This is a genomic window from Thiopseudomonas sp. SA1F2-1K (assembly GCF_057443035.1).
Map to the genome: position 1 here is coordinate 1915344 of NZ_CM172014.1, position 230686 is coordinate 2146029.

Annotated in this window: 214 protein-coding genes, 7 tRNA genes, 1 other RNA gene and 1 pseudogene (1 of these 223 running past the window's edge); 82 read left to right on the forward strand and 141 right to left on the reverse strand. The window is 47.9% G+C overall.

Annotated features, from left to right (window positions below; genetic code table 11):
- Position 1: 1 nt before the first annotated feature.
- The gene (gene radA, locus AC2T15_RS09305) at positions 2-1372 is read right to left on the reverse strand and encodes a DNA repair protein RadA (RefSeq protein WP_486778131.1); all 1371 of its coding nucleotides are present in this window, start codon (positions 1370-1372) and stop codon (positions 2-4) included.
- Between the two features lie 127 nt (positions 1373-1499).
- On the opposite strand from radA, the gene AC2T15_RS09310 reads away from it, so the two are divergent.
- Positions 1500-1727 carry a hypothetical protein gene (locus tag AC2T15_RS09310; protein ID WP_053100258.1) on the forward strand — a complete coding sequence of 76 codons (228 nt, stop codon included), beginning with the start codon at positions 1500-1502 and terminating at the stop codon, positions 1725-1727.
- 60 nt (positions 1728-1787) lie between these two features.
- Here AC2T15_RS09310 and bamJ (AC2T15_RS09315) read toward each other — a convergent pair whose 3' ends face one another.
- The gene (bamJ, locus tag AC2T15_RS09315) at positions 1788-2408 is read right to left on the reverse strand and encodes a BamJ family beta-barrel-assembly machinery protein (RefSeq protein ID WP_486778132.1); all 621 of its coding nucleotides are present in this window, start codon (positions 2406-2408) and stop codon (positions 1788-1790) included.
- Positions 2409-2548: 140 nt separating this feature from the next.
- Here bamJ (AC2T15_RS09315) and AC2T15_RS09320 point away from each other — a divergent pair, with 140 nt between their 5' ends.
- The 4 genes from AC2T15_RS09320 (at position 2549) to accC (ending at position 5392) form a co-directional block, all read left to right on the forward strand.
- Positions 2549-2998, forward strand: coding sequence for a DMT family transporter (locus AC2T15_RS09320; protein ID WP_486778133.1), 450 nt, complete (start codon positions 2549-2551; stop codon positions 2996-2998).
- 97 nt (positions 2999-3095) lie between these two features.
- Positions 3096-3542 carry a type II 3-dehydroquinate dehydratase gene (gene aroQ / locus AC2T15_RS09325; protein ID WP_486778134.1) on the forward strand — a complete coding sequence of 149 codons (447 nt, stop codon included), beginning with the start codon at positions 3096-3098 and terminating at the stop codon, positions 3540-3542.
- A gap of 18 nt (positions 3543-3560) precedes the next feature.
- The gene (accB, locus tag AC2T15_RS09330; RefSeq protein WP_053104785.1) at positions 3561-4025 is read left to right on the forward strand and encodes an acetyl-CoA carboxylase biotin carboxyl carrier protein; all 465 of its coding nucleotides are present in this window, start codon (positions 3561-3563) and stop codon (positions 4023-4025) included.
- Between the two features lie 17 nt (positions 4026-4042).
- Entirely contained in the window at positions 4043-5392 is a 1350-nt protein-coding gene (gene accC / locus AC2T15_RS09335; protein WP_053102793.1) for an acetyl-CoA carboxylase biotin carboxylase subunit, read from the forward strand.
- A gap of 62 nt (positions 5393-5454) precedes the next feature.
- Here accC and mutL read toward each other — a convergent pair whose 3' ends face one another.
- Genes mutL through tsaE form a run of 3 tightly spaced genes read right to left on the reverse strand, consistent with a single transcriptional unit; the run spans position 5455 to position 9247 of the window.
- Positions 5455-7317, reverse strand: coding sequence for a DNA mismatch repair endonuclease MutL (gene mutL, locus AC2T15_RS09340; RefSeq protein WP_486778135.1), 1863 nt, complete (start codon positions 7315-7317; stop codon positions 5455-5457).
- Positions 7314-8714, reverse strand: a complete 1401-nt coding sequence (locus tag AC2T15_RS09345; protein ID WP_486779035.1) for an N-acetylmuramoyl-L-alanine amidase — start codon at positions 8712-8714, stop codon at positions 7314-7316. Before AC2T15_RS09345 ends, mutL begins: the two co-directional genes overlap by 4 nt.
- A 47-nt stretch (positions 8715-8761) precedes the next feature.
- Entirely contained in the window at positions 8762-9247 is a 486-nt protein-coding gene (gene tsaE / locus AC2T15_RS09350) for a tRNA (adenosine(37)-N6)-threonylcarbamoyltransferase complex ATPase subunit type 1 TsaE (RefSeq protein ID WP_053102795.1), read from the reverse strand.
- Positions 9248-9497: 250 nt separating this feature from the next.
- Here tsaE and queG point away from each other — a divergent pair, with 250 nt between their 5' ends.
- Entirely contained in the window at positions 9498-10562 is a 1065-nt protein-coding gene (gene queG / locus AC2T15_RS09355; protein WP_486778136.1) for a tRNA epoxyqueuosine(34) reductase QueG, read from the forward strand.
- Here queG and orn read toward each other — a convergent pair.
- Complete coding sequence (gene orn / locus AC2T15_RS09360) at positions 10559-11098, reverse strand: oligoribonuclease (protein ID WP_486778137.1); 540 nt, start codon at positions 11096-11098, stop codon at positions 10559-10561. The two genes, queG and orn, sit on opposite strands and share 4 nt — an antisense overlap.
- 122 nt (positions 11099-11220) lie before the next feature.
- On the opposite strand from orn, the gene rsgA reads away from it, so the two are divergent.
- The 15 genes from rsgA to AC2T15_RS09435 all read left to right on the forward strand — a co-directional run bounded on the left by rsgA (position 11221) and on the right by AC2T15_RS09435 (position 24238).
- Complete coding sequence (gene rsgA / locus AC2T15_RS09365; protein WP_486778138.1) at positions 11221-12249, forward strand: small ribosomal subunit biogenesis GTPase RsgA; 1029 nt, start codon at positions 11221-11223, stop codon at positions 12247-12249.
- A gap of 108 nt (positions 12250-12357) precedes the next feature.
- Positions 12358-13248: an archaetidylserine decarboxylase gene (gene asd, locus AC2T15_RS09370; protein ID WP_486779036.1), complete on the forward strand. Its 891-nt coding sequence runs from the start codon at positions 12358-12360 to the stop codon at positions 13246-13248.
- Positions 13249-13450: 202 nt separating this feature from the next.
- Positions 13451-15517, forward strand: a complete 2067-nt coding sequence (locus AC2T15_RS09375; protein WP_486778139.1) for an EAL domain-containing protein — start codon at positions 13451-13453, stop codon at positions 15515-15517.
- Positions 15518-15683: 166 nt separating this feature from the next.
- Positions 15684-16214, forward strand: coding sequence for an ATP-dependent protease subunit HslV (gene hslV, locus AC2T15_RS09380; RefSeq protein WP_053102799.1), 531 nt, complete (start codon positions 15684-15686; stop codon positions 16212-16214).
- Between the two features lie 23 nt (positions 16215-16237).
- Positions 16238-17587 (forward strand): ATP-dependent protease ATPase subunit HslU, encoded by a 1350-nt coding sequence (gene hslU, locus AC2T15_RS09385; protein WP_486778140.1) that lies wholly within the window; start codon positions 16238-16240, stop codon positions 17585-17587.
- Between the two features lie 84 nt (positions 17588-17671).
- Positions 17672-18043, forward strand: a complete 372-nt coding sequence (locus AC2T15_RS09390; protein ID WP_486778141.1) for a gamma-butyrobetaine hydroxylase family protein — start codon at positions 17672-17674, stop codon at positions 18041-18043.
- A 124-nt stretch (positions 18044-18167) separates the two neighbouring features.
- On the forward strand, positions 18168-18938 hold the full coding sequence (gene ubiE, locus AC2T15_RS09395; RefSeq protein WP_486778142.1) for a bifunctional demethylmenaquinone methyltransferase/2-methoxy-6-polyprenyl-1,4-benzoquinol methylase UbiE: 771 nt from the start codon (positions 18168-18170) through the stop codon (positions 18936-18938).
- A complete protein-coding gene (locus AC2T15_RS09400; protein ID WP_486778143.1) occupies positions 18938-19555 on the forward strand; it encodes a ubiquinone biosynthesis accessory factor UbiJ in 618 nt (205 codons plus the stop codon). Before ubiE ends, AC2T15_RS09400 begins: the two co-directional genes overlap by 1 nt.
- A complete protein-coding gene (gene ubiB / locus AC2T15_RS09405; RefSeq protein ID WP_486778144.1) occupies positions 19552-21138 on the forward strand; it encodes a ubiquinone biosynthesis regulatory protein kinase UbiB in 1587 nt (528 codons plus the stop codon). Before AC2T15_RS09400 ends, ubiB begins: the two co-directional genes overlap by 4 nt.
- Entirely contained in the window at positions 21093-21593 is a 501-nt protein-coding gene (hisI, locus tag AC2T15_RS09410) for a phosphoribosyl-AMP cyclohydrolase (RefSeq protein WP_286639943.1), read from the forward strand. The genes ubiB and hisI overlap by 46 nt, the downstream gene beginning before the upstream one ends.
- The gene (locus AC2T15_RS09415; RefSeq protein ID WP_286639942.1) at positions 21583-21918 is read left to right on the forward strand and encodes a phosphoribosyl-ATP diphosphatase; all 336 of its coding nucleotides are present in this window, start codon (positions 21583-21585) and stop codon (positions 21916-21918) included. Before hisI ends, AC2T15_RS09415 begins: the two co-directional genes overlap by 11 nt.
- Positions 21919-22020: 102 nt before the next feature.
- Positions 22021-22254 (forward strand): twin-arginine translocase TatA/TatE family subunit, encoded by a 234-nt coding sequence (tatA, locus tag AC2T15_RS09420; RefSeq protein WP_053106341.1) that lies wholly within the window; start codon positions 22021-22023, stop codon positions 22252-22254.
- Between the two features lie 6 nt (positions 22255-22260).
- Entirely contained in the window at positions 22261-22695 is a 435-nt protein-coding gene (gene tatB / locus AC2T15_RS09425; protein ID WP_486778145.1) for a Sec-independent protein translocase protein TatB, read from the forward strand.
- Positions 22692-23534, forward strand: a complete 843-nt coding sequence (gene tatC / locus AC2T15_RS09430; RefSeq protein ID WP_286639940.1) for a twin-arginine translocase subunit TatC — start codon at positions 22692-22694, stop codon at positions 23532-23534. The genes tatB and tatC overlap by 4 nt, the downstream gene beginning before the upstream one ends.
- A complete protein-coding gene (locus AC2T15_RS09435) occupies positions 23531-24238 on the forward strand; it encodes a 16S rRNA (uracil(1498)-N(3))-methyltransferase (protein WP_286639939.1) in 708 nt (235 codons plus the stop codon). Before tatC ends, AC2T15_RS09435 begins: the two co-directional genes overlap by 4 nt.
- Here the strand turns inward: AC2T15_RS09435 and cadR are convergent.
- Positions 24230-24679, reverse strand: a complete 450-nt coding sequence (cadR, locus tag AC2T15_RS09440) for a Cd(II)/Pb(II)-responsive transcriptional regulator (protein ID WP_173568162.1) — start codon at positions 24677-24679, stop codon at positions 24230-24232. The two genes, AC2T15_RS09435 and cadR, sit on opposite strands and share 9 nt — an antisense overlap.
- Before the next feature lie 106 nt (positions 24680-24785).
- Between cadR and AC2T15_RS09445 the strand changes: the two genes are divergently transcribed.
- Positions 24786-26969: a heavy metal translocating P-type ATPase gene (locus tag AC2T15_RS09445; protein WP_486778146.1), complete on the forward strand. Its 2184-nt coding sequence runs from the start codon at positions 24786-24788 to the stop codon at positions 26967-26969.
- 41 nt (positions 26970-27010) lie between these two features.
- Here the strand turns inward: AC2T15_RS09445 and AC2T15_RS09450 are convergent, their stop codons facing one another.
- The 5 genes from AC2T15_RS09450 to AC2T15_RS09470 all read right to left on the reverse strand — a co-directional run bounded on the left by AC2T15_RS09450 (position 27011) and on the right by AC2T15_RS09470 (position 32840).
- Positions 27011-29494, reverse strand: a complete 2484-nt coding sequence (locus AC2T15_RS09450) for a Lon protease family protein (protein WP_286639935.1) — start codon at positions 29492-29494, stop codon at positions 27011-27013.
- Between the two features lie 90 nt (positions 29495-29584).
- Positions 29585-30178 (reverse strand): DUF3299 domain-containing protein, encoded by a 594-nt coding sequence (locus AC2T15_RS09455; RefSeq protein WP_286639934.1) that lies wholly within the window; start codon positions 30176-30178, stop codon positions 29585-29587.
- A complete protein-coding gene (locus tag AC2T15_RS09460; protein WP_486778147.1) occupies positions 30171-31439 on the reverse strand; it encodes an ABC transporter permease in 1269 nt (422 codons plus the stop codon). The genes AC2T15_RS09455 and AC2T15_RS09460 overlap by 8 nt, the downstream gene beginning before the upstream one ends.
- On the reverse strand, positions 31439-32161 hold the full coding sequence (locus AC2T15_RS09465) for an ABC transporter ATP-binding protein (protein ID WP_486778148.1): 723 nt from the start codon (positions 32159-32161) through the stop codon (positions 31439-31441). The genes AC2T15_RS09460 and AC2T15_RS09465 overlap by 1 nt, the downstream gene beginning before the upstream one ends.
- 13 nt (positions 32162-32174) lie before the next feature.
- Positions 32175-32840 carry a ZrgA family zinc uptake protein gene (locus tag AC2T15_RS09470; RefSeq protein ID WP_486778149.1) on the reverse strand — a complete coding sequence of 222 codons (666 nt, stop codon included), beginning with the start codon at positions 32838-32840 and terminating at the stop codon, positions 32175-32177.
- Positions 32841-33142: 302 nt separating this feature from the next.
- Here AC2T15_RS09470 and gdhA point away from each other — a divergent pair, with 302 nt between their 5' ends.
- Positions 33143-34480: an NADP-specific glutamate dehydrogenase gene (gdhA, locus tag AC2T15_RS09475; protein ID WP_053102808.1), complete on the forward strand. Its 1338-nt coding sequence runs from the start codon at positions 33143-33145 to the stop codon at positions 34478-34480.
- A gap of 277 nt (positions 34481-34757) precedes the next feature.
- Here the strand turns inward: gdhA and AC2T15_RS09480 are convergent, their stop codons facing one another.
- The 8 genes from AC2T15_RS09480 to AC2T15_RS09515 all read right to left on the reverse strand — a co-directional run bounded on the left by AC2T15_RS09480 (position 34758) and on the right by AC2T15_RS09515 (position 42431).
- A complete protein-coding gene (locus AC2T15_RS09480; protein WP_486778150.1) occupies positions 34758-36101 on the reverse strand; it encodes an IS1182 family transposase in 1344 nt (447 codons plus the stop codon).
- A 131-nt stretch (positions 36102-36232) separates the two neighbouring features.
- Positions 36233-36892 carry an oxygen-insensitive NAD(P)H nitroreductase gene (gene nfsB / locus AC2T15_RS09485; RefSeq protein WP_486778151.1) on the reverse strand — a complete coding sequence of 220 codons (660 nt, stop codon included), beginning with the start codon at positions 36890-36892 and terminating at the stop codon, positions 36233-36235.
- A gap of 45 nt (positions 36893-36937) precedes the next feature.
- Complete coding sequence (hemH, locus tag AC2T15_RS09490; RefSeq protein ID WP_053100290.1) at positions 36938-37972, reverse strand: ferrochelatase; 1035 nt, start codon at positions 37970-37972, stop codon at positions 36938-36940.
- A gap of 45 nt (positions 37973-38017) precedes the next feature.
- Positions 38018-39364, reverse strand: a complete 1347-nt coding sequence (locus AC2T15_RS09495) for an MATE family efflux transporter (RefSeq protein ID WP_486778152.1) — start codon at positions 39362-39364, stop codon at positions 38018-38020.
- A gap of 15 nt (positions 39365-39379) precedes the next feature.
- Entirely contained in the window at positions 39380-40249 is an 870-nt protein-coding gene (gene trxA, locus AC2T15_RS09500; RefSeq protein WP_486778153.1) for a thioredoxin, read from the reverse strand.
- A gap of 9 nt (positions 40250-40258) precedes the next feature.
- A complete protein-coding gene (locus AC2T15_RS09505; RefSeq protein WP_486778154.1) occupies positions 40259-41275 on the reverse strand; it encodes a methyltransferase in 1017 nt (338 codons plus the stop codon).
- 24 nt (positions 41276-41299) lie between these two features.
- On the reverse strand, positions 41300-42148 hold the full coding sequence (gene nadC / locus AC2T15_RS09510; RefSeq protein WP_486778155.1) for a carboxylating nicotinate-nucleotide diphosphorylase: 849 nt from the start codon (positions 42146-42148) through the stop codon (positions 41300-41302).
- A 13-nt stretch (positions 42149-42161) separates the two neighbouring features.
- Entirely contained in the window at positions 42162-42431 is a 270-nt protein-coding gene (locus tag AC2T15_RS09515) for a DUF1289 domain-containing protein (protein WP_231692595.1), read from the reverse strand.
- 346 nt (positions 42432-42777) lie between these two features.
- Between AC2T15_RS09515 and nrdA the strand changes: the two genes are divergently transcribed.
- The 5 genes from nrdA to AC2T15_RS09540 all read left to right on the forward strand — a co-directional run bounded on the left by nrdA (position 42778) and on the right by AC2T15_RS09540 (position 47655).
- On the forward strand, positions 42778-45045 hold the full coding sequence (gene nrdA / locus AC2T15_RS09520; protein ID WP_486778156.1) for a class 1a ribonucleoside-diphosphate reductase subunit alpha: 2268 nt from the start codon (positions 42778-42780) through the stop codon (positions 45043-45045).
- A 37-nt stretch (positions 45046-45082) separates the two neighbouring features.
- The gene (gene nrdB / locus AC2T15_RS09525; protein ID WP_053100295.1) at positions 45083-46183 is read left to right on the forward strand and encodes a class Ia ribonucleoside-diphosphate reductase subunit beta; all 1101 of its coding nucleotides are present in this window, start codon (positions 45083-45085) and stop codon (positions 46181-46183) included.
- An 80-nt stretch (positions 46184-46263) separates the two neighbouring features.
- On the forward strand, positions 46264-46533 hold the full coding sequence (gene yfaE, locus AC2T15_RS09530; RefSeq protein WP_053100296.1) for a class I ribonucleotide reductase maintenance protein YfaE: 270 nt from the start codon (positions 46264-46266) through the stop codon (positions 46531-46533).
- Between the two features lie 34 nt (positions 46534-46567).
- Positions 46568-47113, forward strand: a complete 546-nt coding sequence (locus AC2T15_RS09535; RefSeq protein WP_486778157.1) for a DUF924 family protein — start codon at positions 46568-46570, stop codon at positions 47111-47113.
- Positions 47114-47196: 83 nt separating this feature from the next.
- A complete protein-coding gene (locus AC2T15_RS09540) occupies positions 47197-47655 on the forward strand; it encodes a tRNA (cytidine(34)-2'-O)-methyltransferase (RefSeq protein ID WP_053100301.1) in 459 nt (152 codons plus the stop codon).
- Positions 47656-47708: 53 nt separating this feature from the next.
- Here AC2T15_RS09540 and AC2T15_RS09545 read toward each other — a convergent pair whose 3' ends face one another.
- Positions 47709-48659 (reverse strand): NAD(P)H-quinone oxidoreductase, encoded by a 951-nt coding sequence (locus AC2T15_RS09545; RefSeq protein ID WP_486778158.1) that lies wholly within the window; start codon positions 48657-48659, stop codon positions 47709-47711.
- Positions 48660-48788: 129 nt separating this feature from the next.
- On the opposite strand from AC2T15_RS09545, the gene AC2T15_RS09550 reads away from it, so the two are divergent.
- Positions 48789-50900 carry a carboxy terminal-processing peptidase gene (locus AC2T15_RS09550; RefSeq protein ID WP_486778159.1) on the forward strand — a complete coding sequence of 704 codons (2112 nt, stop codon included), beginning with the start codon at positions 48789-48791 and terminating at the stop codon, positions 50898-50900.
- Positions 50901-50956: 56 nt separating this feature from the next.
- Here the strand turns inward: AC2T15_RS09550 and AC2T15_RS09555 are convergent, their stop codons facing one another.
- From AC2T15_RS09555 to AC2T15_RS09585, 7 genes are all read right to left on the reverse strand, one after another.
- Positions 50957-51463: a sel1 repeat family protein gene (locus AC2T15_RS09555; RefSeq protein WP_486778160.1), complete on the reverse strand. Its 507-nt coding sequence runs from the start codon at positions 51461-51463 to the stop codon at positions 50957-50959.
- Positions 51441-51773: a hypothetical protein gene (locus AC2T15_RS09560; protein ID WP_053108438.1), complete on the reverse strand. Its 333-nt coding sequence runs from the start codon at positions 51771-51773 to the stop codon at positions 51441-51443. Before AC2T15_RS09560 ends, AC2T15_RS09555 begins: the two co-directional genes overlap by 23 nt.
- Positions 51774-51789: 16 nt before the next feature.
- Positions 51790-52125 (reverse strand): helix-turn-helix domain-containing protein, encoded by a 336-nt coding sequence (locus AC2T15_RS09565; RefSeq protein ID WP_053100323.1) that lies wholly within the window; start codon positions 52123-52125, stop codon positions 51790-51792.
- A 78-nt stretch (positions 52126-52203) separates the two neighbouring features.
- On the reverse strand, positions 52204-52956 hold the full coding sequence (gene bamJ / locus AC2T15_RS09570) for a BamJ family beta-barrel-assembly machinery protein (protein ID WP_486778161.1): 753 nt from the start codon (positions 52954-52956) through the stop codon (positions 52204-52206).
- A gap of 202 nt (positions 52957-53158) precedes the next feature.
- A tRNA-Val gene (locus AC2T15_RS09575) sits at positions 53159-53234 on the reverse strand.
- Between the two features lie 39 nt (positions 53235-53273).
- Positions 53274-53350, reverse strand: a tRNA-Asp gene (locus tag AC2T15_RS09580).
- Between the two features lie 18 nt (positions 53351-53368).
- Positions 53369-53444, reverse strand: a tRNA-Val gene (locus tag AC2T15_RS09585).
- A 174-nt stretch (positions 53445-53618) separates the two neighbouring features.
- Here AC2T15_RS09585 and rdgC point away from each other — a divergent pair.
- The gene (gene rdgC / locus AC2T15_RS09590; protein WP_053102820.1) at positions 53619-54539 is read left to right on the forward strand and encodes a recombination-associated protein RdgC; all 921 of its coding nucleotides are present in this window, start codon (positions 53619-53621) and stop codon (positions 54537-54539) included.
- A 69-nt stretch (positions 54540-54608) separates the two neighbouring features.
- Here the strand turns inward: rdgC and AC2T15_RS09595 are convergent, their stop codons facing one another.
- The 8 genes from AC2T15_RS09595 to AC2T15_RS09630 form a co-directional block, all read right to left on the reverse strand.
- Entirely contained in the window at positions 54609-55904 is a 1296-nt protein-coding gene (locus AC2T15_RS09595; RefSeq protein ID WP_053100329.1) for an adenylosuccinate synthase, read from the reverse strand.
- Positions 55905-55972: 68 nt separating this feature from the next.
- On the reverse strand, positions 55973-57157 hold the full coding sequence (locus AC2T15_RS09600; RefSeq protein WP_486778162.1) for an ATP phosphoribosyltransferase regulatory subunit: 1185 nt from the start codon (positions 57155-57157) through the stop codon (positions 55973-55975).
- Between the two features lie 233 nt (positions 57158-57390).
- Complete coding sequence (gene hflC / locus AC2T15_RS09605; protein WP_053100332.1) at positions 57391-58260, reverse strand: protease modulator HflC; 870 nt, start codon at positions 58258-58260, stop codon at positions 57391-57393.
- On the reverse strand, positions 58260-59456 hold the full coding sequence (hflK, locus tag AC2T15_RS09610) for an FtsH protease activity modulator HflK (RefSeq protein ID WP_053100333.1): 1197 nt from the start codon (positions 59454-59456) through the stop codon (positions 58260-58262). Before hflK ends, hflC begins: the two co-directional genes overlap by 1 nt.
- Before the next feature lie 100 nt (positions 59457-59556).
- Positions 59557-60861, reverse strand: a complete 1305-nt coding sequence (hflX, locus tag AC2T15_RS09615) for a ribosome rescue GTPase HflX (protein WP_486778163.1) — start codon at positions 60859-60861, stop codon at positions 59557-59559.
- Between the two features lie 18 nt (positions 60862-60879).
- Entirely contained in the window at positions 60880-61122 is a 243-nt protein-coding gene (hfq, locus tag AC2T15_RS09620) for an RNA chaperone Hfq (protein ID WP_053100337.1), read from the reverse strand.
- Between the two features lie 65 nt (positions 61123-61187).
- A complete protein-coding gene (miaA, locus tag AC2T15_RS09625; RefSeq protein WP_486778164.1) occupies positions 61188-62132 on the reverse strand; it encodes a tRNA (adenosine(37)-N6)-dimethylallyltransferase MiaA in 945 nt (314 codons plus the stop codon).
- A gap of 8 nt (positions 62133-62140) precedes the next feature.
- The gene (locus AC2T15_RS09630; protein WP_486778165.1) at positions 62141-62719 is read right to left on the reverse strand and encodes a YajG family lipoprotein; all 579 of its coding nucleotides are present in this window, start codon (positions 62717-62719) and stop codon (positions 62141-62143) included.
- 578 nt (positions 62720-63297) lie between these two features.
- Between AC2T15_RS09630 and mqo the strand changes: the two genes are divergently transcribed.
- Positions 63298-64788, forward strand: a complete 1491-nt coding sequence (gene mqo / locus AC2T15_RS09635) for a malate dehydrogenase (quinone) (RefSeq protein ID WP_486778166.1) — start codon at positions 63298-63300, stop codon at positions 64786-64788.
- 112 nt (positions 64789-64900) lie between these two features.
- Here mqo and AC2T15_RS09640 read toward each other — a convergent pair whose 3' ends face one another.
- Positions 64901-65659 (reverse strand): SDR family oxidoreductase, encoded by a 759-nt coding sequence (locus AC2T15_RS09640; protein ID WP_053100342.1) that lies wholly within the window; start codon positions 65657-65659, stop codon positions 64901-64903.
- 231 nt (positions 65660-65890) lie between these two features.
- Between AC2T15_RS09640 and AC2T15_RS09645 the strand changes: the two genes are divergently transcribed.
- Both AC2T15_RS09645 and AC2T15_RS09650 read left to right on the forward strand, forming a co-directional pair.
- On the forward strand, positions 65891-67510 hold the full coding sequence (locus AC2T15_RS09645; protein ID WP_486778167.1) for an NAD+ synthase: 1620 nt from the start codon (positions 65891-65893) through the stop codon (positions 67508-67510).
- A gap of 28 nt (positions 67511-67538) precedes the next feature.
- A complete protein-coding gene (locus AC2T15_RS09650) occupies positions 67539-68276 on the forward strand; it encodes an SIR2 family NAD-dependent protein deacylase (RefSeq protein WP_486778168.1) in 738 nt (245 codons plus the stop codon).
- 46 nt (positions 68277-68322) lie between these two features.
- On the opposite strand, the gene AC2T15_RS09655 is transcribed toward AC2T15_RS09650, so the two are convergent.
- The 14 genes from AC2T15_RS09655 to rplU all read right to left on the reverse strand — a co-directional run bounded on the left by AC2T15_RS09655 (position 68323) and on the right by rplU (position 81908).
- Positions 68323-69219 (reverse strand): c-type cytochrome, encoded by an 897-nt coding sequence (locus AC2T15_RS09655; RefSeq protein WP_286593254.1) that lies wholly within the window; start codon positions 69217-69219, stop codon positions 68323-68325.
- A complete protein-coding gene (locus AC2T15_RS09660) occupies positions 69212-70615 on the reverse strand; it encodes a cytochrome c (protein ID WP_064496084.1) in 1404 nt (467 codons plus the stop codon). The genes AC2T15_RS09655 and AC2T15_RS09660 overlap by 8 nt, the downstream gene beginning before the upstream one ends.
- 156 nt (positions 70616-70771) lie before the next feature.
- Positions 70772-71986: a tyrosine transporter TyrP gene (gene tyrP, locus AC2T15_RS09665; protein ID WP_486778169.1), complete on the reverse strand. Its 1215-nt coding sequence runs from the start codon at positions 71984-71986 to the stop codon at positions 70772-70774.
- Positions 71987-72100: 114 nt separating this feature from the next.
- On the reverse strand, positions 72101-73606 hold the full coding sequence (gene lysS / locus AC2T15_RS09670) for a lysine--tRNA ligase (RefSeq protein ID WP_053100352.1): 1506 nt from the start codon (positions 73604-73606) through the stop codon (positions 72101-72103).
- 74 nt (positions 73607-73680) lie between these two features.
- Positions 73681-74776 (reverse strand): peptide chain release factor 2 gene (gene prfB, locus AC2T15_RS09675; protein ID WP_486778170.1). Its coding sequence is split into 2 segments (ribosomal slippage): positions 73681-74703 and positions 74705-74776, totalling 1095 coding nucleotides; the frame shifts between segments, so codons are not numbered across the junction.
- A gap of 113 nt (positions 74777-74889) precedes the next feature.
- Positions 74890-75294 (reverse strand): type IV pilin protein, encoded by a 405-nt coding sequence (locus AC2T15_RS09680; RefSeq protein WP_486778171.1) that lies wholly within the window; start codon positions 75292-75294, stop codon positions 74890-74892.
- Positions 75295-75305: 11 nt separating this feature from the next.
- Positions 75306-76784 (reverse strand): hypothetical protein, encoded by a 1479-nt coding sequence (locus tag AC2T15_RS09685; RefSeq protein WP_486778172.1) that lies wholly within the window; start codon positions 76782-76784, stop codon positions 75306-75308.
- Between the two features lie 23 nt (positions 76785-76807).
- The gene (locus AC2T15_RS09690; protein WP_486778173.1) at positions 76808-77368 is read right to left on the reverse strand and encodes a PilX N-terminal domain-containing pilus assembly protein; all 561 of its coding nucleotides are present in this window, start codon (positions 77366-77368) and stop codon (positions 76808-76810) included.
- Complete coding sequence (locus AC2T15_RS09695) at positions 77365-78075, reverse strand: hypothetical protein (protein WP_486778174.1); 711 nt, start codon at positions 78073-78075, stop codon at positions 77365-77367. The genes AC2T15_RS09690 and AC2T15_RS09695 overlap by 4 nt, the downstream gene beginning before the upstream one ends.
- Before the next feature lie 20 nt (positions 78076-78095).
- Positions 78096-78626 carry a type IV pilus modification protein PilV gene (gene pilV / locus AC2T15_RS09700; protein WP_486778175.1) on the reverse strand — a complete coding sequence of 177 codons (531 nt, stop codon included), beginning with the start codon at positions 78624-78626 and terminating at the stop codon, positions 78096-78098.
- Positions 78627-78777: 151 nt separating this feature from the next.
- Positions 78778-79896 (reverse strand): glutamate 5-kinase, encoded by a 1119-nt coding sequence (gene proB / locus AC2T15_RS09705; protein WP_486778176.1) that lies wholly within the window; start codon positions 79894-79896, stop codon positions 78778-78780.
- 55 nt (positions 79897-79951) lie between these two features.
- Entirely contained in the window at positions 79952-81175 is a 1224-nt protein-coding gene (gene cgtA / locus AC2T15_RS09710; protein WP_286638332.1) for an Obg family GTPase CgtA, read from the reverse strand.
- A 133-nt stretch (positions 81176-81308) separates the two neighbouring features.
- Positions 81309-81566, reverse strand: coding sequence for a 50S ribosomal protein L27 (rpmA, locus tag AC2T15_RS09715; RefSeq protein ID WP_053100371.1), 258 nt, complete (start codon positions 81564-81566; stop codon positions 81309-81311).
- 30 nt (positions 81567-81596) lie between these two features.
- Positions 81597-81908 (reverse strand): 50S ribosomal protein L21, encoded by a 312-nt coding sequence (gene rplU / locus AC2T15_RS09720; protein ID WP_053100372.1) that lies wholly within the window; start codon positions 81906-81908, stop codon positions 81597-81599.
- Between the two features lie 246 nt (positions 81909-82154).
- Between rplU and AC2T15_RS09725 the strand changes: the two genes are divergently transcribed.
- Together AC2T15_RS09725 and mscL are read left to right on the forward strand one after the other, a co-directional pair.
- Complete coding sequence (locus AC2T15_RS09725; RefSeq protein ID WP_053100373.1) at positions 82155-83123, forward strand: polyprenyl synthetase family protein; 969 nt, start codon at positions 82155-82157, stop codon at positions 83121-83123.
- A gap of 152 nt (positions 83124-83275) precedes the next feature.
- Positions 83276-83695: a large-conductance mechanosensitive channel protein MscL gene (gene mscL, locus AC2T15_RS09730; RefSeq protein WP_286593263.1), complete on the forward strand. Its 420-nt coding sequence runs from the start codon at positions 83276-83278 to the stop codon at positions 83693-83695.
- Positions 83696-84270: 575 nt separating this feature from the next.
- Here mscL and AC2T15_RS09735 read toward each other — a convergent pair.
- The 15 genes and pseudogenes from AC2T15_RS09735 to aspS all read right to left on the reverse strand — a co-directional run bounded on the left by AC2T15_RS09735 (position 84271) and on the right by aspS (position 97378).
- Positions 84271-85614: pseudogene (locus AC2T15_RS09735) on the reverse strand (IS1182 family transposase).
- Between the two features lie 125 nt (positions 85615-85739).
- Positions 85740-86798, reverse strand: a complete 1059-nt coding sequence (gene nadA, locus AC2T15_RS09740; RefSeq protein ID WP_053102840.1) for a quinolinate synthase NadA — start codon at positions 86796-86798, stop codon at positions 85740-85742.
- A 100-nt stretch (positions 86799-86898) separates the two neighbouring features.
- Positions 86899-86973 (reverse strand) — tRNA-Lys (locus AC2T15_RS09745).
- 107 nt (positions 86974-87080) lie between these two features.
- Positions 87081-87836 carry a tol-pal system protein YbgF gene (gene ybgF, locus AC2T15_RS09750; protein ID WP_053103636.1) on the reverse strand — a complete coding sequence of 252 codons (756 nt, stop codon included), beginning with the start codon at positions 87834-87836 and terminating at the stop codon, positions 87081-87083.
- Positions 87837-87841: 5 nt separating this feature from the next.
- Positions 87842-88354, reverse strand: a complete 513-nt coding sequence (gene pal / locus AC2T15_RS09755) for a peptidoglycan-associated lipoprotein Pal (protein WP_053102841.1) — start codon at positions 88352-88354, stop codon at positions 87842-87844.
- Between the two features lie 53 nt (positions 88355-88407).
- A complete protein-coding gene (tolB, locus tag AC2T15_RS09760) occupies positions 88408-89670 on the reverse strand; it encodes a Tol-Pal system beta propeller repeat protein TolB (RefSeq protein WP_486779037.1) in 1263 nt (420 codons plus the stop codon).
- A 29-nt stretch (positions 89671-89699) separates the two neighbouring features.
- Entirely contained in the window at positions 89700-90839 is a 1140-nt protein-coding gene (gene tolA / locus AC2T15_RS09765) for a cell envelope integrity protein TolA (RefSeq protein WP_486778177.1), read from the reverse strand.
- Positions 90839-91291, reverse strand: a complete 453-nt coding sequence (tolR, locus tag AC2T15_RS09770; protein WP_486778178.1) for a protein TolR — start codon at positions 91289-91291, stop codon at positions 90839-90841. Before tolR ends, tolA begins: the two co-directional genes overlap by 1 nt.
- Before the next feature lie 5 nt (positions 91292-91296).
- Positions 91297-91971 (reverse strand): protein TolQ, encoded by a 675-nt coding sequence (tolQ, locus tag AC2T15_RS09775; protein ID WP_486779038.1) that lies wholly within the window; start codon positions 91969-91971, stop codon positions 91297-91299.
- A gap of 26 nt (positions 91972-91997) precedes the next feature.
- The gene (gene ybgC / locus AC2T15_RS09780) at positions 91998-92450 is read right to left on the reverse strand and encodes a tol-pal system-associated acyl-CoA thioesterase (RefSeq protein WP_053102844.1); all 453 of its coding nucleotides are present in this window, start codon (positions 92448-92450) and stop codon (positions 91998-92000) included.
- A gap of 48 nt (positions 92451-92498) precedes the next feature.
- On the reverse strand, positions 92499-93536 hold the full coding sequence (gene ruvB / locus AC2T15_RS09785; RefSeq protein WP_486778179.1) for a Holliday junction branch migration DNA helicase RuvB: 1038 nt from the start codon (positions 93534-93536) through the stop codon (positions 92499-92501).
- A 14-nt stretch (positions 93537-93550) separates the two neighbouring features.
- Positions 93551-94153 (reverse strand): Holliday junction branch migration protein RuvA, encoded by a 603-nt coding sequence (gene ruvA, locus AC2T15_RS09790; RefSeq protein WP_053100391.1) that lies wholly within the window; start codon positions 94151-94153, stop codon positions 93551-93553.
- 12 nt (positions 94154-94165) lie between these two features.
- A complete protein-coding gene (gene ruvC, locus AC2T15_RS09795) occupies positions 94166-94690 on the reverse strand; it encodes a crossover junction endodeoxyribonuclease RuvC (RefSeq protein ID WP_053100393.1) in 525 nt (174 codons plus the stop codon).
- Between the two features lie 87 nt (positions 94691-94777).
- A complete protein-coding gene (locus AC2T15_RS09800; protein WP_053100395.1) occupies positions 94778-95521 on the reverse strand; it encodes a YebC/PmpR family DNA-binding transcriptional regulator in 744 nt (247 codons plus the stop codon).
- Between the two features lie 81 nt (positions 95522-95602).
- The gene (gene aspS, locus AC2T15_RS09805) at positions 95603-97378 is read right to left on the reverse strand and encodes an aspartate--tRNA ligase (protein ID WP_286593268.1); all 1776 of its coding nucleotides are present in this window, start codon (positions 97376-97378) and stop codon (positions 95603-95605) included.
- Positions 97379-97833: 455 nt separating this feature from the next.
- On the opposite strand from aspS, the gene AC2T15_RS09810 reads away from it, so the two are divergent.
- The 8 genes from AC2T15_RS09810 (at position 97834) to AC2T15_RS09845 (ending at position 108138) form a co-directional block, all read left to right on the forward strand.
- Positions 97834-98430, forward strand: a complete 597-nt coding sequence (locus AC2T15_RS09810) for a cold-shock protein (RefSeq protein ID WP_053100399.1) — start codon at positions 97834-97836, stop codon at positions 98428-98430.
- Between the two features lie 362 nt (positions 98431-98792).
- Positions 98793-100082, forward strand: coding sequence for a Glu/Leu/Phe/Val family dehydrogenase (locus AC2T15_RS09815; protein ID WP_486778180.1), 1290 nt, complete (start codon positions 98793-98795; stop codon positions 100080-100082).
- A gap of 68 nt (positions 100083-100150) precedes the next feature.
- The gene (locus AC2T15_RS09820; RefSeq protein ID WP_053102850.1) at positions 100151-100492 is read left to right on the forward strand and encodes a hypothetical protein; all 342 of its coding nucleotides are present in this window, start codon (positions 100151-100153) and stop codon (positions 100490-100492) included.
- 103 nt (positions 100493-100595) lie between these two features.
- The gene (locus AC2T15_RS09825; RefSeq protein WP_486778181.1) at positions 100596-103445 is read left to right on the forward strand and encodes a valine--tRNA ligase; all 2850 of its coding nucleotides are present in this window, start codon (positions 100596-100598) and stop codon (positions 103443-103445) included.
- Between the two features lie 104 nt (positions 103446-103549).
- Positions 103550-104473: an ABC transporter substrate binding protein gene (locus AC2T15_RS09830; RefSeq protein WP_053101906.1), complete on the forward strand. Its 924-nt coding sequence runs from the start codon at positions 103550-103552 to the stop codon at positions 104471-104473.
- 70 nt (positions 104474-104543) lie between these two features.
- A complete protein-coding gene (locus AC2T15_RS09835) occupies positions 104544-105431 on the forward strand; it encodes an ABC transporter permease (RefSeq protein WP_053100410.1) in 888 nt (295 codons plus the stop codon).
- A 4-nt stretch (positions 105432-105435) separates the two neighbouring features.
- On the forward strand, positions 105436-106230 hold the full coding sequence (locus AC2T15_RS09840) for an ABC transporter ATP-binding protein (protein WP_053100414.1): 795 nt from the start codon (positions 105436-105438) through the stop codon (positions 106228-106230).
- A 78-nt stretch (positions 106231-106308) separates the two neighbouring features.
- Positions 106309-108138: an SLC13 family permease gene (locus tag AC2T15_RS09845; RefSeq protein WP_486778182.1), complete on the forward strand. Its 1830-nt coding sequence runs from the start codon at positions 106309-106311 to the stop codon at positions 108136-108138.
- Here AC2T15_RS09845 and rlmF read toward each other — a convergent pair.
- From rlmF to coaE, 3 genes are read right to left on the reverse strand one after another with little or no spacing between them, the layout of a single operon-like run.
- Positions 108135-109073 carry a 23S rRNA (adenine(1618)-N(6))-methyltransferase RlmF gene (gene rlmF / locus AC2T15_RS09850; protein ID WP_486778183.1) on the reverse strand — a complete coding sequence of 313 codons (939 nt, stop codon included), beginning with the start codon at positions 109071-109073 and terminating at the stop codon, positions 108135-108137. The genes AC2T15_RS09845 and rlmF overlap by 4 nt on opposite strands.
- Before the next feature lie 22 nt (positions 109074-109095).
- Entirely contained in the window at positions 109096-109284 is a 189-nt protein-coding gene (gene yacG / locus AC2T15_RS09855) for a DNA gyrase inhibitor YacG (protein WP_486778184.1), read from the reverse strand.
- On the reverse strand, positions 109281-109895 hold the full coding sequence (coaE, locus tag AC2T15_RS09860; RefSeq protein WP_486778185.1) for a dephospho-CoA kinase: 615 nt from the start codon (positions 109893-109895) through the stop codon (positions 109281-109283). Before coaE ends, yacG begins: the two co-directional genes overlap by 4 nt.
- Positions 109896-110001: 106 nt before the next feature.
- Here coaE and AC2T15_RS09865 point away from each other — a divergent pair, with 106 nt between their 5' ends.
- Entirely contained in the window at positions 110002-110556 is a 555-nt protein-coding gene (locus tag AC2T15_RS09865) for a hypothetical protein (protein ID WP_286638356.1), read from the forward strand.
- 57 nt (positions 110557-110613) lie between these two features.
- On the opposite strand, the gene trpC is transcribed toward AC2T15_RS09865, so the two are convergent.
- The 13 genes from trpC to mpl form a co-directional block, all read right to left on the reverse strand.
- Positions 110614-111417, reverse strand: coding sequence for an indole-3-glycerol phosphate synthase TrpC (trpC, locus tag AC2T15_RS09870; RefSeq protein WP_486778186.1), 804 nt, complete (start codon positions 111415-111417; stop codon positions 110614-110616).
- 7 nt (positions 111418-111424) lie between these two features.
- Positions 111425-112459: an anthranilate phosphoribosyltransferase gene (gene trpD / locus AC2T15_RS09875; RefSeq protein ID WP_486778187.1), complete on the reverse strand. Its 1035-nt coding sequence runs from the start codon at positions 112457-112459 to the stop codon at positions 111425-111427.
- Complete coding sequence (locus AC2T15_RS09880) at positions 112456-113052, reverse strand: anthranilate synthase component II (protein ID WP_486778188.1); 597 nt, start codon at positions 113050-113052, stop codon at positions 112456-112458. The genes trpD and AC2T15_RS09880 overlap by 4 nt, the downstream gene beginning before the upstream one ends.
- Positions 113053-113098: 46 nt before the next feature.
- A complete protein-coding gene (locus AC2T15_RS09885; RefSeq protein WP_286638361.1) occupies positions 113099-114085 on the reverse strand; it encodes a diaminopimelate dehydrogenase in 987 nt (328 codons plus the stop codon).
- An 82-nt stretch (positions 114086-114167) separates the two neighbouring features.
- Complete coding sequence (gene trpE, locus AC2T15_RS09890) at positions 114168-115646, reverse strand: anthranilate synthase component I (protein ID WP_486778189.1); 1479 nt, start codon at positions 115644-115646, stop codon at positions 114168-114170.
- Between the two features lie 307 nt (positions 115647-115953).
- Entirely contained in the window at positions 115954-116637 is a 684-nt protein-coding gene (locus tag AC2T15_RS09895) for a phosphoglycolate phosphatase (protein ID WP_486778190.1), read from the reverse strand.
- A gap of 5 nt (positions 116638-116642) precedes the next feature.
- Positions 116643-117314: a ribulose-phosphate 3-epimerase gene (gene rpe / locus AC2T15_RS09900; protein WP_053100447.1), complete on the reverse strand. Its 672-nt coding sequence runs from the start codon at positions 117312-117314 to the stop codon at positions 116643-116645.
- A 71-nt stretch (positions 117315-117385) separates the two neighbouring features.
- The gene (locus AC2T15_RS09905) at positions 117386-117835 is read right to left on the reverse strand and encodes a DUF3299 domain-containing protein (RefSeq protein WP_486778191.1); all 450 of its coding nucleotides are present in this window, start codon (positions 117833-117835) and stop codon (positions 117386-117388) included.
- Between the two features lie 128 nt (positions 117836-117963).
- Complete coding sequence (locus tag AC2T15_RS09910; RefSeq protein WP_053102861.1) at positions 117964-118209, reverse strand: GlsB/YeaQ/YmgE family stress response membrane protein; 246 nt, start codon at positions 118207-118209, stop codon at positions 117964-117966.
- A gap of 67 nt (positions 118210-118276) precedes the next feature.
- The gene (locus AC2T15_RS09915; protein ID WP_053100450.1) at positions 118277-119359 is read right to left on the reverse strand and encodes a 5-(carboxyamino)imidazole ribonucleotide synthase; all 1083 of its coding nucleotides are present in this window, start codon (positions 119357-119359) and stop codon (positions 118277-118279) included.
- A gap of 2 nt (positions 119360-119361) precedes the next feature.
- On the reverse strand, positions 119362-119853 hold the full coding sequence (purE, locus tag AC2T15_RS09920; protein WP_053100455.1) for a 5-(carboxyamino)imidazole ribonucleotide mutase: 492 nt from the start codon (positions 119851-119853) through the stop codon (positions 119362-119364).
- A 192-nt stretch (positions 119854-120045) separates the two neighbouring features.
- Positions 120046-120678, reverse strand: coding sequence for a flavin prenyltransferase UbiX (gene ubiX / locus AC2T15_RS09925; RefSeq protein WP_053100456.1), 633 nt, complete (start codon positions 120676-120678; stop codon positions 120046-120048).
- Entirely contained in the window at positions 120675-122030 is a 1356-nt protein-coding gene (gene mpl, locus AC2T15_RS09930) for a UDP-N-acetylmuramate:L-alanyl-gamma-D-glutamyl-meso-diaminopimelate ligase (protein ID WP_486778192.1), read from the reverse strand. The genes ubiX and mpl overlap by 4 nt, the downstream gene beginning before the upstream one ends.
- A gap of 150 nt (positions 122031-122180) precedes the next feature.
- Here mpl and AC2T15_RS09935 point away from each other — a divergent pair, with 150 nt between their 5' ends.
- The 4 genes from AC2T15_RS09935 to ispA all read left to right on the forward strand — a co-directional run bounded on the left by AC2T15_RS09935 (position 122181) and on the right by ispA (position 124512).
- Positions 122181-122630 (forward strand): GNAT family N-acetyltransferase, encoded by a 450-nt coding sequence (locus AC2T15_RS09935; RefSeq protein ID WP_053100458.1) that lies wholly within the window; start codon positions 122181-122183, stop codon positions 122628-122630.
- Between the two features lie 82 nt (positions 122631-122712).
- Positions 122713-123240, forward strand: a complete 528-nt coding sequence (gene ppa / locus AC2T15_RS09940; RefSeq protein WP_053100459.1) for an inorganic diphosphatase — start codon at positions 122713-122715, stop codon at positions 123238-123240.
- Between the two features lie 136 nt (positions 123241-123376).
- Entirely contained in the window at positions 123377-123622 is a 246-nt protein-coding gene (locus AC2T15_RS09945) for an exodeoxyribonuclease VII small subunit (protein ID WP_486778193.1), read from the forward strand.
- Entirely contained in the window at positions 123619-124512 is an 894-nt protein-coding gene (gene ispA, locus AC2T15_RS09950; RefSeq protein ID WP_486778194.1) for a (2E,6E)-farnesyl diphosphate synthase, read from the forward strand. The genes AC2T15_RS09945 and ispA overlap by 4 nt, the downstream gene beginning before the upstream one ends.
- Before the next feature lie 146 nt (positions 124513-124658).
- Here the strand turns inward: ispA and AC2T15_RS09955 are convergent.
- The 4 genes from AC2T15_RS09955 to AC2T15_RS09970 all read right to left on the reverse strand — a co-directional run bounded on the left by AC2T15_RS09955 (position 124659) and on the right by AC2T15_RS09970 (position 125491).
- Positions 124659-124733 (reverse strand) — tRNA-Lys (locus AC2T15_RS09955).
- A 5-nt stretch (positions 124734-124738) separates the two neighbouring features.
- Positions 124739-124815: transfer RNA gene (locus AC2T15_RS09960), tRNA-Pro, on the reverse strand.
- 2 nt (positions 124816-124817) lie between these two features.
- Positions 124818-124893, reverse strand: a tRNA-Asn gene (locus AC2T15_RS09965).
- 226 nt (positions 124894-125119) lie between these two features.
- Positions 125120-125491 (reverse strand): glutathione S-transferase N-terminal domain-containing protein, encoded by a 372-nt coding sequence (locus AC2T15_RS09970; RefSeq protein ID WP_053100462.1) that lies wholly within the window; start codon positions 125489-125491, stop codon positions 125120-125122.
- Positions 125492-125601: 110 nt separating this feature from the next.
- On the opposite strand from AC2T15_RS09970, the gene AC2T15_RS09975 reads away from it, so the two are divergent.
- A complete protein-coding gene (locus tag AC2T15_RS09975; protein ID WP_053100463.1) occupies positions 125602-125823 on the forward strand; it encodes a DUF3820 family protein in 222 nt (73 codons plus the stop codon).
- Here AC2T15_RS09975 and dbpA read toward each other — a convergent pair.
- Both dbpA and epmB read right to left on the reverse strand, forming a co-directional pair.
- Entirely contained in the window at positions 125800-127137 is a 1338-nt protein-coding gene (gene dbpA / locus AC2T15_RS09980; protein ID WP_486779039.1) for an ATP-dependent RNA helicase DbpA, read from the reverse strand. The genes AC2T15_RS09975 and dbpA overlap by 24 nt on opposite strands.
- A gap of 118 nt (positions 127138-127255) precedes the next feature.
- The gene (gene epmB / locus AC2T15_RS09985; protein WP_053100464.1) at positions 127256-128272 is read right to left on the reverse strand and encodes an EF-P beta-lysylation protein EpmB; all 1017 of its coding nucleotides are present in this window, start codon (positions 128270-128272) and stop codon (positions 127256-127258) included.
- 29 nt (positions 128273-128301) lie between these two features.
- Between epmB and efp the strand changes: the two genes are divergently transcribed.
- The 3 genes from efp to AC2T15_RS10000 all read left to right on the forward strand — a co-directional run bounded on the left by efp (position 128302) and on the right by AC2T15_RS10000 (position 132754).
- Complete coding sequence (gene efp / locus AC2T15_RS09990; RefSeq protein WP_053100465.1) at positions 128302-128868, forward strand: elongation factor P; 567 nt, start codon at positions 128302-128304, stop codon at positions 128866-128868.
- 74 nt (positions 128869-128942) lie between these two features.
- Positions 128943-129869 carry an EF-P lysine aminoacylase EpmA gene (gene epmA, locus AC2T15_RS09995; protein ID WP_486778195.1) on the forward strand — a complete coding sequence of 309 codons (927 nt, stop codon included), beginning with the start codon at positions 128943-128945 and terminating at the stop codon, positions 129867-129869.
- A 77-nt stretch (positions 129870-129946) separates the two neighbouring features.
- Positions 129947-132754 carry an FAD-binding and (Fe-S)-binding domain-containing protein gene (locus tag AC2T15_RS10000; RefSeq protein WP_486778196.1) on the forward strand — a complete coding sequence of 936 codons (2808 nt, stop codon included), beginning with the start codon at positions 129947-129949 and terminating at the stop codon, positions 132752-132754.
- Here AC2T15_RS10000 and AC2T15_RS10005 read toward each other — a convergent pair.
- Complete coding sequence (locus AC2T15_RS10005) at positions 132738-133199, reverse strand: MaoC family dehydratase (RefSeq protein ID WP_286593288.1); 462 nt, start codon at positions 133197-133199, stop codon at positions 132738-132740. The two genes, AC2T15_RS10000 and AC2T15_RS10005, sit on opposite strands and share 17 nt — an antisense overlap.
- Positions 133200-133427: 228 nt before the next feature.
- Between AC2T15_RS10005 and AC2T15_RS10010 the strand changes: the two genes are divergently transcribed.
- Positions 133428-134624 carry an aminotransferase-like domain-containing protein gene (locus tag AC2T15_RS10010; protein ID WP_486778197.1) on the forward strand — a complete coding sequence of 399 codons (1197 nt, stop codon included), beginning with the start codon at positions 133428-133430 and terminating at the stop codon, positions 134622-134624.
- A gap of 77 nt (positions 134625-134701) precedes the next feature.
- On the opposite strand, the gene AC2T15_RS10015 is transcribed toward AC2T15_RS10010, so the two are convergent.
- The 3 genes from AC2T15_RS10015 to aceE all read right to left on the reverse strand — a co-directional run bounded on the left by AC2T15_RS10015 (position 134702) and on the right by aceE (position 139600).
- Positions 134702-135154, reverse strand: coding sequence for an OsmC family protein (locus AC2T15_RS10015; protein WP_053102870.1), 453 nt, complete (start codon positions 135152-135154; stop codon positions 134702-134704).
- Between the two features lie 136 nt (positions 135155-135290).
- Entirely contained in the window at positions 135291-136931 is a 1641-nt protein-coding gene (gene aceF, locus AC2T15_RS10020; RefSeq protein ID WP_486778198.1) for a dihydrolipoyllysine-residue acetyltransferase, read from the reverse strand.
- Positions 136932-136945: 14 nt separating this feature from the next.
- Positions 136946-139600, reverse strand: coding sequence for a pyruvate dehydrogenase (acetyl-transferring), homodimeric type (aceE, locus tag AC2T15_RS10025; protein WP_486778199.1), 2655 nt, complete (start codon positions 139598-139600; stop codon positions 136946-136948).
- 276 nt (positions 139601-139876) lie between these two features.
- Between aceE and glnE the strand changes: the two genes are divergently transcribed.
- Both glnE and AC2T15_RS10035 read left to right on the forward strand, forming a co-directional pair.
- Entirely contained in the window at positions 139877-142801 is a 2925-nt protein-coding gene (gene glnE, locus AC2T15_RS10030; protein WP_486778200.1) for a bifunctional [glutamate--ammonia ligase]-adenylyl-L-tyrosine phosphorylase/[glutamate--ammonia-ligase] adenylyltransferase, read from the forward strand.
- A gap of 208 nt (positions 142802-143009) precedes the next feature.
- Positions 143010-143594, forward strand: a complete 585-nt coding sequence (locus tag AC2T15_RS10035; RefSeq protein ID WP_053100474.1) for a tetratricopeptide repeat protein — start codon at positions 143010-143012, stop codon at positions 143592-143594.
- On the opposite strand, the gene AC2T15_RS10040 is transcribed toward AC2T15_RS10035, so the two are convergent.
- From AC2T15_RS10040 to AC2T15_RS10050, 3 genes are read right to left on the reverse strand one after another with little or no spacing between them, the layout of a single operon-like run.
- Positions 143591-144244: a DnaJ domain-containing protein gene (locus tag AC2T15_RS10040; protein WP_486778201.1), complete on the reverse strand. Its 654-nt coding sequence runs from the start codon at positions 144242-144244 to the stop codon at positions 143591-143593. The genes AC2T15_RS10035 and AC2T15_RS10040 overlap by 4 nt on opposite strands.
- A gap of 10 nt (positions 144245-144254) precedes the next feature.
- Positions 144255-144923 carry an N-acetylmuramate alpha-1-phosphate uridylyltransferase MurU gene (gene murU, locus AC2T15_RS10045; protein WP_053100476.1) on the reverse strand — a complete coding sequence of 223 codons (669 nt, stop codon included), beginning with the start codon at positions 144921-144923 and terminating at the stop codon, positions 144255-144257.
- A 23-nt stretch (positions 144924-144946) separates the two neighbouring features.
- Complete coding sequence (locus tag AC2T15_RS10050; protein WP_486778202.1) at positions 144947-145969, reverse strand: aminoglycoside phosphotransferase family protein; 1023 nt, start codon at positions 145967-145969, stop codon at positions 144947-144949.
- A gap of 126 nt (positions 145970-146095) precedes the next feature.
- Here AC2T15_RS10050 and AC2T15_RS10055 point away from each other — a divergent pair, with 126 nt between their 5' ends.
- The 4 genes from AC2T15_RS10055 to AC2T15_RS10070 all read left to right on the forward strand — a co-directional run bounded on the left by AC2T15_RS10055 (position 146096) and on the right by AC2T15_RS10070 (position 152159).
- The gene (locus AC2T15_RS10055) at positions 146096-148882 is read left to right on the forward strand and encodes an LPS-assembly protein LptD (RefSeq protein ID WP_486778203.1); all 2787 of its coding nucleotides are present in this window, start codon (positions 146096-146098) and stop codon (positions 148880-148882) included.
- Positions 148857-150173 (forward strand): peptidylprolyl isomerase, encoded by a 1317-nt coding sequence (locus AC2T15_RS10060; protein ID WP_286593298.1) that lies wholly within the window; start codon positions 148857-148859, stop codon positions 150171-150173. The genes AC2T15_RS10055 and AC2T15_RS10060 overlap by 26 nt, the downstream gene beginning before the upstream one ends.
- On the forward strand, positions 150173-151162 hold the full coding sequence (pdxA, locus tag AC2T15_RS10065) for a 4-hydroxythreonine-4-phosphate dehydrogenase PdxA (RefSeq protein WP_053100480.1): 990 nt from the start codon (positions 150173-150175) through the stop codon (positions 151160-151162). The genes AC2T15_RS10060 and pdxA overlap by 1 nt, the downstream gene beginning before the upstream one ends.
- A 109-nt stretch (positions 151163-151271) precedes the next feature.
- On the forward strand, positions 151272-152159 hold the full coding sequence (locus AC2T15_RS10070) for a lysophospholipid acyltransferase (protein ID WP_486778204.1): 888 nt from the start codon (positions 151272-151274) through the stop codon (positions 152157-152159).
- Between the two features lie 19 nt (positions 152160-152178).
- Here AC2T15_RS10070 and AC2T15_RS10075 read toward each other — a convergent pair whose 3' ends face one another.
- The 3 genes from AC2T15_RS10075 to AC2T15_RS10085 are packed head-to-tail and all read right to left on the reverse strand — an operon-like array spanning position 152179 to position 157054.
- Complete coding sequence (locus AC2T15_RS10075; RefSeq protein ID WP_053100482.1) at positions 152179-153285, reverse strand: ABC transporter permease; 1107 nt, start codon at positions 153283-153285, stop codon at positions 152179-152181.
- 1 nt (position 153286) lies between these two features.
- Complete coding sequence (gene rbbA / locus AC2T15_RS10080; RefSeq protein ID WP_486778205.1) at positions 153287-156037, reverse strand: ribosome-associated ATPase/putative transporter RbbA; 2751 nt, start codon at positions 156035-156037, stop codon at positions 153287-153289.
- Positions 156038-156088: 51 nt separating this feature from the next.
- Complete coding sequence (locus AC2T15_RS10085) at positions 156089-157054, reverse strand: HlyD family secretion protein (protein WP_053100484.1); 966 nt, start codon at positions 157052-157054, stop codon at positions 156089-156091.
- 272 nt (positions 157055-157326) lie between these two features.
- On the opposite strand from AC2T15_RS10085, the gene AC2T15_RS10090 reads away from it, so the two are divergent.
- Positions 157327-157473, forward strand: coding sequence for a hypothetical protein (locus tag AC2T15_RS10090; RefSeq protein WP_173568163.1), 147 nt, complete (start codon positions 157327-157329; stop codon positions 157471-157473).
- On the opposite strand, the gene AC2T15_RS10095 is transcribed toward AC2T15_RS10090, so the two are convergent.
- The 4 genes from AC2T15_RS10095 to AC2T15_RS10110 all read right to left on the reverse strand — a co-directional run bounded on the left by AC2T15_RS10095 (position 157474) and on the right by AC2T15_RS10110 (position 158839).
- Complete coding sequence (locus AC2T15_RS10095; protein WP_053103641.1) at positions 157474-158085, reverse strand: 5-formyltetrahydrofolate cyclo-ligase; 612 nt, start codon at positions 158083-158085, stop codon at positions 157474-157476.
- Positions 158086-158129: 44 nt separating this feature from the next.
- A non-coding RNA gene (gene ssrS / locus AC2T15_RS10100) (6S RNA) lies at positions 158130-158306 on the reverse strand.
- A 28-nt stretch (positions 158307-158334) separates the two neighbouring features.
- Positions 158335-158655: a cell division protein ZapA gene (locus AC2T15_RS10105; RefSeq protein WP_053100486.1), complete on the reverse strand. Its 321-nt coding sequence runs from the start codon at positions 158653-158655 to the stop codon at positions 158335-158337.
- On the reverse strand, positions 158645-158839 hold the full coding sequence (locus AC2T15_RS10110; protein ID WP_053100487.1) for a hypothetical protein: 195 nt from the start codon (positions 158837-158839) through the stop codon (positions 158645-158647). Before AC2T15_RS10110 ends, AC2T15_RS10105 begins: the two co-directional genes overlap by 11 nt.
- 326 nt (positions 158840-159165) lie before the next feature.
- On the opposite strand from AC2T15_RS10110, the gene AC2T15_RS10115 reads away from it, so the two are divergent.
- The 6 genes from AC2T15_RS10115 to AC2T15_RS10140 all read left to right on the forward strand — a co-directional run bounded on the left by AC2T15_RS10115 (position 159166) and on the right by AC2T15_RS10140 (position 165155).
- Positions 159166-159732: a UPF0149 family protein gene (locus AC2T15_RS10115; protein WP_053102884.1), complete on the forward strand. Its 567-nt coding sequence runs from the start codon at positions 159166-159168 to the stop codon at positions 159730-159732.
- Between the two features lie 25 nt (positions 159733-159757).
- Positions 159758-161074, forward strand: coding sequence for a Xaa-Pro aminopeptidase (pepP, locus tag AC2T15_RS10120; protein ID WP_486778206.1), 1317 nt, complete (start codon positions 159758-159760; stop codon positions 161072-161074).
- 33 nt (positions 161075-161107) lie between these two features.
- The gene (gene ubiH / locus AC2T15_RS10125; RefSeq protein WP_373331998.1) at positions 161108-162319 is read left to right on the forward strand and encodes a 2-octaprenyl-6-methoxyphenyl hydroxylase; all 1212 of its coding nucleotides are present in this window, start codon (positions 161108-161110) and stop codon (positions 162317-162319) included.
- Positions 162312-162818 carry a DUF4442 domain-containing protein gene (locus AC2T15_RS10130; RefSeq protein ID WP_053100491.1) on the forward strand — a complete coding sequence of 169 codons (507 nt, stop codon included), beginning with the start codon at positions 162312-162314 and terminating at the stop codon, positions 162816-162818. The genes ubiH and AC2T15_RS10130 overlap by 8 nt, the downstream gene beginning before the upstream one ends.
- An 8-nt stretch (positions 162819-162826) precedes the next feature.
- Complete coding sequence (locus AC2T15_RS10135; protein ID WP_373331999.1) at positions 162827-164056, forward strand: FAD-dependent monooxygenase; 1230 nt, start codon at positions 162827-162829, stop codon at positions 164054-164056.
- 94 nt (positions 164057-164150) lie between these two features.
- Positions 164151-165155 (forward strand): Fe(3+) ABC transporter substrate-binding protein, encoded by a 1005-nt coding sequence (locus AC2T15_RS10140; protein WP_053100493.1) that lies wholly within the window; start codon positions 164151-164153, stop codon positions 165153-165155.
- An 87-nt stretch (positions 165156-165242) separates the two neighbouring features.
- Here the strand turns inward: AC2T15_RS10140 and AC2T15_RS10145 are convergent, their stop codons facing one another.
- Positions 165243-165587 (reverse strand): hypothetical protein, encoded by a 345-nt coding sequence (locus AC2T15_RS10145; RefSeq protein ID WP_053100494.1) that lies wholly within the window; start codon positions 165585-165587, stop codon positions 165243-165245.
- Between the two features lie 62 nt (positions 165588-165649).
- Between AC2T15_RS10145 and AC2T15_RS10150 the strand changes: the two genes are divergently transcribed.
- Complete coding sequence (locus tag AC2T15_RS10150) at positions 165650-166018, forward strand: guanyl-specific ribonuclease (protein ID WP_373332000.1); 369 nt, start codon at positions 165650-165652, stop codon at positions 166016-166018.
- Positions 166015-166353 carry a barstar family protein gene (locus AC2T15_RS10155; protein WP_053108398.1) on the forward strand — a complete coding sequence of 113 codons (339 nt, stop codon included), beginning with the start codon at positions 166015-166017 and terminating at the stop codon, positions 166351-166353. Before AC2T15_RS10150 ends, AC2T15_RS10155 begins: the two co-directional genes overlap by 4 nt.
- A 57-nt stretch (positions 166354-166410) precedes the next feature.
- Here the strand turns inward: AC2T15_RS10155 and serB are convergent, their stop codons facing one another.
- From serB to rluD, 12 genes are all read right to left on the reverse strand, one after another.
- Entirely contained in the window at positions 166411-167628 is a 1218-nt protein-coding gene (gene serB, locus AC2T15_RS10160; RefSeq protein WP_486778207.1) for a phosphoserine phosphatase SerB, read from the reverse strand.
- 29 nt (positions 167629-167657) lie between these two features.
- Positions 167658-168416: a PqiC family protein gene (locus AC2T15_RS10165; RefSeq protein ID WP_486778208.1), complete on the reverse strand. Its 759-nt coding sequence runs from the start codon at positions 168414-168416 to the stop codon at positions 167658-167660.
- On the reverse strand, positions 168413-169372 hold the full coding sequence (locus AC2T15_RS10170) for an MlaD family protein (RefSeq protein ID WP_486778209.1): 960 nt from the start codon (positions 169370-169372) through the stop codon (positions 168413-168415). Before AC2T15_RS10170 ends, AC2T15_RS10165 begins: the two co-directional genes overlap by 4 nt.
- Entirely contained in the window at positions 169369-170136 is a 768-nt protein-coding gene (locus AC2T15_RS10175) for an ABC transporter ATP-binding protein (RefSeq protein WP_486778210.1), read from the reverse strand. Before AC2T15_RS10175 ends, AC2T15_RS10170 begins: the two co-directional genes overlap by 4 nt.
- A 1-nt stretch (position 170137) precedes the next feature.
- Entirely contained in the window at positions 170138-171262 is a 1125-nt protein-coding gene (locus AC2T15_RS10180; RefSeq protein WP_486778211.1) for an ABC transporter permease, read from the reverse strand.
- A 16-nt stretch (positions 171263-171278) separates the two neighbouring features.
- A complete protein-coding gene (gene parC, locus AC2T15_RS10185; protein ID WP_486778212.1) occupies positions 171279-173540 on the reverse strand; it encodes a DNA topoisomerase IV subunit A in 2262 nt (753 codons plus the stop codon).
- 59 nt (positions 173541-173599) lie between these two features.
- Positions 173600-174544, reverse strand: a complete 945-nt coding sequence (locus AC2T15_RS10190) for an esterase-like activity of phytase family protein (RefSeq protein ID WP_486778213.1) — start codon at positions 174542-174544, stop codon at positions 173600-173602.
- A 38-nt stretch (positions 174545-174582) separates the two neighbouring features.
- The gene (gene parE / locus AC2T15_RS10195; RefSeq protein WP_486778214.1) at positions 174583-176478 is read right to left on the reverse strand and encodes a DNA topoisomerase IV subunit B; all 1896 of its coding nucleotides are present in this window, start codon (positions 176476-176478) and stop codon (positions 174583-174585) included.
- Between the two features lie 55 nt (positions 176479-176533).
- Positions 176534-177115 carry a YqiA/YcfP family alpha/beta fold hydrolase gene (locus AC2T15_RS10200; RefSeq protein ID WP_486778215.1) on the reverse strand — a complete coding sequence of 194 codons (582 nt, stop codon included), beginning with the start codon at positions 177113-177115 and terminating at the stop codon, positions 176534-176536.
- Between the two features lie 102 nt (positions 177116-177217).
- The gene (gene cpdA, locus AC2T15_RS10205; RefSeq protein WP_486778216.1) at positions 177218-178030 is read right to left on the reverse strand and encodes a 3',5'-cyclic-AMP phosphodiesterase; all 813 of its coding nucleotides are present in this window, start codon (positions 178028-178030) and stop codon (positions 177218-177220) included.
- A 318-nt stretch (positions 178031-178348) separates the two neighbouring features.
- The gene (pgeF, locus tag AC2T15_RS10210; RefSeq protein WP_486779040.1) at positions 178349-179074 is read right to left on the reverse strand and encodes a peptidoglycan editing factor PgeF; all 726 of its coding nucleotides are present in this window, start codon (positions 179072-179074) and stop codon (positions 178349-178351) included.
- 2 nt (positions 179075-179076) lie between these two features.
- On the reverse strand, positions 179077-180048 hold the full coding sequence (gene rluD, locus AC2T15_RS10215) for a 23S rRNA pseudouridine(1911/1915/1917) synthase RluD (protein ID WP_486778217.1): 972 nt from the start codon (positions 180046-180048) through the stop codon (positions 179077-179079).
- 158 nt (positions 180049-180206) lie between these two features.
- Here rluD and AC2T15_RS10220 point away from each other — a divergent pair, with 158 nt between their 5' ends.
- Complete coding sequence (locus tag AC2T15_RS10220) at positions 180207-181193, forward strand: outer membrane protein assembly factor BamD (RefSeq protein WP_486778218.1); 987 nt, start codon at positions 180207-180209, stop codon at positions 181191-181193.
- 69 nt (positions 181194-181262) lie between these two features.
- Here the strand turns inward: AC2T15_RS10220 and AC2T15_RS10225 are convergent, their stop codons facing one another.
- Positions 181263-181745 (reverse strand): FKBP-type peptidyl-prolyl cis-trans isomerase, encoded by a 483-nt coding sequence (locus tag AC2T15_RS10225; RefSeq protein WP_053100509.1) that lies wholly within the window; start codon positions 181743-181745, stop codon positions 181263-181265.
- Positions 181746-182012: 267 nt separating this feature from the next.
- Here AC2T15_RS10225 and AC2T15_RS10230 point away from each other — a divergent pair, with 267 nt between their 5' ends.
- The 6 genes from AC2T15_RS10230 to AC2T15_RS10255 all read left to right on the forward strand — a co-directional run bounded on the left by AC2T15_RS10230 (position 182013) and on the right by AC2T15_RS10255 (position 189127).
- On the forward strand, positions 182013-183200 hold the full coding sequence (locus AC2T15_RS10230) for an acetate kinase (RefSeq protein WP_053100510.1): 1188 nt from the start codon (positions 182013-182015) through the stop codon (positions 183198-183200).
- Positions 183201-183215: 15 nt separating this feature from the next.
- On the forward strand, positions 183216-185300 hold the full coding sequence (gene pta / locus AC2T15_RS10235) for a phosphate acetyltransferase (protein ID WP_486778219.1): 2085 nt from the start codon (positions 183216-183218) through the stop codon (positions 185298-185300).
- A gap of 118 nt (positions 185301-185418) precedes the next feature.
- The gene (locus AC2T15_RS10240; RefSeq protein WP_486778220.1) at positions 185419-186333 is read left to right on the forward strand and encodes an acyltransferase; all 915 of its coding nucleotides are present in this window, start codon (positions 185419-185421) and stop codon (positions 186331-186333) included.
- 87 nt (positions 186334-186420) lie between these two features.
- Positions 186421-187944 (forward strand): fumarate hydratase, encoded by a 1524-nt coding sequence (locus AC2T15_RS10245; protein ID WP_486778221.1) that lies wholly within the window; start codon positions 186421-186423, stop codon positions 187942-187944.
- A 141-nt stretch (positions 187945-188085) separates the two neighbouring features.
- Positions 188086-188583, forward strand: a complete 498-nt coding sequence (locus tag AC2T15_RS10250; protein WP_053100514.1) for an RDD family protein — start codon at positions 188086-188088, stop codon at positions 188581-188583.
- Between the two features lie 79 nt (positions 188584-188662).
- Complete coding sequence (locus AC2T15_RS10255; protein WP_486778222.1) at positions 188663-189127, forward strand: DUF4124 domain-containing protein; 465 nt, start codon at positions 188663-188665, stop codon at positions 189125-189127.
- Positions 189128-189180: 53 nt separating this feature from the next.
- On the opposite strand, the gene AC2T15_RS10260 is transcribed toward AC2T15_RS10255, so the two are convergent.
- From AC2T15_RS10260 to mrcB, 3 genes are read right to left on the reverse strand one after another with little or no spacing between them, the layout of a single operon-like run.
- Complete coding sequence (locus tag AC2T15_RS10260; RefSeq protein ID WP_486778223.1) at positions 189181-189513, reverse strand: YqcC family protein; 333 nt, start codon at positions 189511-189513, stop codon at positions 189181-189183.
- Entirely contained in the window at positions 189510-190214 is a 705-nt protein-coding gene (locus tag AC2T15_RS10265) for a tetratricopeptide repeat protein (protein WP_486778224.1), read from the reverse strand. The genes AC2T15_RS10260 and AC2T15_RS10265 overlap by 4 nt, the downstream gene beginning before the upstream one ends.
- A 13-nt stretch (positions 190215-190227) precedes the next feature.
- Positions 190228-192558, reverse strand: coding sequence for a penicillin-binding protein 1B (gene mrcB, locus AC2T15_RS10270; RefSeq protein WP_486778225.1), 2331 nt, complete (start codon positions 192556-192558; stop codon positions 190228-190230).
- Between the two features lie 114 nt (positions 192559-192672).
- On the opposite strand from mrcB, the gene AC2T15_RS10275 reads away from it, so the two are divergent.
- Entirely contained in the window at positions 192673-194235 is a 1563-nt protein-coding gene (locus tag AC2T15_RS10275; protein ID WP_486778226.1) for a bifunctional aminoglycoside phosphotransferase/ATP-binding protein, read from the forward strand.
- Positions 194236-194299: 64 nt separating this feature from the next.
- On the opposite strand, the gene AC2T15_RS10280 is transcribed toward AC2T15_RS10275, so the two are convergent.
- Positions 194300-194920, reverse strand: a complete 621-nt coding sequence (locus AC2T15_RS10280) for an NUDIX domain-containing protein (RefSeq protein ID WP_053100518.1) — start codon at positions 194918-194920, stop codon at positions 194300-194302.
- Positions 194921-195043: 123 nt separating this feature from the next.
- Here AC2T15_RS10280 and AC2T15_RS10285 point away from each other — a divergent pair, with 123 nt between their 5' ends.
- Entirely contained in the window at positions 195044-195775 is a 732-nt protein-coding gene (locus AC2T15_RS10285; RefSeq protein ID WP_053102907.1) for a DUF3298 and DUF4163 domain-containing protein, read from the forward strand.
- A gap of 73 nt (positions 195776-195848) precedes the next feature.
- Here the strand turns inward: AC2T15_RS10285 and typA are convergent, their stop codons facing one another.
- From typA to glnA, 3 genes are all read right to left on the reverse strand, one after another.
- Positions 195849-197666, reverse strand: coding sequence for a translational GTPase TypA (typA, locus tag AC2T15_RS10290; protein ID WP_053100520.1), 1818 nt, complete (start codon positions 197664-197666; stop codon positions 195849-195851).
- A 136-nt stretch (positions 197667-197802) separates the two neighbouring features.
- On the reverse strand, positions 197803-199269 hold the full coding sequence (gene thiI, locus AC2T15_RS10295; protein WP_053102908.1) for a tRNA uracil 4-sulfurtransferase ThiI: 1467 nt from the start codon (positions 199267-199269) through the stop codon (positions 197803-197805).
- Positions 199270-199401: 132 nt separating this feature from the next.
- Positions 199402-200808, reverse strand: coding sequence for a type I glutamate--ammonia ligase (gene glnA / locus AC2T15_RS10300; protein ID WP_486778227.1), 1407 nt, complete (start codon positions 200806-200808; stop codon positions 199402-199404).
- 284 nt (positions 200809-201092) lie between these two features.
- Here glnA and AC2T15_RS10305 point away from each other — a divergent pair, with 284 nt between their 5' ends.
- Both AC2T15_RS10305 and AC2T15_RS10310 read left to right on the forward strand, forming a co-directional pair.
- Positions 201093-201599: a DUF4124 domain-containing protein gene (locus AC2T15_RS10305; protein ID WP_486778228.1), complete on the forward strand. Its 507-nt coding sequence runs from the start codon at positions 201093-201095 to the stop codon at positions 201597-201599.
- A gap of 17 nt (positions 201600-201616) precedes the next feature.
- Complete coding sequence (locus tag AC2T15_RS10310) at positions 201617-202297, forward strand: DUF4124 domain-containing protein (RefSeq protein WP_486778229.1); 681 nt, start codon at positions 201617-201619, stop codon at positions 202295-202297.
- Positions 202298-202357: 60 nt separating this feature from the next.
- On the opposite strand, the gene betA is transcribed toward AC2T15_RS10310, so the two are convergent.
- On the reverse strand, positions 202358-204076 hold the full coding sequence (gene betA / locus AC2T15_RS10315; protein ID WP_486778230.1) for a choline dehydrogenase: 1719 nt from the start codon (positions 204074-204076) through the stop codon (positions 202358-202360).
- A 41-nt stretch (positions 204077-204117) separates the two neighbouring features.
- A complete protein-coding gene (gene betB, locus AC2T15_RS10320; RefSeq protein WP_486778231.1) occupies positions 204118-205587 on the reverse strand; it encodes a betaine-aldehyde dehydrogenase in 1470 nt (489 codons plus the stop codon).
- Positions 205588-206029: 442 nt separating this feature from the next.
- Between betB and AC2T15_RS10325 the strand changes: the two genes are divergently transcribed.
- Positions 206030-208072 (forward strand): choline transporter, encoded by a 2043-nt coding sequence (locus AC2T15_RS10325; protein ID WP_053102913.1) that lies wholly within the window; start codon positions 206030-206032, stop codon positions 208070-208072.
- A gap of 68 nt (positions 208073-208140) precedes the next feature.
- Here AC2T15_RS10325 and phoU read toward each other — a convergent pair whose 3' ends face one another.
- From phoU to AC2T15_RS10390, 13 genes are all read right to left on the reverse strand, one after another.
- The gene (gene phoU, locus AC2T15_RS10330) at positions 208141-208815 is read right to left on the reverse strand and encodes a phosphate signaling complex protein PhoU (protein ID WP_053100528.1); all 675 of its coding nucleotides are present in this window, start codon (positions 208813-208815) and stop codon (positions 208141-208143) included.
- A gap of 44 nt (positions 208816-208859) precedes the next feature.
- Positions 208860-209696: a phosphate ABC transporter ATP-binding protein PstB gene (pstB, locus tag AC2T15_RS10335; RefSeq protein ID WP_053100529.1), complete on the reverse strand. Its 837-nt coding sequence runs from the start codon at positions 209694-209696 to the stop codon at positions 208860-208862.
- Between the two features lie 55 nt (positions 209697-209751).
- A complete protein-coding gene (gene pstA / locus AC2T15_RS10340; RefSeq protein ID WP_486778232.1) occupies positions 209752-211422 on the reverse strand; it encodes a phosphate ABC transporter permease PstA in 1671 nt (556 codons plus the stop codon).
- A gap of 11 nt (positions 211423-211433) precedes the next feature.
- On the reverse strand, positions 211434-213686 hold the full coding sequence (locus tag AC2T15_RS10345; RefSeq protein ID WP_486778233.1) for an ABC transporter permease subunit: 2253 nt from the start codon (positions 213684-213686) through the stop codon (positions 211434-211436).
- Positions 213687-213855: 169 nt separating this feature from the next.
- Positions 213856-214827 carry a phosphate ABC transporter substrate-binding protein PstS family protein gene (locus AC2T15_RS10350; RefSeq protein ID WP_053100532.1) on the reverse strand — a complete coding sequence of 324 codons (972 nt, stop codon included), beginning with the start codon at positions 214825-214827 and terminating at the stop codon, positions 213856-213858.
- A 106-nt stretch (positions 214828-214933) separates the two neighbouring features.
- On the reverse strand, positions 214934-216109 hold the full coding sequence (locus AC2T15_RS10355) for an SPOR domain-containing protein (RefSeq protein WP_486778234.1): 1176 nt from the start codon (positions 216107-216109) through the stop codon (positions 214934-214936).
- Positions 216110-216112: 3 nt separating this feature from the next.
- Positions 216113-217225: a 3-dehydroquinate synthase gene (gene aroB, locus AC2T15_RS10360; RefSeq protein WP_486779041.1), complete on the reverse strand. Its 1113-nt coding sequence runs from the start codon at positions 217223-217225 to the stop codon at positions 216113-216115.
- 57 nt (positions 217226-217282) lie between these two features.
- On the reverse strand, positions 217283-217807 hold the full coding sequence (gene aroK, locus AC2T15_RS10365) for a shikimate kinase AroK (RefSeq protein WP_486778235.1): 525 nt from the start codon (positions 217805-217807) through the stop codon (positions 217283-217285).
- Between the two features lie 5 nt (positions 217808-217812).
- On the reverse strand, positions 217813-219846 hold the full coding sequence (locus AC2T15_RS10370; RefSeq protein WP_486778236.1) for a type IV pilus secretin PilQ: 2034 nt from the start codon (positions 219844-219846) through the stop codon (positions 217813-217815).
- 49 nt (positions 219847-219895) lie between these two features.
- Positions 219896-220426: a pilus assembly protein PilP gene (locus AC2T15_RS10375; protein ID WP_286593338.1), complete on the reverse strand. Its 531-nt coding sequence runs from the start codon at positions 220424-220426 to the stop codon at positions 219896-219898.
- Complete coding sequence (locus AC2T15_RS10380) at positions 220423-221046, reverse strand: type IV pilus inner membrane component PilO (protein ID WP_486778237.1); 624 nt, start codon at positions 221044-221046, stop codon at positions 220423-220425. The genes AC2T15_RS10375 and AC2T15_RS10380 overlap by 4 nt, the downstream gene beginning before the upstream one ends.
- On the reverse strand, positions 221043-221627 hold the full coding sequence (locus AC2T15_RS10385) for a PilN domain-containing protein (RefSeq protein WP_486778238.1): 585 nt from the start codon (positions 221625-221627) through the stop codon (positions 221043-221045). Before AC2T15_RS10385 ends, AC2T15_RS10380 begins: the two co-directional genes overlap by 4 nt.
- The gene (locus AC2T15_RS10390; RefSeq protein WP_486778239.1) at positions 221620-222690 is read right to left on the reverse strand and encodes a pilus assembly protein PilM; all 1071 of its coding nucleotides are present in this window, start codon (positions 222688-222690) and stop codon (positions 221620-221622) included. Before AC2T15_RS10390 ends, AC2T15_RS10385 begins: the two co-directional genes overlap by 8 nt.
- Positions 222691-222865: 175 nt before the next feature.
- Between AC2T15_RS10390 and AC2T15_RS10395 the strand changes: the two genes are divergently transcribed.
- On the forward strand, positions 222866-225184 hold the full coding sequence (locus AC2T15_RS10395; protein ID WP_486778240.1) for a penicillin-binding protein 1A: 2319 nt from the start codon (positions 222866-222868) through the stop codon (positions 225182-225184).
- An 80-nt stretch (positions 225185-225264) separates the two neighbouring features.
- Here AC2T15_RS10395 and AC2T15_RS10400 read toward each other — a convergent pair whose 3' ends face one another.
- Positions 225265-226533: a malic enzyme-like NAD(P)-binding protein gene (locus AC2T15_RS10400; RefSeq protein WP_053100541.1), complete on the reverse strand. Its 1269-nt coding sequence runs from the start codon at positions 226531-226533 to the stop codon at positions 225265-225267.
- A 448-nt stretch (positions 226534-226981) separates the two neighbouring features.
- The gene (gene rpmE, locus AC2T15_RS10405) at positions 226982-227194 is read right to left on the reverse strand and encodes a 50S ribosomal protein L31 (RefSeq protein ID WP_053100542.1); all 213 of its coding nucleotides are present in this window, start codon (positions 227192-227194) and stop codon (positions 226982-226984) included.
- 206 nt (positions 227195-227400) lie between these two features.
- Between rpmE and ppk1 the strand changes: the two genes are divergently transcribed.
- Positions 227401-229578, forward strand: coding sequence for a polyphosphate kinase 1 (gene ppk1, locus AC2T15_RS10410; protein WP_486778241.1), 2178 nt, complete (start codon positions 227401-227403; stop codon positions 229576-229578).
- A 51-nt stretch (positions 229579-229629) separates the two neighbouring features.
- Here the strand turns inward: ppk1 and scpC are convergent, their stop codons facing one another.
- Positions 229630-230686, reverse strand: the 3' portion of a protein-coding gene (gene scpC / locus AC2T15_RS10415) for a succinyl-CoA:acetate CoA-transferase ScpC (protein WP_486778242.1). 446 nt of this gene lie beyond the right edge of the window; 1057 of the gene's 1503 nt are visible here — the last part of the coding sequence; its start codon lies off the right edge, out of view; it ends in the stop codon at positions 229630-229632.

Consider the following 230686-nt stretch of genomic DNA (forward strand, 5'->3'; position numbering starts at 1 on the left):
CTTATTGATCAAATAATGCATCTAATGCTTGCTCCAATCGAGTGACTGCAATGACCTGCAAACCCTTCGGCATTTCACGGGGCGCATTGCCTTTAGGCACTATGGCGCGCTTAAAACCATGTTTAGCTGCCTCTTTTAAACGCTCTTGACCGCTGGGCACTGGGCGAATCTCACCTGATAAGCCAATCTCACCAAAGACCAACAAATCATGGGGTAACGGCCGGTTGCGTAAACTCGACATCACAGCGGCCATTAATGCTAGATCTGAGGCTGTTTCCAGCACCTTAACGCCACCCACCACATTTAAAAATACGTCTTGATCATGGGTTGGAATCCCGCCGTGCCGATGCAATACAGCTAACAACATAGATAAACGGTTATGATCCAAGCCGACACTCACCCGCCGTGGATTACCTAGGTGACTACTATCCACTAAAGCCTGCACCTCAACCAGCATCGGCCTTGAGCCTTCCCAGGTTGCCATAACTACGCTACCTGAGACTTCTTCTTGGGCGCGAGTAAGGAAAATAGCCGAAGGATTAGAGACCTCTTTTAATCCTTTATCAGTCATGCCAAACACGCCCAGCTCATTCACTGCGCCAAAGCGATTTTTAACTGCCCGCAACATACGCAAGCGTCCATCAGACTCACCCTCAAAGTACAGCACCGTATCCACCATATGCTCTAGCACTCGCGGGCCTGCAAGCGAGCCTTCTTTAGTGACATGACCAACTAAAAAAATCGCAGTATTATTTTGCTTGGCATAACGTACCAATAAAGCTGCACTTTCTCGCACCTGAGAAACCCCACCTGGGGCCGATTGCAGGTTTTCGGTAAAGATTGTTTGAATCGAGTCAATCACCATCACCCGCGGCTGCTCACGACGCGCTACTTCGATGATGCTCTCAATACACGTTTCGGTCATCACTTTCAACTTATCTAAGGGTAAGTCTAAACGCCGACCGCGCATGGCCACTTGCTGCTGCGATTCTTCCCCAGTGACATACAATGCTGAAACCTGTTGCGCCATTTTACAAAGGGTTTGCAATAGGATCGTTGATTTACCAATGCCAGGGTCACCGCCAATAAGAACCACTGAACCATCAACTAGGCCACCGCCAAGCACGCGATCTAGCTCACTGGAACAGGTACTAAAACGTGGGATTTCCTCAATACTGACCTCAGCTAAGGTCTTCAGTTGTGCCTGCTGCCCAGCCCACCCCCCACTACGGCCAGTGGCTGTGGTGCGACTACTCTCGATGACCGTTTCAATTAAGGTATTCCACTGACCGCATTCACCACACTGACCAGCCCACTTAGGAAAGGTCGCCCCACACTCAGTACAACCATAGATGCGTTTTGCTTTAGCCATTACTAACCTCCCATTACTTCAGTACTGATCCTACCTCTTCGCTCGCTAGTAATCCTAGGCAAAATTATACTTGACATCACGCCAAATGATAATCATTCTTATTTAAACAAATGACTGGAGGATCGCTATGACATTTTTTATTGATGCTTGGCTAGATCGCAGCAACCCTTACTTGCGTATTATTGATAAACAGTCGGGGAATGTCTGCGTGGAACTTGATGAACAACAACTGCAACTGCTACAACAACGCGGGGAAGTTGACTTTCATGCTCTAGAAACCAATGAATCAAGCCAACTGAAAGAACTGTTACATGGACTCTTTTTGTTTTGTTTTGCTCAGCAGCACTGCTCATGACTAGGCAGCCCTACCTAAACCTGCCAGCACCTATCACTCACTAGGTGCTGGCGGCAGCACTTAGCTCAATACTTCAAGCAGTTCAACATCAAAAATCAACGTGCTGTGAGCGGGGATACTGCCAATCGACTGACCACCATAGGCCAACTCGCTGGGCACATATAAACGCCACTTACTACCCGTATTCATCAGTTGCAAGGCTTCAGTCCAACCAGCGATAACGCCACGTACTGGAAACTCTGCAGGCTGACCACGATCGTAAGAGCTATCAAAGGTCGTGCCATCAATCAGCGTTCCGTGGTAATGGGTGCGCACGGTACTGGCAGCAGTTGGCTGCTCGCCTTCACCTTGGGTTAACACCTCATACTGCAAACCAGATGCCAGTGTTACCACGCCTTCTTTATTAGCATTCTGCGCTAAAAATTCACGACCAGCCGCTGCCGCTTGCTCAGCCGCAGCATTAGCTTTAGCTTGCAAAATCTCATTAATCGCCTCAAAGCTTGCACGCATCACTTCATCGCTCACAGGGCTAGCTACGCCTTGAAACGCATCGCTTAAGCCTTTAAGCACGGCATCTAGCTGCATATCTGGAATAGGATTTTGACGCAGCTGATCACCCATCTGACGCCCTACGCCATAGCTCACACGTGCGCCGTCAGTAATTAAACTTACTTCTGTCATGATTTAACCTTTTGTGTTTATGAAATAATTTCCTTGGCTATTCTAGCATTAAGCCTTAATTTCAAGTTGAGTATTACTTGGGGTAAATTAACGCAAAATATAACCCGCTATCCACAGCACTGTTGAACCAAGGATCCTGCATGAATTACTGGCAATTTATTTTAATGTTAATGGCGCTAGTCTCTGGCGCGCTAATGCCGCTACAAGCAGGAATTAATGGTTTATTAGCCAAGCAAGTGCATGGCGTGCTGCCGGCAGCCACCATCTCCTTTATTGTTGGTACCTGCGCTTTGATTATCATCGTACTGCTACAAAAGCAGGTTCCAACCTTGGCTACGCTTAAAAGCTTACATTGGTGGCACTGGGCAGGCGGGCTGTTGGGCGCCTTTTTTGTCACCACTGCCGCCTTAGCTGGCCCCAAATTAGGCGCACTGCTGTTTATGACTTTAGTACTAGCCGGTCAGTTAATGAGCGCTATAACCCTCGACCATTTTGCTTTACTCGGTTACAAGGAAGCCGCACTGTCCCTGAGTAAAATCGCTGGATTACTGCTGATTGTGGCTGGAATCTGGCTCATTCAGCGGGGTTAAACTTTCTTAAACGATCGTTTTATTTTCTATATTTTAGCTGACAATCACTGCAGAACGAGGCATATTTACCCACTTATCTTGAATAACTGGAAATGTAATGGCATCAATTCTTGTTTTGCACGGCCCTAATTTAAACTTACTTGGCACCCGTGAACCTGAGATTTACGGAGCCACTACCCTCTCTGATATTAATCAGGCGCTGGTAGTGAAAGCTAAGCAAGCAGGACACACCCTAGAGTGCCTGCAAAGTAACGCCGAATATCAATTGATTGAGCGCATTCATCAAGCACGGAGCGACCAAACTGACTTTATAGTCATAAATCCTGCTGCCTTTACTCACACCAGCGTAGCAATACGTGACGCATTGCTTGCAGTGAGCATCCCATTTATTGAAGTACATTTGTCGAACGTTTATAAACGTGAACCATTTCGTAGTCATTCCTACTTTTCTGATATTGCAGTAGGCGTGATTTGTGGCTTAGGTGCTATGGGCTATAACCATGCCCTGACCTCAGCCATTCATTACTTAGAACAACATTCCTGACCCTTGGAGTCACTGCTTATGGATATTCGTAAGGTTAAAAAACTCATCGAATTATTAGAAGAATCCGGTATTGATGAGCTCGAGATACATGAAGGTGAAGAGTCCGTACGGATCAGCCGTCATAGCAATTTAGCCGCACAACAACCCATTACTTACGCTGCAGCGCCTGCACCGGTAGCTGCGCCAGTTGCTGCTCCCGCAGCAGCGCCCCTTGCAGAAGCAACAGCGCCTGCAGCGCCACAGTTAAATGGCACAGTAGCTCGCTCACCCATGGTAGGTACCTTCTACCGCGCCGCTTCACCTACTTCAGCTAATTTTGTTGAGGTTGGTCAAACAGTGAAAAAAGGCGATGTTTTATGCATCGTTGAAGCCATGAAAATGATGAACCACATTGAAGCAGAAGCCAGCGGTGTGATTGAGTCAATCTTGGTGGAGAATGGTCAAGCGGTTGAGTACGATCAGCCTCTGTTCACTATCGTTTAAGCAACTCGGAGTCCACAATGCTGGAAAAAGTCCTTATTGCCAACCGTGGTGAAATTGCGCTGCGTATTTTGCGCGCCTGTAAAGAGCTAGGCATCAAAACGGTAGCTGTCTACTCAACCGCAGACCGCGAGTTGATGCACCTTTCCCTAGCCGATGAAACCGTGTGTATTGGCCCTGCCCCTGGCGCCCAATCCTACTTACAGATTCCGGCAATCATTGCGGCGGCTGAAGTCACTGGGGCGACAGCCATTCATCCTGGCTACGGCTTCTTAGCAGAAAACCCCGACTTTGCAGAGCAAGTTGAAAATTCCGGGTTTGCCTTTGTAGGTCCTAGTGCTCAGGTTATTCGCACCATGGGCGACAAGGTCGCAGCCAAAGAAGCCATGCAAAAAGCTGGCGTTCCGGTGGTGCCTGGTTCGGATGGCCCTCTACCTGATGATCCACAAGCTGCCATTGCGATTGCCCGTGAAGTGGGTTATCCCGTGATCATTAAAGCTGCCGGTGGTGGTGGTGGTCGCGGAATGCGCGTGGTTTACAAAGAGGAAGAACTGGTCCGTGCAGCGGAGCTAACCCGCAACGAAGCCGCGGCGGCTTTTGGTAACCCCGTGGTGTACCTAGAAAAATACCTCGGCAATCCACGCCACGTAGAAATTCAAGTACTGGCTGATGGTCAAGGCAATGCCATTCACTTAGGTGACCGTGACTGCTCACTACAACGCCGTCACCAAAAGGTTATCGAAGAAGCGCCTGCACCTTTCATTGACGAAAAAGCCCGTCAAGAAGTATACAAACGCTGCGTAGATGCCTGTATTGATATTGGCTATCGCGGTGCCGGTACATTCGAGTTCCTCTATGAAGATGGTCGTTTTTACTTCATAGAAATGAACACTCGGGTACAGGTGGAACACCCTATCACTGAAATGATCACTGGCGTTGATATTGTCAAAGAGATGCTCAATATTGCCGCAGGCAATAAGCTCTCGATTAAGCAAGAAGACGTAAAATTCAGTGGCCATGCCCTTGAGTGTCGAATTAACGCAGAAGATCCCGATAACTTTATGCCAAGCCCTGGCAAGGTTAAGTTATTCCACGCTCCTGGCGGTAATGGTGTGCGAGTTGACTCACACCTTTACAGTGGCTATAGCGTACCGCCGCACTACGACTCATTGATTGGTAAAATCATTACCTGGGGTGCTGATCGTGATGAAGCGATGGCGCGGATGCGTAATGCCTTAGATGAAATTATCATTGATGGCATTAAGAGTAACGTGCCTTTGCACAAAGACTTACTAAATGATCCAGGCTTTCGTAAGGGTGGTGTAAATATTCACCATCTAGAAGAAATGCTTGGTATTCATAAAAAGTAACCTCTCCGCGCGCCATAAAAAAGGTCAGCACTGCTGACCTTTTTTGTCGATGATCCGCGCGCTTAACGTCCCCGCAAAAAGAGCTTATCTAGCTCATCCATGGTCATCTGAGTCCACGTCGGACGCCCATGATTACATTGCCCGCTACGCTCTGTGCGCTCCATATCGCGTAGTAAGGCATTCATCTCTGGTAAGGTTAAGCGCCGATTAGCACGCACCGCGCCATGGCAAGCCATAGTCCCTAGCAGCTCATTTAGGTGCGCTTGAATTCGATCACTCGTGCCAAATTCTAATAGGTCGGCCAATACATCCCGCAATAAATCTTGGGCATCGGCCTGCTTAAGCAAGGCTGGAATTTGGCGAATCGCTAGGGACTCTGCACCTAGACGCTGCACTTCAAAACCTAGCTTGGCAAACCACATATGATGTTCTTCCGCGCAATCCACCTCACGTTCACTCAGTGCCACCACCTCTGGCACTAATAGCGGCTGCGCGCGTAAGCCTTCGCTTGCCATTGCCTGCTTCAGGTGCTCATACATAACCCGCTCATGGGCAGCGTGCATATCTACCACCACCATACCGTGGGCATTTTCCGCCAAGATAAACACCCCTTTTAGCTGCGCAATGGCATAGCCTAGCGGTGGTATATCAGCGCTAGCATCATCTTCTTGCACCTCACCTTCAAAGGGAGCAACAAAGGCTTGGTAAGCTTTTGCAAAGGCTTCAGGCGATTGCCCTCTAGCCGGCTCACGACTCTGCCAACTGCTTTGGGGATTAAAACTAGGCTGCAAATTGCTCTGGTTAGCCAGCCCCATTTCAGTTTGTGCGCCGTAGGTCTTGGCTAAGGGCTCCACCTCAACCGCTGGCGGCTCACTTGCGGAGCTGACCTCTTGGGGCTGCTCCGGCAACTGATCAGCCGGACGCACATCACCCAAACTCCGGTATAAGGTACTATACAGAAAATCATGTACGCTACGATTTTCGCGAAAACGCACTTCATGCTTGGTTGGATGCACGTTCACATCAACTGTGGTCGGATCAAGCTCAAGGAACAACACAAAGGCCGGATGTCGGTTACCGTACATAACATCGCGATAAGCTTGGCGCACTGCATGCCCAACTAAGCGATCTTTAACAATCCGCTGATTGACATAAAAATGCTGCAAATCTGCTTGGCTACGTGAAAATGTTGGCAAGCCTACCCAACCCCACAAACGCAAGCCATTACGCTCTTGATTAATCGGTAACGCTTGCTCTAAAAACTCGCTACCACACACCTGGGCAACGCGTCTGGCCTGCTCGGCCTCAGTTGCGGCCGGTTGCAACTGAAATACAGTTTTACCGTTATGCCGCAAACTAAAGCCCACATCAAAACGGGCTAGCGCCATGCGCTTCACCACATCTTGTAAGTGATCAAACTCAGTTTTTTCAGTGCGCAAAAACTTACGCCGAGCCGGAGTATTAAAAAAAAGATCGCAGACCTCTACCGTAGTCCCCACTGGGTGCGCAGCAGGCTGCACCCGCGGCTGCATATCCCGCCCTTCTACTTCCACTTGCCACGCTTGTTCTGCCTCAGCAGTCCGCGAGGTTAAGGTTAGGCGTGACACCGAACTAATCGAGGCTAAGGCTTCGCCGCGAAAGCCTAAACTGGCCACACCTTCAAGATCAGCTAGCTCTGCAATTTTACTAGTAGCATGACGCTCAAGGGCTAACGGCAACTGATCCTCTGCAATGCCACTGCCATTATCGCGAATTCGCAGTAACTTAACCCCACCCTGCTCCACTTCAATTTCAATTCGCGTAGCGCCCGCATCTAAGCAGTTTTCAAGCAACTCTTTGGCCACCGATGAAGGGCGCTCGACCACCTCACCGGCTGCAATTTGGTTGGCTAAACGTGGACTTAATCGCTGAATTTGAGTACTCATTTAGCGCCTAATGTTGTCGCTGGAATTTTTAATACCTGCCCCACTTTTAACGCATCGCTAGACAGCTTGTTTAAACGACGCAGCTCATTAATTGAGACCTGATAACGCAATGCAATCAAGGATACGCTCTCCCCTGGTTTAACCACATGATCGCGCTGGCCAATTTTTACTTTACCTGAATCACGTAACCAGGCCATATAGGTACCTGGCGGTGGATGCAATTGGAAGTACTGACGCACTCCAGTATGAATGGCCCGAGCTAGCGCCTGCTGATGCGCACGCGTAGCTAGTTTTTGCGACTCATTGGGGTTAGAGATAAAACCTGTTTCGACTAACACTGACGGAATATCTGGTGACTTCAATACCATAAAGCCCGCTTGCTCCACCCGCTTTTTATGTAACGGCGTAATTTGTCCCATACTGTTTAGGATTTTTTGCCCCACATCCAAACTGGCTGACATCGAAGCGGTCATGGATAAATCTAACAACACTCCAGCTAGTACCTTATCCTTATCATTCAAGCTAACGTTACCGGTACCACCAATTAAGTCCGACTGGTTTTCACTGTCAGCTAGCCAACGGGCAGTTTCCGAAGTGGCCCCACGATCGGATAACGCGTACACCGAAGCACCAAAAGCAGAAGCGCGGGGCGCAGCGTCCGCATGAATTGAGACAAATAGATCTGCACCTTTTTTCCGAGCAATTTCTGTTCGCTTACGCAGAGGAATAAAGTAGTCACCGGTGCGCACTAACTCAGCGCGAAAACCTTTTTCACTGTTAATCTGCCGCTGCAGTTCTTGGGCAATACTTAATACTACGGTTTTTTCACGCAAGCCTTTAGGACCAATCGCCCCCGGGTCTTCACCTCCATGGCCAGCATCAATCGCCACCACAATATCGCGCTTACCCTGAATACTTTGTCCTTGGCGCGGAATAATCGGCGCCACCGTACCACTGCTTTTAGGTGGCGCACTGACTACTGGATTATGCACCACCGGTGGCTGAGTCGCTGGCGTGTGTTTTTGCCCTGGAATTCGGTCAAATAAATCCAATACTAAGCGATGCCCATACTGCTGATTGGGCGCTAAGGTGAAGCTTTTTGGGTCTACCTTGGCACTTACATCCAAAACCACACGAAGCTCACCGCTTGGTTTATAAGCCGCGCGCATACCTTTAATCGGGCTCTTCAGTAAGTTAACCTGACTTAACGGGTACAGTAGCTTAGCGCCAGTGACATCAATCACCACACGCTCAGGATTACTCAAAGTAAAGACTTCATGACGCACCGGGCCAGTCATATCGAATACTAGCCGTGTGTTATCGGGGGCACGCCATAACCGCACACTATTAATTTGTGTATTAGCGTAAGCCTGTAATGAGCTGCCAAGTAACAGCATTAAACCTAAAACAACTAACCATACAGCCTGTAACCTTTGGCGCATCATCACTTACTGCACTCCTCTTGCGCGTATTTTGCTAACTGCTCACACCAACGCTGGGCTCGTGCGCTATGCGCCTGACCAACTATCTGGCGCCCTGCCCCAGCATGACTAATTTCGATATCTAGATCAGGCACAGGCAATACACCCTGACCACGCTCTGGCCACTCAATTAAACATAACTCATCATTGGCAAAGTAGTCGCGAATCCCTAAAAACTCTAACTCATCAGGATCGGCTAAACGGTACAGATCAAAATGCCAAACCGCACCACCTTCTAACTGATAGGGCTCAACCAAGGTGAAGGTCGGGCTTTTCACTGCGCCCTGATGACCTAAGCCCTGAATAATACCTCGCGATAAGGTGGTTTTACCGGCTCCTAAGTCGCCGCGTAAAAAAATCACACCGTGGCCAGCACAGCAGGCAGCAAGCTGCTTGCCAAACCTCACCATAGCTTCATCATTGGCCATATATACGCTGAGTTCTGTCACAGGTGGCGCCTCATTAACGCTAAATAATGGTTAAAGAATCCCTGATCAGCCTGCCAGACAGGGATAAAAGCTCAAGGGTAGGAGAATAAACAACTAAAGCCCCTGGGAGTTCCGTCACGCGCGGTGCACCCCACTAGTCGCTAGCGATTTATTCGTGAACACTTGCTGTAAATAACGTACAGTATGCCCGAAATCAACTGACGCAAAAACACGGTCTATCATAACGCTTTTTTTGAGCTTTTGCCGCTTCATGAGCCTATCCCCCGAGCAATTAACTGCACTTTCCTTACAGATTAAACACTGGGCGCTTGACCTTGGCTTTCAGCAAGTGGGCATCACTGATACTGACTTAAGCCATACTGAGGAACAATATCAACAATGGATTGATGCAGGTTACGCTGGCGAGATGGAGTATATGTGGAGTCACGGCACTAAGCGCCTGCGCCCTGCTGAACTGGTACCTGGCACCTTGCGCGTAATTTCAGTGCGTATGGATTACTTACCCGCTGACACCCAGCTGACCGAGCAATTGAGAAATCCTGCAGCAGCCTACATTTCGCGCTATGCCCTAGGCCGGGATTATCATAAGGTGCTGCGCAAACGCCTACAGCAACTCGCCAGCAAAATTAGCGAAGCCATCGGTCCTTTTGGATATCGCGCCTTTGTCGATAGCGCCCCGGTCATGGAGCGGCAACTAGCAGAAAAAGCTGGGTTAGGTTGGACCGGCAAAAACACCTTAATTTTAAACCGCCAAGCCGGCAGCTTCTTTTTCCTCGGCGAGTTATTGGTCGATCTTCCTTTACCGATTGATGCCCCTAATGAGAAAAACCACTGTGGCAAGTGTTCATCTTGCTTAGACCAGTGCCCAACCAATGCCTTTGTCGCACCGGGCGTATTGGATGCGCGCCGGTGCATTTCCTATCTAACCATTGAGCTAAAAGGCAGCATTCCTAAAGAGTTACGTCCTCTGCTTGGTAACCGCGTGTACGGCTGCGATGACTGTCAACTGGTCTGCCCATGGAACCGTTTTGCCAAGGTATCTACTGAGCCTGATTTTACTCCCCGTCACCAGTTAGCTACAGCGGACTTAGTCACTCTTTTTTTATGGGACGAAGCCACTTTTTTGCGTAAAACCGAAGGTTCTCCAATTCGGCGTATTGGTTTTGAGCGCTGGCTACGCAATCTTGCAGTAGGTCTAGGTAATGCACCGAGCACCATTCCGGTATTAGAAGCGCTAAAACAGCGCCTAAACTATCCCTCAGAATTGGTGCAAGAACACGTCAACTGGGCGCTGCAGCAGCATAAGCAACGTTAGTAACGAATAAAGTGCTCTCGGTAATAACGCAGCTCAGCAATTGACTCACGAATATCTGCTAAAGCTAAGTGAGTATCACCTTTTTTAAAGCCGGCTTGTAATTCAGGTGCCCAACGTGCCACCAACTCTTTTAAAGTCGAGACATCTAGGTTGCGGTAATGAAAGTAGGCTTCTAACTCTGGCATGTATTTATGTAAAAACCGACGATCCTGACCAATACTATTGCCACAAATCGGCGAAGCTTTAGCCGGCACCCACTGTGCTAAAAACGCTAAGGTTGCTGCTTCTGCTTCAGCTAAGGTAATTTTACTTTCACGCACTCGCTGAGTTAAACCACTGCCGCCATGTTGCTGGGTATTCCATTCATCCATCTGCGCGAGCACCTCATCTGGCTGGTGAATCGCTAACACGGGACCTTCAGCCAGCACATTCAGTTGCGCATCGGTCACAATGGTGGCCATTTCAATAATCACGTCAGTTGCTGGATTTAGCCCGGTCATTTCCAGGTCAATCCAAATTAAGTTTTGGCTGTCCATTTTCATTTCCACTCGGTTAGATCAATAAATTGCTATTTAGTGTACTGCATTATGGTAGGTAGTTGAGCTTGCTTAGCGTAGTATGCTCAGCATACTTCTTAAATGATTGGGTTAATCCTAGGATGGCAAAACGTCAATTAAATCGCCGCCAAAGCTGGCGTATTGAAAAGATTCAAGAAGAGCGCACCGCGCGCGCGCTCAAACGTGAAGAACGCTTAACCGCAGAGCTTGAGGGCGGTGACCTTGGTCCCGAACAACGGGGATTAGTGATTGCGCACTTTGGCGTACAAGTGGCCATTGAGGCCTGCGAAGGCGAGCTGAAGGGTCAAACCTTTCGCTGCTATCTACGGGCTAACCTGCCCGCTTTAGTGACCGGGGATCAGGTTATTTGGCGTCCGGGTAATCAAGGCATTGGCGTGATTGTGGCGCAGCTTCCACGCCACAGCGAGTTATCACGTCCCGATAGCCGAGGTTTTCTCAAAGCCGTGGCAGCAAACGTTGATCAAATTATTATCGTTTTTGCTCCCTTACCTGAACCCCACGCTAATTTAATTGATCGCTATTTAATTGCCGCTAAGCATGCCAATATCGAACCTTTACTGCTATTAAACAAATCAGACTTACTGGCCACCCATAATGATGAAGGCCACGCGCAAAGCCTGATTGATACCTACCGACAACTGGGCTACAACATTTTAGCGGTTTCCACCTATGACTCAGCGGGCATGGAGCAACTGACTGAGCAACTCAAAGATCGGATCAGTGTATTTGTCGGCCAGTCGGGAGTTGGTAAATCCTCTTTAGTTAACAAGTTGTTACCTGATCTCAACACCCGTGTTGGCGCCCTATCGGAGGTCACCGGTAAAGGTACCCATACCACTACAACGGCGCATCTATTTCACTTTCCCCTCGGTGGCGACCTGATTGACTCGCCAGGAATTCGTGACTTTGGCTTAACCCACGTCACCCAACAAGATGTAGAAGCAGGCTTTCTCGAGTTTGTCGATTACCTTGGCCGCTGCCGTTTTAGAAATTGCAGCCACGAGCATGAACCCGATTGCGCATTATTAGCGGCAGTAGCGCAAGGGGCTATTCACCCCGCACGTCTCGCTAGCTTTAAACATATCTTGAACAGTATTAGCGATGACTGAGCAGCAGCATTAATCCTAGAGTTAACGTAAGATACCGCGCCTAAAGCACTTAACCTTAACGCGTTTTATCTCAGATAAAACGCCCTCATAACGGACAGACACATGACTTTGCAACAACGTTTTTTTATTTTGCTGCAATATTTATTACCCCACCATACCCTTTCGCGCCTTGCTGGTTGCATTGCTGAATGCGAAAAGCCTTGGTTCAAACACCGCTTCATTAACTGGTTCATCAAAAAATATAACGTAGATATGAGCCAAGCACTAAATGAAGATCCCAACAGTTATCAGCATTTTAATGATTTTTTCACTCGTGCGCTAAAACCCGACGCACGCCCACTCGACACCACGGAAGGGGCCATTCTCTGCCCGGCCGATGGTGCTATTAGCCAACTGGGCAGCATTGAATATGGTCGCATTTTCCAAGCCAAAGGCCATAGTTTTGGCCTACAAGAGTTACTGGGTGGCGATAAAGACTTAGCAGCTGAGTTTATGGGCGGTGAGTTTGCCACGGTGTATTTATCACCCCGTGACTATCACCGCGTGCACATGCCATTAACCGGCACCTTACGGCAGATGATTTATGTGCCGGGACGACTGTTTTCCGTGAACCAAACTACCGCCGAGCACGTGCCCGAGCTGTTTGCCCGCAATGAGCGCGCTGTCTGTATCTTTGATACTGAGCGTGGCCCTATGGCCGTGGTGCTAGTCGGTGCGATGATTGTTGCCAGTATTGAAACGGTGTGGGCGGGTTTAGTGACTCCTCCCAAGCGCATGCTGAAAACCTTTGATTACCAAGCGGCCAGTTTTCAGCCTATCACTCTAGAAAAAGGGGCTGAAATGGGCCGTTTTAAACTCGGCTCAACGGCCATTGTGCTATTTGGCCCAGAGCAAATTGACTGGAACCCACAGCTCGCTGCTGGGACCGCAGTGACCATGGGGCAATTACTCGCAACCCCACAACAAGCTGAGGCAATACTGCCAGCCAGTAACACCTAGACTGTAATCCAGCGTTAGTGAACTAACTAGCGCTGGGACTTTCCTTAAACTGTGCCTGAGCCGACACAATCAGCATATTTCCCTGTAAAGATTGTGGATATTTTGACTGCGCGCTTGAGCAACGGTAAATTAACTTTTTGTTTTTGGCTTACGTTAGCTGATTTAAACTCTGGCTATTTCCAGCAAAGGTGTTAAAAACTTTATGCCTATTGAACGCAAAACCATTCGCCTGCTTATCATTGAGGACTCACAAAACGAAGCAGAGCGCTTAGTTAGCTTATTCCGTAACGCTGGTCATGCTACACGGGCCCATCGCTTAACCTCCACCGATGCGTTAACAGAAGCCTTAGAAGAACCTTGGGATCTGTTAATTTCAGCTCCCACCAGTGAGCAACTGGACCCATTGACCGCATTACAATTGATCCAGAAAAAAGAGCGCGATATTTCTTTTATTCAACTGGTACCCCACGCAGACTCGGAACTAATTACCGAAGCACTTGATCTTGGCGCGCAAGATGCAGTACCCCAAGGCCATGATCAGCGCTTATTATTGGTCGTCAGACGTGAGCTCAACAGTCTCGAAGATCGCCGCAGCCGACGCGCTGCTGAAGTGGCGCTACGTGAAGTAGAAAAACGTTGCCAGTTGCTGCTCGATAGTTCAATTGATGCAATCGCTTATATTCATGATGGTATGCATATTTATGCTAACCGCTCGTATCTCAACCTGTTTAACTACGGTGATCCAGATGATCTTGCTGGTACGCCTATGATTGACTTAATTACCAGTAATGACCAAGAGCACTTTAAACAAACACTTCGCAGCTACGCTGCTAATGGCGAACCTAATGAGTTTAACTGCTCCTTAAAACAAGATGGAGAACAATCATTACCTGTCTCTGTCGCTCTTTCAAATGCGCAATACGATGGTGAAGCCTGTATTCAAATAGTTTTTAGAATGCGGCAACAGGATAGTCAACTTGAAGAGCAGCTACGCTTAATCAGCACTCAAGACTCAGTTACTGGCTTATACAATCGCACACACTTTATTAACTTAATAGAAAAGTCGACTGAGCGTGCTATTAATGCCGGTCAACAATCAACCCTAGCTTATGTCAAAATCGATAACTACGAGCAGCTGATTACGAGCTTAGGCGTCACAGGTACTGATCAACTACTAGCTCAGTTAACAGAGCAACTAGTTCAAGCCACCCCAAATGCTGAGCATAGCCGTTTTACCGATGAAGCCTTTGCTATTTTATTTAATGCTAATAATCCTGAACAAGCTGAAGAGCAGCTCACTAAATTATTGCACGCAGTAGATGGCAAGTTATTTCGTGTAGGTACGCGCACAGCACAAACCACCTTCAGTATAGGAGCAGCTGGCATTAATGAAACGACAGCTAATACTGATGAAGTAGTAGACCGTGCATATCGCTGCGCTGAAAGCGTCAGTCAGCATAAAGGCAATGCTGTTAAAATTTATAATGCAGCTGATGACATTGCTGCAGCGGCTAACCGTGGTGATATTGTAGCCATTATCCAACACAGCCTAGCCAACAATAGCTTTGAGCTTCTCTACCAACCTATTATTAACTTACGAGGTAATAAAAAAGAAAATTATGAAGTAATCCTACAAGCACGTAATGAAGAAAAACAAGTTATCCCTAACCATGAACTCATTCAAGCAGCTAGCAGTGCCAAACTAGCAACAAAGCTAGATCGCTGGCTAATTTTAATGGTAATACGCACAGCAGTTGAGCGGCTCAATGCTGGAATTGATACCCGTTTTTTTATTCCTTTATCAGGTGACAGCCTACAAGATGCAACTTTTCTATCTTGGTTAAGCCGAGCGCTTGATGCCTCTAAAATTCCAGGCTCACATTTAGTGTTTCAAGTAACAGAACCAGTTGCTATTACTTATTTAGCCCATGCTAAAGAGCTCAGCCTACAATTAATACAGTTAGGCTGCTCCTTATGTCTTAGTCAATTTGGCGGTGCAATTAATCCTTTCAACACTTTAGAGCATTTTAATGCGGCTCTCATTAAGTTAGATGTCAGTTATTTAACAGAACTAGAAGAACCTAGCAATCAAGAGCGCTTACAAGAGGTACTAACTCAGCTTCATAAGCTCGACAAAAACACCATTGCTCCTTGTGTGGAAAGCGCCAGTATGCTGGCCCCACTTTGGACTGCTGGTGTGCATTATATTCAAGGGGACTACCTGCAAGCACCTTCTGCCCAAATGAATTACGACTTTACCTCCGAGTAAGTCATCCCCCCCTCGTGCTGGCGGCTGCTTGCTTTGGCTTGGCAGCCGCTGCATAGAGGCGAAGCCCTAAGAAAATCTGCTCGCTAGCGCTTGAATTTTAAAAAAACGCCCCCATCTATCAGGTTAATTAGGGCAATCCCGCCCAGCCAAAATGTGGAGATATCCCTTGACCACAATCGTTTCAGTCCGTCGTAACGGAAAAGTCGTCATGGGCGGCGACGGCCAAGTATCGCTTGGTAATACCGTAATGAAAGGTAACGCAAAAAAAGTCCGCCGCTTATACCGTGGCGAAGTCATTGCTGGCTTTGCCGGTGCAACCGCCGATGCCTTTACTTTATTTGAGCGTTTTGAAGGCCAACTTGAAAAACACCAAGGTCATTTAGTCAGAGCCGCCGTTGAGCTGGCTAAAGATTGGCGCACCGATCGCTCCCTCAGCCGGCTAGAAGCCATGTTAGCTGTGGCCAACAAAGACGCCTCACTCATTATTACCGGCAACGGCGATGTGGTAGAACCTGAGCATGGGCTGATTGCCATGGGTTCAGGCGGTGCTTATGCCCAGTCAGCGGCCTTAGCCCTGTTAGAAAACACCGAACTTTCAGCCCGCGAGATCGCCGAAAAATCCTTGACCATCGCCGGCTCTATTTGTGTATTTACCAACCAGAATTTAACCATCGAAGAGCTAGATAGCGCTGTTTAACGCTGCTCTGGAGACTGTTTTTTATGTCCATGACTCCCCGCGAAATTGTTCACGAGCTGAACCGCCATATCATTGGCCAAGATGAGGCCAAGCGCGCGGTGGCAATTGCGCTGCGTAACCGCTGGCGCCGGATGCAGTTACCTGCTGAACTACGCCCTGAAGTTACACCCAAAAACATTTTAATGATCGGCCCAACCGGGGTTGGTAAAACTGAGATTGCCCGCCGCTTAGCTCGCTTAGCCAACGCGCCCTTTATTAAAGTGGAAGCCACTAAATTTACCGAAGTGGGTTATGTTGGCCGTGATGTCGAATCAATTATTCGTGATCTAGCCGATGCCGCAGTAAAAATGCTGCGTGAGCAAGAAATGCAAAAAATGCAGCACCGCGCTGAAGATGCGGCCGAAGATCGTATTTTAGATGCACTGCTCACTCCTGCTCGTGGCAGCTCGCCAAGCGAAGAAGAAATTGCTGATGCACGCACCGATTCCAGCACGCGCCAACTGTTCCGTAAGCGCTTACGCGAAGGTCAGCTGGACGACAAAGAAATCGAGATTGAAGTGGCAGATAGCCCTGTTGGCGTAGAAATCATGACGCCACCTGGTATGGAAGAAATGACCAGCCAACTGCAAAACCTGTTTGCAGGCATGAACAAGGGCAAAACTAAAACGCGCAAACTAAAAATCGCCGATGCCTACAAAATGGTGCGCGATGAAGAGGCGGCACGCCTCGTCAATGAAGATAAAATCAAAGCCAGCGCCCTTGAAGCAGTTGAGCAACATGGCATCGTATTTATCGATGAAATCGACAAGATTGCTAAACGCGGTAACACCAGTGGGGCCGATGTCTCCCGTGAAGGAGTGCAACGCGACTTACTGCCATTAATCGAAGGCTGTACGGTCAATACCAAACTCGGCATGGTGAAAACCGACCATATTCTGTTTATTGCTTCAGGCGCCTTCCACCTCAGCAAGCCCAGCGATCTGGTGCCAGAGTTACAAGGACGCTTACCCATTCGGGTTGAGCTTAAAGCCCTCACCCCTGAAGACTTTAAGCGGATTTTAACCGAGCCCCATGCTTCGCTCACCGAGCAATACGTTGAGCTGTTAAAAACGGAAGGATTAAAGATCGAGTTCACCAGCGATGGTATTGAGCGCTTGGCAGAAATTGCTTGGCAGGTAAACGAAAAAACCGAAAATATCGGTGCTCGCCGTTTACATACTTTGCTAGAGCGACTACTTGAAGAAGTCTCTTTCTCTGCATCAGATCTAGCAGCTCAACATCAGGCTGAGCCACTGCAAATTGATGCCGCGTATGTGGCTAAGCATCTAGGTGAGCTGGCCGAAGACGAAGACTTATCACGCTACATCTTGTAGTTTTAGTCTTATCGTTCTGGGTCCCACAAGAGCCTGCTGCGGTTACGTAGTAGGCTCTTGTCACTTAAGTACAAAGGTAATCTTATGACTCCTACTGCTGTCAAACTAGACTTAACCGCTAATACGCTCAATCTTAACTATGCTTCAGGCGAGCAGTTTATCCTACCCGCTGAGTTTTTACGGGTACACTCTCCATCTGCCGAGGTGCAAAACCATGGCAACCCGATTTTGCAGTTTGGTAAGCAGCAGGTAAAGCTGCAACATGCTGAAGCGGCCGGCACCTATGCACTGAAACTAAGCTTTGATGACGGCCATGACTCAGGGCTCTTTACTTGGCAGTACCTCTATCAATTAGGCAGCCAACAACAGACGCTTTGGCAAACCTATTTAGCCGAATTAAATCGTGCCGGCAAATCACGCGACCCCAATGAATCGGTCGTTAAGTTGTTTGGCTAAAGCCAACCATTATCTCCACTCATTCTCAGGTTCTATCGACTAACCTGACAAAGCCTGCTCACGCTCAAGACAAATCGGCACAAGGGTATTAGAATGGAGCGGAATCTGATTTAGGTGAACGACCATGAATGATCCACAACAGCCCAACAAACCAGAAGCCATTACGCATTTTGGCTATCAAGATGTTCCCGAAAGCCAAAAAGCCAAGAAAGTTGCCGAAGTCTTTCATTCGGTAGCCGCACGCTACGATCTAATGAATGACGTCTTGTCGGGCGGGATGCACCGTTTATGGAAACGCTTCACCATTGAGTTATCAGGTGTGCGTCCAGGTAATAGGGTCTTAGATATTGCCGGTGGCACCGGTGACCTTACCCGTAAATTCTCCAGCCTAGTCGGAAGTACTGGTGAAGTGGTACTGGCCGATATTAACGACTCGATGCTAAAAGTGGGTCGCGATCGTTTACTCGATAAAGGCGTCTCAAGCAATGTGCGTTTTGTTCAAGCCGATGCGGAACAACTGCCCTTTCCTGACAACCACTTTGATGTGGTGACCATTGCCTTTGGCCTACGTAACGTCACCCATAAAGAGGCAGCGATTCGGTCAATGCTGCGAGTACTCAAACCTGGCGGTCGCTTGCTGATTCTGGAGTTTTCCAAACCGAAAAAACCCTTACTTTCGAAGCTATACGATACCTACTCCTTCAATTTTATGCCGCTAGCTGGCAAGTTAATTACTAACGATGCCGACAGCTACCGCTATCTGGCCGAATCAATCCGCATGCACCCTGACCAAGAAACCCTTAAAGGCATGATGCAAGACGCCGGCTTTGAGCGCATTACCTACCATAATATGACCGGTGGCATTGTTGCCCTGCACCGTGGAATTAAACCCTAATGTTCAGTCAAGCACTCCTAGCTAGCCTTGAGTTAAGTATTAATCAGCTGCTGCGCTTAGATCCAGTGGCGCAGCAGCAACTCGCAGAGCTAGCAGGACAAGTGCTTGAAGTAGAAATCAGTACGCCCTTGCAGCTACGCTGCTATCTCGTGTTGCATAGCGATGGGCTGCAATTAGCCAATCAGTGGTTAGGTGCTGTTGACTGTCGCCTACGCGCGCCCTTAGCTCAGCTGGCCTTACTGGCAACCGCCAGGGATAAAACGCCATTACTGCACCACCCTAAACTAGATCTGAGCGGTAATACCGGACTATTGATGCAACTAGCAGAAATTTTGCAGCAATTAGACTTAGACTGGGAATACCTGCTGCAACAATTACTCGGCCCAGTGCCCAGCGCCTTACTCAGCTCCTCAATTAAACGCCAATGGCGCTGGTTACAGCACAGCCAGCACAGCCTTGAGCAAAGCGCCATTGACTATGCCACCGAAGAAGCACGTTTCTTGGTCGGCACGGCCGAAGCGGAAGTACGCTTCAATGAAATTGATCAACTAACGCAATCCTTAGATCGCCTGAGCGCACGCGTTGCCCAACTGACCGCCAAGGACCCCTCAGCATGAGACTGCTTGCCATTCGCCGCTTGTTTCGCATCCTGCAAGTGATTATTCGTTATCGCTTAGATGATTTGCTGTATGACCTACCCTTGCCTTGGTACGCTGCTAGCACACGTTATTTACTGCCTTGGCGTTGGCTGCCGCGTAAACAACATAACTTAACCCGGGGCGCAGCTTTACGCTTGGCGCTAGAAGATCTTGGGCCCATTTTTATTAAGTTTGGACAAATTCTCTCAACCCGCCGCGACCTACTACCCGCCGACATTATTGATGAGCTAAGTCGCTTACAAGACCAAGTACCGCCCTTTGATTCAAGCACCGCTACCCGCCTGATTGAACAACAACTTGGCATGTCAGTCAGCAGTGCATTTAAAGAGTTTAATCCCCAGCCATTAGCCTCAGCCTCAATTGCCCAAGTACATACCGCACAGCTACACAGTGGTGAGCAGGTGGTGGTTAAAGTCATTCGTCCGGGACTGGCGAAGGTTATAGCCCAAGATATTGCGTGGCTGCACTTACTGGCTCGGATTGCCGAAAAAGCTTCTCCAGAGGCTCGCCGCCTGCATCCCTGTGAAGTGGTAGAAGATTACGAGAAAACCATTTACGACGAGCTAGACTTATTACGTGAAGCCGCTAATACCAGTCAACTGCGCCGTAACTTTACTGGCTCAGATTTACTCTATGTGCCACAGGTTTACTGGGAGTACTGCCGCCCACAAGTTTTAGTGATGGAACGCATCTATGGCATACCCGTTACTGATATGGCGGCTTTACAGGCCCAAGGCACTGACTTTAAACGACTGGCGGAACGCGGAGTAGAAATCTTTTTCACCCAAGTTTTTCGCGACAGTTTCTTCCATGCCGATATGCACCCTGGCAATATTTTTGTTAGCACCAATAAGCCATCTGAGCCGCAATACATTGCTATCGACTGCGGCATTATTGGTACCCTCACCCCAGAAGATCAAGACTATTTGGCGCGTAATTTATTGGCGTTTTTTAAGCGGGATTATCACCGCGTCGCTCAGCTCCACATAGACTCCGGCTGGGTACCTGCAGATACCCGAGTCAATGAACTGGAAGCTGCAATTCGCACGGTATGCGAGCCTATTTTTGAGCGGCCACTAAAGGATATTTCCTTTGGTCAGTTGCTAATGCGGCTCTTTCAGACCGCGCGCCGTTTTAATATGGAAGTGCAGCCGCAATTAGTACTACTACAAAAAACCTTACTCAATATTGAAGGTTTAGGTCGACAACTCTATCCAGACTTAGATTTATGGGCAACCGCAAAACCCTACTTAGAGCGCTGGATGCGTAAACGCATTAGCCCTAAACGGGTGCTCAATGATGTCCGTCAACAGGTTGAACAAATTCCTCACTTAGCCCGTATGGCGCGTACCAGTTTAGAGCGAATCAATCAGGCCAACCAACCACCACCGCTGCAACAAAAAATGCTGCGCAACATCAATATTGTGCTGGGTGTTGGTTTAATCGTAGGCAGCCTGCTGTCGGGCTTAAGTTTGCAATGGGCTGCTTGGCCACTATGGCTGATGCTACTCAGTGGCGTCTGGCTGATTGTGCGGGCCTAACTTTTTTAATCGCTAAATACCAACAGGAAAAATCCATGAGCCAATGGCTTGATGCAATTAAGTGGACTGACGATGGCTTAGTACCCGCCATCGCCCAAGATTACCAAAGCGGTCGAATTCTAATGATGGCTTGGATGAACAAAGAATCATTGGCACTAACCGTACAAGAGCAACGCGCCATTTACTGGTCGCGCTCGCGTGGTAAGTTATGGCGTAAAGGTGAAGAGTCAGGACACGTGCAAAAGCTGCATGAACTGCGCTTAGACTGCGACGCCGATGTGATCATCTTAATGGTTGAGCAACTCGGTGGCATTGCCTGTCATACCGGACGCCACAGCTGCTTTTATCGGGTCCTGGATCAACAGCAACAATGGCAAGTTGTCGAACCCGTAATTAAAGCGCCAGAACATATTTACTCTAATCAACCTTCAATGGGTGAAAGCAATGACCACTGATACCCTAAGCCGCATAGCTCAAGTCATCGAAGCACGCAAAACCGCAGATCCAACCGAATCCTATGTGGCCAGTTTGTTTCATAAAGGCCTTAATAAAATTTTAGAAAAAGTCGGCGAAGAGTCAGTTGAAACCATTCTTGCGGCCAAAGACTGCGCTAATGGCGCAAGTAAAGATGAGCTAATTTATGAAACTGCAGATCTTTGGTTTCACAGCTTAGTGATGCTGGCTGCTCTAGGTGAAAAGCCTGAGTCTGTTCTACAAGAGTTGGAGCGGCGTTTTGGCTTATCTGGTTTAGAAGAAAAAGCAGCGCGCGGTAACAATTAATTTCATTTCATCGGGTCGTAACATATATGACCGATGATAGATCTTTTATACTAGTCAGCAGTCTATCTTGTTCTGGCAATCGATTTTACTGGAGTACTTCCTATGTTAGGTGGCATCAGCATTTGGCAACTCTTGATCGTTTTGGCGATCGTGGTTTTACTATTTGGCACTAAGCGCTTAAAAAGCGTAGGTTCTGACCTAGGCTCAGCAATCAAAGGTTTTCGCAAAGCCGTCGGTGAAGATGAAAAAACCGCGGTAGATAACCAAAGTACGATGCATAACACCACCATTGATGGCACGGCGAAAAAAGTAGAAGAGCCTGCAACCAAGGAATAATACGGCATGTTTGATGTTGGCTTTTCTGAATTATTGCTGATTGGCTTAGTTGCGCTACTGGTATTAGGCCCTGAACGCCTGCCAGGCGCAGCGCGTACCGCAGGTTTATGGATTGGTCGTTTAAAATCTGGTTTTCAAGCCATTAAAGCCGACGTCGAGCGTGAAATTGGCGCCGATGAAATTCGCCGTGAATTGCATAATGAAAGCATTCTAAAAAAAGAGCGCGAACAATTACAGCAGGCAGCTAAAGACGCCACTGACTTACTCAATGATCCCTTAGGCTTAAAATCCGCCGTGCCGAGCGTTGAGCCTGAACAATTTGAGCCCCAGGCCCAAATACCTGCCGAGCCCCTGCCTGATTCTTCAAAGGTGCCACCTGCAGTCACCACGGCCGAGCCAGCAATTGAGCCTAAACGTCCTACGAGTACCGCTGATTCATGAGTCAAGCTAACGATCAAGCCATGCCCTTAGTGGCTCATCTGACGGAATTACGTTCCCGCTTATTACGCTGTGTGATTGCGGTGTTACTGATTTTTGCCTGCCTCTTCTATTTTGCGCAGGATATTTACGCCCTTGTTTCAGCGCCCCTGCGCGCATACTTACCCGCCGGCACCAGCATGATTGCCACCGGTGTCGCTTCTCCTTTTTTAACGCCATTTAAACTGACCATGGTGGTCTCGCTGTTTTTAGCGATGCCGATCATTTTGCAACAAATATGGGGGTTTATTGCCCCAGGCTTATATCAGCACGAAAAACGTATTGCAGTACCTTTATTAAGCGCCAGCATTGCTCTGTTTTATGCCGGTATGGCCTTTGCCTACTTTGTTGTATTTCCGATTATGTTTGGCTTTTTTGCCAGCATGACCCCAACTGGGGTGCAAATGATGACCGACATTGGCCAATATTTAGACTTCGTGTTAACGCTGTTTTTCGCCTTTGGCGTAGCTTTTCAAATTCCTATTGCCACTATCTTGTTATTATGGATTGGCATTGTTGATCTGGAAAAACTCCGTAAAAGTCGCCCCTACGTCATTCTCGGCTGCTTTGTGGTCGGGATGTTACTGACCCCGCCTGATGTATTTTCCCAAACCCTACTCGCCATTCCAATGTGGTTGTTATTTGAAATGGGTATCGTATTTGGCAGCATTTTAGTCATTAAGCCACGTTCGGCCAAACAGGCAACCGAAGAGGCTGAACCAAGCACTGCTGAGCCTGCTCCTGCCAGCAGCAGTGATAACCCTACTCCAGCGGCTAAAAAAGAACCTGTACAACGCCTATGAATCTTATTTTGCTGGAGCCCAGTGATTTTATTGGCCCACATCAGGTGCATTTAACTGATCGCCGCTGGCAGCATATTCAGCAAGTGCATCAAGCTAAGCTAGGGGAGTCTTTGCGAGTAGGCTTGATTAACGGGCTGATGGGGCTGGGCACTGTGACTGCGCTAGATACCACCGGCGTAACACTCCAGATCGCCCTCAGCGAACCGCCACCAGCAGCCTTGCCGCTCACTTTAGTTTTAGCTTTGCCCCGACCAAAAATGCTCAAACGCACCTTACAAACCATTGCTAGCATGGGGGTTAAGCGGCTGATTTTAGTTAACAGCTATCGGGTTGAAAAAAGTTTTTGGCAGAGTCCTTTTTTGCAAGCAGCAGCCATTCGGGAACAATTACTCTTAGGTTTAGAGCAAGCCAGAGATACTGTGCTACCTGAAGTTATCCTAGAAAAACGCTTTAAACCCTTTGTCGAAGATCGCTTACCGGCACTTACAGCCGATAGCTTGGCGCTAGTGGCCCACCCTGGCGCGTATCCTGCTTGTCCTAGGCAGCTAGAGCAGCAGGTCACCTTGGCGATTGGTCCAGAAGGTGGCTGGATTCCCTACGAAGTGGAATTACTCACCCAAGCAGGTTTTAGCCCGGTGCAATTGGGTGAGCGTATTTTGCGGGTTGAAACCGCAGTGCCGGTGTTATTGGCCCGCTTATTTTAAGTGTGTCTCGCGACTAAGCTCCGCTTTATCTTGAGCGCTTACTGGCTGCGACAGCTCTTGTAAAATACCGCAACGTGCAGCAGCTTGTGCCGTTTGGCACTGTCCCCGGATATGCTGTAACTTCTCGGCTAAGCCTTGTAGTTCTTGTATTCGCTGTTGGACATGATGAATATGCTCATCCACTACCTGATTCACCGCATCACAACTCGCCGCTGGCGTATCTTTTACCTCAAGTAATTGGCGAATTTCCTCTAAGGATAAATCCAATAAACGGCACTGGCGAATAAAGTTTAAACGCTCAACATGCTGCGCTTGGTACACCCTAAAGTTTGCCGTATCCCTCTGTGGTTCAGGCAACAATCCTTGCTTTTCATAATAACGAATAGTTTCAATGTGGGTATCGGTTTGCTGAGCCAGCAGGCCAATGCGCATCGACTTCATCAGTTAACTCCTTGCTTTAACCCTGGCGATTAATCTTTACTTGACTCTGTAGCTACTACAGGGTTTTTAATACAGGCTATCAAAGTTTAACCCGAAGGAGAATCCCATGAGCCAACCTCAAGCATGCTGCACGCCAGTGCTAGCTGCCCCAGCGGCTAACCGCCAAGGTGCACCTGATCCACAACATGTGAAAAGCATCTTGTTGATTGAAGCTATGGATTGCCCAACAGAAGAGCGCTTAATTCGTGAGCAACTCGAAACTCATCCACAGGTGAGTGCACTCTATTTCAATCTGCTCGAACGCCAATTACAAATCCACCACCAAGCCGAGGCGCTTCCAGCAATTCTGAAAATTATTCAGCGCTTGGGGATGCAGGCCAAGCCCTTAACCGAGCACGCAGCCGCAAGCAGTACCGCCACTCCCAGTCCAACGCCGACTAAAACATTAATTGCTGCAGGCGGCTTAGCTTTATTTGCCGAGTTGCTGGAATGGTTTGCAGTTGATGCCAATTGGCTAGTTTTTGCCAGCGCCCTAGCCAGTATTTTATTGATTGGCTTGCCAATTGTGAAAAAAGGCTGGATTGCCCTATTAAACCGTCATTTAAATATCAATGCCTTGATGTCGATTGCCGTTACTGGTGCCTTGTTAATCGGCCACTGGCCAGAAGCGGCAATGGTCACCTTTTTATTTGCTCTGGCCGAAATGATCGAAGCTCGCTCCTTAGGTCGTGCCCGCGATGCAGTAAAAAGCTTATTAGTCATGACTCCAGAGTTAGCCGTTAGCCAACAGGCCGATGGTCAGTGGCAAGCCACCCCGGTGGCGCAAATTGCCGTAGGTAGCTTAGTTCGCCTTAAACCGGGCGAGCGCGTCGCCCTAGACGGGATAATTACCCAAGGGCAATCGGCCTTTGACCAGTCGGCAATCACCGGTGAAAGCCTGCCAGTGGAGAAAAAACCACACGACACCATCTTTGCCGGCAGCTTAAATACGAGTCAAGAAGTGATTTATCAAACCAGCGCTGGCAGTGATGATTCTCTGTTGGCGAAAATTATGCATCGTGTGCAAGAAGCGCAAAGCAGCCAAGCATCCATGCAGCGCTTTGTGGATAAGTTCTCCCAAGTTTACACCCCAAGTGTGGTGCTCATTGCTCTGTTGGTAGCGATTTTACCGCCGCTATTAGGTGCTGGTCTGTGGCTCGATTGGGTCTACAATGCCTTGGTCTTACTGGTGATTGCCTGCCCTTGTGCACTGGTTATTTCTACCCCTGTGGCGGTAGTTAGTGCCCTAACCCGTGCGGCACGTTTAGGTATTTTAATCAAAGGAGGTGTCTATTTAGAACAAGCCAAAGACTTAACTCATATCGCCTTTGATAAAACCGGCACCCTAACCCAAGGACAGCCGAGCTTAGTCGGCGCTGAGTATTTTGCTGACACAGCCCATAGTCAAGCACTCGCTTTAGCACTCACCGAACGCTCTGACCACCCCGTATCCCAAGCTATTTTTACTGGGCTCAGTTCACAGTCAGCCACAGTCGAAAAACCAACGGTAGATAATTTTACCGCCCTGTTAGGTTTAGGCACCCAAGCCCGCATTGAGCAACAAACGTTGTATCTAGGTAATGTGCGCTTAATACAGCAACTAAAACTACTCACTCCAGAGCTTGAACAACAGGTCTTAAGCTATGAGCAGCAAGGCTGCAGCTTAAGTTTGCTGGCTACTGAGCAGCAAGTACTGGCGTTATTTGCCGTACGTGATCAGCTACGCGCAGAAACCACTGCCAGTATCAAAGCACTCAAACAACTAGGCATTCATAGCCTTATGCTAAGTGGTGATAATCAACTCACCGCACAAGTGATTGCTGAGCAGGCCGGTATCGAACAAGCCTTAGCCCCTTTACTGCCCGAAGATAAGTTAACTGAAATTGAACGCTTACAGGCACAAGGTTATCAGGTAGCCATGGTGGGCGATGGGATTAATGATGCACCAGCCTTAGCCAAAGCCAATATGGGTATCGCTATGGCGGCTGCAGGTACCGATACCGCCATTGAAACCGCAGATATTGCCCTGCTGGATGATGATTTACAGAAAATTCCCCAGCTGATTAAGCTCTCACAGGCTACTTCTGCCATTTTATGGCAAAACATTAGCCTAGCATTAGGTTTAAAGCTGATCTTTTTGCTGTTAGCGTTAACCGGTCATGCCACCATGTGGATGGCGGTATTTGCTGATATGGGTGCCAGCTTATTGGTCACCTTTAATAGCTTGCGTTTATTACGCCACAATAACTAACAAGCGGATGGGCTATTAGCTAGCTAATAGCCCGTGTTGCTTTAATTGGCTAGCGCAGCTGGAGTGGCCACTGGGCTGTCAGCGCTACTACCGGCACTTGCGACTTCTGACGCATCAAGCGCCTCGGCTTGTTCTTTCTCGTCTTCTTTTTCTTCGTCCTCGCGCTCTGCTTCAGCAATTGCTTGCAAGCGAGCAATCACCTTGCCATGGACTGAGTCTTGGGGATACTCGCCCTGCTCATCGGCCACTCCCACCGTTTGCGTGGTCAGTAATGTCAGCGCTTGATCCACTGTTTCTACCGCATAAATTGCAAACTTCTGCTCAGCTACTGCCTGAATTACTTCAGGCGCTAAAATTAAATTCACTTGATTACAGGCAGGAATAATCACCCCTTGAGTACCGGTTAGACCACGCGCTTGACAGAGCTTAAAAAAGCCCTCAATTTTTTCATTTAAACCGCCCACCGCCTGCACCTGGCCTAACTGATTAATTGATCCCGTAATAGCTAAATCTTGACGCAAAGGAACACGAGCCAAACCTGAGATTAACGCACAAGTTTCACCAAGTGAGGCACTGTCACCATCGATATAGCCATAGGATTGCTCCATGGCGACACTGGCAGAAATATCTAATGGATACTTTTGTGCATAACGATTACCTAAAAAACCATTTAAAATCAGCACGCCTTTGGAGTGGATCGATTGTCCTAAATTCACTTCTCGCTCAATATCAACCACTCCACCGCTACCGGTATAAACTGCAGCAGAAATCCGCGCCGGAATGCCAAACTCAAAGTCGCCGACATCCATCACGGTTAATCCATTACATTGCCCAATCGCCGTCCCCTCTGTTTCGATCAAGATCACGCCATCGAGCATATCCTGCAAAATATGCTCGGCTACCTTGCCGTTACGTTGCTGTTTAGCACCAATTGCTTGCTCAATATGCTGCGCGCTGATTTCGCTAACTCCCTGTTGCGCACGCCAGTAATCAGCTTCACTGACCACCTGAAATACTTCGCTAATAGCTGCCGATAAACGCTGCTGATGCTCAGCCAAACGCACACTGTGTAAAGCCAAGCGCTGCATACCACAGGCAGTTAAAGGCGCTAATTGCTCTTCAGCCACCCGTTTATTTAATAAGTTAATAAAAGCCAACAGGTGTTGATCGAGTAAAGGCACATCTTGCTCAAAGTCCGCCAACACACGAAATAACTCGGCAAACTCTTCATCGTAGTCTTGCAAGTTGTAATACCACTCTGCAGTGCCAATTAAAATCACCTTAACCTGAAGCCCAAACTGCTGTGCATCCAAAGTAATAGCGGCAAATCGACCGGTATCCAGTAAAGGTGACTCAATTTTTAACTGCTCAGTGGTTAGTGCTCGTTTTAGCGCTTCCCAGACAAAAGGCTCCATCAACACTTTGTCTGCTTGCAATAATAAATAACCACCATTCGCCCGATGCAAAGCACCGGCTTTGATTTGCTGATAGTCGGTGGTTAACCCTGCAGGTTCTTGAATATATTCTGTGCGTCCAAACAGGTTTTCATAGCTAGGATTAGCCTCATAAATCACCGGCGCTCCTTGAGTGCTCGCATGGCTCACTAATAAATTGGGCGCATAGTGCCGCGCCAACCACTGACGCCGTAATGAGTCACTGGTTTCCTCAACAACTAATTGCTCAACAGCGTGGCGCAACAAATGCTGCTGGATGCCCTGAACATACTGAAGAACCGCAGGATAATTGGCATAGGTCTGCAGTAATGGCTCAAGTAATGGTATCAATGCAGTCTGTATCGTCTGCTCATTTAAACCACGTAGCTGATTATTCGATTCGCGCTTCCACTGTGGCAAGTTGGCTAACTGATCATTCAATTGCTCTTCTAACTGGCTAATGGTTTGCTGGTACTGGCTACGCACTTCATCATCTAGCTGAGCAAACTCATTATCTTCCAGTACTTTGCCGTCGCGCATCGGGGCAAAACCTAGATTGCCTGGCTCACGAAACAGCGCAATACTAGCCTTCAGTGCCTGTTTCTCTAACTCATCAACAATGGCGTCATAGCGCTGATTAAAGTTACGCTCAATCGCAGTTTTTTGCTGTTGCCATAGGGGTGTTTCAAAGACGGCTGGGAAAGTGGCTACTAACTGATCGAGTAACTGCGCAAAATCATCTGCTAACTGTTTACCAACACCTGCGGGCAATTGCACCGCAATCGGCGCCCGAGCATCGTCAAAGTTAGGTAAATACAGGCTATCGCAAGGCGCTGCTTGATGACGTGCCTGTGCTTGCAAATAGCGTTTAGTGTAAGAAAAGCGTCCTGTACCTAGCTCGCCCTTAACAAACACGTTGTAACCTCTTTGCCGCATCCCTACGCCAAAGGCTAAGGCATCAATTGCCCGTTGCTGGCCTAGCACCCCTGACTGATTCATACCAAGGCTATGCGCCTGAGCAAACAGCTCGGGCGAAAACTGGCGTGTTAATTGTTCAGCAGGTAGCCGGAGCGCGGCAACAGAATCAGGCATACAAAGAATTTCCTAGCAAAATTTTAATCAATAAAACCGCGCATTTTGGACGTGCGCCCGCTAGGTTGCAAGGTTAGTCTGCGGCCTGATTCAATCACTGTGCTCGGTATAACGCTGATAGCTCGCTAGCTGCAGCTGATAACCTGCGGTAATTTCAGCGGTTTCTAAGGCCGTTACCTGTAATCGCCCCTCCACCCAAAAGGGCTCCCATAACTCATCTAATGGCAGCCCCTGCTCTGCATCAACATATATAATTTGATTGCTCGGTGGTGGTGGCACATGAATGCAGGCCCCAAGATAAGGCACGAGTAAAAAATCAATCACCCGATTGTTGACATCAATCGTCAGCGGCACCACATAGCCTGCCAGCCTCACCTGCTGCTGATCAAAGGTGGTCACCACTGGCGCATTGGGCTCTTGCTGAGCAAATGCAGAACCCGTGGCCCGATCCATCTCTGCCTTAAAGATTGATCCTAAATCGCTATAGTCATGGATCGGTAACGGTGGTTTTAACTCATAATCTTCCGGCACCAAATCATCCCAACTTAAGGTTTGCACTGTGCTCGCGGCTGCTAGATTAACGCTGCTGAACGCAACCGCCAGTAGCAATCCCCAACAACTGCGCTGCAATCGTTGCCCTAGCCCAAGGCGTAGGCAAGACGTTGGTTGGCTCGCCTTAAACATGCATCACCAAGCCATCATTTAGCGCTAAGCGATACGCTCGCGCTGCTGGTAATAACGCCATCAGCAGTGCTGCTGCCATAATCCCTGCTAATAGCCAACACTCACGCAGCGATAAAGCCGATAACGGCAAATAAATTCCATAATGACTTTGCAGCGGCTGTTGCAGCACTAAAATCCCGATGGCTAATAAACCAAGCCCCAGTATTATCCCCGCGCCAGCTAACAGCAGTGCCTCTAACATCAAGAGGCTAGCAATATGCCACGGCCGCGCACCCACTGAACGTAACACCGCCATCTCTCTTCGGCGTTCATTTAAACTGGCCAAAATCGCCGTTAACATACCAATTAAGCCGGTCAGGACCACCAGTAAGCTAATAATAAACAGCGCCTGCTCAGCACTACTCATCAATCCCCAGAGTTCTTGCAAGGCAACTCCTGGAATAATCGCTTGCAAGGGCTCATCAGCCCACTGATTAATAGCTCGCTGCACACTAAAGCTGGCCACCTTACTGTTTAGTCCAAGTAACGCTGCAGTAATTGAGCGTGGCGTTAAATCCATTTGCTGTACTTGCTCTGCGGTTAAGCGCGCTGCTCCACGAGCTGGCATGCCATGCTGCCAATCCAAGTGAATCGCTTCCATTCCAGCAAGGGAAATATGCAAAGTACGATCTACCGGTGTCCCGGTGCGCTGCAAAATGCCGGTCACGGTAAAGGGTTTATCATCGTGCTGAACTAAACTGACTCGAGAAATGCCATGGGCTAATACCACTGAATCGCCCAATTGGTAACCTAACCGCTCGGCTACCTCAGACCCAAGCACCAGCTGAAAGGGTTGTTGATCGCTAAAGAAGTCGCCGGCTTGTAAAGCTAAATGTTGTTTGCGCCCATATTGATAATGGGTGAAATAGTCTTCACTGGTGCCCAACACTCGATAGCCCTTGTGCGAATCCCCCAAAGATAATGGAATTGCCCACTTAACCTGTGGATGCTGTTGCCACTGGGTAAAGCTTGACCAGCGAATATTGTTAGTAGCATTACCCAGGCGAAACACCGAGTACAGTAATAAATTAATCGAGCCTGAACGTGCGCCGACGACTAAATCTGTGCCACTGATGGTATTAGCAAAACTCACCCGAGTCTCAGTACGAACGCGTTCCACCGCCAATAGCAAACACACCGACACAGCAATCGCAAATACCGTTAACCCTGCGGTAAAACGGCGACTGTTTAAACTGCGCCATGCTAAATGCAATAAATTCATCACACTACCTCTGCCTGTTGCTGAATCCAAGGCACTTGATTGAGCTCTAATAAATCCAGTTGCCGATCAAACTGCAGAGCTAAGCTTTGATCATGGCTTACAAACAGCACACTGGTTTGACTGGCCTGACTTTCATTAAATAGCAACTCTAAAAATCGGCCACGGGTATCGGCATCGAGGGCTGAAGTGGGCTCATCTGCAATTAATAACTCCGGTTCACCAATTAAACCTCGCGCGACCGCCACCCGCTGCTGCTGACCAATCGATAAACTACTGGCTGGCTGCTCATATAAGGCTTTAGCCAATCCCAACTGGTTTAACAAGTGCTCGGCAGCAGCCAACACACTGCCAAAACGTTGTCGCGCTTTTTGTTGGCGTGTTTTAGAAAACTGGCAGCCCAACAGAACATTTTGCAGCACTGTTAAAAAGGGTAATAAGTTAAACTGCTGAAAAATAAAACCACAGTGATCCGCCCGAAACTGATCACGCTGTGCTGCAGACAACTGAGTTAAATCTTGCCCTAATAGCTTAATCTGCCCGCAGCTGGGCAAGTTAACTCCGCCTACCAGACCAAGCAAAGTACTCTTACCACTGCCCGATGGGCCCTTTAAAAACACTCGCTCGCTGGCTGCTATCGTCAGCTGCGGAATCTTCAATAAAGGCGCTTGCATCGGCCAAGCAAACGCTAAGTCTTGTACCTCAATCATCGCTTCTCTCTTCATCTCAGTGCTTACCTTAAGGCGTTAGCTGTAACTGGCTCTGTTTTGCCGTTAGGGTTGCTGCCTGTTGCTCAGTACTGGTTAATAACTGTACCTGCACCTGCTGCATACTGGGAAAGTGAGCAAACAAAGGGGCAAAGGATAACTGCGTGAGCTGTTTAGGCACGGCACAACTTAATTGTGCTTGCCAGCTAATCTCTGCGTGGTCGTGGTCGTGGTCGTGGTCGTGGTCGTGGTCGTGGTCGTGGTCGTGGTCGTGGTCGTGGTCGTGGTCGTGGTCGTGGTCGTGGTCGTGGTCGTGGTCGTGGTCGTGGTCGTGGTCGTGCAGAGTGTGTGCGCTTAGTTGCGCTCCCTGCAACTCTACCTGTTGCAAAGCACACTGTGCCCCTGCAGGTAAGGTAACGAGATTGTCTAGCTGCTGTAAGGTCTGTTTGAGTTGCTGAACCTGTTGCTGCTCAGCCGTGGTTTTTGCCAAGTACTCAAAGCCCAAAACATCCATCGCTGGCGTTTGCCAAGCAAGATGCAACTGTTCTTGTTCCAGCACAATATTTAACTGGCTCACACCATGTTGATGAGCGGCTAAAGCGCTTTGCGGCTGGGCAGCAGTTAGGCTGCTATAAGCACTAAAGCAAACAACCAATGAGTAAAAAGACACTGCACCCAAACGCGGCAAACTGAACACGCTGTTATCCCCCTAGAAATCAATCAGTAAATGACACTCAATTACATCCAGCCATATAGTTACACTATAACAAATCATTTTCAAACAACTTCAGCCTTTTTTTAAATTGTCTAGGCAACTTTATACCTTGGTTAATTTCTTAGATTCTGTAGCCAGCGCAATGACTTTCAACGGGTTACGCGCTATGTTGCTAAAAAAAATGTTTCTGCTATGCATTTTTTTCTACCGTTATTACTCAACCGCTGCTAAAGTCGAAACGTATTGAATTGCGGTCATCCTCTTGGCCTTCGAGGTTCTTAAAAATGTCTTTATCGCTTGAATCCTTCCTCTCTCACATTAAACAACGTGATCCTGATCAACCCGAATTTCATCAAGCTGTAGAAGAGGTCTTACGTACGTTATGGCCTTTTCTTGAAGACAACCCCAAATACATGCAAGCCGGCATTTTAGAGCGCATTGTTGAGCCTGAGCGAGTGATTATGTTCCGCGTGCCCTGGGTCGATGATGCGGGCAAAGTCCACGTTAACCGCGGTTTTCGAATTCAGATGAACAGCGCCATTGGCCCTTATAAAGGCGGGATTCGTTTTCACCCTTCGGTCAACTTAGGGGTATTAAAATTTTTAGCCTTTGAGCAGGTGTTTAAAAACTCACTCACTTCTCTACCGATGGGCGGTGGTAAAGGTGGCTCAGATTTTGACCCTAAAGGAAAAACTGATAACGAAGTGATGCGCTTTTGCCAATCCTTCATGACCGAACTGCATCGCCATATTGGTCATAATTTAGACGTGCCGGCCGGTGATATCGGTGTGGGAGCGCGGGAAATTGGTTACTTCTTTGGTCAATACAAGCGCTTAGCCAATGAGTTCACTTCAGTGCTGACCGGTAAAGGCATGACCTACGGTGGCAGCCTCATTCGTCCTGAAGCTACTGGTTATGGCTGCGTGTACTTTGCTGAAGAAATGCTTAAACGCATTCGTCGCCGTTTTCAAGATCAGCGGGTCGCTATTTCCGGCTCAGGTAATGTCGCCCAGTACGCTGCACAAAAAGTGATTGAGTTAGGTGGTAAAGTGATTTCACTGTCTGACTCTGGCGGTACTATTCATTTTCCTGAGGGCATGGATGGCGAGCACTGGAAATACCTGATGGATCTTAAAACCGTGCGTCGCGGACGGATTCAAGAAATGGCCGAACACTTCAATGTGCCTTTCTTAGCCGATCAGCGTCCGTGGAGCCTCGCGTGTGATATTGCCCTGCCTTGCGCCACGCAAAACGAGCTGAATGCAGAAGATGCTCGTACGCTGATTGATAATGGTTGCGTCTGTGTGGCTGAAGGCGCCAATATGCCTTCCACCCTAGAGGCAATTGATCTGTTTTTAGCCGAAAATATTCTATATGCGCCAGGCAAAGCTTCCAACGCTGGTGGGGTTGCGGTGAGTGGTTTAGAGATGAGTCAAAACGCCATGCGTTTACTCTGGACCGATGGTGAGGTAGATGCCAAGCTGCACAGCATTATGCAAAGCATTCACCAAGCCTGCGTGCTTTATGGTGAGGAAGATGGCCGGATTAACTATGTGAAAGGCGCCAATATTGCCGGCTTTGTCAAAGTGGCCGATGCGATGCTAGCCCAAGGCATTGTCTAACGGCTGCTTAGTCCAAGCTGCGCCTATAACCACCAAAGCTCAGCCATCACTGGCTGAGCTTTCAGGTAGCTGACAAACCCCGCCTTTTTGGTGGGGTTTGTCGTTTTATGCACTTCAGTGCCGCTTTTGCACTTCAGTGCCGCTTTTTCTTTTGGGATAAGCGTTCAACGAGCGGAAGTCTTTGCTCCAAGAGTTTTTAAAGTAAATTGGGTGTATCTGAGCTTAAGTAAGCGTGTAAACAGGCACTCATGAGGACAAGAGGTTTACAAAAGCGGGACTATCCTGCCAATAATGCGATTTTCTTGATGTTTTGTGCTGCGGCAGTCATCAGGCATTGCGCCTGCACTTTGTGACGGCCACGATACCGCGCATAGCGGTATTGATGCAGCTCTTTGGCATCGGCAAAGCTGCGTTCTACTGTTTCTTTGCGCCTCTGATAGATGGCCTTATCCCAAGGCGTCAGCCGGTTGACATCCTGCCGTTCTCTGCTGGTTTCCCACACATGACGAGTGACCGTTTTTTGTTGTTTGGCGTTCTGAGTACAACGTGAAAGCAGCGGGCATTGTCGGCACGCAGCCGGATCAGATACATAGTAGCGATACCCTTCCCGGTTGGTTGTACTGTAAATCAAGGCCTGTCCTTGTGGGCACACATACTGGTCTGTTTCGGCGATATAGATAAACTCACGTTTACGCAAGTACCCTTGGCGATGGATCGGTCGCCGATAGCCAAACACAGCTTTTACCCCCTTTTCTTCCACCCCCTTGCTGATGGCTGTGGTGTGATAGCCTGCATCTAGACCAACATACTGGACGTTAAAGCCAAAACGCTGTGTCTGCCGTTCCAATCGGGCCAAATAGGGCACTGCGTCGTGGACGTTACCCGCCGTGACATGCACATCGGTAATGATATTGGCTTTGGTATCCACCGTACGATGGTCAAGATAAAAGAAGCCTTTGGGCTTGTTATCCCGGGTCATGAAGCCGCTTTCAGGATCGGTTGTGCTCTGCTTAATTTCCCGCACCTGAGGTTCGCTCGATGGCGGCGGCAAGGGCTTTTTTCCGTGAGCTAGGCGATCCTCCTCGATCGCCTGATCCAACTTATCCATATAGGCTTGCCGCTCTGAAACGGCATGTGCTTTGATCCATTTTCCCTTGTTAGCATTGGCTTTCAGGTGGGTCGAATCGGTATACAGAACCGTGCCAGAGACCAACTTACGTTGCATCGCCTGCAAGACGATTTCATCAAAAATTTGCTGGTAGATATCCGAGTCATTAAAGCGGCGACGACAGTTCTGACTGAGGGTACTGGCATCAGGGACTTTGTCAGTCAAGTTCAAGCCTAGGAACCAGCGGTAGGCTACATTGACCTGAACTTCACGGATTAACTGACGTTCACTACGAATGCCGAATAAATAGCCTATGAGCAGCAGTTTAAACAGTAGAGTTGGATCCAGCGCTGGACGACCATTGTTCGCGCAGTACAAGTCTTTGACTAGATCATGAATAAACGAGAAATCGATATGACGATCTACTTTACGTAGTAAATGGTCTGAAGGAACCAGCTCGTCAATACAGACAAATTCTAGTTCGGACTGGGTCTGGGGGCGATCACGTAGCACTGTACAACTCCTGCAGCAGATATGTGCCCAGTATAAAAAACAAACCCCTCGATGGGAACGAGGGGTTTGTCAGCAGTCTGAAAGCTCAGCCATCACTGGCTGAGCTTTTTTATGCTTACGGATTAAATCCTTTAAATGAGGGTAAAAATCTCTTCTTCAGCTAAGCGGGCTTTAGGCAATTTGGCGTTAAAATCACTGTCGGCGTGATAGCCCAAAGCCACCGCTGCCACTGCAGTTAAATCTTTGGCATTAAGATCAAACTCTTGATCCAACACTGCTTGATCAATACCTTCTAATGGCACCGCATCTAAACCTAAAACAGCAGCGCTGTACAACAAAGTGCCTAAGTTTAAATAAACCTGCTTTTCTAGCCAGTGCGGTACATCTTTTTTGTCGTATTTATGAAAATTTAAATACAGCAGACGCGTATTATGAGAGGCGGCTTTAGCTTCTGGTGCGGCATCGAAACGACCGGCGGCGGCCTCTGCTGCTAATACCTTTTGTAAGTGCGCATCATCAATCTGAGTGCGTGAGCAAAACAGCACTACATGCGAAGCATTTAAAATTTTAGCTTCGTTATAGCTATAATTGCCCTGTGCGCCCTTTGCTAAGCGTGCTTTTCCTTCTGCAGTACTTGCCACAATAAAATGCCACGGCTGAATATTAGTGCTTGAGGCACTGTAACGTAAGGAAGCCATTAACTCTTTAACCAAAGGCTCAGGGATCACTTGATTGGGATCAAAGGCTTTGGTGGCATAACGACGGGTTAAGTAATCAGTTACTTGCATCATTTACACTCCTTACACATTCAATAGGTAATACTGAGCTCTTTGCCATTAAATAGTTTTAGCTAGCGTGGCTTGCTCACAAATTTGGGTTAAGGCTGCAGCCCAGTCTGCCTGACTGTTTAAGCAGGGCAATAAGACTAATTCTTCCCCTCCGGCCTCAACAAACTGCTCACGCCCACGCAACCCCAACTCTTCTAAGGTTTCAATACAATCGGCGACAAATGCTGGCGACATGACCAACAACTTTTTCACCCCTTGCTGTGCCAACTCGGCAAAGCGCTCTTCAGTGTATGGCTCCACCCATTTAGCACGCCCTAAGCGTGACTGAAATGAAACAGACCACTGCTCAGGCGACAAACCGGCTGCCTCAGCAAAGGCTTGAGCAGTTCGATAGCACTGTGCGCGATAGCATTGTTCCAGCACAGCGTCGCTGGCGGTTTGACAGCAATTAGGATTGCTTAAACAATGCCCACTGTGATCAAGCTTAGTCAAATGCCGCTCTGGTAAACCATGGAAGCTAAGCAGCAAATGATCAAACGGCTGCTCCAGCGCAGATTTCACACTATTAGCCAGTGCCTGGATATACAGTGGATGCTGATAAAACGCAGGCACAATATGAGTAGTTAATGGCTGCTTCAGTTTGGCTACACTGTCCTCAAAAGCTTTAATTGCAGTGGTGGTAGTGCTATCAGCAAACTGTGGATAAAGCGGCGCCAAGGTAATTTCGTTCACCCCTTGTTGCTGCAGCTGCTGTACTTGTTGCTCAATCGATAACTCAGAGGCACCATAACGCATCGCCAAAGCCACAGGGCCATGCTTCCACAGTGGGCGCACGGCTTCAGTGAGTTGCTGGCTAATCACTACCAGCGGCGAGCCTTCATCCCACCAAATTTCTTGATAAGCCGCTGCCGACTGTTTGGGGCGTGCAATTAAAATTAAGGACACCAGCAAACGACGTACCGCCCACGGCAGATCAATCACGTAGGGATCCATTAAAAACTGATTTAAGTAACGACGTACATCACTCACCGAAGTTGATTCGGGCGAACCTAAGTTAACGAGCAATAAAGCGTGCTGAGACATTGACCTGTAATCCTAAAAATAATTGACCCATTCACCAAGCGCGAGTCAGTCTGAAATACGTCTAAATAACTGCTGTGCAGGCGCAACCAAATACACCGCGCGCAATAACATAAACAATAAAAAAGCTAGCCACAGCCCATGATTTTCAAAGCGCTGCAATAACCAAGCGACCGGCAAGCAGGTTAAAACTGCCAACAACATCGCATTACGCATTGCTCGGGCTTGGGTGGCACCAATAAACAAGCCATCTAATACATAACTCCAAACGGCCACCAACGGTAACACGGCTAAATAGATTAGATAAGGCTGAGCCGCAGCTTGTACCGCCGCTTGATCGGTTTGTAAGGCAATAAAGTAATGCCCAAACAGGCTAAATAACACGGCAAAGATCAAGCTCGCTGCCAACGAATACAACAGCACTAATAACAGAGCACGGCGCAAGGCAATGCGATCTTTCGCACCCAATGCATGCCCTGTTAAGGCTTCTAGTGCATGGGCTAATCCATCCAGCGCGTAGGAGCAAATCATTAAGCCATTGAGTAATAACGCATTAGCTGCCACTGTCGCGTCGCCCAAGCGGGTTCCTTGCACGGTGACCATAAAAAACACGCCTTGCAAGGCTAAGCTACGAATTAAAATATCGCGATTTACACTGAGTAGCGCCTGCCAACTCTGCCAAACTTTTAGCCGTGGAAGAATCTGTTGCCACTTGATCTTTCCTGCAACGCGCGCGGCTAGAAATAAGCCTAAGCCCACACCGCTCCACTCAGCGATAACCGAAGCCCTTGCCGCGCCAGAAACTTGCCAGTGCAAGCCAAACACAAACCAAATATCCAACACGATATTGAGCAGGTTACAGATCACCAGCATCCAAAACGCCGCCCGTGCGTTCTGTGCACCTAAAAACCAGCCAGCCAACGCATGGGTCGCTAATGCTGCAGGTAATCCCCATAAACGGATAAAGAAATACTGCTGCGCGACCTGCTGCAATTCTTCCGAAGGCTGCATCCAGATGAGTGCTAGGGCAAAAATCGGCTCGGCTAAAGCAATCAACAGCACGGCCAGTAATCCTGCCAATAGCAAGCCTTGAATCAGCACCTGCTGTAATCCGCACTGATCTTTACGCCCTGCCGCTTGGGCAGCAAAGCCGGTGCTGCCCATACGCAAGAAACCAAACACCCACACCAACAAAGTATAAATAGTGCCACCAACGGCCACCGCGCCCAATTGATAAGCATGGGGCAAGCGTCCAACCACCGCACTGTCTACCAGCGCCACTAAAGGCACTGATAGATTGCTAAGAATCATCGGAATCGCCAGCGCCCAAATCTTTTGCTTGGTGTCAGCATGTTGCCATGCATCCTGCAGCCAAGCGCGCCCTCGCTTAATCATTGGCAGCGCAACCAATTAATACAGCGCCTGATAGAGTTTGCGGCGGTACTGCACTACTAACGGATGATCAGCCCCCAATAGATCAAACACTTGCAGCAAGGTTTTATGAGCCACTCCTTCACTAAAGCTGCGATTACGTACAAAAAGCTGCAGTAGTGCGGCCAATGCTGGCTCATATTGCTGACGGGCAAGCTGCTGAATACTGAGCTGATAAACCGCCTCATCATCCGCTGGATTCTGCGCTAGGCGTGCTTTCAAATCAGCCGTTTCTGGCAGGTCCGCCGCCTGTTTTAAAAAAGTAATTTGCGCTTTAGCGGCGGCCAATGCCTGCTTATGCTCATCACCTGGTACTGCATTCAACACCTGTTCTGCTTCGGTTAAAGCATTACGCTCGGCTAAGCAGCGAGCATATAAAATCAGTGCCTCAGCATTACTGTTATCGGTACTTAGCAGCTGTTGCAATAAGGTTTCAGCCGCACCAAATTCAGCGGCCTCAAACAGTGCTTGCGCTTGCAACCAAGGATCATCGGCCTGTGGCGCTGGCTCAGTAACATATTTTGCTAGCAACTCACGAATCGCTGACTCTGGCTGAGCTCCTTGAAAACCATCGACTGGCTTACCGTCTTTGAAAAGCACTACTGTAGGCAGACTACGAACCCCAAAGCGGGCTACGATTTCTTGCTCTAAGTCACAATTCACTTTGGCCAGCAATAACTCGCCTTGATAATCGGTAGTGATTTTTTCTAACACCGGCATTAGTGCCTTACAAGGCGCACACCACTCAGCCCAAAAGTCGACCAGCACCGGCTTATGAAAAGAGTTTTCAAGCACCAACTGATCAAAACTATCTGCACCTGATACATCAAAACTAAAACTTGTTGCCATCTTTATCTCCTACTGACGCTGGCTGCGCTGCCCAGCCACCGCACGATATACGCTGAACCCCTGAGCCTCAGCCAATACCTGGCAAGGTCCAAGATGCTGATTAATTAACGGGGGATACTTTAAAAAACTATTCGCCACAATCCGTAACTCACCTTGGGCGCGTAGATGCCCCTTAGCCTGGGTCAGCATTTGCTCGCTGGCCGCATAATCCGTGTGTACCCCTTGATGAAACGGCGGATTGCTAATGATCGCAGCTAAGTGCTGCGGCGCCTCATTAATTCCCGTGCCCGCAATTACCTCGGCCTGCACTTGGTTAGCCTGCAAGGTTAGCTGGGCACTAAAAAGAGCAAACGCATCAACATCCAACAAGCTCACCTGACTGTTGGGATACTGCTTAGCTAAATAACAACCAATCACGCCCGCGCCACAACCGAAATCCAAATAGTGGCCTTGGGGTAAACCTTCTAGGTGCGCCAGCAGCAACTCAGTCCCACGATCTAAACGGCCATGACTAAACACCCCTGGCACCGTTTTAATGGTCAACTGCTGCTGCCCGACAGTTACTTCAAAACTGTTGGCTAGTGCGGCAAGGTCAGGCACCGCAACAGGTGCTTTACGCGAGGTTAAACGCCATAGTTGACAATGCCGCGCGCTATCGAGTTTGCTCACTTCGCCATATTGCGCTAGTTGTTTAGCCGCACGCTCAATTCCAGCACGCTTCTCACCGACTAAGAAAATCTCCGCGGCTAGGTATTTAGCGCAAATTTCTTGCAGCAAATACTCGGTTAACTCGCGGGATTTTGGCAAATACAGCACCACAGCATCATATGATTGATCAGGCGCTGTCACTGAAAAGTAAGCACGGGACTGAAGTGCAGCTAATGCTTGGTAGTCCGCATAATTCCAACACCATAACTCACTGCTAGGTAATTGCTGCAACAACCCATCAGCCGGAGCACCTGCTAATAATAATTGACCACTAAAGTAATGGCCTTGGCGTAATAAAACTTGGCTTCTTGGATCCATTATTGGCTTCTTGATTAGTTACACTCACAGAGTTAAACGCATGGATAAATCCACCGCAGTTACATCTTTGGTTAATGTGCCAAGGGAAATATAATCCACCCCCGTTTCAGCCACTGCCCGCAAGCTTTGCTCGTTAATTCCGCCCGAAGCTTCTAACTTGGCGCGCCCAGCGGTCAAACTCACTGCTGTACGCATATCGTCTAGACTTAACTCATCCAGCATCACAATATCTGCCCCTGCAGCTAAGGCTTGCTGCAACTCGTCTAGGTTTTCGACCTCTACTTCAACTGGTTTACCTGGCGCTATCTGTTGAGCCGTCGCCACTGCTTGAGCAATTCCACCACACGCCATGATGTGGTTTTCTTTGATTAGAAAGGCATCATATAAACCAATCCGATGGTTATGGCAGCCACCGCAGGTCACCGCATATTTTTGCGCTAAACGTAAGCCTGGCAGAGTTTTACGCGTATCCAATAGCTTAACGCCCGTACCTTCAACCAACTGAGCAAAATAAGCCGCCCGCGTCGCCACTGCCGATAAGGTTTGTAAAAAGTTTAACGCGGCTCGCTCACCACTTAATAACGCCCGTGCATTACCGGCCAGCTCAAATAAGGTTTGATTCGGCTGCACCGCTTCACCATCGGCAACTAGCCAGGTCACACGAACAGTGGGATCAATTTGTGCAAACACTTCATTCACCCAAGCCACACCACTGATCACCGCTGCATCGCGGGTAATTACTCGTGCCGTGGCTTGTTTATCGGTCTGAATTAATTGAGCGGTAATGTCACCGCTGCCTATATCTTCAATTAATGCAGTGCGAACATTATGGGTTATTTCTTGTTTAAGCTCAGTTAATACGATATTTGCCATAGTGTTTACACCTTTAAAATAAGTCCTGCTGCTCTATTATGGGATCGCTAAAGAAATCGCTGATCGCTTGTTGTTTATATTCTAAGCGCGCTTTTTCGATACGCTCTTTGCGCGCCTGACACAAGCGCAGCACGTCTCGCTTTTGCTGATCCGAAAAGCGCAGCCAATACAATCGCTCATCCCGTGAACGCAGGCAGCCACGACAGTAGCCTTTATTGTTTGCTGCACAAACCCCAATACAGGGGCTAGGAATCTCAAAAATTTCAATCTGCTGCATTGCCATCAGACCGCCTAAAAAAGACTGCCGCGATTATACGCCAGCTGCAAAAAAATCGGGGAGTGGTTGAAATTTTCTCTATGCATTACCTCATTAGCAAATAATTTTCCAGAAAATTATTAATAATTCTATAGGCCCTATGGCTCTTCGCTTAGCGCCATACTCAGTCAATCAGGCAGGATTTCCCATTTGAAAATTATCCGCGTTTAGCCTAGCATTCCTTGTTTTCCATAACCTCAAAAAACACACTATGTAGTGCATTTGAACTTATCTAGCACCTAGATATGCCACAAACACACACAGAGCGTGCTAAGAGGAATACAAATGATTTAACTTAGGTAGGCAGCCCGTCATGAATTCCATTTTGGTTACTAAGCGAGACGGTCGCAAAGAAGCGATCGATCTAGACAAAATCCACCGCGTACTCGACTGGGCCGCTTTAGGTCTAGACCATGTCTCTGTATCGCAGGTGGAACTTAAGTCACACATCCAGTTTTATGACGGGATTCGCACCAAGGATATTCATGAAACTATCATCAAGGCAGCCGCTGACTTAATCAGTGAAGAATCACCTGACTACCAATATATGGCTGCGCGCCTTGCAATTTTCCACCTGCGCAAAATCGCCTACGGCCGCTTTACGCCGCCACATTTATTTGATCATGTAACTAAACTCACCGCTGATAGTAAATACGATAAGCACATATTAGAAGATTACTCTAAGGCCGAGTTTGATCAATTAAACGCTTATATTAAGCATGACCGCGACATGAACTTTTCTTATGCCGCGGTTAAACAATTAGAAGGTAAATACTTAGTTCAAGATCGCGTTTCTAAGCGTGTTTTTGAAAGTCCGCAAATGCTTTATATCTTAATTGGTATGTGCTTATTCGCGGACTACCCAGAGGCTACGCGCCTGGATTACATCCAGCACTTTTATGATGCGATCTCCACCTTCAAAATCTCACTGCCAACCCCGATTATGGCTGGCGTGCGTACCCCTAGCCGTCAATTCAGCTCATGCGTATTGATTGAATGCGGCGACTCGCTGGACAGCATTAACGCCACGACTTCAGCGATTGTGAAATATGTATCACAACGTGCCGGGATTGGAATTAACGCGGGCCGCATCCGTGCGCTTGGTAGCCCAATTCGCGGTGGTGAAGCAGAGCACACCGGGATGATTCCGTTTTTTAAACTGTTCCAAGCGGCAGTTAAATCCTGCTCCCAAGGCGGTGTGCGCGGCGGTGCTGCCACCTTGTTCTATCCGATGTGGCACTTAGAAGTTGAATCGCTATTGGTTTTGAAAAACAACCGCGGCGTCGAAGAAAACCGCGTGCGCCATATGGATTATGGTGTGCAAATTAACAAAACCATGTATCAGCGCTTAATCAAAGGACAGCACATTACGCTGTTCTCGCCCCATGACGTGCCTGGCCTATACGATGCGTTCTTTGCTGACCAAGACGAGTTTGAGCGCCTATACGAGCAATACGAGGCCGATGAGTCGATCCGTAAACGCTCCATTGCCGCCACTGAGCTATTTAGCTTAATGATGCAAGAGCGCGCCAGCACGGGTCGAATTTATATTCAGAACGTAGACCACTGCAACACCCATAGCCCATTTGATCCAGCGGTTGCGCCAATTCGTCAGTCGAATTTATGCCTCGAAATCGCACTGCCAACCAGTCCGTTAGATAACATTAACGATGACGATAAAGAAATTGCGCTCTGCACCTTGTCAGCGTTTAACTTGGGCGCGATTGATTCACTTGATGAATTAGAAGAGCTTGCCGATCTTGCGGTACGTGCGCTTGACAGCCTGCTGAGCTATCAAGACTACCCAATTGAGGCCGCGCGCAATGCCACTATGAAGCGCCGTACCTTAGGCGTAGGCGTGATTAACTTTGCCTACTACTTGGCTAAGCATGGACTGAAATACTCCGACGGTTCGGCCAATGCTTTAACCCACCGTACCTTTGAGGCCATTCAGTACTACTTATTAAAAGCATCTAATCAGCTGGCTAAAGAGTTCGGCACTTGCACCGCGTTTAACGAAACCACGTACAGCAAGGGCATTCTGCCGATTGATACCTACAAGAAAGACTTGGACGCAATCTGTGCTGAGCCTCTGCACCTTGATTGGGAAGGACTGCGTAAAGAGATCGTTGAGCATGGCCTGCGTAACTCCACTTTAACCGCGCTGATGCCGTCTGAGACCTCGAGCCAAATCAGTAACGCCACCAATGGCATTGAGCCACCGCGTGGACTAGTAACAATCAAGCAATCAAAAGACGGCATCCTAAAGCAAGTGGTGCCTGAGTATGAAACCCTGAAAAACAGCTACGAAACCCTCTGGGCGATGCCTAATAACACCGGTTATCTGCAACTGGTGGGGATCATGCAAAAGTTTGTCGACCAAGCCATTTCAGCGAACACCAACTACGACCCTAAGCGCTTTGATGGTGGCCGCGTGCCCATGAATCAGCTGCTTAAAGACTTACTACTCGCCTACAAGTACGGCCTCAAAACGCTTTACTACCAAAACACCCGAGATGGTGCCGAAGATAACCAAAGCGATTTAGACGATAACTGCGCAGGCGGTGCGTGCAAGATTTAAGGAGTCTGGGCAGGCAAATAACCTGCCCTCATAAACTATGCCCTACAGTACTTTTTGCCAAAAAGACTCTAATCCCTTAGAGCAACCGATGTTTTTCGGTGACAACGTCAACGTGGCGCGTTATGACCAGCAGCGCTACCCTATTTTTGAGGCGCTGATTGAAAAGCAGCTGTCGTTTTTCTGGCGCCCAGAAGAAGTTGATGTGTCTCAAGACCGCTCGGACTATCGCAACCTACCCGAGCACGAAAAGCACATTTTTATCAGTAACCTAAAATACCAAACGCTGCTGGACTCAATTCAAGGTCGCAGCCCAAACGTAGCGTTCTTGCCGCTGGTGTCTATTCCTGAGCTAGAGACCTGGATTGAAACCTGGTCCTTCAGTGAAACGATTCATTCACGCAGCTATACCCACATTATCCGCAATATTGTCAATGATCCGGCGGAGATTTTTGACAACATCGTTAATAATGAAAATATCATTGAGCGCGCTGGCGATATTTCTAAATACTATGATGACTTAATTCAAAGTAGTCTGAACTATATTCGTGGCGACCGCTCAGGGCTGCGCGAAATTAAAAAGAAACTGTACCTGTGCATGATGAGCGTAAATATCTTAGAAGCGATTCGCTTTTATGTTTCCTTTGCTTGCTCATTCGCTTTTGCCGAACGCCGCCTGATGGAAGGCAATGCCAAGATTATTCGTTTAATTGCCCGTGACGAAGCTCTGCATTTAACCGGAACGCAACATATCCTTAATATTATGCAGTCAGGGCAAGACGATCCGGAATTTGCCGAGATCGCCAAAGAATGCGAAGCAGAATGCATTGAGATGTTTCGTCATGCCGCTGAGCAAGAAAAGAATTGGGCTAAATACCTATTCAAAGACGGCTCAATGATTGGCTTGAACTACGATATTTTGAGTCAGTACGTTGAATACATCACCAACCTGCGCATGAACGCGGTCGGCCTTAAACCAATTTTTGATGGCAAGTCGCAAAACCCCATCCCTTGGATTAATGCCTGGCTTGTATCAGACAACGTACAGGTAGCACCGCAAGAGGTTGAAGTGTCATCCTATCTTGTGGGGCAGATTGACTCTGAAGTATCGGTCGAAGATCTCGGCGATTTTGAGTTATAAGCGCTAGCCAAGCGTTGAGCATAGATCCTAACTTATGCAGTATGCGTTAAGCGCATACTGCTCAGACGCACAGGATAAGCATGCAAATTATTACCCAAGACATGATCTTAGAGTTAGATCAAACTGAAGAAAGCCTCCTTGAAGCCCTTGAGCGCACCGGCCACCAAGTAGAATATCAATGCCGTAGTGGCTACTGTGGTGCCTGCCGGGTCGAACTAATGGCCGGCAGTGTGGCCTATGAAAAACCTCCTTTAGCCTTTGTTAAAGCGGATGAGATTTTACCTTGCTGTTGCCGTGTGTTAGAACCTTTAAAAATTAACGTTAACTTACGAAGTAAGAAAGCCGGCTAATCCCCTTTGCTCTCCTACTTCTTAGGAGTGCCCTATGAACCCTGCTGCACAAGCTGTGTTATCTTTTTGGCTAGATCCTGCTCACCAGCCATTTTGGTTTGCCAAGTCAGAAACCTTCGATCAAACCATCGCCCAACACTTTTCCGCCACCTTAAAGCAAGCCGCTAGCGGTGAGCTGGCTCATTGGCGCAATACCGCTGAAGGTCGCGTGGCAGAAATTATTGTACTGGATCAGTTTTCCCGTAACTTACATCGCAACAGTCCACAAGCCTTTAGCCAAGACGCGATGGCTCTTGCCTTAGCCCAAGAGTTACTCATTCAGCCAGAGTTTAACTCTCTACAGCAAGTGCTAAGACGCTTTGCGCTCATGCCTTTTATGCATTCAGAATCAGCACTGATTCACCAACAAGCAGTGCAACTATTTACCGAACTAGGTGATCCGCACACGCTCGATTTCGAGCTTCGTCACAAAGAAATCATTGATCGATTTGGCCGCTACCCACATCGCAATGAAACCTTAGGTCGCTTATCCACCGATGAGGAACTCGCCTTCTTAACCGAAGAGGGATCATCCTTTTAAAGTAATCTTGTTAGTTAATGTAGTGGGCGGTGCGCAAAAGCTGCTAACATCTGCCGTTTTGCGCTGAGCATTTTAGCCTTCTTATGTTTAACATTATTTTATTTGAGCCTGAAATTCCGCCCAACACTGGCAATATTATTCGTCTAGCCGCTAACAGTGGCTGCCAACTGCACTTGATTGAACCCTTGGGCTTTAACTTTGACGACAAACAATTAAGACGTGCAGGCATGGATTACAGTGAAGTGGCGGCAGTACAAATTCACCCTAACTTAGCGGCTTGTTTAGCGAGCTTAGGCGAAACTCGGGTGTTTGCCTTTAGCACTAAGGCTAACCACTCTTATGCTGAGGTCAGCTACCGCGCAGGTGATAGTTTTATCTTTGGCCCTGAAACCCGTGGACTCCCTCAAGAAGTGCGCGATAGCCTGCCGCCCGAGCAATTAGTGCGTCTACCCATGCTGGCTAATTCGCGCAGTTTAAATCTCTCAAACAGTGTAGCCATTGCCGTCTATGAGGCTTGGCGCCAGCTAGACTTCGCCCAGTAACGACTAAACGCTAGAGCCTACTACTCAGCAACGAGTAGCAGGCTCGCTGCGAATTAATCAAACACCAAAACTAACTTACCATTCACCTGATTACCGGCTAATTCGGCAAATGCCTGTTTCGCATCACAGATTGAATACTGCCGACTCAGCTGTGGATTTAACTGCTGCTGAGCAAATAAAGGCCAGACTTGCTGCTCTAACTCTGCCAACAGTTTAGCTTTAAATGCATCATCCCGGGTTCTTAAGGTTGAGCCAATTAATTGAATGCGCTTACCCAATAACTGCGCCAAATCTAACTCAACCCGACGCCCCCCCATTAAACCAATATTGACCCAGCGCCCATCAAGCGCTAACCACTTCAGATTTTGCTGAGCATAGCTGGCGCCCACTGGATCTAAAATCACATCAAAGGGTGCAAACTCAGCTAAGCCCTCGACGCCATCATGGCGCACCACGCCGTCTACCGCGCCTAAATCTTTACAGTAAGCTAAACGCTCCGCCGAGCCTACACTCACATAGGCCTGTAAGCCAAAGGCACGGCACAGCTGAATGGCTGCTGAGCCTACACCACTAGCACCGGCATGCAAGAGCACCTTCTCTCCCGCGCGGGCTTGCCCCAGTTGAAACACATTTAACCAAGCCGTGCTGTATACCTCTGGCACTGCTGCGGCCTCAATTAAACTCAGCCCTTGTGGCACCGGCAATACCAGTCGCTCATCTACTGCAACATACTCCGCCATGCCGCCACCAGTTAAGAGCGCACACACTTCATCACCCAGCTGCCAGCGGCTGCTATCACCGGCATCCACAATAACTCCAGCACACTCTAAGCCCAGCACTTCGCTAGCCCCGGGCGGTGGTGGATATAAGCCGGCAACCTGGAGCAAATCGGCACGATTTAAGCCGGCAGCCGCTACTTTGATTAATACCTGCCCTGTTTGCAGTACTGGTTTTTCACAGTTAACAAGACAAGGATGGCCATCAGTTGCTTGCAATGCTTTCATTCTAACTCCATATTGTCTGTATTCTTTTTAATGATCGGTATGATGTTGTACCTGAGATTTATCGACAAAGGAACTGTACGCAGTTCAGGTAACCTAACAATGCTACATTTGGCAAAGAAAAATATAAGTATGAAATATACGCTTGCACGAACGTCACTCGCCTTGCTGTTAAGCCTTAGCCTGCTGCCCAGCGCCTATGCCTTAAATAACAGTAAAAGCTGGGATTATTTAGCACCCGATCGCACTCAGCGTATTGCTAGTTTAAATATTACTGAACTGCTCAAGCGTCATCACTACAGTAAAGACGTCGGCAATCAAGATCGCTCCAGCAAGATGTATGAAGGCTATCTAAAAATGCTGGATCCAGCGCGCATGTACTTTACCCAAGAAGACCTGAGCGAGTTTAAGCCTTGGAAAAAGAACTTTGCCAATAAACTTCGCGAGGGAGATTTAGAGCCTGGCTATTTTATGTATAAACGCCAGCTAACTCGCTTAGATCAATACTTAACTTTTGCTTTAGCTAAATTAGCCAAAGGGGTTGATAGTATCGACTTCACTCTAGATGAGTCCTTAGAAACGGATCGGGAAAAAGCGCCTTGGGCAAAAAATGAAGCCGAGCTTCAAGAGCTATGGCGTAAGCGCTTAAAAGATGAAGTGCTCCGCTTAAAACTCGCTTCAAAAGAGCCAAAAGCCATTGAAGAGCTGTTAACTAAACGCTATAAAAACCAACAAAAACGCCTACAGCAAACTCGTAGCGAAGATGTGTTTCAAACGTATGTTAACGCTTTCTCACAAACCTACGACCCCCATACCAACTACCTCTCACCCGATAATGCAGAAAACTTCGACATCAATATGAGCCTCTCGTTAGAAGGTATTGGGGCCGTACTGCAAGGTGATAACGAGCACGTTAAAATTGTCCGCCTAGTGCCCTCAGGACCGGCAGATAAAAGTAAGCAGTTAGCGCCTGCCGACAAGATTATCGGTGTTGCCCAAGGTAATAAAGAAATGGTCGATGTGATCGGCTGGCGCCTAGATGAGGTGGTGAAGTTAATTCGTGGCAAAAAAGGCTCAACCGTACGCTTAGAAGTGATTCCGGCCAGTAACGCGCCGAATGATCTTTCCTCAAAAACGGTGACCATTGTCCGTGAATCGGTCAAACTTGAAGAACAAGCGGCACAAAAATCGATTTTAAATCTAGAGCATGAAGGCAAACCCTTCAAGCTTGGGATTATTGAAATTCCAGCCTTTTACATTGACTTTAAAGCCTACCGCGCCGGTGACCCTAATTACAAAAGCACCACCCGTGATGTACGTAAGTTACTGGCAGAGCTGCAACAAGAACAAGTGGATGGCTTAGTGATTGATCTACGCAATAATGGCGGTGGCTCTTTACAAGAAGCCACTGAACTTAGCAGCCTTTTCATTCCACAAGGTCCTTCAGTGCTAGTGCGCAATAACGATGGTCGCGTTGATGTGCTTGAGGATGATAATAAAGGCGTGTTTTATCAAGGCCCTATGGCGGTCTTAGTTAACCGTTTGTCTGCTTCAGCTTCAGAAATTTTCGCTGGGGCTATCCAAGACTACCATCGCGGACTGATTATTGGCGGCCAAACCTTTGGTAAGGGCACGGTGCAAACTATTCAGCCGCTCAATCATGGTGAGTTGAAATTTACCATCGCTAAGTTTTACCGTGTCTCGGGACAAAGTACTCAACACCAAGGAGTACTGCCCGATATTAGCTACCCAGCCGAGTACAATACCAAAGAAATTGGTGAAAGTGCGCTGCCTGAAGCCATGCCTTGGGACAGTATTAAACCTGCAATTAACCCGGGCCCAGATCCGTTTAAACCATACCTTAAGACATTAGAAAAGCGCCATGCTCAGCGCACCAAGCATAATCCTGACTTTGTCTTTAGTCATGAACGCTTAGTCCTCAGCAAAGCGCTAATGAAAGACACGGTAGTCAGCTTAAATGAGGAAAAACGCCGCGCTGAACAAGACAAAATTGATCAGCAACAACTGGCTATGGAAAATAAGCGCCGCTTAGCCAAAGGCGAAAAAGCCATGCAACTGAAAGAGCTGAAAAAAGAAGATGAAGACTTAGCGGCAGAACTTGAAAAAGAAAAGAAAAATAAGCAAAAGCCGGAAAAAGATGCGTTCTTAGTCGAGACAGGACATATCTTGCTCGACTGGCTAAGCCTGCATCAGCAACAAGTCGCCAAACACTCGGCGAAGTAATAGCTAGCAAAAACCCGCCGTTTGATGGCAAGCGGCGGGTTTTTTATTACACGTAATTAAGCGTCAATTAATTGCTGCATCAGCTGCTGATAAAACAAACAAGCATCCTGATCGGCTGCAATGTCGCCTTGGCCTGTCGCATAAATATCCGCTAGTTTTTGGGCAGCCAAATAATGCCCAGCTTTAGCTGCTATTTTCCACCAATACACCGCAGTATTAAGGTCTGGAGCATTCTGCACAGTCCCTTGGGCAGCATTCTGTGCAACTTGATAAGCGGCCTTAGCATCGCCAGCCTCAGCTGCTATCTTTAGCAACCGCAAGCCTTCTTCCTTAGCTCCTAAGCCCTGCCCTTTAAACAGTAATAAGTGCCCATAAAAAGCAGTCGCTGCAGGGTGACCTAGCTGACTTTGTCGAGCAAACTGCATTTGCATCCACTGCCATAATTTAGGCTGTTTTACTGCCCATGTGTATTTAAATAAATGTCGTGCTACAAAATAGCCAACACTCGCCTTAACTTTTAGCCACATCGTAGAATTAGCCTCATGCTTTAGAAAATGCTGCATAGACCTGCTGCAACTGCGTCTGATGCCAAGCAGCTTGCTCAACAGAGTCAACGAAGGTTAACTCGGCATCGAGTTGCTGTAGGAAACTAAACCAACCCTGCTTAGGCAAGTAAGGTGGACGCTGACTAACCACCAACGCGCTGCGCAGTGGCTGTTGCTGTAACCAGTCGCGCTGTGTTAACTGCTCTAACAAGTAAGTCAATCGCTGCATAGCAGGCACTGGCAATGCCAGCTCAGTGATTAGCTGGCGATAGGTGAGGGTACGCTTTTGCTGCGCTGCCTGCGCCAATAATGCAAGCAATTCAGACATTTGCTGCACGAAAAGATTATTCGATAGTGACATTAGCTAAGCGCCGCAAATTACGCAGCACCACTTCACTGGCTTGGCGCTCACCGGCTTCAATCATTTGCCAGTAACTAGGACTAATACCTAATGCTTGAGCGAGTAACTCTGGCGTCAGCCCGGTTTTGTGGCGCAACTGAGCAAGGGTTAATGACTCTTGTGGCGCTGTTGCTTGACTAGGTGCTGGTGTAGCCATGGCAGCTGGCGCAACCGTGCTCTGACGTTGCCCTGCCGCTTTTAATAGCGCTTGATATTCGTTCCAAGGCAAAACCGCGTACTGTGGCTGCCCATCTTGCATTATTACTTGAATATTATTCATCATTACCTCCCACTATTCAGGCTGAGCGCCCAACTAACCATCGGTGTAGATGGGCACACAACACTGACTTGATGCTAACTATTCAGCTGCCGATGCTTGCTCTTTGGCAGCGGCTGATTTTTGTGAGGGAATATCTAATAACTCCACTTCAAAAATCAAGGTAGAGTTTGCTGGAATCGCCGGGGTTGGACTACTAGCACCGTAGGCTAAATCGGCAGGAATAAAGAACTGATAACGCTCACCCACCTTCATTAACTGCAAGCCTTCAGTCCAACCTGGAATAACTTGGCGCAAAAAGAAAGTCGCTGGCGTGCCGCGCTCTACAGAGCTATCAAATACACTGCCATCAAGTAATTTACCCGTGTAATGTACCGTTACACTGTCAGTTGCTTTCGGGCTCGCACCGCTGTCTTTAGCGGTTAGCACTTCATACTGCAAGCCACTGTCGGTGGTTTTAACCGAATCTTTTTTTGCATTTTCAGCTAAGAATTCTTGGCCTTTTTTCGCTGCTGCATCATTGAGAGCATTTTGCTTTTCTGCAGCGCGATCCAAGGCAAATTGTAGCGCCTCATCTAATTGCTCTTGCGATAAACGGGACTCTTTACCAGCTAAGGCATCATCAATCCCCAAAGCAATAGCTTCTACACTCAAGCCATCAATCGGTGTAGCTAATAGGTTGCTACCAATTTGTAAGCCTAAGCCATAAGAAGCCTGCTGGGCTTTGCTATCTAATTTAGCGCTGGTGCTGGTCGTTGCTGACTGTTTCTGATCACAACCGACTAAAGCCACTGCACACAAACCAACGGCCACCGCTAGGCGAGAAAACTTCATAAATATTCCTTAACTCCAATTTAGGCATTAACTAAAAATCACAGGATAGAAAGCGATCTTAGCAGGAAAGTTCACTGAGGTTTACTGAAGCAAACGAATAGTTTAGGCGATGGCAGGCTAATGCGCAGGAAATTTACTGACTTAAAAACAAAAAAATCTGCACAAGGCAGATAGATGAAGTGTACTTAATTAATATTGAAATTGGTGGGTGATGACGGGATCGAACCGCCGACCCTCTGCTTGTAAGGCAGATGCTCTCCCGGCTGAGCTAATCACCCAATTTCAATTTATTCAACACTAGCAGTATTGAATTAAAATGGCGCAGTGGACGGGACTCGAACCCGCGACCCCCGGCGTGACAGGCCGGTATTCTAACCAGCTGAACTACCACTGCGCTGCTGGTACTCAAGAGTGGTGGGTGATGACGGGATCGAACCGCCGACCCTCTGCTTGTAAGGCAGATGCTCTCCCGGCTGAGCTAATCACCCTTGTCTCTCGAAGTGGTGCGTATACTAGTCTGCTAAATCCTTTTTGGCAAGCCCTAAATTCACTTTAATTGGTTTTTTATGTTTTTTACTCACTTAAAAGCATTTTTTCGCTTTTAGTTGGTGATTCGAGCCGAGGTTATAGATAATAGCTACTGGTTATTTTGGAGTTATCTTATGTGGTTTCGTAACTTGCTGGTGTATCGCTTCACCCAATCAGTTAACTTTGATCTGGAGCAGTGGGAGCAGGCACTGGCAAAAAAACCCGCCCTCGCCTGTGGCAGCCAAGTGCTGACTACTTATGGCTTTACTGCCCCCTTCGGCAAAGCTGCAGATGCCCCACTGATTTATGCTAGCCAGCATTTTTTCTTGCTAGCAGCACAAAAAGAAGAGCGCTTACTACCCGCTAGCGTAGTTAAAGATGCCGTTAATGAAAAAGTGGAAGAAATTGAAAATGCTCAAGGGCGCAAGGTCTATAAAAAAGAGCGCGATCAAATCAAAGATGAGGTCACCCTCAACTTCCTTCCGCGCGCCTTTATTCGTCGAAGCCGCACTTTAGCGGCGATTGATACCCAAGCCGGCTTAATTTATGTAGATGCTAGCAGTGCTAAAAAAGCCGAAGAGCTATTGTCCACTTTGCGTGAAGCTATAGGCAGCCTACCCATTCAACCCCTTGAGGCACAGCAAGCCACTACTGCTAGCTTTACTCAGTGGCTACAGAACATGCAGATTGGGCATGGTTTTAGCCTAAAAGACGAGTGTGAGCTGCGTGATACCGCAGAAGACGGTGGCGTTATTCGCATTAAACGCGAAGACCTGGGCAGTGAAGAAATTCAGAATCTACTGGCCGCCGGTAAAATTGTGACTCAGCTAGCACTCAACTGGGAAGAGAAACTGAGTTTTGTGCTAGACGACAAACTGGCAATTAAACGCTTAAAATTTGAAGACCTATTGCAAGAGCAGGCTGAACAAGATGGCGGCGATGAAGCCGCTGGACAGTTTGATGCTAGCTTTAACTTAATGATGCTGACCTTAGCAGAGTTTTTACCCCAGCTAATGCAAAGCTTAGGCGGTGAAGCGATTCATCAGCGCATCTAATCAGTGCCTATAAGCAATCAAAAAACCGAGCACAAGGCTCGGTTTTTTGATCAGCGTTTAATTTAACTATTAAACGTCGTAAGGATGGCGCAGCACGATCGTTTCGTTACGATCAGGGCCAGTTGAAACAATATCAATCGGTGTACCGATCAACTCTTCAACACGCTTGATATAAGCACGAGCGTTTTCTGGCAGCTCTTCCATGCAGGTAGCACCAATAGTCGACTCGCTCCATCCTGGCAACTCCTCATATACCGGAGTTAAGCCTTCGTAACTGTCAGCATCGGTAGGCGCTTCAATTTCATTACCTTGAGCATCTTTATAAGCCACGCAAATCTTAACAGTCTCTAGACCATCCAGTACGTCTAGCTTAGTTAAGCAAATACCAGAAATACTGTTGATCTCAGCTGTACGACGTAAAATAACCGCATCAAACCAACCGCAACGACGCGCACGTCCTGTAGTAGAACCAAACTCGTGGCCTTTAGTGGCTAAACGATGGCCGGTTTCACAAAATAGCTCGGTAGGGAAAGGACCAGAACCTACTCGGGTGGTATAAGCCTTGGTAATTCCTAGAATGTAATCTAAGTACAGCGGGCCAAAACCTGAACCTGTAGCGGTACCACCAGCCGTAGTACTCGAACTGGTTACATAAGGATAAGTACCATGGTCAATATCTAGCAATGAACCTTGAGCACCTTCAAACATGATGCGTGCACCTTGCTTGCGCAATTGATGCAAGCGCGCCGCAATATCAGCCATCATCGGCTTAAGGATATCGGCATAGGCTAAGGCTTCATCCAAAGTGGTTTGATAGTCAACCGGCTCAACCTTATAGTAATTTTCTAGCGTAAAGTTGTGCAGATCCATCACTTCTTTAAGCTTTAGCGCAAAGCGCTCAGGATTAAAGAGGTCACCAATCCGTAAGCCACGACGCGCTACTTTATCTTCGTAGGCTGGGCCAATACCGCGTCCGGTCGTTCCTATCTTACCCTCAACCCGCGCAGCTTCACGTGCTTGGTCAAGTGCCACGTGGTACGGCAAAATTAAGGTGCACGATGGGCTAATCCGTAACCGCTCACGAACCGGCACGCCCTTCTCTTCTAGTTTAGTGATTTCACGCATTAGTGCATCTGGCGCAACCACTACACCATTACCAATCATGCACTCTACGTTATCTCGCAAAATACCTGATGGAATTAAGTGCAGAACCGTTTTTTCGCCATCAATGACGAGCGTATGACCTGCGTTGTGGCCACCCTGAAAGCGTACAACGGCTTCGGCTTGATCGGTGAGTAAATCAACGATTTTACCTTTACCTTCATCACCCCATTGAGTGCCTAAAATAACAACATTCTTGCCCATTAATTTGCCTCTTTGCGCAAATAAACTGTCGTCGAAACGACACAATCAGTCTGTCTCGACAGACCTCATTAATTAATCGGTTGAACCATCCAGTCGCTGCCTTGCTTCACTAGCTGCTGCTTGCAATGTGCAGCTGCGGCATCGGCAACCGTCTGTCCAGATAAGGCTTGTACTACACGCACGCCCTCTCGGCGCAAGCGTAAAATGGTTTGCCAAAGCGCCGGATCAGTTTCCAATGGTGCCCAAATGCCTTCTAGCGCACTTGGTTGCACACCATTACCTAGACTCACTAAGGTTTTTAAGTCGGTTGAAAATCCAGTGGCCGGGCGTGCACGTCCAAATACCGCGCCAATATCATCGTAGCGTCCACCTTGGGCGATGGATTGCCCAACACTTGGTACAAAGGCGGCAAACACTACACCGGTGTGATAGTGATAACCTCGTAACTCACTGAGATCAAAATACAGTGGTAACTCAGGAAAACGTTCGGTTAAGGCATCAGCCACGGCAATTAACTCGTGTAACGCTTGCTGCACTTCAGCCGCAGCCGATTGCAGCACAGTTTGCGCGGCATTTAAGACTTCGCGGCCACCACAGAGTTGGCTTAAGGCATTAAACATTGCCGCCAATTCAGGCGCTAAGTCCGCGGTTAAAGCCCGTACTTCACTGACGGCTTTACGCTGCAAGGCATCAAATAATTGCTCTTCAATTACCGCTGAAAGCTGCGCAGACTGTACCAGTCCACGATAAATACCGACATGCCCTAAATCCATGTGGACATCGGCCACTTTGACCGAGTCTAAGGTTTCTAGCATCAGGCTAATCACTTCAATATCAGCCGCTACGCTAGCATCGCCATAGAGCTCGGCACCAATTTGAATGGGGCTACGTGAAGTAGTCATGGCCCGTGGCTTAGCATGCACTACACTGCCAGCATAGCAAAAGCGGGCCGGTCCTGCTTGACGCAGACTATGCGCATCAAGACGCGCTACCTGTGGAGTAATATCGGCGCGAAAACCCATTTGTCGGCCAGAGTGAGGATCTATCACTTTAAAGGTACGCAGCGCAAGATCTTGACCTGCACCAGTTAATAAGGACTCCAGAAACTCAATATGCGGAGTCACAATAAACTCATAGCCCCAAGCCCGAAACAGGTCTAAGACTTGACGCCTTGCTGTTTCTACTAAGCTTGCTTCTGTAGGCAGTACCTCTTCAATGCCATCTGGCAAGAGCCAACGCTCAACGGTTGCCATTCCACCTTCCTCTCTTGTTTGACTAACAATTTAGCCTATCGAATTCAGGATTTTTCACGCTGCATTTAATCAACAATTTCTGCTCTGGCTAACTTAAGTTAGCTCGTCACACGCAAAAAAGCCGGGGTTTTCCCCGGCTGCTGCATCATAGCATGTTTTTTCTAGGTTTTTAGTGCTGTTCGATGACTGTCAAAAAATATTCAACGCCAACCCAGCCCATAACCTTGTAGCGCTTAGTGCTTAGCCTTATCTAAATACTGAAAAAACTCGCTATCTGGACTTAACACCAAGATATCGCTCTTGTCGCCAAAGCTCTCGCGATAGGCTTGCAAGCTACGAATGAAGCCATAAAATTCAGGATCTTGATTAAACGACTGGGCATAAATCGAAGTCGCTTTTGCATCACCGGCACCGCGCACCTCTTCAGCCTCACGATACGCTTCAGCCAAGATAACGCGGCGTTGACGGTCTGCGTCAGCGCGGATACCTTCAGCCAATTCACGACCTTTCGCACGGTGCTCACGGGCCTCACGCTCGCGCTCAGTGCTCATCCGCTCGAATACACTCAGGTTAACTTCTTTCGGCAAGTCAATTGCTTTGACTCGCACATCAATCACTTCAATGCCGAGCTCTTTACGCGCCATGCGATCTAAGGATGCAGTGATATCTGCCATCAATTCATCCCGCTGTCCTGAAACCACCTCATGCAGCGTACGTTTACCAAACTGGTCACGCAAACCAGCTTCTAATCGGCGTGATAAACGCTCATCAGCTACCTGTTTCGAACCTGAAGTACCGGTATAGAAGCGCTCTGCATCTGCCACTCGCCATTTAGCAAAGGCATCCACCATGACCGCTTTTTTCTCTAAGGTTAAAAAGCGTTGAGTCGTAGAATCCAGTGTCAGTAAACGCCCATCAAACTTACGGACTTGGTTCATAATCGGAATTTTTACATGCAAACCCGGTTTCAGATCCGGCTCTACAACCCGTCCAAATTGCAGTAATACACCGCGCTCAGTTTGCGAGATGATATAAAAACTATTCATCCCAACGATCAGTAAAATAGCGGCTACTACTAAGCCCGCAATGCTCTTATTGCTCATTAGCGACGCTCCCTAACGCGTGTATTAATCGTAGAAGATGGCACCTCAACTGGAGTTCTTACACTGGAGCTAGAGGTACGCGGCGCTGACTCACTTGAATAACTATCACGTGGTGCGGCTTTTTGTTCCTGTAACATTTTATCCAGCGGTAAGTATAGCAAGCTGTTTTTCCCCTGATCACCTGACATCAGTACTTTACTAGTGTTACCTAACACGTCTTGCATGGTTTCAATATACAAACGCTGACGGGTAACTTCAGGTGCTTTACGGTACTCAGCAACCAACTGATTAAAACGCTGCGCCTCACCTTCTGCACGGGCAATCACTTCATCGCGATAACCATTCGCATCTTCTAGAATACGCTGTGCTTGACCACGGGCTTCTGGCACCACACCATTGGCATAGGTTTCCGCTTGGTTTTTCTCCCGCTGCTCATCTTCTCGGGCACGAATCACATCGTCAAAGGCTTCCTGCACTTCACGGGGTGCCTGAGCATTCTGGACGTTAACTTGGGTAACCGTAATACCCGTCTGATATTGATCTAAGAAGCGCTGTAAACGCACCTTGGTTTCTTCTGCCAGTACCTCACGCCCTTCAGTTAGCACTTGATCCATCGCGGTAGAACCCACCACATGGCGCAATGCACTGTCGGTAGCGTGCTGCAAACTAATCTCTGGCTGATCCACCCGCAATACGAAATCTTCTAGATTAGAAATTTTGTACTGTACGGTCAGTGGCACTTCAATAATGTTTTCGTCTTCGGTTAGCATCTGCCCTTGCTTGCTGTAGGCACGCTCACGGGTCACGTTGGTTTGGTACTTACGGTCAATCGGTGGGAAATAAATATGCAAGCCCGCACCGACAGTTTCATGGTATTTACCAAGACGCAAAATCACTGCTTGTTCTTGCTCATCGACCGAGTACACCGCTTGAGTTAACCAAAAGCCGACCAGTAATAAACCACCTAGCAGAAATACCGTTTTGCTGCTGCCGGGGCCTTTACGACCACCGCCACCACCGTTGCCGGATTTTTTCTTACCAAAAATACTGGTGACATTATCTTGCAGCTTACGGAAAGCCTCATCTAAGTCTGGCGGTCCTTGACGATCCTTGTTTTTATCTTTATCAGATCTTGGCTTACCCCAAGGATCTTGGTCGTTTTTGTTCGAGTTACCACCCGGCTCATTCCAGGCCATAGCCTTCTCCACCTAACAAAAGTAATTTCAGTGCAGGGTTAACCCACACCCAGAAAATTTTCTAAATGATACAGAGACTTATCTCGCTACACACCCGTTTTCAGTGACTCTTTGTATATTCTTGTAAAAAAGTCTCGGCCGCTAGCCCTTCATGGCTTAATAAGCGATTCAGCTCCACTCGTGCAATTCGTATCTCAAGCACGCTTTGGCCCTGCTCGTCATAATGCTCCTGCACAATCGCTTGCAGATCAAACAGCTTAGCCCGCAAACGACTTAACTGTTGGGGCAAGACTAAGGTTGTAACCACCAAGTCATCGACCAACAACTCTTGCATAGCCTGAATCAGTAGCTCTATCCCCTGCCCACTTTGCGCCGACAACCATACCCGCTCTGGCTTTCCCTCGGCATTGCGCTGGATATGGGGTTCGATCTGCGCCAAGGTGTCAATTTTGTTATACACCTCCAGCAGAGTTACCTGATCAGCATCAATCTCATGCAGCACCTCTAGTACCTGTTCGATTTGCTCTTGCCGCTCTTCAGCGCCAGCGTCAATTACATGCAACAATAAGTCAGCGGCAGCCGACTCTTCAAGGGTGGCACGAAATGATTCGACTAGCTTGTGCGGTAAATGGCGAATAAAACCGACGGTGTCAGCTAAAGTAATCGCCCCTACATCAGCCAACTCAACACGCCTTACCGTAGGATCAAGGGTGGCAAACAACTGATCGGCAGCATAGACCCCAGACTCGGTCAGACGATTGAATAACGTTGACTTACCGGCGTTGGTATAGCCCACCAAGGATACAGCGGGCATTTCTGCTCGCTTACGCGCCCGCCGAGCCAAATCACGCTGATTACGCACCTTTTCTAAACGGGCTTTAATTTGTCGAACCCGTATCCGTAACAAACGACGATCCGTTTCCAGCTGGGTTTCCCCAGGACCACGCAACCCAATCCCCCCTTGCTGCCGACTCAGATCTGTACGGCTACGCACTAAACGGGTGCTGATATGCTCTAGCTGAGCCAATTCAACTTGCAACTTACCCTCATGGGTGTAAGCCCGCTGGGCAAAAATATCTAAAATTAAGCCAATGCGATCAATGACGCGGCAGCCCAGTGCTTGCTCTAGGTTACGCTCTTGGCTGGGCGTTAGGGCATGGTTAAAAATGACTAAGTCAGCCTCATACAGCTGCACTAACTGCGCGATCTCATCGACCTTACCCGCACCAATTAAAAAGCGCGCGGTAAATTGCGGGCGATGCACAGTAACAAAATGTACTATGTGCGCGCCCGCTGATCTCACTAAGTCTTGAAACTCATATGGATCTTCACGCGCTGCTGGATCGTAATTATCTAAATGAACTAATAATGCGGCTTCACGAACAGCAGCGTCAGCGTTACTCAATGAGACACCTCGGTAAAATTATTCAGCAACTTGCTCTTCATCAGCAGATGGCAAGCGAACTGGGCGGCTCGGTACCACCGTAGAAATAGCATGCTTGTAAACCATTTGGCTCACAGTGTTTTTTAACAAAATAACAAACTGATCAAAGGATTCAATTTGGCCCTGTAGCTTAATTCCGTTTACCAAGTAAATAGAAACAGGTACACGCTCTTTACGCAGCGTATTTAAGTAAGGGTCTTGTAAGGTGTGCCCTTTTGACATGAGGCGTTACTCCTAAGGATGATTTATATAAGTGGCAAATAAACTATTGTATCCAAGCCTGCAGCTTACATGGTGGAAGCTTGGATGATTTTCAAGGCTGCAGATAAATTGTCTTTAGCTAAACTGTCTAACCAGTTCACTTCAGGCCAGCTTCTAAGCCAAGTAAATTGACGCTTTGCTAACTGCCGAGTCGCAATTATGCCGCGCTCTACCATTTCAGAATAATCATACTCGCCCTCTAAATACTTCCAAACCTGTCGATACCCCACAGATCGCATAGAAGGTAGCTCTAAATGTAAATCTGAACGCTGCCTGAGCGCTTCGACCTCTTCAATAAAGCCTTGTTCCAACATCAACTGAAAGCGTAAGGCAATTCGTTGATGTAACACAGCTCGTTCTTGAGGCGCTAATGCAATACAGGACACAGTATACGGCAATTGACACTGGCTGTGTGCTTGTTGCTGATGATGCTCGGTTAAGGTTTTTCCGCTGACTCGCCATACCTCTAGAGCCCGCATAATACGCTGTTTATCGTTAGCATCAATTCTTGCGGCCGCTACCGGATCAATGCTTAACAATTGCTTATATAACTTAGTGAGCCCATCCTGCTCAATTTCTTGCTCTAATTGCTGACGCGTTGGCTCATCGGCTGGGGGCATATTGGCTAAGCCCTCCTGTAAAGCCTTAAAGTAAAGCATGGTCCCACCCACCAAGACCGGCAAGCGCCCCTGCTCGGTTGCTTGCTGCATCAAAGGCAGCGCATCCTGACAAAACTGAGCCGCTGAGTAACTTTCTAGCGGATCAAGAATATCAACCAGCTGATGGGGGTAACGTGCCAACAGCTCAGGCTCAGGCTTAGCTGTACCAATATCCATGCCTCGATAAATCAGTGCCGAATCGACACTAATCAATTCAACTGGCAAATGCTCGGCCAAAGCAATCGCCAAGTCAGTTTTACCAGAGGCCGTGGGGCCGGCAATAAATACTGCCGGCGGTAAGGAGTGCGGCATGCTTAACTCTACTCGGCCAGCAAGCGGCTAACCGCTTGATCTTTAAACACACGCTGCAGCGCATCACTTAGCACTTCACTGAGCAGTTTTTCATTGGCAGCTGCACTAGGTGCGGTAACAAATCCTTGACTCATGCTAGCAGTATAGCGTCCGCTGTAACGACGCCCACGGTTTTCTACGTCGACTTGGAAGGTTGCACTCACATTCGCCTTACTGCCCACGCCACTACTAGCAGGGACCTTATAGGACAACTCTTTAAGGGTCAGCAATAACTGCGCGCCTTGATGTACTTGCACGCCTGGATTAAAGCCTTGGACGCGTAACGCAACATCCGTTTCCGCTTGTAAACGAGGTAATAGTCGCTGCCCATCAACACGAATCAAGCTGGTATTTGGATACGCACCACCGCGTGAGCCAACCACATCAGTTGAGCGCCCATCCACCACCCGCACCTGTACCGCTTGGCCTTGGGCTACTCGTGCAAAATCGGCCTGAATCCGTGGTGCTGGAGTAATCTGCTGCGGACTTAGACCACAGCCCACTAACGCAAACGACAGCATTACCGCCAAAATTACTTGTTTTTTCATCGCGCACTCCATCCGATTAGTGACAGTCTTAGACGCACGTCAAACCGTGCGGCCAATCAAGCCAGTCAATTAAAAATAACCTGTGCAAAGTATACCTAACTCCCGCGTCCGCTGACAAAAAAGCACAGGCTGCACCTAGGTTTTATGCTAAGAAAGCGGCATTTACTACTTTCGACTAAACTTTTTTCCCAGACAATGATCGTTTTTTATATTTTCATCGCTATAATTGCTTCCATATTTTTAAAATATGACTTACCAGCCAAAATAGCGTGATGAGCCTCCACCAATGCTATTTTTCTAATGTAAGCCCTTGAAAACACACTGAGTGACTAGGTGTTTTTAGTAGAATATCCTTACCTTAAGTTTCAACCTCATGACGAGTTACTAGGTATCTACACTATAGGTCCGCTATTCCATAAGATTGCGGGATACAGTTTCACAACTTCAAAAGAGTGTGGCAAACCATGAAAAGTTTGGCAGCAAGTTGTTCCACCAGCCCTCCAAGGCGTTGTTACTGAACAACCTAACAACCCCCTTTTTTTTGTACAGTTATCTAACTGCTTTTCGGAGACAGGCTAATGGCGCAACACAATCAAACCTCTCTAGATGTACTTCTTATCGGTGCCGGCATTATGAGCTCAACCCTCGCCGTGCTATTAAAAGAATTGGATCCCAGCTTACGCTTAGAAATCGTTGAGCAGATGCAAGACGGCGCTTTAGAAAGCTCTAACCCATGGAACAACGCAGGTACCGGACACGCTGCACTGTGTGAACTTAACTACACACCACAGGCAGCTGATGGCAGCATTAACATTAGTAAAGCATTAGATATTAACGCCAAATTTGAAGAGTCTAAGCAGTTCTGGGCACACCTAGTGGAAACCGGCACCTTCGGTAATCCACAAACCTTTATCACGCCTGTAGCGCACCTTAGCTTTGTTAACAACCCCAAAGATATCGACTTTCTACAAAAGCGCGCCGAGTTATTAAAACAGCACCACGCCTTTGAGCAGATGGAGTTCACCACCGATCACGCCCAATTGCGCCAATGGATTCCATTAATGATGGAAGGTCGTAACGCTGATGAAACCTTAGCTGCGACTCGCGTAAAAGGCGGCTCAGATGTCAACTTTGGCGGGCTAACCAAGCAACTCTTAGCCTACTTAACCCAACAACCTGAAGCGGCCCTTAGCTGTAATGAGCGGGTGATTAAAATTGAGCGTCAAGGCGAGCAATGGAAAGTCACCACTAAAAATTTGCAGTCAGGCACTAAGCGCACCCTATTAGCTAAGTTCGTCTTTTTAGGTGCAGGCGGTGGCGCACTGCCCTTGCTGCAAATGTCTGGCATCCCTGAAAGTAAAGGCTACGGCGGTTTCCCAGTGAGTGGCCAATGGTTACGCTGCGACAACCCTGAAGTTGTCGAAAAACATCGCGCTAAAGTCTATAGCCAAGCTTCGGTGGGCGCCCCCCCCATGTCGGTCCCTCACTTAGATACCCGAGTAGTGGATGGTAATACTTCATTACTATTTGGCCCCTATGCTGGCTTCACTACTAAGTTCTTAAAATTTGGCTCCTTTACTGACCTGCCACTTTCCATCCGTCTAGGCAATATTGGGCCGATGCTCTCTGTCGCCAAAGACAATATGGATCTGACTCGCTATCTAATCAGCGAAGTTATGCAGTCGATGGATCAGCGTTTAGAATCGTTGAAAAAATTCTATCCAACCCTCAATAAAGCCGACTGGCGTTTAGAAGTGGCAGGCCAACGCGTCCAAATCATTAAGAAAGATCCTAAAAAAGGTGGCGTATTACAGTTTGGTACCGAGCTGGTTGCCTCACAAGATGGCTCCTTAGCCGCACTGCTAGGTGCCTCACCTGGTGCCTCAGTGACGGTTTCTATCATGCTTGAGCTGCTCGAACGCTGCTTCCCAGAGAAACTACAAAGCGCAGAGTGGCAAGCGAAGCTTGCGACGATCTTCCCTGCGCGCTTAGAAGCACTAAAAACCGATGCCGATCTTTATCGCAGCACCCAAGCACGCTCTAATCAGTTGCTCGGCCTAGACGCATAATCACGCGTTACAACTGCTTAGTAACATAAAAAAGCCCAAACTCATTACTGAATTTGGGCTTTTTATTAACTAGCAATCGCTGCTAAATAAGCGATCACTAGAATTTAGGCGATTACAGACGTAAACCACCATCTACTTCCAGCACACGACCGGTGAAGTAGTTGTTTTCAAAGATATAAGCAACTGAGTGAGCGATATCCTCCGGCTTACCCATACGACGTAATGGAATACCTGAAGTCATCTTATCTAGCGCTTCCGGCTTCATACCTAAGGTCATTTCGGTTTCGATAAAGCCTGGTGCTACCGCACCCACACGAATTCCATAACGTGCTAATTCTTTAGCCCACACTACAGTGTCAGCCGCTACTGCTGCTTTAGCCGCAGAGTAGTTAGCTTGACCCATGTTACCTGCACGTGAAATTGAAGAAATATTAACGATGGTGCCTTCCGCTTTAATTTCGATCATTTTCGCTGCTACTTCACGGGTACATAAGAATACGCCAGTTAAGTTAACATCGATCACCGCCTGCCAGTTAGCGAGTGACATCTTAGTCATTTCGCCATCACGCACACGAATAGTTAAACCATCACGCAAGATACCAGCGTTGTTCACTAAACCATTTAACGTGCCAAAATCCGCTACCACCTGATTAACCATTTTGGTTACATCTTCTTCGTTAGCGACGTTACAGATATAAGCGCGCGCTTGGCTACCTGCAGCTTCACAGGCTGCTACAGACTCGTCTAAACGCTCTTGGTTTAAGTCAACTAATGCTAACTTGGCGCCCTTACCTGCAAGGTAAGCACCCATCGCGCGGCCAAGACCTTGACCACCGCCAGTAACAATAATGACCTTATCTTTAAGTTCCATTGCGATTCCTTAAGTTAATGTTGTGAATAATAACGTCAGTAGGCAAATACCTTTGATACTGCACATGCCTTGACTACTGAATGTATATGGCGCTGTATTTTGCTTAGCACAAGCCTTATGCCCGCAGCAGCCGGAAAAATTATCAAGTATCATAGCACTGTTTATTTGACTCAGTTAATCATTAATACCTAAGAATTACTGTTTTCACTATATAAAGCTAGGATAAGTACTATGCCTAATCTGTTGCGGATTGCCCAAGCGCAAATCAAATGTCGAGTCGGTGATATTGAAGCTAATGTGGAAAAAATCCTGCACTACGCTGAGCAAGCCGCGCAACAACAGGCGGATCTAGTGCTATTTCCCGAACTTACCCTGTGCGGTTATCCTGCCCAAGACTTACTGCTGCGACCGAGTATGCAGCTGCGTATCGAAGCGGCCTTAAACAGACTACAGGCACAGTTACCCAAAGCTCTCTACTGCGTGATTGGTTTACCTTGGCTAGAAAATACACAGCGCTTCAATAGTGCTGTGGTGATTTATCAAGGTCAGATTGTGCATTGGTACCATAAGCAACAGCTACCAGGCGCTCCGGTGTTTGCTGAGCCTAATTACTTTAGTGCCGGCAATAGCAGTAGCACCTTTAAAGTTAAAGGCGTTGATTGCGCACTGCTTATCTGTGAAGACCTGTGGCACCCTGCACCCGTGAAACAAGCCAAAGCTGCGGGAGCTGAAATTATTTTAACCCTCAATGCCTCGCCCTTTGAGCTAGACAAACAATCTCAGCGCGAGCAACTCTTAAGCGCATTGGCCACCCAGCATCAGCTCTCGATTTACTACACTAACCTAGTCGGCGGGCAGGATGACTTTATCTTTGACGGCCAAAGCATTGCGCTAAACCCTCAAGGACAGCTCACACTACGGGCACCGGCTTTCACTGAAGGCTTATATCTTTCTGAATTTAACCACCAGGCGCTACCCTCACAAACAATCACGCCCTTATTACCCATGCTCGCCAGTGCCTATCAAGCCTTGGTTTTAGCCTTGCAAGATTACGTGCAACATAATGGCTTTAAAGGCGTTTTGCTTGGACTATCAGGCGGCATTGATTCCGCCATGGTCTTGGCTATTGCCGCCGATGCCTTAGGTGCTGATAAGGTAGAGGCAGTAATGATGCCCTACCACTACACCGCACAAATTAGTCAGGATGACGCAGCTGAACAAGCCAAGCTGATGGGGGTAGCCTATCGCTCCCTAGCCATCGCGTCGATGGTGGAAAGCTTTCTAGCGACCTTAGAGCCCGTCTTTGCAGGTTTACCTAAAGACACTACCGAAGAAAACCTGCAAGCAAGGTGTCGTGGCACTCTATTAATGGCGCTATCCAATAAAAGTGGCTATCTAGTCCTGACTACCAGTAATAAAAGTGAAACTGCGGTAGGTTACTCCACGCTCTATGGTGATATGGCCGGCGGTTTTGCGCTGTTAAAGGATGTGCCTAAAACCCTAGTCTATGAACTGGCACGTTATCGCAACAGCTTAGGGTATGTTATTCCTGAGCGAGTGATTGAGCGCGCACCCTCAGCAGAATTATCGCCAGATCAAAAAGATGAAGATTCACTGCCGCCCTATCCGCTGCTCGATGAAATCTTGCGCCTTTATGTTGAAGAAGATCAGTCGGCACAAGCCATTATTCAACAAGGTTTTGCCGAAGAAGTCGTGCTGCGTATTTTGCGCCTAGTCGATCTTAATGAATATAAGCGCCAGCAAGCAGCCGTAGGACCACGCATCACTAAACGTAGCTTTGGTGCAGATCGTCATTACCCCATCACTAACGCTTGGCCGCGGGGCAATTAACTATTACCCAGTACGTGAGGAACACAGCATGCAGCAATCAACCCTTACTCTACTTAATTGGCTCAAACAGGCTAAACATGCCTTAGTGTTTAGCGGAGCTGGCATGTCAACCGAAAGTGGCCTGCCAGACTTTCGCTCAGCCGAGCGTGGGCTGTGGAAGAAGTTTAATCCATCTGAGTTAGCCCATGTGCGCGCTCTTGAGCATAACCGCGACGAATTTACCGCCTTTTATCAGGCCCGCTTAGCTGACATTAATCAGTATCAGCCCCATAGCGGACATTACATTTTGGCCCGCTGGGAACAACACGGCTTGCTGCAAGGAATTATCACCCAAAACGTTGATGGCTTTCATGGTGATGCAGGCAGCCAACAAGTACTGGAATTACACGGCAGCTTCCGTGACTTACATTGCCACTCCTGTGGCGCAGCGATGGCGCGACACACCTATTTAACCGGCTCAGCTTATTGCCCTTGTGGCGGTACTGTTCGCCCAGGAATTGTGTTATTTGGCGAGATGTTACCGCAAGACACTTTTCAAAGGGCCGAGCAACTGACCCGAGCATGCGATTTATTTATTGTCTTGGGCTCATCGCTAAGCGTTTCACCGGCCAATGGCTTTCCACATCTGGCTAAACAAATGGGGGCAAAGTTAGTGATCATTAACTACGAACCAACGGACATGGACTATTTAGCTGATTTAGTCATTAATCAGCAGTCAATTAAAGGCTTATTAGAAGCCCTGAATCAGCAGTTAACAGCAGCATGAAATAAAGGGAGCTAAAACTAGCTCCCTTTATTACTCAGATGCACTATTAATAACGTGCGTCTTTAGGCTTTTTACCACTTGGCCAGTCATTGACCTTGGCAGGGAAGTCGGGACGCTGCATCTGGGTAAAGTAGCCAGCCACATCCACTGCATCCTGATCACTCAGTACATTACCTTGGCCCCAGGGTTTAGTTTTACTCACTCCCATCGGCATATTGTACTTAACAAACTGCGCCGCTTTATATAAACGAGCCAAACCTGCCCCAATATTAAAGGACTCTTCACCCCATAAGGGTGGAAACATTACGTTACCAGCACCATCCATCATGCCTTCGCCATTTACTCCATGACAGGTTGCGCACTGCTTAGCATAGATGGCTTGGCCTCGCACTGGATCAGGCGTCAAGCTCATATCAATCGGTCCCGAGTTAACCAGCTCCACTGCTTTACCACCATGGGGAACATCTTGGGCTAACCACTGCATATAGGCGACAATTGCCTGCATTTCTTTGCTGTCGATAGCCAATGGCTTACCATTCATCGAGCGCATAAAGCAGCCATTGACCCGCTCTTCGAGGGTCATCACTCGCTCTGCCCGTGGGTTAAACTGCGGGAACGAATTCACTGTATTCAGATAAGGTGCGCCAAAGTGCATCTTACCCTGGGCCACGTGACAGCTATTGCAGTTCATATTAGCGCCGACATTGTCTGGTAATAAACGCTTAGTTTCATTCAACAAGCGTTTACCCAGCATAATTTGCTCAGCATTATCATGGCGCAGAATATCAGCGTCTTTGGGCACAATGTAGGTTGGCAACGGCTTACCGTCTTTATCTACCGCAGACAGACTAATCGGTAACTTCGAGCTGCCAACTTCGGCTACAGCCAATGGAGCGCCTAAGATTAAAGCTAAGGCTGCGGATGCAGCAATCCACTTACTCATGTTGGTCTCCTGCAGATTCAGCGGAACGATCATTGTCAGCCACATAGCCTTCAGCTAAGTAACCCTCAGGTACATAGTGGGCAGGCTTATTAACTACCAGTTTGCGCATACGAGCTACGTCTTTAACATCAATAGCGCTGGCTTGGTTAGTCCAACCTTGACGAATGAAGGTCAGTACATCTGCCACCTCAGTATCAGTTAAATGCTCAAAGCCAGGCATAGCAAAGGTCATCACATCATGTCGCGTGGCTGGCATATAGCCACCCTCTAGCGTCACCTGAATCAGTGAACTCGGATCTTCAGCAAATACAATTGAGTTACCGGCTAGAGCAGGGAAAATACGTGGCGCCCCTTTACCATCTAAGCGGTGACACGCAGCGCAGTGCTCTACATAGACCAACGCGCCCTTAGCTGAATAATCACCATCTAACAAGGCACCAGTAGTGGTATCCGCTTGCTGCTGCCGCTCAACCGCATAGCCTTTTTTCGCTGGTAACTGCTTAATGTACTTCGCAATACTACGCACATCAGCATCTGTCATATGTTGCAAGCTATGGGAGACCACATCCGCCATACTGCCAAAAGCCGCCGTTTTTTCAGTTCGACCTGAGCGTAAAAAGTCATACAACTCATCTTCCGTCCAGGTAGCAAGTCCGGTGCCCTCACCGCGTAAACTCTTGGCGTACCAGCCTTCAAGTACTGCACCGCCTAAGAAATGATCACCATCTTTGGCATGCAATGATTTCTCCTGAAAGGCGATACCGCGCGGGGTATGACAAGCACCACAGTGCGCCAGTCCTTCCACCAAATAAGCCCCCCGTTGCACTTCAGGCGTTGCCGCAGGATCAGCTACGAATTCACGCGGCTGCGCAAACATCACCTGCCATAACGCTAGCGGCCAGCGCATATTAAATGGCCAAGGAATACTTGAGGCATGATTGTCTTGACGTACGGCTTCAACGCTACTCATAAAGTAGGCATACATCGCTTTAATTTCATCATCACTGACAATCTGATAAGAAGGCGATGGCATCGCAGGATACATCGACACATTATCTGGACGAATACCCCGACGTACTGCACGCTCAAAATCAGCATAGGAGTAATTACCAATTCCAGTTTCAGGGTCTGGGGTAATATTGGTGGAATAGATCGCGCCCAGTGGTGTGTGCATAGCTAAACCACCGGCAAATGGCTTGCCCCCTGGTGCGGTATGGCAGGCCACACAGTCACCGGCAATGGCCGCGTATTCGCCCTTTTTGATCAATTCTGGATCATGGATATTGACTTCAGCTTCTTGTTTGGGTGCATACCAATGGGGCACTGAATAGGCGAAGCCCAGTACTGCAGCAAAGCCTACTACACCCACAACGCCCATGCGTTTTACGAGTCCCATACCGCCTCCTAGCAACGGTTTGATATTCAATTTTCTGCAGCTGCTTATACAACTTTAGAATAACTGTCTGATACTCGTAATATATATATTTAGATAGCGAAGCTAATGGCTATTTTCTAGCAAAAACCCTTACCAATGACCTGTATCAAGCAAAGTTTAGCTGACTGCGGGCAGCTCTCCGAGCACAATTCCCAGCTGAATCAAAATAATCACTAGCCCTAAACTAAAGACCACAGCTAAGCCCAGCGAACCACCAGCAACTCGATACAATTTGGTATTTTGCGTATGTTTACGCAGCTGCCAGACCATCATTGCCGGCAACAACAAGGATAAGACTGATAAAGCAATCGCGGCAAAACTCAAGGCAAAGATAAACCCTTTAGGATAAAACAAGGCAAAGCATAAGGGCGGGATAAAGGTGAGCAAACCAGTTTGTAAGCGGCCACTGGCCGTTGGTTGGCGCTGAAAAATATCCGCTAAGAAATCAAACAACCCAAGTGCTACGCCCAAAAACGAGGTAGCCAAAGCCAGCGCGGCAAAGGAGCGCACCGCCACTTCCACCTTAGCCACTTCCACTACATCTTTAACTGCGGTTAGCAAGCCATTTAATCCACTTTCTTCAGCCAGAATGCCGACAAACTCAGTAGAGGGAATCGCCCCCAAGGTTGCCAACTGCCACAGAATATAAATCACTAATGGAATTGCGCTGCCGATAATAAACACCCAGCGCAGTTTCTGAGTATCTCCGCCTAAATAGCTAACAATACTGGGCACGCTGCCATGAAAACCAAAGGAGGTAAACACCACAGGAATCGCCGATAGGATTAAAGCCTGCTCAACCGGCAGCGTCAGTAAGTTGACTTGTTCAACATGGGGCAGCAAGAGCATTAACATCGCCAGCAAAAACAAGATTTTTACCGCAAACAGCCAACGATTCACCAGATCTACCGAACGAGTGCCTAAAGAAACGATCGCCCCTCCGGTCAGGGTAAACAGTAAAATTGCCTCGCTGCTGTTCAGCTGCCAGTCTAGCCAATTGGCCAGCGATACCTGGACTAACTCACCGCCACCACTGATATAAGCCGCCACCAAAGCGTACATCAAAAATGGCATGGCCAAGGTCGCTAGCCAATAACCCATTGGTCCCAAATAATGAGCAGCTAACGAAGCCAAACCAAGGCTTGGCGCATACTGCTGATAGGCTTCAACCAGCAATAACGCGGTATAACACATCACCGCCCATAATCCACCGAGCATGAATAAAGCCGAGAAAAAACCCACACCTGCAGTGGCTAATGGCATAGCCAACATACCTGCACCTAAAGCGGTGCCTGCGACAATAAACGTACTGCCTAGTGCGCTACTCTTCATAGGACAACTCTGCGCCAAGGCGCAACCTCTGTGGTCAGCCGCCGAACAACCAACCTTTTTACGATAAAAAAATGCCGCACCCAGTAACCTCGGTGCGGCATGACTTACGCTAACTTAGTGATGCTCTGGACGCATGTGCGGGAATAAAATCACATCACGAATCGACGGCGAGTCGGTGAGCAACATTACTAAACGGTCAATCCCAATACCTTCACCGGCTGTCGGTGGCATACCGTACTCTAATGCTCGTACAAAGTCGGCATCGTAGTGCATCGCCTCATCATCACCGGCATCTTTATCGGCCACTTGCGCCATAAAACGCTCGGCCTGATCTTCGGCATCATTTAACTCAGAGTAAGCATTGGCGATTTCACGGCCACCAATAAACAGCTCAAAACGGTCGGTCACGTTTGGATCATCATCTGAGCGCCGTGCTAACGGTGAAACCTCAAATGGGTAACGGGTGATAAAGGTTGGTTGCTCAAGCTTGTGCTCAACGGTTTCTTCAAAAATCATGGTTTGTAATTTACCCAACCCTTCAAAACCTAACACATCAGCCCCATGCTTTTTCGCCAAGGCACGGGCTTTATCGAGATCCTGCAAGTCCTCGGCAGTAATCTCTGGATTATATTTGAGAATCGAATCAAACAATGACAAACGCACAAATGGCTCACCAAAGTGGAATACCTTGCCTTGATAAGGCACATCCGTGGTGCCTAAAACTTCTAGCGCCAGCTCACGGAATAACTCTTCGGTTAAGTCCATATTATCTTCGTAGTCAGCGTAAGCTTGGTAGAACTCCAGCATGGTAAATTCTGGGTTGTGGCGAGTAGAAACCCCTTCATTACGGAAGTTACGGTTAATTTCAAACACCTTTTCAAATCCACCAACCACTAACCGCTTTAAATACAACTCAGGAGCAATACGCAGATACATTTCTAAATCCAACGCATTGTGGTGGGTTTCAAAGGGCTTAGCTGATGCACCACCTGGAATGGTTTGCAGCATCGGCGTTTCAACTTCTAAAAAACCGCGCTGAGCTAAGAAGTTACGAATATAGCTAATCACTTTTGAGCGCGTTACAAAGGTATCGCGCACTTCATCATTGACGATTAAGTCAACGTAGCGCTGGCGATAGCGCTGCTCTGTGTCGGTTAAACCATGGTGCTTATCAGGCAACGGGCGTAATGATTTAGTCAGCAACTGTACCGCAGTCATATGTACGTACAAATCGCCCTTACCCGAACGGGCCAAAGTGCCTTCTGCGGCAATAATATCGCCTAAATCCCAGGTTTTAATTTCAGCCAGCTTTTCTTTATCTAAACCTTTGCGGTCCACATACACCTGTAAACGGCCGCTGCTGTCTTGAATAACCATAAATGCACCACGGTTCAACATGATGCGGCCCGCTACCTTGACCGGAATTGCTTGGGCTTCGAGGTCTTCTTTACTCACATCTGCGTATTGCTTTTGTAAATCGGCGCAGTAGTGTTCACGACGAAAATCATTGGGAAAGGCATTACCCTTAGCCCGCGCTGCGGCAAGCTTTTCTTTACGTAGCGCAATTAACTGATTTTCTTCCTCTTGCAATTCACTTGTATTTAGCGGTTGTTCGCTCATGATGAGTGCATCCAATAATTTAGTCAGTGCAGCTAAGCTGCTAAAAAATATTTGTTAAATCCCACACCCGGTGGTTATAACCCTTGCTTTAAGCTGGCTTCTAAGAAGTCATTAATATCGCCATCCAACACTGCATCACAGTTACTGTTTTCAATGTTGGTGCGTAAGTCTTTGATTCGTGACTGATCCAGTACGTATGAGCGGATTTGATGCCCCCAACCAATATCTGATTTGGTATCTTCTAAGGCTTGAGAAGCTGCCGAGCGCTTCTGCATTTCTTGCTCATACAGTTTAGCCCGCAGCATTTTCATTGCGGTGTCGCGGTTGGCATGTTGCGAGCGCTCATTCTGACAGGCGACTACAGTGTTGGTTGGCACGTGGGTGATACGCACCGCCGAGTCAGTAGTGTTAACGTGTTGACCACCAGCACCAGATGAACGATAGGTATCAACCCGTAAATCTGCCGGATTAATATCAATTTCAATATTGTCATCAATTTCTGGCGAGACAAACACTGCAGTAAACGAAGTATGACGGCGATTACCCGAATCAAACGGGCTTTTACGGACTAAGCGATGCACGCCACTTTCAGTCCGTAACCAGCCATAGGCGTACTCACCTTTAATATGTAAGCTGGCGCCTTTGACCCCAGCCACATCACCATCAGATAACTCCATAATGGTTGCTTCAAAGCCATTATGGTCAGCCCAGCGCAAATACATGCGCAGCAACATGCTGGCCCAGTCTTGCGCCTCAGTACCACCTGAGCCGGCTTGAATATCAAGGTAAGCGTTATTTTCATCCATCTCGCCGCTAAACATCCGACGAAACTCAAGCTTTTCTAGCTCTTCACCTAAACGTGCCACTTCTGCTTCGATTTCTGCAACCGCGTCGGCGTCATCCTCTTCAACCGCCATCCCTAGCAGTTCGCTGGCATCCACTAAGCCATCACCTAACTCTTCTAGGGTGTCAACGATTTTAGCCAGTGTTGAACGTTCGCGGCCTAAGTTTTGAGCGTACTCAGGATCATTCCAAACATTAGGATCTTCGAGCTCACGCTCGACTTCAACTAAGCGATCTTTTTTATTCGCGTAGTCAAAGATACCCCCGAATCGTTTCAGTACGTTCAGAATAGTCTTTAATACGGGTTACCAGCGGATTGATTTCCATAACAGCACACTCAAACTCTGTAGTTTTACATAAAGCAGGGATTATACCTGAAGCGCCCTTTGCCTGCAGGTCTGTTGCTGAATAATCTGCAGGCAAAGGTTAGCTGAAACTGATTAAGGCAAAGGCCAGCAACCCGCAGTAGCTGGTTTTTTCTCACCCTTAGCATTAATTGATAAGGTGCCACAGAGTTCATCATCAAATAAAGGCGTAGCTTGCAGGGTATAACCTCCGTCATTCGCCAGCTTAGCCAAACTAACTTGGTACTTTTGACTCACACTGCGGGCCGGCATTTTAAGTTCGGCCAACTTACTATTTTCAAGTACATACTGCTGATACTGAAAATAATGTTGCTCTTGCTTGATCGCCAAATCCATCAAGTACGCTTTGCCTTCTGCCCGATAGCCCTTATGCACACTTAATTTATGACTGGAGTAAACAATCGAGGCTAGCAGCCCAACGATTGCCACGGTAATGATCAGTTCGAACAAGGTAAAACCTCGTATGCGCTGCCTATCCATAGGCATCTCCATTATCGAATAATTCGCCATGACTGGCGTCCACTGAGTCGCGGTTCAAGCCCCAACGCAAAACACTGAGACAAGCTGCAAAGGGATAAATGTTGCTGATTCTTGCGTTTCACACTTAACTCTGGTGCTTCCTCCAAGGTAATGAGATGCCCTTGAATAGGCTCCTCTGGCGCCAAAAAAACGGCTTTATTAAAGACCTGCTGCTCGCTCACCTCCAATCCGTATAACCAATGCTGAGCACTGGCTAAACACTGCTCAGCATCCAACGCTCTGGCGACTAGAAATAACTTTTTATCCAACATCAACAACGGCTCGACTACGAAGTGTCCCTCTAATAAAGCCAAGCGCCAGCCGGCATAACGCGACCAATCTAGCCCACCATTAATGAGCTGTCCCACCTCGCTGAGCACATTAAACTCAAACTGTTCTACAGTGACACGCTGCTGCAGCAACTGCTCGGAGGTAATCACGGTGGTGCTAGTTGGCTGATCCATCCAGCTATCACGCACCCCTAGCACATAGGAGCGATTCTGCTGCCGCTGCTCTGCAGTAAAAACCACCAGCAACTGTGGTGCGTGCTGAGGACTAGCTAACGGCAAGGCCAAGGGCGCTAATACGATCGACTGCTGCGGTTCACCTTGGAAAATCAATGTGCCACTGCTTTCCAATCCACTCAGGGCCTGCGCCAAATTAACTCGCCATAATCGCCCACTCGCCCCGCCAACATAGGCCATAGTGGCAACTCCCGCCCTGTGCTCGGCAACCAATCCTAGCGCTGAAAGAGGCTCCGGACTGGTTGTTAGCACTGTCCGCGCGCTTAACTCACCGCTCTCCAAGCGATAAAACAATAATTCACCGGCCACGCCCCACAATACATACCACTGACTTGGCGCCAATTCGGCTATTTGCATCGAAGGAGGATAGCCAAGTGATGGGCTTGGCGCTGTTGTCTCTGCAATTTGCTGCCAACTCAGTTGTGGTAACTGCTGAATGCCTAATTGCAACACCAGCAGCCCCTCCAGACTGCCGGTCATAGCTATTACCAACACGCTAGCGGCGCCTGAGCGATTAGCCCCTGGCTGTGGCAATGCTTGCATCTGTGTCTGTACCGAGACTGGCGGCAGTAGATGACTAAGCTGTTCTGGCTGCCAAGCAAACAGTACAGCACCTGTTTGCGGATTGAGCCCCAGCAGTGAACCATTGCGCTGTGTGACATATAACTGCTGATCTTGACCCACTTGAACTAATAACAACTCTTGAAGACTGGATTCTGCCTCTAACTGCAACAGGTGATTACGCAATAAAACAGTCGGGTTATGTTGAGTAATAAAACGAACTAAAGGTGGGCTTGCTCGCTGACTGAGATGCTGAATGACCGACAAATGGGCAGGATCGCAGGCAACCTCTGCTACTACCTCAGCAGGCTGTAAAATATAAAGCGCTAACAACCAAAGTGCTTTTTGGCTAAATAGTCTCCACATGTGTTAACTCCCTTAAGCGCTGATTACTCCGCCAGCCAAAAATCCGCCAGCACGGTTTGTAACTGCACGTGCTGCCCTGCTTCCGTTTGACTTAATACATTGACAATAAAATACTGCGCACCGGCAGGTAATGCTGTAGGGGAGTAATGCGCTACTGTCGCCTTCAATAGCACAGGACTCACCCAACCAATCAACCAGCGCACCTGCAACTGTTCATCACCTGCTAATCGCTGACTTTGGGCGTCATAGCGCTGAAACAGCGATAGCTCCGCCTGATAAAACTCCTGTAGCTGCTCTTGGGTAAGCAAAGGTTTGATACAGCCCGCACTCCCACACTCATTAAGCAACAGCCAAGGATGCTGCTGCGCCTGACTTAATGCATACACCTGCTGCTCTGCTTGTTTTAAACCATATTCAGCTGCCTGCTCTAAGCTATGTTGCTGAGTAATCACCCCAGTAATACGAGTCTCTAAAATAACGCTATCCACCACACTAATCACTAACAAGCTCATTAGCATTAATAACACCAAGCTCACTAATAATGCAGCTCCCTGCTGCTGATCTGCACGCATTAACCTTTTCATAAGCCTTGCTGCCGCGTCGTGAAATGAGCCCGCGCCTCTTGATACAGATGCCCTGCAAAATGTTGCTGCAAGCGAGACTGTAAACCGCCACGCCAGCCATCTAAGTCCTTTGAAGAAACCTGCTCAAATTTTTGCTCACTGATTATTAGCCACTGCACAGCCAATCCAACCAATTGCTCTTGCTGTGCACTGTGTCGATGCAGCGGTTGCAAACGCACATCAGCTATACCCGAGAGCAACTCCACAGCAGCTGGTACTTTCGCCACTAGATTTTTACAGTAAAGCGCTCCTAAATAGGGCTGCTGTGGATTTAAGCGAAACTCAAACAACAACACCGCAGTCCCTTCTATTGGCTGCCCTGTACAATCTAACTGTGCGTTAGTGGCTGCTTCATAACGCACACAAAAGCGATTTAATTGCGTATCTACCACTAAAACCTGCGCTGCCTTAAACGAGCACTCTGCATAAGTCGTCAATGTCGGAAATACCTGTGACCGCTCCTGATCAAAGTGCTGGCGAAAACCTGCCTTAGCTACATATTCCAGTAATAAACTGTGCAGTAATCGGCTATTAACTTGCGTGCTCAATACTGACTCCTGTAGCAAATAGTGCTTCTTAACTGCTAAATACAAGGTACTGACGGTAAGTATCAAGGCACTGCTTAACACCAAGCTGATCAATAACTCAATCAGACTTAACCCTTGCATATACCGCCTGACCGACTTATTCATAGCTCAATACGCGCGCGATAAAGACACAGTTGCTGCCCGCTATCCAGCGGAGATACTACCGAGCACAAGCTATTAGTCGCAGTCCAAGCCAACTGAATCTCTAAAGCATCACCGGTAGCGCTGCACCGACCTGGCTCGTCGCTCTGACAAATATAGGCATACTCAGCAAACACTTGCTCAGCACTAGGTAATTGCCTAAACATGCGTTCTTGCCAACAGCTCAGCTGCACCTCAATTGAGCCTATGTCAGCTGCACAGGTCGCTATGGGCAAAGTTCCACCCAAGGTTTTCGTTGGTAACAACAGATCATTAGCAGTAGCGCCCTCATTCGCTTGCTTTAGTAGCTGATACTGATAAATTCCGCGCAAATCCAAAGCCAACAAGTGCGCAGCTTGCGCATATTTAGCCTGCCCAGCGTAAGTACTTGCCTTAACCTGCAGTTCTAGCACACTGAGCATTCCCAAAGAGAACACGCTTAATGCCACTAACACTTCGATTAGGCTAAAACCTGCTACTGACTTTCTCATCACCTAGCCCTCGTCTTACCGACCGCGACCCTTTATATGCTCAAGACTAGGTGCTTAGCCTAAAAATGCGCTCCTGCCGGGATAGTTAAAAACAAAAAAGCCGCGTTCAGTAATGAACACGGCTTCTAGCAACAACCCATTAATTATGCGCTTAACTCAATACTAAGTTATCCCGATGCACCAACTCAGCCTCAGCGACATAACCTAGTATCTTCTCGATTTCTTCCGAGCAGTGACCAAGAATTTTTTCTGCCTCAGCTACGCTGTAATTCGCCAGACCACGGGCAATTTCTTTACCGTCCTGATCCACGCAGACCACCATTTCCCCGCGGCGAAACTTACCCTCGACCGCAGTAACACCAACTGGTAATAAACTTTTATGGTCTTCAACCAAGGCTTTAACCGCACCGGCGTCTAAAGTCAGGGTGCCACGGGTTTGTAAGTGCCCGGCTAACCATTGTTTACGTGCACCATGGCGGCATTGCTCCGGTGACAACAAAGTACCTAAGCGCTCACCACCATGTAAGCGATCCAATACCCTTTCAATACGGCCACCAACAATCACCGAGTAAGCGCCCGAACGCGCAGCTAAACGTGCAGCACGCAACTTAGTTTGCATCCCGCCGCGTCCTAAGGCTCCGCCAGTGCCACCAGCCACTGCATCTAACTCTGGATCATCAGCCCTCGCCTCATAAATCAGCTGTGCCTCTGGATTACTCCGTGGATCGGCATCAAACATACCCTGCTGATCCGTTAAGATAACCAGCAAGTCAGCCTCCACTAAGTTAGCCACCAACGCAGCTAAGGTATCGTTATCACCAAAACGGATCTCGTCGGTAGCCACCGTATCATTTTCATTGATCACTGGAATGACGCCCAACTCAAGTAAAGTTCGCAGGGTGCTACGCGCATTCAAGTAACGCTTACGATCCGACAGATCATCATGGGTTAAGAGAATTTGAGCGGTACGCTCATTGTGCTCAGCAAAGCTGGTTTGCCAGGCTTTCACTAAACTCATTTGCCCAACTGCAGCTGCTGCTTGTAACTCATGAATCGCACTGGGACGCTCTAACCAGCCCAAGCGGCTCATACCTGCAGCCACTGCACCAGAAGAAACCAGAACCAAATCAATTCCTGCTTGGCGCAACGCGACCATTTGTCTGACCCAGATCGCCATTGCTTCACGATCAAGCCCTCGACCATCAGCAGTTAACAGCGCACTGCCAATCTTTACCACCCAACGTTGGGCACTGGTTATCTTCTCACGCATAGTTCACACCTTAGAGCGAGGCACCCCAGTGCCACTCGCCAATAATCATCTGATTTTAACGAACGTAAATAATCTCTGGACCGTCTTCAGGATCTTCCTCATCCTCAAAGTCTTCTTCCTCGTCTAGCAGCTCATCCACCGGTTTTACTCCGGCACGGCGTAAGGCTCGGCGATCATCTAACGACTGCAAGTAAGCCCGTGCTTCATCTTCAATTAGCTGGTCTAAGGCGGCTAACTGTTCAGCAAACTCAGGCTCTTCTTGCATGCGCGCCGCACGCTGATCTAAGAAGCGCATAATTTCTTTGCACAGCGCCTCGGTTCCTTCACGCTCAATGGCTGAAATCACAAAGACCGGCCCGTCCCACGCCAACTGCTCAATCACATGTTGCACACGCTCATTGCGCTCATCATCAAATAGCTGATCGGCTTTATTGAGCACCAACCAACGCTCACGCTGCATTAACGCTGGGCTAAATTGCTCAACCTCATTTAAAATAATCTGCGCAGCTTCTGCTGGATCACTCTCATCAAGCGGTGCAAGATCAACAATATGCAGCAGTAAGCGAGTACGAGTTAAGTGCTTTAAGAAGCGAATACCCAGCCCTGTACCCTCAGCTGCGCCTTCAATTAAGCCGGGGATATCGGCAATCACAAAGTTTTGGAAGCGTCCAACGCCGACTACGCCCAAGTTTGGAGTTAACGTCGTAAACGGATAATCCGCCACTTTCGGCTTTGCCGCTGAAACGGCGCGAATAAAAGTACTTTTACCAGCATTTGGTAAACCCAACAACCCAACATCGGCCAGCACTTTCAGCTCTAACTTAAGGTCACGCGACTCACCTGGCTTACCTGGCGTAGTCTGCCGCGGTGCACGGTTAGTACTGGACTTAAAGCGAGTGTTACCCAGTCCATGCCAACCACCTTGGGCGACCATAATCCGCTGCCCATGCTCAACTAAATCGCCAATAATCTCTTGGGTATTAGCATCAATAATGGTGGTACCTACTGGCACTTTTAATATTAGGTCTTCCCCCTTAGCCCCAGTTTTCTCACTGCCCATACCGTTCTGACCGCGCTGCGCATCAAAACGGCGGGTATAACGGTAGTCAAGCAAGGTGTTGAGGTTTTCATCGGCTTCCATCAATACCGAACCACCATCACCGCCATCGCCACCATTGGGGCCACCAAATTCAATAAACTTTTCACGGCGAAAACTCATGCAGCCATTGCCGCCGTCGCCTGCTTTTACAAAGATGGATACTTCATCAACGAATTTCATGCTTTGTTCCTCCCGCTTTGCCTACGGGCATAATAATAGTCTCGCAGGATACAACAAGCACGGTCATCCGTCTTTACTGCCTGCACAAACAAAAAAGCCCCGTCATAGGACAGGGCTTTTCTGAAAAAGATACTTATGCGTTTTCGATACTAACGTAACGACGACCAAAAGCACCCTTTACTTGGAACTTAACCACGCCCTCTTCTTTAGCGAAGAGTGTATGGTCTTTGCCCATACCAACACCGTTACCTGGGTGGAATTCGGTGCCACGCTGACGCACAATGATGTTGCCAGCTTTAACTGTTTGGCCGCCGAAGATCTTGACGCCAAGGCGTTTCGATTCCGAATCGCGACCGTTGCGGGTAGAACCGCCAGCTTTTTTCGTTGCCATGAGTTCAGTACTCCAGTTGGGGGTTCAAGCTTACGCTTGGATACCAGTGATTTTAACTTCAGTGTACCACTGACGGTGGCCCTGACGCTTCATGCTGTGCTTACGACGGCGGAACTTGATGATACGCACTTTATCGTGACGACCTTGCTCAACCACTTCAGCAGTCACTTTAGCACCCTCAACAACAGGCGCACCGATAGTAACATCATCACCATTACCCACTAAAAGTACACGGTCGAAAGTTACTGCTTCGCCGGTAGCTACTTCTAGCTTTTCAATTTTAAGGTATTCACCTTCAGCGACTTTATATTGTTTGCCGCCGGTTACAATTACTGCGTACATTCGCATTCTCCGTTATACCTGCTCACCCAACTCTTTATAGAAATAAGTAATGGTTGGCATGGCTGCATTAGCTGGATTAGGGCCTCTGCAATTGCGTAAGTCAGGGTTGTTACCCAAATAAAATGGTTTAGGGGTGCGAATTGTACGCAACTATTTGCCGCTAAGCAAGTAGTTGCGCGCATTACCTTGACAGTCTTCGACGGCAGACCTAGCATGCATACAAACTCACTTAAAAGCCTAACAACTATGCAACCACAAGCCTTTTATCAAGTCGTAGCAGATGAATTTACTGCCGTCGATCAGCTAATCAAACAACAACTTAATTCTGATGTTCCGCTGGTTGAAAAAATAGGCGATTACATTATCTCAGCTGGCGGCAAACGCTTACGTCCTTTATTAGTATTGCTAGCAGGCAATGCCGTTAATAAACAAGACGACGAGCTGCTACTATTGGCGGCCATTATTGAGTTTCTCCATACCTCAACGCTGCTGCATGATGATGTGGTTGATAAGTCTGATTTACGCCGTAACCGTGCAACCGCTAATGCTAAATGGGGCAATGCGCCGAGCGTGCTAGTCGGCGATTTTCTCTACGCCCGTTCATTCGAGATGATGGTTAAATTGGCCTCGCTACCAGTGATGCAGATTATCTCCCACGCTACGCGAGTGATTGCTGAAGGCGAAGTATTGCAGCTAACCAAGGTGCGTGACGCCAGTACCACCGAAGAAACCTATATGCAGGTAATTCGAGGCAAAACCGCCATGCTATTTGAGGCCTCAACCCATAGCGCCGCAGTGTTAGCCAACGCCCCTGCCGAACACTGCGAGGCTTTGCGTCTGTTCGGTGATGCCCTAGGCATTGCTTTCCAGTTGGTTGACGACCTATTGGATTACCAAGGCGATGCTGAAACCCTAGGCAAAAATGTTGGCGATGATTTAGCCGAAGGCAAACCGACCCTGCCTTTAATTGTCACAATGCGCGAGGGCACTGCCGAGCAAGCCGCTCTAGTGCGCAGTGCGATTCAAAAAGGCGGCCTTGAAAACCTAGAAGCAATTAGCCAAGCGGTGAATGACTCCGGTGCACTTGCCTACACTGCACAGCGTGCGCGCTACTACGCCGATCAGGCTATCGCTTATCTCGCCCCGCTACCCGAGTCAAAATATAAAGCAGCGCTGATTGAACTTGCACAGTTTGCCGTTGCCAGAACTCACTAATTTCACTGAATTAAGCAACGACCCTAGTCTACTTAACTAGGGTCGTTATTTTTTCAGCTGCTATAAAATAACGGTTCTTAAACAAGCGTTTTAACGCTAAAATAACTCGCTTATAGCTTGCGTCATCATTTCTAAGAAATAGGAACTTCAGAATGAGTTTTATCAAAGAATTCAAAGCCTTTGCCGTAAAAGGTAACGTTGTCGATATGGCGGTTGGTATCATCATTGGTGCTGCCTTTGGTAAAATTGTTTCCTCCTTTGTTGGCGATGTGATCATGCCACCTATTGGCTTATTGTTAGGTGGCGTTGATTTCTCAGATCTAGCCATCGTGCTCAAAGAAGCTCAAGGCGATACCCCGGCCGTATTACTAGCTTACGGTCAATTCTTACAGACAGTGATTGATTTCCTAATTATCGCATTTGCCGTATTTATGGGAATTAAGGCCATTAACCGCCTAAAGCGTGAAGAAGAAGTGGCAGAAGAAGCACCCGCAGATCCAACGCCTAGCAATGAAGAGTTATTACTTGGCGAAATTCGCGACCTGCTAAAACAGCAAAATACCAAGCAATAGTCCACCCACCAAGCCTAAAATAGCTTGCGGCTATCGCAATAAAAATTGCCCGATATTGATATCGGGCATTTTTTATTCAGTCTTAATTAAATAAGGCTTAACAATGTCTAATAGCTTACTCATTAGCCTGCGTATTTTTTCAACGCCCTCACTCTTGATTGATTCTGTCTCCTTCTCTCTAATCTAATAAGACAGCCTAAATTGATTAGTTACAGATACTCAATTTGTTGTTAGCCACTACTTATTAACTTTTAAATGTCAGCCAACTAGAGGCTAGGAAAATATTTTCTACATTGATACTTCTTAGTATTTATCCAGCACAAATCACACAGACACAAAAAAGCCGAGCTTTAAGCTCGGCTCAGGTAGCTGACAAACCCCGCCTTTTTGGTGGGGTTTGTTGTTTTATGCACTTCAATGCCGCTTTTTCTTTTGGAATAAGCACTCAAATGGGATAAGCGTTCAAAGAGCGGAAGTTTTTGCTCCAAGATTTTTTAAGGTGAATTGGGCGTATCTGAGCTTAAGTAGGCGTGTAAACAGGCACTCATGAGGACAAGAGGTTTATAAAAGCGGAATTATCCTGCCAGTAGTGCGATTTTCTTGATGTTTTGTGCCGCGGCAGTCATCAGGCATTGCGCCTGCACTTTGTGACGACCACGATACCGCGCGTAGCGGTATTGATGCAGCTCTTTGGCATCAGCAAAGCTTCGCTCTACTGTTTCTTTGCGCCTCTGATAGATGGCCTTACCCCAAGGCGTCAGCCGGTTGGCATCCTGCCGTTCTCTGCTGCCTTCCCACACATGACGGGTGACCGTTTTTTGTTGTTTGGCGTTCTGATTACAGCGTGAAAGCAGCGGGCATTGTCGGCACACAGCCGGATCAGATACATAGTGGCGATACCCTTCCCGGTTAGTTGTACTGTAAATCAAGGCCTGTCCTTGTGGGCACACATACTGGTCTGTTTCGGCGATATAGATAAACTCACGTTTACGCAAGTACCCTTAGCGATGGATCGGTCGCCGATAGCCAAACACCGCTTTTACCCCCTTATCTTCCAGACCTTTGCTGATGGCTGTGGTGTGATAGCCTGCATCTAGGCCAACATACTGGACGTTAAAGCCAAAACGCTGTGTCTGCCGTTCCAATCGGGCCAAATAGGGCACTGCGTCGTGGACGTTACCCGCCGTGACATGCACATCGGTAATGATATTGACTTTGGTATCCACCGTACGATGGTCAAGATAAAAGAAGCCTTGGGGCTTGTTATCCCGAGTCATAAAGCCGCTTTCAGGATCGGTCTTACTTTGTTTGATTTCCCGCACCTGAGGTTCGCTCGATGGCGGCGGTAAGGGCTTTTTTCCGTGGGCTAGGCGATCCTCCTCGATCGCCTGATCCAACTTATCCATATAGGCTTGCCGTTCTGAAACGGCGTGTGCTTTGACCCATTTCCCCTTGTTAGCATTGGCTTTCAGGTGGGTTGAATCGGTATACAGTACCGTGCCGGATACCAACTTACGCTGCATCGCCTGCAAGACGATTTCATCAAAAATTTGCTGGTAGATATCCGAGTCATTAAAGCGGCGGCGACGGTTCTGGCTAAGGGTGCTGGCATCAGGGACTTTGTCGGTCAGGTTTAAACCGAGGAACCAGCGGTAGGCTACATTGACCTGAACCTCACGGATCAACTGACGTTCACTACGAATACCGAATAAATAGCCTATAAGCAGCAGTTTAAACAGTAGAGTTGGATCCAGCGCTGGGCGACCATTGTTCGCGCAGTACAAGTCTTTGACTAGATCATGAATAAACGAGAAATCGATATGACGATCTACTTTGCGTAGTAAATGGTCTGAAGGAACCAGCTCGTCAATACAGACAAATTCGAGTTCGGACTGGGTCTGGGGGCGATCACGTAACACTGTACAACTCCTGCAGCAGATGTGTGCCCAGTATAAAAAACAAACCCCTCGATGGGAACGAGGGGTTTGTCAGCAGTCTGAAGCCGAGCTTTAAGCTCGGCTTTTTATTAATCGGCAAACCGTGATTAAGCATTACCTGTTACTGTTAGCTGTGCTTGCTGGGTAAAGTCCAGCATACGCTGCAATGGCTTCACCGCCTTAGGAATCAGCGCAGGATCCACCTGGATCTCGTTAGAACCCGTTTGTAGACTCTCTAGCAGCGCCTCTAACGTATTCATCGCCATCCAAGGGCAAAGTGCACAACTACGGCAAGATGCACCCTCGCCCGCTGTAGGCGCTTCGATAAAGCTCTTGTTAGGACTTAACTGCTGCATTTTATAGAAAATGCCTTTATCAGTAGCCACAATAAACTGAGTTTCAGGGCGCTCTTGACTAGCTTTAATCAATTGCGAAGTAGAACCTACCACATCAGCCAGTTCCAGCACTGCAGTAGGCGACTCGGGGTGAGCCAATACTAACGCCTCAGGATATAACTGCTTCATATCCGCTAGCTGCTTAGATTTAAACTCTTCATGGACAATGCAAGCCCCATCCCACAGCAACATATCAGCGCCAGTTTCCCGCTGAATATAACGGCCTAAGTGCTGATCTGGACCCCAGATAATTTTCTCGCCGTTATCCATTAGGCTTTCAACAATCTCTAAAGCACAGCTTGAGGTTACCACCCAATCGGCGCGCGCTTTAACTGCAGCCGAAGTATTGGCATAAACCACTACCGTGCGTTCAGGATGCTGATCACAAAAATCTGAAAAAGCTTTTACCGGACAACCTAAATCCAACGAACAGGTTGCCTCTAAAGTTGGCATCAGTACTCGTTTTTCTGGACTTAAAATTTTTGCTGTTTCGCCCATAAACCGCACACCAGCAACCACCAAAGTGTCGGCTGCATGCTGCGTGCCAAAGCGTGCCATTTCTAGAGAGTCTGCCACGCAGCCCCCCGTCTCTTCGGCTAACGCCTGCAACACAGGATCACAATAATAGTGTGCCACTAGAACAGCGTTTTGAGCGTTTAACTCATGGACGATTTTCTCACGTAACTCTTGCTCTCGCTCAGCCGTTAGCGGCTTAATTTGCTTTGCGGCAAGATGTGCCTGCACAAGAATACGTTCAGAAATATGACTCATGTTCGCCAGCCCTCAAGCGTTTTTAAACGCATCAAAAAAATACGCGCACAATGTAGCTGCTGTATTTAGGAATGTCGACATTAATAGTGATTTGGAAAAGTGGTGGGTCGTGTAGGGGTCGAACCTACGACCAATTGGTTAAAAGCCAACTGCTCTACCACTGAGCTAACGACCCGAGGGGCAGGCATAATACTCTTTTTTTGAATTGATGCAAAGAATATTTTTATCTGCCCTTAAAACTACTCATCCTACCCAATACAAGCGAGCACGATAAAATAGAGTTTAGTAGTTACGCAGCTCTCGCTCGGCCAGCTTCGCCGCAGAGCTATCGGCATACTTAGAAACCACTCGTTGCCACAGCAATTTAGCTTCTTCACGGTTACCCATTTGCCGCTGCACATCACCTAACTTATATAAAGAATCAGGCGTCTTACTGTGCTCTGGCCAATCAAGCGTCACCTTTTCAAATGAGCTAGCGGCTTGCTCCAGATTACCTTGGCTTAAGTTAACCTCACCCAACCAGTACTGCGCATTTGCAGCATACTGACTGCGTGGATACTTTCTTAAAAAGGCAGAAAATGCTTGCTGTGCTTTAGCAAAGTCGCGCTGCTTTACTAAATCATAAGCCGCATCATAAAATAACTTTTCTTTGGCTGGATCTGCAGGCTCAGATGATGCGGAGTCAGCAGCTGCCTCACGCACAGGTGCTGCAGTTTCCATAGAATTAAAGCGTTGATCTAACTCTTGATAGCGCTCTAAGCCTTGCTGCTTGAGCTGCTTAATCTCATACGCTTGCTCTTCAACTAGACCACGTAGCGTACTAATTTCTTGCTGCATTTGTTGCAGCTGCATAAACAGCTGACCTTGTGCAGAGAGCGGTGCTTGCGCACCGCCCTGAGCTGAAGCTCCGTTAGCATCTCGGTAGCCTTGGTTACTGTTATAAGATCCCGATTGAGATCCCTCATAGACAGGTACTGCGGCGTGCACCAAGCCTGAGCTCAGTGCAATCACCATAGAAAGGTATCGAAGCTTCATCATAGTCATTACTTACGTAATTCTACGCGACGGTTTTGTGCCCAAGAGCTTTCGTTGCTACCAACCGCTACTGGACGCTCTTCACCGTAAGAAACGAGTTCTAGCTGTGCAGGAGAAACGCCCTGTAATACTAAGTAACGCTGAACAGCTTTAGCACGACGCTCGCCGAGTGCCATGTTGTATTCACGAGTACCACGCTCATCGGTGTGCCCTTCTAATACTACACGCGCACCACTTTGTTGCAGGTCACGGCCGTGTACGTCAAGCGCGCGCATTGCTTCTGGTTTTAGGTCAGAGCTGTCGAACTCGAAGTAGAAAGTAGTGATCGCACGTAATGCTGCTTCTTCAGCGTTCATGCTGCCATCAACGGAACCCGCATCAGCGCCGTAGCCAGCGTTTGGATCGTAACCGTCCGTGCCCTGACCTTGACCGCTTGCGTCACCGCCTTTGGAAGAACAACCAACCGCTACCGCTAAAGCTAATGATAGCGCAGCAAATTTACCTAATTTTAGCATTTCCATTTTAAAGCTCCTGAGTGAACTTTTATGTTTACATTATGATTGTGTACATCATTTTATTTGAGGTAAGGAGACCATGATGGTTCGCGAACCTCTCCTTGCGCACTTGGTAGAGATACTCGCACGCGTCCATTAATAGATGCAAGCATTAGTACTCCACGTCCTTGCTGGCGGGTTGCATAGATTACCATGCCACCATTAGGTGCAACAGTAGGCGACTCATCTAAACTCGTTTCAGACAAAATACGTAAATCACCGCGAGTCAAGTCTTGTGCCGCCACCTTGAATACTTTATACCCTTCTTGACGATGAATCATGACCAAGGTCTTCTCATCAGCTGAAAGTTTAGGGTTAGCATTGTAATTTCCCACGAAAGTCACACGCTCTACAGCACCAGAACCCAAGTTCATTTTGTAAATCTGTGGTCGTCCTGCACGATCTGAAGTGAAGTAAATCGTTTGATTATCCTTACCCCAAAATGGTTCAGTATCAATGGCTGGGTGATTAGTTGCCCGTGTTAGCTGGCGACTGGACATATTCATCACATAAATTTCGGGGTTACCGTCTTTTGATAATACAAAAGCAAGACGGCTACCATCTGGTGACCAGGCCGGTGCGCCATTTAACCCTTCAAAATCAGTCACCTGTTCCCGGCGACCAGAATCAATATGCTGGACAAAAATACGTGGGCGTTTCTGCTCAAAAGAAACATAGGCAATACGGCTACCGTCTGGCGAGAATCTTGGTGACAGAATAGGCTCTCGTGATTGCAGTAAGGTTACAGCGCGCGCGCCATCGTAGTCAGAACGCTGCAGCGTGTAACGGGTATTGGTCTCAGAGAAGCGCTCTGCAGTTACATACAGTAAGCGAGTAGAGAAAGCTCCTTTTTGCCCGGTCAACTTTTCATAAGCACTATCCGAAATATGGTGCGCCATATCACGCAACTGCTCAATACTGCCCCCCACGGTGCCTTGTGCCATCTGCTCTTGGCTGCTCACATTGAGCAAAGAGAACTGGGCCTGGTAACGCGAGCCATTCACTGCCACATTCCCCACCAGTACATACTGCGCACCAATAGCCTGCCAGTCACGAAACACAACTTCACCTGCAGTAGCTGGGCGACTAATCATATTCTGCGGAGCAATGGGTTCAAATAAGCCCGAGTTACGTAAGTCATTGGCGATAATACTCGCTAAATCCTCTGGCAAGCTGCTCGCACTACCACCAAAAGGCACCACAGCAATTGGTACTGCGCGATCATTACCACTGGAAATAACCAATGGATCAGCCGCATAGAGCACACTACTGAGCAGCAGCAAAGTAGCTGAGATCAGATATTTTAAGGTTTTCACAATCCTAAATCCTCCGGTTTAAATACGGCACGACGTTTTCTATATAACTGATTAAAGGTAGCACGATCCAGTTTCTGCACTTCGGCTACGCGGCCCACCTTTCTGACCGCAGCCACTGCTGAGGCATCAAATGATGAGTCACCACTCGAACGCGTCACGGAAGCATTGGTGATGGTGCCATCAGGCATCATCTCAATGGTTACCTCAACTGACATTCCTTTACGCGCCGAAGGCGGACGAATCCACTGCTGACTGACTAACCGTACAATCAGATCATCAATTCCGCCTGCTACTTGGCTACCCGTAGTTGCTGCTTTAGTTTGTTGATAGCCCACCTCATCGGCTAGCAATTCAGCTAAAGCTGCCGCTTTTTTATCTTCTAAAGCTTTGGCTGCAGCTGCCTTTTTCTTGGCTTCTTCTGCGGCAGCTTTCTTCTTTGCTTCTTCCGCTGCCTTCTTTTTCGCTGCTTCAGCATCGGCTTTTTTCTTGGCCGCTTCAGCTTCAGCTTTCTTCTTGGCTTCTTCTGCCGCCTTTTTCTTCGCAGCCTCAGCATCGGCTTTCTTTTTAGCCTCTTCTGCGGTTTTTTTCTTCGCTGCTTCAGCCTCAGCTTTTTTCGCCGCTTCTTCAGCCGCTTTTAATTTAGCGGCTTCAGCTTGTTTTAGCTGCTCTTGTTTTAACTTAGCCTCAGCTTTTTTTGCTTCTTCTGCTTTTTTCTGCTCAGCTGCTTTCTGCTCAGCTGCCTGTTTTGCTGCTTGCTGCTTGGCTTGCTCGGCTTTTTGTGCTGCTTCTGCCGCGGCTTTAGCCTCGGCTTGCTTTTGTCTTTCCGCCTCTTCAGCCTTTTTCTTTGCCGCCACTACCGCTTGCTGCTCAGCTTTACGCTGCTCCAGCTGCTCTGTTTCGTACTGCGGTGCTTGTGTTTTTTGCGTTTCACCCGCAATTTTCTGATTGGTTTGGGTAGTGGCTTGGCTTTGTGAATGCAGCTGATACAACGTTGCTTTGATAATCGGTTGACTAGGCGGCAACTCCGGAGTTTTCGCAAAGCTGACAAACAAAAAAGCAAATAACAACGCATGCATCGTCACTGCTAGCAGCACCGGCCAAAATAATTTTTCTGACGGAGAACGCAACTCGTGCATTAGGGTGCCTCAGTAATTAGCCCAACATCTGTCACACCGGCTTGTTGTAAGCCACCCATCGCTGCCATCACGCTACCGTAATCCACTGCTTTATCCGCGCGAACAAACACCTGCACCTTCTTACCTTGGGCGCTATTAGCAGCAATAATCGCTTGCGCAGCGGTGGTCATCTGCTCCAGCGAAACGGCCTCATCTTGTACCGTATCGACATCTACTTCAGCACCGGTATTCCAGTAATAGGTTTTATCTGCTTTGATCGAGATAGTAAGCACTAGCGCATCGTTATCTTGGGGTAACACCTCACTGCTCACTTGCGGCAAATCAACTTTTACCCCTTGATTGAGTATTGGCGCAGTCACCATGAAAATAACCAACAGCACCAGCATCACGTCGATGTAAGGCACTACGTTCATTTCAGCAACGGGCTTACGTCTATTTCTAATTCTAGCCATTAAACTTACTCATCAACTGAAGCGTGTACTTTGCGATGCAAAATAGCCTGGAACTCATCGGCAAAAGTGTAATAACGAGCAATCAAGGTCTCAGCTTGCGCAGAGAATCGGTTATAAGCGACGACTGCTGGAATCGCGGCAAATAAACCAATCGCGGTAGCAATCAAGGCTTCGGCAATTCCAGGAGCAACAGTGGCTAAGGTGGCCTGCTGTACCTGCGCTAAACCACGGAACGAGTTCATAATTCCCCATACCGTACCAAACAAACCCACATAAGGACTGGTCGAGCCAACCGTTGCCAAAAACGGCAAACCACGCTCAAGCTTTTCTTCCTCACGGGAAATAGCCACTCGCATGGCTCGAGCGACACCTTCCATTACTGCATCAGGGTCTGTACCCGATTGCTGACGTAGACGCGAAAACTCTTTAAAACCGGCACGGAAAATTTGCTCAGCTCCTGAGTCAACATCAGGCTCGGCACTGGTTTGGCGATAGAGTTTCGCCAAATCAATTCCTGACCAAAAACGATCTTCAAAGGCAGTAAAGCTACTGCGCATAGCGCGCAATAAGTTAACCCGTTGAAAAATGAGCACCCAAGACACAATAGAGGCCAGCACCAAAATCAACATTACCAGCTGTACTAACAAGCTAGCATTGCTGATTAAGCTCCACATCGACATATGATCTACAGTATTTACACTAGCGTTCACGCTCTTTCTCCTGCACTTGAACGTCTATCGTACGCTTCAAAAGCATCGACTAAGGTTTTCGGGATAGCCCGCGGTTTAAAAGTATCAGCCTGCACACAAGCAACGATAAACTCACCTGCGCACAATAGCTGTTGGGTTGTCTGGCAAATAACTTGCTGCTTAAACACTAAGCTTGCGCGCTTGATCGCACTTACTGTAGCAGTGATTAAGAGTAAATCATCTAAACGTGCTGGCGCATGATAACGAGCGTTAGCGCTATGCACGACAAACAAACAGTTTTCTTTGGCTAATTGCGACTGCTTAAAGCCTAGGTCACGTAAAAACTCAGTCCGTGCCCGCTCCATAAACTTCAAGTAATTAACGTAGAAAACCACTCCGCCCGCATCTGTATCTTCGTAATAAACACGACTTTGCAGAGCAAAGGTGCCGGGCGCTGTTTGAAGTTGCATACTGTAAGAGTTCTCCTAGTGCTTGCCAATATGGTAGAGCAAATATATTTACGCTAAATCATCAACTAGGGTATCGGACAACTTGGAGGGCAGATTAATTCCAAAATGTTGATAAGCATGACGCGTTACCATCCGCCCACGCGGTGTACGCATAATATAGCCCTGCTGAATTAAGTAGGGTTCTAGCACATCTTCAATGGTGTGTCGCTCTTCACTAATCGCAGCGGCCAAGTTATCTAACCCGACCGGGCCACCATCAAAGCGTTCAATAATAGCTAACATTAAACGGCGGTCCTGATGATCAAAGCCCAACCGATCTACATCCAAAAGACTCAAAGCCTGATCAGCAGCAGCTTGGGTAATGCTACCAGTGCCACGCACTTCGGCAAAGTCACGCACTCGGCGCAATAAACGGTTAGCAATACGCGGCGTACCCCGTGCTCGGCGGGCAATTTCCAAGGCGCCCTCAGACTCAATCGGCAAGCCTAAAATACCGGCTGCACGAGTAACAATCTGTGTTAGATCAGCATGATTATAAAACTCTAAGCGCTGCACAATCCCAAATCTATCTCGCAGCGGATTAGTCAACATTCCCGCTCGAGTGGTTGCGCCGACCAAAGTAAAAGGCGGCAAATCAAGCTTAATCGAGCGTGCAGCAGGCCCTTCGCCAATCATAATATCCAGCTGAAAGTCTTCCATAGCGGGATACAGCACTTCTTCCACTACCGGTGGCAAACGATGAATCTCATCAATAAACAGCACGTCGCCTTCTTCTAAATTTGTTAGCAAAGCGGCCAAGTCTCCGGCACGCTCTAGCACCGGCCCTGACGTACTGGTTAAGGAAACGCCCATTTCTTGAGCAATAATATTGGCTAAGGTAGTTTTACCTAAACCGGGCGGACCAAAGATTAATGTATGATCAAGCGCTTCTTGCCGCTGCCGCGCAGCCTGGATAAATAACTCCATTTGCTCACGCACCACCGGCTGCCCGATATAATCAGCTAAGGCGTGAGGGCGAATCGCGCGATCAATCTGCTCCTCACGCTCTTTAGGGGTCGCTGCGATTAAACGATCAGCTTCTATCATGCATCACCTATGTATTACGCCATGCCTTTTAAGGCTAATCGAATTAATTGCTCACTGCTGAGCTCTGAATCTTTAATTGCAGCAACGGCTTTACTGGCTTCTTGCTCTTTAAAACCTAAGCTCACCAGCGCACTGATCGCATCTTGTTTTGCATCGGGCGCAAAGTCGATCGCAACATCACTCACCAGCGCGCCCATACGGGAACTAGTCTGCCAGGCCTTAAAGCGATCTTTGAGTTCGACCAATAAACGCTCAGCCGTTTTTTTACCCACCCCAGGCACCTTCATTAAGCGCTTAATATCTTCGGCTTGCACACAGGCAATCATCTCGTCCACTTCTAGACTCGACATTAACGCCAAGGCCAGTTTAGGCCCAACCCCATTGAGGCGAATGAGTTCACGAAAAAAATCTCGGGACTGCAGATCAATAAAACCATACAGCAACTGCGCATCTTCTCGTACCACTAGGTGCGTATGCAGGGTGGTATTGTCACCTAGCGCTGGCAACTGATACAGGGTGGTCATCGGCACCTCTAGCTCATAACCCACCCCATTAACGTCTAATAAAATATGCGGCGGCTGCTTTTCCGCCAGTACTCCACGTAATCGACCCAGCATCTGGACTCCTGACTAATAACGTAAACGGCCAGCCCGGCGCTTAGCGCTGGCTAACCCATGGGGGGTTAAAGTTTGACGGTGATGGGCATGACACAGGGCCACAGCCAAAGCATCAGAAGCATCAATTTGCGGCTTTTTGGTTAACTTAAGCAAATGCATCACCATCATCAACACCTGCTCTTTGGCCGCTCGGCCACTGCCAGCTACGGCGGATTTAACTTGGGTGGCACTGTACTCACTGACCGGCAACCCTGACTGCGCAGCAGCCACAATCGCCACGCCACGCGCTTGCCCAAGCTTGAGCGCAGAGTCGGGATTTTTTGCCATAAACACTTGCTCAATCCCCACCAACTCGGGCTGATACAACTCAATCACTTGGCTAATACCAAGATAAACCGCTTTCAGTCGTTCAGACAGTTCGCCACTGCCGGTTCGAATACAACCTGAAGCAATGTACTCGCAGGTTTTACCCGTATCACGAATTACCCCATAACCGGTAATGCGTGAACCTGGATCGATCCCTAAAATTAATGTCATTGCGTTACTCAAAAACAAAACCTCCAGTCTATGCCAAGATAGCGCTGGAGGTTAGGTATTTACTGCTGATGACCCTTTAGTAAAGACTTATAACTGCGCCATCACTTCATCGGGAATTTCAGCATTGGAATACACGTTTTGCACATCATCTAAGTCTTCCAGGGCGTCAATTAAGCGCATAATTTGCTGCGCGCCCTCTAAGTCTAACTCAGCCTGAGTGCTTGGAATCATAGTAACTTCAGCTTCTTCAGCCACATAACCTGCGGCCTTTAGCGCTTCATTAACCGCAATAAAGTCTGCAAAAGCAGTGAGTACATCAACCGAGCCATCATCATTGATCACCACATCATCAGCGCCAGCCTCAAGTGCGGCGTCCATAATGGCTTCTTCATCAATGCCGGGAGCAAAGCAGATCTGGCCCTTACGCTCAAACAAGTAAGCCACTGATCCATCAGTACCTAAATTACCACCATTTTTGTTAAACGCATGGCGCACTTCAGCTGCGGTGCGGTTACGGTTATCGGTCATTGCCTCAAGCATAATTGCTACGCCATTAGGACCGTAACCCTCATAAATTAACTCTTCAACGTTTTCCCCATCATTGGCACCTACCCCACGGGCAATCGCACGATCGATGGTGTCACGCGACATATTGGCACCTAAGGCTTTATCTACGGCTAAACGTAATCGCGGGTTATCGTCAGGTACTCCGCCACCTTGCTTAGCTGCAACTGTGAGTTCGCGGATAAGTTTGGTAAAAATCTTACCGCGCTTAGCATCTTGGCGTTCCTTGCGATGCTTAATATTCGCCCATTTGGAATGACCTGCCATATAAAATCCTGTGTTATTAATCTGCGATTACAAAACATAGCCCAGTGCCACCCGCCATCAGGCAGCACTGGGTATTACCTCTTACTCTACTTTAGCTTGCTCACGTAAACGAATATGCAATTCACGCAAGGCCTTGCTATCTACTTCACCAGGCGCCTGAGTCATTACACAGGCCGCGCTTTGGGTTTTCGGGAAAGCAATCACTTCACGGATTGAGTTAGCGCCTGTCATCAGCATAACTAAACGATCCAAACCGAAAGCTAAGCCACCGTGCGGTGGGGCACCGTATTTAAGTGCATCCAGCAAGAAGCCGAACTTCTCGCGCTGCTCTTCTTCACTGATACCCAAAATCTCAAATACTGTCTGCTGCATTTTACGGTCATGGATACGAATTGAACCACCACCCAACTCAGTGCCATTGAGTACCATGTCATAAGCACGAGATAATGCAGTTTGCGGAGCAGCTTTTAGCTCCTCTGGGCTGCATTTAGGAGAAGTGAATGGGTGGTGAATCGCGGTCAGCGAACCATCGTCATTCTCTTCAAACATCGGGAAGTCAACCACCCACATCGGCGCCCACTGACAGGTAAGCAGCTCAAGATCATGGCCTAGACGAATCCGTAAAGCACCCAGCGCGTCGTTAACTACGCTAGCCTTATCCGCGCCAAAGAATACGATATCCCCATCAACAGCACCCACTCGATCAAGAATGGTATTGAGGTTAGCTTCTGGAATAAATTTCACAATCGGTGATTGCAAGCCTTCAACGCCCAATGCTCGCTCATTAACCTTAATGTAAGCCAAGCCTTTTGCACCATAGTTGCCGACAAATTTGGTGTAGTCATCAATTTGCTTGCGCGGCATGCTGCCAGCACCAGGCACGCGCAGCGCAGCTACTCGTCCTTTAACATCATTTGCTGGACCACTGAACACTTTAAAGTCAACATCGGTTAGCTGATCAGCAACATCAACCAGTTCTAACGGAATTCGTAAATCTGGCTTATCCGAACCAAAGCGGCGCATTGCTTCTGAGTAAGGCATATGAGGGAACTCGCCAAACTCTACATTCAATACTTCTTTGAATAAATTACGCACCATGGTCTCAGTAATCGCCATGATGTCATCTTCATCCATAAAGCTGGTTTCCATATCAATCTGGGTAAACTCAGGCTGACGGTCGGCACGCAAGTCTTCATCGCGGAAACATTTGGCAATTTGATAGTAGCGATCAAAACCTGCCACCATTAACAACTGCTTAAATAGCTGCGGTGACTGCGGTAGGGCAAAGAAACTTCCGGCATGGGTGCGGCTAGGCACTAGATAGTCACGGGCACCTTCAGGGGTGGCACGGGTCAAAATCGGGGTTTCAACATCTAAAAAGCCATTATCATCTAAGTAGCGACGAATACTGCTGGTGATCCGTGAGCGCAGCTTTAACTTTTCGGCCATTTCTGGACGACGCAAATCAATAAAACGGTAGCGCAAGCGAGTTTCCTCACCTACCTCTGAGTGCTCATCCAATGGAAAAGGCGGGGTATCTGCTTGATTGAGTACTTCTAACGCACTGGCATCTACTTCAATTTCACCGCTGGCCATGTTCGGGTTAACCGCACCCTCTGGACGCAAACGCACAGTACCGGTGACCTTAACCACATATTCACTACGTACGCGGTCAGCTTTGTTGAACACCTCTTCGTGTTCAGGCGCAAACACCACTTGGGCAATTCCTTCACGGTCACGAATATCTAAGAAAATGACACCACCGTGGTCACGGCGACGATGTACCCAACCGCATAAGGTAACTTCCTGACCATCCAAACTTGCATTTAACTGGCCGCAATAGTGACTGCGCATCATGATGTTGTGTATCCCGATTCAATTCGATAAATGTAAATAGCTGTTCAAGCAGCCATTAAGAAATGCGGCTAATTATATCCATTAGCCATTGCTACGACTAGCGCTGTTAAGTAAACCTTGCCCAGCAAGCCACAATCGCCTTTGGGTTTAGCATTAATCCTGAAAAGTGATTTATTGATCTAAACCAGCGTCTATTGACTGCAAGCAACAGCTAACCTAGTAATGAAATGCACTTATCCTACCTTGAATACGTAGTTTTTGCTTAGTTTCGCTGCGTCATTACTAAAGTGCTAAGCAACTGCTATTTGAGTAGCAGGCGTGTTTGCTGTTAAATACGGGCAGGCTGATTGATTCAGGTGGCACAGCCTTCTAAATCGCGATAAATAAGCTTCACCTAGCTCACTTTTTAATCTTTAACTCACGTAACTTAAATTATTATTTTAAAGAGTCTTCCTATGCTTAAACTCCTTCACTTAATTACAGGTGCACTGGCCTTAGTTTTGGCGCTTTATGGCGTGCAGTTCCTGTCTAACCATAGCCATACCGCACTGTTACTGGCGACCTTTGGCCTTATCCACTTAATCCTTGCTCCCATTGTGCCGAACTGGGCACGGGGTAAACGTCGCTCGGGGCAATTACTCACCTCGGCCCTTATGGTGGCTGCTACTGCACTCTTAGCCTTTGCAATGTTTACCAAGCCCGATGCTACTTCTGCCCAAGCTCTAGCCTCCACTAGCTTTAGCTTATTGCTCTTAGCTACGGTGCTGCACTTAATGTTAAACCTGCGCAAAGTAGTGCGTAAAGCCAGCCCTCTATCACAAGACTTAACGGATCGTGAAACCGGTACGGTTAAATGGTTTAACACCTCTAAAGGTTTTGGGTTTATCTCCCGCGATCAAGGAGATGACATTTTTGTCCATTTCCGAGCAATTCGTGGTGAAGGACACCGCGTTTTAGTTGAAGGTCAGCGTGTCGAATACACCGTGATGGAACGCGAAAAAGGTCTACAAGCCGAAGACGTGATCGCCGCACTACCTGAGGATGGGCGCTAATTGCTCGCCTAATTTCTACCTCAAAGCGGCGTGCGACATTCTGTCGCACGCCGCTTTGAAGCCCTGCTAAAATTCAATAAAACAACAATAAAAACAATTGCTTAGAGCATCCCTTAAGCCCTACTTACGCACTTTAGCAGTACTCCACTGCAGCCTGCCTAGTAATTTTTTTTGCGCATTATTTTCATTTTAGGATAGTTTACTTGCGCTAAATCTGGCGAATAACAAAGAAAAACAATGTAAAAACGCGCCAGTCACAAAAGTTTGCGCTAAAGTATTCTGCTTTTGCACGGTATTTACCCAAGTCAGTGAGTAAAGATTCTATTTGCTGTAAATTTTTAATTAATGCTTAAGGTTCAACCATGTCACAACAATCAACGCAGCACCTGCCCTCCTACCTTGATGATAATAATCCAGGTCCTTGGGGCATTTTTTTAGAACAAGTTGATCGCGTAACGCCTTACTTGGGCGAGCTTTCCAAGTGGGTTGACACCCTCAAGCGTCCTGAGCGCATTTTAATGGTGGATATTCCCGTCCGTCGCGATGATGGTAGCGTGGTTCATATTGAAGGCTACCGGGTCCAGCACAACTTAATTTTAGGTCCAGGTAAAGGTGGCGTACGCTACCACCAAGACGTCACCCTCTCTGAGGTGATGGCGCTTTCTGCTTGGATGTCAGTCAAAAACGCGGTGGTTGGCTTACCCTATGGCGGCGCTAAAGGCGGTTTGCGTTTTGATCCCCGCAACTTCTCACAAACTGAGATTGAGCGAATTACTCGCCGCTACATTAGCGAAATCAGCCCAATTATTGGCACTGATAAAGATATCCCAGGTCCTGACGTCAACACCAATGCCAAAACCATGGCATGGATGATGGATACCTATGCCATGAAAAACGGTGCCACCGCACCAGGCATCGTCACCGGTAAGCCAATTTCCTTAGGCGGCAGCCTAGGCCGAGTTGAAGCAACCGGTCGCGGTGTGTTTATTACCGGTATGGCGGCCGCCAAAGATGCCGGTATTGCTATTGAAGGTGCCCGTATCAGCATCCAAGGCTTTGGTAACGTCGGCGGTACTGCTGGTCGTTTGTTTGCTGAAGTAGGGGCTAAAGTGGTCGCGGTACAAGACCACACTGGCAACATTCACAATAGCCAAGGTATCGATACCGCAGCGCTCACTGACTACGTGCAAAAGCATGGCGGTGTTGGTGGTTTCCCAGGCGCAGAAGCTATTAGTGCAGATGCCTTCTGGGCGGTAGAAAATGAAATTCTGATTCCTGCCGCTTTAGAAGGTCAGATTCATAAAGGCAACGCGCCAAGCATCAACAGTAAAATTATTGTAGAAGGCGCTAACGGCCCAACCACTCCTGAAGCTGACGATATTTTAAGCCAAAAAGGCATCATTATCGTACCTGACGTTCTAGCTAATGCTGGCGGTGTGACAGTGAGTTACTTTGAGTGGGTACAAAACTCATCGAGCTTTTACTGGACCGTTGAGGAGGTCAATGCGCGCCTAGAGAAAATCATGAGCACCGCTTATGAAACCGTCTCGAAAACAGCCAAACAGCACCAAGTCACGCTACGTACTGCGGCCTTCATTACCGCCTGTACCCGTATTTTAGAGGCCCGTGAATTACGCGGCTTATTCCCTTAAGCCAAGCTGTATAACTTACCAGCCCCGTCAGCAGTGCACTGTTGTCGGGGCTTTTTAATCGAGTCTGTATGTACGAATCTAAATTTCAGCCTTTACTGCCACGCTGGCATTTTGTGCAGCGATTACTACAGCACCTGCTCATCGCCCTGTTGATTATTGCCCTGACTCTATTACTGGGCACCTTAGGTCATTATTATTTTGAGGACATGAGCTGGCATGATGCGTTTTTTAACGCCGCCTATGTATTTAGTGGTTTAAGTTACCTCACGCCACCCAACAGCTTAAGTGGCAAGCTATTTTTAGTCGTTTACTCCATCTATGTACAGCTGATTATTTTGGCTCTACTGGGGGTTTTAAGTGCCCCTGTGATTCATCGGGTACTGCATCGCCTACACCTTGACAGCGACTAAGCGAGCAGCAGACACTGACAAATAATTATAGTTCGCCTAGATTTCAGGCTATACTCACACGTTTTTCTATTCGCCGATTTTATTTAGGGGTCCCGCCGCTATTATGGATAAGACCTATCAGCCGCACGCTATTGAAAGCCACTGGTACCAAATCTGGGAGCAAAACAATTATTTTGCTCCCCAAGGTTCAGGTAAGCCTTACACCATTATGATTCCGCCGCCGAACGTAACAGGCAGCTTACACATGGGGCATGGGTTTAATAACGCGATCATGGATGCGCTTATTCGTTTCCGTCGTATGCAGGGCCGCAATACCCTCTGGCAACCTGGCACCGACCACGCCGGAATTGCCACGCAAATGGTGGTTGAGCGCCAACTGGCAGCGCAGGGCCAAGATCGCCATGACTTAGGCCGTGAAGCCTTCCTTGACAAAGTATGGGAATGGAAAGAGCAGTCAGGTGGCACTATCACTCGACAAATTCGCCGCTTAGGTAGCTCTGTCGACTGGTCCCGTGAGCGCTTTACCATGGATGACGGCTTATCAACTGCGGTCAAAGAGGCTTTTGTTCGTCTGCACGAAGATGGCCTGATCTACCGCGGTAAGCGTTTAGTTAACTGGGACCCTAAATTCCATACGGCAATTTCTGACCTAGAAGTGGAAAACCACGACGAAAAAGGTCATCTATGGAATTTGCGCTACCCCTTAGCCGATGGCGAAAAAACCGCCGAAGGGAAAGATTACTTAGTGGTTGCTACCACGCGCCCTGAAACCTTATTAGGTGACAGTGCAGTAGCCGTTCACCCAGAAGATGAACGCTATAAAGCCTTAATCGGTAAGTTTGTTGAGCTGCCTTTAGTTGGCCGACGCATTCCGATTGTTGGCGATGATTACTGTGACCCTGAGTTTGGTACCGGTTGCGTTAAAATCACGCCAGCCCACGACTTCAATGACTATGAAGTGGGCAAGCGTCATCAGTTACCGCTGATCAACGTATTAGATAAAAATGCGGCTATTTTAGCCACAGCGCAGATTTTCAATACTGACGGCAGCGTCAATGAACAGCTAGATAATCAACTGCCTGCAGAGTTTGCAGGGCTAGATCGCTTTGAAGCACGCAAGCAAATCGTGGCCGCAATGGATGCTGCTGGGCTACTGCAAAGTATTGATGACCATGCACTTAAAACGCCCCGTGGTGACCGCTCCGGTGATGTGATTGAGCCTTGGTTAACCGACCAGTGGTATGTCTCAACCAAACCTTTAGCCGAGCCTGCAATTGCTGCGGTTGAAGACGGTCGTGTACAGTTTGTCCCTAAACAGTACGAAAACATGTACTTCAGCTGGATGCGCGACATTCAAGACTGGTGCATCAGCCGTCAGCTGTGGTGGGGCCACCGAATTCCGGCGTGGTATGACGAGGCAGGCAACGTTTATGTTGGACGCGATGAAGCGGAAGTACGAGCCAAACATAACCTAGGTGATATTGCCTTACGCCAAGACGAAGACGTGCTGGATACTTGGTTCAGCTCAGGCTTATGGACATTCTCCACCCTTGGTTGGCCTGAACCAACAGAGTATTTGAAAACTTTCCACCCAACCGATGTGTTGGTGACTGGATTTGACATCATCTTCTTCTGGGTTGCACGCATGATGATGCTCACCATGCATCTGATTAAAAACGAAGATGGCAGCCCACAAATTCCGTTCAAAACGGTCTATGTACATGGTTTAGTACGGGATAGCCAAGGCCATAAAATGTCCAAGTCCAAAGGTAACGTATTGGATCCGCTGGACATTATCGACGGCATTGATCTTGAAACCCTGGTTGAAAAACGCACCAGCGGAATGATGCAGCCCAAACTAGCCCAGCAAATTGAAAAACAAACCCGTGCCGAGTTTGCTGACGGCATTGCCAGTTACGGCACTGATGCCCTACGTTTTACCTTCTGCTCGCTTGCCTCCACTGGCCGTGACGTGAAGTTTGATATGGGCCGGGTCGAAGGCTACCGTAACTTCTGCAACAAAATCTGGAATGCTGCCCGCTATGTGATGATGCAGTGCGAGGATCAAGATTGTGGCGTGCAAGGTGAAGCCGTCGAGCTAACCACTGCCGATCGCTGGATTCTCTCTGAGCTGCAAAAAACCAGCACCGAGGTAACGCGCCAGCTTGAGCAGTTCCGCTTTGACCTTGCAACCCAAGCGGTATACGAATTTGTTTGGAACCAGTACTGTGACTGGTACTTAGAGCTATCCAAACCAGTACTCTGGGACAAAACTGCGCCATTAGAGCGTACCCGTGGCACCCGCCGCACACTGGTACAAGTGCTAGAAAGTATTTTGCGTTTAGCGCACCCCTTTATGCCTTTTATCACTGAAGAGATCTGGCAGCGTATTGCGCCGATGGCTGGTAAAAAAGGCGCCACCATTATGCTGCAACCATTTCCTGAGGCTGAACCTGCCTTAATTGATGAAGCAGCTAGCGCCAGTATTGAGTGGCTTAAAGCCGTGATGCTGGGTCTGCGCAATATTCGCGCTGAAATGAATATTGGTCCAGGCAAGCCGCTACCAGTACTGCTAGCTAAAGCATCAGCTGCTGATTTAGCACACTTAGAGCAAAACCGTACCACACTGATTAAGTTAGCTAAGCTCGACAGCATTACCCTCCTTGTGGATGAGCAAGAAGCCCCGATGGCAGCCACCGCACTGGTGGGTGATCTGCAAGTATTGGTGCCAATGGCAGGCTTAATTGACACCCAAGCTGAACTGGCCCGCTTAGATAAAGAAATTCAACGACTTGAAGGCGAAATTAAACGCGTCTCAGGCAAACTGTCTAACCAAGGATTCGTCGCTAAGGCACCAGCCGAAGTGATTGAAAAAGAGCGTGCTAAGCAAACAGAGTTTGAGCATGCGTTAGCGCAGCTAGCCGAGCAACGTCAACGGATTGCTAGCCTGTAACGGTAGCACCTGGAATAAGGATCAGGCCACGGCCTGTTAGGAGATTACACGTGATTACATTTTCTAAAAAAGCGTTACTGTCACTCAGCGCGTTAACCTTAGCCATGAGCGCCTCATTTAGCAGTGTCGCCGCTGATGTTAAATCAGTAGCCACCACCGCTATTGTAGAGCACCCAGCACTTGACTCAGTGCGTGACGGTGTACTGGATGCCCTTAAAGAAGCCGGTTACAGCGAAGGTAAAAATCTTAAGTGGCAATACCAAAGCGCCCAAGGCAATACTGGTACTGCAGCACAAATTGCTCGTAAATTTATCGGCGATAAGCCAGATGCTATCGTGGCGATTGGTACCCCTTCAGCGCAAGCTGCAGTTGCTGGCACTAAGAATATTCCAATTGTATTTTCTGCCGTGACTGATCCCGTACAAGGTCAGCTGACCCCCAGTTGGGAAGCCTCAGGTACTAACGTCACTGGCGCCTCAGACATATTAGAGCTGGATAAGCAAGTTGATCTAATTTTACAAGTTGTACCTCACGCGAAAAAAGTGGGCATTGTGTATAACCCAGGTGAGGCCAACTCAGTGGTGGTTGTGGATAAACTCCGTGACTTACTGCCCAAGCGTGATATGCAACTGGTAGAAGCTGCAGCACCCCGCTCAGTAGATGTGAGCTCAGCCGCCCGCAGTTTAGTTGGCAAGGTTGATGTGATCTACAGCAGCACCGACAATAACGTCGTGTCTGCCTATGAAGCGCTAGCTAAAGTTGGTAACGACACCAAAACGCCCATTATCGCCTCAGATACTGATAGCGTGAAGCGTGGTGCCATTGCAGCCCTAGGCATTGACTACCGCGAACTCGGCCAACAAACTGGTCGCATCGTGGTACGCATTCTTAATGGCGAAAAACCAGGTGATATTAAGCCTGAAACCAGCGAGAATTTACTGCTCTTACTCAACCCAGCGGCAGCTAAGAAGCAAGGTGTAACCCTATCCCAAGAGTTACTCGATAGCGCCAGCGAAATCGTACAGTAAGCGTTACTCAACCGCGCCAGTTAGCTCGGGCTAATTGGCGCATTCTTTTATCACCCTGGTCCACACGTTCATGTCTTTGTTTTCAATGTTTGGCGCGCTAGAAATCGGCCTGATTTTTAGCTTGGTCGCACTAGGTGTCTTTATTTCTTTCCGTTTACTACGGTTTCCTGACTTAACCGTTGACGGTAGTTTTCCCTTAGGTGGCGCAGTAGGGGCCGTAGCTATTGCCAGTGGCATGGATCCTTTTTTAGCCACACTGTTAGCGGCTTTAGCAGGTGCAGGAGCCGGTGTGATTACCGCACTGCTTAACGTGCACCTTAAAATTATGGACTTGCTGGCCAGTATTTTAATGATGATTGCGCTGTACTCAATTAACTTGCGCATCATGGGTCGCCCTAACGTTCCACTGATTATGGAACCAACGGTCTTTAGTATTTTACAGCCCGAGTGGCTGGCCGATTACATCGCCCGTCCATTAATTCTGATTGTGATTGTGGTACTGGCCAAACTTGGCTTAGATGCTTACTTTTCCACCAAGCAAGGCTTAGCCATTCGTGCTACCGGTGCTAACCCGCGGATGGCCCGCGCCCAGGGAGTCAATACCGGCGCTATGGTAATTCTAGGGATGGCGGTATCGAACGCTTTAGTTGCTCTGGCCGGCGCGTTGTTTGCGCAAACTCAAGGTGGGGCTGATATCTCGATGGGGATTGGTACTATTGTGATTGGTCTGGCTGCAGTAATTGTCGGTGAAAGCATTTTGCCCTCGCGCCGCTTGTTCTATACCACACTGGCTGTGGTGCTAGGTGCTATTGTGTATCGCTTCTTTATCGCGCTAGCACTCAACAGCGACTTTATTGGCTTACAAGCCCAAGACCTAAACCTAGTCACCGCGCTATTAGTGACGGTAGCTCTAGTGATTCCGCTATTAAAACAGCGTTTATCGAGACCCAAAGGCTAATCCCATGTTAAGTGCACAGAATCTAAAAGTGACCTTTAACCCAGGCACACCGATTGAAACCAAAGCCTTGCAAGGATTATCCCTTGATATCCCGACTGGGCAATTTGTCACGGTAATCGGTACCAATGGTGCGGGTAAATCCACGTTCTTAAATGCCGTCTCCGGTGATTTAAGTGTCGATACCGGCACCATCTTGATTGATGATAAAGACGTCACTAAGCAATCGGTCTGGACCCGAGCCAAGCAAGTGGCGCGGGTCTTCCAAGACCCTATGGCCGGCACCTGCGAAGACCTGACCATCGAAGAAAATATGGCCCTTGCCCAACAACGTGGTAAGTGCCGTGGACTTAGCTGGGCGGTTAAGCGCTCTATGCGCGAAGGCTTTCGTGAGCATCTGGCTAAATTAGGTCTGGGGTTAGAAAATCGCTTAACCGACCGCATCGGCCTGCTTTCAGGTGGCCAGCGTCAAGCTGTCAGCCTATTAATGGCCGCACTGCAGCCTTCGCGTATTTTGTTACTTGATGAGCATACGGCGGCCCTTGATCCACGCACCGCAGAGTTTGTTCTGGAGCTAACCCAACGCATTGTCGAAGAAAAACAGCTAACCACCATGATGGTGACTCACAGTATGCGCCAAGCCTTAGATGTGGGGGATCGCACGGTGATGTTGCACCAAGGTCAGGTGGTGTTAGATGTATCAGGTGAGGAGCGCAAAGGCTTAGATGTACCTGATTTGCTGCAGATGTTTGAAAAGGTGCGCGGTGAAAAAGTCTCTGACGACGCTTTACTGCTTAGTTAAGCAGCGCTTTACCTCTTCTCAACAACAGCGCTTTTTTAGCGCTGTTGTCGTTTTAGCCCTGCCATGAGATAGCCTCCAATGAATCCTCAACTCTTGATCGTATTAGCCTTACTGGCTTTGGCCATTGTGTTGTTTATCCGCAATAAGCCTGCAATGGATGTGGTCGCGCTGTTAATGCTGGTGGCCTTACCTCTGACCGGCATATTGAGCCTTGAGGAAGCCTTGGCCGGCTTTAGCGATCCTAGCGTGATTGTCATTGCTGCACTCTTTGTTATTGGTACCGGTTTAGTGCGCACAGGGGTTGCCTATCAGCTAGGTGAATGGCTGATGCGCCATGCAGGAGAGAGCGAAACCCGATTAATTATTTTATTAATGCTCGCCGTGGCGGCATTGGGCTCGATTATGAGTTCAACTGGGGTCGTGGCTATCTTTATCCCTATTGTGTTAAGCATCGCGGCCAAACTTAAGATTTCCACCAGTCGTTTAATGATGCCTCTAAGCTTTGCCGGCTTGATCAGCGGCATGCTGACCTTAGTAGCAACGCCACCGAACATGGTAGTCCACAGTGAGTTAGTCCGTAGTGGCTTAACAGGTTTTAGTTTTTTTGCTTTTGCTCCCATTGGCTTAAGCGTATTACTGGTCGGCATTGGTTATATGTTACTGGTGCGCGGCTGGTTAACGCCGCGCTCGGCAACCATCGATAACAGCGAATCACGGCATGGCTTAGCTGATTTAATTAAAGAGTATCGTCTACCTGAACGTGAACGACGACTTAAAGTCCTGCCCCACTCACCACTTGCAGGGCAGCTACTCAATGAGTTACAGCTGCGTAAACAATACGGGATTAATGTGATTGGCGTTGAGCGTCAACAACGCTTTCGTAGCGTTCTCCTTGGCGCTACTGGCAGCACAGAAATCCGCGCCGATGATATTCTCTTAGTTGACCTGGCCAGTCCCACCATTGGCTTACAAGGTATTTATTACGAGCTGGGATTAGAGCCTCAAGCCAGGGTCAAAAGTTATTTTGTTACTCACCAGCGTGAACTAGGGTTAGCAGAGGTCATGCTACCGCCTGGCACTTCCTTGGCAGGCAAAACGATTCAGCAATTGGCGTTTCGCAGCACGAAAAAACTTAATGTGATTGGTCTGCGACGTAACCAACAAGCACTCAGCGGCTTACTGGTAGATGAACAATTAAAAGCGGGGGATATTTTATTGGTGGCAGGTAAATGGGTTGATATCCGCCGCTTGCAAAACCAGCAGCGTGATCTGTTAGTGCTCACCTTGCCAGCCGAAGTCGATGATGTGGCACCGGCGGTCAGTCAGGCCCCTTATGCCCTGCTGAGTTTAGCGGTGATGATTGGCTTAATGGTCAGTGGTCTCGTACCCAATGTGCTTGCCGCGCTGATAGGCTGTTTGCTGATGGGCCTGTTTCGCTGTATTGATTTAACCAGCGCCTATAAAAGTATTCACTGGCCAAGTTTGGTGTTGATTGTCGGGATGCTGCCCTTTGCTGCAGCGCTGCAAAAAACCAGCGGGGTTGATTTAGCCGTGCACGCTTTGCTCAGTATTATGGGCGAAGCAGCGCCGCGGGTGATTTTAGCCAGTTTATTTTTAGCCACCGCAGTCATTGGCTTATTTATTTCTAATACCGCCACCGCGGTACTCATGGCACCAATTGCCATTGCTAGCGCCCAAGCCTTAGGTGCATCACCCTACCCCTTTGCCATGACAGTAGCGGTGGCCGCTTCCGCAGCCTTTATGACGCCGATTTCCTCACCCGTGAATACCTTAGTCCTAGGGCCAGGTAATTATCGGTTTGCGGACTTTGTCCGCGTTGGAGTCCCTTTTACCTTACTGGTGATGCTGGTCAGCGTGATTTTAATTCCTTGGCTGTTTCCACTCTAAGCCTGTGCTAGGGACTTAAGATACGTTCGCCGCTGCTCAGTTGGCTGAAAACTCCAGGCAATAAAACGACTAATTTTTTGCCCTTGGCTCATATTAAGCACTTTAATTTCCACTACACCGGATAGTTTTTCTAACTCGCGTTTGGCTTGGCGCACATTATCTTGCTTGGATAATAAGCTAGTAAACCAAGCTACTTGTTGCCCATAACGCTGGCTTTCTCGCAGCATGCGCCGAATAAAAGCCACTTCACCACCAGGACACCACAACTCATTACTTTGTCCACCAAAGTTAAGGGTGGGTAATTGCCGCTCTGGCGCTTGCTTGCCTAAGTTCTTCCACTTCCGCCAACTGCCACTGGCCGCCTCCGCCGCTGAGCTATGAAAGGGTGGATTACACAGCGTCAACGCAAAACGCTCATCGCCTTGAATCACTCCAGTAAATAACTGCTTGGGATCCGTTTGTAAGCGTAGCTCAATGGCTGCCTGCAGCTGATTTTGCTGCACAATGTGCTGCGCCGAAGCCAAGGCTTGACGATCAATATCCGCCCCCACCATGCGCCAATCATAATCCAAGTGCCCCAATAAGGGATAAATACAGTTTGCCCCGGTCCCAATATCCAGCACTTTACAGCCTTGTTGAGCCTTGAGCGCAATGCCATCTTCGACCAATAAGTCAGCCAAGTTATGCACATAATCACCGCGCCCAGGCACCGGTGGGCACAGATAATTTTCTGGAATATCCCAGTAACTAAGGCCATACAGCTGCTTGAGCAAGGCGCGATTAAACACCCGCACCGCCTGTGGATCAGCAAAATTAATACTGGGTTTACCGTAAGGATTAGTCAGCATAAACGGAGCTAATGCGGGTTCGGCCTGAATTAGTTGCGCAAAGTTATAACGCCCTTGCTGCCGATTGCGTGGATGAAGCTGACTCATAATGCCTTGCTTTCCTTAGCCACTAATCTAGCTGTCCACTAAACACATCATCGAGCTCTGGCTCGCCCGGAATACTGTGCTCTTCATTGGCCCACGCGCCAAAATCAATCAGTTTGCAACGCTCGCTACAAAAAGGGCGATAGCTGTTTTCAGGCGTCCAAGCGACGCTTTCACCACAATGCGGGCACTCGACCTGGGTCACTTTAGTCATGCTGTTTCTCCACTACTTAACGCTAAATACTGTTGATGCAACTGCTGCACCTGCTGCCGGATATGGGCTAAATCTTGATCATTAACCAGTACATCATCGGCCTGCGCTAAACGCTGCAAGCGCGAGAGCTGGGCCTGTAAAATTGCCCTCACCTGCGCTTCGGGTACCCCATCACGCTGCATGGTGCGGCTAATTTGCAATGCCTCTGGTACATCAATCACCAACACCCGCTGACAGAGCTGGGTTTGCTGGGTTTCAATCAACAACGGCGAAACTAAAATCGCATAGGGCGATGTCGCTGTGGCTAAGTTTTCCACAATGCGCTGACGAATAATCGGATGCAATAACTGTTCTAGCCATTGGCGCTGTTCAGGTTGCTGAAAAATTATCGCCCGTAATGCTGCACGATCTAATTGCCCATCAGGCTGAATGACCGAAGGCCCAAAGTGTTGAGCTATCGCCACCAAGGCTGGCTCGCCTGGTTCTACCACCCAGCGTGCGGCATCATCGGCATCCACAGTGTGAACGCCAAGCTCTGCAAAACAACTGGCAACGGCCGTTTTCCCACTGCCAATACCACCCGTTAAACCGACAATCCAAGGTTTGTGCATACTGACCTTACTCTTAAGTTAAAGCTGCATAACTCACAGTCAACTGCTAGACTGCGCGCCTATTGTTCCTAAATCTTATTACTAACTTTTTGGCAAGGATTCTAAAATGTTTCGTCGCTCACTGCTTACATCAAGCCTCATTACTAGTTTAATCGCCAGCCTATTTTGCCTTAGCAGCGTGCAGGCTAATTCATTAACACCTGAATCCAGCACACCAGTCTTGATTCAAGCCAGCGAGCCCCAGACTCACTACCTGAATCAACTGCAGCAACTGTATCTGACCCAAGATGAGCGCCAAGCACTTAGCCTACATCTAAATGACCTATTGGCCGCGCAAGCGCTACGCGCTGAATATCAGCTTAAGCAAAAAAATCGCTATAGCTTAACCTACTCGGTAAGCTATACCGAGCCTGCGCAGCTGAACATTCGCCGAGAAAAGCGTTACATAGAAACAGGGGCAACCCAAGTCAGCACTGAAAAAATTGCGGTATTTGGCATTGACCCAGCCGTGACTTATCATTGTGCAGCAACGGCTATCCACTGTGATTTTTTCCTTGCCCACAGCCACACCCCACTGCTGAGCACGCTACGCAATTCAGACAGCGCGCAAGAAATCAGCAAAGCCTTATCAGCGCTCATCCGTAGTTTACAAAAAGACTAAAATTTAGGCTAAAAAAATAGGGAAGCCCACACTTCCCTTAATCGAGCCTACAGTCGCTTATTTTTTAAAAAATAAGCGTTGTAGTTCAGCGCCTGGATCTTGCGCACGCATAAAAGCTTCCCCGACCAAAAAGGCATATACCTCGTTAATCTCCATGAGCTCAACATCGGCACGATTTAAAATACCACTCTCGGTAATCACTAAACGATCGGCTGGCACACGCGGTAATAAATCCATGGTGGTTTCTAATGACACCTCAAAAGTATGCAAGTTGCGGTTATTAATCCCCACTAACGGCGTATCTAAGGTCTTCAGTACCCGCTCTAGCTCATCGCCATCATGCACTTCGGCCAGAACATCAAGTTCTAACTCTTTGGCGCAGGCCGCCAACTCACTCATTTGCTGATCCGACAAACAAGCGGCAATTAATAAAATGCAATCAGCACCAATCGCTCGAGCTTCTATCACCTGGTAAGGATCAACCATAAAATCCTTACGGATAACTGGCAATTCACAGGCATTACGTGCTTCTTGCAAATAACGATCTGCACCTTGGAAGAAATCAATATCGGTCAACACCGATAAACAGGTCGCGCCACCTTGCTGATAGCTTTGCGCTATTTCTGCAGGATTAAACGCCTCACGCAAAATTCCTTTACTAGGCGAGGCTTTTTTAATTTCGGCAATCACCGCTGGCTTTTTTGCCGCCGCTTGCGCTTGCAGAGCAGCTGCAAATCCGCGTACTGGGCTTTGCTCTCGAATCTGCGCACGTAATTCGCTAAGGCTAACTAGCTGCTGACGCTGGGCTACTTCTTGATGCTTTCGCTGAACAATTTTTTCTAATACGGTTGGCAAACTCATAGCCGCACTACTCCTTAAACACATTAGTAAAGGCCACTAGCTCTTGCAGCTTTTCTAAAGCTAGGCCGGTATAGATGGTGTCATGGGCCAAAGCAATGCCTTGCTTTAAGCTGTCGGCAATATTAGCTGCGTAGAGCGCCGCCCCCGCATTTAAAGCAATCATCTCGGCGGCTTTGTGCGCGTGTTTTCCTTCACGTTTGCCGAGCGCATCTTTAATTAAGGCCGCTGAGGCAGCTGCATCTTCCACTTCAAAACCGATGAGTGACTGGCTATTAATGCCAAAATCTTCCGGTTGCACGCGATACTCAGTGATTTCACCGTCTTTCAGTTCAGCAATAAAGGTCGGCGCGCCCAAACTGATTTCATCCATGCCATCTTGGGCATGCACCACTAATACATGCTCACTGCCTAATCGACGCAGCACTTCGGCTAACGGCCGGCAAAGCTGCCGACTGAACACCCCTAACACCTGATTTTTAACTTGTGCGGGGTTAGCCATCGGTCCCAAGATATTAAATAAGGTACGCATGCCTAAGTCTTGGCGAGGTTTACTGGCATAACGCATGGCACCATGGTGCACAGGGGCAAACATAAAGCCCACGCCTACATGCTCAATACAGCGCACCACTTGCTCGGCTGTTAACTCCAGATTAATACCAAAAGCTTCTAGCACATCGGCACTGCCACTTTTACCCGAGACTGCACGGTTACCGTGCTTAGCCACTTGGCCACCGGCTGCCGCCACCACAAAGGAAGCCGCAGTGGAGACGTTAAAAATGTTCATTCCATCGCCGCCCGTACCACAGGTGTCGACTAAATGCTCACCTTCAATCAGCACAGGCTCTGCCAGTTCACGCAATACCTGCACAGCGCCGACAATCTCTTCAATGCTTTCACTTTTCATACGCATGCCCATTAAAAAGGCACCAATTTGCGCATCACTGCATTGTCCGGTCATGATTAAACGCATCACTGACTGCATTTCTTCGGTGGATAAATCCAGATTACTGGCGATGCGATTCATCGCTTCCTTGATATTCACTGACGCATTCCCCCTTGTTGCTGTAAGAAGTTGGCCAGTAACTCATGACCTTGTTCGGTTAAAATCGACTCTGGGTGAAATTGCACCCCTTCAATCTGATACTGGGTATGACGCACGCCCATGATTGCCTCTAATTGTCCTTGCTCATCGCTAGTCCAAGCCGTTAACTCTAAACACTCAGGTAAGCTGGCCGGATCAATCACCAAAGAATGATAGCGGGTCACACTTAGCGGGTTATTCAGGTCCTTAAATACCCCCTGATTGACATGGGTTACCAGACTGGTTTTACCGTGCATTGGCTGCGCTGCGCGAACAATAGTGCCGCCAAATACTTGGCCGATGCTCTGATGACCAAGGCACACGCCCAAAATAGGACAAACACCGGCAAACGCTTTGATTACCTCCATCGAAACTCCCGCCTGATTCGGCGTGCAAGGGCCTGGCGATATAACGATACGCTCCGGGTTTAGTTGCTCAATCGCGGCTAGGTCCAGTTGATCATTTCGTATCACCTGCACTTCTGCGCCTAATTCAGCAAAATACTGCACTAGATTCCAAGTAAAAGAATCATAGTTATCAATCATCAACAACATGGGCGTTCCTTAGTGCGCTGCCATGGTTAGGCAGCGCGATAGCCAATTACAACAGTTCTTTGCGCAGTTGCGCTGGACTCTTAGGCGACAGCAAACCAAAAGGAATATCAAATACCGTTTTAGCGCCAATATCGCCCACTCGATTTAACCGGTGCACAGCGCGGGCATAAGCAACCAACACACTGGAGGTAAACTCAGGGTTACTGCCAAGTGCTAGCGAGAACTCAACATTTTGTTGGGTGCCTAAGCCACTTTTACCACTGCGAATCACAAAACCGCCATGCGGCATAGCACTGTGCTCACTGGCTAGCGTCTGCTCGTCAATAAAGTGCACAGTGGTGTCGTAGTCAGCAAAATAGTCAGGCATGGTGACAATCACTTGCTTCACTGCCTCGGCATCGGCGCCTGCTTCTAGCACCACATAGCACTCACGGGTATGTTTTTCCCGAGTAGAGAGCTCTGGCTGTTCGCCGGCTCGCACGCGGTTCATTGCTTGCTCGGACGGCAAGGTATACTGCACCCCAGCTTTGACTCCCGGCACTCGTCGTACTGCATCGGAGTGACCTTGACTGAGACCTTTACCCCAAAAAGTATAGGTTTCTCCTACCGGTAGTACGCATTCACCGATCAGTCGATTCAGTGAGAATAAGCCTGGATCCCAACCCACCGATAACAAGGCGGTTTTGCCATGTTCACGGGCGGGCTGATCGACTGCTTCAAAGTACTCAGGAATTTTAGCGTGGGTATCAAAGCTATCGACTGTATTAAACAATGCGGCCAACGCTGGGCCTTGCTCTGGCAGATCACTTTTTGAGCCACCACATAAAATCATCACATCAATTTGCTCGGTGTACTTGGCCACATCTTGCATGGCATATACCGGTACCTCAGCACTCAGCAACTGCACCGAAGCTGGATCGCGGCGACTAAATACCGCCACTAACTCCATATCTTCGTTTTGCCCGATGGCCGCTTCAACTCCACGACCTAGATTGCCGTAACCAGCAATTCCGATTCTGATTTTTTGTGTCATTTTGCTCTCCCGTTGTTTCACTGCACAGCAACAAACTGCGCACTCTAGCGACTACCCCGACTCTGCCTGGCTGGCTCGCTCATTACTTATGTGGCTGACTGGCTAAAGCCACTGCTTTAAACATCGCACGGCGCTTATTTAAGGTTTCTTCCCACTCTAATTGCGGCTGTGAATCGCTGACAATCCCGGCACCCGCCTGAACATGCAGCTGCCCGTCTTGAATGACCGCGGTGCGAATCGCAATGGCGGTATCCATATTGCCATTCCACGCCAAATAGCCAACTGCTCCACCATACACGCCACGCTTGACTGGCTCCAACTCATCAATAATTTCCATCGCCCGCACCTTAGGTGCGCCGGATAAGGTACCGGCCGGTAAAATAGAGCGCAGCGCATCCATTGCGTTCAGTTGTGGCTGAATTTGGCCAGTGACATTCGACACAATGTGCATGACGTTGGAATAGCGTTCGATAATCATTTTTTCCGTGACCTTAACACTACCGGTTTGCGCCACCTGCCCCACATCATTACGGCCTAAATCGATTAGCATTAAATGCTCAGACAACTCTTTTTTATCGGACAATAAGTCTTGCTCTAAAGCCAGGTCTTCTTCGTTAGTTGCCCCCCGTGGCCGAGTGCCGGCAATTGGGCGCACGGTGACCAAGCCATCTTCCACCCGTACTAAAACTTCAGGCGAGCTGCCCACCACATGGAAGTCACCAAAGTTAAAGAAATACATATAGGGGGTTGGATTAGAGCTACGTAAAGCACGGTATAAATCAATCGGCGCAGCGGTAAACGGAATCGACATCCGCTGCGAGATCACCACCTGCATGCAGTCACCCGCGGCAATATAGTCCTTAATTTTATTCACCGAGTTCAAATAATCAGCCTGAGTAAAACTGGAAGTAAACGCAGGTTCTGGCTGATTAGCTAACTGTGGATTTAATCCTGGGCGCGGCGTAATTGGCTGACGTAGTTGCTCCATCAGCTGATCCAGTTGTAATTGCGCCTGCTGATAGGCATCGTCTTGCTCGGGATCAGCCAATACGATTAAATGCAGTTTACCGGCCAAGTTATCAAACACCACAACAGCTTCTGAAACCAGTAGCAAGATATCAGGATTTTGTAGAGTGTCTTGGCTTGGCGCTGGTCCTAATTTAGGTTGCACATAGCGTACACAATCATAGCCAAAGTAGCCGACTAAGCCGCCATTAAAACGGGGTAAGCCAGCAATATGCGGCACCTGATAACGCTCCTGAAAGTCTTCAACAAAGGCAAGCGGGTCGGTGGTTTCACATGATTCAATTAGCTCACCTTGGTGATGAATTTCCACTAACTCACCGCGGGCACTAAGAACAGTTTTGGCGGCCAAGCCGATAATCGAGTAACGCCCCCACTTTTCACCGCCCTGAACTGATTCCAAGAGATAACTATTGGGTGCATCGGCAAGTTTTAAATAAATCGATAACGGTGTGTCAAAGTCGGCGAGGGTTTCGCGGGACACAGGAATGCGGTTATAGCCTTGCTCGGCTAAGCATTGAAATTCTTCAAAATTCATAGCAACCTCGTGGTTTGAGGAGGGACAACAAAAATAAGTATGTGCAAACAGGCTCGGCAAAGTTGCCGATAGAATAAATTAGGCGCGCCAGCGCCAACGGCCATTAGCCGCTGGTACATATTTAGTCCACTGTTTGCAAATAACGACCACGAGATTCCCCTTGGTGAGCGGTATGCAGTAAAAGAATAACTAGAACACTAGCCGAAGCACCGACGCAGCGCAACTGCTTTTTTGTTCTAACAATATTATTTAACTTATTCAAAAAAAATGAGCCTTAATCGGCTCACTTTTTTATTTTAGCTAAACTTTATTGCACTAACTCAGCCAAGCTATCAATAATCCAGTCAGGATGTTCTTGCTCAATCGGTAAACCATGGTTATAGCCATAGGTTAGCGCGACACTCAATACTCCAGCGGCTTTAGCCGCCAAAATATCATTTCGCGAATCGCCCACAAAGACTGCTTGTTCTGGCTGTACCTTAGCCTGCTGTAAGACCCAATTAATCCCGTAAGGATCAGGTTTACGCTGGGCAAACGTATCTCCGCCCACCACCCAGTCAAAAAATTGAGTGAGTCCATGGCGCTCAAACAGCGCTGGCAAAAACTGCTCAGGCTTATTGGTTACTAAAGCCAAGGCAATCCCCTGCTGCTTGAGCGTCGTCAAGGTGGCTAACACGTGGGGATACAGCACGGTTAAATCATGCTGCTGCGCATAAAGCTGTAGAAATAACTTCAGCGCTGCCGCTGCCTCTGCGTTATCTACCAGACTTGCATCGAGCGCATCGGCCAATGCGCGGCGCACTAACACCTCTGCACCATTTCCTACCCATAGGCGCACCTTATCGAGGCCCGCTGCCGGGCGTCCAAGCTGCAACAACATTTGATCAGTCGCTGCGGCTAAATCAGGTACCGAATCAACTAAGGTGCCATCTAGATCGAACAGGATAAGCTGCGGTAGCTGTCCTGAACATCGAGTAGTTAAGCCTTGCACAGCCTTTATTTCACCTCCGCTAACTCAGCGCGCATCTGCTGAATCACGGCCTGATAATCAGGCGCATTAAAAATAGCTGAACCCGCAACAAAGGTATCGGCACCGGCTTGGGCAATTTGGCGAATGTTCTGCACGTTGACGCCACCATCAACCTCTAAACGAATAGCTTGGCCACTTTGATCAATTAACTGTCTTGCTTGACGCAGCTTTTCTAAGGTATGGGGAATAAATTTTTGCCCTCCAAACCCTGGGTTTACACTCATTAACAACACCATGTCAATTTTATCCATGACATGTTGTAACACATCTAATGGCGTCGCTGGATTAAACACTAAACCCGCTTTGCAACCACCATCTTTAATCAATTGCAACGAACGATCAATATGCTCGGAAGCCTCAGGATGGAAGGTAATGTAAGTGGCGCCAGCTTCAATGAAGTCACCAATGATCCGATCCACTGGCTTAACCATTAAGTGCACATCAATCGGTGCTGTCACACCATATTTACGCAACGCACTGCATACCATAGGCCCAATAGTTAGATTAGGCACATAGTGGTTGTCCATTACGTCAAAGTGCACAATGTCTGCCCCGGCCGCTAACACACGGTCAACATCTTCACCTAAACGGGCAAAGTCAGCAGATAAGATAGATGGGGCAATAGCATAGGGTTGCATTGATTTTCCTCAAGGCGTGGGAGTCAAAAAAATTAGTTAAATGATAGCCTGAATTGATCGCCCAGCGGCAATTACTCATCATCAGTTAAGATTTGCACCTGTTTTGCGATAATTGCATAGGCAGCATCAGCCAGTTCATTACTGATCGGCTCAACCTTTAATGTACCTTCCACCCACAATGGCTCGTAGATATCTGGCAAGGCAATGCCTTTAGCATAGCGCACTAATACGATTTGATTAGGAGGCGGAGGAGGCACATGAATACATGCCCCAGGATAAGGCACTAAGAAAAACTCAATATAGTCACTTTGCTCATTGGTTTCTAAGGGCACAGGATATCCAGCAAGAGCGATTTGCTTACCATCAAGCGCTGGCACAGTTTTATTAGAAAACATGACCTCAGATAGGTTTTTATCCTGATTTTTTAGGCCTCCAGGGCTATAAAAGCCACTCTCAGCCTCTGGGCCGGTATGCTCAATTTCTGGCATATTAAGCAACGCCTCAACATCTGAGGCAGGCATTAACTCTAACCAGTCTAATTCTTCAGCAGCCAAAACCCATTGTGCTGCGCTACTACTTATTAGTAGCACAGCACAAAGCAGCGATTTAAAATTTATTTGCTTAAGCACTGCATAACCATGTTACATCGTTATTTTTTACTGACCATGCCATACACCACCAGAATTACCACGGCACCTACTACAGCACCAATGAAACCTGCGCCCTCACCTGCGTGATAAATTCCCAATGCCTGACCACCATAGGTTGCAGCAAAAGAACCTGCAATACCTAAAATAATCGTCATGATCCAGCCCATAGGATCATCGCCTGGCTTAATAAAGCGTGCAATCAACCCTACTAAAAAGCCAATAACGATCGTACCAATAATACCCATGATGTGCCTCCATTGATCTGTTTTTATATACGCTAATAAAGACTTATGGAGGCACTGATGGTTCAGATTAATTGGCAATTAACTGCTTAATTTGCTCAATACCCTGGTGTAATTGCGCCATATTGCTACTACGCAAGGTGGCATGCCCTACTTTACGTCCTGCTTTAAAAGCTTTGCCGTAATCGTGCAAATGACAATTTGCCACATTTAACACTTCTGCAGCAGCAGGTATTGAGCCAATAAAGTTAAACATAGCGCTTTCGCCCACTTTCGCCACCGAACCTAGGGGTAATCCGGCAACTGCGCGTAGGTGGTTTTCAAACTGACTGCACTCAGCGCCTTCAATGGTCCAGTGCCCCGAGTTATGAACGCGGGGCGCAATTTCATTGGCTTTAAGACCACCTTCCACTTCAAAGAACTCAAACGCTAACACCCCAACATAATCCAGAGCATCCAGCATGCGTTTGGCGTATTGCTCAGCTAATGCTTGCTGCGGATGATCAGTACTCGCCACCGACAAATACAGAATGCCATTGTGGTGCTCGTTATGGACCAGCGGATAGCAACGGGTTTCGCCATCGCGGGCCCGCACAGCGATCAAAGACACTTCACCACTAAAATTGACAAAGCCCTCTAAAATACAGGGTACTTCGCCTAACTCAGCAAAAGCTCCCACCACATCAGCGGCTTCACGGAGTACCTTTTGCCCTTTACCGTCATAACCTAAGGTGCGTGTTTTTAACACCGCAGGCAAGCCAATTTGCGTCACTGCTTGCTCTAAATCAGCTTGGGATAACACATTAGCAAATTCGGTAGTAGGAATTTCCTGCTCTAAAAACAACGACTTTTCAAACCAACGATCGCGTGCAATACGCAATGCTTCAGCACTTGGGTAAACAGGTAAAAACTGCTCAAGATAGGCAACCGTCTCTGCAGGTACGCTCTCAAACTCAAAGGTCACTAGATCAACAGATTCAGCCAACTCTTTCAGAGCAGCCTGATCACTGTAACCGGCAACGATATGCCGTCCTAAATTCGCTGCACAGGCATCCTTTGCCGGATCTAAAAAACTAAAACTCATTCCCAGTGGAGTACCTGCTAAAGCCAGCATACGACCTAACTGTCCACCACCAATCACACCCACTTTCATAATCAGGCCTCACGTGGATCGGGGTTAGCCAGCACTGTTTCCGTTTGCTCTAAACGGAATTTATTCAATGCCTCATGGTACTCAGGATAAGCCACACCTAAGATACTGGCAGCCATTAACGCAGCATTGACTGCGCCTGCTTTACCAATCGCCATCGTCCCAACCGGTACGCCACCTGGCATTTGCACAATCGATAGCAGTGAGTCAACGCCCGACAACATCGACGATTGCACCGGCACCCCTAATACTGGTAAATGTGTTTTTGACGCACACATACCAGGCAAGTGCGCAGCGCCACCTGCGCCCGCAATAATCACTTTTAAACCTTTATCGGCTGCCTGCTCTGCATAACTAAATAGCAGATCGGGTGTACGGTGTGCTGAAACTACTTGAACCTCATGGGGAATGCCTAATTGCTCTAGCATTTCCACTGTGTGACTCAAGGTGCTCCAGTCTGATTTGGAACCCATAATAACGCCAACCAATGCGCCCATGGTCTAGCCTCTTTTTCTGTGCAAGCGCGAATCCGCGCGGTATAAACAACAAGCCACGCAGTTAAGCGTGGCTAAAATGAATGTTTGTTTAAAAATCTGCTGGATACACTGCTCAAGTCGTTCCGCTAAAAAACCAGCACATTTTTAAGGGTGAACAGTATACCTGATAATTTATTGTTTACGAAAAATCCGTTACTCCTGGGCCACTCCTGAGTAGCCACTCCCCCACTGCTTGAGCAAAGTTTGTGGGATGCCCAGTAAATTCAGTACCCGCGCCACAATAAAATCAACCATATCATCCACTGACTGTGGACGCTGATAAAAACCAGGGGACGCCGGTAAAATAACTGCGCCTAAATTTGATAATTTAAGCATGTGCTCAAGATGAATACTCGAGTATGGCGCCTCACGCGGCACAATAATTAGCTGCCGACGCTCTTTTAAGGTGACATCTGCGGCGCGCTCAATAAGGTTATTACAGGCACCACTGGCAATTGCCGAAAGAGTTCCGGTAGAACAAGGAATCACCACCATCGCCGCCGGTGCGCCGGAGCCAGAAGCCACGGGCGACATCCAATCTTCTTTGCCAAACACCTTGATTTGACCTGGCTTTGCCCCCGTGTACTCAGTTAAAAAGGCTTGCATCGCTTGCGGCTTGGCCGGTAGCTGCACATCGGTTTCGGTCGCAAGTACCAACTGCGCTGCCTTGGAAATTAAAAAATACACCTCGCGCTGCTGCTCAACTAAGCATTGCAGTAAGCGTAAGCCATATTGCGCACCAGAGGCGCCAGTCATGGCTAAGGTAATACGTTGCGGCCCACTCATGCTTCACCCAATGCTTTTAGCAATAATTGGTGCACTCCAGCAAAACCACCATTACTCATCACCACAATATGGGTATTGGGTTCGCTAGCCATCATCACGGCATTAACCAGCTCAGACAAATTTTCGTGAACTTGGGTTGGATTAGTTGCACCGGCTACTGCACCAGCTAAATCCCAACCTAAATTGGCTGGCGCATACCAAAACACCTCATCGGCTAACGCTGCCGAAGGCGCCAAGCCTTCTCGGTGTGCACCCAACTTCATGGAGTTAGAGCGCGGCTCAATCACCGCAATAATTTTTGCCGCCCCCACTTGCTTACGCAAACCATCTAAAGTTAATTCGATCGCTGTCGGGTGATGGGCAAAGTCATCATAGACCGTGACCTGCTTAACCGTACCTAGATTTTCCATGCGCCGCTTAACATTCTGGAACTCACTTAAGCCTTCAGCGCCCTGGGCAATGTCAATTCCAACATGACGCGCCGCGGCTAAAGCAGCCAAAGCGTTGGCTACGTTATGTAGGCCAGTTAAGGCCCACCTCACCTCACCTTGCACTTTACCCTCAAGCAGCACTTCAAAATGACTGCCATCTGCGGCTAATAAGTGCGCCTGCCACTGACCTTGCTCACCTGTGGTTTGCGTTGGTGTCCAACAGCCTTTGTCGATCACCCGCTGCAACGCAGTTTCTGCCTGTGGATAAATAATCAAACCTTGGCTTGGCACAGTGCGCACTACGTGGTGAAACTGCTTCTCAATATCCGCTAACGAGTCAAAAATATCGGCATGGTCAAACTCTAGGTTGTTTAACACCAAAGTGCGGGGGCGGTAATGCACAAACTTGGAGCGCTTATCAAAAAAGGCGCTGTCATATTCATCGGCTTCCACTACAAAGAAATCCGTCTCACCTAAACGCGCTGACACCCCAAAGTTTTGTGGCACACCGCCAATCAAAAAGCCCGGCTGCATGCCCGCCCACTCAAGTAACCAAGCCAACATACTACTCGTGGTAGTTTTTCCATGAGTACCGGCTACGGCTAACACCCAGCGCCCCTGCAACACATGGTCGGCCAGCCATTGTGGACCTGAGGTGTAAGGCAAACCTTTATCTAGCACATATTCAACCGCCGGATTACCCCGCGACATGGCATTACCAATAACCACTAAATCAGGGGCTGGCTGCAAATGCTCCGGCAAATAACCTTGCTGCAACTCAATGCCTTGGGCCTCTAGTTGTGTGCTCATCGGTGGATACACATTGGCATCCGAGCCGGTGACACGGTGTCCGAGCTGTTTCGCTAAAATCGCTAAAGAACCCATGAACGTGCCACAGATCCCAAGAATATGAATATGCATAACCACCTCATTAATAACTCTGGCAAAGATTACCACAAAGCAGCTGAAACAAGCCGCTTAAGCGTGGATTAAGGGCCGTGCTGTATTGCATATCTGCTAGTGATTAGGCAGGATGTGGGCACTACTCCTAGCTGCATTAAGGGCGCTACCATGAGAATAATTCAAGCCACCCTCGAACATTTAGACGTGCTCACCCCAATGTTTATTCGTTACCGTGAGCTATATGGCGCGATGCCGTTAGTTGAAGAATCCAGGGCTTTTCTTGAGCAATGCCTAAGCACCCAACAAGCAGTGGCCTTTCTGGCATTTGATGAAGCCACTGACAAGCTGATGGGCTTTAACCTGCTGTATTTAAGTCATTCTTCACTGTCACTGCGCCCGGTGTGGATTTTAAACGACATCTTTGTCTGCGAAGACTCGCGGCGTAAACAAGTGGCCCGCCATTTAGTGATTCGCGCCAAAGAAGAAGCGATTAAAAACAATGCCGTAAGAATTCGAGTGGCTACCAACAGCGCCAATGAAACCACCCGCAAAATGTATGAGTCGCTAGGTTTTTATGAGAATCATCAACTAACCAACTATATCCTAGCGCTTGAGTGAAGCATTGATTGCACACCCGCCCTGTTCAAGCTTTGTCGAAATAACCTATACTTTACGCACGTTTAACTGTGGATAAATAATCATGAGCTATAACAACATTCCTGCCGGAAAAGATTTACCTAACGATATTTATGTAGCAATCGAGATTCCAGCAAACTCATCGCCAATCAAGTACGAAATTGACACCGAACTCGACTGCTTAATGGTTGACCGCTTTATGGCAACCCCAATGTTCTATCCTGCAAACTATGGCTTTATTCCTAACACCTTAGCCGATGATGGCGACGCTTTAGATGTGCTAGTTGTTACTCCTTACCCAGTAGCTCCTGGTTCGGTGATCCGCGCTCGTCCGGTTGGTGTTCTGCACATGACTGACGAAGCGGGTGGCGATGCCAAGCTGATTGCCGTACCCCACGAAAAATTGACCCAACTGTACAATGACGTACAGGAGTACACTGATTTGCCTGCCCTACTACTCGAGCAGATCAAACACTTCTTTGAAAATTACAAAGACTTAGAAAAAGGCAAATGGGTAAAAGTTGAAGGCTGGGGCGATGCAGAAGCTGCCCGTGCCGAGATCACTAAAGCAGTGGCTGCTTTTAACAAGTAAGCACTAACGAAACTGCTTGATCCCTTAAACAGCCGGCGCTCTTTTGCCGGCTGTTTGCATTTTAATGATCCGCCCCGCTTGGGTGTTAATTTAGACCTTAGCTAGCTCAAGGTCACTGCATTAGCGAGATGTTGTTATGGCCCGCAAAAAAGCCACTGTCTCTTTTGAAGAGTCACTTACCGAATTGACTGCTCTGGTAGAAAAAATTGAGCAAGGCGATTTACCCCTAGATGAAGCACTGCAAGTGTTTGAACAAGGAGTGGTACTCACCCGCCAGTGCCAAACTGCCCTCGCCCAAGCCGAGCAAAAAGTTTCTATTTTATTAGCTGATAAAGATCAGTCACCCACTGAGCAACCTTTTGTAGCGGATGAAAAAGCATGATTCAAGCCTATCAACAGCAGTGCCAAGCCTTAGTTGATCAAGCACTCAAGCAACTACTAAGCACTGACAAGCCTGAGCTGACTCGGCTCTATGAAGCCATGCGCTACAGCGTGATGAATGGCGGTAAGCGGGTTCGCCCACTCTTGGTTTACGCAGCCTGTGAAGCCTTAGGTGGCGAGCTGAGCACTGCCCATGGTGCTGCCTGCGCAGTAGAGCTCATTCACGCCTATTCGCTGGTGCATGATGACTTGCCTGCAATGGATAACGATGAACTGCGCCGCGGCTTACCTACCACCCATATTGCCTTTGATGAGGCTTACGCGATTTTAGCCGGTGACGCCCTACAATCTTTGGCCTTTGCCGCCATTTGCAACCCTGAACTCTCGCCACTTGAGAGCGATTTACGCTTAGCCATGACCCTTGAACTGGCTCAAGCAGCTGGCGCTGAAGGCATGGTCGGTGGACAAGCGATCGATTTAAGTGCAGTAGGCCAGCAACTGAACCAGTCCGCCTTAGAGAATATGCACCAACATAAAACCGGCGCACTGATTGCGGCCAGCATTCGCTTAGGCGCTCTCGCCAGCAACCAAGCCAACCAGTACAACCTCGCTATTCTAGATCAATACGCTAAAGCGATTGGCCTAGCCTTTCAGGTTCAAGATGACATCTTAGATGTAACCAGCGACACCGAAACCCTAGGCAAGCCCCAAGGCAGTGATTTAGAACAGCACAAACCCACCTACCCTAGCCTGATGGGATTGGAAACTGCTAAGCGCTATGCCCAAGAGCTACATCAGCAAGCAATCTCAGCCCTTGAGCAATTGCCAGAGCCGGAGCGTGCACAACCGCTGCGCTTAATTGCAGACTACATTGTGCAAAGAGCCAACTAAGCGACAACACGCACTGGTTAGCAATCCCTTCAAGCCCAGGATGATTCTCACTAAGCACTATTATTAACTTAATAAAGTGCTTAGCTGATGGCTGACATAAATGACGGGCATAAAAAAACGCCTAGCCGAAGCTAAGCGTTGTTTTATGGTGGGTCGTGTAGGGGTCGAACCTACGACCAATTGGTTAAAAGCCAACTGCTCTACCACTGAGCTAACGACCCAAAAATGGTCGGGGTAGGGGGATTCGAACTCCCGACATCCTGCTCCCAAAGCAGGCGCGCTACCGGACTGCGCTATACCCCGAGTGGCTCCGCGACCTGGGCTCGAACCAGGGACCCAATGATTAACAGTCATTTGCTCTGCCGACTGAGCTATCGCGGAACTTCAATCTAGCTTTAGGTTGCTTTCGCTTCCTCCGTGCTAGTGGCGGTGTATTTTATAGAGTTAATTCTCTTTGTCAACCTTTATTTTAACTATTTAAATTTCTTTAAACTTTGCAAAAATAGTGGCAAGCAAACTTGCTGTGCTGACAGGGCGCATATACTATTAACACTACATTAACCTGTCAAGCTTTTATTTGTTTTTATTTGCTCCCACTGACTTACTATCAAGCAAACCGGTTTTCTAAAAACTCAACAATTGCCTTGGATTCATACAGCCAAGTCACTTCCCCAGTAGCAGAATCAAGCATCTTCAAGCAAGGTACCTGAATTTTACCGCCTTGCTGCTCTAGCTCTGCACGCGCCAGCGGATCATTTTTAGCATCTTTCAGCTCAATCGATACGTTTAACTCGTGCATTTTACGTCGCACCTTGACGCAAAAAGGACAAGCATGGAACTGATACAACTGGAAACCCTGTACTGCTTGATCCACTTGCTGCTGTTCAGCTGCAGAGCGTTGCTTCTTTTTCGGGCGCGTCACCCAATCAGCAAAAATAATGATTTGCCCCAACCCATTGCGTAATGCTTTAACTAACATCGACCTCACCTTACACTATTCGTTATTGTTAAACCCTAAGGAGGCGCGCAGTGTACCCTAACTAGGATTGACTGCCACACCCCTAGCCTATATCGCCTTTTGAGTGAACCATGCAACCTGCTGACTTAGAAAAACTTGTCACCCGCACTATGCCCTACGGCAAATACCAAGGTCGGCTGATTGCCGACTTACCTGGCCATTACCTTAACTGGTTTGCCCGCACTGGCTTTCCCAAAGGAGAAATTGGTGAACTATTACAGCTGATGCATGAGATTGATCATAACGGCCTCAGCAGCTTACTTATCCCGTTACGAGACAAAACGTACCGGTAAATTACGCCCTTTAATTTTGCCCTCTTGTAACCGTTGCAGAGCCTTACGCGCCACTGCACGTTCAACCGCCACATAGGCCTGATGATCAAAGAGCGAAATTTTTCCCACCTGCGCTCCTGACAATCCGGCATCACCAGTTAAGGCTCCCAAAATATCACCTGGACGTAATTTATGTTTACGCCCTGCCCCAATATTTAAACACTGCATAGCGGGTGTGTAATCTTGGTAGTTTGGTTTTAAAGCTGCTAATGAATACCACGCTAACGGCTCACTCTGCTGGGCCTCTATCGCTGCTGCACGATACGCTTCTTTAGGCGTGACCAAGCTCACGGCAATGCCACTCGCCCCTGCCCGCCCAGTACGACCAATACGGTGGGTGTGCACTTCAGGATCTCGAGCCAACTCAACGTTGAGCACCATTGGCAAATCATCAATATCCAAACCTCGCGCTGCAACATCTGTTGCCACTAATATCCGCGTACAACGACTGCTAAACAGAGTTAAGACTTTATCGCGATCGCGTTGTTCTAAATCGCCATGCAAGGCCACCGCAGCAATACCTTGTTGCTCAAGATGGGCGACCAACTCATTACACTGCTGTTTAGTTTGGCAAAATGCCACACAACTATCCGGAAGATAATGCCGTAGCAGCTGTTCCACAGCCGTTAAGCGCTGCTCTGGCTGCACCTCGTAAAAGTATTGTTGAATCTGGCTAGCTTGATGCTGACTTTCAACCTTAATCGTCACCGGCTGACGCAAAAATTCTGCCGCAAGCTGCTGAATGCCCACGGGGTAAGTGGCTGAAAATAATAGGGTTTGGCGCTTATTTGGGGTGGCTTGGATAATTTCTTGCATAATGTCAAAAAAACCCATATCCAGCATCCGGTCAGCTTCATCAAGTACTAAGGTTTTTAAACCATTAAAACTCACCGTACCTTTGCGCAGATGATCCTGAATGCGCCCCGGTGTGCCCACAATAATGTGCGCACCATGCTCTAGTGAACCCACTTGCGGACCAAAAGGGACACCACCACAGAGCGTTAAAATTTTAATATTATCCTGCGCTCTAGCTAAACGGCGTAGCTCTTTAGCCACTTGATCCGCCAGCTCACGAGTTGGGCACAATACCAACGCCTGACAACCAAAATAACGTGGATTTAACTGCTGCAATACACCCAAACCAAAGGCTGCAGTTTTACCACTACCGGTTTTAGCCTGAGCAATAACATCTTGACCTTGCAAGATAGCAGGCAAACTGGCCTGCTGAATCGCTGTCATCGATTGATAGCCCAGCTGCTGAAGATTCTCCAGCATCGCAGGGGAAAGATTAAGAATGGCAAATGCCGAAGATTGGGACACAAGTTTACCTATTAGATAAAGTATTTATTTAGCTTAACGCTGCTAGCTTTCTACTAGCAGCAACTAAACTGGATTACCCCTGTAAAGGGGTTTTATTTGGCTCACCCGCTATCTCACGCACCAATTTAGGCACCAAATAACCAGGTAAGTTAGCTAATAATTGTTGATGTAACTGTTTGGCTTGAGTTTCTGCCACTTCAAAGTGATGCGCACCCTGCACGCGATCTAAGACATGCAAATAGTACGGCAGCACATCCAGCTCAAATAAGCGTTCACTGAGTTCGATCAGCACCTCAGCGCAATCATTAATATCTTTCAGTAACACACTCTGATTTAACAAGTGAATTCCGCTGCGATGCCAAATAGGCAAACGTTTGGCATGCTCAGTCGATAACTCTTGGGGATGATTTACATGCAACACTAACGTAGTTTTTAAGCGGCTACGTTGCAATAGCGTTAACAACTCATCGGTTAAGCGCTGCGGAATCACCACCGGCAAACGGCTATGAATTCGAAAACGCCGCACATGGGGAATCGCCGCGATTTGCTCAAGCAGCTCTGCTAAAGCACTATCACTCAGCATTAACGGATCTCCCCCGCTCAGAATCACCTCGCTAATGCTGGAATCCTCTGCAATGTATTGCAATTGGTGCTGCCACTGCTCTCGTCCGACTCGATTTTCCTGGTAAGGAAAATGCCTTCTAAAACAATAACGACAATTAATTGCACAACCACTGGCAGCAATCAGTAGCACTCGGCCCCGATATTTGTGGATAATACCTTTCTGCACATTAGTGACTTGTTCACCTAGCGGATCAACGCCAAACCCCTCAACCTGCTGCAGCTCGTGTTGCACAGGCAGTATTTGACGCAGCAGTGGATCATTCCAATCCCCTTTTTGCATACGCGCGACAAAGGTTGGTGGCACCAATAAAGGAAACGCCAACTTTGTACGGAGCGTGCGCTCAATCTGGCTTGTATCAAGCGCTAACTGTGTGATTAGCTCAGCTACGGTTTTAACTGACTGAGCTAATATCTGCTGCCAACTCATGCCCTGATATTCATCATGAGTTTGCGTTATAATATGCATTTTGCAGGACCTTAAAACAGGACATTGGAATGGCTAACTATTCTACCAACGAATTCAAACCAGGACTTCGCGTACTGGTGGAAAACGAACCATGCATCATGATTGATGTTGAGTTTGTTAAACCAGGTAAAGGCCAAGCTTTTACTCGCGTTAAAATGCGTAACATCCGCACCGACCGTGTTTGGGAGCGTACGTTCAAATCAGGCGAGAGCGTAGAAAGCGCCGATATTAACGACCGCGATATGGAATACCTCTACACCGACGGTGAGTTCTGGCACTTTATGGCAACTGATGGTTCGTTTGAGCAAATCGCTGCGAGCGAGCAAGCCTTAGGCGACACCAAAAAATGGTTAAAAGAGCAGGAAGTATACAACATCATGCTATTCAATGAATCAGTTGTTAGCGTCACTGCACCTAACTTTATTGAGTTAGAAGTGACTGAAACTGATCCAGGCCTAAAAGGTGATACAGCGCAAGGTGGTACTAAGCCTGCAACCTTAAGCACAGGCGCGGTGGTACGGGTTCCACTGTTTATTACTATCGGTGAAAAACTAAAAATTGATACCCGCTCTGGCGAATACGTCAGCCGCGCGTAAGCAGTTAGCCTTTCCCGTTTTTCCTAAAGGGAGTCTGTTGACTCCCTTTTTTGTGTCTTGAGTACGAGTTTTCTATGCACAACTGGCAACCCTCGGCCACTCGCGAAGCACTCTTCGCTCGCCAAGCCCTATATCAAACAATTCGCCATTTTTTTGCCCAGCGCAAGGTGTTAGAAGTCGAAACCCCACTGCTGACTTTAGCGCCAGTAGCTGATCCCAACATCACCCCAATGCACTGTGAAGGCCGCTGGCTACACACCTCCCCAGAGTATGCAATGAAGCGCTTACTTTGCGCTGGTTTTGGAGATATTTACCAAATTTGCAAAGTGTTTCGTCAGGGCGAAGCCGGCCGTCGCCATAACCCCGAATTTACTATGCTGGAATGGTACCGCGTCGACTGGTCATTAGCGCAACTTATTGAGGAAGTAGCAGAGCTTATGCAACGGCTACTCAAGTCACGCTTTACCGAGTTACCTATACTGCACCTGAGTTATGCAGAGGCCATGCAAGCCTATGCTGATCTAGATGTGCATCATACCGATGATCAAAACATTGCCTCATTGGGCCAGCAACTGGCCAATGCTGATTTAGCACTGAGCCGCGACGGCTGGCTGGATATCATTATGAGCCATCAGGTAGAGCCTAACCTTCCGGCCAATACCTTGGTCTTTATTGATCATTTTCCTGCCTCACAAGCCGCATTAGCCAAAGTTATTGAGCAAGATGGCATCGCTGTGGCCGAGCGGTTTGAACTGTTCTTTAACGGCATGGAACTGGCCAATGGTTACCATGAGCTGACTGACCCAAAAATCCAACGCCAGCGCTTTAACCAAGAATTACAAGGCACCGACCGGCCTTGCGATGAGCTGTTACTGCAAGCCTTAGAAGTAGGCTTACCCGACAGTTCTGGCGTTGCCCTAGGTTTAGATCGGGTGCTGCTGCACCTATTAGATTGTAAAGAGATCGCCCAGGTACTCAGTTTTGACTGGAGCCGTGCCTAACTGTTAATCGATTACAGCTTTTAGTCAGCGATTGTTTTACAGTGCAAGGACGCACCTATTGATTATGGAGCTGCACCATGAGCCTTCCTGCTGCCTTTCTAGCTGCTATTGAGCAACGTCTACCGCAACAGCGTCTATTTACTGACCCGTTAAGCACCCTCACCTTCGGTACCGATGCCAGTTTTTATCGACTGATTCCCAAGCTGGTCATTCGAGTTGAGAGCGAGGCAGAGGTGGTGTTTATTTTGCAGCAAGCCAGCTTACATCAAGTACCCGTAACCTTTCGGGCTGCGGGCACCAGCTTATCAGGGCAAGCGATCAGTGATTCAGTACTTATTGTGCTGGGTGATCACTGGAATGCTAAACAACTGCTAGAAGATGGCAGAAAAATCCGCCTACAGCCTGGCGTAATTGGCGCCCAAGCCAATGCCGCTCTGGCGCACTTGCAACGCAAAATAGGGCCTGATCCAGCATCAATTAATGCGGCTAAAATTGGCGGGATTGTCGCTAACAACTCCAGCGGCATGTGTTGTGGTACTGCACAAAACAGTTATCACACACTGGCTGGTATACGCTTGGTACTGGCCGATGGCAGCATCTTCGATACAGAGTCAGAAACCAGTCGACAACAGTTTCGCCAATCTCATCAAACCTTATTAGACCAGCTTGCTCAATTAGCTACTGAGACTAAAAGCAATCAACAGCTGGCAAACAAAATTCGCCATAAATATCGGCTAAAAAACACCACCGGTTTGTCGCTCAATGCGCTCATCGACTTTACTGATCCGCTGGATATTTTAATGCACTTACTGGTGGGCTCTGAAGGCACCCTTGGTTTTGTCAGCTCAGTCACCTATCGCACCGTTCCCGACTACCCACATAAAGCCGTGGCGTTAGTGGTATTTCCTGATATTGATACCTGCTGCCAAGCGGTTGTTACACTAAAACAGCAGCCCGTCTCCGCCGTTGAGTTATTGGATCGGCGTAGCTTACGTTCTGTACAGTTTATGCAAGGGATGCCAACGTGGATTCAAGAACTATCGGAGAGCGCCTGTGCCTTACTCATTGAATCCAATGCGCCCGATCAAGCCACCTTAAGCACACAACTGGAGCACATCACCGATAGCCTAGCTAGCTATCCACAAGAGCAGCAGGTTGCCTTTACTCAAGACCCCAGCACCTACCAATTATTGTGGCGGATGCGTAAAGATACCTTTCCTGCAGTCGGCGCGGTACGCGAAAATGGCACTACCGTCATTATCGAAGACGTTACTTTTCCACTAGAAGTCTTGGCCCAGGGGGTTAAGCGCCTACTCGCCTTACTCGATAAACATCAATATGACGAAGCGATTTTGTTCGGCCATGCGCTCGAAGGCAACCTACATTTTGTATTTACTCAGCGCTTTGATAGCCCAGAAGCTATCGCTCGCTACTCCGCCTTTATGCAAGAGGTCAGCCAGTTAGTGGCCGTGGAGTTTGGTGGCGCACTCAAAGCTGAGCATGGTACAGGACGTAATATGGCTCCTTTCGTTGAGCTGGAATGGGGGCATGATGCTTATCAACTGATGTGGAAAATTAAACATCTGCTCGACCCACAGGGAATTTTAAACCCAGACGTGGTGCTTTCTAAAGATCCACAGATTCACTTAAAGCATCTCAAGCCACTACCTGAAGCGGATCCGATAGTGGATAAGTGTATTGAATGTGGCTTTTGCGAACCGGTATGCCCATCTAACGGACTCACGCTCACTCCGCGCCAGCGTATTGTTGCTTGGCGTGATATCCAACAGAAAAAACGCCAAGGACAGAACACCCAAGCACTTGAAACGGCTTATCAATATCAGGCTATTGACAGCTGTGCAGCGACCGGATTATGCGCGCAGCGTTGTCCGGTAGGGATTAATACCGGTGAGTTAATGCGTCAATTGCGTACACAACAAGCCCAAAGCCCGCGCCTTGCACAAACCCTTGCCCGTCACTTTAGCGCGACAGTTACGGCTACGCGCTGGCTATTAACTAGCGCTGAATTAGCTCGCAAGGTGCTTAGCGCACCACGACTTAATCGCTGGACCACACAACTCCATCAGCGCTTGCCTGCAGTCCCTGTGTATTTAACTGCTATGCCCACGGCGGCTAAGTCTGGGCCGCTGGCGCAACCAACAACCGCTGATAGCACACAGGATAAAGTGGTTTATTTTAGCTCGTGCGTTGCCAGTAACATGGGGCCTAGCTATTTAGATCCAGAACAAACGTCACTACGAGAAAAAACGCTACAACTACTCAATAAAGCAGGATTTGAGGTAATTATTCCAGAGCAGCCCGGCAGCCTGTGCTGTGGTCAACCCTTTGCCTCAAAGGGCTACCCTGAACAGGCCCAGCAGCACCTCAATCAACTGGCCTTAGCCTTGCTGCATGCCAGTCAACAGGGCAAGTACCCGATTTACTGCGATACCAGTCCTTGTAGTTTGCGCTTAATCCAGCAGCTGGCTGATCCGCGCTTAGCCATTTATGACTCGCCGGCCTTCTTGCGCCAGTTTGCTTTACCTAGATTAAACATTACTCGGCAACAGGCCCCGATTAGCCTACACATCACCTGCAGCTCTCAACATTTAGCCCAAAGCAGCGATCTATTAGCCATTGCTCAGGCCTGTGCTGAGCAGGTGATCGTACCTGAAGGTATTTATTGCTGCGGTTTTGCTGGCGATAAAGGCTTTACCATGCCAGAGCTCAATCAACATGCACTACGCAATTTGGCATCACAGGTTGAAGGCTGCCAGCAGGGTTTTAGTAGCAGCCGCACCTGTGAAATTGGCTTATCTAGTTATAGCGGACTGAGTTATCAGCACTTGGTATATTTGCTGGATAAGGTTAGTCAGCCGCTGTAGCGCGGCGAAATACCACGATCTTGGTGGTGTTTTTTTGCACCACTTGATCGTGCTGATTTTTAGTTTCGCTCTGATAGGTCACAATGCCCATCTCCGGCTTAGAGGCGGAAGGCTTGATCTCGGTGATACAGAGTTCGACATGCAATTGATCACCGGCCCGGGTAGGCATCGGCCAACTGACCTGACTCTCTAAACCAATCAAGCCATTCGCCACCGGAAAACACTCACTCCATAAACGCATAGTGATGCCAGCGGTTTGCCAACCACTGGCTGCCAAACCATTAAACACGGTGGCTTGGGCTGCTTGCGGATCTAAATGAAATGGCTGCGGATCATACAGATTGGCAAATTCTAATAAGCTGTCTAAGGTTAATTCATAACTGCGACTGGTAAAACGATCGCCTACGGCTAAATCGTCTAAGTACAAGGGGGTAAGATTGGTCATTGAGTTCTCCTATATTTGCTCTAGGATAAAGCAGCTTTAATAAAACTCGCACTGCACTTTAGCGTAACCGCTGACTCCAGAGTCGCTATTTTGGCTAATATCACTGATGGCAAGCGGGATAAAGCTCCCTAGCTATTCACCCTTGAGATTTAATCCTGTACTCTAGCTCAGTACCGTTCTCTTCTTGGGGTTATTCACCCCTCTTTTTATCAGGATCACTGTCATATCATGGATTCTCAGCATTCATATACTTTTTCTAAGCGAGCCAATCAGCTCACCAGTTCCGCCATTAGAGAAATCCTGAAAGTCACCACTCGACCGGAAATTATCTCCTTTGCTGGCGGCCTTCCTTCAGCTGATGGATTTCCTATTCCTGAATTACGTCAAGCCTTTGATCAGGTACTCGCTAATAACGGCCGTGAAGCACTGCAATACGGCCCAACCGAAGGTTATACCCCACTCCGTCAATGGGTAGCTGATGATCTCAGTACCGACGATGTCAAAATTAATCTTAATGAAGTATTAATTGTTTCCGGCTCACAACAAGCCTTAGACATGCTGGGTAAATTATTTATTGATAATGGCAGTAAAGTACTGGTGGAGTCGCCAACCTATCTCGGCGCCCTTCAATCTTTCTCTGTGTTTGAGCCTGAATACGTAGCGATGGATACCGATGAAGGCGGCTTAATTCCTGCGGAAGTATCTACTGCTAAAGCTCAAGGCGCGCGCTTTATTTATGCGCTGCCGAACTTCCAAAACCCTACTGGCCGCACCATGAACGCTGAACGTCGCCAAGAGTTTGTTGAGCGTTGTGCTGCCGCTAACTTACCGATTATCGAAGACGACCCCTACGGCGAACTGCGCTATATTGGCAGCCCACAGCCCAGCTTGCTAAGCCTAGGCCGCAAAGCGGGTGCAACCGTGATCCGCCTAGGTTCGTTCTCTAAAGTATTAGCGCCTGGTTTGCGTCTAGGCTATATCGTGGCACCTTCAGCAATTATCGATAAGCTGGTGCAAATTAAACAAGCCACCGACTTACACTCGCCAACCGTTACGCAAATGGCCGTTTATGAAGCGGTAAAAAATGGTTTCTTAAAACAGCATTTACCAACGGTGCGTGAACTCTATAAACGCCAATGCCAATTTATGCTGGACGCAATGCAGCATTACTTCCCTGAAGGCGTACACTGGACTCGTCCCGAAGGAGGCATGTTCCTCTGGGTCACCTTACCTGAGCATATGAGTGCCAATGAGTTACTGCAAAAAGCTATTGAGCGAAATGTAGCCTTTGTACCTGGCGAACCCTTCTATGCCACCGCCGAAGCTAAAACGAATACCTTCCGTCTCAGTTTTGTGACGGTATCTGAAGAGCGTATTCGTCAAGGCATTGAAATTTTAGGGCAATTGATTCGCGAACAACTCTAAATTTCAGCACCATAACACTAATCAAGCCGCATATTCTGCGGCTTGATTAGTACTACACTAACAACTCCACGCCTTTGCTATAGCACTTGTTGATTTAAGTGCACTCCATTTAACGACAGCGCAACACCCTGAGCCAAACTATCCCCCACCGGACACTTTTCAGCCACAAACTTAATTAAGGCTGCAACATCCTCTTTCGCCGAAGGCGACTCAATCCAATACTGGTAACGAATCGCTGAATAGCCAGGACGTACCTCTGACTTGCCTAAAAACCCATCAAGATCCAAGTCGCCCTCTAACTTAACGTTAAATCCATCCAATACCACATTAAACTTGGCGGCATAGACCCGAGCTACAATTGCCTGGCAAGCACCTAAAGCTCCCAACAATGCTTCCACAGGATTCATTCCAGTATCCGTACCGCCTAAGCTCTTGGGCTCATCTAGCATGAGCTCAAATTGACGCGCCTGCACCTTAACTGCAACTCCTTGCTGTAACTCAGCACAGACATTGACCTGCTCTACTGCCATAACACGCTTCTCCCTAACTAGTCGCTAAAAAATCAATCTAACGCTATATCTGCCGAACCATAAATAACTAATGGCTATATAACCCATAAAAAATGCCCAAGGCTACGCTTGGGCAGTGGCGCGAACTTCGCTAGTTTTACAATAGCAGGCTGCGAATTTCTGCTAAGAGATCACTTAAGCGCCGGGTAAACTGAGCAGCCGCAGCACCATTAATTACTCGGTGATCATAGGATAATGACAACGGCAGCAGCAGGCGCGGCTTAAATTTCTTGCCATTCCAAACCGGCTGCATGGTGGCGCGTGACACACCTAAAATGGCTACTTCGGGAGCATTCACAATCGGAGTAAAACCCGTTCCACCAATATGTCCCAAGCTTGAAATAGTAAAGCAAGCACCTTGCATTTGATCGGGGCTAAGTTTTTTATTACGGGCTTTGTCGGCTAACTCTGCTGCTTCAGCGGCTAATTGCAGCAAGCTTTTTTGATCCACATCCCGAATCACAGGTACCAATAAGCCCTCAGGTGTATCAACTGCAAAGCCTAAATGCACGTATTTTTTGCGAATTACTGCCGTACCACTCGGTGCTAATGAGCTATTAAAATCTGGCATTTCCTTTAACAAATGAGCACAGGCTTTTAGTAAAAACGGCAGAATGGTTAATTTGACCCCTGCTTGTTCCGCTACCACTTTTTGTGCCACTCGAAATTTTTCGAGCTCACTAATATCTGCCGACTCAAACTGTGTGACATGTGGCACGTTCAGCCAGCTACGATGCAAATTAGTCGCCCCAATTTGCTGCAAACGGGTCATGGCGACCTCTTCTACTTCACCAAAGCGTGAGAAGTCAACTTCAGGAATAGGCGGAATACCTGCGCCTGGTGCTTCTCCACTCGCAGCCTTTTGTTTGCTAAGGACAGTTTGCACATACAACTGCACATCTTCTTTCACAATCCGATCGTGCGGCCCAGTCGCAGTCACTAAGCCTAAATCCACTCCAAACTCTCGCGCCAACTTTCGTACCGCAGGGCCGGCATGTACTTGGCTTTTGGCTTTTGCAGGCTTAGTCGGTTGACTAATCGGCGCAACGGATACAGAGGTAGCCGTATCAATAGACTCTGCTGGTGTCATTGACTCTGTTGCTGGGGCGGTTGTATCAGGTGTAGCTTCTGCTTCACTTGCAGCAACTTGAGTTTTAATTTTAAAAATTAAATCGCCTGTACCCACTTCAGCATCTAAGCGCACCAGCACTTCAGTTATCTCACCGGCAACGGGTGATGGAATTTCCATACTGGCTTTATCTGATTCCAGCGTCAGCAGTGAATCTTCCGCTTGCACCTGATCACCCACCGCCACCATCAGCTCAATCACCCGTGCTTTCCCAGCGGAACCAATATCTGGCACTTTAATCTCTTGCTCTTCAGCACTTATTTCAGTTGCTGACTTAACAGCGGGCGCTACTGAAGATTCAGCCTGCTCTTCACTCGCTTGCTCTGTGGTTGACTGGCTTTGCTCTGCAGACTCAGTAGCTTCAACCGCTGCCGATTCGACCTCCAACTCCAGTAACTCATCGCCTTCTTTTAAGCGATCCCCTAACTGTACCTTTAAGCTTTTAATAATCCCCGCTTTCGGCGCTGGAATTTCCATACTGGCTTTATCAGACTCCAGCGTCAGCAAACTTTGCTCTGCTTCAATTTCATCGCCAACTTTGACAAATAACTCAATTACCTCACCTTCACCGTTACCGATATCAGGCACGCGAATTAATTCAGTGGTCATCGCCTTACTCCTTCTTAGCAGTCCAGTGGGTTCGGTTTATTGACATCGATACCAAATGTTTGCATCGCATCCAGCAGTACTTGTGCCTCTAGCTGTCCATCTTTTACTAATCCTTCAAGCGCTGCTAACACCACCCAATGCCGATCCACTTCAAAGAAATCACGCAGTTTTTTACGTGTATCACTGCGGCCAAAGCCATCGGTACCTAATACTTTATAGGTGGTTTGTGGAATCCATTGCCGTACCTGATCAGCGTACAGTTTCATATAATCCGTTGAGGCCACCACTGGACCACGCCGCTCTGTCAGACACTGCTCAAGATGGCTTAAACGCATCGGCTCACGGGGATGTAAACGGTTCCAGCGCTCCACCTCTAAACCATCGCGGCGTAGCTCATTAAAACTGGTCACACTCCATACGTCAGCACCTACTCCAAACTCATCCCGTAGAATTTTCGCTGCCTCGCGTACTTCACGCAAAATCGTACCGCTGCCCAATAACTGCACATGCAGCTCTGATTGGCGCTTATCTTCTTCAAGCAAATACATGCCGCGAATAATGTCACGCTCAATATTTTCCTGCTGAGGAATGGCAGGCTGCACATAGGACTCGTTCATCATGGTGATGTAGTAGAAGCGATCTTGTTGCAGCTCTAACATCTGATGAATCCCTTCTTGGATAATCACCGCCATTTCATAGCCGTAGGCCGGATCATAGCTGTGACAATTAGGAATAGTGCCTGCCAGAATATGGCTGTGGCCATCTTCGTGCTGCAAACCTTCACCATTAAGCGTAGTGCGCCCCGCAGTACCGCCCATTAAGAAGCCACGGGCGCGAATATCCCCTGCTGCCCAAGCCAAATCGCCTATGCGCTGAAAACCAAACATCGAGTAGAAAGCATAAAAAGGCAGCATCGGCTGATTATGGGTGCTGTACGCCGTGGCGGCGGCAATCCACGAGGACATCGCACCTGCCTCGGTGATTCCTTCTTCCAGAATCTGCCCTTTTTTATCTTCCTTGTAATACATCACTTGCTCGTGATCCACCGGCTGATACAACTGCCCGACTGCCGAGTAAATGCCTAACTGCCGAAACATGCCTTCCATGCCAAAGGTGCGCGCCTCATCGGGAATAATCGGCACTATACGACTGCCCAAATCTTTGTCTTTAACTAGATGCGATAAAATTCGCACAAAGGCCATGGTGGTTGATATTTCACGCTCACCGGTACCCTCTAATATCGCTTTTAGCGTTGCTAATGGAGGCGTTGGAATGCTGATACTTTTGCTGCGCCGCTGCGGGACAAAACCACCGAGCTTTTCGCGGCTTTGCTTAATGTATTTAATTTCTGGACTGTCCTCGGCAGGCCGATAAAACGGCAAGCTTTCCAGCTGGTCATCATCCACTGGAATCCCAAACCGATCACGGAATGAACGTAAGCTAGGTAAATCGACCTTTTTCACATTATGTGCAATGTTTTGCGCTTCACCGCTACCGGTGCCATAGCCTTTAATCGTTTTCGCCAAAATCACACTAGGCTGACCTTTATGGTTCACCGCGGCATGGTAAGCGGCATACACTTTAAAGGGGTCATGGCCACCGCGGTTGAGCTTCCACACCTCATCATCACTGAGGTCTTCCACCATTTTTAACAGCCGTGGATCAGTGCCAAAAAAATCGCTGCGGACAAAGGCACCGTTATTGGCTTTATAGTTTTGATAATCTCCATCGACGGCCTCTTCCATACGCTGCTGCATGACCCCTTCGGTGTCTTTAGCAAATAATGGATCCCATAAACGTCCCCACAACACTTTAATCACGTTCCAGTCGGCACCGCGAAAATTCCCTTCTAACTCTTGAATAATCTTGCCGTTACCACGTACGGGGCCATCTAAGCGTTGTAAGTTACAGTTAATCACAAAGATTAAGTTATCCAGCTTTTCACGCCCAGCCAGGGAAATTGCACCTAAGGATTCTGGCTCATCGGTTTCCCCATCGCCTAAGAAACACCACACTTTTTGCTTACCAGGCGTAATAAATCCACGGTGTTCAAGATATTTCATAAAACGTGCTTGGTAGATTGCCTGAATCGGTCCAAGTCCCATAGAGACTGTCGGAAACTGCCAGAAATCAGGCATTAGCCAAGGGTGTGGATAAGAAGATAAACCCTTGCCATCAACCTCACGGCGAAAATTACTCAGCTGCTCTTCAGAAATACGCCCTTCTAAAAATGCCCGCGCATAGATTCCGGGCGAGGCATGGCCTTGAAAGTAAATCAGATCACCGCCGTGTTCCTCTGTCGGAGCCTGAAAAAAATAGTTGAAGCCAATATCGTACAAGGTAGCACTTGAAGCAAAGGTGGCAATATGTCCACCTAAATCAGGATCAGCTTGGTTAGCTCGCATCACCATCGCTAATGCATTCCAACGCACGAGCGAACGAATTCGCCGCTCCATAAACAAATCACCCGGCATTCGCGCTTCATGGGTCACCGGAATCGTATTACGATAAGGGGTGGTAATGGCATGGGGTAAACGGGTACCGTTACGGCTAGCATACTCACCAAGACGCTCTAATAGATAATGAACGCGCTCTTCTCCTTCACGCTCATGCACCGACTCTAAAGAGTCTAGCCATTCTTGGGTTTCAACTGGGTCTAAATCCTGCATAACCTACTCTCTCCAAAGTGACTTCACGCTTTATTGAAGCCTGCTGTACAGTTGACTGGATAAGTCATCGTACTTGGTAAGAATCACTAAAGCGCATTTAGTTTCTTGTAGTTTTACTACAAATAGACCGATAAGTCAGCCGCTATTTAACGGCCCAGATCAATCTTTTGTCGAATAGGTATTCGGCCAGTTTTAGCTCAAGCAAACTCAGCTTAAGCCAGCTAAACTAAACAGCTTATTTATTTTCACTTATCATTTGCTCACAGTAGGTGCGTCATGATTCCAGCTTTTATCGAGCCACTACCCGAGGCTTTATTACCGCTTCAGCAGCGCGCTAAACAGCGTTGGCTGAATGCCCTAGCTGAACATCAACTGCCTACTGTGCCTTGGTCTGATGAACGTCAAGCTCTGTTTCTTCACCTTGCTACGCTCAGCGATTTTATTTTGGAATATGCCGTTCGCTGTCCTAATAAAACCATTGCATTAGCAGCCTCAGGTGAGCTAGATCGCACTTTGGTGCCAGGCGAAACCCGTTATCAACTGAATCAATGTCTGGCCCACTGCGAAACAGAAGAGCAACTGATTTTGCAGCTGCGCTTATTTCGTAATCGTCAGCAGTTTCGCATTATTTGGCGCGATCTATCCCGTCAAGCCGAGCTGGGGGAAACCTGCCGGGATGTTTCAGCCCTAGCCGATGCCTGTATTGATGCTGCCTATCAGTGGTTGTATCAGCAACACTGCGCCCTGTTTGGCACCCCAATTGGCCGTTACAGCCAACAACCACAGCACTTAGTAGTACTGGGCATGGGCAAACTCGGTGCTTATGAGCTGAATCTGTCCTCCGATGTGGATTTAATTTTTGCTTACCCTGAAGTCGGTGAAACCCAAGGTGCCAAACGCAGCCTAGACAACCAAGAGTTTTTTACTCGGCTCGGGCAAAAACTGATTAAAGCGCTGGATGTGATTACTGCCCAAGGCTTTGCTTTTCGGGTCGATATGCGCTTACGTCCTTATGGCTCGGGCGGGCCACTGGTCTATAGCTTTACGGCTATGGAGCAGTACTACCAAAATCAAGGCCGCGACTGGGAGCGCTACGCCATGATTAAAGCGCGCGTGGTGGGTGGTGCGCACAGTAATGGTGCAGCGTTATTACGAATTTTGCGCCCCTTTGTTTATCGTCGTTATCTGGACTTTTCGGCAATTGAAGCGTTGCGCTCCATGAAGCAATTAATTCAGCAAGAAGTTCGGCGCAAAGACATGGATGACAACATCAAACTTGGCTCGGGTGGCATTCGCGAAGTTGAGTTTATCGCCCAAGCCTTTCAGCTAATCCATGGCGGTCGTGATCTCAGTTTACAGCAGCGGCCACTACTTAATACCCTCGATACCTTATCAGCCCAAGGCTATTTAACTGCAACCGATGTTACCGAGCTGAAAGAATCGTATCGTTTTTTACGTTACACCGAGCATGCACTACAGGCAGTGGCCGATCGCCAAACCCAAACCCTGCCTGACACTCCAATCGAACAACAACGTATTGCCACCATTATGGGCTTTGCTAACTGGACTGAGTTTTTACAGCGTTTAGCTTACGAGCGTAAAGACGTAGAAAAACACTTTCGCGAAGTGATTGCCGATCCAGACTGCGAAGAAGATGAAGAAATCATCGGCGGTGAATGGTTACCGGTTTGGGAACAAACTATTGATGATGAAAGCGCCAGCCAGCAATTTATCCAAGCCGGTTATAGCGATGGCGTTACCGCGGTGCAACGCCTGCATCTGCTTCGCAATGGCTCGCAAGTGCGCGCTATGCAACGTATTGGCCGTGAGCGTTTAGATGCGTTTATGCCTAGGCTGTTAAGTCAAGCCGCTGAACATGACACGCCAGATTTAGTGCTAGAGCGCGTCTTACCCCTGATTGAAGCAGTGGCTAGGCGTTCAGCATATCTGGTGCTACTGACAGAAAATCCTGGTGCTTTATTACGCCTAATTACTTTATGTGCCGCTAGCCCTTGGATTGCCGAGCAAATTACTCGCTTTCCTGCTCTGCTGGATGAGTTGTTAAACGAGGGGCGTCTCTATCGCCCACCGCTTGCTCCCGAGCTGGCAGCCGAACTACGTGAGCGCTTAATGCGCGTGCCCGAAGAAGATGTCGAGCAACAGCTCAACGTCCTGCGCCACTTTAAATTGGCGCACCGTTTACGCGTAGCTGCCTCTGAAATTGCTGGAACCTTGCCGTTAATGAAGGTCAGCGACTATTTAACCTGGCTAGCTGAAGCAATTTTAGAGCAAGTCATGCTCTTAGTTTGGCAAGAACTGGTACGTAAACATGGTTATCCGAAACAATTAGATGGCCGCCCCTGCGAGCTAAACTTTATTATTTTGGGCTATGGCAAATTAGGTGGTATTGAACTGGGACATAGTTCAGACCTCGACTTAGTGTTTATTTACGACTGTGACCCCCAAGCTGAAACCGATGGACCGCGCCCAGTAGATGGTGCCCAGTTTTATACTCGTCTAGGTCAGCGCATTATTTCTATGCTCACCACCCGCACCACTTCAGGCGGGCTCTATGATGTAGATATGCGCCTACGCCCCAGTGGTGACGCCGGGTTATTAGCCAGCACCTTAACTGCGTTTGAACGTTATCAGCTGCAGGAAGCTTGGACGTGGGAGCACCAAGCCTTAGTGCGTGCCCGGGTCGTAGCAGGCTGCCCACAGCTTGCCGAGCGCTTTAATCAAGTTCGGCAAACCGTACTCGCTAAACAGCGTGACTTAATCGAGTTACGTTCAGCGGTCAGCGAGATGCGCTGGAAAATGCGTGATAATTTAGCCACACAGATTACCGATGGTGGACGTAATGCCAACGCCTTTGAGGCGAATATGCCATTTGATCTAAAGCAAGACGCTGGGGGCATCGTCGACATTGAGTTTATTGTGCAATATGCGGCCCTAGCTTGGTCATGGCAATACCCAGAACTTGTCACCTATACCGATAACATTCGGATTTTAGATGCGCTGAATGCCAGCCAGTTATTTACCCAAGATGATGTACTACTATTACAGGAAGCCTATAAAAGTTATCGTGCCGCCGCACACCGCTTTGCTCTGCAAAAACAGCGAGCAGTAGTCGGTGGGGAAAGCTTTCATCCCGAACGTCATGCGGTGTTACGTATCTGGCAAGCACTGGGATTGGAGTAAGTGCCCTTAGCGCCTTACTCTCGTGCTGTAAAATTAGTCTAAAAAGTGCCATTTTCTGATTAAAGTCGCTTTATTGCATGGCTTTGGCTAATTAGCCGTTGCAATCTGCAGGGCCGCCCTGTAACTTTTATCCGCGCAAACCTGCAGTTAATCTGACTTAGCAGAATCTTTTTTATTTACTTGGCAAATTCGAGGTTATCTCACTGAAATGATTATTTTCAGTCGTACTCTAGTGATGGGTTTATTACTAAGCGTTCCCTTCATCAGTCGTGCTGAAAGTAACAGCCTGATCGTGCCACAAGCCAACTGCGAACTCAGTGCCACTCATAGCCAACTGCAAGAAACTGCCGACCCAAATCAGCCTTTATTAACCCAAGCCCTGACTCAGCAGTTAAATTACTGCACCCGTTTAGCTGAACAAGGTGATGCCGATGCCCAATATCAGCTCGGTTGGTACTTTGAGTCACGCCCTGAGCCTGACCTAAATCAAGCTATCCATTGGTTTGAACAAGCCTCACTCCAAGGCCATGCCACTGCGCAATGGCGCTTAGGCTTGCTGTTTTTCCATGGCCAAGGGGTGCCGAGCAATAAAGTGCAGTCATTTATTGTCTTAAAAATGGCCTCAATTAATGGCGAAGAGCAAGCAATTGATGATGCTGACCGCGTAGCCAGTAGCATGCAAAGCCAAGAGCTTGAACTGGCTAACCAAATGCTGAGCCAAATTTTCTATAATTATATGCAAGAGTTGCTGCCTGAGCCTGAGCTCTCTACCCCTCTAAAGCTAACTCCCTAAACACCACGCTGCGCTTGCTGCTTTAAATACTGATAGGCCTGCTGTACTGCAATAAGTCGAGCAGTGATCTGCTGCACCTGTTGGGCATTGGCCACTGCAGCATATTTATCTGGATGCAACTGACTGGTTAAGCGCCGATACGCCCGCTTAATTTCTGGCCACTGTGCTGCATAATTCAACCCCAGCACCTGTAAAGCTGCTTGCCGCCCCTGCACTATGCGACCTTTAGCTTGTTGTTGAGCCTCGTGCTGTAATTTTAAAGCAACTATCGGACTCATCTGCCAACGCTGGGCTAACTGTTGCAAAAAACCCAGTTGAGCCATTGTAGGTGAGGTTGAGGCATATACCATCCGCCAGCCAGCAGCCAACCAATCGGATTTATCCTGCATTGCAAGCGTGAGTCGCTGCAACTGAGCGCAAACCTTATCTGAATTTAGCTGTTTACCTTGGCTACACGCTGCAGCAATCCAGTCTACCGCCATACTACCTAAGCTAAGCCGACGCATTTCTTGCTCTAACTGCTGAATCTGCGCTGCTTGCACCGCCCCTGCCAACTTAGCCACATGCCCCAAATAAAGAAAAAATAACCACTGCAACGCACTTTCACCGTGCAGCGGCCGTGCTCTTCGTAACTGACGCCAATTGAACACCAAGCTAACTCTACTGCCGTGCTGCCAGTTCAGCTTCAGCTAAGCGCTCGACGGTACCGACGTCAATCCAACGTCCGGCATAATGCTCGCCGCTGACCTTGCCAGCGCTAATCGCTTGTTTTAATAACGGCGCTAACTTAAAAGCACCTGGCACACAATCACTGAGTAAACGGGGATCAAGCAGCGCAATGCCACTATAAGTTAAGCATTCGCCCTTTAATTGCACTTGCCCTTGGGTCAGAGCAAAGTCACCTAAAGGATGGTGCTCAGGATTATCTACCAGCACCAAGTGAGCTAATTGCTGCCCCTCTAGCAACGCTGTCTGCCGCAAATGACTAAAGTCATAATCGGTCCATACATCACCATTGAGCAAAATAAAGGGCTGAGGCCCAAGCAGCGGTAGCGCCTGTAAAATGCCGCCACCGGTTTCTAAGGGTTCTGCTTCAGCCGAATACTGAATCGACACTCCCCAGTGTGTACCATCGCCTAAATAGCGCTCAATTTTTTCACCCAACCAAGCATGGTTAATCACCAGTTCTGTGATACCAGCAGCAGCTAAGCGGCGGATATGGTGCTCAATCAGCGGGGTATCGGCAACTTTAATTAATGGTTTAGGCGTAGTTAAAGTCAGCGGGCGTAAGCGCTCTCCTTTACCTGCAGCCAGAATCATTGCTTTCATGCTTCACTCCATCCTTGCCTGAATTAAAGGCCCAAACTATTGAGCAATTGCTGTAATGGTTTTAGCTCAGGGCGGCGTGCAATCACCGTATTTAAATAGTTAAAAAAGCGCGGGGTATCGGCCAAATAACGTGGCTTACCATCACGGTAATTAATTCGGGCAAAGATCCCAATCACTTTAAGATGACGTTGTACGCCCATTAAATCTGACCAGCGCTGGAACTCAGCAAAATCAGTGCCTACATTTAAACCCGCAGCCTGCGCTTGCTGCCAGTAGTGGGCTAACCACTCGCTCACTTTATCGTCCGGCCAACTCACAAAGGCATCTTTAAATAAGCTCGTAATATCGTAACTAATCGGCCCTTGCACTGCATCTTGGAAGTCCAGGACGCCAGGATTAGGCTCACTGAGCATCAAGTTTCGTGGCATATAATCGCGGTGAACAAAGGCAGTGGGTTGCTCAAGTGCACTGTTAATTAGCAGTTCACATACCTGCTGCCATAATTGTTGCTGCTGTGCAGTGAACGATTGTTTTAATTCATGCTGTACATACCACTCAGGAAACAAATTCAGCTCGCGAGCTAACAGCGCCCGATCGTACCTAGGTAAGTTTGCTGTGTCGGTGTTCAATTGCATAGTAATTAAAGCCTGAATTGCCAAACTAAATAACTGATCAGCATTCTCAGTGGTTAACACCTGCAACCAGGTCTCTAGGCCCAGATCTGACAAAATCAAAAAGCCCTGCTCAACATCTGCGGCTAAAATTTCTGGTACATTAAGCCCTGCTTTAGCCAGCTGCTCTGCTACCTTAATAAACGGTCGACAATCTTCATTGGGGGGCGGTGCATCCATTAGTACTAAACTGAGCGCACCACTTTGCCAGCGAAAATAACGGCGAAAACTGGCATCACTACTGGCGGCAGTTAAGCTGGGCTGATTCAGTTCACCCCACTGGCGCTCAGCGGCTAAGCGTGGAATTTGTTGTTGCAACCAACTGTTTAACTGCTGTAAACGATGATCAGCGATGCTATCTGTAGATTCTGGCATTCATATTCTCCTAACGGTGTAGCCGTTCTGCATTGGTTGCTTTATTATCGCGTATTCACTTTCCAGCCCTTAGGGGCGTGCGGCTATAATACCAGCCAATGGCACTCAGGAAGCACGGACATCACAATGGCAGCTAAAACACCTTTATTTCGTCGAAAATTTCCCCTGCTAGTTACTAGCAGTTTACTCGCTATTCAGACTTTTTCTGCCAGCGCTGCATCCGAGCAGTTTGCTTGCCAGGTGTCTGCTTCAGGCCAATGGGATTGTAGTGCTGCAGCACCCAGCCAACCCCTACCGCCCAGACCCAAGCAAATAAGCACCCAAGCTGAACCTTTATTGCTGCCTACCCAGCCGGCCAAGACAAAAGTAGAAACGCCCTTAGCTGAGTCATCAGCAGAACCTGCGCTACGTCTTGATTCAACCGTTGCCAATGATTATCAGGGCGTACCCTCAACCAATGATTACGCAATTTTAGACTGGGTACCTCGCGAGCAACTAACCGCTGCTCAGTTAGAAGAAATTAGCACTTACTGCGCAGGCGACTATATTGAGCCCTTGCGCCCTGGTATGGATGATAAAACTCCTGCCGATGAGTCGCCGCTCTATATCTCTGCTAAGGCATCACGTTACGAGCAAACCAGCGATGTGGCTATGCTGGCCGGTGATGTGGTGCTACGCCAAGCCAGTATGCAAGCCGAAGCCCATGAGGCTAAGCTTTACCGTCAAGAGAATCGTGGTGAGCTAATTGGTGGCGTACGGTTACGCGATACCGGTGCGTTATTGGTCGGTGATCGTGCTGAAATTCAATTGGATACCGGTGCAGCCAAAGTTGAAAATGCCCAGTACGTTATGCACCAAGGCCGCGTACGTGGTGAGGCCCAATACGTTAAGCGTCAAGAAGACGGTATTATCCGCCTCAAGGATGGAACCTACACCCGGTGTACACCTGGCAGCAACACTTGGCACGTACGGGCCAACAATATCACCCTAAATAATGAAACAGGCTTTGGTACCGGGACTAACGTAACCTTAAGGGTTAAAGACATTCCTGTGTTCTATACGCCCTATATCCACTTTCCGCTGGATGATCGCCGGGTATCGGGCTTCTTAGTGCCGAGTATTTCCTATAGTCGTAGAAAAGGCGCTGAAGTTACTACCCCTTACTATTTCAACTTAGCACCGAATATGGATGCTACCTTGTATCCGCAGTTGATCAGTAAGCGCGGCCTGTTAATGGAAGGTGATTTCCGCTACCTCAGCAAAAACAGCGAAAGTAAGGTCAGTGCATCCTGGTTAAATGACCGCGAAGATGAGCGTAAACACCAATCAGAATACAAAGATACGCGCTGGCTCTATCGCCTTGAGCACACCCACGGCTTAACTTCGCGCTTACGTGCTGATTTAGACTATACCGACCTCAGTGATCCTTACTTTTTTGATGACCTGAATACCTCGCTGGATATCAGCTCCAGAAACTTTGTTGATCAACGCGGTAGCTTGACTTGGCGCGGCGATAGCTTTACTGCCGGCCTGAATGCCCACGCTTATGAGCGAGCCAATATTTCTGACGTTACTCCCTATAACCGTCTACCGCAGTTAACCCTCAATGGGCATGCACCCTTTGAGATAGCTGGCTTAGATATGGGCTACCAAACCGAGCTGGTTCGATTTGAGCGCAGTCTAAAAAGCGGTAACTACTACGATAAAGATCGAATCGCTCAACCTTGGAATGACAACAATATTCAAGGCTTAGCCCGCGCAGAAGGTAATCGCTTGCACCTTGAGCCTAGCATTAGTCTGCCGCTGAACTGGTCATGGGGTTATATTAAACCGGCAATTAAGTACGCCTACACTAAATATGACTTAACCTTAGATAGCCAAGGTAAACGCTCACTCGGTAGCAACGAAAAATTCAATAGCAATCAATCACGTAGTGTGCCGATCTATAGCGTTGACAGCGGCCTATACTTTGACCGTGATGCCCAGTGGTTTGGAAAAAATTATCGCCAAACTTTAGAGCCGCGTTTGTTCTACCTCAATGTGCCGTATAAAGATCAAAGTGATATTCCGGTATTTGATACCAGTGAAAGCACTTTCAGCTACGCAGGCATGTTCCGCGATAACCGCTTTAGTGGCCGAGATCGTATTGGTGATACCAACCAGTTCTCACTGGGGGTAACAAACCGCTGGATTGATGAAAGTGGCTTAGAGCGCCAACGCTTCTCGATTGGCCAAAGCTACTACCTACGTGATCGCAAAGTGCAGATGCCAGGGGTTAACTATCAAGATAAGCCTGAGTCCAAGCACAGCCAATCGCCTTACGCAATGGAATACATGCTGCGCTTTAACCAAGACTGGCGCCTAACTTCAGACTTTGTATGGGATAAAAACAGCCACAGCACACGCTCAGGCAGCTTAATGTTCCATTACCAAGATCATGCTGATCTGAATAAAATCGTTAACTTTGGGGTTCGCTACCGCGCTGACCGCACCTACTACGACAGTGAGCAAGGTGTTTGGGTAACAGGTACCGATTACGGTACTCCAGGCACTAGTGACTACGTTAAAGACTTCTACAAAATCAAACAAACCGATATGTCGGTAATGTGGCCCGTGGTTCCACAATGGAGCGCAATTGCCCGCTGGCAGTACGACTACAACCGCAATCGCACCTTAGATGCCTTTGCCGGTTTTGAGTACGACAGTTGTTGCTGGAAGTTACGCCTAATCAACCGTTACTGGTTAGATTATGATGAGAATAACCAGCGCCCGAATGATAACCGTGAAGCGGATCGGGGCGTATTTTTACAAATTGTATTTAAAGGCTTAGGTTCAGTCACTGGCCAAAAAATAGACACATTCTTAGATGAAGGCATTAAAGGGTATCGTGAACGTGAAGATCAAGCTTTCTAACTCTCTGCGCCCTAAAATGCTGGGCGCGGCATTATTACTTGCTGGCTCCCTGCTTTCAGGTACGGCGCTGGCACAAGTACAAGCGATTGATGGCATTGCAGCCATCGTCAATGACGATGTGATTATGCGTAGCCAGTTTCAACAACGGGTCAAAGAAGTAACCAGTGCCATTCGTAATCAAGGCGCTGAAGCACCACCACCCGAAGTGCTTAACCAACAAATTATGGAGCGCTTAATTTTAGATAGCATTCAGCTACAAATGGGTGAGCGTGCTGGCATTCAAATCAGTGACGAAGAGCTAAATAACTCAATTGAAATGATTGCCCAAAGTAATGGATTAAGCGCTGCTCAATTTCAGCAAGCACTCACTGAGGATGGCTTATCCTTAGCCGAGGCGCGCGAGCAAATCCGTAAAGAAATGATTATTTCTCGGGTTCGCCAATATCGCGTATCGGAGCGGATTCAGGTTTCTGACCAAGAGGTAAAAAACTTCTTAGCCTCAGATCTAGGCAAAATCCAGCTCGGTGACGAGTACCATCTGGCCAATATCTTAATCCCACTACCCGATGCGCCAACTCAAAAAGATCTGCAGGCCGCGGAACAGAAAGTACAAGAGGTCATGAGCAAACTCGAGCAAGGCGCTGACTTTGCCCGTTTAGCCATTCAATTCTCGGCCAGTGAAAATGCGCTCCAAGGTGGTGATATGGGCTGGCGTAAAGCAGTACAGCTGCCTTCGCCATTGGATCAGCAAATCGGCCAGATGCAAGTCGGTCAGGTAACCCAACCGGCCCGTACTGCAGGCGGCATTGTGCTGATTAAGCTATTGGATAAGCGTAGTTTAGAGGCCAGCACTCGAGAAGAAACCTTAGTGCGCCATATTCTCATTAAGCCCAGCGCGATTCGTAGTCCAGAAGAGGCTAAACAGCTAGCCCAGCGTATTTATGATCGCTTACAAAATGGCGAAGACTTTGCCGAACTGGCGAAAAATTTCTCAGAAGACCCGGGCTCGGCGTTAAATGGCGGCAGCCTCAACTGGATTGATCCAGATGTGTTGGTGCCTGAGTTTAGAGAAACCATGGCCAGCGCTCCGATAAATGCAATCAGCAAGCCATTTTCTACTCAATTTGGCTGGCACGTCTTGCAAGTGTTAGATCGCCGCACGACCGATAGCAGCACCCAAGCCCGCGAGCAACAGGCGCTAAATATCTTACGTAACCGCAAATTTGAAGAAGAAGTGCAAACCTGGTTACGTCAAATCCGTGATGAAGCTTATGTGGACATTAAAATCTAATGGCTAAACGTTTCGCCCTCACCGCCGGCGAGCCGGCGGGCATCGGTCCAGATTTATGCCTAATGCTGGCTGCGAAAGCGCAGCCCCATCCAGTCATTACTATTGCTAGTCAAGATCTATTAGCACAACGTGCTACAGAATTAGGACTAACGGTCGAGCTATTAGCAGTTAACCCACTGGCATGGCCAGAACAACCCGCACCAGCCAACAGCTTGTATGTGTGGGATGTTCCCTTAGCAGAGCCTGTAGTTACTGGTCAGCTCAATCCAAACAATGCGCAGTATGTGCTCGATACCTTAAATCGTGCCGGTTACGGCTGCCTAGGTAAAGACTTTGCCGGAATGATTACTGCTCCTGTGCATAAAGGCGTGATCAATGAAGCCGGCATTCCGTTTTCTGGGCATACAGAGTTTTTAGCTGAGCTCACTCATACCCCGCAGGTAGTAATGATGTTAGCTACTGAAGGCTTACGCGTAGCTTTAGTCACGACCCACCTGCCATTACGTGAAGTGGCCGATGCCATCACTGCTGAGCGGTTAACCCAAGTTACCCGTATTCTGCATCAAGACTTAGTTAGTAAGTTTGGTGTTGCACAGCCTAAAATACTGGTCTGCGGCTTAAACCCACATGCCGGTGAAGGTGGCCATCTGGGACGCGAAGAAATTGAAGTGATTGAACCAACCCTCAAACAGCTTCGAGCTGAGGGTATGGATTTAGTCGGACCACTGCCAGCTGATACCCTGTTTACTCCTCGCTTATTAGCAAACTGCGATGCGGTGTTGTCAATGTTCCATGATCAAGGCCTGCCAGTGTTAAAACACAAAGGCTTTGGCGCTGCAGTGAATATCACCTTAGGCATGCCAATTATTCGTACTTCGGTCGATCATGGCACTGCACTAGATTTAGCTGGTACCGGACAAATTGATTTAGGCAGTATGCAAGTAGCTCTTAACACTGCTTATGCCATGGCTGAAACCCAGCAAGAATAAATACCCTCTAGCCATACTCGCTTTATAAAATTTAGTCCTTAACTACAAAATAAAACGTATAATCTGCGTTTTATTTTGTATTTTTTGTCTAACAATGTTCGGAGTTAGAGTGAAAACCATCAAAGGTTTTATCGCAACATCTCTGCTGCGCCTTATTGCAAAGCTTCCTTGGAATAGCGTACAGTCAGTGGGTCGTTTAATCGGTTGGAGCCTATGGGCGCTACCCACTAAAGCCAAGGAAACTGTGCGTATCAATCAGTCTTACTGTTTTCCTAACCTACCCTTTCAGGAACGGCAAGCGTTACAAAAACGCACCCTTAGCCATATCGGCAAAACGATGACTGAAAGCGCTGCTGCTTGGCTCTGGCCTGTAGAGAAAACTCTAGACTTAATTATTGAAGTTGAGGGTGAGGAAATACTGCAAACCGCACTAAATAGTGGTTTGGGCGTCGTTGGAATTACCAGCCATCTAGGCAACTGGGAAGTGCTCAATCATTATTTTTGCTCACAGTGTAAGCCGATTATTTTTTATCGCCCACCCAAACTTAAAGCCCTAGATGAGCTAATCAGTGCCCAACGTGTGCAACTAGGTAACCGCGTGGCGCCTTCAACCCGTGACGGCATTTTAAGTGTAATCAAAGAAGTGCGTGCAGGTGGTGCGGTAGGCATTCCAGCCGACCCCGAACCTAGCGAGTCAGCAGGGTTTTATGTCCCCTTCTTAGGTACCACGGCATTAACCAGTAAATTTGTATCCAGCATGCTCAAGGGTAAAAAAGCCTTAGGGGTGTTTTTACATGCTATCCGTTTAGAACACGGCCGTGGTTTTAAAGTGATTATTGAAGCAGCGCCGGAAGCAATGTATAGCCGCGATAGCGAGCAGGCAGTGGCGGCAATGAGTGCTGTCTTAGCAAGATACGTCGAACGCTGGCCAGAGCAATATATGTGGAGCATGAAACGCTTCAAAAATCGCCCGAATAATGAGCAGCGCTGGTATTAACCAGCGCACTCTATACTACTTAGCTCAAGCTTTGTCTAAAGCGTAGCAAAGCAACGGTAAAGAAACTCACACCCACGGCTAATAAAGCTAATATCTCAGGCCAAACCAACGACCAGCTAGCATCCCTAAATAAAATCGCCGTGGCCAAGCTGACAAAGTGTGTGGTTGGCGAAATCTGCATCGCCATTTGCAGCCATTCTGGCATGCTATCAAGCGGAGTGGAACCTCCAGAGAGCAGCAACATTGGCATCACCACCGGAATTGCTAATAAGCCAAATTGCGGAATTGATTTAGCCAAGGTCGCTAAAAATACCGCCAATGCTGTACAGGCAAATAAGTACAACGCGGTAATGCCTAAAAATAATGGCATAGAACCTACTAAAGGCACACCTAAGGCTTTTTTAACAATTAGCTCTAAAGACACCCAAGTACAAAACACTACCACTAGAATGTTAGTCCAAACCTTGGCTAGCATAATTTCTGCAGCAGTCAGCGGCAGCACCAATAAGTGCTCAAGGGTCCCATGCTCGCGTTCTTTCAGCAGCGCCGTTCCGGTTAACAACACCGCTAAAATTGTTACGTTGTTAATAATCTGGATAATCGCTAAAAACCAGCCGCTTTGCAGATTACTGTTAAACAGCGCGCGCGTCGTTAACTTAACCGGAGCCACGGCAGCTTTAGGTGCGGCACGCGCCAGCTCAGTTTGTAGAATTCGTCCAATATAGCCAGCCCCCATAAAGGCTTGGCTCATGGCGGTGGCATCCACGTTCACTTGTAATTCTGGCTGCTTATTGGCTAACAGGTCAGCCTGAAAATTACGCGGCACATTAATTACAAAGGTGTATTGCCCCGAATCCAGTGCTTGATCGACTTGTTGATAATTAATCAGTACTGGTGGCTGAAACTCTGGTCCGCGCAGCACCTCAAGCAACTGCCGAGAGATTCGAGAGTTATCCTCATCTACAATGGCGATACTGGCATTATTCACCCCAATGCTTGAGCCAGAGGCTGGCATATAAATCGCCACACTAAAGGCGTACAACATAAATAAAATCAGCACTGAGTCATAGCGTAAGCTAATCAACTCTTTAATACCTAAATTAAAGATATGCGATAACTTGTGCATTTTATGCCTCCTGCTTTTTCAGTAACAGCAAGCTAATGCCAGTAAATAAAATAAAGAACCCTGCTAGAGCGACAAACTGCGGCCAAAGCTCAGTAAATCCAAGGGCTTTAGTAAAGGTACCCACGGCAATATCTAAAAAATACCCGGCGGGAAAAAAGTCACCCATCAGCGCCGAGCCACCCTCTAGCGAAGAGCGCGGAACAATCAGGCCGGAAAATTGCACCGTTGGCAATGCGGTTAAGATCATCGTACCTAAGATGGCTGCAATCTGAGTTTTGGTTACAGTCGAGATCAATAACCCAAAGCTGGTAGTTGCCAAGACATATAAGGTACCGCCAGCAAATAAAGTTAACCCACTGCCTTTCAGTGGCACATTAAATAACCATTTATTAAGCGCTACTAATAAACCCAAGTTCAATAGACTAACTAATAGATAAGGCGCTTGCTTGCCCAGTAAAAACTCTAAGCGAGTTAAAGGCGTCGCGTAAAAGTTAGTAATCGATCCTAGCTCTTTTTCACGCACAACTCCTAACGCGGTAAGCATGGCCGGAATAAACACCAAAATCAGCGCCATCACTCCAGGTCCAATTGCATTAACACTGATAACGTCTTGGTTATAGCGAAAACGCGTTTCTAAATGAATCGGCTGCCTCACTTGGGGCAAGGCTAAACTACTTTCTGTTTGCAAACGCTGCATACTTTCAGCATGCACTGCCTCAACATAACTGCGGCTAGTTTCGGCCCTGAAAGGCATGCCACCATCTAACCAAGCCGCCACTTCTGGCTGCTTACCCGCCAACAAATCACGCCCAAAATTGGGCGGTATTTCTAGCGCCAGCTTGATATCCGCACGCTGTAAACGCCCATGCAGCTCTTGGATACTGTGCAGCGGTGCTTGCTCAGAAAAATAACGAGAGCCACGAAAAGCCTCTAAATACGCCCTACTTTGTGCACTGTCATCCTCATCTAGTACTGAAAAAGCGAGGTTCTCAACATCCAACGAGATCCCAAAGCCAAAAATGATCATCATAAACACCGCACCCAAGAGCGCAAATGCCATCCGCACTTTATCCCTTAGTAACTCTTTGCTTTCACGCATCGCCAAAGCATAGGTTCGGGTTAAGCTAAACCCCTGACGCGGTGCTTGGATCTCCTGATCTTCTCCAGCTAGGGTACTGGCCTCGCTAGGCACTTCATCCTGGGCTTGCTGCAAACAAGTAACAAAGGCATCTTCTAAAGTTTCACCGTCAAACTGCTGCTGTAGCTGTGCTGGTGTCCCAACGGCTAATACTTCACCGGCATGCATCAGGGAAATACGATCACAGCGTTCCGCTTCGTTCATAAAGTGGGTGGATAAAAAGATCGTGACGCTATCTTCTCGAGACAGCTGCAATAAGATCCGCCAAAACTCATCTCGAGCTGCAGGGTCTACGCCTGAGGTTGGCTCATCGAGAATCAATACTTCTGGCTGGTGGATAATAGAGACCGCTAAGGATAAACGCTGCCTAACCCCTAAAGGTAAAGCCCCTGCCTGTTCTTGTGCGTAGGAGCTAAGGCCAAATTGCTCAATTAATGCTTGGGCGCGCTGCCGGCCTAAATCACGCGGCATATCAAATAACTTGGCATGCAGCTCTAGGTTTTGTCGCACACTCAACTCACCATACAACGAGAAACTTTGCGACATAAAGCCTACTCGTTTGCGAGTGGCTAAGTCTTTGGCATCCACTGGCTGGCCTAACAACCAAGCCTCACCAAAGGTTGCTGGCAATAAGCCGGTGAGCACCTTCATGGTGGTGGTTTTACCGCAGCCGTTGGAACCTAGAAAACCAAAAATCTCGCCCTTTTCAATGGCAAAACTCACCTCTTTAACCGCAGTAAAGTCGCCAAACATTAAGGTTAAATCAGTGGCTTTGATCGCAATGGGTGCATTTTCTAATGTTCGCGGCGGAATCTGTAACTCACCTGACTCTGCCGCCTCAGCACTGGCTTGACCACTAGCAACTAGCTGTTGCTGCTGATAATAGGTAAAGGCCGCATCCAGCTTTTGGCTCGGCACCACCTGTACTAACTCTGCAGTCGCACCTTGAGCAATAATCTGTCCCTGATCAAGCATTAGGCAATGCTCAAATTGCGCGGCCTCTTCCATATAGGCCGTGGCCACTAATAAGGTTAAGTGTGGGCGCTCAGCCCGCACTCGCTCAACCAACTCCCAAAAGTGACGGCGGGATAAGGGGTCAACACCAGTGGTTGGCTCATCTAAAATTAACAAATCAGGATCATGAATCAAGGCGCAACAGAGCCCTAGCTTTTGCTTCATTCCGCCGGATAGCTTACCTGCTGGACGCTGGGCAAACTTTGTTAAGTCGGTCGCAGCTAACAGGCCCACCATGCGTTTATCACATTCTTCACGTGATAAACCAAATACCGTAGCAAAAAAACGAATATTTTCTTCAATGGATAAGTCAGGATACAGGTTATGCCCTAATCCTTGGGGCATAAATGCAATGCGCTGATACAGTGTTTTACGGTGACGGCGTTGATCTATCGGCCCACCCAGCACCGACAGCTCGCCCTTTTGTAAAATCTTAACCCCAGAGATCAACCCCAGTAAGCTCGATTTACCCGCCCCATCAGGACCAATCAATCCACACCGTGCGCCCACTGGCAACTCAAAGCTAATCGAGCGTAGTGCCTGCTGTGTACCGTATTGATGGCTAATATTTGTTGCTTGAATGGCTACTTGACTACCCATGGCTCCCCCTTAAGCGTGGCTTTCCCTCCAATTGTCATGTGCTTGGCATCACTACTTAAGTTTGTCAGGCCATTCTATCTGCTCTGATTTACGCACAAAACCAGAACCTGGCATGCCCGGCTTAGCTTGTGGGCTTGCTTGAGGATCAGTAAGACGAAGCTTTACTCGAAACACTAGCTTCTGACGCTCATCACGGGTTTCCACCTCTTTAGGGGTGAACTGCGCTTTATCAGCCACAAACTGCACCTTAGCCGGTAATGCTTGATCTAAAGCATCTAGCAGCACCATCGCCGAATCGCCAGTCGCTAATGCTCCCGCCACTGCGGAAGGCAAATAAACATTCATATATTGATCTGTAGGATCAATCAGTAATAACACTCGCCCACCAGCGCCTAAGACTTCGCCAGGCTCTGCTAAACGCATTTGCACCACACCATCCATGGGGGCACGCAAGCTGCTGTCTTCAATCTCACTGGTCAGTTGCGCTACAGTGGCTTCGGCCGCACTAATCGCTGCCTCTGCTGCAGACACTTGCGACTGCGCAGCAGCTACTGCCGCACGTGCGGTATCAAACTGGGCTTGGTGTTGATCAATCTGCTGACCACTGGCATGACCACGGTCATACAGCTCTTTAAAGCGAGTTAAGTTTTGTCTAGCTAATTTTTGCTCACTACTACGTAGCGCAACGGTGGCTTTAGTAGTAGCTAGGTTTTCTTTAGCCCGCGCTACTTCAGCTTGTGCTTGATTTTTCTGAGCTTCTAAGGTTTTCGTATCCAACTTAGCCAATAACTGTCCCTTAGTAACTTTGTCGCCCTCTCGCACTAATACAGTTTCTAAGCGCCCTGGATACTTGGTAGCAATATGGACTTCAGTCGCCTCCAGCCGCCCATTGGCTTCATAGACTCCCTCTGGCAACTTCACTTGCAGCGAACGCCAATAACCAAAACCTGCAGCTGCCACTAATACCAGCAGTACCGGCCAAATAAAATGACGTGCTAACGACTTTTGAGCAGACATAACATCCCCTGAAATATGACTAAAACTAAAAAATCGGCCTTAAACGGACTGATTCCATTCATTTGATTGTAATCAATTAAAGTAATTTTCCTACCATTTCACAAAAATATCATTACTCTATTGTTTTTGTTTTAAGTTAAATCAGCCCACCGTATAATATAGAGCGTTAATTTGAACTTAATGCTCAAATGTAAGTCTTGTTAAGCCAACTTAAACTACCGATCACTATCGATCTTGCCTAACTTCTATTTATTACATGGATTTTTGCGTTCATGCGTCACAAAAAACCTGACTTGCTCGTAGTATTAGCGATTGTTTTAGGCTTAGGCATTGTGACTACCAGTTATGCGTCAAGCCTCTGGGAAAGACACAGCTCCAGCAAAGAGTATCAGCAAGCCTTAGAGCTGAGTATTCGTTAACTAGTCAGTGGTAAAAACAGTTAATTGCTGCTCAGTAAGCACTGCATCTAAAGGCACATCCCAAGCAGCGGCAGTTAACTGCTCAACCTGCTGAACACTATGGGCAACCCCCATCAACTTAGGCTGTTTCACCCGAACGGATGCAAATGCACGATCATAAAAGCCTCCGCCCATACCTAAGCGGTTACCCTGTTGATCAAATCCGACCAAAGGCATTAATACCAAATCCAATGCCCATGCTGAACGCTGCTGACTAGCGTTACTTAAAGGCTCAGCCAGTCCAAAACGGTTGGCTTGATAGCAACTATCTGCGGTAATGCGCTGAAAGGACATCTGAGTACGTGGCCACTTAGCCAACACGGGCAGATAAACCATTTTTTTATCAGCCAGCAATACGTTAATTAAGGGCGCTAAGTTTAACTCACCATCAGCTGCTTGATAGAGCGCTATATGCTGAGCACTCCAATACCAAGGATGACTACGTAGATGCTTAATTACCTTAAGCGATGCCTGCTGTTGTTGCACCGCACTTAAACTGCGGCGTAATTTACGCAGTTGAGCACGTAATAAACGTCGATTGGATAAATCAGTAGGTGCGAGGTTTAAATTCAAGACAGGTTTAATAACCGAACAAAAAAGTGACGACAAACGCAGAAAGGTTCCCCGGAAGTGCCGCTGCCTGCATGACCCTTGAACCCGAACAGTTCAAGGTGGAAGTCATGATTGATCTTTAGGCTTTCCGTCTAGCGGACCTGCTCACCGATCGTGTTACAACTTCCGGGTTATGAGAATCGGCTCCGGGCGTAGCAAGCTGGCCAACACTCTAGGGATGCCTTCAGTATACACACTCACTGCTGAGGCTCAAGCCTTTTTCGCTTGCTCTGCAAGGACCGCATTAACTTGATGCAATGAAGCTTCAATTTTAGATTGCACTTCCGCTGTAGGGAAATTCTCGACCACTGCACCTTGTTTATTTTGTAACTCGTAAGCCATGTTTAACGCTGCCATCACTGCAATGCGCTCTGTTCCCATTACTCGTCCAGTACGACGGATCTCACGCATTTTCTGATCCAAATACTCTGCTGCCGTAGTTAAAGCCGGCGCAACCTGCGCCTCACAGGCGACATGATAGTCCTTATCGAGAATCTGTATTTTCACTACATCTTTTTGCTTAGAAGTCATCGCTCTGCTCCAGTGCATCTAAGCGTACTAATATCCGCTCGATGGTTGCACATGCTTGAGTGTGTTGTTGAAGTAACTGTTGATTTTCCTCACTCAACTGCTGATAGCGCGCTTGCAAATCTAAGTGCTGGGTCACTAATTGATCAACCCGCTCTAGTAGCTTCTGTAAGTTATCTTGGCTCACTCTGCCTCCTGTTTGCTAAAGGAGGTATTTAGACTGACAGCGCTTACATCAAACAGCAGTAACTGTGGGATGAATGACAGTGCTTGATACCCATGGAAGTAAACGCCCAGTTTTGCAGGTTATTTCACCTAAAAACTAAACAAAGCGCGTTTTGCGCTTGATTCTAACAAAGATTTACGCTAAGTGGCAGCCTATCCCTTTAGGTAATTCTTGCTTTTTCTAAGGATCTGCACATCGTTAAGCAATTGGCTGTAGTAACATAAGACGGTATATAGTATCGGCTTAGTCATTCACTACTTATTTTCTGTTTTTGCTTTAGGTTTCTTATGTCTGCCCAACAGTCTGCTTATCACTCCTTTGCCACCTTACTTACTAGCCTGCAACAACCGGTGACACCGGCTGAATTACAAGGTTTTTTACTCGGCCGCAGCTGTGCAAATGCTAATTTCGATCAGCAACAGTGGTTAATTGATGCAGCAGAACTGTTTGCAGGCGAACTGCCTGAGACGCTACACAGCGCCTTGCAGGGCTTACAATTAATGACCTATCAAGAACTGACTAACACCGAAACCATGGCTCTGACGTTATTGCTACCTGAAGATGAGCTATCACTCAGTGAGCGCTTACAAGCTTTGAGCGAATGGTGCCAAAGTTTCTTAGCAGGCTTTGGTTTAAGCATTGGTAGCATTGTCGTGACTGAACAAGCAGCTGAGGTACTTGAGGACTTTGTCGCCTTAGCCAATATTGCTGACGCCGAAGAGGGTGAAGAAAACGAGCAAGATTATATGGAAGTCAGTGAATACCTAAGGGTTGCCCCATTGCTGCTATTTGCTGAGTGCGGAGCCAAGCAAACCATTGTTGCTCCGCAAGATCGCGCACCAGTGACTCATTAATCTTCAATTAGCCATAGGTTTACTCATGCTTAATTCAACTGCTCAACATTTTCACCAGCGGCGCCAACAGCTGTTACAAACCATGGCGCCTAATAGCCTACTCCTTCTGCCGGCCTCTCCAGTGGCTACACGTAATGGCAGCGTTGAATACAGCTATCGACCAGACAGTTACTTTTATTACCTCAGCGGTTTTAGCGAGCCTGAGGCGTGTCTGGTGTTAGTTAAAGATGCGCAGCATAGCACCCAAAGTATTTTATTTTGCCGCGAGCGCCATCCCGAACAAGAACAGTGGGAAGGAAAACGAGCAGGCCTTGAAGGTGCTGTTATCCAGTATGGCTTTGACCAAGCATTACCGATCACCCAATTAGCCGAGCACTTACCGCAACTACTCAATGGCAAACAGACTCTCTATCAATTATTTGCCTACGCCGAGCGCTCAGAAACACTTGTCAGTACGGCACTGCAACAGCTAAGACAACAAGCCAGAGCAGGGGCTAGCGCACCCACGGTGATTGAAGATATTACTCAGGTGCTCGATGAGATGCGTCTGATCAAAAGCCCATTTGAAGTAGAGCAAATGCAACAAGCTATGCTGATCTCAGCAGCGGCACACTGCAATGCGATGCGAGCTGCTACGCCAGGTATCTACGAGTATCAATTAGAAGCCGAGCTAGACTATACCTTTCGTCAAGGCGGCGCCCATCACAGCGCCTATTCCTCGATTGTGGCCGGTGGCGACAATGCCTGTATTCTGCATTATGTGGAAAATAACCAATTAATTCCTGACGGCGCACTAGTACTCATTGATGCTGGCTGTGAAATCAATGGTTATGCCAGCGATATCACTCGCACTTTTCCAGTGAATGGCCGCTTTAGTCCTGAACAAGCCGCGATTTACGATATCGTGCTCCAAGCGAACCAAGCAGCAATCGAATCTGTTGCCCCAGGGCAACGTTGGAATGTGCCCCATGATGTTACCGTACGCGTGATTACTGAAGGCCTAATAGCGCTTGGAATCTTGCAAGGTGAGCTAGAGCAACTGATTCAAAGCCATGCTTATCGCCCTTACTATATGCACCGTGCTGGTCACTGGCTAGGTTTAGACGTGCACGATGTAGGTGCTTACCAAGTAGAGGGCAACTGGCGTGAGCTCACTCCGGGAATGGTATTTACCATCGAGCCTGGGATTTATATTGCGCCCGATGATCAGAGCGTGGCTGCGAAGTGGCGTGGCATTGGTGTGCGCATTGAAGATAACGTACTCATTACCGATAGTGGATACCAAGTACTAACCCAAGGCGCTCCAAAACAACGTGCAGACATTGAAGCGTTAATGGCGTAAGCGCTGCATTTTACCAAGTGAGAAGGCATTTCCATGAGTACACGGCAAGCATCTAGCTCTTCAACCACCCAGATTGCTATTATTGGCGGTGGCTTGGTGGGTGCCAGTCTCGCCTTAGCCCTGCAAGCTGGAGCCAAGAAAAAGGGGTGGCGCATTACGCTGATTGAGCCCTTCCAACCAGGCCATGCCTTTCAGCCTAGTTATGATGCCCGTGGCTCCGCGCTCTCCTATGGCAGCCAACAAATTTATCACGCTTTAGGTATCTGGCCACAACTCAAGCAGCGCAGCCAAGCGATTAGCTCAATCCATGTGTCAGAACAAGGCAAGTTTGCTAACACGCGCCTCCTTGCTAGCGAATCAGGAGTGCCAGCCTTAGGTTATGTGGTAGAAAATGCTTGGTTAGGGCGCTGCCTGTGGGATGCTCTCGACCCAGAGGTGGTTGAGTGGCGCTGTCCTGCTCAGGTCGAGCACATTAAAGTCCATCAACAAGGCTATCAACTCAGCCTTAATGATGGCTCGCAATTAACTGCCGAGCTCACTATTTTAGCCGATGGTGGGCGCTCGGGTTTACGTGAGCAATTAGGTATTTATGCCAAGGTAACACCTTATCAACAGACTGCCTTAATCAGCACCGTTACCCCGCAACAGGATCACCAAGGCCAAGCCTTTGAACGCTTTACCGCGACCGGTCCCTTAGCTTTATTACCCTTAGTGGATAATCGGATGGTGCTCATCTGGACTCATCCACCAACGATTGCCGAACAGCTAAGCCAATTGCCTGATGCTGAGTTTAAACACGCTCTGCAACGTGAGTTTGGTTATCGCTTAGGCGCTTTTAATAAAGTGGGCACACGGCATCTGTATCCTCTGAACCTGATCGAAAGTAGCGAGCAAGTTCGCCCTCACCTAGTGGTGCTAGGTAATGCTGCCCATAGCCTGCACCCAATTGCCGGACAAGGCTATAACTTGTCACTGCGCGACTGTTTATGCTTAGCCAATACTTTATTAGCCAGTAATCAGCCGCTTGGCGACTTTGCCACTTTGCAACAGTACCAGCGGCTGCAGCAGCAAGATCAAGCCTTAACCATTGGTTTCTCTGATCAGGTGACGCGGCTATTCTCACACAGCCGTGCGCCCTTGGCTCAGTTACGCAGCTTAGGGCTCTTGGGCTTAGAATTAGCTTCTCCTGCCAAACAATGGTTTGCGCAACAGGCCATGGGCTTAGGTGGACGCCGTTATGTCTAAATCTGTTCAATCTAAACACGCACGCGCCTTAGCTAAAAAAGCGCGCTGGTTGAAATGGGGCATTAGTCTCTATCCTCCTTACTTGGGCGCTGGCATCTCAGTTAAGTCAATCTCCGCTGATTTTCGCCGAATTCAGGTACAAATGAAGCTACGCTGGTATAACCGCAATTATGTTGGTACCCAGTTCGGTGGTTCGCTGTACTCGATGACCGATCCTTTTTATATGCTGATGCTCATGCAATGCTTGGGTCCCCGTTATCTGGTCTGGGATCAGGCTTCACAGATTGATTTTATTAGTCCTGGCAAAGGCTATGTGCAGGCCCAGTTTCAATTGTCCGATGAACAATTGCTAGATATTCAACGCCAAACAGCTCAAGGTGAAAAATACTTGCCAGTGTTTCAGGTCAATATCCTCGACTCACAGCAACGCGTGATCGCACGGGTACAAAAAACGGTGTATGTGCGCCTGAAACCCGAGTATCGCCCAGCAACTCAATAGGATTGGTTATGCACGCAGATATCGTTATTGTTGGTGCCGGTATGGTTGGTAGCGCCTTAGCACTAGCCTTACAGTCACTTCCGCTGAAGATTGTATTGCTAGATAGCGGCTCTTTAAGCGCCCAACCACTGGATTTCCAACGCCCTTTTGCACCGCGAGTGAGTGCCCTATCCTTGGCCTCTGAACGGATTCTAACTCGACTTCAGGCTTGGTCTGGCATACAGCAGCGCCGTGCCTGCCCCTATTATCAGATGGAAGTCTGGGATGGCGACGGCACTGGCAATATTCAATTCTCTGCAGCTGATGTACATGCTGAGCACCTAGGGCATATCGTAGAGAATGATTTAGTCCAAGATGCACTGCTTGAGCAACTGGCAAACTCACCCATTCAGCTCTTAGCGCATAGTCGTTTAGAGCAACTCACACGCAGTCAAAACGGCTGGCAATTAAGCTTATCTGATCAAAGCCAGTTAACTACTCCACTATTAATCGCAGCTGATGGTGCGAATTCTGCCGTGCGCCGCCTAACTCAAGCGCCAACCCGTGAGTGGGATTATTTACATCACGCCATTGTCACCAGCGTACAAACCGAACAGCCGCATCAACACACTGCTTGGCAACGCTTTACTGCTACTGGTCCCATTGCCTTACTACCACTAACTGGCCAACCGCCAGCAGGCCATTGGTGTTCACTAGTGTGGTCGACCACACCTGAACATGCCCGTCAATTAATGGCACTTGATTCCCAAGTCTTTAATCAAGCTCTGGGCCAAGCCTTTGAATATCGTTTAGGAAAAATTATCCACAGCGATCAACGCTTTAGCATTCCACTACGCCAGCGCCACTTGAAACGCTATGTGCAACCAGGACTGGCCTTTATTGGTGATGCCGCCCATACCATCCACCCACTAGCGGGCCAAGGGGTGAATATGGGCTTTTTAGATGCAGCATCCCTTGCCGAAAACTTAATAGCCGCTGCCCAGCGTGGTGAACAACTGGCTAGCGAGCGTGTACTCAGTCGTTTTGAGCGCCAACGTATGCCCCATAACCTAACCATGATGGGAGCAATGGAAGGCTTTCAACACCTTTTTCAAAGTGATCACCTTGCCCTGCGATTAGCTCGCAATTTTGGTTTAAAGCTGATGAATGATACACCTCTGAGCAAAGCTTTGATTACCCGTCAAGCCCTTGGCGAAGGCAGCTATTTACCCGCACTTGCTCGGCCGCTACCCAGTTAATGACTAGCCTTTAGCTATTTATTGAAAACATTTGCCAAAGTAAATGCAATTCAATATCATTTGGTTTTATCTCACACATGGACACGAGGCTGTTATGCACAAACGTACCCCCTTACTGGCTGCTATGGGCTTAGCTGTACTAGCGAGCAATGCCTTTGCCGCTAACGATGAAGTGGTGGTGTACTCATCACGTATTGATGAGTTAATTAAGCCAGTATTTGACAAGTACACTGAAGAAACCGGTGTTAAAGTTAAGTTTATTACCGACAAAGAAGCGCCCTTAATGGCCCGCCTAAAAGCCGAAGGTGCCAATACTGTTGCTGATATGCTGATCACAGTTGATGCGGGTAACCTGTGGCAAGCAGAGCAAATGGGCATCTTACAGCCCATCGAGTCTGAAACCATTCAAAACAACATTCCTAGCCAATATCGCTCCAGTAATAACGAGTGGACAGGCTTATCCCTACGCGCACGTACCATTGTTTACTCTACAGAGCGTGTTGATCCTAAAGAATTAACCACCTATGAAGCGCTTGCGGATAAAGAGTGGAAAGATCGTCTTTGCTTACGCACCAGTAAGAAAGTGTACAACCAGTCGCTAACCGCCACCTTAATGGAAACCCATGGCGAGCAAAAAACTGAGGAAATCGTTAAAGGCTGGGTAAGTAATCTAAAAACTGATCCTTTCTCTGATGACACCGCTTTACTGCAAGCAATTGATGCGGGTCAGTGCGATGTAGGTATTGTTAATACTTACTACTACGGCCGCTTACACAAGCAAAATCCAGACTTAAAAGTAAAACTATTCTGGCCTAACCAAGAAGATCGTGGCGTACACGTCAACTTATCAGGTGCTGGCATCACTAAGCATGCACCGCATAAAGAAGCTGCGGTTAAACTGTTAGAATGGATGACTGGCCCTGAAGCGCAGGCGATTTTCGCTGGCGTAAACCAAGAGTTCCCAGCGAACCCAGCAGTTACGCCTTCAGCAGAAGTAGCTGCTTGGGGCGAGTTTGAAGCCGATAAAATCCCTGTTGAAGTAGCAGGTAAGCGTCAAGCAGAAGCGATTCGCTTAATGGATCGTGCTGGCTGGCGTTAAGTTTTACTCAGCGCTTTAATAACAAGCCGAAACCTTTTAGGTTTCGGCTTTTTTATGGCCTGTGTTTTGTTTAAAGATTACCCCAATCTATTGAAACTCAAGCACATTGCTACTAGACGGTAATTCTTCTTGGGCCAGTTCTTGCTGCACCCGCCCTGGATCCCTTAAGTAAAAACTCACTCCCTTAATCAAGGCGGGTAAACGCTGCTCATACTCGGGAAAGCTCACCACATAGTTAGTCCATAACTTAAAGTAATACACCAATACCGTATCTTGTAAGTTAAATAGCAAATCAGGGTGTACTACCTCGGTTAGCTCCTCAATACAGCTAAGTAACAGATTTTCCATTAACTCGGCATTTGTTTCGTCATATTTATTATAATGCCGAGTTGCTTTTCTCAGCTTACGCACTAATGCTGCCTGCTTATTCATCTATACCTTCTACTTAACTGCGCAAAGGCCTTACTGCCTGAGTGATTCACCTTGGAGTTATTATGCGCACTGCGCCTAAAAAAATCCTGAGCACTATTATCGGCCTAGCTTTGCTCTTACTGCTGGCTTGGCTGCAGCTAGAGCCTAGCAATTCAAAACAAACCCAATACTCACCGGAGCTTAGGCAAACCCTTGCGCTTATTAAACAAGGTGGCCCTTACCCTTATCGGCAAGATAATAGCCTGTTTCATAATCGCGAAAAACGCTTACCTCTCAAGCCGCGCGGCTACTACCGAGAATACACAGTTCCTACGCCCAATCTCAAACATCGCGGTGCCAAACGTGTAGTTACTGGCGGGCAACCGCCAGAAGTGTACTATTACACCGAAGATCATTATCAAAGTTTTATTCAATTAAAGGTGCAGCCATGACCACTGCAAGCGGTTTATTTTGGGTCAATCAACGCCCTGCTGTAACTGTTGATTATGAGTTTACCCCTACCGCAGTGAATCGCTGTACGCTCTTGAGCTGGTTGAGCGAAACTTTTCAGTTTGCCGAATACTTTGGCAATAACTGGGATGCCGCTTGGGACTGTTTAAGTGAAGTCCCATGGAACCCACAGCAGCCATTACGGCTGTATATTTCCTTTGCAAAAGCCACTGTAATTGAGGCCGATGCCCTAGAGCAATTTATCCAGTTGCTAGCAGATGCTGCCTCTGAATGGCAGAGCTTAACTGTCTACTTGCAAGCGCCAGTTAACCCTTAAGCAAAAACGCCTTACTCCTAAGAGTAAGGCGTTGAATCAAATTGAGCGCAGGCGAACTTAGTCCTCAATGCTTTCCCGTTCACGATAGCCTAGTAGATACAAAATGCCGTCCAGACCTAAGGTTGAAATCGCCTGACGGGCACTTTGCTTAACCAAGGGCTTTGCCCGAAAAGCCACACCTAGACCTGCTAACCCTAGCATCGGCAAGTCATTCGCCCCATCACCAACAGCAATCGTCTGTTCTAAGCGTAAGCCTTCTTTAGCAGTCAACTCTTGCAGCAAATCGGCTTTGCGCTGGGCATCGACAATTGGCTCAATCACTCGCCCAGTCACCTTGCCATCAATAATTTCTAGCTCATTAGCATAGACATAATCAATGCCTAACTTGGCTTGTAGCTGCTTGGCAAAATAGGTAAAACCACCGGACAAAATCGCAGTTTTGTAGCCCAAACGCTTAAGCTCGGTAAATAGCACCTCAGCACCTTCGGTAAGCTTCAAGCTATCGGCAATACCTTGCAGGCTAGACTCTGGTAATCCTTCTAAGAGCGCTAAACGCTCTTTAAAGCTGGCTTTAAAATCCAGCTCACCCTGCATCGCGCGCTCAGTAATAGCTGCTACTTTCTCGCCAACACCAGCCGCTTTAGCTAACTCATCAATAACTTCGGCCTCAATTAACGTCGAGTCCATATCAAACACTGCTAATCGACGGTTACGCCGAAAAACGGTATCACGCTGGAAGGCAATATCAACATTCAACTCTTGGGCGACACTTAAAAACTCAGCTCGCAATGCCGCCACATCTTCAGGCTCACCGCGCACTGAAAACTCAATACAGCCTTTGCTTTTATCCAAAGGCAAATCAAGCGGACGACGACCAGACAAACGATCAATATGATCAATATTTAGGTCATATTTAGCAGTAATTTCACTGACTCGTTGCAGTTGTAAAGCCGTGACTTTACGGGTTAGTAGGGTCACGATATAGCGCGACTTGCCCTGACCCTGCACCCACAACTGATAATCTTGCTCAGAAATAGGGGTAAAGCGCACCTGCTGATCTAATTTGTAACCAGTAAACAGCACATCTTTAAGCGCGTCTGCAGAGCCTTGTGCCTGTGGAATTTCGACTAAAATCCCAAAAGATAGGGTGTCATGAATCACCGCCTGCCCAATATCGAGAATATTTACCCCCGCATTAGCCAGCACTCCCATGATCGCCGCGGTTAAACCTGGGCGATCTTCTCCGGTGATATTAATCAGTACTATTTCGCGCAAGGCGCTATCTCCACTCGATAAGGTAATGGTTAGAAACGAAATACTTCAACTTGCTCAGCCGATGGTTTCACTGGTGCTTCAGGTAAGGTTGCAGGCGTCGCTAACCCCTTAGTTGGTGTTGTGCTAGCAGACTCGACTGCGCTCTTAGTTGGCGTCTTAGCTGAGCGCACGCTAGATTGATTATAAGCCACTTGCCGTTTAGCTGACTGCTGGCGCATTTGCTGACTTAAAGCTTTACTTAAGCGCTGCAACAACGCACTTTGCGCTTTAACTTGTGAGTCTAAGCTATTTTGATGCGGCTCATTGTCGGTATATAAACCACTGTCTAAAAGCTCACCGTTGGCATCCAATAAACGCCACTGCGCCTCAATCAGCGCGGGTTGTTGTACACCTGAATCTAAACGACTAATACTCAGCACTAACTGCTGCTGAGGCTCAACCCCAATGCGATCAGGATATAAAGAAATTTTACTGGTATTGAGCTCCACTGCTAGCTGCCGCACGAGGTACTGACCAATATTATCTTGCAGACTGCCAGCCCAACGCCCGCCCTTAGCCATGCTAAAGCTGCCATCGGCATCGCGCTGTAAAATGCTTTCACGTTGCAAATAATCGGCCACCTTTAAGGGCCCAAGTAATACGGTTAAATCATGCTCTTTAGTGTTTTTAGCCGCCACCGCCGACTGCAACTGATAAAACTGAACCGGCTCAGTCGTAGCACAGCCACCTAAGCCTGCCATTGCAAGCACAGCCAAAACTACAGGTAATACGGGTAGGTGCTTAATCATTGTTTTTTCCCAAAAATTAATGACTCTGGATTGCGCTCTAAACCTTCAGCAGCGCGCTGCATAGCTTTGCTTGCCTGACTCAGTTCTTGCAGGACGTTGAGCATCTCATATTGTAATTCAGATTGCGGACCAATGGAGCGACGACTATCCACCACCAAGCCATTCATCTGCTCGATTACCAGCTGGGTATTTTTCGCGGTTTGGCGTAACTCTTTCATCACTTCGGTTAGTTCATTACCACTGCCGGTCACCGTACCCATTAACTGCGGTACATCTAAGTTTAATTGGGCGGTCAGCTGATCAACGTTGGCTAAAATTTTATTTACCCCTTCCAGCCCCTCACTGAGCACTGGTGAGCTGGCTAATTTATCCAATGAGCGCATCGCACCACTGGCAGTTTCCATTAGTTCAGCAATGGGCACATCTTTCAGACCTGACACTAAATCACGCAGCACATCAGCAGCCTGATCAATTTTTGACGGCACACTAGGTATCGCTGGTACATCAAAGCGATGGGGCTCACGAATATAACCTTCATGCCCCGGAAAAAAATCCAGCGCGACAATGGCCTTACCCGTTAACAAACTAGGGGTTTGTAATTGTGCACGCAGACCACGCTCAACCAAAGGCTCAACCACCGCATCAAAACCTTTGCCACCTAAACTGGCTGCTTCGTTTTCACCTTGGTTGATGCGAATCACCACCGGCATGATCACATCCTGAATGCTGCGATCATAGGACAAGCGAATTTCCCGCACACTGCCGACCTTGACTCCGCGGTAAGTCACATCAGCGCCTACATCCAATCCATCGAGGGTACCGGTAAAGTACACCACGTATTCAGCCGGTTTAGTAAACAAACTGTCTCGACTTAAAATCATCACCCCACTGACCAGTAAAAAAATACCAACCAGCACAAAGGCGCCAATTAAAAAAGGTTTTCTTGAATCACTCATAGTGCCTCCGTGGCTTTTGCACCACGACGTAAAAAACGTTGTACGGTTTCTGGGCCATTATCTAATAGCTCGGTTAAGGAACCAAATGCGATTTGGGTACGGGTTTTATTGTCGAGAAACAAGCAGGTATCAGCCACCGCATAAATACTAGGTAGCTCGTGGGTAACCAAGACAATGGTTGAGCCTAAACTATCACGCAACTGTAAAATCAGCTCATCCAAGGCTTGTGAGCTTAGCGGATCAAGTCCTGCCGAAGGCTCATCAAAGAACAACACTTCAGGATCTAAAGCTAAAGCCCGCGCCAAAGCGGCTCGTTTGCGCATTCCCCCCGACAGCTCAGAAGGGTACAAATCGGCGCAACCGGTTAGCCCAACTAAGGAGAGCTTAAGCTCTGCCAGCTCATTCTGCTCAGCGCGACTTAAATTGGGGCGCCACGCGGCCAAGGGTAAGCAAATATTTTGCCGTAAGGTCATCGACCCCCAGAGCGCGCCGTTTTGGTACAACACGCCAAAATACTGCTGCAAGTTAGCCCGTGTATCTTCATCTTGCGCCCAAAAGTCTTCGCCATGAAAGTAACTGGTTCCTGCCAATGGCGCCTGCAAACCAATCAGATGGCGCAACAAGGTGCTCTTACCACAGCCACTACCGCCCATAATGACAAAGACTTCGCCCTGTTTAATTGAAAAATTTAGATCGCGCTGAATCACTAAGCTGCCATAACCTGCACTTAAGTTTTCAGCAACTAAAATGCCTGAGTTTCGCATATTAAATCCCCAACTGAGTGCAGATTAAGGTAATCATCGCATCACTCACTACCAGCGCGACAATAATGCTAACCACCGCACCGGTGGTGGCTTTACCTACCGCCTGGGCATTACGACCACTGTTTAAGCCGTAATAGCAGCCGATTAAACCGATCAGTACCGCAAACACTAAGCTTTTAAATAAACCAATCATAAAATCGGTTAAGGTCAACATCGATAAGCTTTGGTTAATGTATTGGGTGGCAGAAATATCAAATAAGCCCGAACCAATCACGAACCCGCCAAAAATCCCCAAGGCATCGGCAAATACCGTTAAAATCGGCATACTAATCAAGAGCGCTAACAAACGCGGCAAAACTAAAAACTCTAAGGGTGGAAAACCAAAGGTTTTCAATGCATCGACTTCTTCATTGGCCTGCATACTGCCCAGCTCTGCCGCATAGGCCGCCCCAGTTCGGCCGGCCATAATCACTGCGGTCATTAACGCGCCCATTTCTCGGGTCATACCAATGGCCACCATGTTGGCAATATACAGTTGCGCACCAAAGGCTTCTAACTGCGCGGCACCAACAAAGGCTAAAATCAACCCCACTAGACTGGCAATCAGCGCCACAATCGGTAAGGCACCTGGCCCGCACTGCTGTAGGGCATCCCAAAAATCGCTCATACGCATGCGTCCCTTTCCAAGCAGCATGCGCCAGCAGGCGATTAATACTTCGCCAATAAACTGACAACTTTTACCAATCGCAGCAAACACCGCCATGACCACTAAACCAAAGCGGGCAATTCTGCCAAAGGCCTGAGGTTCCTGTGCTTTAGCTTGCACCGATGGCGTCTCCGCCATCACCAAGAGCCTACTAACTGCTGGCGGCAAATCGGCAAATTCAACACTTGCATTTTGCTGCTCAGCTAAGCGACGAATCCGCCGTAGCATCGCCAGTAAACTGCTATCCCATTGCTCTACTTCAACCTGCACAGTGACGTGCTTAGCCGACTTAGGTTTAGCTTTCCATACCTTGGCTAAATTAGGTTTGGCTTGGTGTAAAGTCCAAGCACCACGCAAGTTTAGCCTGGCAGATTCGGTGCCATCCCACTCTAAAATTGCTTGATCTGGCACGCTTGCCATAGCTGTTTACCTTTTATTAAGAGGTTGCTTGATCGGCCCATATTTTTTCAACACGCTGAAAGCCGCGCGGTAGTTTGCTGCCACGTCGACCTCGTTCACCATAATAATGTTCTAAATCATCAGGTTTTAACGTCAAGGTGCGCTTACCCGACTGCACAATTAACGAATCACTAGCAGTAACGAGTGCACAGCCAACTACCCACTCTTCACGCTTAGCCGCGCGCTCAGCAGTAATACCAATAATTTTATTACCCTTGCCTCGGGATAAAATGGGTAACTCTTTTAAGGCAAATACCAATAATCGTCCCTCATTCGTCACCACCGCTAGCAACTGCGATTCTAGTGCCTGAACTTCCATTGGCGGCAATACCTTAGCAGCAGTAGGTAAAGTGATTAAAGCCTTACCGGCTTTATTCTTAGTGTTTAAATCGGCGCCCTTCACTAAAAAACCATAGCCAGCATCGCTGGCCATTAAGTACAGCGCCTCATCTTCAGCGGCAAGGATCCATTCAAAACTAGCGCCCATTGGTGGGGCTAAGCGGCCAGTTAAGGGCTCACCTTGGCCTCGGGCTGAAGGTAAGGTATGGGCAGCTAGCGAGTAACTACGTCCTTCACTGTCTAAAAAACTCACCTGCTGATTGGAGCGAGCAGGCTGTGCCTGTTTTAATCCATCACCCGCTTTGTATGATAAAGCTGCTGCATCAACCTCATGCCCTTTCGCCGCACGCACCCAGCCTTGTTCTGATAAAACAATCGTTAGTGCTTCTACCGGCACCAAAGCACTTTCATCAAGCGCCTTGGCTTCCACTCGCTCAACCAGCGGTGAACGGCGAGGATCGCCATAGATTTCGGTATCTTGCTGAATTTCTTGTTTAACTAAGCGCTTAAGCTTCGCCGGGCTAGCCAACAAGCCCTGCAACTTTTTCTGCTCTTTCAGTAGCTCGGCCTGTTCCCCCCGAATTTTCATCTCTTCTAAGCGGGCCAATTGACGCAAGCGCGTATCTAAAATGTAGTCTGTTTGGGTTTCAGTTAAGGCAAAGCATTGCATCAACACACTTTTAGGCTGATCTTCCGTTCGAATAATCTCAATCACCTGATCGAGATTTAAAAAAGCGATCAGTAAGCCATCTAACAAATGTAAGCGGCGCTCAACTCGATCGAGCCTAAACTGCAGACGACGGCGCACGGTTTCCAGTCTAAAACTCAACCACTCGGTTAAAATCTGCAACAGATTTTTCACTTGGGGCTTGCCGTCTAGGCCAATCACATTACTGTTAAAGCGGTAACTACTTTCTAAGTCCGTGGTGGCAAATAAATGCTGCATCAGGGCCTTGCTATCAATTCGGTTAGAGCGCGGCACAATCACAATGCGGCAGGGATTTTGATGATCTGACTCATCACGCAAATCCGCCACCATCGGCAGTTTTTTTGCCTGCATTTGCCCGGCAATTTGCTCCAAAACCTTGGCCCCTGAAACTTGATAAGGCAGTGCCGTCACCACAATCTCGCCATCTTCTAGACGATACACGGCCCGCGCGCGAACCGAACCCCGCCCCGTTTGATAGATTTTTAATAAATCAGCCCGCGGGGTAATAATTTCAGCTGCGGTTGGAAAGTCTGGGCCTTGGATATGCGTTAATAGCTCTTCTAATGTACTGTTTGGCTGATCTATCAGCTGCACACAGGCATTGGCCACTTCAAGCAAATTGTGCGGTGGAATATCGGTAGCCATGCCCACGGCAATTCCCGTGGTGCCATTGAGCAGCAGGTTCGGCAGCCGTGCTGGCAGCACCGAAGGCTCTTGCAGCGTGCCGTCAAAGTTATCCACCCAATCAACCGTGCCCTGACCTAACTCAGCCAGCAAACTATCGGCATACTGCGCCAGCCTGGCTTCGGTATAACGCATCGCAGCAAAGGATTTAGGATCATCAGGCGCCCCCCAGTTCCCCTGCCCATCAACCAACGGATAGCGATAACTAAATGGCTGCGCCATTAACACCATTGCCTCATAACACGCAGAGTCGCCATGGGGGTGAAACTTACCCAGCACGTCACCTACGGTTCGCGCAGATTTTTTATGCTTCGCTTCAGCATTTAGACCTAGCTCGCTCATGGCATAGACAATACGTCGCTGCACCGGCTTTAGGCCATCACCAATATGCGGTAAGGCCCGGTCCATAATCACGTACATCGAATAATTGAGGTACGCTTTTTCAGTAAAGTCAGCGAGCGAGCGTTGCTCCACCCCTTCAAAACTTAAATCGACTAATTCACTCATAACTTTTCTACTTTACCTGCCTGTTAATGCCTGTACGTCTATGCTGTACAGTGCTGCACTCAATGCAACCAGCCCTTGGCAGGTGCTTTAAATTGCCAAATAATCGGATTTTGCAACTGGTCAGCCCGGACTTTACCAGCCGTATCTAAGCCAACCCAAGCCGCACCGTCCTCAATCACTAAAGCTTCTGCCATACCTAACTGAGCACCAGCGTAGCGCTTCTCGGGCAGGCTTTCAGTGGCCGCAAATGACCAACAACGTTCAACTTTTCCGTGCTGTAATTCTCGCCGACAAATCTGTCGCGCGGCGCGCTCTAAGGTAAATAACTTATCGCGATAGAGACTTAACCCTGAGAAGTCCGCCGCCGTGTGACCGTTATAGGGTTCGGGCAATGGCACCTGATGTTGTTCGACTAAGACTACACAGTTATCAATACAACGCCACTGTAGTTGATGCTGGGTTAAACGAATTAAGCCACGACCCTGCCGCTCCGCGGCTAACCAGAGCTGACTGCCATCTTCCGCTAGCACAAGGCCCTCTAAACCCGCATTGTGCCGCAACAATAAACCGTTAGCGCGCGCCATCGAGTGCAAGTTACTCGGTAAACGAATCCAGCGTCCTTCGCCTTCGCGATCAACCTGTAACACGGCAGAATACGCCTCACTTACCAAATACAGGTTGTGCTGGCTATCGCAGCTAATGCCCTCAAAGTCCAGCTCACTGCCTCTAACCTGACTGACGACGCTCTGTAATAGGCCATTAGCTAAAGGTTTGCGATTAATCGGCGGTACTTGAATCGCATAGGGGTTAGCCAGAAACTGTTGCTGCGCGCTATCTAAAATCAGCTCAAACACTTGATTATCCACACGGTCTGACACCGCCCACCAACGACCCTGGCACTGGCTAAGGCCTGATAAATGACCGGCCGCTAGCCCTTGCACTGGGTACTCTTGGGCTAACTCCAGCACCGTTTCATCAGCCCAGCCCAGTTGTGTCAGACTCAACAGTAGCCAAGCTGTAAAAAGGGGCCAGTGACTCGCTCTCAAGCTAAGACCTCGGCCAGATTACCTTTATCTTCTAACCAGCTACGGCGATCACTGGAGCGCTTTTTCGCCAATAACATATCCATCAATTCAATCGTTTGTTGGCTATCTTCCAAGGTGAGCTGAACCAAGCGTCGGGTGTTCGGATCCATGGTGGTTTCTCTTAATTGCCCAGGATTCATTTCACCCAGTCCTTTAAAACGAGTCACCTGCAACTTGCCACGTTTATTTTGCTGCTTGAGCTGCTCTAGAATTGCATCACGCTCTCCTTCATCCAGGGCGTAATGCACTTCTTTACCCAAATCGATCCGAAAGAGTGGCGGCATTGCCACATACACATGACCTTGCTCAATCAAAGGCCTAAAGTGCTGTAAGAACAAAGCACAGAGCAAGGTAGCAATGTGTAAACCGTCTGAATCGGCATCGGCCAGAATACAAATTTTGCCATAGCGCAGTTGGCTCAAATCCTTAGCGCCGGGATCAACCCCAATGGCTACAGCAATGTCATGCACTTCCTGAGAACCAAGCACTACACTGCCATCGACTTCCCAAGTGTTAAGAATTTTACCGCGCAGCGGCATAATCGCCTGAAACTCTTTATCCCGTGCTTGCTTAGCACTGCCACCAGCCGAGTCGCCCTCAACTAAGAACAATTCACCCCGCATCGGGTCATGCCCTACGCAATCGGCTAACTTGCCTGGCAACGCAGGACCTTGGGTAATTTTTTTGCGCTCCACCCGTTTGGCTGATTTTAAGCGCTTACCGGCATGGGCTATCGCTAACTCTGCCAACTGCGTGCCTAACTCAGGGTTGGCGTTAAGCCACAAACTAAAGGCATCTTTGACTACGCTGCCAACAAAGCCGGCAGCGTTGCGTGAGGATAAACGCTCTTTGGTTTGCCCAGAAAACTGTGGTTCTTGCAGTTTAATCGACAACACAAAGCTAATGCGCTCCCAAATATCTTCTGGCGCCAGCTTAACTCCACGTGGCAATAGATTACGAAACTCACAAAATTCGCGCATCGCATCCAGCAAACCTTGACGCAGGCCATTAACGTGAGTTCCACCTTGGGCGGTAGGAATTAAGTTAACGTAACTTTCTTGAATTAACTCTCCGTCTTCCGGTAACCAACATAATGCCCAGTCAACTTGCTCGGTCTTACCTTTTTGCTCGCCACAAAATAGCTCTTCTGGCAAACGTTCAGTCGTGCCTAGGGTTTCCGTCAAATAGGAGCGCAAGCCATCGACAAACTGCCACTCCAGTTTTTCATTAGTATTTTTATCAACAAATACCACTTGCAGCCCAGGGCAAAGTACCGCTTTCGCTTTCAAAATATGCTTTAGCCGCGGTACCGAGAGCTTAGCTGAATCAAAGTACTTAGGATCAGGCCAAAAACGGATTGAGGTTCCGGTATTGCGCCGTCCGACAGTCCCAACTACGGTTAAAGCCGAAGCGGTAAAACCATCGTTAAAAGTCATCAGGTATTCTTGACCATCACGTCGTACACGGACCTCTACTTGGCTCGACAAAGCATTGACTACCGACACTCCAACCCCATGCAAACCACCAGAAAACTCGTAGTTTTTATTAGAGAACTTACCGCCTGCATGCAGCCGAGTAAAAATCAACTCTACCCCTGAGATGCCCTCTTCAGGGTGAATATCCACCGGCATACCGCGTCCATCATCAATCACTTCGAGCGATTGATCAGTATGTAAGATCACCTGAATTTGCTTTGCATGCCCGGCTAACGCCTCATCCACGCTGTTATCAATCACTTCTTGGGCTAGGTGATTCGGGCGAGTGGTATCGGTATACATGCCTGGGCGCTTACGCACCGGATCCAGCCCCGATAACACCTCAATCGCATCAGCGGTATAGGTCGTATTAGTCATAACTGCCTTTTAAATCAAAATATAAACGTACTGCAGGAGGTAAAACATCAGCCAATTAGGCATTAGCTATGCCAGCTAACGCTAAAATTTCGGGAATACGCTGGGCAAAGCCTTGATAAGCATGATCGCCACCCTGCTCCACCTCTATCACACAGTCTTGATAGTAGCGTTCAGCTACGCGGTAATCTAAAGTTTCGTCACCGGTTTGTAACCAAACCTGAATCTTTGCTCCTGCCTTTGGCGGTGCCACTGCTAACGGAGTTAACTGCTTAATTTGTTCTGCCGTGAGGTCCCAGGTTTCACCGGTATGGTAGTTGGTTTGCGGCCCAACATAGTGTTCAAAACGCAGATGCGCCTCTACTGCAGGATTAATCAACAGGGCTGGATTAGCATAGCGATCATGTAAATAGGTGGCATAGAAACCACCCAGCGAACTGCCCACTAACAAGGCCTGCGGGTTGGCTAGCACCAGCGCTTCAAGCTGTGCCATAGCCGCACTAAAGTCATTAGGCAAGTCTGGAATAATTAAGGCATCATGTGGCAGGTTTAATTGCTGCCAGTACGCACGAAGTTGCCGCGCCTTAGTTGAAAGGGCCGAGCTATTAAATCCATGGATATAAATAATTTTTGCCGACATAGCATCCCTCTTACACTAGACATCAAGCACTCAATTCGTGGCGTATATTATCAGCAACCATCCCTTTGCGTGAGCTCACAATTAATTATTTCCCAGAGTCTATTAATAGCCTGCTGCCTCTGGATCTGGCACAAAACAAGGCTTTTGCAAGCGCTCCACGTGCGTCTCTACCCGACCATCGGCATACAAGGTCAAGCAACGATAACCAGGCTGCAACGTATCCACAGCAAAGTCTTCGGCCTTGGGCAAAAATTGCACGCAGCTCGATGGTGTAGTCAACACGTCGAGTCCTGCCACTTGCTGATGACTGGCTTGATGCACATGCCCAGAAATAATCACTTTAACCTGTGGATATTTAGCACACAGCGCCAGCAGCTGATCGGCATTACATAAACCAATCTGATCAATCCAAGCACTGCCTACAGGTAAGCAGTGATGATGCACCGCCAATAACACATGCTCTGCACTTAGATTAGCCAGCTTGTGCTCTAGCGCCACCAACTGTGCGGTATCTAACCGGCCATAGGCACAGCCAGCTACCTGACTGTCTAACAACAATAACGCCCAATTGCCGAGCACGTATTCTGCCTGTAAATACAACGCCCCCTGAGGATGCTGCGTCATCACTACGCGCTCATCATGGTTACCTAATAGCCAAAACTGTCGCTTAGCTAAAGATTGCGTTAACTGCTCAACATATTCATAGCCCTCTGTGCTGTGGTCTTGCACTAAATCACCGGTCAGCAACAGGGCATCTACAGGCTGCGTCAGACGCTGGGCTATCTGTTGCGTGAGCGCCGCTAAACTAGCGTAGGTATTAATTCCTAACAACTGCTGGGAGCGATCGGCAAATAAATGTGTATCAGTTATTTGCAGCAAGCGAATGGCTGGCTGCGCTGTGGCTATCTGTGGCAATGTTTGAGTCCCCCCACTCAATACGTGCAAGCGTACGCTGCAGTCGCAGATCCTTAATTACAACTTTACGGCCCAGCACCTAGTTCTCACTTGATGTGCCTAAGACTGTTTCAGCTATCTTAAAAAAGATTAGCTAAAACGCTTGCAATGATAATGATTCTCAATTACATTAACAACCACTGACAGCTCGTCAGTGATAACCAACCAAGTTTTACGGTTATCTCCTCATCAGGCTAAACACGGTTTTGACCCGCACCTTGTGCGGGTCTTTTTTTATCCACTGTACAATTAGTTAGCCTTGTTTTATCCACCGATAGATTACTCAGTCAACCAAACTAAACTAGCAAAGCGTCCCGTTACCGCCTGTTGCCGATAAGAGAAAAAACGCTGCTGGGCATCTGTCATGGTACAAAACCCTCCGCCGTACACTGCCGTTACTCCCACGCGCTGTAAGCGCAAACGCGCTAACGCATAAATATCTGCATACCAATGCCCCGCGCGCGCGGCAGGCACAAAGGCTAATTTAGCCTCCGGTTGTATCGAGACAAAAGCCTCAAGCACCTCAGGCCCTACCTCAAATACTTCAGGCCCAATGGCAGGTCCTAACCACGCCATTAACTCACTCGCAGGGACCTGCATCTGCTGCACCGTAGCCTCCAAGATGCCCTGCGCTAATCCACGCCAACCGGCATGGGCCGCTGCCACGGTACTGCCTTGCCGATCACAGAATAGTACAGGTAAGCAATCAGCTGTCATCACACAAGCAGCGAGATAAGGCGTAGTTGAGTAACTTGCATCGGCTGTTACTAAATCATTGCTGGCAGCGACTACGTCACAACTATGGACTTGATTCAGCCACGTGGCCTGGCAGCCCAGCAACTGATCGACCTGTAAGCGATTGCGCTGCACCTGAAGTGGGTCATCGCCGACATGCTCAGCTAAATTTAACTGGGCATAAGGCCCTTGGCTGTACCCACCATTACGGGTGGTAACGCAAGCTCGTACCCGAGCGGGGGCTGGCCAATCAGGAACAATCCAGTCCAACACTAGATAAATGCCTCGCTATCTTGCCGCAACAAACTGAGTAACCATGCAAAGTCTTCTGGAATGGGTGCTTCCCACTTCATACGCTCCCCTGTGACTGGATGGGTCAGCTCTAAAAAGCGCGCATGCAAGGCTTGCCTTGGAAACGCTTTTAAGGCCTCAATTAAGGTCGGGTTAGCGCCTGGTGGAATGCGAAAACGTCCGCCATAGGTCGGATCACCGATCAACGGAAAACCAATATGTGACATATGCACCCGAATTTGGTGAGTACGTCCAGTTTCTAAAATCACTCGCGTATGGGTATGTGAACGAAAACGCTCCAGCACGCGGAAATGACTGACTGCTGGCTTAGCGCCTTCAACCACTGCCATTTTCTGTCGCTGCTGGCTATGACGGCCAATCGGCGCATCAATGGTATCGCCCGATACGATCACGCCATAAACAATCGCCTCATAGGTACGTCCCACGCTACGTGCTTGCAGCTGCTCAACTAAGTGGGTTTGCGCCTCTAAGGTTTTTGCCACCACCATCACCCCAGTGGTGTCTTTATCTAAGCGATGCACAATACCGGCCCGCGGCACTTTAATCAGTTCAGGTACATGGTGCAGTAGCGCATTTAGCAAAGTACCGTCAGGATGACCCGCCGCCGGATGCACTACTAAATCAGCAGGTTTGTTCAACACTAAAATATGCTGATCTTCAAATAAAATATCCAACGGAATTGCTTGAGCAACCCACTCGCCCTGCGCTTCACGCTCTGCTTCTAGCTCCAACAACGCCGAACTATGTACCTTATCTTTGGGCTTGGCTGGTTTGCCATCAACGGTTAGTTGACCTTCTTTAATCCACTGGGTAATACGTGAACGTGAGTGGTCACTGAACAATTGGGCCGCTACAACATCCAAGCGTTGCCCGCCTAACTCAAAAGGAACTTCTGCACTCAGCTGGATGGAATCATTGCTATTTACTGGCATACTATTTATTCAATTGGCGCAGGCTTTGGTTTCAGCCTTGCGCTTGTGGTTAAATACAGCATCGATGCTTCTTTGCTGAAACGAAAGATGCTCACTATAACAGGACGACTTATTCTAAGTCAGCCAAACAGCCAACCGTCACTAGGACGTCAGCCATAATGCATGTAAAGACTTTACTCTTCATTGCTGCCTTTGCTCTGGTCAGTGCCTGCTCATCAAATAAAAAGCTTGATGAAAACTTCACTGAAACAGAACTTTATCAGCAAGCTCAGACTGATTTAGAAAAAGAAAACTTCAGTTCAGCCACAAAAAAATTAAAAGCGTTAGAAACTCGATATCCTTTTGGCCGTTATGCCGAACAAGCACAACTGGACTTAATTTACGCTCAATATAAAAGCTCCGAGCCTGAGGCCGCACGGGCATCAGCAGATCGCTTTATGCGCCTTAATCCAGCCAACCCCAATGTTGATTATGCGCTTTATATCAAAGGCCTAACTTCATTTGAGCAAGACCGCGGAATTTTATCGCGTTTTCTGCCGCTAGATATGACTAAGCGCGACCCAGGTTCTGCGCGTGACTCGTACAATCAGTTTGCGCAGCTCACCAGCCGCTACCCAAATAGCCAGTACGCACCAGACGCCAAACAGCGGATGATTTATCTACGTAACTTGCTTGCAGCCCAAGAGGCCTATGTGGGCTATTACTATTTAAAGCGTGAAGCCTATGTTGCCTCACTAAACCGCGGCCAATATATTGTCGAAAACTTTCAGGGCACCCCTGCTGTTGCTGATGGTTTAGCCTTAATGACCGAGTCCTATCAGCATTTAACTCTCAATGACTTAGCTGCTAATAGCTTAGCCACTCTTAAGCTGAACTATCCCGATCACCCCAGCCTAGCCTCTGGCGAATTCAAGCCATTAGTAAAAGAGGAAGAAACCCGTAACTGGTTAAGTAAAGCAACCTTGGGCTTGATTGACTCCAAACACGATACCCGTCCAGTACAAACCCAAGCCAGCAAAGATATGCTCAATCAATATCAAGATGCGGTAGATGCTCTACCACCTGAGCTATATAGTGAAGATATGGAGCTGCAAAAACCCAAACGCAGCTGGTTAAACCGACTAACATTTGGACTATTCAAATAACCCTTTCTCTCATCATAGAAACGAATAAAGGCACCCTAGGGTGCCTTTATTCGTAGTGACCACCACAGTTTAGTGCTGACAACCTGCGGTATGGATATGACCATGCTGAATTTCATCAGCCGTCGCATCCCGCACATCCATTACTTTCACTTTAAAGTTTAAAACCTGTCCGGCTAATGGATGGTTACCGTCTACCGTTACTTCATCACCTTCAACATCACGTACAGTCACAATTTGCATGCCGCCATCTGGAGCCGATGCATGGAACTGCATACCTACTTCTAAGGTATCTACGCCCTCAAACATGCTGCGACTTAATGTCGCAATTAATTCAGGCGAATATTCACCATACGCATCTTCAGGCTCAATACTGACCTCAAGTTCGTCACCTTTAGCTTTTCCTTCTAAAGCATTTTCTAAGCCCACAATAATGTTCTGCGCACCCTGTAAATACTCTAAAGGAGCCGATCCTACTGAGCTATCGATCACTTCACCTTGTTCATTGGTTAAGGTGTACTCAATGGATACTGCTTTATTTTTTGCGATTTGCATTAGAAAGAACCTTCGCTGGGTAAGTGTAAACAGCAGTTTACCTGCAGATGATTTTGAATGCGACTTTAGAATGACAAGACCTTTGCAGGGTTGACCAAGCAATTGTCGAACAGGAAGATTAGCCGAATATTTTACTTATAAATGTCGTTCCTCTGATCTCTTCTGCCTCCAGAACGGGTAGTAAGCCGCTTTAGATCAATGCTTTAACAACGACTAAATACTAGCTTTCCTTTACCTCGTGTTTATCTCTTATTTTAAGGACATCCCATGTCAGGTCGAAATATCTTAGTTATTAACAGCGGAAGCTCTTCTGTTAAGTTCGCTTTAGTAAATGAAAATTCTGATGAGTTCCCCCTCCAAGGATTAGCAGAGCGCTTAGGTTCAGACGATGCTGTTTTAAACTGGACCTTTGAAGGCGAAAAACACGTAACCTCGCTACATGGCGCAACTCACAAAGAAGCCTTTGAGCGCTTATTGCCCATGGTACAAAAAGCCAGCCATGGTTCACTCCATGGTATTGGCCACCGTATTGTGCATGGTGGTGCGCACTTTACTAAAGCCACACAACTACGCCCTGACGTGATTGAAGTGATTGAAGCGGCAGCAGTACTAGCGCCCTTACATAACCCCGCAGGCCTGATTGGGGTGCAAGCGTCACTTGAACTCTACCCTGATTTACCTCAATTTGCCGTATTTGATACTGCCTTCCACCAAACCATGCCAGATCATGCTTTCCGCTATGCTGTACCGGAAGTGCTCTATACTGACCATCATGTACGCCGTTATGGGTTCCATGGCACTAGCCATATGTATGTCAGCCGTAAAGCTGCTGAGATAACCAACTTACCGGTAGAGGATAGCTGCTGGCTCATCGCCCATTTGGGTAATGGCAGCTCAACCTGCGCTGTGGTTAATGGTGAAAGTCGTGACACAAGCATGGGTTTAACCCCGCTGGAAGGTTTGGTTATGGGTACGCGCAGTGGTGATGTCGATCCAAGCCTGGCTAACCACCTAAACCGCACCCTTGGTTGGGACTTAGCCAAAATTGAAACCGTCCTAACCAAAGAAAGTGGTTTACTGGGTTTATCTGGCTTATCCAATGATATGCGTACTCTGCTTGAGGCCAGCGCCCAAGGTAACGAAAAAGCCACTTTAGCCATTGAGGTGTTCTGCTACCGTTTAGCCAAGTCGCTAGCGAGCATGTCTTGTGCACTGCCGCGTTTAGATGGTTTAGTCTTTACTGGCGGAATTGGTGAAAATGCGGATATCGTCCGTAGCAAGACCATTGGTTATCTGCCATTCTTTAACATCACTTTAGATGAAGAAGCTAACCAACGGTGCGTACGTGGAGTTGCAGGACAAATTAGCGCAGCTAACTCAACCCGTGTACTCGTAGTTCCCACCAATGAAGAGCGTCAAATTGCAGTTGAAACACTCGCTCTACTTGATGCTTAAGCGCAGGATATTTGCATGCATTCATTTTTATTAGCGCCCACCGGTTTTGGCGTGGGCTTAACCTCGATTAGCCTTGGCCTAATTCATACCTTAGTCAGTAGTGGACTGAATGTTGGTTTTTTTAAGCCCATAGCCCAGCCTCATCCTGGCGATGCAGGCCCCGAGCGGGCTAGCGAGCTAGTGCAGCGCACCTTAGGCTTATCCCAGCCCACTCCCTTATCAGTGCACTATGTGGAGAAAATGCTAGGTAATGGCCAGCTTGATGAGCTCTTAGAAGAGATCATTAGCAATTACCAAGCCGTCGCTGAACAGCACGATATTGTCATTGTGGAAGGCATGACGCCAACTCAGCAAGCCAACTATGCTGAACGGATCAACGCGCACCTTGCAAAAACGCTAGATGCAGAAATCATTTTAGTCAGTGCGCCACAAAGCCAAGCCATTGATGAACTGGTGGATCGCATTGAAATGCAAGCCCAAGTCTTTGGCGGAGTAAAAAACGCTAAGGTGCTTGGAGTCATTGTTAACAAAGTCACTGACCACGAGCCACAAGCTTTTTGCACGCAGCTTACCGAAGCAATGACTGCGCTAAAAAAAGGCGACCTCAAACTCTTAGGCTGCATTCCTTACTCTGAAGAGCTCAATGCGCCCCGCACCCAAGATATTGCGCATCTGCTCAATGTCCAAGTGTTGAATGCCGGTGACATCCAGCAGCGCCGTGTACAAAAAACCGTACTCTGTGCCCGCGCTTTACCTAATATGATTTCCCTGCTGCAACCTGGCACGCTCATTGTGACCCCAGGCGATCGCGATGACATTATTGTCGCTGCAAGTTTAGCGGCAATGAATGGCGTGCAATTAGCAGGCCTGTTGCTCTGCACCGACTTTACCCCAGATCCACGCATCATGGATCTTTGCCAAGGCGCATTGAAAACCGGTTTGCCGGTGATGACCGTCGCCACTGGCTCTTATGACACCGCCAACAATCTTACGCGGATCAATAAAGGTATTCCGGTCGATGACCAAGAACGTGCTAAAGCAGTAACCGAGCACGCTGCCAGTTTCTTACAGGTGGATTGGCTGAAAGAACGCTGCGGTACCGCACGAGAACTACTGCTGTCACCACCGGCTTTCCGTTATCAACTGGTGCAACGAGCTAAGGCTGCAAATAAACGTATTGTGCTCCCAGAAGGCAATGAGCCGCGCACTATTCAAGCGGCTGCTATTTGCCAGCAACGCGGCATTGCCCGCTGCGTACTCTTAGCTAAACCTGAAGAAGTGCAAGAAATCGCTAAAGCCCAAGGCATTGAACTGCCGGCTGACTTAGAAATTATTGATCCAGACAGCATTCGCCAGCGCTACATTGCGCCAATGGTTGAGCTACGTAAAGACAAAGGCCTAAATGAAACCTTAGCCGCCGCTCAACTCGAGGACACCGTAGTTCTGGCCACCATGATGCTGGCAGAAGATGAAGTCGACGGTTTGGTATCAGGCGCAGTTCATACCACCGCTAGCACTATTCGTCCTGCATTACAGTTAATTAAAACCGCACCTGGCTATAACTTAGTCTCATCGGTGTTCTTTATGCTGCTGCCTGATCAAGTACTAGTGTATGGCGACTGCGCAGTTAACCCTGATCCCAATGCTGAGCAACTGGCAGAAATCGCGTTACAGAGCTCGGAGTCCGCTCAAGCCTTTGGTATCGACCCGAGAGTGGCTATGATCAGCTACTCAACAGGTGACTCAGGTACCGGTGCTGAGGTTGAAAAAGTACGCACTGCAACTCGCTTAGCCCGCGAATTACGCCCTGAGCTATCGATTGATGGCCCGCTTCAATACGATGCTGCAAGCATTGAAAGTGTCGGCCGCCAAAAAGCACCAGAGAGTAAAGTCGCAGGTCGCGCCACCGTGTTTATTTTCCCCGATCTAAATACCGGTAATACGACCTATAAAGCGGTACAACGCAGTGCCAACGTGATTAGCGTTGGTCCCATGTTGCAAGGCTTGCGCAAACCAGTTAATGACCTGTCACGCGGTGCATTGGTCGATGATATTGTGTTTACCATTGCCCTAACCGCTATTCAGGCAGCTAGCCAGTAAGCGGGTTAAACATCTGTATTAAATACAGGCTATAATCAGGCTTAACTCGTTTAACTCTGACGACTGAAAAGCACGACACCCGTCGTGCTTTTCATTTATTGAAAGGCCTTATTCGCTGATGTTACGATTTCTACCTGCATTTATCCGCGGCATCATTTCTTCGCTGCTCCTAACCCTCAGCACTCTAATTCTCTGCTGGCCGCTCTTTATTGCAGCACTACTGAAGTTTCTGCTGCCCTTTCCGACTACCCAACGGGCACTGCGCTTTGTCATGCACTGGATTGCTGAAACCTGGATTGGAATTAATAACTTTTGGATCGATTTAGCCCAAAAGATTGACTGGAACGTAGAAGGCGTTGACTTGTTGGATATGCAATCCTCACGTTTAGTAACCAGTAATCACCAAAGCTGGGTCGACATTTTAGCGTTGCAGTATCAATTTAACCGCCGCATTCCGCTGCTTAAGTTCTTCTTAAAGCAAGAACTAATTTGGGTACCGGTGATTGGCTTATGCTGGTGGGCACTCGAGTTTCCTTTTATGAAGCGCTACAGCAAAGCCTATTTAGCTAAACACCCTGAAAAACAAGGTCAAGACTTAGCCACTACACGCAAAGCGTGCGAGCGCTATAAGACCAATCCGGTGTCGGTGTTTAACTTTTTGGAAGGCACTCGCTTTACCCAAGCTAAACATACTCAGCAACAGTCACCTTATCAGTACCTGCTTAAGCCCAAAGCTGGCGGCATTGCTTTTGTCTTAGATGCCATGGGCGAGCAACTAAAAAGTTTAGTTAACGTAACTATTTATTACCCTGAAGGTAAGCCAACAATTTGGTGCCTACTCAGTGGTAAAATCAAACGTATTATGATGCGCGTTGAAACCTTAGAAATTCCACCGCAGTTTATTGGCAAGAGCTACGATACTGACTTAGCTTATCGCCAAGAATTTCAGCAGTGGGTCAACCAATTATGGAGCGAGAAAGATCAACTGTTACAGCAGCTCCATCAAAGGTTTCCACGTACACTGCATAGCTAGCCAGTTTGGCTAGCCTGCGTGCTACCTATAATAACCCGTTAATCACAGCATCAGCTGTGAGCTTTCGCCACAACCAAGGAGTGCTCCATGACCGTGATAAAGCAAGATGACCTTATTCAAAGCGTCGCCGACGCCCTGCAGTTTATTTCTTATTATCATCCCGTAGACTTTATTCAAGCGATGCATGAAGCCTACCTGCGCGAAGAATCCCCAGCAGCTAAAGATGCTATGGCGCAAATTCTCATCAACTCTCGGATGTGCGCCACCGGCCATCGCCCACTCTGCCAAGATACCGGAATTGTCACCGTATTTGTCCGTGTTGGTATGGATGTGCGCTGGGATGGTGCGACCATGAGCGTTGATGACATGATTAACGAAGGTGTTCGCCGCGCCTACAAGCTGCCAGAAAACGTCTTACGCGCCTCAATCCTGGCTGACCCTGCGGGTGCTCGCAAAAACACCAAAGACAATACCCCTGCTGTTATTCACTATTCCTTAGTCCCGGGTAATACCGTAGAGATTGACGTGGCAGCTAAAGGTGGCGGCTCTGAAAACAAAGCCAAGATGGCGATGCTTAACCCCTCAGACTCAATTGTTGATTGGGTGCTCAAAACAGTTCCAGAAATGGGTGCGGGCTGGTGTCCACCCGGTATGCTCGGTATTGGTATTGGTGGTACCGCAGAAAAAGCAGCTGTGATGGCAAAAGAAGTATTAATGGAATCCATTGATATTCACGAGCTGCAACAACGTGGCCCACAAAACCGCGCAGAAGAACTGCGCCTAGAACTCTTTGACAAGGTCAACCAACTAGGTATCGGCGCCCAAGGCTTAGGTGGTTTAACCACTGTCTTAGACGTCAAAATTAAAGACTACCCGACCCATGCCGCCTCTTTACCGGTGTGTATTATTCCAAACTGCGCCGCTACCCGTCATGCTCACTTAGTGCTCGATGGCTCAGGCCCAGTCAGCTTAGAAGCACCGCCGTTAGATGCCTACCCAGAAATCGTTTGGGAAGCAGGTCCTTCAGCGCGCCGAGTGAATTTAGATGAAATCACGCCAGAAGAAGTAAAAAGCTGGAAACCAGGCGAAACTGTACTGCTCAACGGTAAAATGCTCACCGGACGTGATGCTGCCCATAAGCGTATGGTCGATATGCTAAACCGAGGTGAAAGCTTACCGGTTGATCTAAAAAATCGCTTTATCTACTACGTTGGCCCAGTGGATCCGATTGCAGGTGAAGTAGTAGGCCCTGCAGGCCCGACCACCGCCACCCGAATGGATAAATTTACTCGCCAAGTATTAGAAAGCACTGGCTTACTGGGCATGATTGGTAAATCTGAGCGCGGTCCTATTGCAATTGATGCAATTAAAGATAACCAAGCAGTGTACTTAATGGCTGTTGGTGGAGCTGCCTACCTAGTGGCTCAAGCGATTAAGAAAGCCCGTGTTGTGGCCTTTGAAGAGCTCGGGATGGAAGCTATCTATGAGTTTGAAGTTAAGGATATGCCGGTCACCGTGGCAGTAGACACCCAAGGTGAGTCAGTACACTTAACGGGCCCTAAACTTTGGCACGATAAGATCGCAGAAAACCTTGCAATCGAGATTAAGTAAGCTTAAGTCGGTACCTCAGCCGCTATTAGTGATTAATAGCGGCTTTTTTATGTCCAGTCCTTAGCCCTGAGCTAGGTTAACAACACTGTGCTCTTTTTTTCGCTAGAATAAGCCCCACTCTTTTTGTTGGATGTAACCCATATGGCTAAACCCTTGCTCAAACCGTCTGGAAACTTTCCGCTTGCAGGACTTGGCAAACGTCTGGCGGCAATGTTTTACGACTCATTATTAGTCATTGCCTTAGTGATGGTACTGACGCTAATTTATCAGCAAGTTGTGCTGCGTTTAATCTATGGCGCAGATAAGCTGCAGCAACTCTCAGAAAGCGGGCAGCTAGATATTGATCCGCTGCTCTCAACCTTATTGTTATTCAGCGTGTTTGCTTTTTTTGCCAAGTTCTGGACTCACACCGGACAAACCCTAGGCATGCAGGTTTGGGGAGTCCGGGTGCAAAATAAAGACGGCTCAGCAATTAGCCTATGGCAAGCGTTACTGCGTTTTTTTGTGGCTATTCCTTCACTACTGCTCGGCGGCCTTGGCTATTTTTGGTTAGTATTCAGCGCAAAAAAAGCCACTTGGCATGATCTGTATTCAGACTCGGTGGTGATCCAATTGCCAAAAAACGCACATAAAAAATAGTTTAGTTATACTGACGCAATTTAAAGCAGCTACACTTCTATACAGCTCTTCTGCCGAAATCATTGTTAAAGGAGTCAACATGCGGCAATTTATCGCTACTTCCAGTTTACTTATTGGTCTACTGGTACCTTTTAGCCCTGTCTCTGCTACAGATATCTACCGCTGGGTAGATAACGCTGGCGTTCTTCATTACGGTGCCCAACCCCCCGCTAATTATGCTGCTGAGTTAGTGGTTACCGGCAGCTATCACAGGCCAAAGGCAGAAGTTCCGCCACAACAAGCATCCCCTACTCAACAAGTGGATACGGAGCAGCAGCAACTATTAAATCAACAAGTACAAAAACAAGTGGCAGCCGAAGCTGAAGAACGAAAAAAATATTGTACAACTGTGCGTCAAAACTTAGCTCAGTTAGAAAATAACCCGCGACTTATGGCTAAAGAAGAAACTGGCGAAATACGACGCTTAACTGAAGAAGAACGCCAAGCTCGCATAGCAGAAACTCGCCAAAGTATTAGCGAGCACTGTACCTCTGCTGGCTTATAGATAAGTTAATTTGCATCCCCCTACGCCTGCAGAGAGCCGCAGTGGGGATGACGCTATTCTCTAGTTAATAACTCATCAATACGGCGTAATTTGCTCAGTAACCCTGCCACTTTCTCAAGCTCATGCTGGTGCATGTATTCGACCATCGGCTCAATGCTACAGCGAGTCGGCAAAGCGCTTTCTGGACTATCTAACAGTGCCTGTAAGCGCTCAATAAACACCCAGCGTAACCATTGATTAAACGCCATACTGTCAGCAGCAAAGGGTTGCTCGCTGGCTAAGGCTGCCAGCGATGGCCTAGGTAGAGTCCACCAGTCAAGGGCTTGCATTTCACTGATGAGCTCGTCAAAAGCGCTGGCTAACTGCGCGCGAATTTCGGCACTCATAACGTCACTCGCGCTTTATCACGGGCTTGCTGAGCGCCTTGCGGATCATGTTGCATATCCCGAGCTCGGGCAATAATATCCCACAGGCTGGCTGCTAACGGAGTATTACTCGGCACCGCATTCAGTCCTTGTTGCGCCAGCTGCTCTGCTTGCGCTGGATTACCTTGCTGCAAACGAATATCAGCTAAGCGCATCAATACCTCAGGCTCACGCGGTGAAATACGCAGCGCACGCTCTAAGTTCGCCGCAGCACTATCTAAATTACCTTGGTTTTTGGCCTGATCAGCACTCCCAAGCAGCGCTACCACCGGCGCCTTTAACTGCGCGCCCTGCTGCTTAACTTCTGAGTCAAAACGCTGCTGTACCTGTTGCTGGCGTTGCTGGTACTGCTGTTTGATTTCTTCGCCACTGATCACCGGTGAAGTTTCTAGCTTGCCAGTATCTGCGCCCTGAGGAATGGCCACTACCCCTGAATCCATCTCGCTTGGCCAAGCATTTGACGGAGTGCTAACTGGCGCGCGCGTGGGTGCTTGAGTCGCGTTACCGGCGGCCATCCGTGCATTACGATCGCGCAATACGCCTGCGGTTAATGGCCCACCTGCCTCTACTACAGGTACCTGACTGTGCTGATAAGGATTGGTGGTATTACAGCCCGCTAACAATAAGGAGCTGCCTAATAGTAGCCAAGTTATATTTTTCAACGTTATGTTCCCGTCAATTAAAGATGTCGTGCAGCCAACTATTAGTTGCTGGATTATCAATATTTTCTGTGTTCCAGCACGGTGTTGGCGCTGGATCGCTACCTAAAATATAAGGCATTTTCACCGCATTTGGGCAACCCTGCTCGGTGCCCTCACCGGTTTTAGCATTTACCCAAGCATAGGTAATATTACTGGGTGCCACAGGGTTTAACGACACCAGGTTTGCTTTAGCCATAAAACTACTCCACAGTTGTAAGGCACCACTTGCTCCGGTGAAAGCCGTTTTACCATTATCGTCTTGGCCCATCCACACTACCGCTAACAGATTCTGACTAAAACCAGCAAACCAGCTATCTCGTAAATCATTACTGGTGCCTGTTTTTCCTGCCAAATTAATGGCATTACTGACTTGTTGATAGGCACTACGCCCTGTGCCTTCGCGCATGGCTTTTTGCATTGCCTGCTGAGTTAAAAACACTGCACCCGGATCAAAACGCTGCTCAGTGGTAAATTGATACCGATTCAGAGGCTGATTATCCGCCGTTAATACATCACGAATCGCTCGCAGAGGCGTATTAAACCCACCATTGGCTAAGGTTTGGTACATACTGGTGACTTGAAAAGGAGTCAAGTCTCCTGCCCCCAACATCATCGAAGGATATGCTGGCCACTGATGAGCAGCGCCCAGTTTACGTACTGTATCCAGCACCTCGCCAATGCCCACTGCCATGCCTAATCGAGCAGTGGAAAGGTTGTAAGATTTAGCCAACGCCTGATATAAAAACACCTCACCATGTTCACGGCGGTCATAGTTTTTGGGACTCCAACGTGAGCCATCTTTACCTTGCACCACCAAGTTGGTGTCTTGCAGTAAAGTCGTGAGGGTAAACTGCTCTGGTCGTTGCAATGCGGTTAAATAAATTGCTGGCTTAACCAGTGAGCCAATCGGCCGCGAAGCATCTAGCGCGCGGTTATAACCGGAATAGCGCGGCGCTTTACCACCCAACAATGCTTGCACCTCACCGGTTTCAGGGTTAGTTACCAGCATTGCGGCTTCTAACTTATCCAGCCCGGAGCGCCCGGCTAAACGTTTATACGTATCACTGATTGCTTGCTCGGCTTTACGCTGCAAAATCGGGTCAAAGCTGGTAAAGACCCGCAGGCCTTCGTTAGTTAAGTCCTCATCTCGGTAATCTTCCCGCAGCTGGCGTTTCACTAAATCCATAAAGCCTGGATAGGTCGTATCCGCTAAGCTTCCGCGCTGAGTTACGCCTAAGCCTTTGGCCTTAGCCGTGGCTGCTTCTTCTGCGGTTAAGGTACCTTGCTGCGCCAGCAAATCTAATACTAGGTTACGTCGAGTCGTAGCTGCCTCTGGATTACGCCTCGGATTCAGCCCCGATGGGCCCTGCACCATGCCCACCAATAAAGCCACCTGCTGTACCTCTAGCTCTGCAAAGGGCTGGCCAAAATAATACTGACTAGCCAATCCAAATCCATGGATCGCTCGCGAACCATCTTGCCCAAGAAATACTTCGTTCAAATAAGCTTCTAAAATTTCTTCTTTGCCGTAATGCAGCTCAAGTAAAATCGACATTAAGGCTTCGTTGGCTTTACGCGACAAGGTTCTTTCATTGGTTAAAAAGAAGTTTTTCACCAACTGCTGAGTCAAGGTACTCCCGCCTTGGCGCATTTTTTTACCCTGCACATTGACCCATACCGCACGAGCAATACCCCGCGGTGAAACGCCGTGATGACTAAAGAAGTTACGATCTTCTACTGCTAACAAAGATTCGACTAAATAGGCTGGGGCATCTTCTAGTCGTATCAAAATTCGATCTTCCTGATGGGCAGGATAAATACCACCAATGGTCAACGGCTCTAGGCGCAAAATCGGTAATGCTTGTCCTGCCGCCTGAATCTCGGCCACTTGTTGCTGACTAAAGCGCACCCGAACCTGTTGTGCCGGTTCTGTGCCATCATAAAACTTAAAGCCACGGCTATAGAGCTCAACACTATTGCCATTAACCTGCATATCACCAGGACGCTTAACCGCTTGGCCTTTACGATAACCAAGCGCCGCTAGCTCGATTAAAAAATCTTCTTGCTTTAACGGTAGGCCGGCATAGAGTTCTAAGGGACGCGCGTACACCTTGGCTGGAACAGTCCAACGCTTACCAGAAAATTTACTCTGAACTATCGCATCCAGGTACACCATATAGCCAATTAAAATGACGCCAGCGGCTAAGGCTAGCTTCCAACTCACTCCCCAAATCTTGCGCAAAAAAGATTTCTGTGGCTGCAGTTTTCGGTGTTTACCACGGGAGGTGGTTTTTCTTTGCGTCATAACTTCTCTCAACTACTCGCTTTAGGCCGAGGTAAAATAGCACAGCAATCAGTTTGCAAGGCGCTCAATTGCAGCCATAATGCTATTAATTTTCAGTGACTCCAAGGATTTTCCGTGACTCAAGCTCTTATCAATGCATTGCAGAATCCCGATCTATATCCGCACCCGGTAGATGAATTTCAAGTAATTGAAACCCATATCTCCTGGGTGATTTTGACCGGCTCCTATGCATATAAAGTCAAAAAGGCGGTCGATTTCGGGTTCTTAGATTTTACTCAGGTTGCCGCCCGTAAACACTTCTGTGAAGAGGAGCTGCGCCTTAACCAACGCCTTACAGAAGACCTCTATCTAGAAGTCTTGCCAATTACCGGTAGCCTTGAAGCCCCGGTCATTAATGGCGAAGGACCAGCGATTGAGTACATGCTAAAAATGCGCCAGTTCCCACAAACCCAGTTATTGGGTGATATGCAAAAACGTGGCGAACTCACCGAAGCCCATATGGATGCCTTAGCTAAACAAATCGCTGACTTTCACCTCAGTGCGCCTCAAGTACCAGCTTCACACGCACTGGGGGATCCCCATGCGATTATGGCACCGATCCGCCAAAACTTTGAGCAGATCCGCCCGCTGCTAAGCGACAAAAAAGACTTACAGCAATTAGATGCCTTAGAAGCTTGGGCCGAAACCTCCTTCGAGCGTTTACTTCCCCTGTTAGAGCAGCGCCGTCACAATGGTTCAATCCGTGAGTGCCACGGCGACATCCATTTAGGTAACGTTACCCTATTTGAAGGCAAGGTTGCGCTGTTTGACTGCATTGAATTTAACGAGCCATTTCGCTTAATTGACGTTGCCTCAGATGCAGCCTTTTTAGCCATGGACCTTGAAGACCGTGGTTTAAAAGCCTTATCCCGACGTTTTATTAACGCTTGGATTGAGCATACCGCTGATCACCAAGCGATGCCTTTGATTAACTTCTACAAAGCCTATCGCGCCATGGTACGCGGTAAGGTTAATTTATTTCGCTTAGCTCAAGAGCAAGACGCGGTACAACGGGCAGCGATTATTCAGCTGTATCGTAACTACGCAGCGCTCGCAGAAAGCTACAGCGCAATTCCCTCACGCTTACTGGCCATTACTCATGGTATTTCTGCCGTTGGCAAAAGCCATGTCGCCATGCGCTTAGTGGAAGCCTTAGGTGCCCTACGCTTTCGCTCAGACATTGAACGTAAACGATTATTTGGTGAGCAACCTTCTGATCAACAAGAGGTGATGGGTGGCGGTATCTATAATCCTAATGCCAGTGCTGAAACCTATGCACGCTTACACGAATTAGCCACCCAAGCGTTACAAGCTGGCTATCCGGCGGTCATTGATGCAACCTATTTAAAACATGAGCAGCGTCAAGCGGCGGCACTGATTGCCGAAGAGTTAGGCGTGCCCTTTATTATTCTGGACTGCCAAGCACCGGATACCGTCATTGCCAAGTGGCTAGAGCAACGGCAAAACGAAGGCTTGGATCCTTCCGATGCCACTGCAGAAGTTATTCAACAACAGCAGCAAAACCGTGAGCCACTCACCGCTGAAGAGCTCAACTCACGTTATCCCGTTGAAACCAATGAGCCAGCCTCTTTGGATAACTTAATTAAGCATATTCGCGCGCAGTTTCCAGGATTTTAAGCCTACTATTTAGTTTACTTCGCGCCAGCTTGCTGTTGCGCGAAGTAAACTTATCAATCAAACCTTAACTCAGCCATAAACTCCGCACTTTTTCTCGATTCAGTGCCAACCACTGTAAAGTAATAATACTGGCCGCGTTATCAATCCGCCCATCATTGACCGCAGCTAACGCTGCATCTAACGCCCACACATGGACGCGAATATCCTCACCTTCTTCCGCTAAGCCAAAGACGCCACCTGCCCCTTCGCTATCACAGCGTCCAACAAACAACTGTACCCGCTCATCAGAGCCACCGGGCGATGGGTAATAACTGGTAACTGGCCATAATTCATGCAGAGTGAGTCCCGCTTCTTCTACCGCTTCACGTCGAGCAACCTGTTGCGCTGTTTCATCGGTATCAATAATTCCCGCCACCACCTCGAGCAACCAGGGATGACGGCTTTTATCTAACGCACCGATACGAAACTGCTCGACCAAAATCACCGTATCACGCTGCGGATCATAGGGCAGTACACAGACCGCATCCGGACGAACAAATAACTCACGGGTGATTTCAGGGCCCATTTCTCCAGAAAACTGGCGGTGCTGAAGCTTGAGGCGATCGAGCTGATAAAACCCTTTGAAACATACTTCTCGCTGATTGACCGTTACATCTTGGCTAACGGCTGTTGGCTCATCTTTCATTGTGCTATTTAGCTCCCTGAGGTTCACTTACCGGTGACTTGACGTAAAATGCCATGATGCCTGCAATGGCCCTTACTTTTCTAGCCTCATCTGTATTGGTTTTATCGAAGGAGTTTAACTGCCATGCTACGTGCTGGTTTTTTAGTGTTTATCAGTTTATTGCTCAGTGCTTGCCAAACCTTTAATTCCGCTAGCGGTAAAGTAGTCAAACCTGAGCGAATTCAATGGGAGCAGACTAATCATCAATGCCGTGGAGAGCAATGCAGCTTGGTCAATATGGATACCTTGGTTTTCCCCAAGCAACCACACTTGAATCAATTAATTACCCGCAATCTGCTAAAAATGGCCAATGATGAAGGAGCCAACTTAGCCAATCGTACCCTCGAGCAATACAGTCAGCGCTTTTTAGCTACGGCTGAGCCGGGCTGGCAGGCTTGGTTACAAGCGAGAGTGTTAGATCAGCATAATTCGATCGCTAGTATCGAGTTTTCTAGCTATATCTATACCGGTGGCGCCCATGGTATGCCGGGTCGAGCCACCTTAATTTATGACTGGAATAAACAACAAGTGATTACCCTGCAAGATATGCTACGCCCAGGACAAGAAGCTGCTTTTTGGGAGTTAGCTGAGCGAGCGCATTTACGCTGGCTAGATTCAAAAAATCTGCAGCAAGAGGATCCTAATTTTCTACAGCAGTGGCCGTTTCAGAAAACCGATAATATTGCGCTGACCAAATATAAGGTACAGCTGATTTACCCAGTCTATGCACTTGCGCCTTACTCCAGTGGACATCCGGTACTGGATATTCCAAAAACAGCGTTACTCAAGATTTTTAAACCCGAATATCTACGCTAATTTTCTCAGCTCAAACAACAGCCTCAAACAACAAAGGAGCCATTAGGCTCCTTTGTTAATGACGCAGCTTAACTTAAGCTTTTGAACGCTCGTGACGCTTACGATCGTTTTCCGTTAAGTGTTTCTTACGTAAACGAATCGACACCGGCGTAACTTCCACCAGCTCATCGTCATCAATGAACTCTAGCGCTTGCTCAAGGGTAAAGCGAATTGGTGGTACTAACGCGATGGTTTCATCTTTACCAGAGGCACGCATGTTATCCAGTTTTTTACCCTTAGTTGGGTTAATCACTAGATCGCTATCGCGGCTATGGATACCGGCCAACTGGCCTTCATAGATTTCATCGCCTGGCGATAAGAATAGCTTACCGCGGCTCTGCAAGGTTTCCAGCGAGTAGCTCAGCGCTTTACCGGTTGCCATAGACACCAGCACACCGTTTTGACGGGCAGTCACTTCAGAGGAACGAATCGCGCCGTAGTGGCTGAAGGTACTGGTTAAAATACCGGTACCTGAAGTGAGGGTCATAAACTGGTTACGGAAACCAATTAAACCACGTGCAGGAATAACGTAATCTAAACGTACACGGCCTTTACCGTCTGGCACCATGTCTTTCAGATCACCTTTACGCAGTCCCATTTGCTCCATAATGGTGCCCTGGTGCTGCTCTTCGATATCAATGATAACGTTTTCGTAAGGCTCTTGCTTTTCGCCATCTACTTCTTTGATCACCACTTCAGGGCGAGAAATAGCCAACTCAAAGCCTTCACGGCGCATGGTTTCAATTAAGACTGATAAGTGCAGCTCACCACGGCCTGACACTTTAAATTTATCAGGATCTGAACCTTGTTCTACACGTAACGCTACGTTGTGCAGCAACTCTTTTTCTAGACGCTCTTTAATGTTGCGGCTAGTAACAAACTTACCTTCTTTACCGGCAAATGGTGAATCATTCACTTGGAAGGTCATGCTCACTGTTGGCTCGTCTACGGTCAGTGCTGGCAGTGCTTCAACGTGCTGCTGATCGCATAGGGTGTCAGAAATAAACAGTGGCTCAAAACCGCTGATGCAAACGATGTCACCGGCGTGTGCCTCTTCCACTTCAACTCGCTGCAAACCATGGTGTCCCATGATTTTTAAAATACGACCATTACGACGCTTACCATTGGCATCAATCGAGGTCACTGGGCTGTTAGCGTGAATGCTACCGCGGTTAATACGGCCTACACCGATAACACCTAAGAAGTTGCTGTAGTCCAAGGCAGAAATTTGCATCTGGAATGGGCCATCAACGTCAACCTTAGGCGGCTCTACATACTTAACAATGGCTTCAAATAACGGATCTAAGTTATCGGCCATTTCTTCTGGATCAAGTCCTGCAATACCATTTAACGCACTGGCGTACACAATGGGGAAATCCAACTGCTCGTCGGTCGCACCCAGGTTATCAAACAGGTCAAAAATTTGATCAACTACCCAGTCTGGACGCGCGCCCGGACGGTCGATTTTGTTAACAACTACGATTGGGTTCAAGCCAGCTTGGAAGGCTTTTTGCGTCACAAAACGGGTTTGTGGCATTGGGCCATCAATGGAGTCAACCACCAGTAGCACACAGTCAACCATGCTCATTACCCGCTCAACTTCACCACCGAAGTCAGCGTGGCCTGGGGTATCGACGATATTAATCCGGTAATCATTCCAGTTAATCGCAGTGTTTTTCGCCAAAATGGTAATGCCGCGCTCTTTTTCTTGATCGTTAGAGTCCATGACTCGGTCAGAGTCTAGTTCTTTACGATCCAAGGTGCCGGAGGCACGTAATAGGGCATCAACCAAGGTCGTTTTACCATGGTCAACGTGGGCAATAATGGCAATGTTGCGTAATTTATCAATCACAAGTTTTATCTCTAATAGAAAAGCAAAAAATTGGTTAACACTCGTTAAACACTCAGGCAGCAGTCAGGCGGTCGTAACTGATACATCAGTATCAGGCTACATCCAGCACACAGCCATACTAAGAAATACATGGAGCTTACTGCTGACCAGGGAGCGGACGATAAACCCGCACGTTGTCATAACCTTCATGCAATAAGTGATGAGTATGTAGCCGGCTCATCACACCCTTTTCGCAATACAGTAAGTATTGACGATTGGAATCTAATTCTTTGAAGCGATTATTCACTGCATAAAATGGCAACTCAATCACTTCGATACCACTCACCGTTAAAGGCTTATCTTCTACCTCATCGGGATGGCGAATATCGACTACTACCTGTCCGGCTAAAGCCTGAGCCACTTCTTCTACCTGAACATCTTCACCTAGCTGCTCTAGCACTTGATCGATAGTAATTCGAGTCGCGCGTTCTACCGCACGCTCAAGAATCGCCATATCAAAAAACGACTCTTGTTTTTCTACCCGCGGCAACTTAGCGCGGGTGGTTGGGTTAACCGAAATCACCCCGCAGTATTCCGGCATGTTTTTTGCAAAATCTTCGGTACCAATCTCACGGGCGGTATTAATAATATCTTGTTTATGGCTAGCAATCAGTGGACGTAGCACTAACTTATCAGTGGCGCGATCAATCACAGCCAAGTTTTTTAAGGTTTGGCTTGAGACCTGTGAGACCGCCTCGCCGGTGACCAATACTTCTAAGTCTAACGAGTCGGCCACCTGACTGGCCGCACGCAGCATCATACGCTTTAGAATGACGCCCATCTGGCTGTCATCGACTTTATCTAGAATCTCTGCCACAACCTCTTCAAAGGGCACACTGACAAACAACACACGGTGTGAGCGGCCAAATTTTTGCCATAAATAATGACTGACTTCCATCACCCCTAACTCATGGGCACGGCCACCTAAGTTAAAGAAGCAAAAGTGACTCAGCATACCTCGACGCATCATCCGATAAGCCGCCACGGTTGAGTCAAATCCGCCAGACATCAGGACTAAGTTTTGCTCTAGGGCACCTAATGGATAGCCGCCAATTCCTTGCTGACGTGGGTGCTCCACCAGTAAGCGGTCAAAGCGCACTTCAATGCGCACCTCAACTTCAGGTTTACCTAAGATAATACCAGCGGCCTGACATTGTTGACGTAATTGGCTACCCACATATTTTTCAACATCCATCGAGGTAAACTCATGTTTACCCACACGCTTACAACGCACAGCAAAGTATTTGCCTGGCAGAATATTGGCGTAATAGTCGTAGCAGTGCGCCACAATGCTGTCTAAATCACCTAGCGGATAGTCTTCAACACGATAAAAATGCTGAATACCTGGCATATTGCGCAGGCGCTCAAACATTTCTTGGACCGCATCAAAATCTTCAACTGCAGTGGTCACCTCCACGTTATCCCATTCGCCCTTTAAGCTAATATCTGGCGCCAGATCTTTTAAGATCGTACGGATATTTTTACTCAGCTGGCGAATAAATTGACGACGCACGGGGCGACTTTTAATGGTGATTTCCGCAAAGGGCTTAACAATCAGTTTCATGGAGGTCGATGTGTTCTGAAGCGCTAGAGACTAGCTAAAAATGGGGTGCGAAGTATAACAGCTGTTCTGCTGCTTTACCTAAAGCTCAAATCAGAGAGGCCTAAGCCTCTCTGCTCATCGGAAGTGAAAACCTTAGCAGCTGTAATACAGCTCATACTCCAGTGGGTGAACAAAGGTGCGAACCCGTAACTCTTCAGCTTTTTTCACTTCAATAAAGGCGTCAATAAATTCATTACTAAATACGCCACCACGTAATAAGAAGTCACGATCCGCATCCAGTGCTTCCAACGCTTCTTTTAAGCTACCGCATACTTGAGGAATCTGTTTTGACTCTTCTGGCGGTAAGTCATACAGGTTTTTATCTGCTGCATCGCCTGGGTGAATACGGTTTTGAATACCATCTAAACCGGCCATCAATAGTGCTGCAAAGGCTAAGTACGGGTTGGCTGCAGGGTCCGGGAAGCGAGCTTCAATACGCCGTGCCTTAGGACTAGTAACGTACGGAATACGAATGGATGCTGAACGGTTACGGGCTGAATAAGCCAGCATCACAGGTGCTTCAAACCCTGGCACTAAGCGCTTATAGGAGTTAGTGGATGGGTTAGTTAAAGCATTTAACGCCTTACCATGCTTAATGATGCCGCCCACAAAATACAACGCGTTATCTGATAAACCGGCATAGCCTTCACCAGAGAAGGTGTTTTTACCCTCTAAAGCAATCGACATATGCACGTGCATCCCAGAGCCATTATCACCGTATAAGGGTTTAGGCATAAAAGTGGCGGTACGACCATAGGCATCGGCAACGTTTTTCACTACGTATTTAAGCGCCTGCACTTCGTCGGCCTTAGCAACTAGGGTGTTAAATTTCACCCCAATTTCGTTCTGCCCCGCAGTGGCCACCTCGTGGTGATGGACTTCTACCAGCTGGCCCATTTCTTCTAGGGCATTACACATGGCCGCACGAATTTCGTGGTCATGATCATTCGGTGGCGTTGGCATATAGCCGCCTTTTAGTCCCACCCGGTGACCACGGTTACCGCCTTCAATGTCGGCATCACTGTTCCAACAAGCCTGCTTGGAATAAATTTTAAACATAGAGCCTGAAGTGTCTGACTTAAACTTCACTTGATCAAAAATAAAAAACTCAGGCTCTGGCCCAACAAACACTTGATCGCCAATTCCAGTCGACTTTAAGTATTCTTCGGCGCGGCGGGCAATCGCTCGAGGGTCACGGTCATAGCCTTGCATAGTGGACGGCTCAATCACGTCACAGACTAAAATCAGAGTCGGCTCTTGGGTAAAGGGATCCATGACCGCAGAACTATCATCGGGTAACAAAATCATGTCTGAAGCTTCAATGCCTTTCCAACCGGCTAAGGAAGAGCCATCAAACATTTTTCCCTCTTCAAAGAAATCCTCGTCGGCATCACGAGCGGGCATCGTTACGTGATGCTGTTGGCCACGAATGTCGGTAAACCGTAAATCGATCCACTTCGCATTGTGTTCCTTTATGAGTTCGAGGGACTTTGACATCATTTTCTCCAGGAGGGGTGCAAGACAGTTACAAGATTAAACCCACATTATGGCGGATAGTTTAACCCTGCGACTAAAACAAGGGGGCTATTTTCGCGCGTATCGGCGTTGGTTGCTAGTACCTAAGTGAGCAAACCACAGATTAAATGCAGTTATTGCGTTACAAAAGTACCCTTTTCCGCGTAGAACACTTACCGCCCTGACAGAAATTGCTAAACTGAGCTGCACTTAACTGGGTTCATTCGAGTCCAAGACGCTATCATTCGAGCAAAGAAAAGGAGCAACCTATGCGTTTACTTATGGCGGGCATCCTACTGTTATCGGGACTGACACAGGCCGCTGAAATTTATCGCTATACCGATGAGCAAGGCAATACGGTCTTTACTGATCAGCCCAACCCTGCGCGGAAAGCACAAAGTGTAGAACTGAGCGCGCCCAATCAAATAGCGCCACCCATGCAATCGTTAGACAATTCTGCTCTCGCAACGCCGCCCCAATCGACTCAGGCGACCTATCAGTTAGGCTTTACTAATTTGCCAGAGGGCAATGCTTTTCGCGCTAATGATGGCAGTCTTACCCTGCAAGCGAGCCTCACACCGGGGCTGCTTTATAGCCATAAGCTGCAATTACTGATTGATGGCCAACCATTCGGCAGTCCAAGTCAGTCAACGTCCTTTCATTTACATAATCTAGATCGCGGTGCGCACTCGTTGATCTTACAGGTGGTGCAAGGTGAGCAGGTCATTGCCTCAAGCCCAGTTACTACTATTTATGTGCTGCGCGCCCATCAGTAACGGGTGAGATATTAATTATGTTTAATTTGTTACGCACTGCACTACTCAGCAGCCTTGCCCTCAGCGGGCTAACGAGCACGGCTGTGAGTTACGCCGAAGTTTATCGCTACACTGATGCCGAGGGGCACACAGTGTTTACCAATACCCCAGCACCAGATACCACTGCCGAGCGGATCACTCTTTCGCCCACTAACAGCACGGTAATGCCACTACCTGTACGTAAATTATCGCCACCTGGCATGCATCAAGCGCAACAGCACCCAGACGATTTAATCCGCTACACTGAGCTAGGAATTTTATCACCCAGTGCCGATGAAACCTTACGCGCCAATGATCGCCGCTTAGCCGTGACGGTCAACAGCCAACCATCACTGGCTGACAGTCACAGTTATCAACTGTATTTAGATGGACAAAGCGTTGGGCAACCACAAACCAGTCCTGCATTTTATCTCACCGAAGTTGACCGTGGCAGCCACAACTTAAAAGTTGCTGTGGTTAATGCTCAGGGTAAGACTTTGCAAACCTCAGCCACCAGTCGTTTTCACTTGCGACAAACCACTTTGCAAGACCGAAAGCGTATGCAACCCTGCACGCTTGAGGATTATGGTGTGCGCTTAGAATGTCCCTTGAGCGAAAAACATAAACCCGAAGCCAAGCCGTTTTATAAGAAAATCCCCGGCATCGGGAAATTATTTTAAGCAAAAAAATGGCCTTGTCGGTTACTACCCACAAGGCCAAGTAACGTACGCCAGCTCGACTTAGTGTTCAGGCGCCGTAGTTACTTCACGCATGGGGGTACCCCGTACTGCTGCTCCTTGTGCTTTGTAGTAGCTTGCGGTACTGGGCGCCAATGGCTCTCTTCCACGAATTTTGTCGGCAATTTTCTCTGCCATCATGATGGTCGTGGCATTGAGGTTACCGGTAATAATTAACGGCATCAGGGAAGCATCCACTACCCGTAGATTCTCTACGCCATGGACACGACCTTCACCATCAACTACAGCTATTTCATCAGTTCCCATTTTACAGGTACCACAGGGATGATAAGCCGTTTCGGCCCGCTCACGGACAAAGGCATCTAGCTCTGCATCGGTTTGCACCTGCTTACCGGGACTGATCTCGCGGCCGCGATACTCATCCAGCGCCGGCTGGGCAATAATTTCCCGGGTAATTCGAATCGCATCGCGAAACTCTTGCCAGTCTTGCTCGCTTGACATGTAATTAAACAGCAGGCTCGGATGGGCATGAGGATCGGTTGAGGTAATCTTAATCCGTCCCCGACTTGGTGAGCGCATTGAGCCAACGTGGGCCTGAAAGCCATGCTCGTTTACGGCATTACTGCCATTGTAGTTAATCGCAACGGGCAAGAAATGATACTGAATATTCGGCCAAGCAAACTCTGCGCTAGAGCGAATAAAACCACCGGCTTCAAACTGATTACTCGCACCAATCCCAGTGCCATTAAACAACCACTCAGCACCGATTTGCGGCTGGTTATACCATTTCAGGGCAGGGTATAAAGACACAGGCTTTTTGCACTCATACTGCAGATACATTTCTAGGTGATCTTGCAAGTTTTGCCCAACGCCAGGTAACGCATGCACCAGCGGGATATTAAACTGCTTTAACAGTTCTGGATCGGCCACTCCCGAGCGCTGTAAAATTTGCGGCGAGGCAATCGCGCCCGAACAAATTAGCACTTCTTTACGCGCTGTTACTTGCTCTGGCACGGTATTTTTACCTTTTAGGTACTGCACGCCAATGGCTTTTTTGCCAGAAAACAGCACTTTATCAGTCACTGCGTGGGTAATAATCGTCAGATTAGCGCGCTGTTTGGCAGTATCTAAATAACCACGCGCGGTACTGGCTCGACGCCCTTTAGGCGTCACCGTACGATCCATTGGCCCAAAGCCTTCTTGCTGATAACCATTAAGGTCATCGGTGCGCGGATAGCCAGCCTGTACACCCGCTTCAATCATGGCGTGAAACAGCTCATTGTTGCCTGCTTTAGGGGTAGTCACACTGACTGGACCTGAATCACCATGATAATCATTAGCACCAATATCACGGGTTTCAGCCTTACGGAAATACGGCAAACAGTCGGCGTAACTCCAGTCTTCTAAGCCTGGCAATTCCGCCCAGCCATCGAAATCCATGGCATTACCGCGGATATAGCACATGCCATTAATCAGTGACGAGCCGCCGAGCCCCTTACCACGCCCACACTCCATACGGCGATTATTCATATAAGGCTCAGGATCGGTTTGATAAGCCCAGTTATAAAGCCGCCCCTGTAAGGGATAAGCTAAGGCTGCGGGCATTTGTGTACGAAAATCAAAACGATAGTCGGGACCGCCAGCCTCTAATAACAACACACTGACCTCAGGATCTTCGGTTAAGCGCGTAGCTAATACGTTACCGGCTGAGCCAGCCCCGACAATAATATAGTCAAATTCAGACACTAGGTTCTCCTTCATTCTTTAATTTGGTCGCGACGTTACTGCTCATCGTGGCTACGTTAAAAAACTGAACTAAATTCCCCTAGCTCAACTTCAATTGATTTGGTTTGGGTATAGTTTTGCAAGGTGACCACCCCATTCTCACGGCCAACCCCTGAGTGCTTATAGCCCCCCACCGGCATTTCTGCAGGTGATTCACCCCAAGTATTAATCCAGCAAATACCGGCTTGCATCTGATGAATAATGCGGTGTGCGGTGTTTAAGTCTGGAGTGACTACCCCAGCAGCCAATCCGTAAATTGAACTGTTGGCACGCTCGACTACTTCCGCTTCAGTGGCGTAACTTAAAATGCTCATCACTGGGCCAAAAATTTCTTCTTGGACGATCTGCATGTGATCTTGGCAGTCAGTAAATACCGTGGGCATCACATAGGCGCCAGCGGCACAAGCGCCCTCGGTATAACGGCCACCACCGGCTAACACCCGCGCACCCTCGACCTTGCCCTGCTCGATATAGCGCAGCACATTGTCCATATGCGGGAAGCTGACCATCGGACCAAAATTGGTTTGTGGATCTAACGGATCACCTACTTTAATCCGTGCTACTCGAGTTAAAATTTCTTGCTCAAAGCGCTCTTTTAACACATCTGGAACAAAGACCCGCGTACCATTGGTACAAACCTGACCGGAGCTATAAAAGTTAGCCATCATGGCAATATCTGCTGCCCGTGCTAAATCAGCATCCGGACAAATAATTAAGACTGATTTACCGCCTAACTCCATGGTCACTTCTTTTAAGCTTGAAGCTGAGGCGTTGGCCATGACTTTTTTACCGGTAGGCACACCGCCAGTAAACGAAATTTTAGCAATACGTGGGTGCTCAGATAGCCATTGACCCACTTCACCTTTACCCGATACCACGTTAAATACACCATTCGGTAAACCCGCTTCGGTGTAAACTTCTGCCAGTTTGAGCACACTTAAGGGAGTCATTTCGCTGGCTTTGAAAATCATCGCATTGCCTGCGGCTAGCGCTGGCGCAGATTTCCACAGGGCAATTTGAATTGGATAGTTCCAGGCGCCAATACCCGCCACTACACCCAAGGGCTCACGGCGCGTATAGACAAAGGCCGTGTCACGCAGGGGAATTTGCTGCCCCTCTAAACCAGGAATAAGTCCTGCGTAATACTCCAGCACATCCGCACCCGTTACGATATCAACGCTTTCGGTTTCGCTATAGGCCTTACCTGTATCTAAAGTTTCTAAATGCGCTAATTCCGCATTACGCTCACGCAATAAATCAACGGCTTTACGCAACACCCGCGAGCGCTCCATGGCGGTATAACTGGCCCAAATTTTCTGACCACGTTCTGCCGCTGCCACTGCGCGCTCAATATCTTGTTGCGTGGCAATTTGTACCTCAGCTAATACTTCACCGGTGGCGGGGTTAATGCTCGAAAAACACGCATCACCACTGGCATCCACATAGCGCCCATCAATATATAACTTACAAGGTTCTTTATATAGCATGTGTTACTCCACATTATAAACTGCTATTAAGGAAGCCCATTTAATTCAGTTGATTGCACTGATCACAGCGCTAACTAGCACGCCTAATCAAAAACCAAAAAACAGATATAAGCACTTGATTTACAAGAATTAAATTTACGCAAATCAATATAAAAGTGACTTTAAAGTCATTGCTAAACAGCTTCTTTATGCTTGGCTTCACTGATTATTCATTTATAAAAATACCCTTTCAGCCTAACATTACCTTTAATAAAAATTCAAAAAAAATTGATTATTTTTTTCTCGGCTGATAGGGTTTATCGCTTTTTTAAACATTAAAAACACTATAAGAAATTAATATCCCTTATTATTTAAAGGGATTATTTATCAACAGCGGTGATTAATAGCACGCGTTAATTGGCCCTGTAAAAAGCAACTTTATTCTATCCTTAAGAGGTTTATTATGAGCGTACGTGGCGAGAGTTTAACGCCTCCACGCGATCAGCTAAATCATGTGGTGTTCTTCATTTCCGCAGGCCTGATTTTGCTGTTCTCCATTCTCACTATCTTGTTCAATGAACAAGCCAACGCCGTCATTGGCAGTGCCCTCAACTGGGTCTCCAGTACATTTGGCTGGTACTACCTGCTGGCTGCCACGCTCTACATCGTGTTCGTGATTTTGATCGCCTGCTCCCGCTATGGCGATATCAAGCTTGGCCCTAAACACTCAAAGCCGGAGTTTAGTTTGCTTAGCTGGTCGGCCATGTTATTTGCCGCTGGGATTGGGATTGACTTGATGTTTTTCTCGGTCGCTGAGCCAGTCACTCAATACATGCTGCCCCCCGAAGGCGCAGGTCAAACCACGGAAGCCGCACGCCAAGCAGTGGTCTGGACTTTGTTTCACTATGGCCTCACCGGTTGGTCTATGTACGCCTTAATCGGGGTGGCCTTGGGCTACTTTAGCTATCGCTATAATCTGCCACTGACTATTCGCTCTGCGCTTTACCCCATCTTTGGTAATCGTATTAATGGTCCCATCGGTCACACCGTAGATATTGCGGCAGTGCTGGGCACTATTTTTGGAATTGCCACGACACTGGGAATTGGTGTCGTGCAGTTAAATTATGGTTTAACTGTGCTGTTTGGCGTGCCAGAAGGATTAGCGGTGCAAATTGGACTGATTTTACTTTCAGTAATTATTGCTACCATTTCCGTCACCTCTGGTGTCAATAAAGGCATTAAAGTGCTCTCAGAGCTTAACGTCTATCTGGCAATGGGGCTGATTCTATTTATTTTATTGGCCGGCAATACCGAGTTTCTACTTAACGCTTTAGTGCTGAACATTGGCGACTACATTAATCGTTTCACCGGCATGACCCTTAACAGCTTCGCCTTTGACCGCCCCGACGAGTGGATGAATAGTTGGACGCTCTTTTTCTGGGCATGGTGGGTTGCATGGTCACCTTTTGTCGGTTTATTTTTAGCCCGTATCTCACGTGGTCGAACCATTCGCCAGTTTGTGGTTGGCACGCTGATTATTCCGTTTATCTTCACCCTGATCTGGTTGTCGATTTTTGGCAATAGCGTGCTCAATGAAATCATTGGTAATGGCAACCTCGCCTTAGCCGAAGAAGTCATTAACTATCCGGCGCGGGGTTTCTACCGTTTACTTGAGCAATACCCAGGCTTTATGTTTACCGCTTCAATCGCCACCATTACGGGGCTATTGTTTTACGTTACCTCAGCAGACTCAGGCTCGTTAGTGCTAGGTAATTTCACCTATAAACTGCAAGACATTAATAGCGATGCACCGAACTGGATTCGAATCTTCTGGTCGGTCGCCATTGGTTTGCTAACCTTAGCCATGTTAATGGCTAATGGCGTCAGCGCTTTACAAAGCACCACGGTGATTATGGGGCTACCCTTTAGCTTTGTTATTTTCTTTGTCATGGCTGGGCTGTTTAAATCACTGCGGCTCGAGGACTTCCGGCACTCCAGTAACACCCTGAGTGCAGCACCGGTGGCTGGTAATGCCGATGCCCTCAACTGGAAGCAACGGATCCGCCGTGTGACTCACTACCCTGGGGTCAAGTACACCTTAAATATGTTGGAAACCGTGTGTAAACCGGCCATGCGTGAAGTGGCAACCGAGCTTGAACAGCGGGGTGCTAAGGTCCATATCGAAACGCTCCCTCTAGAAGATGAGCCTACGCTATACCATCTTGCCTTAAGCATTGACTTACAAGATGAGCAGCACTTTATTTATCAAATCTGGCCCGAGCGCTATAGTTCGCCGTCCTTTAGTTACCGGGCCAAGCGCGGCAAAGATCATTACTACCGCCTAGAAACGCACTTACTTGAAGGCAGCCAAGGCAATGATTTGATGGGCTATAAGAAAGAACAGGTGATTAACGATATCCTAGACCGCTACGAGCGCCACCTGACCTTCTTGCATTTAAATCGTGAAGCGCCGGGTAATACCCTTAGCTTTCCAACTCCGGAATAATTCCGGACCAAAAAAAAGGGATAAGCGCGACTTATCCCTTTTTTACGGCTGAACAATGCACTCATGTTTTAGAGTTTGTCGCCTTCCACCAAGTAGATCACTAAACGGGCAATGTTACGCGCGTGATCACCAATGCGTTCTAGCGAGCGCAGCGCCCAAATCACGTTTAACACCCGCGAAATTGAGCGTGGATCTTCCATCATGTAAGTAATCAGCTCACGCAGCGCAGTTTTGTACTCGCGGTCTACGGTTTTATCATAAGCCACTACCTCCCGAGCTTGGGCACTATCAAAACGAGCAAAAGCATCTAAGGCTTCTTGCACCATTTTGCGCACCTGATCACCAATATGCCGCACTTCCACGTAGCCCTTGGGTGACTCGCCCTCTTCGGTCAGTTGAATCGCGCGCTTAGCAATTTTGCTAGCCTCATCACCAATCCGCTCTAGATCAATCACCGCTTTTGAAATACTGATAATTAAGCGCAAATCTGATGCCGCTGGCTGGCGGCGCGCCAAAATACGCACACACTCTTCATCGATGGTGGTTTCCATGCGGTTGGTATGTTTATCCGCCTCACGCACCAATTGAGCTAATGCCGTATCCGCTTCAATCAGCGCCGTGACCGCTTCGTTAACTTGCTTTTCCACCAGCCCGCCCATGCCTAAAAAGCGGCTGCGCAGCTCATCCATTTCCGCGGTAAATTGCTGGGAAATATGCTGACCTAAGGTTTCTTTTTGCATCATATGCTCCAAATCTATTCTTGGTTAAAACAATCGATCAGCCGCTACTAGCCATAGCGTCCAGTAATATAGTCTTCGGTTTGTTTTTGCGCCGGATTGGTAAACAGTGTGTCGGTATCGCCATACTCAATCAATTTACCCATATACATAAAGGCGGTGTAATCCGACACCCGCGCCGCCTGCTGCATATTGTGGGTCACCATGACGATGGTAAAGCTGTCTTTGAGCTCATAAATCAGCTCTTCTACTTTTAAGGTAGAAATCGGGTCAAGGGCTGAGCACGGCTCATCTAACAACAAAATTTCCGGGCGTACTGCTACGGTGCGGGCAATAATTAAACGCTGCTGCTGACCACCGGATAAGCCTAAGGCTGAATCATGTAAACGATCTTTTACCTCATCCCAGAGAGCAGCACTTTTCAGTGCCCACTCGACGGTTTCATCCAGCACCCGCTTTTTATTAATCCCTTGAATCCGCAAGCCATACACCACGTTTTCATAGATGCTTTTAGGAAACGGATTGGGCTTTTGGAACACCATTCCCACCCGACGACGCAGCTCAGCAACGTCTTCCCCCTTAGCGTAAATGTTTTTTCCATCTAATAAGATCTCACCTTCTACTCGGCAGCCGTCAACAAGATCATTCATCCGATTAAAGGTACGCAATAAGGTTGATTTACCGCAGCCACTGGGGCCAATAAACGCGGTGACGCGATTTTTCGGAATGTTCATCTGTACATTGTGCAGCGCTTGTTTTTCGCCGTAGTACAAATTTAAGCCTGGGACCTCAAGCGCCACTGCTTCATCGGCTAAATTTAAGGCTTGACGGGCACGACCAAGGGCTTCTAGATCTATGCCTAAGGCGTGGTTTGTTTCAGTGTGCATACTTGACTCCAATTTCTTAAACATGGCTGACTAATAGGATGGCTCAAGCCTTCACTTAGTTATCCAACGCCTTATATTTTTCGCGTAAGTGGTTACGAATCCACACCGCACTAAAGTTTAAACTGATAATGACCAGCACCAGCAGTAAAGCCGTGGCATACACCAGCGGACGCGCTGCCTCAACGTTCGGGCTTTGGAAACCTACGTCATAAATATGAAAGCCGAGGTGCATAATCTTCTGATCTAGATGCAAGTACGGGTAGTTGCCATTCAACGGCAGCGCTGGTGCTAACTTCACCACACCCACCAGCATCAAGGGCGCGACCTCACCGGCAGCGCGGGCTACGGCTAAAATTAAGCCGGTCATCATCGCAGGGCTTGCCATTGGCAAAACCACCTTCCATAAGGTTTCTGCCTTAGTGGCTCCCAGTGCTAACGAGCCTTCACGCAGTGAGCGGGGAATCCGCGTCAACCCCTCTTCGGTCGCGACAATCACTACTGGCAAGGTTAAGATGGCGAGGGTTAATGAGGCCCAGAGCAAGCCTGGTGTGCCGAAAGTCGGCGCTGGCGCCGCCTCTGGGAAAAATAACCGATCCAGTGAACCACCTAACACATAGACAAAAAAGCCTAAACCAAATACGCCATACACAATCGATGGCACACCCGCTAAGTTATTCACCGCAATTCGAATGACGCGGGTTAACGCTCCTTGCTTGGCGTACTCGCGCAGATAAACCGCGGCAATCACGCCAAGCGGCGTTACCATAATCGCCATAATTAAGGTCATCAGCACCGTACCAAAAATCGCTGGGAAGATTCCGCCCTCGGTATTGGCCTCACGTGGCTCATCGCTCACAAATTCCCATAATTTGGCAAAGTAAAAGCCAAGTTTATCCAGCAAGCTCATGGCATTGGGCTGATAAGCACGCACCACCTTGGCTAGATTAATTTCCGTTTCACGGCCATCGGCAGTCACCGCAACCAGGCTGTACTGACTTAAGGCTTGATTGACCTCGGCCAATTGCTGCTCTAACTCAGCATAGCGGGCATTGAGCTCAGCGCGCTCAGCCTCAATATCCGCTTGCGCCGTTGCGTTTAAGCGATCATTTAACTCTAATTTACGCGTCTTTAAGCGCAGGCGTTCTAACCCATGGTTGATTCGTCCAATTTCGCCTTTTTGAATCGCCATCAGCGTTTGATATAGCTCACTACTACGCTCAATCTGCTGCTGTAACTGGCTCCAAGCCGCATCACCGGTGGCAATTTCTTGACCATTTTCTTTTAACTGGGTGAGATAACCATAAAAGTTACCCCATTCACGGCGCTCAACCACCATCAGGTTTTTAGGTTGCTCTTGTTGCTCCAACCATTCACCTACTACCCAGCTAAAGTCCGCCCCGTACAGATCACGGTTACCCACTTTTAACAACTCGCGGGTCATAAACTCGCCACCTTCAACGTCAACCGGCAACCCAGAGCTGACTAAACGTGCACGCGGTACTTCTTCAATCTGTACCGGCTCACCAGCCACAATCTTTGCTGGCTGCCCTGGAATCACGTACTGCGCCTGAATCACGTTTGAAGGCCAAAAGTGAGCTAAACCTTTGCTGGCAATCACGCCTAATAGACCCAAGGTCATAATCACAGCAATAGCTACAGCGCCAGCATTTAACCAAATCCAAGGGGCACCGCTTTTAAACCAACTACTAAAATTTTGCTTTTTCACGTTCTTAACCCTTAGAGAGACGCATACTTGCTGCGTAAACGGCTACGAATCAATTCCGCTACGGTGTTCATCACAAAGGTGAACATCAGCAACACCATGGCTGCGAGGAACAACACTCGATAATGGCTACTGCCTACCTCAGACTCTGGCATTTCAACAGCAACGTTGGCAGCTAAGGTGCGTAAGCCTTCAAAAATATTCACTTCCATAATCGGCGTGTTACCGGTGGCCATTAACACAATCATGGTTTCGCCCACCGCACGCCCCATCCCAATCATCAGTGCAGAGAAAATGCCGGGACTGGCGGTTAAAATCACCACTCGAGTTAAGGTCTGCCAAGGCGTTGCCCCTAGGGCTAGCGAACCAAAGGTGAGGCTGCGCGGCACGCTAAATACCGCATCTTCGGCAATTGAGTAAATATTGGGAATCACTGCAAACCCCATGGCCAAGCCCACCACTAATGCGTTGCGCTGATCAAAAGGAATCCCTAAATCATTACTCAACCACAGGCGCATATCGCCGCCAAAGAACCAGTTTTCTAAATAACCACTGATACCAAGGGAAAATAAACCCACTGCAATCACTACCGGAATCAGCAGCGCAGCTTCCCAACCGTCAGGAATCGCCAAACGTACTTTTTCTGGTAAACGGCTCCAGGCCCAAGCAGCCAATAAAATACCGAACGGCATTAATAGCAGTAAGCTAAAAATTCCCGGCAGATGGCTTTCTAAAAAAGGTGCTAAGAATAAGCCAGCAAAGAAGCCCAAAATAACAGTCGGCAGTGCTTCCATTAACTCAATCACTGGCTTGATCCGACTACGCAGCGCCGGGGCCATAAAGTAGCCGGTGTAAATGGCAGCACAAATGGCTAAAGGGGCGGCCAGCAGCATGGCATAAAAAGCCGCTTTTAAGGTACCAAAGGCCAGTGGCGCCAGACTAAGCTTAGGCTCAAAGTCGCTATTGGCGGAGGTGGACTGCCACACATAATCAGGCTCTGCGTAACTTTCGTACCACACCTTGCCCCAGAGCGCGCTCCAAGAGATTTCTGGGTGCGGGTTATCTAAGCGCCAGTTCTGTAACTGCCCTTGCTGCTCGACCAGTACTAAGTTAGCCCGCGGCGCTAAGCTAGCTAAGGCTGCACCTTCGGCCACCGACTGTTTTAGCAAGGTGCGGTGCGCCGTGCTGTGATAGACGCCCAAGGTACCGGCTGCATCCAACGCTAAGAAACCTTTGCGCCGCTCTTCAGGCAGAATTTGGGTAATCGCACTGTCGCCTTGCTGAAAGTCGCGAATCCGCTGCAAGCTCGACAAGCCATCTTCGCCACGCACCATAAACCACTGGCTAATGCCACCTTTTGAGTCGCCTACCAATAAGGAAATACCACCTAGCAAGAAGCTACTGACAGTAATCTGGGTATCGGCTTGATTGGCCATTTTGTAGCGGCCATTTAATGTATTACGGCGCAAATCAAACACATCTAACGTCGAGTTACCGCTAAACACATACAACCACTGGTGGCGTGGATCAATTAGCAGCTGCTTAATGGACGCATCCATGGTCGGAATTGTTAGTACCTCATCGGCTAAGGTCACCTCACCGGTCATGATATTTTCATCGCGGGTGATTTTTAAAGCATGTACCGCAGCGCCCACTGAACCCACCAGCACTAAACCGTTACTACTGGCACTGATCCCGACTTTATCTAAGGTAGTATCAGCTAAGGTTAGCGCTTGCTCACCATAGGGATAATCAATGCTTGGCTGAATGGTTTTAACGTTATTTGGATACGACACCTTATAGTTATGCTCGACCACCAACACCTGGCCATTGCTTAAACCCAAAGCCAACGTTCGGCTGCCTGGCTGATCTTGAGCAATAGCTGTTACTTCTGCATCTGCAGGCAATGCTAAGTTAATGCTCTCTAGGAGTTGTCCGGTTTGCGCGTTAAAAAACTGTGCCTGTCCTTGCTGGTTCAAGCGCAGCCCTACTTGGTTCTGCTCTTCTATCGCTAAATATAAGCCTTGGCTATCTTGGCTCCAGGTGATCGCCTGCGGTTGCTCGTGCTGCAACTCAGCGCCCTGAAACATAGGCAAAATCACGCTGCCCAAATAGAAAAAAATCAGGGTAATCGCCGCTAAAATGGCCAAGCCACCAACCGTAACATACCAGCGAGTCAGGTGGTCTTTCAGTTTTCGCATGCGCCGATGACGCTTCAGCGCCGGCGTGTCGAAATCAATATGATGAGTGGAGGTTTCTGTGTTCATAGCCGTTCAACCAGATGAAGGAAGCTTTATCCTGCACGAGTTATATGACAATAAAATGACACTGCCATAACAGTGCAAACAAACTGTCATAATCCCCTAAAGCGGGCCAAATAATGCAAGCAAAAAAATAGCCCCGCATCTTAGCGGGGCTATTGTGAGCAGCAAACGGTTAGTTCAGCTCAAGCTCTTTTAAGGTTTTCTCTACCACTTTAGCTGGCAGCGGAATGTAGCCATCTTTTACCACTACTTCCTGACCTTCTTTAGATAACACAAGTTTTACAAACTCCGCATCGATTGGGCTTAATGGCTTGTTCGGTGCTTTGTTAACGTATACGTAGAAGTAACGCGCCAGTGGGAACTTACCCGCTAATGCGTTTTCCTCGTTAGCTTCAAAGGCTTCACCACCTTTTTTAGCTAATGGTACGGCACGTACTGATGAGGTGCGGTAACCAATGCCGGAGTAACCGATGGCATTCAGGGTGCTAGAAATTGACTGTACCACCGAGGCTGAACCTGGCTGCTCGTTCACGTTAGATTTAAAGTCGCCTTTACATAAAGCCGATTCTTTAAAGTAACCATAAGTACCCGATACCGAGTTACGACCAAACAGTTGCACTGGTTTATTCGCCCACTCGCCGGTTAAGCCTAGATCGCCCCAGGTTTTTACATCTTTCTCGGCACCACACAAACGGGTACTGGAGAAAATTGCATCCACCTGTTCAATATCTAACGATTTAATCGGGTTATCTTTATGTACAAATACCGCTAAGGCATCAATCGCAACTGGAATTGCCGTTGGCTTATAACCGTACTTTTCCTCAAAGGCTTGAATTTCGTTATCCTTCATCGGACGACTCATCGGGCCTAAGTTAGCTGTGCCTTCGGTTAGCGCAGGAGGAGCGGTGGAAGAACCTGCTGCTTGAATTTGAATGTTTACGTTCGGGTAGTTGCGCTTATATTCTTCGGCCCACAGCGTCATTAAGTTAGCCAGTGAGTCCGAACCCACGCTAGAAAGGTTGCCGGATACCCCAGAGGTTTTACTGTAGGCAGGTAGCGCTGGATCAACCGCTGCTGAAGCAGCCATTGTGCCTACACCCGCAGCGACAAAAGTCAGGGCTGCCATCAGACGTTTCAGTTTCATACATTGCTCCTTGAAGCCATAATCGTTGTAAGTTGCAGATCAGTGTTGTTTCGCTACAACGCTACTCTAGGGCCTCAAGATGACAACTAGATGACAGCCAAATAAATTACTCAATTTCCTGCTGAATACTGCCAAAGGTGCGGGCCCAAGGCTGATCATTACTGCTCGCCTTAACATCATCCGCGCGTTTTTTTGCCGCTTCAGCGCTGCTAAAGGCACCATAGGTGACTACAAATAACTTATTATTTTGCTGGTTTTTAATAAAGTAACGGTAATCTGTGCCATGCAAATTAATATAATTCTTTGCCGCAGCTTCAGAACGGGTAGCTAAAATTTGCAAGGTGTAATGATTAGAGTTTTGCTTCAGATACCAAGCTGCCTCTGGGGTAATGCTGGACTCCAGCGTACTTGCCTCGCGTGGAATCTCTAACGTTTGCGGGGTACTAGGGGTGCTGTTGCTGCTGTAATTCCACAGACTAATGGTCACCCCAACTAAAATCAGTAAGGCGGCCAGTGCTAAGCCAATTTTTTTCAACTCAAGGGATTTTTTACCCCGCTCTGGGGGTTGGCTATCGGCTTTCACATACAACAGCGCCTCTGCCTCTTCATGTAAGCGACCCGGCCAGCCTTCAGCTGCTCGATAAATAGCCGCCTGCTCTTGATCACTAAACAAATCAACACTTTTACCAGCCATCGTTAGGCGAAAATTGAGGTAATCCATACTTTCGATGAAATCCCACGCCTCTAATGCGAGCTGTTGATAGAGTGACTGATTGTCACTGACTAACTTTAAGTTAGCCAGAATGCTGTCTTGAGCAAAAACAATTACTTGAGCACCAGCGCCCTGACTGCCTTGAGCTAAACGCAGTAAAAACAATAAAGCGGAGTCGTCTAGATTTTCCGCATTGTCGACCACTAAATATAAGGTTTTATCTTGTTGTTTGAGCAACACTAAACGATCAAGAATCTGCAACAAGTCATCGGCTACTTCAAGCTTCTGCGCAACTTGGTACTGTAAACCGCCAGCATCAGACACACCATTAATACTTAAATGCAGGCAAATATCAGTTGTCGCACAGGTGGCTAAAAATGCAGTGGCTAAGGTACTACGACCACTGCCTTGCGGGCCTGTCACCAATAAAAAGTGCTGACCTTGCTCGGCCCAAAAATGCAGCTCAGCTAATACTGACTTACGTTTTGGATTATAAAACTGCTGACCTGGCAAACCTTCAACAAAGGGATCTTGGCTAAAACCGAAGTACTCGATTAACTGTGGGTCCATAACTTAACGTCCACTCGACTGCTGCACCGCAGTCGCCAATGCTTGATAATCAGTGGTTAACGTTTGCTGCAAACACTCTGCTGAATACTCGGCTGTAACTATTGCTTGCCCTAGCTCAGCAAGCAATACCAAACGAATCTGCCCATCTTGCACTTTTTTATCTAACGCCATGTGCTGTAAGAAGGTCGCAGCCGACATATTCTGTGGCGGCACAACCGGCAACTGGGCCGCGATAAATAAAGCAATGCCACGATCACGCTGCGCGGCTGAAATATTACCCAGCAAATAAGACATCTGTAACGCCATTACAGTGCCCGCAGCAACTGCCTCACCATGCAACCACACACCATATCCCTGTTCGGTTTCAATAGCATGACCAAAGGTGTGGCCTAAGTTTAAGGTGGCACGCACCCCGTTTTCTCGCTCATCGGCGGCCACAATATTGGCTTTAATCGCGCAGGAACGCTCAATCGCATACCGACAGGCTGCCGCATCTAACGCTAACAGAGCCTGCATATTATTTTCTAGCCAAGCAAAAAAGTCTGCATCATAAATCAACCCGTACTTAATCACTTCGGCTAAACCCGCGGAAAACTCTTTAGCCGGTAAGGTACTGAGGCTATGGGTATCAATGACCACTGCTTGGGGTTGATAAAAAGCGCCAATCATATTTTTGCCCAGCGGATGGTTAATGGCCGTTTTACCCCCCACAGAAGAGTCAACTTGTGATAAAAGTGTGGTCGGTACCTGAATAAAGTTGACTCCGCGCTGATAACAAGCAGCAGCAAAGCCAACCATATCCCCAATGACTCCGCCACCTAAAGCGACTAACGTTACCTTGCGATCACAATGGGCCTGCAATAACTGATCAAAAATAAGCTGCAGTGTCTCCCACGTTTTGAAGGACTCACCATCCGGCAAAATAATCTCTAACGGCTGATAAGCCGCTAATTGCTGTTTAATCGTCGCTAAATACAAAGGGGCTACCGTGGTGTTGGTCACGATCACCACTTGCTTGCCTTTGATATGCTCAGCCCAAGGACTTGTTTGATAGCTTTCTTGACCGATATATATCGGATAGCTGCGCTCAGCTAAATCAACCGTTAGGGTTTTAATACTCGCTAGGCTCATGAAATTCAGTCCTTATAGCTAATCAATCAAGAAAAAGAAAAATTATTCCTGTACTACAGCCTGTTGCTTTAAGTAGCTGATGATCTCTTGCACCACATATTTAGGTGGGCGCTCATCAGTTTCAATCACTAAATCGGCTACTGCTTGATACAACGGATGACGCACTTTAAGTAACTCGGTCAGTACTTGCGCAGGATCATCCGTTTGCAGTAACGGTCGATTGCGATCTCGGCTGGTTCGGGCAATTTGATGCTCTACCGAGGTGCTAAGGTAGATGACGAAGCCTTGCTGACTAAATTGCTCACGGTTTTCCGCCCGCAAAATTGCCCCCCCGCCAGTCGCTAGGACCATACCTTGCTCTTGACATAAGGCCGCCAGAACCTGCTGCTCACGATCACGAAAGCCAGCTTCACCTTCAAGCTCAAAAATTAAAGGAATACTCGCACCTGTGCGTACTTCAATTTCGCGGTCCGAGTCATAAAATGGAAGATTTAATGCTTTAGCAAGCAAACGCCCGATGGTGCTTTTTCCAGCACCCATCGGGCCAACAAGAATATAATTTTGCACAGGTATTAACGATTCAAGGAAATACTCTGATTATTCATGATTCTTGGAGTAATGAAAACCAGTAATTCGGTTTTATCATCCTGCTTCATGGTACGGCGGAATAAGTTTTTAATACCAGGAATATCGCCTAATACTGGTACTTTTTCCACAGACTCTTTACGCACGTTCTGGAAAACCCCACCAATCACAATGGTTTCACCATCTGCGACTAGTACTTTGGCATTCACTTCATTCTTATCAATTGGTGGTACTCCATTCACCGCTTTCTGGAAGTCAGGGGCATCTTTAGTAACTTTTACTTCCATCATGATGCGGTTATCTGGGGTAATTTGTGGAGTCACTTCTAATGATAAAGCAGCTTCTTTAAACGATGTACTAGTCGCACCACTAGAACTGGCTTCTTGATAAGGAACTTCAGAGCCCTTCATAATTTTGGCTGTTTCTTTATCGGAAGTAACAATTTTTGGCTGAGAAACCACCTCACCATTCCCTGACTTTTCCATCGCCGACAACTCGAGGTCTAAGCGGGTTTTACCACCAATAAAGCCAATACCAATCCCTGAACTTGCACTATTTGCACCTAAGTCAACAAAAGCATCATTAATATTGTAGTTGGTACTGCTGCCAGTACGGCTGCCTCCCCACTTCACACCCAGCTCTTTCTCATAATCAACGTTAGCTTCAACAATACGCGCCTCAATCATGACTTGACGTACTGGAATATCTAACTGAGTTACAATTCGGCGTAGCTCATCTAAACGCTCTTGAGTCTGATAAGCAATAATCGCATTGGTGCGGTCATCAACAGTTACCGTACCACGCTCTTCAGTTTGTCCAGCAGAAACAGACTGGAACAATGCCGCAATATCAGCAGCTTTCGCATAATTCACCTGAATTAGCTCACGGCGCAATGGCGCCAACTCGGCCACTTGGCGCTGAGCTTCCATTTCCTGGCGCTCACGAGCAGCAATCTCTTCTGCCGGTGCAACCAGTAACACGTTACCGACTTTACGCTGAGCTAAACCTTTAGTTTTTAATACTAAGTCAAGCGCTTGATCCCACGGCACGTTTTGCAAACGAAGCGTGATATTACCTTGCACAGTATCACTGGCGACCAAGTTCAACTCAGTAAAATCTGCAATTAGCTGCAATACTGAACGTACATCAATATCTTGGAAGTTGAGCGATAGTTTTTCGCCGGTATAAGCAAAGCTTTCAGCAATACGTTTTTCTTTTTCTTCGCGGGTCAACGGCTTAACACTAATAGTTAACTTATCATCAGATTGATAAGCCAAATAGTCATAATGCCCTGTTGGCTCGATCAAAATCGATACTGAATCACTGCTCTGACTAGCGTTAACAAATTGAACAGGTGTCGCAAAGTCTTTAACATCTAAACGCACCCGTAAAGTTTCAGGCAAACTAGCACGAGGGAAAGTTACACGTATTTTTCCACCCTCGTCTTTAATATCTGAAATTAAGTTAGGATCCGTTAACGAAATGACAACGTTCCCCTCTCCCTGCTCGCCACGCTGAAAATCAAGATTATTAATACCAGGACCACTGACCGCATGTTTGCGCTCAGTAAAGCTGGTAGGAGATTGCCCCGCTTGAACCGATGGCTGCACCCCCTGTGGTGCTGTACGTGAACCAAGCTGACTTTGATCACCGATAATCACATACAGATGCTTACCCTCGGCACGAGTTGTATAGCCACTTAAACTATTAAGATTGACAATAAGTCGCGTTCTATCTTGAGCTTCAATAACGCTTAAGCTACGTGCATTTCCCATGCCAATTTCGCGTGTTTTAGATGTTAGCTGACTCGTTACACCTGGCAAGTCTAAAGCAATACGTGCTGGCCGCTCAATAGTGTAACCTTTAGGCTCCATAACCGGCTCATCAAAGATTAGCTTTAATTCTACTTTATCTCCTGGTAAAGAAGCGATTTTTAAATCATTTAAAGTAGTAGCAAAAACAGCTGGTGCGAGCGATGCTGTTAATAGCGTGACAACCAGCTTAGAAAGTTGTTTGTTCATTATTCCGTTCCGTTATAAATTCCAGTTTAAAGTGTGATTTAGACTAGTTTTACCGTTCTTGCAAAAGAATCGTACGTGGACGTTCTAGCCATCCCCCATCACCACTTTCAACTATTTCAATCACATTAATTTGAGCTGGTTTAATTTCGGTAATACGACCATGATTAGCCCCTAAATAATCACCTACTTTTACTCGATGCACACCACTCTCAGCCGCTTTAATTAAAGCGTAGTTTTGACCATCACGATTCAAGGTACCTACCATAGTAAAGCTATCCATATTAAAGCCTTCTAAAAACTGCTTCACTCGTGTCTCATCGGGATGTATATCCTGTCGACCACTTACTTTATCGTTCATAGTTATTTTAATGGGCGGCTGAAATGGACTTCTTTTATTAGAAGCCACATAAGTAAAAGGCTCATACACCACCTCTTGTGGAATAGGCTCAATTTTGCCCTTAGGCCGCTGATACACTTCGTCCATATAGGCGCGCAAATCGCTATTATCATATTCTGGTGCACAGCCGGCTAACATTAAAAGCAAAGGAATAGTGCTAGCTAAGACACTCTTAGATCTCATGCCTCATCTCCTTGACCTTTATAGCGATATGTTTTCATCATTATGTCCATTGATAGTTTTTTAGCTGAACCACCTACAGGCTTTAAATTAAAATCATGTAACGTAACAATGCGTGGCATACTGGCAACTTTAGTTACAAAAGTTGCTAGATCGTGGTAATCGCCTTCAACTCGTACCCGAATAGGGAGTTCTACGTAAAACTGTTGCACACTTTCCGGCTGTAATTTAATTTCCTCAAAAGCCAGCCCACTATTTAACCCAGCATTTGTAATATCCTCCAGTAACCCAGGAACCTCGGTGTCACCTGGAAGCTGCTTTAATAGCGCCCCAAAAGAATGCTCCATTAGCACCAGCTGTTCTTTGTATTCTTCTAAGTGAGCAGCCTGAAAAGCTCGTAAAGAGAACTGTTCTTTCAGTGTTACTTCTTGACTTTTAGCCTGCGCTAAACGCTCCCTTATATCCTCAATATGATATTTGTAGCCTAAACCAAGTACTAGTAAAATCATAAAAAAACAAACAAAGCCACGCACAATGGGCGGCCAAGAGCCAATATTTTCCGCATCAAGCTCTGACAAACTGACGCCATGCATACTGCCCTTTAGCTTAGTCAGCAAACTCATTTACTAGCTCCTTCTGATTGATGCTTAGCACTCGCTGCTGGCTTAGTTTGCTCCACTGCTAACTTAAACACATTAGCCTTATCCAAAGTGCCAACTTTAGTGACGACTACACTGTCTAATACTGAGTGAGATAACCAGTCTGAATCATCAAGATTGCGCATCAAGCTAGAAATTAAGCTATTCGACTCAGCCACACCACTAATACTTAAACGCTTATCTTGTAACTGCGCTTCAGTAAAGTAGACACCATCAGGAAGAGTATCTACTAATTGCTCAAAAATACGCCCAGTAATGGGGCGGTTACCTTGTAAATCCTGGATAATTCTCATCCGCTCTACAAGCTGTTTCTTACGTTCCTTTAGCTCATTAATTTCTTTCACTCGATTTTCTAAAACCGAGGATTCTGCTTTTATATACTCATTACGCGCATTTTGCTGGTTGACTTTTTCATTAAAATACTCACCTGCTAGATAAACCAGTCCAATAGCAATAATGATTGAGCCTATTAACTTCAAGAAAAAACTTTTTTTACGCTCTTCACGTAGCTCATCACGCCATGGCAATAAGTTCAAATTAACCATGTTTATTTCCCCACATAGCTAGCCCACAAGCAGTCATCAATGCAGGCGCATCTGCCGCTAAGGCACTGGCATTGATTTTATTGCTGACCAGCATGTTAATAAAAGGATTGCCTAATAACGTTGGAGTACCAATCTTCTGCTGCACTTGTTGTGGTAGTCCTTCAAGCGCTGCTGTTCCTCCTGTCAAAACAATATAATCAACTTCAGCATGTTGACCTGATGCGAAAAAAAACTGCAATGAGCGTGAAATCTGCTGTACTACTACTTCTCTATAAGGAGCTAAAATCTCTGTCAGGTAATCTTCAGGCAGTCCTCCTTGAGCTACAGCATTTAGTGCTTCACTATAAGTAACACCATAACGCCCTTGTATTTGATCTGTCAGCTGCTTACCACCAAACACCTGCTCACGCGAATAGATTGCTTTCCCATGCTGCATAACAGTTAAAGTCATCATCGTTGCACCAATATCCACTAACGCAACGACTAACTTTTCACTGCCATTACCAAGCTGTGGAGCAATCAAACTATAAGCACGCTCAGTTGCATAGGCCTCCACATCAATTGCTTTCGGCTCAAGCCCTCCAAACATCAAGCTATCTCTAAGCTCTTCCACGCTATCTTTTCTACAAGCGGCCAATAAAACTTCTGAGCGCCCAGCACTTTTTGCACTATCACCAATTACTTGAAAATCAATGGCCACATCATCAATAGGGAAAGGAATATATTGATCAGCTTCCAGATAAATCGTACTTTCCATTTGCTCATCACTTAAGCCTTTTTCCAGCTCAATAACCTTAGTGATGACTGCAGAGCCAGCAACTGCTGCAGCGGCTTGCTTGGTCGCTATACCAGCCCTTGCAACGGCTTTCTGGATAGCCTCACCAATCTTTTCAGCATTGACAATATTTTTATCAGACACAGCCCCACTAGGAAGAGGCTCTATGGCATAAGCCTCTATACGGTAATTGCCTACAGAGCGACTGAGCTCAACCAACTTAACTGCGGTTGAACTAACATCGACTCCAAGCAGCGTATTTGCTTTCTTTTTAAAAAGCTTTAGCACAATCAAATTCCTATTGATTCACGTAAAAAACGACAGGTTTTTCGGCGTATTAGATAGTAACAACTTAGAAAGAGCAAATAGCACACCTTCTATAAACGACCTATAATACTGACTATCCGTATAAAATACATACGATTTTTAATCGTATCCTTAATTCTACAAAGTGGTTAACACCTTGATTAAATTACTAAAGTTTCTCTTTTGGTCTATCGCTGGAGCTCTTAGCAGCCTTGCAGCTCTTTTTGCAGGCGCTTACCTATACCTGAGCCCACATTTACCTTCAGCAGAATCTTTACGCAGTATGGAATTACAGATGCCACTGCGTATTTATAGCAAAGATAACAAGCTAATTGCCGAATATGGTGAGATGCGCAGAACACCTATTGACTTTGGTCACATTCCTGAACGATTTATTCAGGCTTTACTTGCAGCCGAAGATGATAATTTTGCCACTCACTCGGGCGTCGATTTTGTTAGTCTGATGCGTGCCGTATCAGAACTAATAAAAACCGGACGTATTCAAAGTGGTGGTAGCACCATTACCATGCAGGTGGCGAAAAACTTTTTCTTGACCAGTGAAAAAAGTTTCACTCGCAAAGCCAATGAAATTTTATTAGCTTTGCAAATTGAACGTGAGCTCAGTAAAGATGAAATTTTAGAGCTATATGTCAATAAAATTTATTTAGGTAACCGTGCTTACGGTATTGAAGCAGCAGCCCAGATCTATTATGGCAAATCCATTGGCGAGCTTAGCATTGCCCAATTAGCCATGATTGCTGGCTTACCTAAAGCGCCCTCTCGCTACAATCCTATTGCTAATGAAGCGCGCAGTATGAGTAGACGCGACTGGATCTTAGGCCGCATGTACAAACTCAATTACATCACCGAAGCCGAATATTCTACCGCGCTTGCCGAGCCACAAACGGCCAAGCTCCATATTGCCCAGCCTGAGTTTCAGGCGCCGTATGTTGCTGAAATGGCCCGTGCAGAAATGGTCGAGCGCTATGGTGGCGAAGCCTACACTGCTGGTTTTACGGTTAAAACCACCATTGACTCACAGCTACAACAATACGCTAACTCAAGTTTACAAACAGGCCTACTAAACTACGAATATCGCCATGGATTTCGCGGCCCTGTAAAATCCTTTGCTAAGTATCCAAAAGAGCAATGGCAAAAGTTGCTGCACAATGAGCCTGATTTACATCCCCTAAAAATAGCTGTAGTGACTAAAGTAGACCAACAATCGGCTCAAGTACTGCTACGCAATAAGGTAGCTGCAACTCTTAATTGGCAAGATATGCGCTGGGCGAGAAAATTTATTAATGTTAACAGTCAAGCCGCTAACCCACGGACAGCACGGGATATTATGCAACCCGGAGATCTTGTTTATGTACAACAAAAGACAGATGGGCAATACCGCCTTGCACAAGCGCCCGAAGTACAAGGTGCTTTAGTCTCTCTAGACCCTCGGTCTGGCGCAATCGTAGCTATTACCGGAGGGTTTTCTTTTGAACAAAGTAAATACAACCGTGCTGTCCAAGCTAAACGTCAAGTCGGTTCAAGCTTCAAACCTTTTATTTATAGTGCGGCCTTAGATAAAGGTTACACAGCCGCTAGTATTTTTGCCGACACTCCCACTACCTTTCCTGCATCGCGCTATGGAAAAGCCTGGACACCAAACAACTCAGACCGCTCTTTTCTCGGTAATATAAGCCTGCGTACAGCGCTCTATCGCTCAAGAAATATTGCCGCTGCCAAAGTGCTTGAGGCCATTGGCATAGACTATGCCGTAGATTATATAAGTCAGTTCGGCTTTCCTGCCGACGAGTTACCGCGTCACCTCCCCCTAGCTTTAGGTAGTGCTGATTTTACTCCTCTCGAAGTAACTACAGGCTGGGCCACTTTTGCTAATGGTGGCTACAAAATTACTCCCTATATCGTGGATGAAATCTACGATCGGAACGGTGTTTTAGTCAGCAAGACTCAAGCGGCCGTTACCCCCGACTCTCCACGCTATCAAACTGATAATGCCCAACCAGCACCGCAAATTATTGATAGTCGCACCGCTTTTATCATGACCGATATTTTGCAAGATGTGATTCGCCGCGGCACCGGTTCACGCGCAAAATCTTTAGGCCGCTCAGATCTTGCTGGTAAAACCGGCACAACTAACTCCGCTAAAGATACATGGTTTGTTGGCTATAATCGGCAATATGTCACCACTGTTTGGACCGGATATGACCAACCTAAAAGCTTAGGTCGGCGCGAGTTTGGCAGTACCTTTGCGCTACCCATTTGGATTAACTACATGGCCCAAGCTTTACGTGATCAACCTACTCAACCTATTCTGCGCCCTGAGGGACTACAACAAGTGCGAATAAACGCCCAAGGATTACGCTCAGACAGCGGCAGTAACGAATACTTTAAACAAGAAGACACCTTGCCACCCTTTGCCACTGAGTACTATTACGAAACCCCAATGGACTTTTTCTAATTAGGTACGCACTACTCGCAATAAAAATGCCCGCAATCAGCGGGCATTTTTATACTTCAAATTATTTAAGCGACTAATAACTAGCCATTAAATACTTCGTCAACTGAGGTCAGTGGATAATGCTTTGGATAGGGTTTAGTTGCTACGCCGCTATCAATAGCGGCTTTAGCTACAGCATCAGGCACTAAATTAATTAAACGTGCATCCATTGGCTTAGGAATAATATAGTCACGGCCAAAGCTTAAGTCTGACAAGCCGTAGGCTTCACACACTTCTTTAGGCACGGGCATTTTAGCTAAATCTGCTAACGCATGAACCGCGGCTACTTTCATTTCTTCGTTAATTCGAGTGGCTCGTACATCTAGCGCACCACGGAAAATGAATGGGAAACCTAAAACGTTATTCACCTGGTTGGGGTAGTCCGAACGACCGGTGGCCATAATGACATCTGGACGCGTTTGGTGTGCTAGCTCTGGGCTAATTTCCGGATCAGGGTTTGAGCAAGCAAACACAATCGGATTTTCTGCCATTAGCGCCAAGTTTTCTGGGGATAGTAAATTAGCGCCCGACAAACCAACAAACACATCAGCACCAGTAATGGCATCAGTTAAGGTGCGCTTATCGGTTTCATGGGCAAATGCTGCCTTGTACTGATTCAGATCGTCACGTCCAGAGTGGATCACTCCCTTGCGGTCGATCATAAAAATATTTTCAACTTTAGCGCCCATACTGATTAACAGTTTCATACAGGCTGTAGCAGCAGCACCCGCGCCTAAGCACACAATTTTTGCTTCTTCTAGCGTTTTGCCAGCAATTTCTAAGGCGTTAATCATTCCTGCTGCGGTAACAATCGCGGTACCGTGCTGATCATCGTGGAACACCGGAATATCGCACTGCTCAATTAACGCGCGCTCGATTTCAAAGCACTCTGGCGCCTTGATATCTTCAAGGTTAATCCCACCAAAGGTAATAGAAATACGTTTAACCGTGTCAATAAACGCCTGCGGACTTTCTGCATCGATTTCAATATCGAATACATCAACCCCTGCAAAGCGCTTGAAAAGTACACCTTTACCTTCCATTACTGGCTTAGAGGCCAAAGGCCCTAGGTTACCTAGCCCCAAAATAGCTGTACCATCTGAAATCACCGCGACAAGGTTTCCTTTGCCCGTGTATTGGTAAGCAAGCTCTGCATCACGTGCAATTTCACGGACCGGCTCAGCCACACCAGGGCTGTACGCTAGCGCTAAGTCACGCGCAGTAGCTGTAGGTTTTGTCAACTCGACACTTAACTTGCCTGGACGAGGCTCAGCATGGTATTCGAGAGCGGCTGTTTTTAAATCAGACATATTGGCTATTCCGCTAAAAATAATGAACTAATAAGCCATTGAGCATACTCAAGAACCCGCCATGTCACAAGACACAAGTCAGTTTAACCCTAGCATCTAAAAAGATTGCACTTTTATTCTAAAAAATAACCAAAACCAAGAATATTTAACCTAAAAAATAGTAAATAACAGCATTTAAGCTCGAGTTATATTTTACGCACCTAAAGTGACTGAACATCAACTCATAAACAACCGATAGTTTTTAATTTTTGCTAACTCTGTTGAAGCTAAGCAACGGACCTCTTAGCTTCTGCCCTACAGAATCAATTGTTCACGCGAGCTAAACATACAAACCACTAAAGTTATCTAATCTGCTCAGATGTATCTTTACAAGACGCCTCAAGCAATAGGCATAAAAAAAGCGCTCATCAAGAGCGCTTTTTTAAATTGCATCGCAGTGCAGTAATAATTACTTATTACCGAAGCCACCAAAACGCTGTTTGAAGCGATCAATACGACCACCCACATCCAATACTTTCTGCTTACCGGTGTAGAACGGGTGGCACTCAGAGCACACATCAATGTTGATGTCTTGAGCTAAAGTAGAACGTGTTTTAACAACGTTACCGCAGCTGCAAGTAGCGTTGATATCTGCGTAATTTGGGTGAATACCAGCTTTCATGATGAATCCTCATTGTGTTCGTGCCGCCACCCAACACCATTGCTGAGTACCGCACGCAAAATATAGGGGCGAATAATATCAGAAGGTAGTAATTCTTGAAAACCTTTTTTTCAGTTACTTTAAACCCTCAGCGTCATCAAACTGTCACATCCAATACCTATCGTTTAATCTATTTTTATTGCTTATTAATCCTGCTGAGGTTTTTCATGGAGACATCCACCCCTAGCCCTGTGTCCGCTGCGAACGCAAACTCGGCACCGACTGTAGAAAAAACATTGCCGACGGCAATCTCACTGGAGCCAACAGAGATCAGTTTGGATGACAGCTCGCTCTACATTAATCGTGAACTGTCCCAGTTACAGTTTAATATCCGTGTGCTAGAGCAAGCCCTTGATCTCAGTAACCCATTACTTGAACGATTAAAGTTTTTACTCATTTTCTCTAGCAATCTCGATGAGTTTTTTGAGATTCGGGTGGCTAACCTTAAGCAGCAAATCACTTTTTCTAGGGAGCGTGCCGATGCCGATGGCTTGCAACCTCAACAAACGCTACAAAAAATAGCCGATATTGTGCATGAGCAAGTCAACCGCCAATATAAAATATTAAATGACATCCTATTGCCTGAATTGGCAGAACAGAATATTAAGTTTATTCGACGCCGATACTGGACACCTAAAATCAAAGAGTGGGTCAAGCAGTATTTTCACGAAGAAATTGAGCCAGTTATTACCCCCATAGGCCTTGATCCTACTCACCCTTTTCCGCTGTTAGTTAATAAAAGCCTAAACTTTATCGTTGAGTTAGAAGGTGTTGATGCCTTTGGCCGCGATTCTGGTTTAGCGATTATTCCAGCCCCTAGAATTTTACCTAGAATTATCCGCGTGCCTGAAGAGGTTGGTGGCCCAGGCGTTAATCATGTATTTTTATCATCGATGATCCACGCCCATGCCGATGATTTATTCCATGGCATGAGTGTTCGCGGTTGTTATCAATTTCGTTTAACCCGTAATGCTGACCTCTCCCTTGAAGAAGATGTGGATGATCTGGCTCGCGCCCTACGCGGTGAACTGTACTCACGTCGTTTTGGCGACGCGGTACGTTTAGAAGTGGCCGATAACTGTCCATCGCACCTAACTGAGTTTTTACTTAAGCAGTTTAACTTAAATGAAAATGAGTTTTATCAAGTTAATGGCCCTGTTAACTTAACCCGTCTTTTTAGCGTCACTGGGCTAGATTCTCATCCAGAATTACAATTTCCTTCATTTACTCCTAGCACGCCCAAGCCCTTACAAAATAGCGAAAACTTATTTGCAGCAATTAGTAAACAAGATATGTTGCTGTATCACCCCTTTGAATCCTTTACCCCGGTCGTGGATTTACTGCGCCGCGCGGCTAAAGATCCAAATGTGTTAGCCATTAAGCAAACCCTTTATCGCTCCGGTGCTAACTCAGAAATTGTCGATGCTTTAGTTGAAGCAGCACGTAACGGCAAAGAAGTAACAGTCGTCATTGAGCTGCGGGCCCGCTTTGATGAAGAGTCTAACTTAGCCTTAGCCAGCCGCTTACAGGCTGCAGGTGCGGTGGTGATTTATGGTGTGGTCGGTTTTAAAACCCACGCCAAAATGCTGTTTATCTTACGCCGAGAAAATGATGAACTAGTGCGCTACGCGCATTTAGGCACAGGAAACTATCATGCCGGAAATGCTCGGCTCTACACTGACTATAGCTTGCTAACAGCTGATCCTGTTTTATGTGAGGACGTAGCCAAACTCTTCAATCAACTAATTGGTATGGGCAAAACCCTACGTATGACTAAACTCATGCACGCGCCCTTTACCCTTAGAAAAACCTTGCTCGATAATATTCAAAACGAGATCAATCAAGCCGAACAAGGTAAGCCCGCACGCATCGTGATTAAGGTTAACGCGCTAACCGATGCCAAAATGATCAAAGCCCTTTACCGTGCCAGCCAAGCTGGCGTTAAAGTCGATTTAATTGTCCGCGGCATGTGTTGCCTACGCCCAGGAGTTGCAGGGGTATCACACAATATTCAGGTACGCTCTATTATTGGACGCTTCTTAGAGCACAGTAGAGTTTGTTACTTTTTAAACAGTGGCGGTGAAGAAAAACTACTGCTCTCTAGCGCCGACTGGATGGAGCGTAATCTTGATCACCGTGTCGAAACCTGCTTTCCGCTGACGAATAAAAAGCTAGTGGCACGGGTAAAATCCGAGCTAGAAACTTACCTTAGCGATAACACTCACGCTTGGATTTTGCAAAGTGACGGCACTTACCAACTCACGCAACCCGGCCCTGAGTCCACCCTTTGGGCACAAGGTGTAATGCTAGAACAATTAGCCCTGCCGCTACTGGAAGACCTTTAATAGCCTCAAGTAAAAACCCAGCCTAGGCTGGGTTTTTACTACAGAACAGAATTAACTTTCTTTCATGCTACCCGTTTCAGCAAAACGAGTGTGCCAAGAGAAGGCTTTTTCTAGAACGTGTGGAGTTTGACCACCACGCTGTTTTGCCTCTTCAAGATAAGCACGGGTCTGGGCACGATAGTCTGGGTGCATGCAATTTTCGATAATCGCTTCAGCAATCTGCACCGGCGCTAGACCACGCAAATCAGCATAGCCTTGCTCAGTCACAATCACATCCACATCGTGATTGGTGTGGTCCACGTGAGAAACAAAGGGGACGATCGCTGAAATTTTGCCATCTTTGGCCACCGACTGCGTCACAAAGATCGTGATACGGGCGTTACGGGCAAAGTCACCCGAGCCACCGATACCGTTCATCATGTGCGTACCACCCACGTGAGTCGAGTTCACGTTACCGTAAATATCGGCTTCAAGCGCAGTGTTAAACGAAATCACACCTAAACGACGGATCACTTCTGGATGGTTAGAGATCTCTTGCGGGCGGAATACTAGCTTATCTTTATATTTAGCTAAGTCTTGACCCAGTGTTTCTACACGTTTCTTCGATAGAGACAGTGCAGTAGCAGCGGCAAATTTAACTACTCCAGCATCAATTAAATCAAAAATACCGTCTTGTAATACTTCAGAGGCAACAACGATATCTTTAAACTCAGAGTCCTTCATGCCATTGAGTACAGCGTTAGCTACCGAGCCCACACCTGACTGCAAAGGTGCTAACTTTTCGGTTAAACGACCTGCTTTAACTTCTGCACGTAAGAAATCCAGCAGGTTGTCTGCAATTTTTTGAGTTTCCGCATTGGGTTCAAACAAAGGTGATGGAATATCAGGACGGCTAGACAGCACAATACCGCGCACTTTTGCAAGATCGACCGGAATACCAATGGTACCAATGCGCTGGCTAATATCGTAGACCGGAATATCTTTACGCTCACCTGCTGCTTCAGGCACATAGATATCATGAATACCCTCGTACTCTGCAGGCGCTGAAGTATTGAGCTCAATAATTACATGCTTAGCGGTTTGCACAAAGATAGGCGAGTTACCCACC

What these genes read in the sequence shown, in the direction of transcription:
- tolA (WP_486778177.1), bottom strand. Translation starts at nt 90,839, where the DNA reads ATGCACGAGTTGCGTTCTCCGTCAGAAAAATTATTTTGGCCGGTGCTG.
- nrdA (WP_486778156.1), top strand. Translation starts at nt 42,778, where the DNA reads ATGAATTCCATTTTGGTTACTAAGCGAGACGGTCGCAAAGAAGCGATC.
- hflC (WP_053100332.1), bottom strand. Translation starts at nt 58,260, where the DNA reads ATGAGCAATAAGAGCATTGCGGGCTTAGTAGTAGCCGCTATTTTACTG.
- AC2T15_RS10305 (WP_486778228.1), top strand. Translation starts at nt 201,093, where the DNA reads ATGCGTTTACTTATGGCGGGCATCCTACTGTTATCGGGACTGACACAG.
- pta (WP_486778219.1), top strand. Translation starts at nt 183,216, where the DNA reads ATGCATTCATTTTTATTAGCGCCCACCGGTTTTGGCGTGGGCTTAACC.
- lysS (WP_053100352.1), bottom strand. Translation starts at nt 73,606, where the DNA reads ATGAGCGAACAACCGCTAAATACAAGTGAATTGCAAGAGGAAGAAAAT.
- rsgA (WP_486778138.1), top strand. Translation starts at nt 11,221, where the DNA reads ATGGCAAAACGTCAATTAAATCGCCGCCAAAGCTGGCGTATTGAAAAG.
- AC2T15_RS09650 (WP_486778168.1), top strand. Translation starts at nt 67,539, where the DNA reads ATGCAGCAATCAACCCTTACTCTACTTAATTGGCTCAAACAGGCTAAA.
- phoU (WP_053100528.1), bottom strand. Translation starts at nt 208,815, where the DNA reads ATGATGCAAAAAGAAACCTTAGGTCAGCATATTTCCCAGCAATTTACC.
- AC2T15_RS10005 (WP_286593288.1), bottom strand. Translation starts at nt 133,199, where the DNA reads ATGACCAATCTTACCCCCTTGTACTTAGACGATTTAGCCGTAGGCGAT.
- AC2T15_RS09495 (WP_486778152.1), bottom strand. Translation starts at nt 39,364, where the DNA reads ATGATTAAGCGAGGGCGCGCTTGGCTGCAGGATGCATGGCAACATGCT.
- AC2T15_RS09390 (WP_486778141.1), top strand. Translation starts at nt 17,672, where the DNA reads ATGACTCCTACTGCTGTCAAACTAGACTTAACCGCTAATACGCTCAAT.
- AC2T15_RS10350 (WP_053100532.1), bottom strand. Translation starts at nt 214,827, where the DNA reads ATGAAACTGAAACGTCTGATGGCAGCCCTGACTTTTGTCGCTGCGGGT.
- AC2T15_RS09310 (WP_053100258.1), top strand. Translation starts at nt 1,500, where the DNA reads ATGACATTTTTTATTGATGCTTGGCTAGATCGCAGCAACCCTTACTTG.
- AC2T15_RS09690 (WP_486778173.1), bottom strand. Translation starts at nt 77,368, where the DNA reads ATGAAAAGGTTAATGCGTGCAGATCAGCAGCAGGGAGCTGCATTATTA.
- yacG (WP_486778184.1), bottom strand. Translation starts at nt 109,284, where the DNA reads ATGACTAAAGTGACCCAGGTCGAGTGCCCGCATTGTGGTGAAAGCGTC.
- AC2T15_RS10180 (WP_486778211.1), bottom strand. Translation starts at nt 171,262, where the DNA reads ATGGCAAGCGTGCCAGATCAAGCAATTTTAGAGTGGGATGGCACCGAA.
- ubiB (WP_486778144.1), top strand. Translation starts at nt 19,552, where the DNA reads ATGAGACTGCTTGCCATTCGCCGCTTGTTTCGCATCCTGCAAGTGATT.
- AC2T15_RS09445 (WP_486778146.1), top strand. Translation starts at nt 24,786, where the DNA reads ATGAGCCAACCTCAAGCATGCTGCACGCCAGTGCTAGCTGCCCCAGCG.
- aceF (WP_486778198.1), bottom strand. Translation starts at nt 136,931, where the DNA reads ATGACCACTGAATTAATTCGCGTGCCTGATATCGGTAACGGTGAAGGT.
- aroQ (WP_486778134.1), top strand. Translation starts at nt 3,096, where the DNA reads ATGGCATCAATTCTTGTTTTGCACGGCCCTAATTTAAACTTACTTGGC.
- ybgC (WP_053102844.1), bottom strand. Translation starts at nt 92,450, where the DNA reads ATGCAACTTCAAACAGCGCCCGGCACCTTTGCTCTGCAAAGTCGTGTT.
- aceE (WP_486778199.1), bottom strand. Translation starts at nt 139,600, where the DNA reads ATGCAGGATTTAGACCCAGTTGAAACCCAAGAATGGCTAGACTCTTTA.
- AC2T15_RS09400 (WP_486778143.1), top strand. Translation starts at nt 18,938, where the DNA reads ATGTTCAGTCAAGCACTCCTAGCTAGCCTTGAGTTAAGTATTAATCAG.
- tatB (WP_486778145.1), top strand. Translation starts at nt 22,261, where the DNA reads ATGTTTGATGTTGGCTTTTCTGAATTATTGCTGATTGGCTTAGTTGCG.
- queG (WP_486778136.1), top strand. Translation starts at nt 9,498, where the DNA reads ATGAGCCTATCCCCCGAGCAATTAACTGCACTTTCCTTACAGATTAAA.
- AC2T15_RS10105 (WP_053100486.1), bottom strand. Translation starts at nt 158,655, where the DNA reads ATGACTTCTAAGCAAAAAGATGTAGTGAAAATACAGATTCTCGATAAG.
- dbpA (WP_486779039.1), bottom strand. Translation starts at nt 127,137, where the DNA reads ATGCTGGAGAATCTTCAGCAGCTGGGCTATCAATCGATGACAGCGATT.
- pilV (WP_486778175.1), bottom strand. Translation starts at nt 78,626, where the DNA reads ATGAGAAAGTCAGTAGCAGGTTTTAGCCTAATCGAAGTGTTAGTGGCA.
- parC (WP_486778212.1), bottom strand. Translation starts at nt 173,540, where the DNA reads ATGAGTGAATTAGTCGATTTAAGTTTTGAAGGGGTGGAGCAACGCTCG.
- glnE (WP_486778200.1), top strand. Translation starts at nt 139,877, where the DNA reads ATGATTCCAGCTTTTATCGAGCCACTACCCGAGGCTTTATTACCGCTT.
- mutL (WP_486778135.1), bottom strand. Translation starts at nt 7,317, where the DNA reads ATGAGTACTCAAATTCAGCGATTAAGTCCACGTTTAGCCAACCAAATT.
- AC2T15_RS10385 (WP_486778238.1), bottom strand. Translation starts at nt 221,627, where the DNA reads ATGGTTAATTTGAACTTATTGCCATGGCGTGATGAGCTACGTGAAGAG.
- parE (WP_486778214.1), bottom strand. Translation starts at nt 176,478, where the DNA reads ATGACTAATACGACCTATACCGCTGATGCGATTGAGGTGTTATCGGGG.
- ppa (WP_053100459.1), top strand. Translation starts at nt 122,713, where the DNA reads ATGAGCTATAACAACATTCCTGCCGGAAAAGATTTACCTAACGATATT.
- AC2T15_RS09840 (WP_053100414.1), top strand. Translation starts at nt 105,436, where the DNA reads ATGTTAAGTGCACAGAATCTAAAAGTGACCTTTAACCCAGGCACACCG.
- aspS (WP_286593268.1), bottom strand. Translation starts at nt 97,378, where the DNA reads ATGATGCGCAGTCACTATTGCGGCCAGTTAAATGCAAGTTTGGATGGT.
- bamJ (WP_486778161.1), bottom strand. Translation starts at nt 52,956, where the DNA reads ATGAAGTTTTCTCGCCTAGCGGTGGCCGTTGGTTTGTGTGCAGTGGCT.
- AC2T15_RS09460 (WP_486778147.1), bottom strand. Translation starts at nt 31,439, where the DNA reads ATGAATTTATTGCATTTAGCATGGCGCAGTTTAAACAGTCGCCGTTTT.
- rpmA (WP_053100371.1), bottom strand. Translation starts at nt 81,566, where the DNA reads ATGGCAACGAAAAAAGCTGGCGGTTCTACCCGCAACGGTCGCGATTCG.
- AC2T15_RS10055 (WP_486778203.1), top strand. Translation starts at nt 146,096, where the DNA reads ATGGCAGCTAAAACACCTTTATTTCGTCGAAAATTTCCCCTGCTAGTT.
- AC2T15_RS09820 (WP_053102850.1), top strand. Translation starts at nt 100,151, where the DNA reads ATGTACGAATCTAAATTTCAGCCTTTACTGCCACGCTGGCATTTTGTG.
- AC2T15_RS10140 (WP_053100493.1), top strand. Translation starts at nt 164,151, where the DNA reads ATGCACAAACGTACCCCCTTACTGGCTGCTATGGGCTTAGCTGTACTA.
- AC2T15_RS09345 (WP_486779035.1), bottom strand. Translation starts at nt 8,714, where the DNA reads ATGCTGTTACTTGGCAGCTCATTACAGGCTTACGCTAATACACAAATT.
- yfaE (WP_053100296.1), top strand. Translation starts at nt 46,264, where the DNA reads ATGCAAATTATTACCCAAGACATGATCTTAGAGTTAGATCAAACTGAA.
- AC2T15_RS10375 (WP_286593338.1), bottom strand. Translation starts at nt 220,426, where the DNA reads ATGAGATCTAAGAGTGTCTTAGCTAGCACTATTCCTTTGCTTTTAATG.
- AC2T15_RS09450 (WP_286639935.1), bottom strand. Translation starts at nt 29,494, where the DNA reads ATGCCTGATTCTGTTGCCGCGCTCCGGCTACCTGCTGAACAATTAACA.
- cadR (WP_173568162.1), bottom strand. Translation starts at nt 24,679, where the DNA reads ATGAAGTCGATGCGCATTGGCCTGCTGGCTCAGCAAACCGATACCCAC.
- AC2T15_RS09630 (WP_486778165.1), bottom strand. Translation starts at nt 62,719, where the DNA reads ATGAAAAAACAAGTAATTTTGGCGGTAATGCTGTCGTTTGCGTTAGTG.
- efp (WP_053100465.1), top strand. Translation starts at nt 128,302, where the DNA reads ATGGCTAACTATTCTACCAACGAATTCAAACCAGGACTTCGCGTACTG.
- ruvB (WP_486778179.1), bottom strand. Translation starts at nt 93,536, where the DNA reads ATGATAGAAGCTGATCGTTTAATCGCAGCGACCCCTAAAGAGCGTGAG.
- hfq (WP_053100337.1), bottom strand. Translation starts at nt 61,122, where the DNA reads ATGTCAAAAGGGCACACCTTACAAGACCCTTACTTAAATACGCTGCGT.
- ybgF (WP_053103636.1), bottom strand. Translation starts at nt 87,836, where the DNA reads ATGATGAAGCTTCGATACCTTTCTATGGTGATTGCACTGAGCTCAGGC.
- nadA (WP_053102840.1), bottom strand. Translation starts at nt 86,798, where the DNA reads ATGAGTCATATTTCTGAACGTATTCTTGTGCAGGCACATCTTGCCGCA.
- mrcB (WP_486778225.1), bottom strand. Translation starts at nt 192,558, where the DNA reads ATGACGCAAAGAAAAACCACCTCCCGTGGTAAACACCGAAAACTGCAG.
- coaE (WP_486778185.1), bottom strand. Translation starts at nt 109,895, where the DNA reads ATGCACAAACCTTGGATTGTCGGTTTAACGGGTGGTATTGGCAGTGGG.
- hflK (WP_053100333.1), bottom strand. Translation starts at nt 59,456, where the DNA reads ATGGCCTGGAATGAGCCGGGTGGTAACTCGAACAAAAACGACCAAGAT.
- AC2T15_RS09725 (WP_053100373.1), top strand. Translation starts at nt 82,155, where the DNA reads ATGCAACCACAAGCCTTTTATCAAGTCGTAGCAGATGAATTTACTGCC.
- mqo (WP_486778166.1), top strand. Translation starts at nt 63,298, where the DNA reads ATGGCGCAACACAATCAAACCTCTCTAGATGTACTTCTTATCGGTGCC.
- AC2T15_RS10135 (WP_373331999.1), top strand. Translation starts at nt 162,827, where the DNA reads ATGCACGCAGATATCGTTATTGTTGGTGCCGGTATGGTTGGTAGCGCC.
- rbbA (WP_486778205.1), bottom strand. Translation starts at nt 156,037, where the DNA reads ATGGGTAGTCAAGTAGCCATTCAAGCAACAAATATTAGCCATCAATAC.
- AC2T15_RS10130 (WP_053100491.1), top strand. Translation starts at nt 162,312, where the DNA reads ATGTCTAAATCTGTTCAATCTAAACACGCACGCGCCTTAGCTAAAAAA.
- nadC (WP_486778155.1), bottom strand. Translation starts at nt 42,148, where the DNA reads ATGGCAAATATCGTATTAACTGAGCTTAAACAAGAAATAACCCATAAT.
- rpe (WP_053100447.1), bottom strand. Translation starts at nt 117,314, where the DNA reads ATGCAACCCTATGCTATTGCCCCATCTATCTTATCTGCTGACTTTGCC.
- rlmF (WP_486778183.1), bottom strand. Translation starts at nt 109,073, where the DNA reads ATGAGTCAGCTTCATCCACGCAATCGGCAGCAAGGGCGTTATAACTTT.
- mpl (WP_486778192.1), bottom strand. Translation starts at nt 122,030, where the DNA reads ATGCATATTCATATTCTTGGGATCTGTGGCACGTTCATGGGTTCTTTA.
- AC2T15_RS10075 (WP_053100482.1), bottom strand. Translation starts at nt 153,285, where the DNA reads ATGCACAAGTTATCGCATATCTTTAATTTAGGTATTAAAGAGTTGATT.
- AC2T15_RS09695 (WP_486778174.1), bottom strand. Translation starts at nt 78,075, where the DNA reads ATGCAAGGGTTAAGTCTGATTGAGTTATTGATCAGCTTGGTGTTAAGC.
- AC2T15_RS09320 (WP_486778133.1), top strand. Translation starts at nt 2,549, where the DNA reads ATGAATTACTGGCAATTTATTTTAATGTTAATGGCGCTAGTCTCTGGC.
- AC2T15_RS10035 (WP_053100474.1), top strand. Translation starts at nt 143,010, where the DNA reads ATGATTATTTTCAGTCGTACTCTAGTGATGGGTTTATTACTAAGCGTT.
- AC2T15_RS09915 (WP_053100450.1), bottom strand. Translation starts at nt 119,359, where the DNA reads ATGAAAGTGGGTGTGATTGGTGGTGGACAGTTAGGTCGTATGCTGGCT.
- ppk1 (WP_486778241.1), top strand. Translation starts at nt 227,401, where the DNA reads ATGGAGACATCCACCCCTAGCCCTGTGTCCGCTGCGAACGCAAACTCG.
- pepP (WP_486778206.1), top strand. Translation starts at nt 159,758, where the DNA reads ATGCTTAATTCAACTGCTCAACATTTTCACCAGCGGCGCCAACAGCTG.
- AC2T15_RS09600 (WP_486778162.1), bottom strand. Translation starts at nt 57,157, where the DNA reads ATGGCAACCGTTGAGCGTTGGCTCTTGCCAGATGGCATTGAAGAGGTA.
- nrdB (WP_053100295.1), top strand. Translation starts at nt 45,083, where the DNA reads ATGCCCTACAGTACTTTTTGCCAAAAAGACTCTAATCCCTTAGAGCAA.
- AC2T15_RS09550 (WP_486778159.1), top strand. Translation starts at nt 48,789, where the DNA reads ATGAAATATACGCTTGCACGAACGTCACTCGCCTTGCTGTTAAGCCTT.
- AC2T15_RS10240 (WP_486778220.1), top strand. Translation starts at nt 185,419, where the DNA reads ATGTTACGATTTCTACCTGCATTTATCCGCGGCATCATTTCTTCGCTG.
- rplU (WP_053100372.1), bottom strand. Translation starts at nt 81,908, where the DNA reads ATGTACGCAGTAATTGTAACCGGCGGCAAACAATATAAAGTCGCTGAA.
- AC2T15_RS09660 (WP_064496084.1), bottom strand. Translation starts at nt 70,615, where the DNA reads ATGGGACTCGTAAAACGCATGGGCGTTGTGGGTGTAGTAGGCTTTGCT.
- hemH (WP_053100290.1), bottom strand. Translation starts at nt 37,972, where the DNA reads ATGTCTCAGCACGCTTTATTGCTCGTTAACTTAGGTTCGCCCGAATCA.
- AC2T15_RS09830 (WP_053101906.1), top strand. Translation starts at nt 103,550, where the DNA reads ATGAGCGCCTCATTTAGCAGTGTCGCCGCTGATGTTAAATCAGTAGCC.
- AC2T15_RS09415 (WP_286639942.1), top strand. Translation starts at nt 21,583, where the DNA reads ATGACCACTGATACCCTAAGCCGCATAGCTCAAGTCATCGAAGCACGC.
- AC2T15_RS09815 (WP_486778180.1), top strand. Translation starts at nt 98,793, where the DNA reads ATGTCACAACAATCAACGCAGCACCTGCCCTCCTACCTTGATGATAAT.
- AC2T15_RS09835 (WP_053100410.1), top strand. Translation starts at nt 104,544, where the DNA reads ATGTCTTTGTTTTCAATGTTTGGCGCGCTAGAAATCGGCCTGATTTTT.
- AC2T15_RS09375 (WP_486778139.1), top strand. Translation starts at nt 13,451, where the DNA reads ATGCCTATTGAACGCAAAACCATTCGCCTGCTTATCATTGAGGACTCA.
- ruvC (WP_053100393.1), bottom strand. Translation starts at nt 94,690, where the DNA reads ATGACATTAATTTTAGGGATCGATCCAGGTTCACGCATTACCGGTTAT.
- AC2T15_RS10230 (WP_053100510.1), top strand. Translation starts at nt 182,013, where the DNA reads ATGTCAGGTCGAAATATCTTAGTTATTAACAGCGGAAGCTCTTCTGTT.
- AC2T15_RS09505 (WP_486778154.1), bottom strand. Translation starts at nt 41,275, where the DNA reads ATGGATCCAAGAAGCCAAGTTTTATTACGCCAAGGCCATTACTTTAGT.
- ubiX (WP_053100456.1), bottom strand. Translation starts at nt 120,678, where the DNA reads ATGAGTGGGCCGCAACGTATTACCTTAGCCATGACTGGCGCCTCTGGT.
- epmA (WP_486778195.1), top strand. Translation starts at nt 128,943, where the DNA reads ATGCACAACTGGCAACCCTCGGCCACTCGCGAAGCACTCTTCGCTCGC.
- miaA (WP_486778164.1), bottom strand. Translation starts at nt 62,132, where the DNA reads ATGCCGCACTCCTTACCGCCGGCAGTATTTATTGCCGGCCCCACGGCC.
- AC2T15_RS10310 (WP_486778229.1), top strand. Translation starts at nt 201,617, where the DNA reads ATGTTTAATTTGTTACGCACTGCACTACTCAGCAGCCTTGCCCTCAGC.
- AC2T15_RS10255 (WP_486778222.1), top strand. Translation starts at nt 188,663, where the DNA reads ATGCGGCAATTTATCGCTACTTCCAGTTTACTTATTGGTCTACTGGTA.
- AC2T15_RS10225 (WP_053100509.1), bottom strand. Translation starts at nt 181,745, where the DNA reads ATGCAAATCGCAAAAAATAAAGCAGTATCCATTGAGTACACCTTAACC.
- murU (WP_053100476.1), bottom strand. Translation starts at nt 144,923, where the DNA reads ATGAAAGCAATGATTCTGGCTGCAGGTAAAGGAGAGCGCTTACGCCCG.
- AC2T15_RS09555 (WP_486778160.1), bottom strand. Translation starts at nt 51,463, where the DNA reads ATGCAGCATTTTCTAAAGCATGAGGCTAATTCTACGATGTGGCTAAAA.
- AC2T15_RS10170 (WP_486778209.1), bottom strand. Translation starts at nt 169,372, where the DNA reads ATGAGTGATTCAAGAAAACCTTTTTTAATTGGCGCCTTTGTGCTGGTT.
- AC2T15_RS09685 (WP_486778172.1), bottom strand. Translation starts at nt 76,784, where the DNA reads ATGTGGAGACTATTTAGCCAAAAAGCACTTTGGTTGTTAGCGCTTTAT.
- AC2T15_RS10380 (WP_486778237.1), bottom strand. Translation starts at nt 221,046, where the DNA reads ATGAGTTTGCTGACTAAGCTAAAGGGCAGTATGCATGGCGTCAGTTTG.
- pstB (WP_053100529.1), bottom strand. Translation starts at nt 209,696, where the DNA reads ATGCACACTGAAACAAACCACGCCTTAGGCATAGATCTAGAAGCCCTT.
- AC2T15_RS10015 (WP_053102870.1), bottom strand. Translation starts at nt 135,154, where the DNA reads ATGGCAGTAGAGCAGGTCAATGTCTGTGCTGAGTTACAGCAAGGAGTT.
- AC2T15_RS10220 (WP_486778218.1), top strand. Translation starts at nt 180,207, where the DNA reads ATGCATGTAAAGACTTTACTCTTCATTGCTGCCTTTGCTCTGGTCAGT.
- AC2T15_RS10115 (WP_053102884.1), top strand. Translation starts at nt 159,166, where the DNA reads ATGTCTGCCCAACAGTCTGCTTATCACTCCTTTGCCACCTTACTTACT.
- AC2T15_RS09435 (WP_286639939.1), top strand. Translation starts at nt 23,531, where the DNA reads ATGAATCTTATTTTGCTGGAGCCCAGTGATTTTATTGGCCCACATCAG.
- AC2T15_RS09560 (WP_053108438.1), bottom strand. Translation starts at nt 51,773, where the DNA reads ATGTCTGAATTGCTTGCATTATTGGCGCAGGCAGCGCAGCAAAAGCGT.
- AC2T15_RS09465 (WP_486778148.1), bottom strand. Translation starts at nt 32,161, where the DNA reads ATGAAGAGAGAAGCGATGATTGAGGTACAAGACTTAGCGTTTGCTTGG.
- AC2T15_RS09540 (WP_053100301.1), top strand. Translation starts at nt 47,197, where the DNA reads ATGTTTAACATTATTTTATTTGAGCCTGAAATTCCGCCCAACACTGGC.
- AC2T15_RS09945 (WP_486778193.1), top strand. Translation starts at nt 123,377, where the DNA reads ATGGCCCGCAAAAAAGCCACTGTCTCTTTTGAAGAGTCACTTACCGAA.
- AC2T15_RS09935 (WP_053100458.1), top strand. Translation starts at nt 122,181, where the DNA reads ATGAGAATAATTCAAGCCACCCTCGAACATTTAGACGTGCTCACCCCA.
- proB (WP_486778176.1), bottom strand. Translation starts at nt 79,896, where the DNA reads ATGCGTGAGAAGATAACCAGTGCCCAACGTTGGGTGGTAAAGATTGGC.
- thiI (WP_053102908.1), bottom strand. Translation starts at nt 199,269, where the DNA reads ATGAAACTGATTGTTAAGCCCTTTGCGGAAATCACCATTAAAAGTCGC.
- AC2T15_RS10175 (WP_486778210.1), bottom strand. Translation starts at nt 170,136, where the DNA reads ATGCGAAACTCAGGCATTTTAGTTGCTGAAAACTTAAGTGCAGGTTAT.
- cgtA (WP_286638332.1), bottom strand. Translation starts at nt 81,175, where the DNA reads ATGAAATTCGTTGATGAAGTATCCATCTTTGTAAAAGCAGGCGACGGC.
- AC2T15_RS09515 (WP_231692595.1), bottom strand. Translation starts at nt 42,431, where the DNA reads ATGGCAATGCAGCAGATTGAAATTTTTGAGATTCCTAGCCCCTGTATT.
- accB (WP_053104785.1), top strand. Translation starts at nt 3,561, where the DNA reads ATGGATATTCGTAAGGTTAAAAAACTCATCGAATTATTAGAAGAATCC.
- AC2T15_RS09880 (WP_486778188.1), bottom strand. Translation starts at nt 113,052, where the DNA reads ATGTTGTTGATGATTGATAACTATGATTCTTTTACTTGGAATCTAGTG.
- rdgC (WP_053102820.1), top strand. Translation starts at nt 53,619, where the DNA reads ATGTGGTTTCGTAACTTGCTGGTGTATCGCTTCACCCAATCAGTTAAC.
- AC2T15_RS10090 (WP_173568163.1), top strand. Translation starts at nt 157,327, where the DNA reads ATGCGTCACAAAAAACCTGACTTGCTCGTAGTATTAGCGATTGTTTTA.
- orn (WP_486778137.1), bottom strand. Translation starts at nt 11,098, where the DNA reads ATGGACAGCCAAAACTTAATTTGGATTGACCTGGAAATGACCGGGCTA.
- AC2T15_RS09535 (WP_486778157.1), top strand. Translation starts at nt 46,568, where the DNA reads ATGAACCCTGCTGCACAAGCTGTGTTATCTTTTTGGCTAGATCCTGCT.
- AC2T15_RS09910 (WP_053102861.1), bottom strand. Translation starts at nt 118,209, where the DNA reads ATGGGTATTATTGGTACGATCGTTATTGGCTTTTTAGTAGGGTTGATT.
- trpC (WP_486778186.1), bottom strand. Translation starts at nt 111,417, where the DNA reads ATGAGTTTGCCAACCGTATTAGAAAAAATTGTTCAGCGAAAGCATCAA.
- AC2T15_RS10050 (WP_486778202.1), bottom strand. Translation starts at nt 145,969, where the DNA reads ATGCCAGAATCTACAGATAGCATCGCTGATCATCGTTTACAGCAGTTA.
- AC2T15_RS10010 (WP_486778197.1), top strand. Translation starts at nt 133,428, where the DNA reads ATGGATTCTCAGCATTCATATACTTTTTCTAAGCGAGCCAATCAGCTC.
- AC2T15_RS10150 (WP_373332000.1), top strand. Translation starts at nt 165,650, where the DNA reads ATGCGCACTGCGCCTAAAAAAATCCTGAGCACTATTATCGGCCTAGCT.
- tolR (WP_486778178.1), bottom strand. Translation starts at nt 91,291, where the DNA reads ATGGCTAGAATTAGAAATAGACGTAAGCCCGTTGCTGAAATGAACGTA.
- AC2T15_RS10345 (WP_486778233.1), bottom strand. Translation starts at nt 213,686, where the DNA reads ATGAACACAGAAACCTCCACTCATCATATTGATTTCGACACGCCGGCG.
- bamJ (WP_486778132.1), bottom strand. Translation starts at nt 2,408, where the DNA reads ATGACAGAAGTAAGTTTAATTACTGACGGCGCACGTGTGAGCTATGGC.
- AC2T15_RS10245 (WP_486778221.1), top strand. Translation starts at nt 186,421, where the DNA reads ATGACCGTGATAAAGCAAGATGACCTTATTCAAAGCGTCGCCGACGCC.
- AC2T15_RS09680 (WP_486778171.1), bottom strand. Translation starts at nt 75,294, where the DNA reads ATGGATAGGCAGCGCATACGAGGTTTTACCTTGTTCGAACTGATCATT.
- AC2T15_RS10370 (WP_486778236.1), bottom strand. Translation starts at nt 219,846, where the DNA reads ATGAACAAACAACTTTCTAAGCTGGTTGTCACGCTATTAACAGCATCG.
- hslU (WP_486778140.1), top strand. Translation starts at nt 16,238, where the DNA reads ATGTCCATGACTCCCCGCGAAATTGTTCACGAGCTGAACCGCCATATC.
- AC2T15_RS09825 (WP_486778181.1), top strand. Translation starts at nt 100,596, where the DNA reads ATGGATAAGACCTATCAGCCGCACGCTATTGAAAGCCACTGGTACCAA.
- accC (WP_053102793.1), top strand. Translation starts at nt 4,043, where the DNA reads ATGCTGGAAAAAGTCCTTATTGCCAACCGTGGTGAAATTGCGCTGCGT.
- AC2T15_RS10250 (WP_053100514.1), top strand. Translation starts at nt 188,086, where the DNA reads ATGGCTAAACCCTTGCTCAAACCGTCTGGAAACTTTCCGCTTGCAGGA.
- ispA (WP_486778194.1), top strand. Translation starts at nt 123,619, where the DNA reads ATGATTCAAGCCTATCAACAGCAGTGCCAAGCCTTAGTTGATCAAGCA.
- AC2T15_RS10325 (WP_053102913.1), top strand. Translation starts at nt 206,030, where the DNA reads ATGAGCGTACGTGGCGAGAGTTTAACGCCTCCACGCGATCAGCTAAAT.
- AC2T15_RS09455 (WP_286639934.1), bottom strand. Translation starts at nt 30,178, where the DNA reads ATGTTTAAGGCGAGCCAACCAACGTCTTGCCTACGCCTTGGGCTAGGG.
- mscL (WP_286593263.1), top strand. Translation starts at nt 83,276, where the DNA reads ATGAGTTTTATCAAAGAATTCAAAGCCTTTGCCGTAAAAGGTAACGTT.
- betB (WP_486778231.1), bottom strand. Translation starts at nt 205,587, where the DNA reads ATGCTATATAAAGAACCTTGTAAGTTATATATTGATGGGCGCTATGTG.
- AC2T15_RS10260 (WP_486778223.1), bottom strand. Translation starts at nt 189,513, where the DNA reads ATGAGTGCCGAAATTCGCGCGCAGTTAGCCAGCGCTTTTGACGAGCTC.
- hisI (WP_286639943.1), top strand. Translation starts at nt 21,093, where the DNA reads ATGGCTGATGCTACTCAGTGGCGTCTGGCTGATTGTGCGGGCCTAACT.
- rluD (WP_486778217.1), bottom strand. Translation starts at nt 180,048, where the DNA reads ATGCCAGTAAATAGCAATGATTCCATCCAGCTGAGTGCAGAAGTTCCT.
- AC2T15_RS09865 (WP_286638356.1), top strand. Translation starts at nt 110,002, where the DNA reads ATGTTTCGTCGCTCACTGCTTACATCAAGCCTCATTACTAGTTTAATC.
- AC2T15_RS09975 (WP_053100463.1), top strand. Translation starts at nt 125,602, where the DNA reads ATGCAACCTGCTGACTTAGAAAAACTTGTCACCCGCACTATGCCCTAC.
- AC2T15_RS10280 (WP_053100518.1), bottom strand. Translation starts at nt 194,920, where the DNA reads ATGAAAGATGAGCCAACAGCCGTTAGCCAAGATGTAACGGTCAATCAG.
- tatC (WP_286639940.1), top strand. Translation starts at nt 22,692, where the DNA reads ATGAGTCAAGCTAACGATCAAGCCATGCCCTTAGTGGCTCATCTGACG.
- AC2T15_RS09800 (WP_053100395.1), bottom strand. Translation starts at nt 95,521, where the DNA reads ATGGCAGGTCATTCCAAATGGGCGAATATTAAGCATCGCAAGGAACGC.
- AC2T15_RS10285 (WP_053102907.1), top strand. Translation starts at nt 195,044, where the DNA reads ATGCTACGTGCTGGTTTTTTAGTGTTTATCAGTTTATTGCTCAGTGCT.
- ubiH (WP_373331998.1), top strand. Translation starts at nt 161,108, where the DNA reads ATGAGTACACGGCAAGCATCTAGCTCTTCAACCACCCAGATTGCTATT.
- AC2T15_RS09905 (WP_486778191.1), bottom strand. Translation starts at nt 117,835, where the DNA reads ATGCCTGCCTCAGATGTTGAGGCGTTGCTTAATATGCCAGAAATTGAG.
- AC2T15_RS09545 (WP_486778158.1), bottom strand. Translation starts at nt 48,659, where the DNA reads ATGAAAGCATTGCAAGCAACTGATGGCCATCCTTGTCTTGTTAACTGT.
- purE (WP_053100455.1), bottom strand. Translation starts at nt 119,853, where the DNA reads ATGGGCGCATTGGTTGGCGTTATTATGGGTTCCAAATCAGACTGGAGC.
- AC2T15_RS09565 (WP_053100323.1), bottom strand. Translation starts at nt 52,125, where the DNA reads ATGAATAATATTCAAGTAATAATGCAAGATGGGCAGCCACAGTACGCG.
- pal (WP_053102841.1), bottom strand. Translation starts at nt 88,354, where the DNA reads ATGGAAATGCTAAAATTAGGTAAATTTGCTGCGCTATCATTAGCTTTA.
- AC2T15_RS09810 (WP_053100399.1), top strand. Translation starts at nt 97,834, where the DNA reads ATGCTTAAACTCCTTCACTTAATTACAGGTGCACTGGCCTTAGTTTTG.
- betA (WP_486778230.1), bottom strand. Translation starts at nt 204,076, where the DNA reads ATGAAGGAGAACCTAGTGTCTGAATTTGACTATATTATTGTCGGGGCT.
- AC2T15_RS09885 (WP_286638361.1), bottom strand. Translation starts at nt 114,085, where the DNA reads ATGACACAAAAAATCAGAATCGGAATTGCTGGTTACGGCAATCTAGGT.
- AC2T15_RS09640 (WP_053100342.1), bottom strand. Translation starts at nt 65,659, where the DNA reads ATGGAACTTAAAGATAAGGTCATTATTGTTACTGGCGGTGGTCAAGGT.
- AC2T15_RS10000 (WP_486778196.1), top strand. Translation starts at nt 129,947, where the DNA reads ATGAGCCTTCCTGCTGCCTTTCTAGCTGCTATTGAGCAACGTCTACCG.
- AC2T15_RS09655 (WP_286593254.1), bottom strand. Translation starts at nt 69,219, where the DNA reads ATGAGTAAGTGGATTGCTGCATCCGCAGCCTTAGCTTTAATCTTAGGC.
- trxA (WP_486778153.1), bottom strand. Translation starts at nt 40,249, where the DNA reads ATGGCAACAAGTTTTAGTTTTGATGTATCAGGTGCAGATAGTTTTGAT.
- AC2T15_RS10165 (WP_486778208.1), bottom strand. Translation starts at nt 168,416, where the DNA reads ATGATTAAGCACCTACCCGTATTACCTGTAGTTTTGGCTGTGCTTGCA.
- ruvA (WP_053100391.1), bottom strand. Translation starts at nt 94,153, where the DNA reads ATGCTGGGTCGATTACGTGGAGTACTGGCGGAAAAGCAGCCGCCGCAT.
- AC2T15_RS10085 (WP_053100484.1), bottom strand. Translation starts at nt 157,054, where the DNA reads ATGTCTGCTCAAAAGTCGTTAGCACGTCATTTTATTTGGCCGGTACTG.
- rpmE (WP_053100542.1), bottom strand. Translation starts at nt 227,194, where the DNA reads ATGAAAGCTGGTATTCACCCAAATTACGCAGATATCAACGCTACTTGC.
- trpE (WP_486778189.1), bottom strand. Translation starts at nt 115,646, where the DNA reads ATGAATTTTGAAGAATTTCAATGCTTAGCCGAGCAAGGCTATAACCGC.
- AC2T15_RS10400 (WP_053100541.1), bottom strand. Translation starts at nt 226,533, where the DNA reads ATGTCTGATTTAAAAACAGCCGCTCTCGAATACCATGCTGAGCCTCGT.
- nfsB (WP_486778151.1), bottom strand. Translation starts at nt 36,892, where the DNA reads ATGATGCAAGTAACTGATTACTTAACCCGTCGTTATGCCACCAAAGCC.
- epmB (WP_053100464.1), bottom strand. Translation starts at nt 128,272, where the DNA reads ATGCATATTATAACGCAAACTCATGATGAATATCAGGGCATGAGTTGG.
- tyrP (WP_486778169.1), bottom strand. Translation starts at nt 71,986, where the DNA reads ATGAAGAGTAGCGCACTAGGCAGTACGTTTATTGTCGCAGGCACCGCT.
- ubiE (WP_486778142.1), top strand. Translation starts at nt 18,168, where the DNA reads ATGAATGATCCACAACAGCCCAACAAACCAGAAGCCATTACGCATTTT.
- radA (WP_486778131.1), bottom strand. Translation starts at nt 1,372, where the DNA reads ATGGCTAAAGCAAAACGCATCTATGGTTGTACTGAGTGTGGGGCGACC.
- AC2T15_RS10355 (WP_486778234.1), bottom strand. Translation starts at nt 216,109, where the DNA reads ATGGACCCACAGTTAATCGAGTACTTCGGTTTTAGCCAAGATCCCTTT.
- AC2T15_RS10200 (WP_486778215.1), bottom strand. Translation starts at nt 177,115, where the DNA reads ATGTCGGCAAAAATTATTTATATCCATGGATTTAATAGCTCGGCCCTT.
- gdhA (WP_053102808.1), top strand. Translation starts at nt 33,143, where the DNA reads ATGTCTTTATCGCTTGAATCCTTCCTCTCTCACATTAAACAACGTGAT.
- tatA (WP_053106341.1), top strand. Translation starts at nt 22,021, where the DNA reads ATGTTAGGTGGCATCAGCATTTGGCAACTCTTGATCGTTTTGGCGATC.
- AC2T15_RS10145 (WP_053100494.1), bottom strand. Translation starts at nt 165,587, where the DNA reads ATGAATAAGCAGGCAGCATTAGTGCGTAAGCTGAGAAAAGCAACTCGG.
- tolQ (WP_486779038.1), bottom strand. Translation starts at nt 91,971, where the DNA reads ATGTCGATGTGGAGCTTAATCAGCAATGCTAGCTTGTTAGTACAGCTG.
- AC2T15_RS09595 (WP_053100329.1), bottom strand. Translation starts at nt 55,904, where the DNA reads ATGGGCAAGAATGTTGTTATTTTAGGCACTCAATGGGGTGATGAAGGT.
- AC2T15_RS09970 (WP_053100462.1), bottom strand. Translation starts at nt 125,491, where the DNA reads ATGTTAGTTAAAGCATTACGCAATGGGTTGGGGCAAATCATTATTTTT.
- AC2T15_RS09645 (WP_486778167.1), top strand. Translation starts at nt 65,891, where the DNA reads ATGCCTAATCTGTTGCGGATTGCCCAAGCGCAAATCAAATGTCGAGTC.
- AC2T15_RS10155 (WP_053108398.1), top strand. Translation starts at nt 166,015, where the DNA reads ATGACCACTGCAAGCGGTTTATTTTGGGTCAATCAACGCCCTGCTGTA.
- AC2T15_RS09845 (WP_486778182.1), top strand. Translation starts at nt 106,309, where the DNA reads ATGAATCCTCAACTCTTGATCGTATTAGCCTTACTGGCTTTGGCCATT.
- glnA (WP_486778227.1), bottom strand. Translation starts at nt 200,808, where the DNA reads ATGATGTCAAAGTCCCTCGAACTCATAAAGGAACACAATGCGAAGTGG.
- pdxA (WP_053100480.1), top strand. Translation starts at nt 150,173, where the DNA reads ATGGCTAAACGTTTCGCCCTCACCGCCGGCGAGCCGGCGGGCATCGGT.